General features: G+C 45.1%; 258 protein-coding genes, 2 pseudogenes and 2 other annotated features (2 of these 262 only partly in view). Of the genes and pseudogenes, 116 read left to right on the top strand and 144 right to left on the bottom strand.

The genetic code is table 11. From position 1 onward, the window contains the following. Positions 1–182 carry the final stretch of a hypothetical protein gene (locus ASG02_RS04610; RefSeq protein WP_056061341.1) on the top strand. The gene continues 439 nt to the left of window position 1, outside the view, so the window shows 182 of its 621 coding nt (coding positions 440–621); the start codon falls outside the window, past its left edge; the stop codon is at positions 180–182. Positions 183–233: 51 nt separating this feature from the next. Here ASG02_RS04610 and ASG02_RS04605 read toward each other — a convergent pair whose 3' ends face one another. The 3 genes from ASG02_RS04605 to ASG02_RS04595 form a co-directional block, all read right to left on the bottom strand. Next, positions 234–1175 (bottom strand): sensor domain-containing diguanylate cyclase, encoded by a 942-nt coding sequence (locus ASG02_RS04605; RefSeq protein ID WP_235514014.1) that lies wholly within the window; start codon positions 1173–1175, stop codon positions 234–236. A 497-nt stretch (positions 1176–1672) separates the two neighbouring features. Continuing rightward, positions 1673–2275, bottom strand: coding sequence for a hypothetical protein (locus tag ASG02_RS04600; RefSeq protein WP_056061336.1), 603 nt, complete (start codon positions 2273–2275; stop codon positions 1673–1675). 78 nt (positions 2276–2353) lie between these two features. Then, positions 2354–3646 carry a globin-coupled sensor protein gene (locus ASG02_RS04595; RefSeq protein WP_056061333.1) on the bottom strand — a complete coding sequence of 431 codons (1293 nt, stop codon included), beginning with the start codon at positions 3644–3646 and terminating at the stop codon, positions 2354–2356. A 291-nt stretch (positions 3647–3937) separates the two neighbouring features. Here ASG02_RS04595 and ASG02_RS04590 point away from each other — a divergent pair, with 291 nt between their 5' ends. From ASG02_RS04590 to ASG02_RS04580, 3 genes are all read left to right on the top strand, one after another. After that, a complete protein-coding gene (locus ASG02_RS04590) occupies positions 3938–4990 on the top strand; it encodes a hypothetical protein (protein ID WP_035408048.1) in 1053 nt (350 codons plus the stop codon). Between the two features lie 118 nt (positions 4991–5108). Then, on the top strand, positions 5109–5711 hold the full coding sequence (locus tag ASG02_RS04585) for a TetR/AcrR family transcriptional regulator (RefSeq protein WP_235514002.1): 603 nt from the start codon (positions 5109–5111) through the stop codon (positions 5709–5711). A gap of 8 nt (positions 5712–5719) precedes the next feature. Further along, the gene (locus tag ASG02_RS04580; RefSeq protein WP_056061330.1) at positions 5720–6901 is read left to right on the top strand and encodes an MFS transporter; all 1182 of its coding nucleotides are present in this window, start codon (positions 5720–5722) and stop codon (positions 6899–6901) included. 40 nt (positions 6902–6941) lie between these two features. Here ASG02_RS04580 and ASG02_RS04575 read toward each other — a convergent pair whose 3' ends face one another. The 3 genes from ASG02_RS04575 to ASG02_RS15695 form a co-directional block, all read right to left on the bottom strand. Then, the gene (locus tag ASG02_RS04575) at positions 6942–7547 is read right to left on the bottom strand and encodes an HAD-IA family hydrolase (protein WP_056061326.1); all 606 of its coding nucleotides are present in this window, start codon (positions 7545–7547) and stop codon (positions 6942–6944) included. Beyond that, positions 7519–8430: a PhzF family phenazine biosynthesis protein gene (locus tag ASG02_RS04570; protein ID WP_056061323.1), complete on the bottom strand. Its 912-nt coding sequence runs from the start codon at positions 8428–8430 to the stop codon at positions 7519–7521. Before ASG02_RS04570 ends, ASG02_RS04575 begins: the two co-directional genes overlap by 29 nt. Before the next feature lie 133 nt (positions 8431–8563). Continuing rightward, positions 8564–8740, bottom strand: a complete 177-nt coding sequence (locus ASG02_RS15695; protein ID WP_200934374.1) for a hypothetical protein — start codon at positions 8738–8740, stop codon at positions 8564–8566. Positions 8741–8955: 215 nt separating this feature from the next. Here ASG02_RS15695 and ASG02_RS04565 point away from each other — a divergent pair, with 215 nt between their 5' ends. The 5 genes from ASG02_RS04565 to ASG02_RS04545 all read left to right on the top strand — a co-directional run bounded on the left by ASG02_RS04565 (position 8956) and on the right by ASG02_RS04545 (position 11574). Further along, positions 8956–9237 (top strand): hypothetical protein, encoded by a 282-nt coding sequence (locus ASG02_RS04565; RefSeq protein WP_056061319.1) that lies wholly within the window; start codon positions 8956–8958, stop codon positions 9235–9237. Between the two features lie 179 nt (positions 9238–9416). Next, entirely contained in the window at positions 9417–9623 is a 207-nt protein-coding gene (locus tag ASG02_RS04560) for a helix-turn-helix transcriptional regulator (protein ID WP_035408056.1), read from the top strand. Next, positions 9623–10099, top strand: coding sequence for a hypothetical protein (locus tag ASG02_RS04555; protein ID WP_056061317.1), 477 nt, complete (start codon positions 9623–9625; stop codon positions 10097–10099). Before ASG02_RS04560 ends, ASG02_RS04555 begins: the two co-directional genes overlap by 1 nt. A gap of 162 nt (positions 10100–10261) precedes the next feature. Beyond that, the gene (locus ASG02_RS04550) at positions 10262–10792 is read left to right on the top strand and encodes a GNAT family N-acetyltransferase (RefSeq protein WP_056061315.1); all 531 of its coding nucleotides are present in this window, start codon (positions 10262–10264) and stop codon (positions 10790–10792) included. After that, the gene (locus tag ASG02_RS04545) at positions 10789–11574 is read left to right on the top strand and encodes an endonuclease/exonuclease/phosphatase family protein (RefSeq protein ID WP_056061312.1); all 786 of its coding nucleotides are present in this window, start codon (positions 10789–10791) and stop codon (positions 11572–11574) included. The genes ASG02_RS04550 and ASG02_RS04545 overlap by 4 nt, the downstream gene beginning before the upstream one ends. A 248-nt stretch (positions 11575–11822) precedes the next feature. Here ASG02_RS04545 and ASG02_RS04540 read toward each other — a convergent pair whose 3' ends face one another. The 6 genes from ASG02_RS04540 to ASG02_RS04515 form a co-directional block, all read right to left on the bottom strand. Beyond that, positions 11823–12308, bottom strand: coding sequence for a YusW family protein (locus ASG02_RS04540; protein ID WP_056061309.1), 486 nt, complete (start codon positions 12306–12308; stop codon positions 11823–11825). Beyond that, on the bottom strand, positions 12305–12922 hold the full coding sequence (locus ASG02_RS04535) for a flavodoxin family protein (RefSeq protein ID WP_056061306.1): 618 nt from the start codon (positions 12920–12922) through the stop codon (positions 12305–12307). Before ASG02_RS04535 ends, ASG02_RS04540 begins: the two co-directional genes overlap by 4 nt. A 108-nt stretch (positions 12923–13030) precedes the next feature. Then, complete coding sequence (locus ASG02_RS04530; RefSeq protein WP_056061304.1) at positions 13031–14689, bottom strand: FAD-dependent oxidoreductase; 1659 nt, start codon at positions 14687–14689, stop codon at positions 13031–13033. Between the two features lie 15 nt (positions 14690–14704). Then, entirely contained in the window at positions 14705–16000 is a 1296-nt protein-coding gene (locus ASG02_RS04525) for an arsenic transporter (protein ID WP_369814194.1), read from the bottom strand. Positions 16001–16019: 19 nt separating this feature from the next. Further along, positions 16020–16349 (bottom strand): helix-turn-helix transcriptional regulator, encoded by a 330-nt coding sequence (locus tag ASG02_RS04520; RefSeq protein WP_052019022.1) that lies wholly within the window; start codon positions 16347–16349, stop codon positions 16020–16022. A 79-nt stretch (positions 16350–16428) separates the two neighbouring features. Continuing rightward, the gene (locus ASG02_RS04515; RefSeq protein WP_056061298.1) at positions 16429–16869 is read right to left on the bottom strand and encodes a VOC family protein; all 441 of its coding nucleotides are present in this window, start codon (positions 16867–16869) and stop codon (positions 16429–16431) included. 477 nt (positions 16870–17346) lie between these two features. Between ASG02_RS04515 and ASG02_RS04510 the strand changes: the two genes are divergently transcribed. Then, entirely contained in the window at positions 17347–17850 is a 504-nt protein-coding gene (locus ASG02_RS04510) for a DNA topology modulation protein (protein ID WP_056061296.1), read from the top strand. 142 nt (positions 17851–17992) lie between these two features. Here ASG02_RS04510 and ASG02_RS04505 read toward each other — a convergent pair whose 3' ends face one another. Next, positions 17993–19699 (bottom strand): methyl-accepting chemotaxis protein, encoded by a 1707-nt coding sequence (locus ASG02_RS04505; protein ID WP_056061292.1) that lies wholly within the window; start codon positions 19697–19699, stop codon positions 17993–17995. A 162-nt stretch (positions 19700–19861) separates the two neighbouring features. Between ASG02_RS04505 and ASG02_RS04500 the strand changes: the two genes are divergently transcribed. Beyond that, complete coding sequence (locus ASG02_RS04500; protein ID WP_035408076.1) at positions 19862–20914, top strand: C45 family peptidase; 1053 nt, start codon at positions 19862–19864, stop codon at positions 20912–20914. 39 nt (positions 20915–20953) lie between these two features. Here the strand turns inward: ASG02_RS04500 and ASG02_RS04495 are convergent, their stop codons facing one another. The 4 genes from ASG02_RS04495 to ASG02_RS04480 all read right to left on the bottom strand — a co-directional run bounded on the left by ASG02_RS04495 (position 20954) and on the right by ASG02_RS04480 (position 23528). Next, positions 20954–21430, bottom strand: coding sequence for an N-acetyltransferase (locus ASG02_RS04495; protein WP_056061289.1), 477 nt, complete (start codon positions 21428–21430; stop codon positions 20954–20956). Continuing rightward, positions 21412–21990 (bottom strand): GNAT family N-acetyltransferase, encoded by a 579-nt coding sequence (locus ASG02_RS04490; RefSeq protein ID WP_056061286.1) that lies wholly within the window; start codon positions 21988–21990, stop codon positions 21412–21414. The genes ASG02_RS04495 and ASG02_RS04490 overlap by 19 nt, the downstream gene beginning before the upstream one ends. Before the next feature lie 34 nt (positions 21991–22024). After that, the gene (locus ASG02_RS04485) at positions 22025–22513 is read right to left on the bottom strand and encodes a GNAT family N-acetyltransferase (RefSeq protein ID WP_056061282.1); all 489 of its coding nucleotides are present in this window, start codon (positions 22511–22513) and stop codon (positions 22025–22027) included. Positions 22514–22622: 109 nt separating this feature from the next. Then, positions 22623–23528, bottom strand: coding sequence for a methyl-accepting chemotaxis protein (locus ASG02_RS04480; protein ID WP_056061279.1), 906 nt, complete (start codon positions 23526–23528; stop codon positions 22623–22625). A 260-nt stretch (positions 23529–23788) separates the two neighbouring features. Between ASG02_RS04480 and ASG02_RS04475 the strand changes: the two genes are divergently transcribed. Genes ASG02_RS04475 through ASG02_RS04465 form a run of 3 tightly spaced genes read left to right on the top strand, consistent with a single transcriptional unit; the run spans position 23789 to position 26327 of the window. Continuing rightward, positions 23789–24772 carry an ROK family protein gene (locus tag ASG02_RS04475; protein ID WP_056061276.1) on the top strand — a complete coding sequence of 328 codons (984 nt, stop codon included), beginning with the start codon at positions 23789–23791 and terminating at the stop codon, positions 24770–24772. Next, the gene (locus tag ASG02_RS04470) at positions 24769–25932 is read left to right on the top strand and encodes a sugar MFS transporter (RefSeq protein ID WP_056061273.1); all 1164 of its coding nucleotides are present in this window, start codon (positions 24769–24771) and stop codon (positions 25930–25932) included. Before ASG02_RS04475 ends, ASG02_RS04470 begins: the two co-directional genes overlap by 4 nt. A gap of 17 nt (positions 25933–25949) precedes the next feature. Next, positions 25950–26327, top strand: coding sequence for a VOC family protein (locus ASG02_RS04465; RefSeq protein WP_056061271.1), 378 nt, complete (start codon positions 25950–25952; stop codon positions 26325–26327). 65 nt (positions 26328–26392) lie between these two features. On the opposite strand, the gene ASG02_RS04460 is transcribed toward ASG02_RS04465, so the two are convergent. Then, positions 26393–26866: a hypothetical protein gene (locus ASG02_RS04460; RefSeq protein ID WP_035408091.1), complete on the bottom strand. Its 474-nt coding sequence runs from the start codon at positions 26864–26866 to the stop codon at positions 26393–26395. Between the two features lie 445 nt (positions 26867–27311). Here ASG02_RS04460 and ASG02_RS04455 point away from each other — a divergent pair, with 445 nt between their 5' ends. Beyond that, positions 27312–30533, top strand: coding sequence for an ABC transporter permease (locus ASG02_RS04455; RefSeq protein WP_056061268.1), 3222 nt, complete (start codon positions 27312–27314; stop codon positions 30531–30533). 139 nt (positions 30534–30672) lie between these two features. Here ASG02_RS04455 and ASG02_RS04450 read toward each other — a convergent pair whose 3' ends face one another. Further along, positions 30673–30957 carry a hypothetical protein gene (locus ASG02_RS04450; RefSeq protein ID WP_035408095.1) on the bottom strand — a complete coding sequence of 95 codons (285 nt, stop codon included), beginning with the start codon at positions 30955–30957 and terminating at the stop codon, positions 30673–30675. Beyond that, positions 30954–31256, bottom strand: a complete 303-nt coding sequence (locus ASG02_RS04445; protein WP_056061265.1) for a DUF2089 family protein — start codon at positions 31254–31256, stop codon at positions 30954–30956. Before ASG02_RS04445 ends, ASG02_RS04450 begins: the two co-directional genes overlap by 4 nt. A gap of 187 nt (positions 31257–31443) precedes the next feature. On the opposite strand from ASG02_RS04445, the gene ASG02_RS04440 reads away from it, so the two are divergent. The 3 genes from ASG02_RS04440 to ASG02_RS04430 are packed head-to-tail and all read left to right on the top strand — an operon-like array spanning position 31444 to position 33504. Continuing rightward, entirely contained in the window at positions 31444–31857 is a 414-nt protein-coding gene (locus ASG02_RS04440) for a DUF4064 domain-containing protein (RefSeq protein WP_056061264.1), read from the top strand. A gap of 28 nt (positions 31858–31885) precedes the next feature. Then, a complete protein-coding gene (locus ASG02_RS04435) occupies positions 31886–32575 on the top strand; it encodes an ABC transporter permease (RefSeq protein ID WP_056061261.1) in 690 nt (229 codons plus the stop codon). After that, complete coding sequence (locus tag ASG02_RS04430; protein WP_056061259.1) at positions 32575–33504, top strand: ABC transporter ATP-binding protein; 930 nt, start codon at positions 32575–32577, stop codon at positions 33502–33504. Before ASG02_RS04435 ends, ASG02_RS04430 begins: the two co-directional genes overlap by 1 nt. A gap of 118 nt (positions 33505–33622) precedes the next feature. On the opposite strand, the gene ASG02_RS04425 is transcribed toward ASG02_RS04430, so the two are convergent. Beyond that, positions 33623–33955 carry a hypothetical protein gene (locus tag ASG02_RS04425; RefSeq protein ID WP_056061255.1) on the bottom strand — a complete coding sequence of 111 codons (333 nt, stop codon included), beginning with the start codon at positions 33953–33955 and terminating at the stop codon, positions 33623–33625. 75 nt (positions 33956–34030) lie between these two features. Between ASG02_RS04425 and ASG02_RS04420 the strand changes: the two genes are divergently transcribed. Beyond that, positions 34031–34606 carry a hypothetical protein gene (locus ASG02_RS04420; protein ID WP_056061252.1) on the top strand — a complete coding sequence of 192 codons (576 nt, stop codon included), beginning with the start codon at positions 34031–34033 and terminating at the stop codon, positions 34604–34606. A gap of 105 nt (positions 34607–34711) precedes the next feature. On the opposite strand, the gene ASG02_RS04415 is transcribed toward ASG02_RS04420, so the two are convergent. Genes ASG02_RS04415 through ASG02_RS04405 form a run of 3 tightly spaced genes read right to left on the bottom strand, consistent with a single transcriptional unit; the run spans position 34712 to position 37621 of the window. After that, complete coding sequence (locus ASG02_RS04415) at positions 34712–35671, bottom strand: iron ABC transporter permease (RefSeq protein WP_056061948.1); 960 nt, start codon at positions 35669–35671, stop codon at positions 34712–34714. Positions 35672–35676: 5 nt separating this feature from the next. Continuing rightward, entirely contained in the window at positions 35677–36660 is a 984-nt protein-coding gene (locus ASG02_RS04410; protein ID WP_056061249.1) for an iron ABC transporter permease, read from the bottom strand. 58 nt (positions 36661–36718) lie between these two features. Further along, positions 36719–37621 carry a Fe(3+) dicitrate ABC transporter substrate-binding protein gene (locus ASG02_RS04405; RefSeq protein ID WP_369814199.1) on the bottom strand — a complete coding sequence of 301 codons (903 nt, stop codon included), beginning with the start codon at positions 37619–37621 and terminating at the stop codon, positions 36719–36721. 201 nt (positions 37622–37822) lie between these two features. On the opposite strand from ASG02_RS04405, the gene ASG02_RS04400 reads away from it, so the two are divergent. Beyond that, on the top strand, positions 37823–38566 hold the full coding sequence (locus tag ASG02_RS04400; protein ID WP_056061243.1) for an arylamine N-acetyltransferase: 744 nt from the start codon (positions 37823–37825) through the stop codon (positions 38564–38566). Positions 38567–38571: 5 nt separating this feature from the next. Beyond that, positions 38572–39042: an 8-oxo-dGTP diphosphatase gene (locus ASG02_RS04395; RefSeq protein ID WP_056061240.1), complete on the top strand. Its 471-nt coding sequence runs from the start codon at positions 38572–38574 to the stop codon at positions 39040–39042. Between the two features lie 44 nt (positions 39043–39086). On the opposite strand, the gene ASG02_RS04390 is transcribed toward ASG02_RS04395, so the two are convergent. The 3 genes from ASG02_RS04390 to ASG02_RS04380 are packed head-to-tail and all read right to left on the bottom strand — an operon-like array spanning position 39087 to position 41405. Then, positions 39087–39791 (bottom strand): DUF554 domain-containing protein, encoded by a 705-nt coding sequence (locus tag ASG02_RS04390; protein WP_056061239.1) that lies wholly within the window; start codon positions 39789–39791, stop codon positions 39087–39089. A gap of 16 nt (positions 39792–39807) precedes the next feature. Next, positions 39808–40740: a multidrug resistance efflux transporter family protein gene (locus tag ASG02_RS04385; protein WP_056061236.1), complete on the bottom strand. Its 933-nt coding sequence runs from the start codon at positions 40738–40740 to the stop codon at positions 39808–39810. Next, positions 40740–41405 (bottom strand): GntR family transcriptional regulator, encoded by a 666-nt coding sequence (locus ASG02_RS04380; RefSeq protein WP_056061233.1) that lies wholly within the window; start codon positions 41403–41405, stop codon positions 40740–40742. The genes ASG02_RS04385 and ASG02_RS04380 overlap by 1 nt, the downstream gene beginning before the upstream one ends. A gap of 141 nt (positions 41406–41546) precedes the next feature. Between ASG02_RS04380 and ASG02_RS04375 the strand changes: the two genes are divergently transcribed. From ASG02_RS04375 to ASG02_RS04355, 6 genes are all read left to right on the top strand, one after another. Continuing rightward, positions 41547–41870, top strand: coding sequence for a PadR family transcriptional regulator (locus tag ASG02_RS04375; protein ID WP_056061231.1), 324 nt, complete (start codon positions 41547–41549; stop codon positions 41868–41870). Between the two features lies 1 nt (position 41871). Then, a complete protein-coding gene (locus tag ASG02_RS04370; RefSeq protein ID WP_056061226.1) occupies positions 41872–42630 on the top strand; it encodes a hypothetical protein in 759 nt (252 codons plus the stop codon). Between the two features lie 126 nt (positions 42631–42756). Next, positions 42757–43170: an SRPBCC domain-containing protein gene (locus tag ASG02_RS04365; RefSeq protein WP_035408123.1), complete on the top strand. Its 414-nt coding sequence runs from the start codon at positions 42757–42759 to the stop codon at positions 43168–43170. 194 nt (positions 43171–43364) lie between these two features. Continuing rightward, positions 43365–43499: a DUF2164 family protein gene (locus tag ASG02_RS15930; protein ID WP_308102102.1), complete on the top strand. Its 135-nt coding sequence runs from the start codon at positions 43365–43367 to the stop codon at positions 43497–43499. A 713-nt stretch (positions 43500–44212) separates the two neighbouring features. Continuing rightward, entirely contained in the window at positions 44213–45118 is a 906-nt protein-coding gene (locus ASG02_RS04360) for a YafY family protein (RefSeq protein ID WP_035408125.1), read from the top strand. A gap of 76 nt (positions 45119–45194) precedes the next feature. Beyond that, complete coding sequence (locus ASG02_RS04355) at positions 45195–45710, top strand: DinB family protein (RefSeq protein WP_056061223.1); 516 nt, start codon at positions 45195–45197, stop codon at positions 45708–45710. Between the two features lie 92 nt (positions 45711–45802). Here ASG02_RS04355 and ASG02_RS04350 read toward each other — a convergent pair whose 3' ends face one another. Further along, the gene (locus ASG02_RS04350; protein WP_056061221.1) at positions 45803–46366 is read right to left on the bottom strand and encodes a GNAT family N-acetyltransferase; all 564 of its coding nucleotides are present in this window, start codon (positions 46364–46366) and stop codon (positions 45803–45805) included. Positions 46367–46381: 15 nt separating this feature from the next. Next, positions 46382–47617: an MFS transporter gene (locus ASG02_RS04345; protein WP_056061218.1), complete on the bottom strand. Its 1236-nt coding sequence runs from the start codon at positions 47615–47617 to the stop codon at positions 46382–46384. Between the two features lie 99 nt (positions 47618–47716). On the opposite strand from ASG02_RS04345, the gene ASG02_RS04340 reads away from it, so the two are divergent. Together ASG02_RS04340 and ASG02_RS04335 are read left to right on the top strand one after the other, a co-directional pair. Next, positions 47717–49351 (top strand): ABC transporter substrate-binding protein, encoded by a 1635-nt coding sequence (locus tag ASG02_RS04340; protein ID WP_235514001.1) that lies wholly within the window; start codon positions 47717–47719, stop codon positions 49349–49351. 139 nt (positions 49352–49490) lie between these two features. Next, a complete protein-coding gene (locus ASG02_RS04335) occupies positions 49491–50630 on the top strand; it encodes a globin domain-containing protein (protein WP_056061212.1) in 1140 nt (379 codons plus the stop codon). A 49-nt stretch (positions 50631–50679) separates the two neighbouring features. Here ASG02_RS04335 and ASG02_RS04330 read toward each other — a convergent pair whose 3' ends face one another. The 3 genes from ASG02_RS04330 to ASG02_RS04320 all read right to left on the bottom strand — a co-directional run bounded on the left by ASG02_RS04330 (position 50680) and on the right by ASG02_RS04320 (position 53568). Continuing rightward, positions 50680–51420 (bottom strand): sugar nucleotide-binding protein, encoded by a 741-nt coding sequence (locus ASG02_RS04330; RefSeq protein WP_035408136.1) that lies wholly within the window; start codon positions 51418–51420, stop codon positions 50680–50682. A 23-nt stretch (positions 51421–51443) separates the two neighbouring features. Continuing rightward, positions 51444–52082: a hypothetical protein gene (locus tag ASG02_RS04325; protein WP_056061209.1), complete on the bottom strand. Its 639-nt coding sequence runs from the start codon at positions 52080–52082 to the stop codon at positions 51444–51446. Positions 52083–52368: 286 nt separating this feature from the next. Next, positions 52369–53568, bottom strand: coding sequence for an MFS transporter (locus ASG02_RS04320; protein ID WP_056061206.1), 1200 nt, complete (start codon positions 53566–53568; stop codon positions 52369–52371). A 175-nt stretch (positions 53569–53743) separates the two neighbouring features. Between ASG02_RS04320 and ASG02_RS04315 the strand changes: the two genes are divergently transcribed. After that, positions 53744–54061: a hypothetical protein gene (locus ASG02_RS04315; protein WP_023468204.1), complete on the top strand. Its 318-nt coding sequence runs from the start codon at positions 53744–53746 to the stop codon at positions 54059–54061. Positions 54062–54108: 47 nt separating this feature from the next. On the opposite strand, the gene ASG02_RS04310 is transcribed toward ASG02_RS04315, so the two are convergent. Next, entirely contained in the window at positions 54109–55041 is a 933-nt protein-coding gene (locus ASG02_RS04310; protein ID WP_056061203.1) for a cation diffusion facilitator family transporter, read from the bottom strand. Positions 55042–55254: 213 nt separating this feature from the next. Beyond that, entirely contained in the window at positions 55255–55521 is a 267-nt protein-coding gene (locus ASG02_RS04305) for a class I SAM-dependent methyltransferase (RefSeq protein WP_056061201.1), read from the bottom strand. A 137-nt stretch (positions 55522–55658) separates the two neighbouring features. Between ASG02_RS04305 and ASG02_RS04300 the strand changes: the two genes are divergently transcribed. Further along, positions 55659–56168, top strand: a complete 510-nt coding sequence (locus ASG02_RS04300; protein ID WP_056061198.1) for a hypothetical protein — start codon at positions 55659–55661, stop codon at positions 56166–56168. A gap of 71 nt (positions 56169–56239) precedes the next feature. Next, positions 56240–56566: a DUF3139 domain-containing protein gene (locus ASG02_RS04295; RefSeq protein ID WP_056061195.1), complete on the top strand. Its 327-nt coding sequence runs from the start codon at positions 56240–56242 to the stop codon at positions 56564–56566. Positions 56567–56632: 66 nt separating this feature from the next. Here ASG02_RS04295 and ASG02_RS04290 read toward each other — a convergent pair whose 3' ends face one another. From ASG02_RS04290 to ASG02_RS04275, 3 genes are all read right to left on the bottom strand, one after another. Further along, positions 56633–56881 carry a hypothetical protein gene (locus tag ASG02_RS04290; protein WP_056061193.1) on the bottom strand — a complete coding sequence of 83 codons (249 nt, stop codon included), beginning with the start codon at positions 56879–56881 and terminating at the stop codon, positions 56633–56635. Positions 56882–57131: 250 nt separating this feature from the next. Continuing rightward, positions 57132–57473, bottom strand: a complete 342-nt coding sequence (locus ASG02_RS04285; RefSeq protein WP_035408148.1) for a DUF3139 domain-containing protein — start codon at positions 57471–57473, stop codon at positions 57132–57134. Positions 57474–58011: 538 nt separating this feature from the next. Next, positions 58012–58761 carry an SDR family oxidoreductase gene (locus ASG02_RS04275; RefSeq protein ID WP_035408149.1) on the bottom strand — a complete coding sequence of 250 codons (750 nt, stop codon included), beginning with the start codon at positions 58759–58761 and terminating at the stop codon, positions 58012–58014. Positions 58762–58843: 82 nt separating this feature from the next. On the opposite strand from ASG02_RS04275, the gene ASG02_RS04270 reads away from it, so the two are divergent. Further along, complete coding sequence (locus tag ASG02_RS04270; protein WP_035408151.1) at positions 58844–59251, top strand: MerR family transcriptional regulator; 408 nt, start codon at positions 58844–58846, stop codon at positions 59249–59251. Here the strand turns inward: ASG02_RS04270 and ASG02_RS04265 are convergent. Further along, positions 59221–60294: a low specificity L-threonine aldolase gene (locus tag ASG02_RS04265; protein WP_056061187.1), complete on the bottom strand. Its 1074-nt coding sequence runs from the start codon at positions 60292–60294 to the stop codon at positions 59221–59223. The two genes, ASG02_RS04270 and ASG02_RS04265, sit on opposite strands and share 31 nt — an antisense overlap. 124 nt (positions 60295–60418) lie before the next feature. On the opposite strand from ASG02_RS04265, the gene ASG02_RS04260 reads away from it, so the two are divergent. Together ASG02_RS04260 and ASG02_RS04255 are read left to right on the top strand one after the other, a co-directional pair. Next, a complete protein-coding gene (locus tag ASG02_RS04260) occupies positions 60419–61102 on the top strand; it encodes a hypothetical protein (protein ID WP_056061184.1) in 684 nt (227 codons plus the stop codon). 204 nt (positions 61103–61306) lie between these two features. Continuing rightward, entirely contained in the window at positions 61307–61600 is a 294-nt protein-coding gene (locus ASG02_RS04255; RefSeq protein ID WP_035408158.1) for a hypothetical protein, read from the top strand. Positions 61601–61655: 55 nt separating this feature from the next. On the opposite strand, the gene ASG02_RS04250 is transcribed toward ASG02_RS04255, so the two are convergent. The 4 genes from ASG02_RS04250 to ASG02_RS04235 form a co-directional block, all read right to left on the bottom strand. Further along, on the bottom strand, positions 61656–62792 hold the full coding sequence (locus ASG02_RS04250) for a GGDEF domain-containing protein (RefSeq protein WP_056061181.1): 1137 nt from the start codon (positions 62790–62792) through the stop codon (positions 61656–61658). Between the two features lie 134 nt (positions 62793–62926). Then, complete coding sequence (locus tag ASG02_RS04245; protein WP_082478658.1) at positions 62927–63199, bottom strand: phage holin; 273 nt, start codon at positions 63197–63199, stop codon at positions 62927–62929. Continuing rightward, complete coding sequence (locus tag ASG02_RS04240; protein ID WP_056061174.1) at positions 63169–63804, bottom strand: M15 family metallopeptidase; 636 nt, start codon at positions 63802–63804, stop codon at positions 63169–63171. The genes ASG02_RS04245 and ASG02_RS04240 overlap by 31 nt, the downstream gene beginning before the upstream one ends. Beyond that, entirely contained in the window at positions 63804–64559 is a 756-nt protein-coding gene (locus tag ASG02_RS04235; protein ID WP_056061170.1) for a helix-turn-helix domain-containing protein, read from the bottom strand. Before ASG02_RS04235 ends, ASG02_RS04240 begins: the two co-directional genes overlap by 1 nt. Positions 64560–64650: 91 nt before the next feature. Here ASG02_RS04235 and ASG02_RS04230 point away from each other — a divergent pair, with 91 nt between their 5' ends. Beyond that, positions 64651–65142: a DinB family protein gene (locus ASG02_RS04230; protein ID WP_056061168.1), complete on the top strand. Its 492-nt coding sequence runs from the start codon at positions 64651–64653 to the stop codon at positions 65140–65142. 40 nt (positions 65143–65182) lie between these two features. Here the strand turns inward: ASG02_RS04230 and ASG02_RS04225 are convergent, their stop codons facing one another. Then, positions 65183–65668, bottom strand: a complete 486-nt coding sequence (locus ASG02_RS04225; protein WP_056061164.1) for an NUDIX hydrolase — start codon at positions 65666–65668, stop codon at positions 65183–65185. Positions 65669–65881: 213 nt separating this feature from the next. On the opposite strand from ASG02_RS04225, the gene ASG02_RS04220 reads away from it, so the two are divergent. Further along, positions 65882–66346 carry a hypothetical protein gene (locus ASG02_RS04220; protein ID WP_035408172.1) on the top strand — a complete coding sequence of 155 codons (465 nt, stop codon included), beginning with the start codon at positions 65882–65884 and terminating at the stop codon, positions 66344–66346. 317 nt (positions 66347–66663) lie between these two features. On the opposite strand, the gene ASG02_RS04215 is transcribed toward ASG02_RS04220, so the two are convergent. Continuing rightward, complete coding sequence (locus tag ASG02_RS04215; RefSeq protein WP_056061160.1) at positions 66664–67197, bottom strand: DUF402 domain-containing protein; 534 nt, start codon at positions 67195–67197, stop codon at positions 66664–66666. 154 nt (positions 67198–67351) lie between these two features. On the opposite strand from ASG02_RS04215, the gene ASG02_RS04210 reads away from it, so the two are divergent. From ASG02_RS04210 to ASG02_RS04200, 3 genes are read left to right on the top strand one after another with little or no spacing between them, the layout of a single operon-like run. Beyond that, a complete protein-coding gene (locus tag ASG02_RS04210) occupies positions 67352–68461 on the top strand; it encodes a GGDEF domain-containing protein (RefSeq protein WP_056061157.1) in 1110 nt (369 codons plus the stop codon). Positions 68462–68478: 17 nt separating this feature from the next. Next, positions 68479–68853, top strand: a complete 375-nt coding sequence (locus tag ASG02_RS15925; RefSeq protein WP_069201461.1) for a DUF1232 domain-containing protein — start codon at positions 68479–68481, stop codon at positions 68851–68853. A gap of 33 nt (positions 68854–68886) precedes the next feature. After that, positions 68887–69132 (top strand): hypothetical protein, encoded by a 246-nt coding sequence (locus tag ASG02_RS04200; RefSeq protein WP_056061155.1) that lies wholly within the window; start codon positions 68887–68889, stop codon positions 69130–69132. Between the two features lie 46 nt (positions 69133–69178). Here the strand turns inward: ASG02_RS04200 and ASG02_RS04195 are convergent, their stop codons facing one another. Genes ASG02_RS04195 through ASG02_RS04185 form a run of 3 tightly spaced genes read right to left on the bottom strand, consistent with a single transcriptional unit; the run spans position 69179 to position 71693 of the window. Further along, a complete protein-coding gene (locus tag ASG02_RS04195) occupies positions 69179–69865 on the bottom strand; it encodes a polysaccharide deacetylase family protein (RefSeq protein ID WP_056061152.1) in 687 nt (228 codons plus the stop codon). 16 nt (positions 69866–69881) lie between these two features. Then, positions 69882–71009, bottom strand: coding sequence for a hypothetical protein (locus ASG02_RS04190; RefSeq protein WP_056061150.1), 1128 nt, complete (start codon positions 71007–71009; stop codon positions 69882–69884). Between the two features lie 54 nt (positions 71010–71063). Next, positions 71064–71693, bottom strand: coding sequence for a DedA family protein (locus ASG02_RS04185; RefSeq protein ID WP_035408181.1), 630 nt, complete (start codon positions 71691–71693; stop codon positions 71064–71066). Positions 71694–71907: 214 nt separating this feature from the next. Here ASG02_RS04185 and ASG02_RS04180 point away from each other — a divergent pair, with 214 nt between their 5' ends. The 4 genes from ASG02_RS04180 to ASG02_RS04165 all read left to right on the top strand — a co-directional run bounded on the left by ASG02_RS04180 (position 71908) and on the right by ASG02_RS04165 (position 74013). Beyond that, a complete protein-coding gene (locus ASG02_RS04180; protein WP_056061145.1) occupies positions 71908–72450 on the top strand; it encodes a GNAT family N-acetyltransferase in 543 nt (180 codons plus the stop codon). A gap of 25 nt (positions 72451–72475) precedes the next feature. Beyond that, a complete protein-coding gene (locus tag ASG02_RS04175; RefSeq protein WP_056061141.1) occupies positions 72476–73279 on the top strand; it encodes a hypothetical protein in 804 nt (267 codons plus the stop codon). Beyond that, a complete protein-coding gene (locus tag ASG02_RS04170; RefSeq protein WP_056061137.1) occupies positions 73245–73640 on the top strand; it encodes a hypothetical protein in 396 nt (131 codons plus the stop codon). The genes ASG02_RS04175 and ASG02_RS04170 overlap by 35 nt, the downstream gene beginning before the upstream one ends. 91 nt (positions 73641–73731) lie before the next feature. Next, positions 73732–74013, top strand: a complete 282-nt coding sequence (locus ASG02_RS04165; protein WP_056061134.1) for a hypothetical protein — start codon at positions 73732–73734, stop codon at positions 74011–74013. A gap of 57 nt (positions 74014–74070) precedes the next feature. On the opposite strand, the gene ASG02_RS04160 is transcribed toward ASG02_RS04165, so the two are convergent. Together ASG02_RS04160 and ASG02_RS04155 are read right to left on the bottom strand one after the other, a co-directional pair. Beyond that, positions 74071–74253: a hypothetical protein gene (locus tag ASG02_RS04160; protein WP_035408191.1), complete on the bottom strand. Its 183-nt coding sequence runs from the start codon at positions 74251–74253 to the stop codon at positions 74071–74073. Positions 74254–74381: 128 nt separating this feature from the next. Continuing rightward, complete coding sequence (locus ASG02_RS04155; RefSeq protein ID WP_035408193.1) at positions 74382–75017, bottom strand: NAD(P)-dependent oxidoreductase; 636 nt, start codon at positions 75015–75017, stop codon at positions 74382–74384. 164 nt (positions 75018–75181) lie between these two features. On the opposite strand from ASG02_RS04155, the gene ASG02_RS04150 reads away from it, so the two are divergent. Beyond that, on the top strand, positions 75182–75619 hold the full coding sequence (locus ASG02_RS04150; RefSeq protein ID WP_056061131.1) for an Rrf2 family transcriptional regulator: 438 nt from the start codon (positions 75182–75184) through the stop codon (positions 75617–75619). An 11-nt stretch (positions 75620–75630) separates the two neighbouring features. Here the strand turns inward: ASG02_RS04150 and ASG02_RS15565 are convergent, their stop codons facing one another. Together ASG02_RS15565 and arr are read right to left on the bottom strand one after the other, a co-directional pair. After that, positions 75631–75807 carry a hypothetical protein gene (locus ASG02_RS15565; protein ID WP_155960154.1) on the bottom strand — a complete coding sequence of 59 codons (177 nt, stop codon included), beginning with the start codon at positions 75805–75807 and terminating at the stop codon, positions 75631–75633. Between the two features lie 142 nt (positions 75808–75949). Continuing rightward, positions 75950–76351, bottom strand: a complete 402-nt coding sequence (gene arr, locus ASG02_RS04145; protein WP_056061128.1) for an NAD(+)--rifampin ADP-ribosyltransferase — start codon at positions 76349–76351, stop codon at positions 75950–75952. Between the two features lie 193 nt (positions 76352–76544). On the opposite strand from arr, the gene ASG02_RS04140 reads away from it, so the two are divergent. The 3 genes from ASG02_RS04140 to ASG02_RS04130 all read left to right on the top strand — a co-directional run bounded on the left by ASG02_RS04140 (position 76545) and on the right by ASG02_RS04130 (position 78087). After that, positions 76545–77084 (top strand): hypothetical protein, encoded by a 540-nt coding sequence (locus tag ASG02_RS04140; RefSeq protein ID WP_056061125.1) that lies wholly within the window; start codon positions 76545–76547, stop codon positions 77082–77084. 141 nt (positions 77085–77225) lie between these two features. Further along, on the top strand, positions 77226–77645 hold the full coding sequence (locus ASG02_RS04135) for a MarR family winged helix-turn-helix transcriptional regulator (protein WP_052019029.1): 420 nt from the start codon (positions 77226–77228) through the stop codon (positions 77643–77645). Positions 77646–77664: 19 nt separating this feature from the next. After that, positions 77665–78087: a MarR family winged helix-turn-helix transcriptional regulator gene (locus ASG02_RS04130; protein ID WP_035408199.1), complete on the top strand. Its 423-nt coding sequence runs from the start codon at positions 77665–77667 to the stop codon at positions 78085–78087. A gap of 107 nt (positions 78088–78194) precedes the next feature. Here the strand turns inward: ASG02_RS04130 and ASG02_RS04125 are convergent, their stop codons facing one another. Then, on the bottom strand, positions 78195–78698 hold the full coding sequence (locus ASG02_RS04125; RefSeq protein WP_056061122.1) for a hypothetical protein: 504 nt from the start codon (positions 78696–78698) through the stop codon (positions 78195–78197). 658 nt (positions 78699–79356) lie between these two features. Here ASG02_RS04125 and ASG02_RS04120 point away from each other — a divergent pair. The 6 genes from ASG02_RS04120 to ASG02_RS04095 all read left to right on the top strand — a co-directional run bounded on the left by ASG02_RS04120 (position 79357) and on the right by ASG02_RS04095 (position 83428). Continuing rightward, the gene (locus tag ASG02_RS04120; protein ID WP_056061119.1) at positions 79357–79740 is read left to right on the top strand and encodes a hypothetical protein; all 384 of its coding nucleotides are present in this window, start codon (positions 79357–79359) and stop codon (positions 79738–79740) included. A gap of 155 nt (positions 79741–79895) precedes the next feature. Beyond that, complete coding sequence (locus ASG02_RS04115; RefSeq protein ID WP_056061116.1) at positions 79896–80981, top strand: GGDEF domain-containing protein; 1086 nt, start codon at positions 79896–79898, stop codon at positions 80979–80981. 62 nt (positions 80982–81043) lie between these two features. Beyond that, positions 81044–81655: a YdeI family protein gene (locus ASG02_RS04110; protein ID WP_056061115.1), complete on the top strand. Its 612-nt coding sequence runs from the start codon at positions 81044–81046 to the stop codon at positions 81653–81655. Between the two features lie 95 nt (positions 81656–81750). Next, complete coding sequence (locus ASG02_RS04105) at positions 81751–82224, top strand: alpha/beta fold hydrolase (protein ID WP_056061110.1); 474 nt, start codon at positions 81751–81753, stop codon at positions 82222–82224. A 25-nt stretch (positions 82225–82249) separates the two neighbouring features. Next, complete coding sequence (locus tag ASG02_RS04100; protein ID WP_056061108.1) at positions 82250–82744, top strand: hypothetical protein; 495 nt, start codon at positions 82250–82252, stop codon at positions 82742–82744. 246 nt (positions 82745–82990) lie between these two features. Then, positions 82991–83428, top strand: a complete 438-nt coding sequence (locus ASG02_RS04095; protein WP_056061106.1) for a hypothetical protein — start codon at positions 82991–82993, stop codon at positions 83426–83428. A gap of 45 nt (positions 83429–83473) precedes the next feature. Here the strand turns inward: ASG02_RS04095 and ASG02_RS04090 are convergent, their stop codons facing one another. Continuing rightward, a complete protein-coding gene (locus ASG02_RS04090; RefSeq protein ID WP_156358980.1) occupies positions 83474–83953 on the bottom strand; it encodes a hypothetical protein in 480 nt (159 codons plus the stop codon). Positions 83954–84177: 224 nt separating this feature from the next. Next, positions 84178–84434 (top strand) — a binding site (T-box leader). Between the two features lie 65 nt (positions 84435–84499). Between ASG02_RS04090 and ASG02_RS04085 the strand changes: the two genes are divergently transcribed. The 15 genes and pseudogenes from ASG02_RS04085 to ASG02_RS04015 all read left to right on the top strand — a co-directional run bounded on the left by ASG02_RS04085 (position 84500) and on the right by ASG02_RS04015 (position 101309). Then, positions 84500–85726 (top strand): MFS transporter, encoded by a 1227-nt coding sequence (locus tag ASG02_RS04085; RefSeq protein ID WP_056061099.1) that lies wholly within the window; start codon positions 84500–84502, stop codon positions 85724–85726. Between the two features lie 19 nt (positions 85727–85745). Continuing rightward, positions 85746–86267 carry a GNAT family N-acetyltransferase gene (locus tag ASG02_RS04080; protein WP_035408214.1) on the top strand — a complete coding sequence of 174 codons (522 nt, stop codon included), beginning with the start codon at positions 85746–85748 and terminating at the stop codon, positions 86265–86267. A gap of 207 nt (positions 86268–86474) precedes the next feature. Then, positions 86475–90179 carry an ABC transporter permease gene (locus ASG02_RS04075; protein ID WP_056061095.1) on the top strand — a complete coding sequence of 1235 codons (3705 nt, stop codon included), beginning with the start codon at positions 86475–86477 and terminating at the stop codon, positions 90177–90179. 64 nt (positions 90180–90243) lie between these two features. Continuing rightward, the gene (locus ASG02_RS04070; RefSeq protein WP_056061942.1) at positions 90244–93972 is read left to right on the top strand and encodes an ABC transporter permease; all 3729 of its coding nucleotides are present in this window, start codon (positions 90244–90246) and stop codon (positions 93970–93972) included. Between the two features lie 140 nt (positions 93973–94112). Continuing rightward, positions 94113–94286, top strand: a pseudogene (locus ASG02_RS04065) (EamA family transporter); the annotation flags it as partial. Between the two features lie 372 nt (positions 94287–94658). Beyond that, the gene (locus ASG02_RS04060; protein WP_023468122.1) at positions 94659–95537 is read left to right on the top strand and encodes an NAD(P)H-binding protein; all 879 of its coding nucleotides are present in this window, start codon (positions 94659–94661) and stop codon (positions 95535–95537) included. After that, positions 95524–95817 carry a hypothetical protein gene (locus ASG02_RS04055; protein WP_023468121.1) on the top strand — a complete coding sequence of 98 codons (294 nt, stop codon included), beginning with the start codon at positions 95524–95526 and terminating at the stop codon, positions 95815–95817. The genes ASG02_RS04060 and ASG02_RS04055 overlap by 14 nt, the downstream gene beginning before the upstream one ends. 36 nt (positions 95818–95853) lie before the next feature. Then, positions 95854–96273 (top strand): Rrf2 family transcriptional regulator, encoded by a 420-nt coding sequence (locus tag ASG02_RS04050; protein ID WP_056061090.1) that lies wholly within the window; start codon positions 95854–95856, stop codon positions 96271–96273. A gap of 53 nt (positions 96274–96326) precedes the next feature. Beyond that, positions 96327–97181, top strand: a complete 855-nt coding sequence (locus tag ASG02_RS04045; protein WP_056061086.1) for an NmrA family NAD(P)-binding protein — start codon at positions 96327–96329, stop codon at positions 97179–97181. A 355-nt stretch (positions 97182–97536) separates the two neighbouring features. Further along, positions 97537–98190 carry a hypothetical protein gene (locus ASG02_RS04040; protein WP_056061082.1) on the top strand — a complete coding sequence of 218 codons (654 nt, stop codon included), beginning with the start codon at positions 97537–97539 and terminating at the stop codon, positions 98188–98190. A gap of 15 nt (positions 98191–98205) precedes the next feature. Beyond that, a complete protein-coding gene (locus ASG02_RS04035; RefSeq protein ID WP_255354585.1) occupies positions 98206–98661 on the top strand; it encodes a GGDEF domain-containing protein in 456 nt (151 codons plus the stop codon). Positions 98662–99187: 526 nt separating this feature from the next. After that, positions 99188–99430 (top strand): hypothetical protein, encoded by a 243-nt coding sequence (locus ASG02_RS15770; RefSeq protein ID WP_235514000.1) that lies wholly within the window; start codon positions 99188–99190, stop codon positions 99428–99430. Positions 99431–99463: 33 nt separating this feature from the next. Continuing rightward, positions 99464–99745, top strand: a complete 282-nt coding sequence (locus ASG02_RS04025) for a hypothetical protein (RefSeq protein WP_056061072.1) — start codon at positions 99464–99466, stop codon at positions 99743–99745. A gap of 18 nt (positions 99746–99763) precedes the next feature. After that, entirely contained in the window at positions 99764–100102 is a 339-nt protein-coding gene (locus ASG02_RS04020; RefSeq protein ID WP_056061069.1) for a hypothetical protein, read from the top strand. A gap of 37 nt (positions 100103–100139) precedes the next feature. Next, complete coding sequence (locus tag ASG02_RS04015) at positions 100140–101309, top strand: hypothetical protein (protein ID WP_056061067.1); 1170 nt, start codon at positions 100140–100142, stop codon at positions 101307–101309. 61 nt (positions 101310–101370) lie between these two features. On the opposite strand, the gene ASG02_RS04010 is transcribed toward ASG02_RS04015, so the two are convergent. After that, complete coding sequence (locus ASG02_RS04010; protein WP_056061064.1) at positions 101371–102954, bottom strand: serine hydrolase; 1584 nt, start codon at positions 102952–102954, stop codon at positions 101371–101373. A gap of 915 nt (positions 102955–103869) precedes the next feature. Here ASG02_RS04010 and ASG02_RS04000 point away from each other — a divergent pair. Further along, the gene (locus ASG02_RS04000) at positions 103870–104196 is read left to right on the top strand and encodes a hypothetical protein (protein WP_056061056.1); all 327 of its coding nucleotides are present in this window, start codon (positions 103870–103872) and stop codon (positions 104194–104196) included. A 94-nt stretch (positions 104197–104290) separates the two neighbouring features. Here the strand turns inward: ASG02_RS04000 and ASG02_RS03995 are convergent, their stop codons facing one another. Further along, complete coding sequence (locus ASG02_RS03995) at positions 104291–104551, bottom strand: hypothetical protein (protein WP_056061053.1); 261 nt, start codon at positions 104549–104551, stop codon at positions 104291–104293. Between the two features lie 26 nt (positions 104552–104577). Beyond that, positions 104578–105327, bottom strand: coding sequence for a collagenase (locus tag ASG02_RS03990; protein ID WP_056061050.1), 750 nt, complete (start codon positions 105325–105327; stop codon positions 104578–104580). A 196-nt stretch (positions 105328–105523) separates the two neighbouring features. Between ASG02_RS03990 and ASG02_RS03985 the strand changes: the two genes are divergently transcribed. Both ASG02_RS03985 and ASG02_RS03980 read left to right on the top strand, forming a co-directional pair. Further along, a complete protein-coding gene (locus ASG02_RS03985; protein WP_056061047.1) occupies positions 105524–105931 on the top strand; it encodes an Rrf2 family transcriptional regulator in 408 nt (135 codons plus the stop codon). A gap of 77 nt (positions 105932–106008) precedes the next feature. After that, the gene (locus ASG02_RS03980) at positions 106009–106911 is read left to right on the top strand and encodes an NAD(P)/FAD-dependent oxidoreductase (protein WP_056061044.1); all 903 of its coding nucleotides are present in this window, start codon (positions 106009–106011) and stop codon (positions 106909–106911) included. A 356-nt stretch (positions 106912–107267) separates the two neighbouring features. Here the strand turns inward: ASG02_RS03980 and ASG02_RS03975 are convergent, their stop codons facing one another. Further along, positions 107268–107600: a zinc-binding dehydrogenase gene (locus tag ASG02_RS03975; RefSeq protein ID WP_056061040.1), complete on the bottom strand. Its 333-nt coding sequence runs from the start codon at positions 107598–107600 to the stop codon at positions 107268–107270. 286 nt (positions 107601–107886) lie between these two features. Here ASG02_RS03975 and ASG02_RS03970 point away from each other — a divergent pair, with 286 nt between their 5' ends. Further along, complete coding sequence (locus ASG02_RS03970; RefSeq protein WP_056061036.1) at positions 107887–108186, top strand: hypothetical protein; 300 nt, start codon at positions 107887–107889, stop codon at positions 108184–108186. Positions 108187–108429: 243 nt separating this feature from the next. Then, a complete protein-coding gene (locus ASG02_RS03960; RefSeq protein WP_056061028.1) occupies positions 108430–109122 on the top strand; it encodes a hypothetical protein in 693 nt (230 codons plus the stop codon). A gap of 100 nt (positions 109123–109222) precedes the next feature. On the opposite strand, the gene ASG02_RS03955 is transcribed toward ASG02_RS03960, so the two are convergent. The 6 genes from ASG02_RS03955 to ASG02_RS03930 form a co-directional block, all read right to left on the bottom strand. Continuing rightward, complete coding sequence (locus ASG02_RS03955) at positions 109223–109609, bottom strand: metalloprotease family protein (protein ID WP_056061024.1); 387 nt, start codon at positions 109607–109609, stop codon at positions 109223–109225. Next, positions 109599–109874 (bottom strand): hypothetical protein, encoded by a 276-nt coding sequence (locus ASG02_RS03950; protein WP_035408250.1) that lies wholly within the window; start codon positions 109872–109874, stop codon positions 109599–109601. Before ASG02_RS03950 ends, ASG02_RS03955 begins: the two co-directional genes overlap by 11 nt. Beyond that, the gene (locus ASG02_RS03945; RefSeq protein ID WP_235513999.1) at positions 109871–111133 is read right to left on the bottom strand and encodes a hypothetical protein; all 1263 of its coding nucleotides are present in this window, start codon (positions 111131–111133) and stop codon (positions 109871–109873) included. Before ASG02_RS03945 ends, ASG02_RS03950 begins: the two co-directional genes overlap by 4 nt. A gap of 58 nt (positions 111134–111191) precedes the next feature. Beyond that, positions 111192–111920 (bottom strand): ATP-binding cassette domain-containing protein, encoded by a 729-nt coding sequence (locus ASG02_RS03940; RefSeq protein ID WP_056061018.1) that lies wholly within the window; start codon positions 111918–111920, stop codon positions 111192–111194. A 55-nt stretch (positions 111921–111975) separates the two neighbouring features. After that, a complete protein-coding gene (locus tag ASG02_RS03935) occupies positions 111976–112194 on the bottom strand; it encodes a hypothetical protein (RefSeq protein ID WP_035408256.1) in 219 nt (72 codons plus the stop codon). Between the two features lie 385 nt (positions 112195–112579). Continuing rightward, the gene (locus ASG02_RS03930; RefSeq protein WP_056061015.1) at positions 112580–112909 is read right to left on the bottom strand and encodes a helix-turn-helix domain-containing protein; all 330 of its coding nucleotides are present in this window, start codon (positions 112907–112909) and stop codon (positions 112580–112582) included. Between the two features lie 310 nt (positions 112910–113219). On the opposite strand from ASG02_RS03930, the gene ASG02_RS03925 reads away from it, so the two are divergent. Both ASG02_RS03925 and ASG02_RS03920 read left to right on the top strand, forming a co-directional pair. Further along, positions 113220–114422 carry an MFS transporter gene (locus ASG02_RS03925; protein WP_056061012.1) on the top strand — a complete coding sequence of 401 codons (1203 nt, stop codon included), beginning with the start codon at positions 113220–113222 and terminating at the stop codon, positions 114420–114422. Between the two features lie 256 nt (positions 114423–114678). Beyond that, the gene (locus ASG02_RS03920; protein ID WP_056061010.1) at positions 114679–115584 is read left to right on the top strand and encodes a TerC family protein; all 906 of its coding nucleotides are present in this window, start codon (positions 114679–114681) and stop codon (positions 115582–115584) included. A gap of 54 nt (positions 115585–115638) precedes the next feature. Here the strand turns inward: ASG02_RS03920 and ASG02_RS03915 are convergent, their stop codons facing one another. The 3 genes from ASG02_RS03915 to ASG02_RS03905 form a co-directional block, all read right to left on the bottom strand. Beyond that, on the bottom strand, positions 115639–116118 hold the full coding sequence (locus tag ASG02_RS03915; RefSeq protein WP_056061006.1) for a DUF4825 domain-containing protein: 480 nt from the start codon (positions 116116–116118) through the stop codon (positions 115639–115641). Between the two features lie 79 nt (positions 116119–116197). Further along, a complete protein-coding gene (locus tag ASG02_RS03910) occupies positions 116198–116446 on the bottom strand; it encodes a hypothetical protein (protein WP_069201460.1) in 249 nt (82 codons plus the stop codon). A 299-nt stretch (positions 116447–116745) separates the two neighbouring features. Further along, complete coding sequence (locus ASG02_RS03905; protein WP_056061004.1) at positions 116746–118020, bottom strand: alkaline ceramidase; 1275 nt, start codon at positions 118018–118020, stop codon at positions 116746–116748. A gap of 77 nt (positions 118021–118097) precedes the next feature. Between ASG02_RS03905 and ASG02_RS03900 the strand changes: the two genes are divergently transcribed. Both ASG02_RS03900 and ASG02_RS03895 read left to right on the top strand, forming a co-directional pair. Continuing rightward, the gene (locus ASG02_RS03900; protein WP_052019037.1) at positions 118098–118349 is read left to right on the top strand and encodes a hypothetical protein; all 252 of its coding nucleotides are present in this window, start codon (positions 118098–118100) and stop codon (positions 118347–118349) included. Between the two features lie 204 nt (positions 118350–118553). Further along, positions 118554–118940 carry a hypothetical protein gene (locus ASG02_RS03895; RefSeq protein WP_056061000.1) on the top strand — a complete coding sequence of 129 codons (387 nt, stop codon included), beginning with the start codon at positions 118554–118556 and terminating at the stop codon, positions 118938–118940. A 113-nt stretch (positions 118941–119053) separates the two neighbouring features. On the opposite strand, the gene sstT is transcribed toward ASG02_RS03895, so the two are convergent. The 6 genes from sstT to ASG02_RS03865 all read right to left on the bottom strand — a co-directional run bounded on the left by sstT (position 119054) and on the right by ASG02_RS03865 (position 125015). Further along, on the bottom strand, positions 119054–120325 hold the full coding sequence (gene sstT / locus ASG02_RS03890; protein WP_035408270.1) for a serine/threonine transporter SstT: 1272 nt from the start codon (positions 120323–120325) through the stop codon (positions 119054–119056). A gap of 628 nt (positions 120326–120953) precedes the next feature. Then, on the bottom strand, positions 120954–121637 hold the full coding sequence (locus tag ASG02_RS03885) for a hypothetical protein (protein ID WP_035408273.1): 684 nt from the start codon (positions 121635–121637) through the stop codon (positions 120954–120956). After that, a complete protein-coding gene (locus ASG02_RS03880; RefSeq protein WP_035408276.1) occupies positions 121609–122253 on the bottom strand; it encodes a hypothetical protein in 645 nt (214 codons plus the stop codon). The genes ASG02_RS03885 and ASG02_RS03880 overlap by 29 nt, the downstream gene beginning before the upstream one ends. Before the next feature lie 43 nt (positions 122254–122296). After that, the gene (locus ASG02_RS03875; protein WP_035408278.1) at positions 122297–122554 is read right to left on the bottom strand and encodes a hypothetical protein; all 258 of its coding nucleotides are present in this window, start codon (positions 122552–122554) and stop codon (positions 122297–122299) included. A 381-nt stretch (positions 122555–122935) separates the two neighbouring features. Continuing rightward, positions 122936–123850, bottom strand: a complete 915-nt coding sequence (locus tag ASG02_RS03870; protein ID WP_155960159.1) for a DMT family transporter — start codon at positions 123848–123850, stop codon at positions 122936–122938. A gap of 31 nt (positions 123851–123881) precedes the next feature. Further along, a complete protein-coding gene (locus ASG02_RS03865) occupies positions 123882–125015 on the bottom strand; it encodes an NADH-dependent flavin oxidoreductase (protein ID WP_035408282.1) in 1134 nt (377 codons plus the stop codon). Positions 125016–125163: 148 nt separating this feature from the next. Here ASG02_RS03865 and ASG02_RS03860 point away from each other — a divergent pair, with 148 nt between their 5' ends. The 3 genes from ASG02_RS03860 to ASG02_RS03850 all read left to right on the top strand — a co-directional run bounded on the left by ASG02_RS03860 (position 125164) and on the right by ASG02_RS03850 (position 126933). After that, positions 125164–126039, top strand: coding sequence for a LysR family transcriptional regulator (locus tag ASG02_RS03860; protein WP_056060996.1), 876 nt, complete (start codon positions 125164–125166; stop codon positions 126037–126039). 403 nt (positions 126040–126442) lie between these two features. Continuing rightward, entirely contained in the window at positions 126443–126667 is a 225-nt protein-coding gene (relB, locus tag ASG02_RS03855) for a type II toxin-antitoxin system RelB family antitoxin (RefSeq protein WP_026829710.1), read from the top strand. Next, complete coding sequence (locus ASG02_RS03850) at positions 126664–126933, top strand: type II toxin-antitoxin system RelE/ParE family toxin (protein WP_035408288.1); 270 nt, start codon at positions 126664–126666, stop codon at positions 126931–126933. Before relB ends, ASG02_RS03850 begins: the two co-directional genes overlap by 4 nt. Positions 126934–127351: 418 nt before the next feature. On the opposite strand, the gene fabF is transcribed toward ASG02_RS03850, so the two are convergent. After that, the gene (gene fabF, locus ASG02_RS03845; protein WP_056060993.1) at positions 127352–128590 is read right to left on the bottom strand and encodes a beta-ketoacyl-ACP synthase II; all 1239 of its coding nucleotides are present in this window, start codon (positions 128588–128590) and stop codon (positions 127352–127354) included. Between the two features lie 118 nt (positions 128591–128708). On the opposite strand from fabF, the gene ASG02_RS03840 reads away from it, so the two are divergent. From ASG02_RS03840 to ASG02_RS15560, 3 genes and pseudogenes are all read left to right on the top strand, one after another. Then, the gene (locus ASG02_RS03840; protein ID WP_035408292.1) at positions 128709–129548 is read left to right on the top strand and encodes a helix-turn-helix transcriptional regulator; all 840 of its coding nucleotides are present in this window, start codon (positions 128709–128711) and stop codon (positions 129546–129548) included. A gap of 283 nt (positions 129549–129831) precedes the next feature. Continuing rightward, positions 129832–130875, top strand: coding sequence for a Fic family protein (locus tag ASG02_RS03835; protein WP_056060990.1), 1044 nt, complete (start codon positions 129832–129834; stop codon positions 130873–130875). A 154-nt stretch (positions 130876–131029) separates the two neighbouring features. Next, positions 131030–131188 (top strand): annotated as a pseudogene (locus ASG02_RS15560) (ATP-binding protein); the annotation flags it as partial. A gap of 234 nt (positions 131189–131422) precedes the next feature. Here ASG02_RS15560 and ASG02_RS03830 read toward each other — a convergent pair. The 5 genes from ASG02_RS03830 to ASG02_RS03810 form a co-directional block, all read right to left on the bottom strand. Then, entirely contained in the window at positions 131423–132658 is a 1236-nt protein-coding gene (locus ASG02_RS03830; protein WP_056060987.1) for an MFS transporter, read from the bottom strand. Between the two features lie 780 nt (positions 132659–133438). After that, positions 133439–133816 carry a GtrA family protein gene (locus ASG02_RS03825; RefSeq protein WP_052169496.1) on the bottom strand — a complete coding sequence of 126 codons (378 nt, stop codon included), beginning with the start codon at positions 133814–133816 and terminating at the stop codon, positions 133439–133441. Beyond that, complete coding sequence (locus ASG02_RS03820) at positions 133813–134769, bottom strand: glycosyltransferase family 2 protein (RefSeq protein ID WP_069201459.1); 957 nt, start codon at positions 134767–134769, stop codon at positions 133813–133815. The genes ASG02_RS03825 and ASG02_RS03820 overlap by 4 nt, the downstream gene beginning before the upstream one ends. A 24-nt stretch (positions 134770–134793) precedes the next feature. Then, entirely contained in the window at positions 134794–136464 is a 1671-nt protein-coding gene (locus tag ASG02_RS03815; RefSeq protein WP_235513998.1) for a DUF6044 family protein, read from the bottom strand. An 862-nt stretch (positions 136465–137326) separates the two neighbouring features. Further along, a complete protein-coding gene (locus ASG02_RS03810; RefSeq protein WP_035408297.1) occupies positions 137327–137512 on the bottom strand; it encodes a hypothetical protein in 186 nt (61 codons plus the stop codon). Positions 137513–137558: 46 nt separating this feature from the next. Between ASG02_RS03810 and ASG02_RS15765 the strand changes: the two genes are divergently transcribed. Beyond that, a complete protein-coding gene (locus ASG02_RS15765) occupies positions 137559–137735 on the top strand; it encodes a methyl-accepting chemotaxis protein (protein ID WP_082478654.1) in 177 nt (58 codons plus the stop codon). Between the two features lie 152 nt (positions 137736–137887). Here the strand turns inward: ASG02_RS15765 and ASG02_RS03805 are convergent, their stop codons facing one another. The 13 genes from ASG02_RS03805 to ASG02_RS03750 form a co-directional block, all read right to left on the bottom strand. Then, a complete protein-coding gene (locus ASG02_RS03805) occupies positions 137888–138832 on the bottom strand; it encodes a family 43 glycosylhydrolase (RefSeq protein ID WP_035408298.1) in 945 nt (314 codons plus the stop codon). Beyond that, a complete protein-coding gene (locus tag ASG02_RS03800) occupies positions 138829–139776 on the bottom strand; it encodes a family 43 glycosylhydrolase (RefSeq protein ID WP_056060981.1) in 948 nt (315 codons plus the stop codon). The genes ASG02_RS03805 and ASG02_RS03800 overlap by 4 nt, the downstream gene beginning before the upstream one ends. Then, entirely contained in the window at positions 139773–140942 is a 1170-nt protein-coding gene (locus tag ASG02_RS03795; protein WP_056060978.1) for a sn-glycerol-1-phosphate dehydrogenase, read from the bottom strand. The genes ASG02_RS03800 and ASG02_RS03795 overlap by 4 nt, the downstream gene beginning before the upstream one ends. Continuing rightward, positions 140939–141937, bottom strand: a complete 999-nt coding sequence (locus ASG02_RS03790; RefSeq protein WP_056060975.1) for an aldose epimerase family protein — start codon at positions 141935–141937, stop codon at positions 140939–140941. Before ASG02_RS03790 ends, ASG02_RS03795 begins: the two co-directional genes overlap by 4 nt. 17 nt (positions 141938–141954) lie before the next feature. Next, positions 141955–142194: a DUF6171 family protein gene (locus tag ASG02_RS15655; protein ID WP_162236128.1), complete on the bottom strand. Its 240-nt coding sequence runs from the start codon at positions 142192–142194 to the stop codon at positions 141955–141957. Position 142195: 1 nt separating this feature from the next. Beyond that, on the bottom strand, positions 142196–143722 hold the full coding sequence (locus ASG02_RS03785; RefSeq protein ID WP_056060972.1) for an alpha-N-arabinofuranosidase: 1527 nt from the start codon (positions 143720–143722) through the stop codon (positions 142196–142198). Between the two features lie 43 nt (positions 143723–143765). Beyond that, entirely contained in the window at positions 143766–145253 is a 1488-nt protein-coding gene (araA, locus tag ASG02_RS03780) for an L-arabinose isomerase (RefSeq protein ID WP_056060969.1), read from the bottom strand. Positions 145254–145286: 33 nt separating this feature from the next. Continuing rightward, positions 145287–145985: an L-ribulose-5-phosphate 4-epimerase gene (gene araD, locus ASG02_RS03775; protein WP_056060966.1), complete on the bottom strand. Its 699-nt coding sequence runs from the start codon at positions 145983–145985 to the stop codon at positions 145287–145289. Beyond that, the gene (gene araB, locus ASG02_RS03770) at positions 145979–147670 is read right to left on the bottom strand and encodes a ribulokinase (protein WP_056060963.1); all 1692 of its coding nucleotides are present in this window, start codon (positions 147668–147670) and stop codon (positions 145979–145981) included. The genes araD and araB overlap by 7 nt, the downstream gene beginning before the upstream one ends. Before the next feature lie 278 nt (positions 147671–147948). Next, positions 147949–149346, bottom strand: a complete 1398-nt coding sequence (locus ASG02_RS03765) for an arabinan endo-1,5-alpha-L-arabinosidase (protein ID WP_056060960.1) — start codon at positions 149344–149346, stop codon at positions 147949–147951. Positions 149347–149419: 73 nt separating this feature from the next. Beyond that, positions 149420–150262 carry a carbohydrate ABC transporter permease gene (locus ASG02_RS03760; protein ID WP_082478680.1) on the bottom strand — a complete coding sequence of 281 codons (843 nt, stop codon included), beginning with the start codon at positions 150260–150262 and terminating at the stop codon, positions 149420–149422. 72 nt (positions 150263–150334) lie between these two features. Then, positions 150335–151231 carry a carbohydrate ABC transporter permease gene (locus ASG02_RS03755; RefSeq protein ID WP_035408306.1) on the bottom strand — a complete coding sequence of 299 codons (897 nt, stop codon included), beginning with the start codon at positions 151229–151231 and terminating at the stop codon, positions 150335–150337. Positions 151232–151298: 67 nt separating this feature from the next. Beyond that, positions 151299–152642 carry a sugar ABC transporter substrate-binding protein gene (locus ASG02_RS03750; RefSeq protein ID WP_156358989.1) on the bottom strand — a complete coding sequence of 448 codons (1344 nt, stop codon included), beginning with the start codon at positions 152640–152642 and terminating at the stop codon, positions 151299–151301. Between the two features lie 372 nt (positions 152643–153014). Here ASG02_RS03750 and ASG02_RS03745 point away from each other — a divergent pair, with 372 nt between their 5' ends. Both ASG02_RS03745 and ASG02_RS03740 read left to right on the top strand, forming a co-directional pair. Next, the gene (locus ASG02_RS03745) at positions 153015–154139 is read left to right on the top strand and encodes a GntR family transcriptional regulator (protein WP_056060953.1); all 1125 of its coding nucleotides are present in this window, start codon (positions 153015–153017) and stop codon (positions 154137–154139) included. A 30-nt stretch (positions 154140–154169) separates the two neighbouring features. Further along, entirely contained in the window at positions 154170–154769 is a 600-nt protein-coding gene (locus ASG02_RS03740) for a DUF624 domain-containing protein (RefSeq protein WP_035408312.1), read from the top strand. Between the two features lie 570 nt (positions 154770–155339). Here ASG02_RS03740 and ASG02_RS03735 read toward each other — a convergent pair. The 16 genes from ASG02_RS03735 to ASG02_RS03665 form a co-directional block, all read right to left on the bottom strand. Next, entirely contained in the window at positions 155340–155720 is a 381-nt protein-coding gene (locus ASG02_RS03735; RefSeq protein ID WP_035408315.1) for a DUF5412 family protein, read from the bottom strand. A gap of 50 nt (positions 155721–155770) precedes the next feature. Beyond that, positions 155771–156166, bottom strand: coding sequence for a hypothetical protein (locus tag ASG02_RS03730; protein WP_056061935.1), 396 nt, complete (start codon positions 156164–156166; stop codon positions 155771–155773). Between the two features lie 31 nt (positions 156167–156197). Beyond that, entirely contained in the window at positions 156198–156815 is a 618-nt protein-coding gene (locus ASG02_RS03725) for a hypothetical protein (protein ID WP_056060950.1), read from the bottom strand. A gap of 57 nt (positions 156816–156872) precedes the next feature. Beyond that, positions 156873–157484, bottom strand: coding sequence for a hypothetical protein (locus ASG02_RS03720; protein WP_156358978.1), 612 nt, complete (start codon positions 157482–157484; stop codon positions 156873–156875). Between the two features lie 175 nt (positions 157485–157659). Next, positions 157660–158094, bottom strand: coding sequence for a hypothetical protein (locus ASG02_RS03715; protein ID WP_056060944.1), 435 nt, complete (start codon positions 158092–158094; stop codon positions 157660–157662). Positions 158095–158127: 33 nt separating this feature from the next. Then, positions 158128–158904 (bottom strand): hypothetical protein, encoded by a 777-nt coding sequence (locus ASG02_RS03710; RefSeq protein WP_235513997.1) that lies wholly within the window; start codon positions 158902–158904, stop codon positions 158128–158130. Beyond that, positions 158894–159061: a hypothetical protein gene (locus ASG02_RS15690; RefSeq protein ID WP_200934373.1), complete on the bottom strand. Its 168-nt coding sequence runs from the start codon at positions 159059–159061 to the stop codon at positions 158894–158896. The genes ASG02_RS03710 and ASG02_RS15690 overlap by 11 nt, the downstream gene beginning before the upstream one ends. Positions 159062–159075: 14 nt before the next feature. Further along, the gene (locus ASG02_RS15760) at positions 159076–160080 is read right to left on the bottom strand and encodes a DUF2716 domain-containing protein (protein ID WP_056060941.1); all 1005 of its coding nucleotides are present in this window, start codon (positions 160078–160080) and stop codon (positions 159076–159078) included. Positions 160081–160138: 58 nt separating this feature from the next. Then, complete coding sequence (locus tag ASG02_RS03700; protein ID WP_056060939.1) at positions 160139–160621, bottom strand: DUF2691 family protein; 483 nt, start codon at positions 160619–160621, stop codon at positions 160139–160141. 22 nt (positions 160622–160643) lie between these two features. Beyond that, entirely contained in the window at positions 160644–161276 is a 633-nt protein-coding gene (locus ASG02_RS03695; RefSeq protein ID WP_056060937.1) for a hypothetical protein, read from the bottom strand. A gap of 15 nt (positions 161277–161291) precedes the next feature. Beyond that, on the bottom strand, positions 161292–161771 hold the full coding sequence (locus tag ASG02_RS03690) for a hypothetical protein (RefSeq protein ID WP_056060934.1): 480 nt from the start codon (positions 161769–161771) through the stop codon (positions 161292–161294). Between the two features lie 10 nt (positions 161772–161781). Next, complete coding sequence (locus ASG02_RS03685) at positions 161782–162954, bottom strand: SMI1/KNR4 family protein (RefSeq protein WP_056060932.1); 1173 nt, start codon at positions 162952–162954, stop codon at positions 161782–161784. A gap of 42 nt (positions 162955–162996) precedes the next feature. Next, positions 162997–163581, bottom strand: a complete 585-nt coding sequence (locus tag ASG02_RS03680) for a hypothetical protein (RefSeq protein WP_056060929.1) — start codon at positions 163579–163581, stop codon at positions 162997–162999. 106 nt (positions 163582–163687) lie between these two features. Next, positions 163688–164398, bottom strand: coding sequence for a DUF2750 domain-containing protein (locus ASG02_RS15465; RefSeq protein ID WP_082478650.1), 711 nt, complete (start codon positions 164396–164398; stop codon positions 163688–163690). Between the two features lie 30 nt (positions 164399–164428). Further along, positions 164429–165085 carry a hypothetical protein gene (locus ASG02_RS03670; RefSeq protein WP_056060926.1) on the bottom strand — a complete coding sequence of 219 codons (657 nt, stop codon included), beginning with the start codon at positions 165083–165085 and terminating at the stop codon, positions 164429–164431. A gap of 29 nt (positions 165086–165114) precedes the next feature. Beyond that, the gene (locus ASG02_RS03665) at positions 165115–165654 is read right to left on the bottom strand and encodes a hypothetical protein (RefSeq protein WP_056060922.1); all 540 of its coding nucleotides are present in this window, start codon (positions 165652–165654) and stop codon (positions 165115–165117) included. 240 nt (positions 165655–165894) lie between these two features. Here ASG02_RS03665 and ASG02_RS03660 point away from each other — a divergent pair, with 240 nt between their 5' ends. The 5 genes from ASG02_RS03660 to ASG02_RS03640 all read left to right on the top strand — a co-directional run bounded on the left by ASG02_RS03660 (position 165895) and on the right by ASG02_RS03640 (position 174094). Continuing rightward, a complete protein-coding gene (locus tag ASG02_RS03660) occupies positions 165895–166134 on the top strand; it encodes a hypothetical protein (protein ID WP_056060920.1) in 240 nt (79 codons plus the stop codon). Positions 166135–166232: 98 nt separating this feature from the next. Beyond that, on the top strand, positions 166233–166619 hold the full coding sequence (locus tag ASG02_RS03655; RefSeq protein WP_056060917.1) for a hypothetical protein: 387 nt from the start codon (positions 166233–166235) through the stop codon (positions 166617–166619). A gap of 175 nt (positions 166620–166794) precedes the next feature. Then, on the top strand, positions 166795–168687 hold the full coding sequence (locus ASG02_RS03650; RefSeq protein WP_056060914.1) for a glycosyltransferase family 2 protein: 1893 nt from the start codon (positions 166795–166797) through the stop codon (positions 168685–168687). A gap of 147 nt (positions 168688–168834) precedes the next feature. Further along, the gene (locus tag ASG02_RS03645; RefSeq protein ID WP_056060910.1) at positions 168835–170409 is read left to right on the top strand and encodes a glycosyltransferase; all 1575 of its coding nucleotides are present in this window, start codon (positions 168835–168837) and stop codon (positions 170407–170409) included. Positions 170410–170569: 160 nt separating this feature from the next. Beyond that, positions 170570–174094 carry a CDP-glycerol glycerophosphotransferase family protein gene (locus tag ASG02_RS03640; RefSeq protein WP_056060907.1) on the top strand — a complete coding sequence of 1175 codons (3525 nt, stop codon included), beginning with the start codon at positions 170570–170572 and terminating at the stop codon, positions 174092–174094. Between the two features lie 58 nt (positions 174095–174152). On the opposite strand, the gene ASG02_RS03635 is transcribed toward ASG02_RS03640, so the two are convergent. Next, entirely contained in the window at positions 174153–176180 is a 2028-nt protein-coding gene (locus ASG02_RS03635; RefSeq protein WP_056060906.1) for an acyltransferase family protein, read from the bottom strand. A gap of 204 nt (positions 176181–176384) precedes the next feature. Then, complete coding sequence (locus ASG02_RS03630) at positions 176385–177059, bottom strand: permease (RefSeq protein WP_056060902.1); 675 nt, start codon at positions 177057–177059, stop codon at positions 176385–176387. Positions 177060–177228: 169 nt separating this feature from the next. Here ASG02_RS03630 and ASG02_RS03625 point away from each other — a divergent pair, with 169 nt between their 5' ends. Continuing rightward, the gene (locus ASG02_RS03625; protein WP_056060900.1) at positions 177229–178212 is read left to right on the top strand and encodes a ketoacyl-ACP synthase III; all 984 of its coding nucleotides are present in this window, start codon (positions 177229–177231) and stop codon (positions 178210–178212) included. Between the two features lie 46 nt (positions 178213–178258). On the opposite strand, the gene ASG02_RS03620 is transcribed toward ASG02_RS03625, so the two are convergent. The 7 genes from ASG02_RS03620 to ASG02_RS03590 form a co-directional block, all read right to left on the bottom strand. Further along, positions 178259–178687, bottom strand: a complete 429-nt coding sequence (locus ASG02_RS03620) for a GNAT family N-acetyltransferase (protein WP_082478648.1) — start codon at positions 178685–178687, stop codon at positions 178259–178261. A gap of 164 nt (positions 178688–178851) precedes the next feature. Then, on the bottom strand, positions 178852–179322 hold the full coding sequence (locus tag ASG02_RS03615; RefSeq protein ID WP_056060894.1) for a DinB family protein: 471 nt from the start codon (positions 179320–179322) through the stop codon (positions 178852–178854). A 126-nt stretch (positions 179323–179448) separates the two neighbouring features. Next, the gene (locus ASG02_RS03610; RefSeq protein ID WP_056060890.1) at positions 179449–180261 is read right to left on the bottom strand and encodes an ankyrin repeat domain-containing protein; all 813 of its coding nucleotides are present in this window, start codon (positions 180259–180261) and stop codon (positions 179449–179451) included. A 327-nt stretch (positions 180262–180588) separates the two neighbouring features. Beyond that, entirely contained in the window at positions 180589–180786 is a 198-nt protein-coding gene (locus ASG02_RS03605) for a hypothetical protein (protein ID WP_056060887.1), read from the bottom strand. A gap of 407 nt (positions 180787–181193) precedes the next feature. Next, positions 181194–181469: a hypothetical protein gene (locus ASG02_RS03600; protein ID WP_156358977.1), complete on the bottom strand. Its 276-nt coding sequence runs from the start codon at positions 181467–181469 to the stop codon at positions 181194–181196. Positions 181470–181561: 92 nt separating this feature from the next. After that, positions 181562–182428 (bottom strand): UTP--glucose-1-phosphate uridylyltransferase GalU, encoded by an 867-nt coding sequence (gene galU, locus ASG02_RS03595; RefSeq protein ID WP_056060882.1) that lies wholly within the window; start codon positions 182426–182428, stop codon positions 181562–181564. Positions 182429–182462: 34 nt separating this feature from the next. After that, a complete protein-coding gene (locus tag ASG02_RS03590) occupies positions 182463–183959 on the bottom strand; it encodes a glycosyltransferase (protein ID WP_056060879.1) in 1497 nt (498 codons plus the stop codon). A gap of 379 nt (positions 183960–184338) precedes the next feature. On the opposite strand from ASG02_RS03590, the gene ASG02_RS03585 reads away from it, so the two are divergent. Continuing rightward, positions 184339–185118, top strand: a complete 780-nt coding sequence (locus ASG02_RS03585) for a hypothetical protein (protein WP_156358976.1) — start codon at positions 184339–184341, stop codon at positions 185116–185118. Positions 185119–185130: 12 nt separating this feature from the next. Then, a complete protein-coding gene (locus tag ASG02_RS03580; protein WP_056060874.1) occupies positions 185131–186282 on the top strand; it encodes a CDP-glycerol glycerophosphotransferase family protein in 1152 nt (383 codons plus the stop codon). 45 nt (positions 186283–186327) lie between these two features. Here the strand turns inward: ASG02_RS03580 and ASG02_RS03575 are convergent, their stop codons facing one another. The 4 genes from ASG02_RS03575 to ASG02_RS03560 all read right to left on the bottom strand — a co-directional run bounded on the left by ASG02_RS03575 (position 186328) and on the right by ASG02_RS03560 (position 188852). Beyond that, on the bottom strand, positions 186328–186960 hold the full coding sequence (locus ASG02_RS03575; RefSeq protein WP_056060870.1) for a hypothetical protein: 633 nt from the start codon (positions 186958–186960) through the stop codon (positions 186328–186330). Positions 186961–187227: 267 nt separating this feature from the next. Further along, positions 187228–187704: an NUDIX hydrolase gene (locus tag ASG02_RS03570; RefSeq protein ID WP_056060867.1), complete on the bottom strand. Its 477-nt coding sequence runs from the start codon at positions 187702–187704 to the stop codon at positions 187228–187230. 20 nt (positions 187705–187724) lie between these two features. Then, entirely contained in the window at positions 187725–188135 is a 411-nt protein-coding gene (locus tag ASG02_RS03565; RefSeq protein WP_056060865.1) for a hypothetical protein, read from the bottom strand. A gap of 30 nt (positions 188136–188165) precedes the next feature. Further along, positions 188166–188852: a glyoxalase gene (locus ASG02_RS03560; RefSeq protein WP_235513996.1), complete on the bottom strand. Its 687-nt coding sequence runs from the start codon at positions 188850–188852 to the stop codon at positions 188166–188168. Between the two features lie 132 nt (positions 188853–188984). Between ASG02_RS03560 and ASG02_RS03555 the strand changes: the two genes are divergently transcribed. Both ASG02_RS03555 and ASG02_RS03550 read left to right on the top strand, forming a co-directional pair. Further along, positions 188985–189641 (top strand): hypothetical protein, encoded by a 657-nt coding sequence (locus ASG02_RS03555; protein WP_056060860.1) that lies wholly within the window; start codon positions 188985–188987, stop codon positions 189639–189641. Between the two features lie 58 nt (positions 189642–189699). Continuing rightward, entirely contained in the window at positions 189700–189951 is a 252-nt protein-coding gene (locus ASG02_RS03550) for a hypothetical protein (protein WP_052019045.1), read from the top strand. Here the strand turns inward: ASG02_RS03550 and ASG02_RS03545 are convergent. Beyond that, the gene (locus ASG02_RS03545; RefSeq protein WP_052019046.1) at positions 189930–190217 is read right to left on the bottom strand and encodes a hypothetical protein; all 288 of its coding nucleotides are present in this window, start codon (positions 190215–190217) and stop codon (positions 189930–189932) included. The genes ASG02_RS03550 and ASG02_RS03545 overlap by 22 nt on opposite strands. 57 nt (positions 190218–190274) lie before the next feature. Continuing rightward, positions 190275–190520: a binding site (T-box leader), on the bottom strand. Between the two features lie 83 nt (positions 190521–190603). On the opposite strand from ASG02_RS03545, the gene ASG02_RS03540 reads away from it, so the two are divergent. Further along, on the top strand, positions 190604–191155 hold the full coding sequence (locus ASG02_RS03540) for a GNAT family N-acetyltransferase (RefSeq protein WP_035408371.1): 552 nt from the start codon (positions 190604–190606) through the stop codon (positions 191153–191155). A 109-nt stretch (positions 191156–191264) separates the two neighbouring features. After that, entirely contained in the window at positions 191265–192179 is a 915-nt protein-coding gene (locus ASG02_RS03535; protein ID WP_035408373.1) for a hypothetical protein, read from the top strand. 310 nt (positions 192180–192489) lie between these two features. Here the strand turns inward: ASG02_RS03535 and ASG02_RS03530 are convergent, their stop codons facing one another. The 3 genes from ASG02_RS03530 to ASG02_RS03520 all read right to left on the bottom strand — a co-directional run bounded on the left by ASG02_RS03530 (position 192490) and on the right by ASG02_RS03520 (position 193437). Continuing rightward, positions 192490–192873 carry a hypothetical protein gene (locus ASG02_RS03530; RefSeq protein ID WP_035408375.1) on the bottom strand — a complete coding sequence of 128 codons (384 nt, stop codon included), beginning with the start codon at positions 192871–192873 and terminating at the stop codon, positions 192490–192492. Further along, entirely contained in the window at positions 192866–193075 is a 210-nt protein-coding gene (locus ASG02_RS03525; protein ID WP_056060857.1) for a helix-turn-helix transcriptional regulator, read from the bottom strand. Before ASG02_RS03525 ends, ASG02_RS03530 begins: the two co-directional genes overlap by 8 nt. Before the next feature lie 137 nt (positions 193076–193212). Beyond that, a complete protein-coding gene (locus ASG02_RS03520; protein WP_035408380.1) occupies positions 193213–193437 on the bottom strand; it encodes a DUF2188 domain-containing protein in 225 nt (74 codons plus the stop codon). A 146-nt stretch (positions 193438–193583) separates the two neighbouring features. On the opposite strand from ASG02_RS03520, the gene ASG02_RS03515 reads away from it, so the two are divergent. The 3 genes from ASG02_RS03515 (at position 193584) to solA (ending at position 197487) form a co-directional block, all read left to right on the top strand. Further along, positions 193584–194054: a DUF2975 domain-containing protein gene (locus tag ASG02_RS03515; protein WP_035408382.1), complete on the top strand. Its 471-nt coding sequence runs from the start codon at positions 193584–193586 to the stop codon at positions 194052–194054. Positions 194055–194537: 483 nt separating this feature from the next. Further along, positions 194538–196283 carry a methyl-accepting chemotaxis protein gene (locus tag ASG02_RS03510; RefSeq protein ID WP_235513995.1) on the top strand — a complete coding sequence of 582 codons (1746 nt, stop codon included), beginning with the start codon at positions 194538–194540 and terminating at the stop codon, positions 196281–196283. A 52-nt stretch (positions 196284–196335) separates the two neighbouring features. Beyond that, complete coding sequence (solA, locus tag ASG02_RS03505) at positions 196336–197487, top strand: N-methyl-L-tryptophan oxidase (protein ID WP_156358975.1); 1152 nt, start codon at positions 196336–196338, stop codon at positions 197485–197487. 62 nt (positions 197488–197549) lie between these two features. Here the strand turns inward: solA and ASG02_RS03500 are convergent, their stop codons facing one another. Next, entirely contained in the window at positions 197550–197798 is a 249-nt protein-coding gene (locus ASG02_RS03500) for a hypothetical protein (RefSeq protein WP_235513994.1), read from the bottom strand. A gap of 149 nt (positions 197799–197947) precedes the next feature. On the opposite strand from ASG02_RS03500, the gene ASG02_RS03495 reads away from it, so the two are divergent. Both ASG02_RS03495 and ASG02_RS03490 read left to right on the top strand, forming a co-directional pair. Next, positions 197948–198466: a hypothetical protein gene (locus tag ASG02_RS03495; RefSeq protein ID WP_056060852.1), complete on the top strand. Its 519-nt coding sequence runs from the start codon at positions 197948–197950 to the stop codon at positions 198464–198466. Between the two features lie 76 nt (positions 198467–198542). Then, positions 198543–199628: a hypothetical protein gene (locus ASG02_RS03490; RefSeq protein WP_056060849.1), complete on the top strand. Its 1086-nt coding sequence runs from the start codon at positions 198543–198545 to the stop codon at positions 199626–199628. A gap of 229 nt (positions 199629–199857) precedes the next feature. Here the strand turns inward: ASG02_RS03490 and ASG02_RS03485 are convergent, their stop codons facing one another. Further along, on the bottom strand, positions 199858–200208 hold the full coding sequence (locus tag ASG02_RS03485; RefSeq protein ID WP_056060846.1) for a hypothetical protein: 351 nt from the start codon (positions 200206–200208) through the stop codon (positions 199858–199860). Positions 200209–200405: 197 nt separating this feature from the next. Here ASG02_RS03485 and ASG02_RS03480 point away from each other — a divergent pair, with 197 nt between their 5' ends. The 3 genes from ASG02_RS03480 to ASG02_RS03470 are packed head-to-tail and all read left to right on the top strand — an operon-like array spanning position 200406 to position 202281. Further along, positions 200406–200633 (top strand): PLDc N-terminal domain-containing protein, encoded by a 228-nt coding sequence (locus ASG02_RS03480; RefSeq protein ID WP_056060843.1) that lies wholly within the window; start codon positions 200406–200408, stop codon positions 200631–200633. Then, positions 200630–201514, top strand: a complete 885-nt coding sequence (locus tag ASG02_RS03475; RefSeq protein ID WP_056060840.1) for an ABC transporter ATP-binding protein — start codon at positions 200630–200632, stop codon at positions 201512–201514. Before ASG02_RS03480 ends, ASG02_RS03475 begins: the two co-directional genes overlap by 4 nt. Further along, complete coding sequence (locus ASG02_RS03470) at positions 201511–202281, top strand: hypothetical protein (protein ID WP_056060838.1); 771 nt, start codon at positions 201511–201513, stop codon at positions 202279–202281. The genes ASG02_RS03475 and ASG02_RS03470 overlap by 4 nt, the downstream gene beginning before the upstream one ends. A 46-nt stretch (positions 202282–202327) precedes the next feature. On the opposite strand, the gene ASG02_RS03465 is transcribed toward ASG02_RS03470, so the two are convergent. The 5 genes from ASG02_RS03465 to nikA are packed head-to-tail and all read right to left on the bottom strand — an operon-like array spanning position 202328 to position 207331. Then, the gene (locus ASG02_RS03465) at positions 202328–203125 is read right to left on the bottom strand and encodes an ABC transporter ATP-binding protein (protein WP_056060834.1); all 798 of its coding nucleotides are present in this window, start codon (positions 203123–203125) and stop codon (positions 202328–202330) included. Next, positions 203122–203928 (bottom strand): ABC transporter ATP-binding protein, encoded by an 807-nt coding sequence (locus tag ASG02_RS03460; RefSeq protein WP_056060831.1) that lies wholly within the window; start codon positions 203926–203928, stop codon positions 203122–203124. The genes ASG02_RS03465 and ASG02_RS03460 overlap by 4 nt, the downstream gene beginning before the upstream one ends. Further along, positions 203925–204770, bottom strand: a complete 846-nt coding sequence (nikC, locus tag ASG02_RS03455) for a nickel ABC transporter permease subunit NikC (protein WP_082478647.1) — start codon at positions 204768–204770, stop codon at positions 203925–203927. Before nikC ends, ASG02_RS03460 begins: the two co-directional genes overlap by 4 nt. After that, on the bottom strand, positions 204767–205708 hold the full coding sequence (gene nikB, locus ASG02_RS03450; protein WP_056060828.1) for a nickel ABC transporter permease: 942 nt from the start codon (positions 205706–205708) through the stop codon (positions 204767–204769). Before nikB ends, nikC begins: the two co-directional genes overlap by 4 nt. A 12-nt stretch (positions 205709–205720) precedes the next feature. Next, entirely contained in the window at positions 205721–207331 is a 1611-nt protein-coding gene (nikA, locus tag ASG02_RS03445; RefSeq protein ID WP_056060825.1) for a nickel ABC transporter substrate-binding protein, read from the bottom strand. Between the two features lie 254 nt (positions 207332–207585). Here nikA and ASG02_RS03440 point away from each other — a divergent pair, with 254 nt between their 5' ends. Beyond that, on the top strand, positions 207586–208143 hold the full coding sequence (locus tag ASG02_RS03440; RefSeq protein ID WP_056060822.1) for a hypothetical protein: 558 nt from the start codon (positions 207586–207588) through the stop codon (positions 208141–208143). Between the two features lie 55 nt (positions 208144–208198). On the opposite strand, the gene ASG02_RS03435 is transcribed toward ASG02_RS03440, so the two are convergent. Beyond that, positions 208199–209155, bottom strand: coding sequence for a sensor domain-containing diguanylate cyclase (locus ASG02_RS03435; protein ID WP_056060819.1), 957 nt, complete (start codon positions 209153–209155; stop codon positions 208199–208201). A 381-nt stretch (positions 209156–209536) separates the two neighbouring features. On the opposite strand from ASG02_RS03435, the gene ASG02_RS03430 reads away from it, so the two are divergent. The 5 genes from ASG02_RS03430 to ASG02_RS03410 are packed head-to-tail and all read left to right on the top strand — an operon-like array spanning position 209537 to position 214077. Further along, complete coding sequence (locus ASG02_RS03430) at positions 209537–210529, top strand: siderophore ABC transporter substrate-binding protein (protein ID WP_056060816.1); 993 nt, start codon at positions 209537–209539, stop codon at positions 210527–210529. Between the two features lie 20 nt (positions 210530–210549). Further along, positions 210550–211545 (top strand): ABC transporter permease, encoded by a 996-nt coding sequence (locus ASG02_RS03425; protein WP_035409660.1) that lies wholly within the window; start codon positions 210550–210552, stop codon positions 211543–211545. Continuing rightward, positions 211542–212606: an iron chelate uptake ABC transporter family permease subunit gene (locus tag ASG02_RS03420; RefSeq protein WP_035408411.1), complete on the top strand. Its 1065-nt coding sequence runs from the start codon at positions 211542–211544 to the stop codon at positions 212604–212606. The genes ASG02_RS03425 and ASG02_RS03420 overlap by 4 nt, the downstream gene beginning before the upstream one ends. Continuing rightward, the gene (locus tag ASG02_RS03415; protein ID WP_056060813.1) at positions 212603–213355 is read left to right on the top strand and encodes an ABC transporter ATP-binding protein; all 753 of its coding nucleotides are present in this window, start codon (positions 212603–212605) and stop codon (positions 213353–213355) included. The genes ASG02_RS03420 and ASG02_RS03415 overlap by 4 nt, the downstream gene beginning before the upstream one ends. A gap of 26 nt (positions 213356–213381) precedes the next feature. Then, positions 213382–214077, top strand: coding sequence for an FAD-dependent oxidoreductase (locus ASG02_RS03410; RefSeq protein ID WP_056060810.1), 696 nt, complete (start codon positions 213382–213384; stop codon positions 214075–214077). Between the two features lie 60 nt (positions 214078–214137). On the opposite strand, the gene ASG02_RS03405 is transcribed toward ASG02_RS03410, so the two are convergent. Continuing rightward, positions 214138–214404 (bottom strand): hypothetical protein, encoded by a 267-nt coding sequence (locus ASG02_RS03405; RefSeq protein ID WP_056060807.1) that lies wholly within the window; start codon positions 214402–214404, stop codon positions 214138–214140. 165 nt (positions 214405–214569) lie between these two features. Here ASG02_RS03405 and ASG02_RS03400 point away from each other — a divergent pair, with 165 nt between their 5' ends. Beyond that, on the top strand, positions 214570–215676 hold the full coding sequence (locus ASG02_RS03400) for a citrate synthase/methylcitrate synthase (protein ID WP_056060804.1): 1107 nt from the start codon (positions 214570–214572) through the stop codon (positions 215674–215676). 71 nt (positions 215677–215747) lie between these two features. Here ASG02_RS03400 and ASG02_RS03395 read toward each other — a convergent pair whose 3' ends face one another. The 7 genes from ASG02_RS03395 to ASG02_RS03365 form a co-directional block, all read right to left on the bottom strand. Next, positions 215748–216305, bottom strand: a complete 558-nt coding sequence (locus ASG02_RS03395) for a DUF1349 domain-containing protein (protein ID WP_056060801.1) — start codon at positions 216303–216305, stop codon at positions 215748–215750. 101 nt (positions 216306–216406) lie between these two features. Beyond that, a complete protein-coding gene (locus ASG02_RS03390) occupies positions 216407–216934 on the bottom strand; it encodes a hypothetical protein (protein WP_056060798.1) in 528 nt (175 codons plus the stop codon). Beyond that, positions 216931–217977: a DUF871 domain-containing protein gene (locus tag ASG02_RS03385; RefSeq protein WP_056060795.1), complete on the bottom strand. Its 1047-nt coding sequence runs from the start codon at positions 217975–217977 to the stop codon at positions 216931–216933. The genes ASG02_RS03390 and ASG02_RS03385 overlap by 4 nt, the downstream gene beginning before the upstream one ends. An 82-nt stretch (positions 217978–218059) precedes the next feature. Continuing rightward, positions 218060–219433, bottom strand: a complete 1374-nt coding sequence (locus ASG02_RS03380) for a PTS transporter subunit EIIC (RefSeq protein WP_056060794.1) — start codon at positions 219431–219433, stop codon at positions 218060–218062. A gap of 12 nt (positions 219434–219445) precedes the next feature. After that, a complete protein-coding gene (gene murQ, locus ASG02_RS03375) occupies positions 219446–220339 on the bottom strand; it encodes an N-acetylmuramic acid 6-phosphate etherase (protein WP_255354583.1) in 894 nt (297 codons plus the stop codon). Positions 220340–220782: 443 nt separating this feature from the next. After that, on the bottom strand, positions 220783–221211 hold the full coding sequence (locus tag ASG02_RS03370) for a BsuPI-related putative proteinase inhibitor (protein ID WP_056060788.1): 429 nt from the start codon (positions 221209–221211) through the stop codon (positions 220783–220785). Positions 221212–221247: 36 nt separating this feature from the next. Beyond that, positions 221248–222201 (bottom strand): SMI1/KNR4 family protein, encoded by a 954-nt coding sequence (locus ASG02_RS03365; protein ID WP_235513993.1) that lies wholly within the window; start codon positions 222199–222201, stop codon positions 221248–221250. 147 nt (positions 222202–222348) lie between these two features. On the opposite strand from ASG02_RS03365, the gene ASG02_RS03360 reads away from it, so the two are divergent. Both ASG02_RS03360 and ASG02_RS03355 read left to right on the top strand, forming a co-directional pair. After that, entirely contained in the window at positions 222349–223260 is a 912-nt protein-coding gene (locus ASG02_RS03360; protein WP_056060786.1) for an EamA family transporter, read from the top strand. Positions 223261–223263: 3 nt separating this feature from the next. Then, positions 223264–223725 (top strand): hypothetical protein, encoded by a 462-nt coding sequence (locus ASG02_RS03355; RefSeq protein WP_056060782.1) that lies wholly within the window; start codon positions 223264–223266, stop codon positions 223723–223725. Positions 223726–223804: 79 nt separating this feature from the next. On the opposite strand, the gene ASG02_RS03350 is transcribed toward ASG02_RS03355, so the two are convergent. From ASG02_RS03350 to ASG02_RS03335, 4 genes are all read right to left on the bottom strand, one after another. Beyond that, positions 223805–224281 (bottom strand): glutathione peroxidase, encoded by a 477-nt coding sequence (locus ASG02_RS03350; RefSeq protein ID WP_056060779.1) that lies wholly within the window; start codon positions 224279–224281, stop codon positions 223805–223807. A gap of 73 nt (positions 224282–224354) precedes the next feature. Continuing rightward, a complete protein-coding gene (locus tag ASG02_RS03345) occupies positions 224355–224573 on the bottom strand; it encodes a hypothetical protein (RefSeq protein ID WP_056060778.1) in 219 nt (72 codons plus the stop codon). A gap of 73 nt (positions 224574–224646) precedes the next feature. Continuing rightward, complete coding sequence (locus ASG02_RS03340; RefSeq protein ID WP_056060775.1) at positions 224647–224871, bottom strand: hypothetical protein; 225 nt, start codon at positions 224869–224871, stop codon at positions 224647–224649. A gap of 280 nt (positions 224872–225151) precedes the next feature. Next, on the bottom strand, positions 225152–225584 hold the 3' end of the coding sequence (locus ASG02_RS03335) for an RNA-directed DNA polymerase (RefSeq protein ID WP_056060772.1). Its footprint extends 1562 nt past the window's final position; only the last 433 of its 1995 coding nucleotides appear in the window; its start codon lies beyond the right edge, outside the window; it ends in the stop codon at positions 225152–225154.

The raw sequence follows: 225584 nt of genomic DNA, 5'->3' as shown, positions 1-225584 counted from the left end.
TCATCGATGTCGCAAGGTTCCGTCAAACCGAACCGTGTACACAATGGGATGATTTGAAGAAAGCCTACCAGTATGTCTATGCAAAACCGTTCTTCCCGAAAAAACTGAGCGAGACGTTCCTCAATACGATCGCTGATGTCTATAAGGGACGCTTGTTCGAATCGATTCGAAAGACCGGTTAATTGAAAACGCGATGCTCCTCCTTGTGAGGAAACATCGCGTTTTTTCGTTGATTATTGGATGCGTTGTGAGACAGCATCCGCAAAACGAAACGTATTCTTACCGTCTTTTTTTGCGGCATATAACGCACGGTCTGCCTGTTGAATGATCGTTTTTAGCGTAATGGTTTCATCATCAAACAGCACGATCCCGATGCTGGTCGAGACAGCATATGGCGTCTGCCATGTTCCAAGTTTCTGAAGGAGCTGCTGCGCAATTCGTTCGTACTCCTTTTTCGTCTTCTGATGGGTGAAACGAATCAAGAACTCGTCTCCCCCGATCCGGACAGAAAACGCGTCTTTATAAGAACGTGTACTATCCTGTAGTCGTTTCGCGACGTCGATCAAGACTTTGTCGCCGGTCTCATGCCCATACACGTCGTTCACTTGCTTAAATCCGTCGAGATCAAGATAAAACAGCGCACCGGAATGTTGCTGTTCCGTTTCCCACTGTCTCGTCAAATAACGTCGGTTATACAATTGTGTTAGCGTGTCCTTCCAAGCAAACTGTTCGAGCTCAAGGTAATACGAAAACAGTTTCGCGATCCGTTGGAGAAGTTGAATGCTCTTCTCTTCGAATCGACTTGCTTCATCATGGACAGCGCACAACGTACCAAAGGTTTGACCATTCGTTAAACTGATTGGAATCCCGAGATAGGACTCGATCTGTAACGCTTTTAATGCGTCCTGCATATCTTCTAAGCGCTCGTCATCGCTAATGGACTCATACCAGATGGGTTCGTTCTGTTCGAAATTGATGTGACGACAAAGTGTCTTTTCCATCTCAAACACTTGTCCTGCTCGAATCTCGATTCGTTGATGATCATTTGAGAGTCGTAAAATCATCTGTTGGTTTTCTTCGATCGTCGTTAAATATAACAATTGATCAGGTAGAATCTCTTTCGCTAATTCCAATACATCATCTGCCAGTTCGTTAAAATTCCGATACAGTGTCATTTCTTGCAACGTATCACACCTCATTCGTTATTCGTTCTTTTTAGATCATATGTTTCACGAAGCAACCCATCGATTGCACAATCCTTATATTTTCCAGTCGCATTGCGAATCATCACCCATACAGTCCTTCTTGAATCATACCGACTTTCTGCATGATTCCTCCTGGAGCTTTATCGATATTATGGGCGACTGAAACCTTATAAAGGAGCAATTCTTGAAAACCAAAGACAAGGACTGCAGCTAATGCCTCGCTACCATTTCCATTGTTCCACAATCCGTTCTAAACATCGCTTCCGTATCAGCCAGTCGGATTTTTCGTAATCGGAGCCGTTTAGTATGTAATGCCGTACTCCCTTGAAACCGATTCATTTTATTTTAACAGCAATAAGGTATTTGAAATAAAATCATTTTGAATAAACAAGTCGAAAGACGATCATGCTTGCGACAGCTACTAGACGTATATTCGTCTCACAATCAAAGTCAAGTTGCGCCCCGTGTCATGAACCCGTCGCAATGCAGTCCCCGTTTTGATAAACGCCGATCTTTCTTTTGACTGTTGAGGAACGAATTTGATACTCCTGACCGGCATACGAGACGAGTAAGACTTCTTGTAGTCGCAATTGCTGACGAAGTGCCGGATCGGTACGGATTGTACCGACGTCACGTCCATCTTTACGAATCACGAAATGTGTCGTATTGCGAAGCCATTCCGTTCTCGTTTCTTTAATTTGCAGAAGGGTTCCTTCTCCGTCGAACGTTACATCGAGGAAAAACGATTCAAACTTCTTGAAGCGCACAAGGATCGCCTGCCACCACGTGGCATAACGTCGTGAGAACGTCAGCCATTGTTCATGCGCGAGAAAAACCGTATTCGTCTTTTGGGTCGCCCGGTCCGCTAAGTGAACGGACACCCCTGCCTCTCGTCCACGATAACGCAAATCACGCCGGATTTGCCACCATTCGACTCCACCGATCAAGAAAGCGACGCCCGTTAAACCAAGTAATCCATACAACTCACGTGGAGCAAGTTCCCCTGTCGTCAGGTAATGTCCGATCAAAGCGAAAAAGCATAAAACAATCAATAATAGACTCTGCACCATAAACCTTTCACACCTCCAACTTTATTTTTCCATAAAACGTCAAAAAAGTCCTCCTTTCACATGGAAAGGAGGACTAAATCAGAGGGTCGCGGCGACTTCTTGTAAATCATCCGCTGTCTCAGCAATCGCTTCTGCAATCTTACGCATGCCTTCGATCGTGCCGGCGACATCCTTCGTATCAGTCGATAGTTCATGAATTTGCCGCGAGACATTGTCGGTCTGTTCCGAAATCCGTGAAAAGGCACGGACGACTTGTTGCATCTCTGTCGTCGTCCGGACGACCGCTGTCTCCGTCGTTCCCATCCGCTCTGAGACGACGAGCATCTTTTGCGTAATCTCTTGGGCGATGAGCGACGTCTCTGTTGCCGACTGTTTACTCTCTTCGGCAAGCTTCCGAATTTCTTGCGCAACGACGGTGAACCCGCGTCCCATCTCCCCGGCACGTGCCGCTTCGATTGAGGCGTTCAAACTGAGTAGATTCGTCTGATCAGAAATCGTCGTCACCATCCCAGCGATCCGTTCGATTTCCTGCGACAGACGGGACAGTTCAGCGACTTGTTCGGTCGTCCGTGATAAATCTGCAACGACATGCTCAAAGCGCCGTGTCTCTTCTTCAACCAGGACGACACCCGCTTCTGCTTCACTGACCGCTTCCGTCAACTGGATCGAAATCGCGTTTGTCGTCGTTGAGACGTGTTTAGCGTGCCGTTCAATCTCTTGGAAGTTTGCTGACGACTCCTCACTCATCGCAGCGAGTTCCTCGGTCGATTTTTGAACGCCATCCCCGACGTGTTGTTTTGCTGTCGCGATCGCTTGGCGTTCTTCATCGATTTGATCCTCATACATCGTCATGACGATCTGTTGTTCGAGGTTGAATAGTTTTCCCGCTGCCCGCATGATTCGGACACGCTCTGCTTCCGGCCAAGCACTGTCGTCAATCTTCTCACTGAGAACGTTCCAGACTTTCTGGAAGGCAGCGATGTACCATTTATTGTGCAAACCAATCCGAACATGCCGTTCAGCAATCCGGCGCCGGGCTTCGATGTAGTCCATTGTCACCTGACCATCGAACATTTGTAAGATGTGCCGAGCGAGGGTGCCTTTCAACCGTTCAAGTGTCGAATGTTTTTCAATCAACTGACGGAGAGACGGAACCCGGACTAACTCCTCGTAGAACGCATCGACCATGCTCGGCATCCAACGGGAAACATCCTCGCGGATGACTCGTGCAATTTGTAAATCGATGGCGTGTAGACCGATTAGACGTAATTGTTCATGTAAAGATGCTGGAACATTCAATATGACATGAGTGCGTTCGACTTCAATGAGCGCGTCAAAGGAAGGTGAAGGTGATTTCTTAAACCAATTCATATATTCATCTCCTTGTTTTTAATTTCACTTCACCTCTTATATCGTCACCGTTGATTGACCTTTAAAGGGAAACGTTAGTCTCTTTCTACATGTCATGGTAACTACATGTTGGAATATTCCGTATATTTTGAAGTTCATACGATCATTAATCATGTAACTGTAATACTAGGTTTCTCTTTGTTACTTTCCGGAAATATAAGAGCTATGCGCGTAAGAAACTTGAGATGAAGCTTTGCTATTCATGAACATCTCAAACTTGAAAGATTAATTTTGGGAGAGGTAGTGCTGATTATGGAAAAAACAAATAAAGGCTTTTCATCCCACTTCCGAGCGGAAGCGGACGGTGCGGGTCGTAACATTTCATGGAGTTCAATTTTTGCCGGTGTGGTATCATTCTTATCTTTATTAATTCTTTTCAGTCTGATTGGATCGGCGATCGGTCTCGGCGTCACGGACGTCACGTCGAATAACCCATTCGATGGCGTCGGAACAGGCTTGATCATCTGGGCGATTCTGTCATTGCTCATTTCGTTATTCGTTGCTGGATTCGTCTCTGGTGTGACGTCAGCTCGAGCCGGTCTCATTCACGGATTTTTGACTTGGTCGACGAGCGTCATCCTCTTGTTCGCTCTCTTGACGTTTACGACCGTCAATACGTTACAATCGGTCGGTTCATTACTCGGAACAGTCGGTGGAGCTGCCGGTAGCGGCATCGGGTCTGTCGCGTCGACTGCAAAAGATGCTGCCACGAAAGGGTTCGACTCCGTTACGAAGAACGTCTCAAATATCGATACGAAGGAACTTGATGGCAACGTCGAAGAAATTCTTAAGGATACAGACATCAAAGAATTACAACCTAACTACCTGCAAAGTCAACTGGATGCTGTCAAAGATGACGTCACGTCTGCCGGTAAAGAGGCTATTACGAAACCAGAAGACTTCGACAAAATCGTTCAGGATCTCGGTGATTCATTGACAGCACGATCTGAGAAAATCGAGAAATCCGTCGATGAAAAGAAAATCGCTGACGCTGTTGCGAAGAACACGGATCTTACAGGCGCCGAGGCAGATAAAGCGACGCAAAACATTGTCGATGGTTTAAACACGGCAACAAAAGAAACAACGCAACAAATCAATAATGCGAAACAAACACTTGACGAGACATCAGCTGACTTGAAGAAAACGGTTCAAGATGTTCGTCAGCAAACGGAACAAGCGACACAAACGGCATCGAAAGTTTCGATCTGGGCGTTCGTCGGTCTCCTTCTGACACTGATCTTCACATCATTCGCTGGGATTGTCGGTTCACGCGTCGCAACACGTGGTCGTGTCATGAATAAATAATGATTCCTTATAAAACTGATTCCGCCATGGCGGAGTCAGTTTTTTTGTGCGGTAGGACACTCTCATTGACTGTCCATGAAATTTCCTGTTACAGTATTACCTAACGACCGTTAGGAAGGTGATTTATCTGAAAGCGCAACAATTGTTACAGACGAGCATCCATCATTTTGCAGCGCATGGTTATGAAGGAGCATCGCTACAAGAGATCGCAACAGAAGTCGGTATCAAAAAACCGTCCATCTACGCGCATTATAAAGGCAAAGACGACCTATTTTTGCAAGCGACGACATATGCCTTGCAGGAACAAAAGCGTCGTTTCGCTACGTATTTCACAAAAACACGACAGCAACCGCTCGAGCAATCCTTGCACGGCTTCTTCGATTGGTTCATTTTAGAGCAGCAGGATGATGTCCTGATGCGATTCATCCTTCGGGCAGCCTATTTTCCACCAGAAAAACTCGAACAAGAGATGACAGAGCGCTTCAACCCGTTCTTCGATTCACTGCATGATTTATTGACGCGTCTGTTACGCGAACGTGACCGAACGGAACAGATTCTCTATTCGACGGACTACAAAAGTGCAGCGCTTGCTTATTTGACGGTTGCTGAAGGTACGCTGACAGAACTTGTCTATAACGGCGTCGACGCCTTTCACGCTAGACAGCAAGCCGTCTGGCCAATCGTCTGGCGTGGCATGTCGAAAACGATTCCAAACAATTGAGGTGACCTATGCAAAACAATACATTGATTTTAAGTACACTCCTGCTCAACTTATTCATCGCTTTTCTCGGAATCGGACTCGTCATTCCTGTCACACCGACGATCATGAATGAGTTAAGCATCTCCGGGGCGACGGTCGGTTACATGGTATCTGCCTTCGCCTTCGCGCAATTGATTCTGTCCCCGCTTGCAGGACGCGCCGTCGATAAGTACGGACGCAAGCCAATGATCATCATCGGTTTATTCATCTTTAGCATGTCTGAGCTCTTGTTCGGTCTCGGTCAACAGGTCGAAGTCCTGTTCGCATCACGGATTCTCGGTGGTGTCAGTGCGGCCTTCATCATGCCAGCCGTCACCGCTTTCATTGCTGACATCACGACGAACGAAACCCGTCCGAAAGCGCTTGGCTATATGTCTGCCGCCATCTCGACCGGTTTCATCATTGGACCCGGGATCGGCGGGTTCCTTGCTGACCTCGGCACGCGGACGCCGTTCTTCTTTGCTGCAGCGTTCGGTCTGACGGCAATGGTGTTATCTATCTTTACGCTCAAGGAACCTAACCGTCATTATGAGGCGACGACCATCAAACAACAGACGGGTTTTCGGAAAGTATTTAGTCCACTCTATTTCATCGCTTTCCTAGTCCTATTGATCTCGTCGTTCGGTCTCGCCTCGTTCGAGTCCTTGTTCGCGCTGTTCGTTGACCGGAAGTTCGGCTTTACGGCGAAAGATATCGCGCTTGCGATCTCCCTTGGTGCGATTGTCGGCGTCATCGTCCAAGTCGGGCTGTTCGATCGTTTGACACGTTGGTTCGGCGAGATTCGCTTGATCCGATACAGCTTGATTGGTTCGACGTTGCTCGTCGTCTTAATGACGTTCGTGACGAACTATGTCTCGATCATTCTCGTGACGATGGTCGTCTTCGTTGGCTTTGATTTGATGAGACCTGCCGTCACGACCTATCTTTCGAAGATTGCCGGGGATGAACAAGGTTTTGTCGGTGGAATGAACTCGATGTTTACGAGTATCGGGAATATTCTCGGACCGATCGTCGGCGGATTATTGTTTGACGTCAACCTAAACTATCCGTTTTATTTCGCGACGATGATGCTTGCGGTCGGTATTTTACTGACATACTTCTGGCATGCGCCACGTACTGAAGTAACTGAATCGGATCGTTTGTCTTCTTAAAAAAACAGCCCCGTTCCCATCACTGGAAGCGGGGCTGTCGTTATGTCAGCAATCGTTCGTGTAATTGTTCAGGTCTCGGTACCGTATAGGTCGCAACCGTCTCATTTGATCGTTCGTTGATCAGACATGTGGCAATACCCGCACGATGTCCCGCTAAGACGTCGAGTTCCCGGTCCCCGATCATGATCGTCTCGTCTAGAGCCATCTGATGCCGATTAATCAAGTACGTGACAGCTTCCGGATCCGGCTTACGGACGAAGCCATGTTCTGCAGTCAGGATGTCTTGAAAATGATGCGTCAATTCGTGTTTTGCAAGCAACGCATGAATGGATGTTCCGCGATGGGTGACGATATGATGCGTCGCACCACTTGCCGATAATGTCTCAAGCAATTCATGAATTCCCGGAAACGGACCGGACCGTTCGCGCTCAATCGTCGCCTTTTGTTGTTTGTAGTTCGTAATGAACGCTTCGGACACCGCAAACGCCCCATACATCGTCTTTGCCGAGATCGCCATCAGCTCAGCGACACGTTCTCGATCGACCGATTGCCCCTCGCTCTCGAGCATGTCCACAAAAACATCGATCAACACTGGATATGTATCGAACAAAGTGCCATCAAAATCCCAAATGAAGTGTTTCAACATCTGCCTCTTCCTCTCCCACTTTCTTTACTCCAACAAAGATGGCTTGTCCGTCCATCTCGACCTTCCAGTCGTTGTGATTAAGTCCTTCACCGGAGACATGGATTCTCACCTGACCTGATCGTCCTATCTCATGACCTTGCTCGACAGTGATCATCGTTCCTGAGACGGATGGCTTCATGAATTTTCGGTAATAGACACCCATCACACCACTCGCCGTTCCTGTTACCGGATCTTCGACGCTACCTGATCCCGTTGCTGAGAAGTGACGCCCGTGTAAAGTCGCCTGCGCATCATATGTATCGAAACAGATAGGGTGAATCGATGCTTGAGGATAGTCAGTCAAAACGGATGCAAATTGTTGATGATCTGGCATCATCCGTTGAAAATCGACGAGATGACGAATCGGCAACACAAGCGTCCAATTCCCGGTACTTCCATAAACGACCGGAAATCGTTCATCTAAATGTTTCATTTCTAATCCAATCGATGCTAAGACTGCCTCAACGTCACCATCAAATGGGTGCAGACAAGGTCGCCCTTGTCGTAAACGAAACATGCCATGCGCTAAACGAATCACAGGCAAGATGCCTGATTTTGTCTTGATTTGACAAGTTGCAGGTACACCAATATGTGAATCGATCGCCGTCAATGCAGCGATCGTACCATGTCCACATAAGTCCATCTCCCGTTCCGGTGCAAAGAAACGCATTTGATAATCTGCCTGCTCGCAAGAGAGGATGAATGTCGTTTCCGTGAATCCACTCGTCCGAGCAATCCGTTGCATCTCAAGCTCCGACAATCGATCGGCGTTTAAGACAACTCCGGCTGGATTACCGGTTCCTGGTGTCGCCGTAAACACATCATAGTGCAATATTTCAATCATCTGTCTCCTCCTGTCCAGTTTTCAGATCACACACCGTGTTGTTATGTATCTTTGATTTCTGACATCTTGATTTCATTTTTATAAGATAAGTCTAACAGAACAGATGAAAAAACAAGGACGAGACGCCCTTGCCTTAGGATGATTGCATTTGCTGCCAGTCGTCTTCTTCATAAATCGACTGGACCCATTCAATCGGTACATAGAGGGACCTTGCAATTGCTTCGTCTGTTTTACCCAGTTTTCGCAACAGATGGACGATTCGAATCCTTCGTTCGAGCTCCCGGTCATCCGGTATCAGTTCAGGCATCATCTTCTCTTCTCCTTTCCACTGAATCGGCGATGGTGTTTTCATGATGATACCCGATTATTATCTGAATATTCCGATTGGTGCGTAGAAGCAAGGATTTTTGATAAAGTTCCGAGAAAGATAACAGTCAGGAATTCGATTCATTTTGACGAATGACTAGAAGGTAGACGCACCGATCACGAAGTCATGCGTCAAACAAACAGATGAGGAGCATCTATATGATTAAATCCAAAAAACGGTTTCAGCTAGCGATCAGTTTGCTATTGATTGGTGTTTTTAGCGGGATCCTTTTCGATGCACTGGGCTACTTTCCGCACGCGACAGCGTATCTATTGAGTATTCCGATCGCTTCCCATGACACGGAATTTCTTTTAGGATGGATCGTTACTGGTGTCACGATCGCAGGGCTTGTTTTGCTTCCCTTGTCCTTACGACGACATCACGTCATTACGACGTTCGTATGTCTCGTAGCCATCATTGTAACGCCGCACGTCATGTAATGTTTGCAAATGGCTCGCTTCATTCCCATTGCAATATAAACCAATTTGAATGTATCGCTTACGACTAAGCCAATGTATCGTCTTGATTCATTGGCTTTTTCCCATTTAAAAAGTAAAGTTCACTTTACAAAATGTAAAACAGGCTTTACAATATAAACAACGGGAAAGGAGGTCGCTGGATGAAGCTGACGAATCAAGTCCGGATTTACCGCCAACAACAGAAGTGGACGCAGGAACAGTTCGCTGAACGGATCGGCGTGACACGCCAGACCGTCATCTCGCTTGAAAAAGGCAGCTATACGCCATCCTTATTACTTGCAATGCAAATTGCTCGCGTCTTCGATCGACCAGTAGAGGAATTATTTCAATTAGAGGAGGAGTCTTGATGAACCGCGTCATAACCCAATCTGTTTTAAATTGTTGTCTCTATTTTTTAGCTGCGTCTCTCATCAGTGCGATTCATGACAAACTTCAATTATTTCAAGATGATCCTGTATCCGGTACCGGTCTGTCGTTTGAGCTCGATCTCAGCATCATGCTACCACTGATCATCATCGCTATTGTCGTCTCATGCATTGGCTATCTCTCACGAACGGATCGCTCCCGGTCATTTTCAAAATGGTCGACGTCAACAGCAGAATTCTCTGACTCGGACGAACGAGAGGCCCTCATCACTGGTAAGGCGACCCGCGCAGCGTACGTTGCTTTTTTGATCAGTCTTCCTATCCTGATGATTGCCTTTTTGTTTGAACAGCCACTACTTGAACGGTATCCTTCGTTTCCGTTTTATGCGATCGCGCTCGTCCTATCGGTTGGAACACTTACCTATATGACCGCTTGGATCGTCCACGTTCGCCGCTAACATCGTTTGACGAAGGACTATTGAGTTTGCGCCTGCTCCGGATGGTCCGTCAGTTGACCCTATTCGTGATACACCGTTTCCCTAGCATATACATGTGACCGATTACAATCCGACAACAATGCCACAATGATGGCATATTCTATCTAGATGGGAGGCTAACATATGCAAACGACGCACCGCTCATTTAATACGCAATGTTACCACATTCGTCCGGCTCGTCTTAGTGATGCTGAAGCACTTGCTGCACTACGTCAAGCACTCGACGCGGAAACGGAGTACTTCGACCGGATGCCTGGTGAGGACGTGATGACGGCGACCGATTTCGTTGATCAGTTACACCATTCATCGGTTCCGGATCAAATCCTCGTCGTTGAACGGGAGGAACAAATCATTGCTTACTCCAGGTGTCGTGGATTTGCATTAAAGCGCTTTGCCCATAAAGCATCGTTCGGCTTAGGTGTCCTGCGTTCGGATTGGGGACAAGGAATCGGCACCCAATTGACGATCCGGATGATCGCCTGGGCGAAGACGCAGTCGCTTCTGAAAATCCAACTCGAAGTCGTCGAGACGAATCACGGGGCGCTCCGACTCTACCAACGTCACAGTTTCCTAGAAGAAGGACGACTACGCCACGACCGGTTGCTGTCGGACGGCTGTTATTATGATACTGTCCTGATGGGCTTAGCGTTATGAGTTTCTCATTATCGATCGCGACGTATAACATTTGGCATTATCCATACAAGCGTCAGGAACGGTTTGCGGCATTGTGTGCGGAAATCAATCAGCATCAACCGGATGTTCTTCTTCTGCAGGAAGTGATGTCGACGTTTCATCCGGATGAACCGTTCGTCTCAATCGCCGAACATCTCGCAGAGGCGACCGGTTATCCTTATTGGATGATGGATCCTTATATGGATTCACCGGATGAAGGACTTGCCATTTTAACGAAACTGCCGTTTGAGCGAACGGATTCGAGTGCCGCCGCGACAGCAAACATCAACCATCACTGTGCGATTCGGATTCCGTTTTCGATTGAAGGTGTCCGTTTTGCCGTGACGAACATTCATTTCAACTGGCGTGCTTCAGACATTCGACTCGATCAACTTCGATTCGTCAACGAATGGATTGCCTCACAGACGGATGACGCGACGATCGAGTTCCTTGGTGGTGACTTTAATGATTGTCCAAATTCTGCTCTGCATCAAGCAACGCTTAAGGAGTGGGTCGATCTCGCTGGTTGTTTTGCCATGCGGACCGGTCAACTTGCTCCTGTGACACTTGATCCTGTGACGAATTCGTATGCTAAAAAGAATGACGGAATCACGACACCTGCCCGGTACGATTGGTTATTGTGTCAACGCTCACCGGCACCAGTGACCTTACAACGCGTTCAATTGATCGGACATGAACGACTGCCCCATCACGTCATACCAAGCGATCATTATGGTGTCCTCGCCCATATGACGATTCACTAATACAACGAGGCTGACTCAAAAAAGAATGACGCGTCTTTTTACGCCCTTTCCTCAGGTGAGACACAAGCCAGTTTTCTTGCTTCATTCAAGCAGGAAAGCGGGTCTTGTTTGTCTCTGACAGCGCATAATGCGCTTTTTCCTGTAGGAGTGGCGTGTGACGCGTCATTTTTTTTTACGAGATAAGGGTGGCAGATCATCATTCTGCCACCCTTATCTTTAGAGGACGACATGTGAGTCAGCCCCGTCGTTTATTTTTTATATTCTTTTTCTGTTCCGTCCGAGAAGTCGATCTCCACCTCGAGGCGGGACGCATCTTGAATCGCAAATACACGCTCCACTTCTGCAATGACATCTTTCTCAGATGTATCCGCATCTACTTTTAAGTTCTTGAACTTCGCGTCGAGTTCCGTCATCGCCGCGTCCCCGCGTTTGTTTTCATCTTTATACTGGTATTCGGCTTCCGTGCCGTCATTCTCTCGGTCATAGCTGATGTCGATGGCGTCCATATCCCCATTGACGTCCGCTTCAATCGATAAACTGGTGAATCCATAATCCGTATCTGCATTTTTCGTGACCGCATCCTTATCTTTCATCGTATTGTCGGTCGTATTCGAGTTTGTAGATCCGTCCTCGACCTTGTCCGACGCCGTTTCGTCGTTCCCGCATCCTGCTACTATTAGACTCATCGCAAATAAGGTCGCAACACCGTATCCTGTAACATATCCTCTCTTCATTCCATCACATTCCCTTCTGCTGGAATCGGGTGCGCTTTCAATAGCCGAGCAAGATGCAAAAGATTGGCAGCTAAAAACTGGGCATGCCGTTTCGTGAAGTCATTGTCACGTCCGGCTTCGATGTAAGACGGTCCAGGTCCCGCTTCACCGACCCAGTACGCATCGACATTGGGGGGAATCGTGAATCCAATGTGCGACAGACCGTATAAAATCGACGCGGACGCGTGTTTCGCCCCATCCTCGTTGCCGGTGACGATGACACCACCGACCTTGTTATAATAGATGGCTTGTCCAACGTCGTTCGTCAAGCCACTTCCCCCGTATAACCGTTCGATGACTTGTGTCGCGACACTACTTTTTTCACCGAGCCACAGCGGCGTCCCGATGACGACGATATCTGCTTGTTTGACTTTGTCGAAGAGTGCCGGCCATTCGTCGCCGTTCCCTTCATCTTCCGTCACACCGAATGCGACTTGATGATCGACGACTCGAACGATTTCTGAATCAACGTCCTCATGCTCCCAGTACGAAATCACGTCGCGAATCAACGCTTCCGTGTTCGATGGTTCTTGTGATGCTTTTAAAGTACAGTTCAAAAATAAAGCGCGTACCATCCGTTCATCCTCCCCTTTTGAATTGACATGTTCCTCGTCCTTAATCCTTTCCTGATTCCGATCTTAAGTAAACAAAAAAAGCCTCCGCTTTCGCGAAGACTTTCCTCGTCAGAGACATGACTTGATGTGTTGATAGTTTTGATTGCCACCGGATAAGTTACAGACGTCCCTGAACCCGAGATTCTTCAAGACGTTCTGTGCCGCGTTTCCTGTGACACCTTTATTGCAGTAAACGATTGTCGGTACCGTCGGATCAAGTTCCTGCGCCCGCTCACGTAACTCACCGAGCGGAATATGGATTGCCCCGTCGACATGACTCTTCTCGAACTGAGCGCGTGAGCGCGTATCGATGATTTGGAAGACCTGACCCTTAGCGACCTCTTCCATCAAAGCATTCGGTGTTTTCAGACGGGCCGTTCGTTTGATCGCGTTATCGAGGGCCATCCCGGTGTAAAGAATGGGGTCCTTCGTCGTCGAGAATGGCGGCGCATAGGCCAGATCAAGATGGAATAAGTCTTCCGCTTTTGCCTTGAAGCTGATTGCGGTCGCAAGGACATCAATCCGTTTATCGACCCCTTGCGGACCAACGATTTGGGCACCGAGGACACGACCATCGTTCCGATCTGCAATCGCCTTGATGACCATTTCTTTCCCGCCGAGATATTCCGGGCGATCCGGCTTGATGTTGTGTAACACTTCGATATCATACCCGGCGTCGCGGGCTTCTTTTTCAGTCAATCCGGTCTGGGCGACCGTCAAATCGAATGCTTTAAAAATTCCCGTTCCAAGGATTCCCCGGTGTTCAATCGCTTCACCGGTGATGACCATCCCAGCAATCCGCCCCATCTTGTTCGCCGTCGAACCAAGCGGGCGGTAAAGGGGTTGACCGGTGATGAGCGAAAAGCTCTCGGCGACATCGCCGACCGCATAAACGCCTTCGATGTTCGTCTGCATCTGTCGATTGACGGCGATCGCACCCGTCTGCCCGATCGTCACACCGATCTCTTGTGCGAGTTGCGTGTTTGGTTTGACACCGACTGACAGGATGACGAGATCCGTCTCGATCGTCTCGCCACTTGCAAGAACGACTGCACGAGCCGTTTTCTCCCCTTCGAACGAAGCGACGGACTCACCGAGTCGCAAGATGACGCCGTTCGCTTCAAGATGGTCACTAACGCGTTTTGCCATATCAACGTCTAGCGGTGGCATGACTTGCGCCAACCGTTCGACGAGTGTCACTTCGATTCCGCGATATGTCAACTGTTCCGCCATCTCGAGTCCGATGAATCCACCGCCGACGATGACAGCACGTTTTGGAGCTTGCGCGTCGACGTACCGACGAATCGCATCTGCATTACGGATGTTACGGACCGGGAAGACGTTTTCGAGATCGACGCCCGGTAGCGGCGGAATGATGCTAGAGGCACCAGTCGCGAAAACGAGCGTATCGTACGTATCCGTGAATGTCTCACTCGAATCCAGATGACGGATCGTCGCTGTCTTCGTCTCGTGATCAATCGCTTCGACGTTATGACGCGTCTTAACGTCGATGTTGTAACGTTTCTTGAAGAACGCTGCGTCGCGTGGCGTCAATTCATCGAGCTCAGCGACTTCACCGCCGACGAAATAGGGAATCCCACAACCGGAATAGGAAATGTCCTCGTCCCGGTCGTAGATCGTGATCTCTAAGTCTTCGCTATTACGGCGTGCCTTCGCCCCAACTGATGTGCCGGCAGCGATCGAGCCGATGATAAGTAGTTTCGCCATATTCATGTCCTCCTCTTAATAGAGTAATAAACTGATGTAGAGTCCGAGCAACGCAATGGCGAGCGTCGGAATCGTCAAAACGGTACCGATTTTAAAATATTGTCCCCAACCGATCCGGACCCCTTTTGAGCGCAAGACATGGAGCCACAGTAAGGTTGCAAGGCTTCCGATCGGTGTGATCTTTGGACCGAGATCGCTCCCGATGACGTTTGCGTAGATTAAGGCGTCACGAATCGCTCCCGTCGTTGCCGTATGCTCGATTGATAACGCATTGATCATGACGGTCGGCATATTGTTCATGACAGAAGACAACAGAGCGGCAAGGAAGCCCATTCCAAACGTCGCCGATACGAGGTTCGTCGCCATCCACTCGATCAACTCCGCAAGGACTTGAGTCAGTCCCGCATTGCGCAGATCGTAGACGACGATATACATACCGAGTGAGAAGAAGACGATCGCCCACGGGGCACCGGCAAGGACCTTCTTCGTCGGGACACTCGGTGATTTTTGCGCCAGGAATAAGAAAAAGACGGCGATGATGCCAGCAACGAGACTGACCGGAATGCCGATCGCATCACTCGTAAAGTACCCGACGAGCAACAAGCCAAGGACGATCCATGAAGCACGGAACATCCGCATATCGCGAATCGCAGACGTCGGATTCGCCAAATCCTCGACGGCATAGACTTTCGGGATCTGCTTCTTGAAATAGAAGTACAAGACAAGCAGACTACCAGCGACCGAAAAGACGTTGACGAAGACCATCCGTGCCGCATACTCTGTAAAACCGATGTGAAAGAAGTCCGCCGAGACGATGTTGACGAGGTTCGAGATGACGAACGGAAGACTTGCCGTGTCGGCGATAAAGCCGGAGGCGAAGACATATGCCAGGACGACCGCATCCGGTAACTTCAAGTGACGGACCATCGCGAGGACGATCGGTGTCAGAATCAAGGCAGCCCCATCATTCGCGAACAAGGCCGAGACAAGGGCACCGAGTAACGTCATGTAGATGAATAGTTTAAGACCGCCACCGCGGGCGATTCGGGCCATATGTAACGCGGCCCATTCAAAGAAGCCGATCTCATCTAAGATCAATGAGATGACGATCAAGGCGATGAAGGTGAACGTCGCGTTCCAGATGATCCCCCAGACGGTCGCGACGTCTCCCAGTTCGACAACGCCCGTTAAAAGCGCGACAATCGCCATCCCGATCGCTGAGTATCCGATACCTAGCCCTTTCGGTTGTTTGATGATCAAAAATAAGGTGATCAGAAATATTCCGATCGCAAGCCATTGTGATGCTGTCAATTGATTCACTTCATTTCTGTTAGATTTCTAATACGGTACAGGAACTGGAGCGCACATCTGCTGTATCCAGCCGTCTTAGCATCCATTCCAGTTGACCGTAATAAGGATGTTCCCGATTTAAGCGATAATAGATCCATTGCCGATCGCGGCGTTCGGAGATGATCGCTTGTTCTCGAAGTCGTTTTAAATGTCGACTGATCGCGGGTTGTGAAATATCGAATGCTGCGGTCAAATCACAGACACAGTGTTCGCGCACCTGTAATCGACGTAAGATATCCAGCCGTACCGGATCACTTAACCCTTTGAGATACTGACTCATCGTTTCTATTTCTGGATCAAATCGTGTCATGAGTTTCCCGTCCTTTCTTCATCAGGATATAATATAACCATTTGGTTATACAACAAGAAATAAAAAATCGATCCCGTGTTTATACGGAATCGATTTTTTCTGCTAGCTCTATGATCACACCTTCAGGTCCTCTTACGTAACATAGGCGATACTCATTTTCGTAATTCGCGACTTCCCCAATCGGTTGATATCCATGATTCGCTAACCGTTCGAGGATTGTATCGAGTCTTGTCACTTCAAAACAGAGATGACGCAATCCACTGGAATAAACGTGCTGAACGACAGTGGACGTCTCAACTGGTCGTTTGAACCGAACCAGTTCGAGCCAGATTGCTTCACCTGGTAACCCAAGAGCGACACATTCCGTCTTTGCCCCGTCTAGATTCAACAAACGATCGAGCAACTTCCCTTCCATTTCCCATCGTCCACGTACTTCGAGCCCGCAAAGCGAAAAAAAGTGAATCGCTTCTTCTAGGTTCACGACGTTCAGACTGATATGATCCGTTCGTTTAATTGGCATCCGTCATTCCTCCTCAAGTGTGTCAAAATGTTTTCAAAACGTTGATAGAAAGCACATCTAGAGCGTTTCGAAGTGGTGGCTGAAGTTTGTATCGTCAGTTGCTATTTCATGAAACAAGCCGTTGGTGACTCCGGATCATTATCGAAAATTGATGGCTTTCTGACTGAAATCCTCTACATCGACTGGCTCGTGACGACCCCGCTCCTCTTGAATATGTCATCAGTTGTATCGCTTAGTTATATATCACTTAACTGCTGTTTACGAATGTCACAAAAGCTGCTCAAGATAACCCGACACCGATTCATAAAGCTTTGTTTCAGATACGCTTGTTCTGCATCCCAGTAAGAGAAATAGAAAAACAATCGTCATCCCTTCGATTATGAAATTTGGTACCATCTCATTCACTCCTTTCGTTCTATCCTCGACTAGAAAACCGTGATATGATCAATTCCTATGACAAAAAATAGGAGGTCTATGATGCGAAAAATCATCCTGATTGGTTCTGGTGGGTCCGGTAAATCGACGCTTGCCCGCGAGATGGGCAAAAAACTAAGTTATCCCGTTGATCACCTCGACAGCTTATTGTGGCGTCCGAACTGGGAGGCGGTTTCGCGTGAGGAACAACGCCAGATTCAACAAACACTCATATCGCGTGATCCATGGATCATCGACGGTAATTACGGTGGAACGCTTGACTTACGAATCGATGCCGCTGATACGGTCATCTTCCTTGATCTGCCGCGGACGCTTTGTCTGTACCGTGCGCTGAAACGGACCTTGCGCTATCGTAAGACCGGCCGACCGGATATGGCGGCAGGCTGTCCCGAGAAACTGTCGCTTGATTTTCTGAAATGGATTTGGCGGTTTCCGATCGATAAGCGACCGAGTATCCTTTCAACGCTTAAAGCGACGTCCGATAAACAAATCGTTCATTTGCGGTCCCGCCGCGCTGTCAAACAGTTTCTTCAATCACTTTCATAACATCCGTCCATCTGTTACCTTTCGTCATCCTTAGTGATGTACATACGACGAAACAAACTTACTCTCCTGCCCGTTTTCCAGTCATTACCACAAATAAAAAAACGACCATGACGGTTACCCCTCATGGTCTTAGTGCAATATCTTACACGCTGAATCTGCCTGTGACTTGTTTTAAATCATCCGCCATCGTCGCGAGCGATTGCGATGCAGACGAAATTTCTTCCATCGACGCCATCTGCTCCTCGGTCGAAGCGGAGATGTTTTGTGTCCCGGCAGCGGTTCCTTCCGTCACCGCTTGAATCGTCCGCATGACAGAAGCGATTTGTTCACTCGCTGCCGCCATTTCCTGAACGGCGCCGGACACTTCTTCGACGTGCCCTGTCACGTCGGTGATCGCTGTCTCGATTTCCGAGAAGGATGTCCCTGCCTGATCGACGACGGCAATCCCGCTCGTCATCTCGGTCGAGACCTTCTCCATCGAGGCGACCGATGCTTCTGTCTCTTGTTGGATGACCCGAATCAAGGACTCGATCTGTTTTGCCGAGACCGCCGATTGTTCCGCAAGCGTCTTGACTTCCGCTGCGACGACGGCAAATCCGCGTCCTTGTTCACCAGCGCGTGCTGCCTCGATTGCTGCGTTTAAAGCGAGGAGGTTCGTCTGTGCCGCGACACCTTTGATCGAATCCGTGATTTGACCGATTTCCTGTGATCGGTTGCCAAGACCATCAATGACTTGGCTGAGACGCGACACGTCTTCTTGAATACGTCCCATCTGCGTTCCGAGTGATCCGACGACCTTCCCCCCGAGTGCGACTTTTTCCATCGCGTCCGCCGTCCGTTCCGTCATCTGTTGCGCATTGCCGGCGACGTAGCGGACGGACGTCGTCAACTCTTCAATCGTCCGTGAAGCATCGGACACTTGATGCAGCTGTTGACTTGCACCGCTTGCCATCTCTTCCATCGTCACAGCGACCATCTCTGTCGCTTTCGTCGTTGATTCCGCATTGACGCTAAGCTCATCCGACGCAACGGCGACGCGGTCTGCCGTTCCCGTAAGTTCAAGGACGACTTGTTGTTGTGAGGCGATCATTTCATTAAACGATGTCGTCAATTGACCAAGTTCGTCTTTCGAATCATAGTGACCTCGGACAGTCAAGTCACCTTTACCTGACTGATTCATCCAACCCTGCAGTTGACGAATCGGACGTGTGATGAGACGTGTGATGTATAAGGCAAGTCCTGCAAACAAGAGGACCGCCAGTAAAAAGATACCGAGCATTAAGTAAAAGGCGGTTTGTTTTTCCGCTTGATTCTGGGCATCTAACATCTTCGCTTGTTTCGTCATTGAGGCCATTAATGCTTTTGCCGAGTTCGCGACGTTATCCCGGATTTGTTCCAAACCATCGGAATACGCCGTGTAGGCTTCTTCCTCTTCATTTCGTGTCGCCGCATCTTGAACGAGCGTCATCGAGTTGTCGTAGGCGAGGACATTATCCTTCAACTCCTCGAGTTGTTTCTTTTCTCGCGCATCAAATTGTCCCGTTTTTTCAACCTTCGTGACCGACGACCGAATCTGAGCCTGTCGCGTATCGATATCGGCTTGGAGTTCCGTGATTCGTGCTTCATCCTTCGTTAGGATCATCTCCACTAAAAAGGAATCGAGAGCCCGTGTATCGATCCGAATCTGTGCCACTTCTTGGATCGGAATCAAGTTCTCCTGATACATCGCTCGGGAAGCGTTTGACATCTGGTTCAAGAAATAGAGTCCTGCTCCCGCAATGAGTAGCATCGCAACGACGGCTGTTGCGATCAAAGCTTGTATCTTCCGTCTGACTGACATATGTTTCATTCCATCCCCTCCCGTTTTTGTTATCGGTTCAGGATTGAAAAAGTTGACTATTTTTTCAATATTCCCATACTTTAGATGTGCTTTAGTAAAGACTTGCCATACGACTTTCTCCCTTGCGTTCGATATAATCAGCATACAGCAGTTGAAGAAAGGATGAGTCCCATGCAACGAGTAGCCAATGAAATCACGCAATTCCGCGGCAGTCATTATGAGTTCGGTCGCGAACAAGGGCGTTACGTCAAACGAAATCAGTTGCTCCATAACCGAGAGGACAACTGGAAAATCCGTGTTCCTCGCTTTCAAGTCGATCCGGTCGAGACGAAGGAGATGTTCCTTCGGTATGCTCCGCACATCTGGGACGAGTTGCTCGGACTGCAAGACGAACTCGAACTATCATTACCAGACACCTTACTCCATTTCGGACATTACCGTGTTGAAGGTCCTAAAAGTGGTTGTTCGATCATGACCGGTGATAATTTTCTCGTTCGCAATTATGATTATCATCCGATGACGTACGACGGACGATTTTCCGTCTTTCAACCGAACGATGGCGGTTCAGCGATCATCGGCCCGGCATCTCGGGTGACCGGTCGAATGGACGGGATGAACGAACATGGTCTTGCGATGGGTTATAACTTCATCAATCGTCGGCGGCCGGGAGATGGATTCGTCAGCTTCATGATCGGACGGATCATCCTCGAGATGTGTACGTCGGTCGACGATGCGATCTCACTCGTCAAAGAGATTCCTCATCGCGGATCGTTCACGTACGTCGTCCACGATAAATCCGCGCGTTCGTTTGTCATCGAGGCGACGGCACGCGACGTCCAAGTGCGGGAATCGAACATGTGTACCAATCACTTCGATTTGCTACAGCACGAAAACCGCTATCACCTGGATGACTCAAAACGTCGGATGATGGAGCTAAAGACACATCAACATATGATTCAAGATGCAGAGTCTGCTTTTCGACTCCTGAATGATACCGATAAAGGTGTCTTTGCTGATTTGTATGCGCAGTGGGCAGGAACGATCCATACGTCTGCCTACTTCCCGGAAGAGTTAAAGGTATGGTTCGCGCTCGGTGGTGATCAGGAACCGGTCACGTTCGACTTTGCTGACTGGCTTGCCGGCAATGACTTTACAGCAAGTGAAATCACAGGAGAACTTGAGACGACCATCCAGTTTGCAAATACACTTCAGACATGGCGTTAAACGAAAAAGATGCCTCCTGCTTGCGCAAGAGGCATCTTTTTACTGGGAAACGTCTAGTCGTTTCGACATATAATAATCCGTTTTCTCATACCCAAGCGAGTCATACACATGAATCGCCCGTTCGTTATGCGCGAAGACGTGTAACGAAATCTTTTTGACGTTCATCCGTTTTAACATCACTTCCAGTAATCGGAGTGCTTCTTTGCCGTACCCTTGGTTTTGTTTATCGGACGTAATCTTGACATCGAAGATGAAAGCGGAACGTCCGCGTGATTCTTCTTTTACGTGAACCCAGACCATTCCAATGTCGCTGTCTGTCTCGTCACGAAACGTAAACAAATAATGATCCTTCGTTTTCAGACCTTCAGGCAACAACGTCGCAAACTCATCTGTCGACTTATTATGCGCCTCGTTCTCTGACCACGTACCGGCGCGACACTTATCTGCCGCATACTCCTCGATTGCCACGGGTAGATACACCTCATAGGTCGCTTGTTTCATTGGCTCGATGCGCATGCTGCTACCTCCTGCGTTTTCGTCCAGTCCCGTCGTAACATCGCATAGACCTGGAGGTCGTGATAAGTCCCGTACAATTTCTCAGCGTCCCGTAAGACGCCTTCTTCCGTGAACCCGAGTCGTTCCGGGATCCGTCTGCTCCGGACGTTTCCAGTCGCACACTCGATGACGACGCGGTTCAAGCCGAGCGTCTCGAAACAATAATGCGTGACGAACCGGACGACGTCCGTCATGACACCTTTCCCGAGTCCTTTTTCTCCTAAGTAATAGCCGATCGACGTTTGCCCGAGATGCCGATCGATTGCATGCAAACCGATCGTTCCGACGAGCTCGTCCTGAAGATAGATGCCACACGTAAAGCCGTTGCCATCGGCGAACTGTTGCAGCCATGCTGGGATGACTACTTCCTGATATGTAATGGTATCTGTTGTACCATCAACCCAACCGAGCCATTCGCGAAGATGTGAGCGATTGGCATCGACGAGGGCGAATAATTCTTCCGCATGGTGCCGTTCGAACAATTGAAGCGATACGTGATCGGACACTTGTAACCTGAACATGACCTCTCCCCTTTCTAGTAACTGTTGTTTGACGTCACGACGTCGTTTCCCTGCTAGACGTCACGTTCCATTCCATCCGTCTTGAGCGGACAGACATTCCGAGTGCCTCGTAAAAGGCGATCGCTTCTTGATTGGCGTCATCGACGCCGAGTTCGATCCGGTCGCAACCAATTGTTTCCGCATGCGCGTAAGCGGCTTGCATCAATCGCTTGCCTACGCCTTGCTTCTGATGCGTATCCGCAACGACGAGACTGATGACCCGCAAGTAATGTTTATCAAAGACGAAGCCGCTCCCTTCGATGATATCTTCCTTTAAGACGATCACACCGGCAAGTCCTTTGTATTCCGCGACGAAGATTTCGAAATCTGATCGGTCGAGTTGCGACAAAAATAAGTCTTCCGAAACCGGCATCTCGTGCGGACGGTAGTGATCGGGGCGTAAAGCTACATGCTGCTCATGAATTTGTTGGAATAGCGGAATCAACGCCTGAAAATCGTCAGGGCGGGCAGTACGGATATTCATCAGAAATTCGCTCCCTTTTCGTTTTGTAGTATATTAACATATTATTCCAAAGTGTAGGGGTACTTTTTATACAAAACGGCACTCCGTTTATCGGAATGCCGTCTCTCACTTAAATTGCTTTTGTAAAATCTCGCGCTGTCTCCGTTAACGACGATGCTGCACTCTGCACGTCATGGAAACGATCAACCGTTTCCGCAACGACGATGACGCTTGCTTGTGCATCGGTCGTTGCTTGCGTCATCGCACGGGCAATCCGCTGTAGTTCATCGTTCATTCGCTGTGTCGTTTGCCGGACATCAACGACGGCTTGCTCGACGAGTTTCGAGAGATTGCGGACCTCTGTCGCGACGACATTGAACCCTTTCCCGTGTTCACCGGCTCGTGCTGCTTCAATCGAGGCATTGAGTGACAAGAGATTCGTCTGGGACGCGATCGTTTTAATCGTCTCGGTCACTTGGGCGATATCTTGCGCCTGGCGCTGCAAGCGTTCAATCGTCTGATGGTTATCACGGGTCGTCTCAGCCATCTGCTCGATTGTTTGCCGTAACGCTTTGCTCTCCCGCTCGCCATGCGTCGACCGCGTGCTCAGATCACTGGCGATCGCATCAAACGAAGTCGCGAATTGTTGAATCGTCTGCTGACGATCGGTGATATCAGAGGCGATCTTCAAGACACCGGTCACTTCTGTTCCATCGTATATCGGCATATAGGTCGCTTCTAGCCAAATCGATTGACCATACGCATCGATCCGTTCAATTTTATCCGCCGTACTGAAGCCGCTGAAAAGCTTCTGCCAAAATGCTTGATAATTGTCGCTCATTGCGAACTCCGTCGTACAGAATAGATGATGTTGCATCCCAATCATCTCTTCTCGTTTATATTTCATCGTCTTCGCGAACAAGCCATTGACATCAACGACACGACGTTGCCGATCGAATCGAATCATCGCGACGTTATCGCGCAAGGAGGCTACAATATCTTGGGATCCCAGGTCGGTTGATAGTTGTGTGGTCATGATTACAAGCTCCTCTCGCCATCTACCTCCCGTTACAGGCTATCCAAGATATTACAAATCGGAATAGTATGAATTAAAGATATATGACTAAAATTTTTTCACTTCTTTTATTATTATCCAGAGAGAGTAAGAATGAAACATGATTTTCAGTGGATTTATTTCTTTCCTCTTTTTTGTTGTCTATATTTCCCGACCTGCTATACTTAAATCAAAACTTATTAAAATATTTTAATAAGTAATCCAAATTGGAGGTTTATCCTTTGACTGAAGTCCTCTCTCGTACGCGTCACGCTTTTTTGATCGACCATCTCGATACGATTCCGGTGATTCGGAACGTCCTAGACGTCAGTTTTCCGACTGCGAGCAAACAGATTGATCAGATGATCACTGCTCGGGAAATTGAAGAGACACCACTTGAATTGGTTCGCGGTGGTCGTCCGGCAAAACGGTATCGCTATCGCGTGAATCACTTTCACGGACTCGCTCTTTATCTCGAACGGACGTATCTGCAGTATCGCATCCACGACGTCGGTGGACATGTGATCGCAACGGATCGCCTGAACTTCGATTCGACGGATCATGGATCTGTTTTATTGAGCACGCTGACAGCATTACTTAACGATCATCCACGTATTCAGACGCTTGCGATTGGTGTCGCCGGTGCCGTTGATACGACCGGCACAATCCTATTCGCCCCGGATTATCCGACGCTAGACGGTCGCCCCTTACAACAAGAACTGACTGAACGGTTCGGGCGACCCGTCATCGTCGAAAATGATATGAACGCTGCGGTCCGTGCGCAAGCTTCTGATAACGAGACGACCGTCTATATGTATCTCGGAACGAACGGACCGGGAGCCGGTGTCGCCGTTTCAGGTCATGTCGTCCACGGAGCGCATCACTTCGCTGGAGAGATCTCGTTCATCCCGTTTGACGACAAACGAAATGTCGGACAAGCCCTCGCGACGACTACACCACACTCAGACGACTGGTATGAGGCGTTAAGTCGAATCATCCTCTCGTTTAGCGCCACCTTAAATCCGGATGTCATCTTGTTCGCAGCGTCAGATGTCTCGGATGACGGGTTAGCTCGATTGACGGATCGATGCGCCAAGCGCTTTCCGCTCAGCAAATTACCTCAGTTGCGAAAAGGCGACTGGGAAACCGATTATTTAGATGGTTTGATGCAACTCAGCATCCAGTCATTCATTGAACAAATTCCGTTAGGAGGTCTCGCCCGATGACCCGTCTACTATTACCTTTGATTTATCTCGCTTTTATCAGTCTTGGTCTTCCAGATGCGTTACTCGGTACGGCGTGGCCTGTGATGCGGCTCGATCTCGACGCCCCGCTCGACATGGCAGGTTGGCTCTTCATGACGATCGCTGCCGGAACGATCGTCTCGAGTCTGTTTAGCGGTCGACTGATCGAACGTTATTCAACAGGTCCGATCACGGCAGCTTCTGCCGGTTTGACGGCTCTGGCATTGATTGGTTTTTACGTTGCTCTGTCCTTGATTTGGCTCTTCGTCCTTGCGATTCCGCTTGGACTGGGCGCTGGAGTCGTCGACGCGGCGTTGAATCATTTCGTCGCCACGCATTATCAAGCGCATCATATGAACTGGCTCCATTGCTTCTGGGGCATCGGTGCGACGGCTGGTCCGCTCATCATGGCTGGTGTATTGCTCGATTCCGGCTGGCGTTTTGGTTACCTCGTCGTCGGCGCATTGCAACTCGTCTTGATGATTGTCTTAATCGTCAGCTTACCCCTCTGGAAGCGGGCTCCGAAACATGTGTCTCAACAGGTTCAGACCGTGAGTACGTCGTCAGGAAAACCACGCGGATTGATTGCCGCTCTCGCTGCCTTCTGCTTTTATTGTGGAGCCGAAGCGGTCGTCGGGCTGTGGGGCAGCAGTTATCTTGTCCAAGTCCGGTCCTTTTCCGTAACATCAGCAGCGACGTGGATTTCCGTCTACTACGGAAGTATCACCGCGGGGCGCTTCATCAGTGGTTTTCTATCGCTGCGCTGGTCGAATCGTCGTTTGATTCGTGTCGGTCAATGGACGGCATTCGTCGGAGCCACCTGTTTCATCCTCGCACCTGCTGCCTGGATGTCGCTTGGTTTCGTACTTGTCGGGCTTGGTCTCGCACCGATTTATCCGGCAATGCTCCATGAGACGCCGGTTCGCTTCGGGGAGGCCGCGGCGCAACGGCTGATGGGGGTACAAATGGCATTCGCCTATACCGGTAGTACCTTCATGCCGCCATTTTTCGGATGGCTGGCGACGTCCTACTCCTTATCGTTGTTCCATTGGTTCACGATCAGTCTCATCTTCTTGATGCTGATCGCTACGGAAGGATTGAACCGGATGTTATTCAGACAGCGATTGGCAAAAGCGTCTTGAAAAAAGGAGGAATGAAGATGAAGATTGAACATATCGCCCTTTGGGTGGCAGATCTGGAAGGGATGCGTCAATTCTACGAAACACATTTTGATGCTACGACAGGCGAGCGATATCATAATCCGATGAAAGGGTTCACGTCATATTTCCTGACGTTCTCGAGTGGTGCGCGTCTTGAATTGATGCAACGGACGGATATCACGGAACGGACGATGAATGCGCTCGGTTATGCCCACCTCGCCTTTACGCTCGGCAGTAAACAAGCAGTCGATGACTGGACAGCTCGGTTACAGGATGAAGGTATACAACATCTTGACGGTCCTCGGACGACGGGTGACGGGTATTATGAAAGTACGATCGCGGACCCGGAAGGTAATGTGATTGAATTGACGGTCTAATAGATGAAACGAAACAATCCCTCATTCTGATTAGAGTGAGGGATTGTTTGTCGGTCGATGACTGTTCAATTGTTTTCTGCTTGTTGGTATTTCTCTTGACGAGCAGACTTCCGACGATTGATCATTCGTTCAAATACGAGAAGAGACCCTACTGGGTAGAACAATAAGAAGATTACTTTCAATAGAATCTCCGTATCCATCCACGCTGAAAATGGTGGCAAGATGCCAAATAGAAGAAGAATTAATAATGTCAGAACTCCTCCTAACAGCAGGTGCAGGACGATCGACCATCTACGCTTATGCTTTTGCTGACTCACGATATATTCAATCCCTAATGATAGCGGTGTCCCGATCCCTAAAAAAATCAAACTCGTATAAAAGACCGTCACGACATAGACCTCGATCAGAACGAATATCGTCATGAATAGATTTTCTTCAACACTCCCGAGGTTCACTGGATTCATCAATAAATAGATGAATCCAAAATGAAGACTCATCAACAGAATTGCCTTCATTTTCTGCAATACTCGCTTTTTCATAGATGCCTCCCCCTTTCGAAAATAGTAAAAGACAGTAAAAGCCTCTATGAACTGAGGTTCCTACTGTCTTTATCGCTCGATTCACCTATCTTAACATAACGTATAGTTCTGTAAAACATTGACAACGTTCGTTTAATAATTCATCCATTACATTTCAGAAAAACAGTCGCTCATCCTAGTACATTTATTTGGTAAATATGTAAATTGACTAATTTTTCAGTTATTAACTTTCTCTTTTCATTTTGTCTATGGTTATAATTAGGTAGGTATTGGATTTATTTACTTACATATGGAATTTAAATCGTCATTAAGGAGGTTTTACGTATGACCAATTCGTTACACGCATTCAGTCATACTTCACTTCAGTCGATGCTTAACGCAAGATCGACTCATCGAAATCCGTTAATAACGAGACCGTACATTCAAACGCAGGAGGTTTTTGCCGATGCTTAAGTTCATCTGGAATTCCTGGTGGCGCAATAAAGAGCGCTTCATCCTGCTGCTCGTCGGTGTCCTGATCGTCAGTACCGGACTGAGTTATTTGATCGGTACGACGCAAGCCAATAACGGAACCGTCGTCGATGAACTGCAAAAGCGTTGGGGCTCCTCTTACGACATCGTCGTCCGCCCGGAAGGCAGCCGCAGCGTAACGGAAGACTTGAAGTTACTCGAGCCCAACTATATGAGTGGTCTCGATGGTGGGATCACCCGCAAACAATACGAGACGATCAAAAAAGTCACTGACGTCGAGGTCGCTGCCCCGATCGCGATGATCGGCTACAATCAAACACTTTCGAGTATCGGTACGCATACGATTGATCAAGAAGGGATTTATAAACTGACGATCAAAGACACGCAAGACACCGGGTTACAGAACGAATCCTCGAGTGGCGTCACCTTCTTAGCAGCAGGATGGGAACCTACAGGGGATGCAAAAAAATCAGGGGTGTCTCCCCTCCTCCTTGGAAAGCAGCCTCTATATGAATACGGGAGTCAGGTGATGATTGCAGGGGTTGATCCCGAAGCGGAAGCCGCACTCGTCGGCTTGGACCAAGCGACGACAAAAGGAACCTATAGTAACTATTTTTCAAAAGATGATCAGGTCATCTCGTTCGGGGAAGACGGTGTTCAAATCCCAATCTTGTTGAACAATCGTGAATATGTCGATGCGTCACGCATCTACACGTACGAAAAAGTCGAGCTTCCGTCTAAAAAGAAATCCATCAACGACATGGTGCAATACGTCGAACAAAAAGGCGGAAAAGAATACTTAGACTCCTTACCGACAAGCGATGCGAAACGTTATACGATCACGACACAAGATGTCCAGAAGAAGCTCGTCAATGATATTTTGAAACACACGTTACCGACCGCTGAAGAGACGAACAGCAACTCCTTTACGTGGATCGTCTTAAAACCGTCTCCGATCGACTACCGTTCGATCAAAAGTCCTTACGCTTCACGTTGGCCGTTCACTTATCAAGTCCAACCAAAACAAGTCGACCAAGATTCCTTGCTCGCTAAACGCAGTATGTACCGGGAAGCGCGCATGTTTGGAAAAGATAGCGTGGATTGGCCCAAAGTCAACTTGAACTATATTGGGGTCTTCGATCCGAAGAAATTGAATATCTCGAAAGACCCGCTGACAGAACTGCCGATGGAGACGTACTTCCCGTCAAAAGCCCAGTGGGTGATGGACAAGAATGAACGTCCCGTCAATCCGGTCCGAGACGTTAAACCAACGAATGATCCGTATGATTTCCTGACGAAACCACCGTCGATGCTGACGACGCTCGATGCTGCGTTCAAAATTCGTGGCGACAAAGCGATTTCAGCCATCCGCGTCAACGTCAAAGGTGTCGAGACAATGAACGCTGCTAGCGAGAAAAAGCTCCAACAGGTGGCGACAGAAATCGAACAGAAGACAGGTCTAATCACGGATGTGACACTTGGTTCCTCGCCGCAACTCGCTTTGACCTATTTACCGGGGCTAAAAGACGAATCAGCGCTTGGCTGGGTTCAGCAACCGTGGATTAAGCTCGGCTCGTCGATTGCGATCTTTCAGGAAGCAAAAGTTGGGATGAGCTGCATCATCGCCAGTGTCATCGCCGTCGCACTCGTCTATGTCTTCAGCTCGAATATCATCTTGCTCTACGCTCGAAAGAAAGAGTTCGCGATTTTACTATCGCTCGGTTGGCGCCCGCGTCAACTCTCGAAACTGCTGTTCCTCGAAGCAACAATACTTGGTACATTTGTCGTCTTGATTGCTTGGACGATTCTCGGTTCGTTCTGGGTCACGACGGACAATCCGATTGCAATCGATCGGATTCTATTGATCGGTCTTGCTGGTTTACTCATTTACTGGGGTGGAACGCTCGTACCGATGACGCTCATCCGACGCATCAAACCGTATGAAAGCATGCGTTCTGGTGAAGTCTCAAAAGGTCGTCGTTTCGTCCGCGCGCGTAGCGTGCTTGGGATGAGTACCAATCAGCTTGTCACGTACTGGCAACGGACAGGACTCTCGGTCGTCGCGATTGCCTTACCGACGAGTCTGTTCATCTTCTTTCTCTTCATCACGTTCCGCTTAAAAGGCGTCTTGTACGCAACGTGGCTCGGCGAATATGTCGCGCTTGAAGTCGGGACGATGCATTACGTCGCGATGGGCGTCGCTCTATTAATCGCTATTCTAACGACGACCGAAATCATGTGGCAAAACGTCAATGAACGGAAGAGTCAGCTTGCTGTTCTTAAAGCGACAGGCTGGCAAGACGTGCAAATCCGTTTACTTGTATTGAGTGAAGGGATGATGACGGGACTCTGTGCTGGTGTGATTGGTCTTTTGACTGCACTTGGAATGATCGGTTTCGTTTACGGACAATTCCCGGTTCAAGAGCTCGGTTTCCTTAGCGTCATGCTCTTGATTCCTGTGATCACTGGCGTATTAGGTGCCTTACTTCCTGCTGAGCGCGCTGTCCGCATCACACCGAATGCGGCACTCGGTAGTGTCGTTGAAAATACACAGGCGACAGAACGACGTTTCAAATGGGCTCTCGGATCGATTGCTGCTTCCTTGTGTATCGGGGTTGCGAGCCTGTTCTTGTTCGCCTCAACCGAATCCTCGACGACTACACCACAGAGTGCGCCGCCGAAACAACAGACGAGCGGACAAAAATTAAGAGACTTGGCTTCGGAAACAAAAACATCCGCTGACAAGAAAACAGACGATCAAAAAGCACTTAAAAAACTGATGAAGAAAGGGGTTATTCAAACCTATCCGGGTGATCCGGAAGCTACATCTGAACTGTTCTATGCTAAATCACTCATTCCAACACCAAAAGAACTTAATCTAAAGGAAAAGACCGGTTATCGCTATGTCACGATTCCTGTTGTTTTGTACGATCCATACACCACAGAAAAAAATGCATTTGGGATTTACCGACCTGGCACATTTACGATAACGTCACTCGACGGAAAAGAATATGAAACCGTTGATTACGTTAATCATAATAAGAAAGCGTTCAGGAATAGTTATCAATACTTCTCTCCCTATAAGTCAACCGTCGATTTGGTCTATCAAGTTCCTGTCGACCAGAAAATATTCGTTCTCTTTGCGGCAGATGATGCATTCCCAAAGGATACGACAGTAAAGATTGAACTCGATTAAAAACGATATATGAATCGAGCGCATAACACGTAAATGAGAGTAGCCTCTGTTTCATCATCAATGCAGAGGGTACTCTCATTTTTCATGAAAAAAACGATCTCTCTCAAGATCGTCTGTATGTGAAACTATATGTACGACTTTACAGCGTATCGTGGACTCGCATTCGTTCTAGTTCTTTTTCTTGATTCTTTTTTAAAGCTTTTCGACCACGCGACCATTGTTCCCAAAGTGAAATCAACCCGATTCCTAAAATCAACACGTAGGCTAATAGGCTATTATATCTACCATCAAAGTAACGCCACGTCATCACGATCACTAAAATGATCGGCATGATGATGCCGAGATATGGATTGTGACGACTCGATAAGAAATACTGTATTCCTAAACAGATACTGATAAGTAAAGCAGAAACGAAGAAATTCATTGATTGTTACCCCTCTCAAGTCGATATTTTTCGATGATTTTTTTGGCATCCTCAATCGTGATGCGATCCTCGATTGCCATTTGTTTAATATATGTGATGAACGGTTCATTCTCGATTTTCTCATTCACTTCGATTTTCTGAATGATACGATCGACACGAATTCGGACGGTCGGATAGGACACATCATAATGTTTTGCTAGTTCCTTCAAGGAACCTGAGCTTACGATGAATTTTTTCACGAATTCCACTTCTTCCAATTCTAGAGATAAAATCCAATCGGGAACATCATCTTTCTTCATTTACCATTTCCCTCCCATGTATTCACAATAGCATTTATTTAAATAAAGTTAAAGTATTTTTGATTTTAATTAAACATTTAACCAATAAAAAATTAAAATATATTCATTTTCCCACTTGTCATAGAGATTCAAGTCATGGTAGTTTAGGAATGTCAAATCGGAAAAATAAGGAAAAGGAGTGTTTTACTTGAAAAGAACAACAGAGTACATATTTGCAGTCATTGGTATCGTTTTGTTTGGATCATTGTGCTTAGGCGGTTTTCTATTGTCTGGCTCGATTGCGGATCACGCTGGCATGAAAGATTTGGTCGATCAATTCATTCGCGATGAGAACATCACGGATGTCACGGCTAATCAAATCCTCACATCCTTTCAACAATTCTTCTTGTACCTTGGTGCCGTCTCGCTCTTATGTACATTAGGAGGCATCTTCTCAATCGTCCGGATTCGCAAAAACGGTTCTGCTGGAAAGCTATTGATCATTACAGCGATTCTCGGGGGAATCTTTACGTTACTCGCCGGCGCCTTCGGTTCAATCGCTTACTTGATTGCCGGTATCACGAATGTATCAAAGAATAAGAAGCTAGCGCGACAATATTAATCTTACTTAGAGAAAGGTGCGTCTACATATGTTTGCCATTACGCTTCGCGAATTCAAATCACTTTTTCAAAGCATCCGCGCCATCCTGATCATCGTCGTCTTGTTCGGCGTGACGACTGGTTCTGCTAAACTCGTCAGCCAGTTCAAAGAGCAACTCAGTGATCTTGGTCTAGGTAACAATGCGTATATCATCGGATTGATGTTACTTCTGTTTTTAGCTGCTCCTTTATTCGTGACAAGTATTTCTCATAGTAGTGTCAATAAAGAGATCGAGTCGAAGACGATTCGTTTTCTTGCAACAAAAACGTCCCGTGAAAACATCATTTTCGGGAAGTTTTTAGGCAACGTATCGTTTTGGGTCCTCTGCCTGACAGTTGCCTTCATATTAATCGTTCCGTTTTCAAAGTCGTTTCATTTCGTCGATTTGATTCAAAGCATCATCTTCGTCTCTTATTTCATTGGATTGTCGTTGTTTCTTTCAACAGTCGTCAATAATTCCTCGATGACGATGTTCGTCGGAATCTTCATCTCGATCGCGCTTCCGGTCATCGGGATGTGGAGTCTTATTTCGAAGAATGTCATCGTTGATACGTTGTCTTACTTAACGCCGTATTATTACTATACGCAAGAAAACACTGCTTATACTTACCTTGTTTTGATTCATATCGCTGTTTTCGTCTTGACGACTCTGATTATCTTTAAAAGGAGAGATCTCTGATGTTAGCCCTTCGTGCAACCAATCTAACGAAACAATACGGCAATAAGAACGTCGTCAACCAGCTGAATCTCGAGATCGAGCAAGGGGCTATCTTCGGATTCCTAGGTCAAAATGGCGCCGGTAAATCAACGTTCATCAATATGATCACTGGACTGGTCCGCCCGACGTCCGGGACGTTCGAGTTACTCGGAGCGCCGAACGATTCCTTGAAAGATGTCCGAACACGGATAGGTGTTCTACCGGATTACTCGACCTTTTACGAAAACTTCACGGCGCTCGATCACTTGAAGTATTTCAGTAAAGTCCTTGGTCTGAAGACAACAACGGATGAGTTGAAACAAGTCCTCCGTGAAGTACAACTCGAAGACGCGATTGATATGAAAACGAAGAACTACTCGTTCGGGATGAAAAAAAAGCTCGGCATCGCCCAAGCTTTAATCAATCGACCGGATATCTTGTTTTTAGATGAACCGACTTCTGGCGTCGATGCCAACTCGATTCTCGGAATTCACTCTTTGATTCGCAAGATTGCAGCAGACGGAACGACGATATTTCTAACGTCCCACAACTTGGACGAAGTCGAAAAACTATGTACGGAGATTGCAATCATGCAGGACGGATCAATCCAAACGCAAGGTACGATGGAAGAGTTACGGGAACAATATGAGAAAAACATCACTGTTCATGTCAAACATGCGTTGCTCGACAATGAGATGCAACTACACTTGCAGTCCAAGTTGTCGACGCTTGCGAAAGACGTCAATGTCTCCCCGACTCAGTCAACGTTCATCGTCCAAAGTGAACAGGATATTGCGACGATCAATTCTTATCTTGTCTCACAACAGATCCATGTCTATCGACTCGAAGTAGAAGAAGCGTCCTTAGAAGAAATCTTCTTGAATCTAGGCACAGAAAGTCGCTCGGCTTAAACACTCGTTTTGAATCGATACATTATGAATTAAAAATCAGGCTTCCTAGCATCGTGAATATACGATGTCAGGAAGCCTGATTTATGTAGCTCAATTCTATTTTATATAAGATACCACTTTAAGGACCCGTACCGCAGGAAACAGCATACTTTTCCGCGTTTACCTTCTTTGAATAACAGATAAAAGGTGTTCCTCCCGTTTCACTTTTCCAATCATACCAAAACATATGGTACCGTTCTGCAACAGGATCTTGTTCCGTAATGACCGCAAAGTAATTTTGATAGTAATAGCCTTGTTTGTATAGTTCGTGTCTAAGAGCACCTTTAGGCGTAGCATCCGTAAACAGAATAGGTGATAGTACCGGCATGAGTAATACAATGAGGGCTATAACTCCTAAAAATAGTACCAATACTTTCTTTTTCCTTTTTTTCTTAAAATTCGATTTACTCATTTTTATTCCCTTTCCTTTTTTGGTTTTTTTTGTTATATAATAACATGAATCAAACAATAGAAAGAGGTCGCGATCGTGAAAAAAACTATTTTTTCATCCCTCACTTTAGGTGTCATCCTATATGCTGGTTTCTTATGGAGTAATGCGATTGCCGATTCTAATGTTGCACAAGAAAAATCTAAGAGTAGCATCACAGAGGAACAAGCCTTCAATTTTTTCACTACAGTGCTTGAGCAACAAAAAGCAGATTTCTTGAACAATACTCCGTTAGCGCATACTAACCTTTCAAAGTTATCTGAAGGGGACGAGGCCGTATTGATTTTTCTATCCACTACGGAAGTCGATAAAATTCAGCTGAATTCATTCAAATACAACATTTCTGATGTCAAAGTCTATTCAGAGAATCAAAAAAATTATGCTGAAGCGTATGTCACACGAACTTTTAACTTCGGAAAAAGTGGTCTTGAAACGGGTTTAGGTGATCAATTGGTACTTGAAATTCCATCACATGTAGACGATCAAAGCACATCGGTTTCTTCGAGTAAATTAACCATTGAATCGAATCCAAACGCTAATAACGTTTCAGTTGATGAATTTTTAGAAAAGTATAAAGAGGAAATAGAAAAATCAAACCAACTTGAAGCCAAATAAATATAGAAAGATGTCGCCATGATTCGTCAAGTGCGTACTTCTTTCCTTTCATAAAAATGGAGTCCTTCGCGTAATCGCTAGGACTCCATTTTGGTAGATCGAACATCATGCCGTCCGTTCTCTCCGTAAAAGATACAGGAAATACGGCACACCGATGATCGCTGTGATCAATCCGGCTGGTACTTCAAGTGGTGGATGTACCCCTCGACCGAGTGCATCCGCCACGACGAGTAACCCTCCGCCGAGCAACAGCGCCATCGGCAACACAGCAAGATGCTTATGACCAACGAGACGCCGTGCCATATGTGGCGCAATCAGTCCGATGAAACCAATCGCACCGACCGTCGCGACGGCAACACCAGCTAGAATGACCGCGAGCGCCAAGAAGATGTGCCGCGTCCGCTGAATTGGTAATCCGAGACCGATACTGACTTCTTCACTGAGTGATAAGACATCGAGTTGACGATGGCGATAGAAGATGATTGCACCAATCACGACGAGCACGGGCGCTAAGATCATCACTTCCTGCCACCCTTTCCCGAACAGACTCCCAGCGAGCCAGACGAGTGAATCGTTCGTTTGGAGCGGAAACTTGATCAACAAGTATTCCGTCCCGGAAGCACAAATCGCACTGACCGCGATACCAAGTAACGCAAACGAACTGCGGGAGACATTCCCACCCCGCTCAAGCATCATCAATGCCAGCATGACGAGTGCTGCTCCGATAAAAGCAGCGATTGGTGTTAACAAGAGCGGACCATCCGGCACGAGGGCAATCGTTAAGACGGCGAACAGTGACGCACCATTCGTCACACCGATCACGTCAGGCGAAATCAATGGATTACGGATGACACTTTGTAAGATGACTCCGGCAAGTGAGAAACTCGCACCTGCTAAGAAAGCAAGAACAGCTCGCGGCAGACGGTAATTTTGGACGATGAAGGCATCCTTTCCACCAAAGAACGACTGCCATAGTTCCGATAACGATAACTGAATCGAGCCGACCGACAGTAAGGCAAAACTCGCGAAGAACACGAGCACCGCAACAATCAAAATCCGACGCATGTCTTTCATCGTAATCCCCCTTTCATCTGACGACGTGCCAGAACAAGGAAGAATGGTGCACCGAGCAATGACGTCACGATGCCGACTGGTGACTCATACGGATAGGCGATGAACCGCGCGAGGACATCGGCATACGTCAGCAGAAGTCCACCGATGACGGCAGCGACCGGCAGAACGATCCGGTAATCTTCCCCGACGAGGCGCCGCGTGATGTGCGGAACCATTAATCCAATGAAACCGATCGCTCCGGCGACGGCAACAGTGACGCCTGCGAGTAAGACGACGCTGATCCCAGCAAGCAAGCGAATTCGCGTCACTTTTTGACCGAGACCGACCGCGACGTCTTGTCCCAGTTGGAAGACAGCGAGCGATTTCGCGAGACTCGCCGCAAGAAGCAAACCGGCAAGCGACCACGGTAAGACGATCCGTAGTTCAAGCCAGCTCGCGTCACTGAGCGAACCGGACAACCAGTACAAGACGTTCGTGATCCGGTCGTTGAACAAGATCAAGCCTTTCGTCAGCGACGTCAACAAGAGATGGATCGCCATCCCGACGAGGGCAAGTTTTAATGCTGTCATCCCGCGAACGGAGGCAAACGAAAAGACAAGCACTCCACCGACTAAGGCACCGGCAAAGGCGAAGTAGATCAAATTTGCCGTTCCGAGCGACGGAAAGACGAGAAGGCTTAAGACGACGAGAAATGACGCACCGGCATTGACACCAAAGACTTGCGGTGAGGCGAGCGGATTTCGTGTCACGGCTTGCATGATTGCCCCTGCAACGGCAAGATTCGCTCCGAGCAACAATCCGAGTAAGAGCCGCGGTAAGCGCAGATTTGTCAGGACGAGCCCTGCTTTTGATGTCGTGCCACTGATCCACTCTTGGACTAAGTGAATCGGATTCATCTGTGTGATGCCAAAGAACAGGCTACTATAAACCGCCAAGCAACCGAGTAATAGAAGTACAAAAATCAGACGTTTCCGCTGCACCGGATGGTTCCCCTTTCATCAAGACGAAAAGCCAGATTGCTCCGGCTTTTGTCGTTCATTATTTCTGTTGTAACAATTGAATCGCTTCGTCAACGATCTGTTCTGCAGCGTCAAGTCCTCGATAGCGTGTCCAGAGGTCACGATTGACTTCATAAACTTCTTTGTTCTTAACCGCTGTGATCTGATTCCAGAGCGGGTTGTTTTTCCACTCCTTCAGCAGTTTCGGATCGGCTTCCGCCATGAAGATGACGTCCGGATCCCATTTGACCATCTGCTCTAACGTAATCGTAACGGTAGGTTCCGCTGTTTTCGTAACAGCGTTCTCGATACCGATCTTCTCGAGTAATTCACCATCAAACGACGTCTCACCGTGTGCCGTCAGTGAATCGGCGCGGAAGACACCAACCATTACTTTTCGGTCGTCGTTTGGATCCACCTTTTTCTTCGCTACATTCAATCGTTCTTCATGCAGGGCAAGTCGGTCATCCATCTGTTTAGTTTTCCCGACTGCTTCCGCAATCGTCTTGAACGATTCGATGTTCTCTTCGTACGTCGCATTCCGACTCTTCAAGATGATCGTCGGTGCGATTTTTTGCAGTTGCTTGTAGATTCCTTTATGACGGTTGAAGTCGCCGATGATTAAATCCGGCTGCAAGGAACTGATCACTTCAAGATTCGGTTGTTGACGTGTACCGACTTCCGTGAACGCGATGTCTTTTCCGAGTAATCCGGAGACATCGGTCTTATTTTCTTGTGCGATTCCGACTGGTATAATCCCAAGTTCGTCTAACGCATCAACGAATGAGTATTCAAGTGCGACAATCTTCTTCGGGTGCTCCGGCACTTTCGTTTTTCCTGCCTCATGCGTAATCGTCCGCGTCTTTTCGTTTGTTTGTTCTGCTTGACCTGAACAGGCCGCAAGCATCAAACTGCTCAACAGGAGGAGCGTCAACGCTGTCATCCAAGTTTTCCGTCTCATGATGAGACCTCCTTTAGTTCGTGATTCGACATTGAGAATCATTCTTAATTAATCCTGTTTCAGCATATCAAAGATTCCCATCGAACAAAAGGGTTATCCTTATTTTCAGATAATATATGCTCAAATTCACATTTTCTGAAGCAATATGGGATAATCAGTTAGTAGATAAAGGAGGGATTACAGATGGATTGGATGAAAGACTTGGAACAACGGCTCGGATTTTCGCTTGAGACGATCACGTTTGATCAGTTACCTCGCTTACTCGAAGCCTTTGCCTACCAGTTACCGTTTGAGAATACGACTGTGCTTGAGAAACGAATCCGTCCGTTTAACGACGAGCGCTTCATTGAAACGTTTCTGACGGAGCGACGTGGTGGTGTCTGTTATGACTTGAACGGACTGCTGCATCGTGTCCTACAAGAACTGAATTGTCCCGTTCGCCTCGTACAAGCGACCGTCTATGATCAGAAATCAGCAGCCTGGTCAGCGACGGGACCGACACACGTTGCAATCATTTGGAATGAGACACACCTACTTGATACCGGCTTCGGTGTCAATTTACCGCTCGTTCCGGTTCCGTTGAGTGGGGAGACGGTTCATTCCGCTAGCGGTAGTTACCGGATTGGCAAAGGTGATGTTCTCGAAATGCAGCGGACAGGACAAGCCGAGTTCGTGACTGGCTACAAGTTCGACCGTGAGAAGGCAATTACAAAGGGTGACTTATCGAAAATGGAACAGATCATCCAGCAGAGCGAAGCTTCACCGTTCAACAAAGGTCGTCTCATCGCAATGCGGACTCCAAGCGGTCAAAAGACGTTGACCGAGCAGACGTTACGAATCGAAGACACGACGACGACCGAATTGCCGGTCGCAGGTCCCGCTCAATTCGAGATGCTGTATCAGTCTCACTTTTTAGGACAGGAGTAATGAACATGGATCGATATACGCTTTGTTTAATTCGCCACGCGGATAGTTTTTTACTCGTCAACCGCCAAAAACGACCAGCGATGGGCATGTGGAACGGTGTCGGCGGCAAGATTGAACCGGGCGAGACACCGGAAGTTGCTGTCATCCGCGAGACGTTCGAAGAGACCGGCATCCCGTTAGATTCGGTGACACTAAAAGGCATCGTTCGCTTACACGGGGAAGAAACGTCTGGCATGTATCTCTATCTTGCTGAACTAAAAGACCGCCCATTTCCGACACCGGTCATGACGATCGAAGGCATCCTTGATTGGAAAACACTCGACTGGATCTTAAACGATGAAAACATGGGAATCATCAGCAATCTCCGGCATTACTTACCGGTCGCTTTGTCAACGGATCAACCGTTGTTGCATGACTTCCATTACGATGGACATACAATCACTGCTTACGAGACACACGAATTGATCGAGACATAAACAGAAAATCCCCACTCGTCCGTTATCGGATAAGTGGGGATTTTTCATGAGAACAGATGGAGACCGGTGACGATAACTGCGACGATGACGATTCCCGGTAACAAGTTCGCAACACGAATCTTCGTGATGCCAGCGAGATTAAGACCGATTGCCGCAATCATCACCCCACCAGTCGCCGTCATCTCAAGAATAAATTCCTGCAGTGCGGCGTCGGGAATGAATTTCGTGATCGCAACAGCACTTAATGCAATCGCCCCTTGATAGAGAAAGACGGGAATCGCTGAGAACATGACACCGATCCCGAGCGTTGAACTAAGGACGAGAGCCGTAAAACCGTCAATCAATCCTTTCGTATAAAGGACGTCGTGATCCTGGCGTAGTCCACCGTCGAGGGCTCCTAACACACCCATCGCGCCAATGACGAAAATTAACGTCGCTGTCACGAATCCTTCCGCGATGTTCGACGGACGACCACGACTGATCTTACGTTCGAGCCACACTCCCATCCGGTCGAGTTTCTCATCGAGCCGAAACCACTCGCCGATTGCACCACCGAGAACAAGACTACCGATGACGATCAAGAAGTTCGTGCTTTTCATCCCCATCTGCATTCCGAGCACGACGACAGCAAGTCCAATCGCCTGCAGGACGGTCTCCTTCATGCGTTCCGGAATCCGGTGGAACATTAATCCAAGCAACGTCCCGATGATGATCAGGACGGTATTGACGAGTGTACCTGTTAAAACCATCTGACAGCCTACTTTCTCAATTGATTTTTCGTTTAGCGGAACGAACGACGGTTCGCTCTGCCTGATTCAAACTATGCAACGTCATCCCGAGCATGACGAGGATGATTCCGAGTGTCGCGAGTCCCGTTGGTAGTGCCGCGTGAAGGAAAAGAATCTCTCCGAATACGGTAAAGACAATCTCGAACGATTGCGTTGCTTCGATCGCTGCTAACCGAACCGGATCTGTCCGAACGAGCGACGTCGCGTAGAAGAAAAGCGACGTTGCGATGACGCCGGAGAACAACGCGACGAATCCGGACTGGGTCACTTGATTGACACTCGGCAATCCGACCTGTATGTAGGCAATCACGGAAAGAACGATCCAAAACGGTAGACTGGCAAGTGTCATTCCGAGAATCCGTTCAAACACATCGAGCTCGTTCCCATAGCGTTCCATCATCTTCCGGTTCCCGAGTGGATAGGCAATTGCCGCGACGAGGACCGGTAAGGCACCGAACAACAGTGACTGCAGCGATAGGCTTCCCGCGACCGATAGTTGCATGACGACGACACCGAGGACGATCAGGACGGAATACTTCAGTGCTGACCACGGGATCCGTTGGTTGAACAAGGGGGCAAGCAACGGTCCCGCTAAAATCGTCAACTGCCATGTCCCGGCAATCAACCAGCCTGGTGCGTAGTCAGCAGCAAAACAGATGCTGCCGTAGAACAGTCCGAAGCCGATCGTTCCATACAGTAACCAAAAGCCGATATCGGCTCGAAGCGCCTGGAAGACGCGCCCGATCCCCCGTCGCATCATGACGATGACGATAAAGAACGGCAACATCAGGAAAAAGCGAAGCGATGCACTATAAATCCAGTGACCGCCTGCCCCTTGCATCGATTGATTCAAGATGAAGGTGACGGCAAAAAACATTGCCGCTAAAATTCCATAAATGATCGGTCGCATCAGCTCTCCTCCTTTAGTGTCGAGACGAGTAGACGTCCGAGCCCGTTCCAATTATGCTCCGTCGCCTGGACGAGTTGCTCGACATCCTGTTGTTGACATGCATCTAAAATCGTTGCATGATCGGCAATCGACTGGCGTCCGAGACGATCAAACTGAGCATATTCGAGCCGGCGGATCAACGGGGTCAACCGACGGATTGTCTCTCGTAGTTGATCGTTTTGACTGCGCTGCACGAAGACATCGTGAAAGGCATCGTCAAGTGCTAGTGCCGCCTCTGTATCCTGCTGATCAATTGCCGTCGTGAATTGTTGATGAATCGACTTTAGACTCGTTAGATCGTCATCCGTCAGCATTGGTCCTGCTAAACGCGCCGCTAACCCATGCAGTGTCGCAATGATTGGATAGGTTTGCTGTGCCTGTTCGGCATCGAGTTCCGTCACGATCGTCCGTGAACCCCGTTTTGCTAAAATCAATCCCTCCTCTTCGAGTCGTTTCAAGGCTTCGCGGACCGGTGTCCGACTGACACCGAACGCTTCCGCGAGTGCTTGATCGTTCACCTTTTCTCCTGGGGCAAGACGTAAGGTGATGATGTGGTGTTGCAAGCGTCGATACACTTCCTCACTTAAAGGAAGTCGTGCAATGGCTAAATCATTTGTAGGTTTCATACAAGTAATATATTACATATCAATTCATCGCGAAAGCACCATCCTAAAATTCATTGGATTTATTTTACTCACTACCTTGCAATACAAAATAGCATAGCGTATCATTACCTTGTAATACCAAGTAGCGAAAGGAAGATGCGGATGTCATCGACGCAAATGTTAAAAGGAATTCTCGACGGTTGCTTACTCGCACTGATTGCGGAAGAAGAGATTTATGGCTATGAACTGGCGACGAAACTGAAAGCGTACGGATTCGCCGACATCAGTGAGGGAACGATCTATCCTCTATTGATTCGGATGCAAAAACTGGACTGGATCGAAGCAACCTCTCGCGTCTCCCCGTCCGGTCCAAAACGAAAGTATTATTCGATCACGACGAGCGGTGTTGAAGAACTCGCCGCTTTCAAACAAAGATGGCATCACCTTTCAACGAGTGTCGAAAGCATTTTAAAGGAGGACGAATGAGATGACCCTATCGACGGAATCAACACGATTTTTGGAAGACTTAAAGGTATACCTACTTGCTTCGGGTAAAAATGAATTGGCGACGAACGAGATTGTCAAAGAACTCGAAGATCACCTGATCGAAGCGGAAGCAGACGGAAAATCCGTTCGCGCGATCACGGGTGATAGTCCCGCTGATTACATCCAATCGATTTCTAAAGAGATGGCATTTGATCCAAAAGAAGCGTTTTGGATCGTCTTGCAAGTTTTTCTCGGCGCATCCAGTTTTCTCTATCTTCAAAACCTCTTGAATGGTACAACGACGTTCAGTATCTTGCTCGTTGGCGGTTTCCTGTTGATTAGTGCCGTTTACCTGACCACCTTGGCGTTTCTCTTCCGTCAAGATGCTTTACGTGATGGAGCGCGCCCTCTTATCATGCGTTACGGCATTCATGGTAGTATTCATTTTCTGTTAATCGTCGGACTATTGATCGTCAACGGACTTGTCGATTCACCAAAGATCACGTTATCCCCAAGCGTCAGCTGGATGATTGGTGCCCTATTGATTCTCTGGATTCTCGTCACGGCATGGAAGACGAAGACATGGATTTTGCCGAGTGCATTGCTCGTCTATTTTGTTCCCCAAATCATTCTCCGTTCTGTATTTGATTGGTCGGAATTGACCTCTGTACTCGTCGGATATGCTGTTGCTGCCATTACAATGACAGTCGCTTTTATTCGCGAATCTAAACAAGATCAGTCAAACGTCTCAAAGCACTGAAGCAACGATTTGGTTCTGATACTTAAAATGACCTCAGCGCTAAGATCATTTTTGTATATCATTGAGAAAAAATTGAGGATAGAATTAGAATAAAATATATTAAAAAAGAATAGGTGGTTGTAAACGATGAATCAATCTGTGAAAGATATTCAACATTCCATTAAGATCAACAATCCCATTGAACAGGTATGGGCGAATGTCTCGACGGCTCGCTCTTTATCTAAATGGTTTATGCCAAACGACCTTGTCGCACAAACAGGATGTGTGTTTCATATTCAATCTCCTTTTGGTCCATCTCCTTGCACGGTATTAAACGTACAACCAGAAAGAGAATTATCGTTTAGTTGGGATGAAGATGGATGGATCGTGACCTTCTCCCTAACTCCATTGAACGACCTTACCCTTTTCACTGTGACACACAGCGGATGGAAAAACGCTGATGACCTTGTGCCGAAAGCAAATCAGCCACAAGGTCGTGTCCGTAACTTTATGGACCAAGGTTGGGATGGGATGCTTCAGAAATTGAAAGCAACATTTTAAAGGAAGGCATGTACATTTTTTTACGACAAAATATAGACTGTGATTTTAAAATACATTCTCTTGTAATTTTTTTAGATCATTCAGAGATCAACAAAAATAAAGAGAGTGTCGTTATGTTCAATCGATTTAGTAAAGAACAACAACAAATTATCCAGTCTATTTAAGATTTTTTCTTAGAAGAGCGCAACGAAGAGCTGTCTGAGTTCGCCGCAGAACGTGTTTTTGATTTCATCAAAGAGTCAGTTGCTATTCACTTTTATAATATTGGAATTCAAGACGCTCATGCGGCTGTGTTAAGTCATTCGCGTCACTCGACGATGAATTGTTAACGCTCAAGCGTCCCGTATCTCCATAATATATTTTTTAGCAGAGATCTTTTGTCATCCTCTACAAAAAAGTATGCGCCGGCGCATACTTTTTTGCTCTTTAGCATTCACTTTCAACTATGTTTCATTAAAATGTATCTCATTATTTTTTTATCGAACCATCCATTGTTCATTTTATAGGATGACGGATCATTTCAGTCGAATGTATTGAATCATTTTGTAAATAAAGTATAAAACGACTATAAAAATAAAGACGTTTCCTAGCATACTTATGGCTGCAACCTGATTCATTTTTTCCCACTCTCCTTCTTATTTAGATAAGGACTTTATTTGAATTGAACCGAATTTTAACATACTTCCTTTTCCATACGTAACCCTTGATTTTACATTTTTATGATTCATAAGTAATTTTCATTTTTTTGGTGTTAGCTTCCCGACTTCAAAGTGGTAGCTGTCTTATCGCCGAATAAATTCTTAAAGAAATAGGTCAAAATTACATATTGAATTAGATTCACAACTCAAACATATCTAATAAGATAAGGAAAACCACAAAAAGTATGCGCGATGCATACTTTTTTCTTTGGATTTTGATTCAATTCATTACGAAGTACTTTTTAATCTCTCCATAGAACGAATAAATCAATTATACTAAACGTAATTATTTGTATGGAATGACGGTTCAAACTATAGTCGTGCTTAATACAAAGGAGAATTTTTTGAAACTCGAACGATTACTGACTATCATATTTAAGTTACTGCATCGCTCTACGATCTCGGCCGCTCAATTAGCTAGTGAATTAAATGTCTCTCAGAGAACGATTTATCGAGATATCGAAACCATTAGTGCAGCTGGAATTCCCGTTACTTCTTATCATGGAACTAATGGAGGTTTCGGTATTATTGAGAATTATAAATGGGATAAGACCTTTTTAAATGCGTCTTCTATGGTCGATGTTCTATCTTTAATGAAAAGTTTATCAGCGCAATTACATGATCAAGATTTAAAAAATACGCTAGAACGGCTATCGATTCTTACGACAGAAGAACAAAATAACCATTTACACATTGATTTAGCTGATCAATCCATTGAGCCTACTTTCTTAATTGATCTTCAAAAGAGTATCAAAGAATCAAAAAGAGTTCTGTTTCAATACATCAGTGCTCAAAAGGAACAGACCATTCGAGAAGTAGATCCCATTTTTCTACGATATAAATTTCGTACATGGTACCTTTATGCTTATTGTTATTTAAGAAATGATTACCGCGAATTCAAAGTGTCACATATGCTCAACCTTCAAAGACTTTCAACATCTATTCAGGATAACCATCCCATTCCTGGAGACAGAGCTGTCGTGAAACCCGCACGGGAAAGTATCACGTTAAGAGTTCATCCTGAATCCATTCATGTAGTCTTAAACCATTTTCAGCATCAATCGATGGTTTTTGAAGAAGATGGTAGTGTTACGATGACTTTATTGTTACCTTCACCTTTACATGCGGAATGGTTAATCAACATTTTATTAAGCTTCAGATCAGGTGTAGTTGTTATTCATCCCTTGTACTTACAAGACATATTAAGAAATGAAGCCAAAAAAATAGTTAATCTATATGAGGATATATGACACTCAGATGTCATATATCCTTTTTTATAATGAACGTAGTTAGACAGTTCTTACTACAATTAAAGGAGCGATTTGGATGAATGCCGGAAAAACGATGTATGAATATCACAACTGGGCGATGCAGTTGATGTTAGATCATATGGATGCATTACCTGAAAATCTATTAAATAAAGAGGTGAAAAGCTCTTATCCGACAATCGCTAAAACACTTAGTCATATTCTTGCAGTTGATACTATGTGGATTCATTTTTTAGAAAAAGTAGAATTTCAACAAGCGCTACAAGATGCGATGAGTCAATTACCATTAACTGATGCATATACAATTGAAGAATTCAAAACAGCATTCAAAAATATAGCATCAAAGTATCAACTATTTATAAATCAGAACTCAAATCTTACTATGACGATACATGTGGATAATCCTTGGTCTGGTCCACGGGAAACGACTTTTGAAGAAATTCTTTTACATGTAGCCAATCACGGTACGTATCACCTGGGGAACATTACTACCATGTTAAGGCAGCAAAATGAATCCTCATTGATGATGGATTATTCTCTTTTTTGGTATGAAGATATGAAAGTTAAGCCATAACAGAATGTATTCGTTTTTAATGTCTATTTAGACATCACTATATAAAATAAAAAGGCGTGCACCGGTGCACGCCTTTTTATTTTATCTATTTATCAATTCCCTTGTATTGCTTCATACCGCTCACGCGTCCAGTTATAGACATGACTCGTTACGGTCCGTCCGTCGATTCGCTCTAATACGAATGGTCGGTCAAGAACAGGTTTAAAACCGAGTTTCTCAACGACACGGCGTGACTGGTCATTAAAATCAAAGTGACCACACCAAACGACATCGATCGGCAGTTCCCGGAAGATGAAATCAAGTATTGCTTCAACGATTTCCGGCATCCGCCCTTCTCCCCAGTAGTTAGGCGCGAGGACATAGCCGATCTCGACTTGACGGTCATGGGTGATTGAATCGTCCGGCCGACGATTAAAGTGAAATCCGAAGCTCCCGATGACTGCCCCCGTCTCCTTATCGGTCACGGCATATTCACCAGGTGACGCTTGGAAAATGCCAATCACTTCCTGGCTTTCGTCAAGTGACGCATGCGGCGCCCAGCCTGCTTTTGGTCCAACATTTGGATCCTTCGCGTAAGCATACAATGCGGCTGCATCGTTTTCTTGCCAACGGCGTAACAGGTGCCGTGGTGTTTCGATAGTATCTGGTAAGTTCATCTGTATTCCCCCTTATTAAGATACGTTTCGCTCTCGTTCGACCGATTCCTTCACGAACAGACTCGTATAGACTAATCCAAATCCCGTCAAGAGGATCAATCCGAGGTATACACTCATCATCGACGGGATCAAGAATGTCCCGACTAGAATCGTCGACCGAGAGAGTAAGTCTGCTCCAGCAAACGACGTTCCGGCGAACGCTGAGTACGCTCCGCGTTGATCCGCCGGCATCATGTTCGCTTTTTGTGTGTTTAAGACCGGAGAGTAGAGCAACTCGCCAATCGTTGCGATGAAGATGAAGACCATCAGTGCCGTCATACTGTTGGCACTCGTCACGACGACGTAACCGATCGTGTACAGCATCAGACCTGCAGCGAGCGTCCAGCGCGGAGACAGACGCTTCGCAAGCCGCTGGACGATGAACGTCAACGTGACGACGAGCAACGTATTTTCGATGTTGATGATACTCATCATCCGAACCCCGTTGATCGACCACCCGGTAAACGATAGTGGTTCAAACGAATCAGCGAGGCGGACAGCGACGTAACTCCCCATCGAAAACTCAGCCGCTAAGATACACATCGAACCAAAGACGACCTTGACGAACGGACGGTCCCGCCAAGCGAGTTGATAGCTTGTAAAGATATCCGTGATGACACCACGTAGTTTCTGACGTTGCCACGTCCGTGGTGTGTCGTCGAGAAACAGGTAGTACGCAATCGGTAAAACGGACGACGTAAAGCTCAAGATCCAAAACAACAGCAATTGATTACTGACGTAGAGCCAACCTCCGAGCGCCGTTCCGATGGCGATCGAGAGATTGATCAACCAGTAGTCGAGCGCGTAGACCGCTTGGCGGTTCTCCTTCGTCGTCGCATCGATGATAATCGCCCCCATTGCCGGACGACCAAGATTACTCGTCACCGAGAAGACGGCGTAAATGACCATGAACAGCAGCATCCAGTCGAGCGTCAACGAGATCGCCATCGTGATGAACGTCAACGCCGTGAGCGCAGATGTCGTGACGAGTAGGCGTTTACGAGAGAAGCGGTCGGCGAGATATCCGCCGAGTAGATTGGTGATGAAGCTGACGAAGACCATCGCGATCAAAAACGCACCGGCGATGACTTCGTTGAATGCCTTGACGAACAAGAGAGCCATGAACGGCATGATCGAAAACGAGACAGCGCGGTTGAAAAACGATGTGATGAGACGTACTTTAATTGGTTTCGGTATTTCTTTCCATTTCATATTGTCACCTTCCATTCTCTACCTGTATCATAAACAAGACAATACATAAGAAAAATGGACGTCATATAAAAAAGATGTCCCCTTTTAAGGAGGATGAACATGATGGATGCTTATCTTTTTATGTTATGGAAGACTTGCCGAAATGGACATTATCCGATCACGACACTCGCGGAAGCGATCCATTTAAGTCCTAAACAAACAAAACGATATCTCAATAAATGGCAGGAAGAAGGCTGGATGAATTACACGAGTGGTCGCGGACGGGGCAACTTAAGTGAACTCGTCTGGTTACGCCACGTCGAACGGGAGTATGCGAAACGGATGCTCGAGCGGATCGACCGTGATTCGATCGAATCAGTGACGGAAGAACTGTCGTGGGACTGGTCACCGGCACAAGCAGGACGCTTCATGCGCCAACTCGAGCGAAAGTTTGGCTATACGCAAACGACATCGGACGCCTTGCTGATTCCTCGGAAACGCAACTTCTTGACGACACACCCGTTAGAAGCAGCTGACATTCATAGTGCTCACCTCGTCCAAAACGTCTTCAACCGTTTGTTTACGATTGACGTCGACGGCAACATCCAAGGCGAACTGGCACATCACTATGCCTGGAATGGTCCGATGCTCAGTCTCTTCTTACGTAAGGACGTCCGCTTTCATGACGGTTCCCTCCTGACGAGTAAGGAGGTGACGAAGAGTCTCCGTGCTCTGATCAACTATCCGGCTTATGCCTCTTCTTATCGGCACGTCAAACATATCGTCTCAAACGGTCCGTACCGGGTCGATCTCACACTCGATCAGCGCAGGAGTTCGATTTTGCCGCAGCTCGCCTCGATACATACGAGCATCATCAAAGATGGCATTGGAACGGGACCATTTCAACTGACGCAACATGACGATAAGAAAACCGTTCTGACGGCATTTCCGAATTACTTTGGCATCCGCGCCCTGCTCGACCGAATTGAGTTCATCCAGATGCCGGAGCAATATGACCCGGTCTACCGGACATCAGCATCTGACTCCAGTCCGATTGATACGATCGCGACGCAGTCCGGATTTGGTCTCGTCTTTCTCCATCCACGCGCCGGTGGTCCGTTTGAATCAAAAGCAGCGCGACATTATATCCATCGGCTCATCAAAGAAGTCCGTGATGGCATTCATGACTTCCATGAACGGACACAACCGAACGACTCTGGTTTTCTTGAGTCCTATAGTCCATCGTATACCGTCCCGGACGGTCCTGCTGTTTTGTTCACGCAACCGATCCGGATCAAGTTGACTGATTTTACGGACAAAATAACACGTTGGCTCTGTCAGCGATTTGATCAGGACGGGATTCCGTATGAGTTCGTCGAAGTCGGATTCGAAGAGAGTATTACGGATTTTCATGTCTACGATACGATCGATCTCGCCATTCATGCCGAAGTGTTCGAGCGGAATGTCCAGTACGCCTTCTATCAGTTCATGACGAATACTTTTTCACCACCGATCCGGCTATTTCAGCAGATGCCCGAGATGCTGACATGGATTGAACAATACGATACAACACCGTTCGAAGACTGGCTTCCGATTCATCAAGCAATCGAACGCTACTTGATTAACGAATCGTATTTCATCCCGTTCTATCACGATACACGACTAATTCCGTATCCGATCGAGCTGCAAAATATCACGATTGATTCATTCGGTTATTTTGATTTCTCAAAGCTCTGGATATCCAATCAATCGTGACGAATCCTTGTCGATATTTTGACTTGCTTGTGACAAAACGCACGAAGTTCTTTAATCTAGTATTTTAAATGTTGTATTAATGACGAGGCTACGAAATACTAAGACTGTGTTCATTACTTAGTGAAAAGGAAGTGGTCTTATGTTATCAACCTCTACCATTCAAATCGTTCAATCAACCGTCCCGGTCCTTGCATCGCATGGCGCCGCAATTACGAAAGTCTTTTATCAACGTTTATTTCAAGCTCATCCAGAACTCAAACATGTCTTCAATCAATCGAATCAACGGAGTGACCGACAATCGCAAGCACTCGCTACAGCCGTTTATGCCGCTGCTGCTCACATCGATCGACTCGAGACGTTAAAACCAGTCTTATTACCAGTGCTGCATAAACACCGGAGTCTACAAATCAAGCCGGAGATGTATCCACTCGTCGGTCAAGAATTACTCGGAGCGATGCAAGACGTCTTAGGGGAAGCCGCAACGCCTGCAATCCTGCAAGCGTGGGGTGAAGCGTACGGGGAGATTGCCGATTTGTTCATCACACTCGAAGCCGAACTATACACGCAGGACGAACAGGCGAAAGACTTTTCCGGTTATCAGTCCGTCAAGATTTCGGATATCCAGGAACAAGCAGACGGCATCCGCTCGCTGACTTTCAAAACGGACAATCCGCTCCCTGATTATCGAGCAGGGCAATACATCACGATACGGATTCAAGATAGCGACGGCTTATGGCACAATCGTCAGTACAGTCTGACGACGGCATCAAACACGACGACTTATACGATTGGTGTCAAACGAGAAGGCATCGTCTCGAACTACTTACATGCAGCTCGAATCGGTGACACGGTGTTAATCAGTGCGCCAGCTGGGGCCTTCACGCTTGATGCATCAGGTGAACCCGTCGTTCTGATTGCTGGTGGAATCGGCATCACACCGATGCTTGCGATGGCAGACGAATCTTTAGCTGCTGGTCGACAGGTAACGTTACATCACGCCGTCCAAGACGAACGCAATCGTCCATTTAACGAGCAACTTGCCTTGCTTGAGCAGCGTGGCGCACGCGTCATTCGCTACGCAGAGCATCAGGCGACGGATCAAGTAGGTCGCCTGCCGAAAGACGTTATCGCAGGCATCACGGATCCGACATACGTCTGTGGGCCGGAAGCGATGATTCAATACGTCATTAAACACTTCACGGCGTCACCAGATAAACTGCATTACGAAATCTTTGGACCAACGCTTGCTTTTGCCGCGGAAACGCCAGTCACGCAGTAAAAAACATCCCGCTCTCTTTGATACAGGTCAAGGAGAGCGGGATGTTTGATTAGAGTGGCAATCGTTCTGACAACGAACGGACCAAAACGACATCTGTCGCCATCCGGTTATCCCGGCGCGGTTCATCGACTGGTTCAATCGTCCAGTTTTTCGCGTGGAGTGTATTTAAGGCATGCGCTAAATCGTACATCGAATAACGATCGTTTCCGTTCAACTGATAAAGCCCCGCTTCGCGTTCAAGTAAAATCGTAACGAGCGCTTCTGCTGTATCTTCAAGCAACGAACTCGACGGATACCAGTTTCGACTTGCTTGAATGACACCGTGTTGCTTCATCTCGTTCGTGAAGAAGTCGACCATGTTGTTCGAACCTGCCTCCGTCCCGATCTGCCAGCCGATTCGGACGATTTTTGCTTGAGGATCAATTGCTTGAATCGCTTGCTCGCAAGCAATCTTATAGGCACCATACTCATCGGTCGCATCCGGTACAGCGTCCTTTTCAATCGGTGCTGGTACGTCGTCCGAAAAAACAGATACTGTACTCGTGAAAAAGAACGGAATCTGATATTCCTGGCACAAACGGACGAGCGCTTCCGTCCAACTGACGGACCCCATCCCAATATGTAGGAAATAATCCGGTCGTTCCGTTTCTAAAAACGTCCGCATCTGAGACTCGTCAGTCGTTGAGACTTTCGTCCGATCCCACGCGACTGTCTCGATATCGTGCTTTGCTAAGACGTCCGCAACGACAGGCGCTACCGTACCATTCATGCCTGTAATAATCGCTTTCATGATGATCCATCCTCTCTTGTCATCTACTCATTTTGATTGATGTCTAAACTTTGAATCGCTCGACCTATCGCTGGTAACGAATAAGCGAGATCGATCCATGTATTCAGTACCTCTTCATAGTATAATCCATCGTTTCGCATGACTTCCTCAGTGTTATGACGATCCTCCTCAAAATCTAAGACAAGACTCATCAAATCATAGTGATTGCTTGAAAAATCGTTTACTTCCCAATACAGATATTCTTCTTCTTTGACGGCAGGCAACTGCCTCATTTCGGTCTGGAATTGTTCACTCGCTTCACCATATCGATTTCGTGTCTCGTCAATCGAGGAAGGATACACTTGAAAAGGGGTTTCGTCATATAAATGCTTCTGGTAAAACCATTCCCAAATGATCTGCCAATTTTGTCTCAGCATGAAAAAATACTCATAGTTTGTATCCCAGTGACTCCAGGCAAAATCAAACGAGCGAAACATGGTTTTGTCAGCCGTTCGGGCACGAAATACTACCTTATCCGGTAAACGCTCTTTCAGTAATTCGTGTTCTAAAAAGTTTTCGTTGCTACGTATGTAAAATTGCTCGATTGTTTCTCTTCTTTGTTCGACGATCCAATAAAAGAAGATATCCAATTGATCGATTTGTAGCGGACTCATTTTCTTCATGTTGTTCATTCCCCATAATCAAGACATCATACTCACTTCACTAAAAAAAGAACCTGAACAAGGTGTTCAAGTTCTTGTTACTTTCATCCTAATTTTACTCCGAAACGCCTTCCGTTGCCATTCGACGCCATAGTACATTCAAAAAGACCGTCATCCCACTGATCGGAATCAAAAACAATAATGCCGTGATCCATAAACTCTCCATCGACTCCACTCCTCATCGTTCATTTCTATCTCTAGTGTATATAAGCGCGAAACCGCTTACCTCCACCTCAAGGCGGATATTTCATCCGACCTTGTCCTGTCGTGCCTCGGTAAAGGAAACGTTACGATGAATGAGTAACCAGATAGCTGTCAACACGAGACCACTTAAGGAAAACAGTAGGAAAACAAATGAGATGTTAAAGAGCGACGTCAAGTACGATGATAATCCGTAACAGAGTGCAGAACACGCCGTTGATGTTGCGACCATCGCCGTTCGAACCCGTCCAAGCAAGTGCGCAGGCGTCGAGCGTTGTAACAATGTCGCAAACGGAATCCCGAACAATGTCAGCGCCATGCCGAGTAAAACGAATCCGCCAATCGCAAGGGGCACGGACGACATATAAGCAACGATTGCAATCGCGAGTCCTTGCAGTACGACTGCGATCCGAAACAGCTTATCCTGTCTGATCGAGACGACCCACTTGCCGTAAAGGAGCGACATCGTGATCCCCCCAATCACCGTCGCTAGCTCAAGTGCAGAAAACGTCTGGGCATTTCCCGACAAGACATCCTTGGCATATGGTGCAAGTAAAGTATTCATCGGTGTGATCATCCAGTTCGCAAGGATCGCACAACCAAGGATCCATTTTAAGCGACCGTCACGCGCGACGTAATGAATCCCTTCGAGTAACGCTTCGCGGTACGATCCGACACGCGCTCCTTCTGCGACCTGTCCCGTCATGTGTCGGACGAGCAACCAGGCAACGAGATGCAGTCCCAGATCGAGCCACAAGATACTCGCAATCGAGAAGTGGGCAACCATCATCCCACCAAGTAAGAATCCGCTTAACGTCCCGATCCGTTCGATTGTTGCGAGATAGGCATTCGCTTGCGGCAATTGGTCATCTTCGACTAAATCAACGACCCACGTGAAGACAGCATTTCCACCAACGATTTGCAGGATCGTCTGAACGACGAGCAAGCAAAGTAACCACGGTAAGACGACGTCTGTCAGACCGATTCCCACTAACGTAATACCAAGCGCTAGCAAGCGAATGAGTAAGGACGTTTGATACAACGATGCGCTGACGAAACGGTCAATCCACGGTCCAACGAACGTTGAGACGAGAAAACGAATCAAAAACACACCTGTTGCAAGCAAGGCGACACCAGAAGCACTAATCTGTTCCGCGCTCAACCAGTAAATCGCAATATAAACAAAACTCGTCCCGACAGTCGATAACAAATCGGAGACATACATAAAACGAAACGCACGTGACATGATGCTTTATTCCTTTCCTAAAACGACTTCTTGTTCATCTTACAATTTTTCTCAATTGCTGCCCATTCTTTTTTCGTCATCACATCGTCATCGTCTGTTAAGGCATTCTTACCCATCTGTAACAGAGCCGACATGTTCATTCGCTATACTAAAACGCATAGGGAGGTGAAGATCCATGAAAACGCAAACGCGTTATGACTACGAAACCGAACAGGAACAGGTCGACGTCCCGTCTGAGGCACGTCTAGGCTACTACTTTCTTTTGATTGTCCTGCCGCTTGGTCTCGCGCATCTTGTCCAGTCGCTTGCTCCTTCGCCGGATCAACACCACTCGTCCGTATTGACGGGTTTGACGTTCTTATCCATCGTCTTTTTCATGTACTTAGGTAACCGAGCTGCTGGAAATGCCAAAACGACCTTTTTCGGATACTCGATGTTCTTGAGTATCAGTCTGTTCGCGACGCTGTTTCTACCAACGGTGCCGATCATTTGAGCATAAGCAAACGAGCACATGTCCGACTTTGGACGTGTGCTCGTTTTTTAATGCGTATGCGATTCGTGTTTGCCGTCACAATACAACGTATTGCCATGTGCATGTTGATCCGTCTCGACCTGGATGGTCGCGTGGGTAATACCGACATGTTTTAAGTCGTGATCAATCTGTTCGCGAATCGACTCCGACTCCCGGACGGTCATGTTCTCCTTGACGACGACGTGACACGATAACGCGTTATAACCACTCGTGATCGACCAGATGTGTAGATCATGTAGTCCAAGAACGGCTTCGTTCGTCTGAATCGTCGAAACGACCTCATCAATGTCGACATCACTCGGCGTTCCTTCCATCAAGACGTGAACGGACGCCTTCGTCACGTAATAACCGCTCCGTAAGACGAGGATCGCTACGATGATACTCGCAAGTGGATCCGCCCATCCCCAACCGAAGAACAGGATCAGCAAGGCGGCTACAATCGCACCGACCGATCCGAGCATGTCGCTTAAGACGTGCAGATACGCACCGCGCATGTTGAGGTTATGTTCGTGCCCACCGCCGCGTGTCATGATCCAGGCAACTAAAATGTTGACGAGCAACCCGAGGACACTAATGATCAGCATCCCCGTCGTTGCGACAGCGGGTGGATCGATGAAGCGTTGAATGGCTTCAATGAAAATATAGAGAGCGATGACTATCAGCGTCACGCCATTTAGGATTGCGGCTAAGATTTCAAAGCGTTTTGAACCGAACGTCTTGTTCGCATCCGGTGCTTGACTCGAGAACTGGAAGGCTAACAGGGCAATCGCAAGTGAAATCGAATCACTTAACATGTGCCCGGCGTCTGATAATAATGCCAAACTGTTCGTCCAAATTCCGCCGATGACCTCGACGATCATGAACACAGTAATGATCAGGAACGACAGGCCGAGTACCTTTTTATTGTCCGTATGATGATGGTGATGATGATCATGTGCCATGACATTGCCCCCTTTTACCTTTCATTCAAACGTCTATTTGAATTATAACGTGCCACTGTTCTTTGGTCAACGGGCTCATCCTTTATATCCCACAAGCGCTACCGTATGAAACGAACGAATGACTGGTCTACGTTTCAAAATGACTGATTCGAATCCCCTTTTGTTTGAAAGCGGGATGAATTCCCGTTCGATCCGCTCATGTAGTTCTTCCCCCTATTCCCCTGCTTTTCCATCACAGTATGTTAAAACGAATCGTCCGCCTGGTCGTAAGGCTCGATACATTTCTTGGAGCGTTCGATCGACGGATTCCCAAAAATAGATCGTACGAATACTATAAATACCTTCGACCGTCTCATGCACTAACTTCAAGTGATTCAGATTAGCTAGCTGAATCGTCGCTCGGTTTGCTTGAATGGCTTGTCGATTACGAAGCGTCGCAGAACGAACCATTGTCTTCGAAGAGATCAAGTCCCGTAACATGCGATGCGTCCGTTTGCGAAAGGAGAATGATTAAAAAGTAAATTTCCGATATCCCTTATCACTGAAACCTAACACTATGAAATCATAGAAACATGTAATACTATACATAGACGTTTTTTTATGGAGGGAGTCAGCAAATGAACCGTTTGAAACAGTTACAGATTGTCTTGTTAGTGTTAATAACGATTTGTGCTTTTTTCTTCTGGGCAGGACATGGATTTGAAGTAAGTTCTCATCAGATCAGCGGAAACGGCAATCCAGGAATTTTATTTGCTTACATCATCGTTTTCCTGTTTCCACTTATCGTATTAGGAATCATCGTTCTTTTTTATTTGATTGACGCTCGTCCCCTCTCTTTGATAACTACGATCATTTTAGCCGCTATCTATACTTACATCGGTTATTTTCATCAGCGGGAAAGCTACGTTACATATCAGCATCTCAAAAGACAACAAATGATTAATGCCGGATTAGCTTTAGATTACATCGATGATGTTTTAGTCGGATTCTCCATTTATCTAAACTCACAATTTTTTAATCTGAACACATTTCTGATATATATCTGTTTGGTATTAATGACCGCGTCCGCTTTGTATCTTCTTCTTTCTACCATGATTCGTTTGATACAAATAATTCGATTTCGTTAAATGACGCAGACGAGCGACCTTTTTCAAACGACTTTTATATCTATACCATCAAATTGACGGGATGTGATCGCATGAAAAAAGAAGTACGTCCACTAGTCTATACCCTTGTCGTTCTCGTCATGCTAATTGTCGCCTATCCAACATATCGATTAGGATGTAAGGTGATTACGGAAATCAAGATTGAACGTTTGTTGGCTGAAACAGGATACGATCAGGATATCTCTAAAAAAGAAACGGTCTATGATTCAAAAACTGGAAGATATGAGATGAAAATCACATACACGAATGAACTGGATCATACATACTACTATGAAATCATTGAGGGGCATGTACTGACGACCGTATACGACCAGCATAATGTTGAAGTGACTGTCCCTGGTCAACATGAATTAAAGTAACTTGTCTTTTCAAATCAAAAACGAGGCCTCTCCACGAATTTCGTGAATGGACTCGTTTTTGGTAACTTAACATTCTTCTTTCATGTTCAATGATTCTGCCGAGCGGATCGTAATCTGTTTTGCAGCATCATCGATGGATATGACACAATCCCACGTCGGCTTTAATTGCAGTGTGCCTTTTTGATCCAACCACAAGACTGCAGTTAGTTCGATGAAGTTTCCCATGACTACCATTTTTCTCGCCTTCTCATCAATGACGGCATATAGTTCATCATCCAAGCTGATTTTCCAGTCAAAGAATTCATTCTCATTCATCCTTTATCTCTCCCAATCCTTCATACACTCTCAAAATCATTCCGCTGTAGTAAACGTAATCTTCCATTTCTTCCGCGCAATCAATACAACGATTAGCGAAATCAACAGAGATATTTTAAGCGTTGTATCATCGATAAGGTGTACTCCGTAATGAAGCGAAAAAAGTACCGTTAGTAGAGCAACGACGCTTCCTAAAAAGATCATGTTTTTCATTCTATCACCTCGTTTCTTCAATGGATTTAACGTGTTGTCAATCCTTTGAAATATACCGTCCTTCTTGTTTGTTCGTAATCTGTACGCCGTCTTTATATCCCGTAACGTCAATATGACTCGATCCCGATTGATAAATCTCATATTCATTATTCGGTTCATCTTCGAACACGACGCGTGCGAAGAATTCACCTGTGCTCGTATCATAGCGAATTTCTTTGTTCTTCACGTGTGTCATATAATTCTGTCGCGTCAGATAGTGATTGATTGACTGAGTGACCTCTTGTTTTTCATCATAGTACAACGACTTATAGGCTGAAGCACCGATGATGCCGACTCCTAGAATCATCAATAACGTAATCGATATAAAGGTTCGTTTCATTTCATCACTCCTGAGTATTGTTTCTGTGTCATTCTTCGTATTAGACATTCTCCTTGTTTTTAAAATGTCGATATGTATAAACTAATAGAAGAACACAAAAAAAGGAAGTTATTTATGATAAAAAAATCCATAAAATACTTTTTATTGTTATTTATGTTGATTTTTCTTACTTTGAACTTCTTAAATGGTCAAGTGATTGATAATGAGCGATTAACATTAGCCGTGAACATTGCAATAGTTCTAATGGCGTTATTCTTTATCAGCTTGAGGTTCTCAAAACGAAAACGTAAATAGCATGCTTACGCCTCAAAAAACGTATGTAAAGGTGCTTAAATCGTGGGACAATTCATGATTTTCGGCGCTCTAATAAATCTTTTGATTATCGGCGCAGTCGTCTATGTCGTATGGAAGTTAGCAAAGAAACTCTTAAAAAAATAAGTAATTGATGTCTTTTTTGATGCATTCATGAAATTCGTATATATAATGCTTACACAAGTAAGGTCCCTTTCTCAATTGAAAAAGGGACCTTACTTAGTTTTTATCCCGCGTAATTGAACAATGGACCACGCAATTCAAATTCATACGTTTCGCCGTCGACGATGCCGACGATTGCGTCACTTTCGATTAACTGGTGCAGGAAGCCTGCCATTTCAGCCGCCGTATGATATTTCTTAACGTTCTTGCTGTAGTCGAACCCTACTTCCCCGCGCGAACGATCGGCGAACTCTGTCTCGGTCGCAGCTGGTGCGAGCACTTTCGCCCGGAGTTTTGCGCCGCCTTTTTGCAGTTCTTGCGCGAGTCCTTCCGTATAGGCACTGACATAGAACTTCGTCGCGCAATACGTGACCGCGTTCGGTACAATCCGGTAGCCGCCAGCTGACGAGATATTGACGAGCGTCGTTCCTTCGACATCATGATGGTCGCGGACGAACAGGCTCGACAGAATCGTCAGTGCCTCGATGTTCAAGCGGAGCATCTTCTCGATTTTTCCGAGATCAATGTCCTGGACGAGATCAAAATCACCAAACCCAGCATTATTGATCCATGTTTCAATTTCAAGTTCTTTTAAGCCTTCATAAAGATCATGAACGTTTTGGTTATCAGAAAGGTCGATCGACTTGAGGATGACATCACTGTCTGGTGAAATCTGTTTGACTTCATCCCGAAGTTTTTCGAGCTCTGACGTCCGGCGCGCGACGAGGACGAGTGACTTTCCTTTTCCTGCGAGTAGTTTTGCCGTCTCATACCCAATTCCTGAACTTGCTCCTGTAATGACCGTGTACTTCATCTAGCATATCCCCTTTTCGATTTGATATAGTCAGAGTCTAATCCTTAGAGTGAACTCTAAGTCAAGTAGAAAGGTGAGATTCATGTATACGATTTCTGAAATCAGTCGACTGACGATGACGAGTGCCCATACGATTCGCTATTATGAGAAAGAAAGATTACTGTTTCCGAAGCGCCAGAATGGTCAACGACGTTATGACGACCAAGACGTGACGTGGCTTCGATTTGTCCTCCGCTTACGTGAAACGCATATGCCGATCGAGCAAATCCGTACGTATGTGTCACTTTTTCTTGCTCACGGCGAGCAGGATACGACTCGCGAACGCCTTGCGTTGCTTGAAGCACACCATGCAAACGTCTTAGCTCAACTGGCAGCATTACAAGAAACGGAGCGAATGATCGCAGAAAAAGTCGACACCTATCGTCGCCTCCATCCTACGATTCCCGCTCCTGATGTCATTCAATCCTCTGAGAACGCCTCCGTCAATTGACGAAAGACGCTTTCGCGTTCGTCAGTCGTCAATGCAAGAAAACTATCGCCGATATTGATTTCCGTTGCGCAGCCTTTTTCTTTCTTTACAAGATAGCCGGCGATACCAACTTTTCCGTGCAACTGGATTTCAATCAATTTTTCCTCGACGACTGCTTTATCTGCCTCAAAGTAAAGATGAAACATGTTTGAGACCGGCTCAAGGGGACGAGTCGAGATGCCTGGTATCGCATTCAAGCTGCTCGCTAGTGCTTTTGCGGCTACATAGTACTCCGCCATCCGGTCTTTTCGTTGTTCATAATAATGATCCGCGGATAGAATATACGGATAGAGACTAATCAAATCACCGCCATAGCGACGTTTCCAGATGCGAGCCTCGCGACAAAATGCTTCCGGTCCGGCTAAGATCGCTCCTGCGACGCCGCCAAGACCTTTATAAAAAGAGATATAGACACTGTCAAATAACTCTGCGATTTCTTTTGCCGATGCCTCATAGTACGGTAAGATTTCAAGTAGGCGTGCCCCATCCAAGTGCAGACGAATTCCTTGTTCCCGTGCATATGCACAAATGATTTCAAGTTCCTCACGCGACGGAAGCAGTCCGCCGAGTTCGCGTTGTGGCAGTTCGAGTAACAGGCAGCTGACGTCCGGCAAGGCTTTGACGTCGTCTATCGTCATTAAGCGATCGACTTCTCCGACTAGTACTGGTTTAATCCCGTGTAATTCCTTCAACCCATCCTGCTCATGAATCTCGAGGTGACAAAGGGGATGGTAGGCAACCTTACGATTATTCCGTTCATCAGACCAGATCCGTAACGCAATTTGTTGCGCCATCGTACCGCTCGGAAAAAAGATCGCATCGTCGTGCCCGAGTAAGTCTGCTATCTTACGTTCAAACGTTTTAATCAATTCGCCGTTTCCATACATATCGCTTGGTTGATCGGCAGAAACGGTTTGCAACGCTTCTTGTAATATTCCGATGGTTCGACTTCCGTGTCCATCCAATCGTTTTGTCGCTTTTTGGTAACTCGATCGTAAATCCATACTATCCATTCCTTTCTAAATCAATGACTATTTTTTGAAAAAATCAAAATATTCCATCTCCACTTTTGCTATACTGTGTAGCGAACGTCTGTTAAACGTACTCGTCAAAGGAGGTGTCCCTATCGTGCAAACGCTCCGCACTCGCCTGTTGCTTCTTATTCCAATCGTCTGTCTTCTACTGCTTGCCATCCAACAATTCGTCCCGTCATTCTACACGTCACTACTTGGACGAATCGATCCAGCAACAAATACATACTGCATTGATCGCTGTGGTCCGAAAGCATCGATGTTTAGTGCAGTCGAGGAAGGAACCTCATACGGCGGAGACGGAAGTACTGTCACGATTAGTGAAGCCGATCCACCTACGCCTTGGTTCCGGACCGGTTTTGACTCTTCGGTGACGACACCTCCTTATCTTCTCATCTTATGTCTCGTTCTCCTGTTTTGTAGCTGGTTTTTATGGCACTATCTCCAGTGGTTGCGTCGTCCGCGACTTGATGCATCGGGTCATGTACTTCCACCACGCTTCCCGATTTTCGTTTATGAGACAAAAGACCTACCTGCTGACTCGATTCGAAAACAACTCGTTCGTTTTAATGAGCAACTTCCGTTTTCATTACAGCGCAGGACACATGAGACCGTGACGGAATGGTTCGAGCGAATCGCTTTTCCGTCACCTGTTGATCCGCTTTATTTTGAAGTGCGGTACGGAAAGGTACCCGTCATCTCCACTCATCAACTGACCTTCTTCGTCCAAGCTATGGAACAATATTTAAAGAAATGCCATGTCCAGTCTTCGATATTTTGAATTTTTCTCTCCTTCCGCCTTGCTCATTGAAGCTTGGCGTTTTTTTGGCGGAGTTTAAGAGGATTTCTTGAAAATAGATTTTGGATGATTTCAAAATTCGGATTGACTTTTTTTCAAAATCAGACGATTAGTTGCCAGAAAAATGGGTAATATAGACTATAGTAGAGAAAGAGTTGATTTATCAGGAGAGTGAGGTGAGAAAAGTTGATCAGTGCACAAGAAGCCTATTACATTAAGAAGGAATTGAATGAAAAATTCGAGGATCCACGGATTTCCTGTGATTTTTCAATCTTTTCGCTTGAACCGTTTCAACTTCTCTTGCACGTACAGGAAGATGTTGATGAGCTCAGTACTGAATTACGATATGGCTTAAGCCGTAAGATTCGTTCCCAGCTCACACAACTTAATGCGCGTGTCGGTGGTGAACCTGTCAGGACGGTTTATGTCATATCGGCGCCTCTCATTTCCGATCGATCGTATTGCGTCATCTTACAATGAAATGAAAAATCCCCCGTGTGAGAAGCAAACACTCACGCGGGGGATTTTATCGTATTCACCCTGCCAAGTCCCCAATCTGATTCCGTCCGTTCTCTTTCGCTCGATACAGTGCTTGATCGGCTAGGTCGATGATTTCCTTTTCTGTCGTCTGTGCTTCGGGTACAAGTGACGTCAAGCCAAGACTGACGCTGACCCGGCAAAGGGGTTCGTACTGCTCGTGTGTGATGTTCAAATCAAGAATGTCCTGTCGAATCCGTTCTGCGATATGACGGGTTTCTTCTATGCCACGCGTCAGTAAAACCGTGAACTCCTCTCCTCCGTATCGTGCGACTTGTCCATGCCGAGCCTGCCGTTTTAAGACGCGAGCCACTTCCTTCAAACATTCATCCCCTTTTAAGTGACCATACGTGTCATTGTAGGACTTGAAGGCATCGACATCAATCAGTATTAAGGAGAGCGGTGTCTGCTCTTGTTTGGCTTCTTCGAGAAGCTTCTCCAATCGTTCATCGAACGCTCGCCGATTCGGGATGCCAGTCAATGCATCATGCAAGGAACGATGAATCAAGACTTGTTTGCTACGTTCCATTCGAAACGTCTGGATGAAGGCGATCAAAACAAGGACAGCGATGCTCGCGACGACAACGATAACCCATTTCGCAGCACTCGATGCTTGCTCGGAGCGTTGTGTTGCTTCCGCAATGATTCGGTTGACGTCTGTCCGCAAACGGGCATCAATCGGTCGGAACGTTTCGATGAACTGCATTCCTTGATATCGTCTTGCCTCTGCTGAAGCTCTGTCACCGTCCTTGACGAGTTCAAATTGTGTGTCGTAAAATTGCGTCGCCGTCTCGATACGGGGAATTGCCTCCGTCCGAACGAGTTTTCGCATGATGGGATGGTTCGCATCGAGCCGGTTCAGCCGCGTGATCGTTTGATCCAGCTGATTAATCGTCCGTTCATACTGTGCTAGATCCGTTTTGTTCGGTGAAAGGATGTAACTCCGGACACTGAGTTCTAGATTCAACAACGCTGGAAACAGTTCTGCTGCTTCCGTCGAGATCGGAATAGCTTCTTTTAAGATACGGGCGTTTTCTCGTTCGATTTTTAGGAAAGCTTGATAGCTCCAAACACTTGTAAATAAAAGCGCACAGAGTGCCAAAAACAAATACCGTTGCAACGTTGACCATTTCACAAGAAGACCGACCTTTCTTTCTCTATCTACTCGACTAAAGTCTCTTTCTTCTATCAGTATCTTGAAGTCAAACAATTAGTCATTTGTATGAAATAATGCCCGTTGCTGACACAATCCAAACGCTTCCCGACCGTTCAATCGGTTAAGGATGTGTTTTCCAGCTTTTCTTGCGACTGACGTCGTCTTAATGCCCGCTCGGTCACGTCGTTATTCTTCCACCAAGCGACGAACAAACCGATTACCCCAACCAGACCGGTCACGAATCGTTCGACGTCATTCGATGACACCGGTAAAGCGGTAAATCCGAGCGTCGGTAAAAATAACTCTAGAAAGACATAGAGCGGTATCATGAGGCGGAGCCATGCTTGAAAACGAATCATGGCGACACCGGAAAGAGACGACGCCATGTTTGCGGTCCAACAATCCCGTCAATCGCAAGTCGAGATGTCTGCTGGAACGCTTGGATGGCTCGCGTCAAACGTATATCAAAGATTCCTGTCACCATCAGACTCAATCGCTTCTCAATCGCTCGGACGAGTTCCGGTGCTTGAATTCGTTCGCGTAGATAGTGTCCTGGTTTTGGCACGTGATGCCGCGCAAGACTGACATGATCGTACAATTCAAAATGTGGATAATCGGGAAAACGTGACCAATCGCCTCCCCAGTCCATTCCGCGCCGTTTCATTGCCGCAACGATTCGACGAAGTCGCGCGTCCGGTGGAGAAAGAAATAATGCACCATCTTCGTAAAGGAAGACGTCAATTGCAACACCAAAATTATGGTTTGATTGTCCACCACGGGCTTGCGTCACGATCGGTCCTTGGGTCGTCCGTCCTTTTGCGTATAACGCGTTCTGTTCCGCAATGCTCCGAAAACTTTGGGCTATACCGAGTTTGATTCCATGCGGATAAAGCTCTTGAATCACGTCACGGGCAATCCGGACGACCGACGGATGCATGCCGGGAACGGTTAGTTTTTGATTCGCGCGTCGCAGTAATTCTTCTAGTTGCATCAGGCTCCCTCCCTGGTCAATGTATGTAATAAAGCAGCAATCTCGTCATCGTCAGGAATGACTTGTCGTTCCTGTTGTTTTGCCTCATAAGCGCGTTGTGCTTCTTTTTCACGTTCTACCCAATTCGGTAATTGAAATAATGAATTATTCCTTCTCGAACGTTTGGTTACTTGTTTCGGACGTTCTGACGCGGATCCGGTTGCAAGGCGCTTAACGACCTGTTCAATGTAACCGAAATGACGACTGTTCGCCCGCCCCGCTTCTTCAATTGCGTACTGGATTCGCTCGATTGGATGTTCGTTCGCAAGCAACAGCAACTCTTGTTCGATTCGTGGTGACACCTTTCCGAGATTCGACTCATACTGCTGCACCAGTTCCTTTTTTAAAGACGTCTTCTTCAAGACTTCTTCTTCGGAGTCAGCAGAAGTCTCGGGGGCAGTCGTCTCGTGACTCGCCGGGGATGGCGTATCGACATGGGGCAGGACACGATAAGCATTTGAGGTCTGTCCTCCGTGTTTCGTGAACCGTTCGACTTTCTCGATCCAACCACTTGCGATCAAGGACTGGATACACGACTTGACTGTCGATTTACTGCACGGAACAGCATCGGCAATCGTCTGATAGGACGGAAATGCTTGACCGTCTTGACCACTGAAGCTTTCAAGGATCAGGTAGATCATTTTTTCATGGACGGACGCGAATGCCGTCCCGCTCCGTAAGAGCGTATGGGGAACCGGAAGATATGAAGCTTGCATGGTGATTCCTCCTTTCTAGGAAATATGACAGGAAGAAGTCGAAGATTGTTCGAAAAGAGTGAAGAAGATATTTTTTGAGAGGAGTGACAGGATGAACGAACTATTCACCTATTATCTACAAGAACTTGATCGCTATCAGCCGGAGGCGTTGATTCATCATCTCGACCGTGACACGTGGTCGATTAGTCAAATGTACGATCATTTGATCGTCGTCAGTCATGAATATTTGGATGAAGTCGAGTCGTGCCAGTTCGCACCCGTAACCACGTCCGGGAAGTCACCGTTCGGTGAACAGTTATTTGCTGTCGGTGCATTTCCGGCGACACCGATCCGGTTACCGGATGCGATGAACGCCCCACCGGATGAGACGGATCAGGTTGAACAAATAAGGACACGTTGGTTGCAACTGATTGATCGTCACGTAACGCTCGCAACGATTGCTCAGGCGACACCCGTTGATCAAAAGACGCAACACGGTGGGATGGGCTGGTTGAACGCTGCCGAGTGGTATGCCCTCGTCTCGTACCATCTCGCGCATCACCGGCATCAAAAACGACGACTCGACGCTGCGCTAGCCAATTGAACATGAAAAAGCGCTCTCCGCATGCGAAGAGCGCTTCGATTCATTTTAAGACATCCCAATTCGAAAAGTGTCGTGCCTCAAGATCGAGTTGTTGTTCCTCAATCCAGCGGAATGCTTCAAGTACGAGCGGTGACGCATTGTCGATTGAAACTTCACTCGCCTTGACCCAACGCGCACCGAGTGAGTCTTGTCCGACGAATTGCTCGGGAATGCCAAGCGTTCCACCGGTCTGTCGAACGAGATAAAAGACGGCGATATGATGGACTTCATCGAACTCCCGCCAGTCCCACGGGAGCTTGAAGTCAGCGACGCCGATCTGTCGTTCGAGCTCTACCTCAAGCCCTGTCTCTTCCGTAAACTCACGGCGCATCGCCGTAGCGAGCGTCTCCCCTTCTTCTAGGCTACCCCCTGGTAAATCATAGCGATTGATGTACGGTCCACCATTTTTATCGATGACGAGTAAAGCATCCTCTTTCATTAATAAGCCATAGACTCCAAATGCACGGTGACAACGAATTGTTTTCATTCATCATACCTCCCTTTACTTCTCTTTTACATTTTTTATTTTTTATCACAATGACACTTAAACATATTGATATCTAAAGAACGCGATAATGCGGTTAGCTTTATATTAATCGTTACAAAATCAGTCTAAAGGCTTACGTAATAGTTCGTATTTCATCATACACTTTACATATATCATTAAATGAAAAGTCATATGGAAAGAAGGATTGCTACCATGAATCCCCCAAAGTTAAGTGTTTTTTTACTAAAGTCATGCCTATTTGTACTATCTCTTGGTCTACTGGGTTTAGCGGGCTATGCAATCCCTACATTGCTGAACGGAATCAAGAGTTCAATCATTTTTGAAAAACCAGGATATGTCGTATTGATCGTTGCTTATATTGCTCTTATACCGCTATTGGCTTCTATTTTCCACGGTTTCCGTATTTTAAGCGCCTTTACAAAAAGTCAGGACGCGGCTATTCGTATTTCTTCATCGTCGAATAGCATTAAAAAGGCATTCCTCGTGATTGCTGTTTTAGCGATTTCTATTCTTCCCGTATTCTTTTATATAGGTCAGTTAGATGATGCTCCTGGATTAGTGCTTGTAGGAATAAGTATCGTCATCATCCCACTAGCCATCAGTGCCTTTTTTAATTGCATGCAATACATGATGAAGAAACATATTGTTACTTCATGAATGAATCGTTAACAGATAAACGAATGTCCCTTAAAACGGCTTGAATTCGGTACTTTACCGGACTCAAGCCGTTTGTTCGTTGTTTAAAGTACGCTTGGATCACAAACGAAGGTTCAGCGACTTCCATAACGTTACGTAGACGACGATACTCTCACTACAGGATATTTCAATGAACTATATCGAATTACTCTACTAAGACGAGACAAACAGGTGGACCCCTAGCTTTAATGATAGAATCAAGAGAGTCAACGTATAGACCGACTCAAACGTCTTGCGACAAAAAGCGAACAGACTAAATGCGTGATATCGTGGTTTTTTTATTGGGTATCCTTTCCATCATTCATGTTCATGACGGTCGGGATGAAAGCATCTAAATAGCCGTCAAACGGAAACTGTTGCTGCGCGATCCGTTCTTGAAGGTTCAGCAATGACGCACGGGTTCGTTCAATCAATTCGACCGGATAGTGATAGAGCCGTTGGTTCTCCATAAATTCGTCCTCGTCGACGACTTGCCACACTCCGTTTCGATAGACGAGATCAAGATCCAGATCGATGAACGATAATGTTTCATCTTGAAGGACTGACGGAAGACAGATATTGCAGTAATAGCTCATCTCTCCCGTCCGTTCTATATCGAGACCAACCGTGAAATCAGCTTCAAACGGATAGAATTCGAGACTATAGTTGTCGTATGTATAAACGGTTGCGCGACGATGATGATGAAGCGTCCGCCCTGGAATATTCGCGACGAGTAGATAGTCTTTTGTCTGCTTTAGGACATATCCATCCCACGAATAGTGCGGACGTCCGTCGAGTTTCCGTGCCTCAATCATAAGACGTTTTAATTTCACTTCATCCCTCCCTTTTCCTGAAGCTCTCTTATTTTACCAAATACTTTCAATAGAGAAAGACTTTTCCTGAATCTTTAAAATTTTGAGTCTCTCTCGTTGACATCCCTTATCAAACTGCTATCGTGAAAGTATCATACTCAAGGATGTGGAACTCATGTTCATTGCCGAGTTGTTATTGAATGCCTGTATCGCCTTCACCGGCTTTTATTTAATCGCTAAAATCATCTATAGTCAACGCCTCGCATCGAGCAGAATGAAGTCCCTCATCGTTGGTCTTGCGACCGGACTACTCGGTGTGCTATTGATGTTTAAAGGAATTGCAGTCAATGAATCGTTACGGATGGACTTACGTCATTTACCGCTCGTCCTGCTCGCTTTTTATGGCGTTCGCTCGCCTCTCATCATCGCGACGCTGATCATCGGTTGTTCTCGATTTTACTTCGGCTGGACCCCGCAATCAATCGTCGCCTTTCTCGCAGTCCTCGGCATCAGCACCGGGATGTACTTCATTCATAAGCGGTTACTCCATCGACCGCTCTTGCAAAACCTGATCATGAACGTCTGGTCATTGTTCATGATCTCGATCGCTGTCTCGATCAATCTCGGCTTCAGTGACGCCGCTCTTCGTTTACTTGCTTCAACGTGGACGATCGGACTTGCGGTTGGACTGTTATCGAGCCTCTTGACGATTGACTTTCAGTTGCTCAACGAACAGGTCCAGCGTTATAAACAATCAGCAGAACTCGATCACTTGACAGGACTGTACAATCGGCGTGTCTGGGACGAACGGACGACATTGCTTGAAGCAGAAGGACGCGTCTACAATGTGCTCGCGCTCGATATCGATCATTTCAAGCATGTCAACGATACGTACGGTCATGCGAACGGTGATCTCGTCTTGCAACAGTTTGCACGGATCTTGCAGGAAGAGACACGTCCGCATGATATCACTGCTCGAATTGGCGGCGAAGAATTCATGGTCCTCATCTATGATCTCACGCCTCCAAAAGTCACGAAAGTCGCTAACCGGATTCGAGAACGGATCGCGAACACACACTTTCAGCTCGACGGATCCCCGTCGATTGCCATCACGGCATCCGTCGGGATCGCTCACGGGAAACATATCGCCATTCAACGAATGAATATTCTTGCGGACGATGCATTATATGCCTCAAAGGAACAAGGACGAAATCGTGTCATTCTGTATGAAGCGGATGACGAGGCAGCCGTCACGACAAACGAACGGGAACCGGTTCGCTCATAAGAAAGGAGTACTCGCCTATGTTAGAGCGAATGAAACGCATCGCTAGACGGATGAAGCAACAATTATCAGTCCTCTCTTATGCAATCGAACATCCTCGTTTACCTCGTCATATCAAATGGGGAATCATCGCCTTAATCGCCTATACTGTCAGTCCGATCGACTTGATACCAGATTTTCTGCCTGTCATCGGTCTTCTCGACGATCTCTTACTCGTTCCACTCGGTATCTACTTCATCATCCGTTCGATTCCTAGAGAAATCTTGACACAAGCACAACGGCGACTTGAACAACAAGGAACTCGTTCCTTTCCATTGCTCCGACGTTATGGTCTAGCGTTCGTATTAGGTTGTTGGGGCATTGGTATAGGTCTTGTGATATGGTGGATAGTGTAAAACAAACCAAATCCATCCATAAGGAGTAGTTCAATGAAAAATGAGTTTGAGTTCATGACGACATCGGAAGCAATTCTATTCGTCAGTTCCTTTTTCATGTGGCTTTACATTGGTCGTCATTTCGTCATGATCACGACGTTCGATGACTTATTTTTGACGCAATCTTGGTGGTTACTATTTCCGGTCATCACCTTCATCCTATTCTTACGTTCGTTCGTCGTGCGGCGCTTGATTCTCCATCATAGTCAAGAAGATGAGGACTTGTCACGCGAAGCATAATCCATGCAAAAGAGGAGCTATCCGGCACCGGATAGCTCCTCTTTTTTTACGTTTGATCAATGCGACGAAACTGTAAGCCGCGTGCTTTCCAGTTCGGCAAGAGTTCACGAAGCGCTTCAATCGTCTGCACGGGTGCTTGTGGGTCCGCGCCGAACGTATCCCCGTTATCGTGGAGCAAGATGATATCTCCTTCTGACACATTCGATAGTAGCCTCTTGATTTTTACTGTCCCGCCTTCTACCTTCCAGTCTTCCGCCATCTTCGACCAGAGAATCATCTTGTAAGCGGTTGGACAGAGGACATCTCCGGCATTGAGTGCACCCCACGGTGGACGATAGACCGTCGGACGTTCACCGGTGATCCGTTCAATGATCATAGCTGTCCGCTCGATTCCTGCCCGGACCGTCGACGGTCGCATCGACCAGTTCGGTCGATGGACGTAATTGTGGATACCGAGTTGATGCCCTTCGTCGTGTATCCGGCGAATGAGGTCCGGATGTGCTTCTGCTTTAAGACCAACGACAAAAAACGTCGCCTGAATGCCTTCTTGTTTTAAGAGATCGAGCAGTTCTGCCGTATAGACGGGATCTGGACCATCATCGAACGTCAAAGCGACGTATCGTGAGTTCAGTGATTTTGTCACGCGCCATCCAAAGACGCGTGACGCCACGTACGGGACGACCGTATAGGCGAGTGTCGCGAGAATTCCTGCTGTGATAAGACGTGAACGCATAGAAACTAACTCCCTTTTATTCATTTACTTTTCGGCGACGGTCTTGCAGGCAACCCGCAATCCGTTCCGCGAAGAACCGCTGATCGGCTATGATGCGATCATTTTGATACTGCGTGACTGCTTGTTGCCAAGCATGCATGACGTCTGGGTTCTCAAGCGTCCGACGGATGACGTCCGTGAGTGTATCCGTTTGATCAAAGGAAAACGCGAGCCCTTTCTCCATCAAATACGTACGATTGATCTCTTCTTGTCCCGGTAGGACGTGCTGAATGAACAGCGGTACACGTTTTTCAAATGCTTCACTGACCGTCACGCCACCCGGTTTCGTGACGATCGCATCCATTCGTTCATACAGCTGATTCATCTCATCCCGTGAATCGATATAGGTGAGCGGATGGATATGTGGATGACGTCGCGAAGCTAGTCGTTTATACAATGTTTGGTTCTTCCCACATAAGACATGGAAATCTGCTTCTGGACACTGTTCGATCTGCGTCAGTAAGGTCTCGAGTTGACCTAGTCCACCGTTTCCGCCTGCGACAAGAATTTGTTTGCGTGACTGCGTCGAGCGAAAAATGGAACCGCCAGCGATTGCTGGATGGACGGGGATACCCGTCACGAACAAGCGCTCAATGGGTACAGCATGATGCTCGTGCAATTCTTGCCTTGCCTCACGATTCGGCAACAGATGATACTCGATATGCGTCTTTCCCCAGACGCGGCTGACGAATAAATCGGTATAGGCATTGATGACCGATACGTCACAAAGGTTTCGTTCTTTTAATTGATTCAAGAGATAGGAGGGAAACGCATGTGTACAGATGATGACGTCCGGTTGTTCCGTCCGGATGATCCGTAACATCTGTTGTTGGAAATAATGCGACGTCCACCCTGTCGACCGGGCATTGCTCGAACGTCCGGCAATATGCTGATGATAAAAACGGCTATAGCCGTTTGAGAAGTGTCGGATCCAGTTCAGGTAAAACTTCGATGTCACCCATTCCGCAAACGGGCTGATCGTACTGAGCAATTCTACTTCCTTGACTTCAACCCCTGGACCTTGCAGTCGTTCGGCGATCGCTTCGGCAACCAGATGATGACCGGATCGCATCCTTAAAAAAGGAAAGATCACTATTTTTTGCATCGTTTGTCCACTCCTTCAAACTGTTCCGACGATCCTTCAAAAAAGAAGTAACGTTTAATCTTCTTTTCCCGCTTCGTTTTTCCCTGAAACGACGCGTTTCTCAAGTCGCTTCCGCTTGAGCCATTTCACGAGCACTCCGAGCAGGAACAATACGAGTAAGGCAAGTCCGAAATACGGTACGACTTCCGGCTTGATATGAAATGTCTTTCCTGCAAAGTGACCGAGTAAGACAAAGGGGACGACCCACAGCGCGGAACCGATTGCTGACACAAAAAAGTACCGACCGAACGAAATCCGCTTCATGCCCGCAAAATACGGATTGATCTGCCGCACACCCGGAATGTAAAGACCGCCGATGATCGTTCGATTGATTCGTTCCATGTAGCCATTTGACACCCGCTCCCAGCGTTCCTTCGTCAATCCGAGGAATCGACCGTACCGTAGGACGGTCGGTCCGAAGAAGCGCCCCGCTCCATATGCCGTCAGCATACCGACGAACGTCCCAGCATACGCAGTCAAGATCGAATAGATTAAACGTTCTTCGTTTTGACCACTTAAGATGCCGATCAGGACGAGTAAGGATTCTTCCGGTGCTGGAATCCCGACGATGCCAAAAAATAAAAAAATAAAAATAACGCCGTATCCATAGGCATCGAGATACTGATTGACCGTATCCATGTTCATGTCGTCACGTCCTCTACTGCTGTCTTTCTGTACTGTTTCAACGTCTTCTGACTATGTATTCGTTCCTGTTGAAGCAATTCCTTTTTTAGAAAAATTAAAACCTGGTTCATTCGAAAATTGACCTGTTCTCGCATTTCTCCTCGTGACAATGCTCAGTCTGTAGGAGATGATGAATAGAGTGAAGTAGATCTCTATAGACAGAAGGAGGATGACGATGAAAGAGACTGAAAAGCTGACGATTCAACCGCTATCGTTCGAGAGCATTCCATTCGTCAATCATGCCAACGATTCATTCCCGATCATCGGACGCATCGTTCCGCAGTTTTCTGGTACCGCATGGTCTTATACGGAAGAACTCTATGAAACCGCTACTGAAACCCGTTTCCCTGACGATCGACTCGATTGGGCGACGTATATCGAAAACGAGAATCGAATCGTCCTCCTCGCCTTTTCCGGCACTTCTTGTGTCGGACAGATTCGTCTTGTTCGTGACTGGAACCGTTTCGCCTACATCGAAAACATCGCGGTCAAACAAGCGTTTCGTAAACTAGGTGTCGGACACCAATTGCTTGCCGCTGCGTCAAAATGGGCACAGCAACGTGAGTTGAGTGGTCTGTCACTCGAAGCACAGGACGATAACTTGATTGCTTGCCGTTTTTACGAACGAGAAGGTTTCGTGCTCGGCGGTGTCGATAGTTTAAAACAATTCGCCAATCCACATATTGACCTGACATTGTATTGGTATAAACTATTTTAAACGTCAGTCGGAAAGGGCTTATCTCATGTTATCTATCGTAAAGAACAGTTTCATTTCCGCGATATTGTTCGCTTTCTTGTATGCACTCATTGCTGGGTTTGAGATGGGTGACCCAGCAATATACGGCACTTCCTTAACTGACTTCTTTATGATTGGTCTATTGTTTGCCGGTCCCGCCATTTTGATCGGTGCACTCTTAACAGAAGGGCTTCCGCGCCTGTTATTTCGTTCGGATATTTCATTTGCACAACGGGTCATCCTCAATCAAATCGTCGCGTTATTCGCAAGCATCGTCCTCTATCTGCTCATGCAACCAAATTCGTTTTCGCTCGTTCTCATCTTATTCTGTTCTGGTGTAGCGTTGATTTATTACACCGTCTCCGAGTCGGCGCGAAAGTATCCGTCATTCCTCCCCTATCTGTTCGGGTGGCTCGGTCGGACCGTCTTCAGCTTTTTTCTGTTTCTCCAATTGTTTGGCTCGATGACGATGATGGTTCCGTTTTTGTCTTACGCGGTGCAGCTCGTCAATGAACAGTTGGATGCTGTCATGCTATTATTCTTCAGCGGTACCTTGATTGCTGACGCTCTGTTAGCTGTCCGCTTCACGAAACGTTCGCTACCGTGGATGAGGCATCTCCTCGTTCATCAAGGTACGGTCTTCGTGTTTGCCGGTGCGTTCATCTTGTTCAGTTCACTTCCCGCGCTATTTTTCATCGGAAACGTAGTCGCTACCTTTTTATATGTAATGATCACCCGTCTATTCATCCTCATGAAGACTGGAAAGGAGGAACACCATGATCCGTCTGTCATTTCGACTTCTGATGAGTAATTGGATTTTTCTGATGGTTTATCAACACCTTCCGTCATCACCACGACTCATGCCCGATCCGGACGTCGGCTATTATCCAGGTGTCTTTGAGACCTTGCTGTCGTTTGTGATCGTCATCACGGTCGGTGGCATCCTGACCGACGCGATTCGTTACTTCCGATTTCGCTCACGTCCACTACCTTGGATAACACACCTCCTCCTGAATCAAGGCATCGCTTTATTACTCGGTGGCGTACTGTTACTTGTATTCAAAGGTCTGTTTCAATCGATCTATTTTCAGGCAATCGCGAGTAGCGCCGCTTTCCTTTACTTTTTGATGACGCGTTTGACATTGTTATACAAGAAAGATTCAGCTGTTTGAAATCAGCCACTTTCTTACATTTTTGTTAGGTAAAACAAGAAGACCTACGCTTTATACTAAATGTATCGTTTAGTAAAAGGAGACATGCCGCATGTTTCGTCAAAAATCGCTTCTGTATTTACTCATTTTTTTGTCCTTCGGTTTAGCTTTCGATACAATCACAGGATCGTCTCTCGTTCCGTTCGTCGAACCTCTTCATCTCTTGATGACTTCTCTTGCGTTGACGATCACGACCGCCTGTTTGACACTGTTCTTTCTGCTTTACTACGGTCTTCGTCCGCATCTCGAATTACTGATCGTCCTCCCCTTTTTGATTTTGACGAGCGGCATCACGTTCTTCTTCGTCTTCTTGAGCGCAATGACTGTCATTTAACGTCACCAAAAAGCCCGTCTTCTTTAAGGAGACGGGCTTTGATCGGTCATATGTAGATCACGGTTTGGCATGAAGCTCTAGCAACGGATCGGTGTCACTCGGCCAATTGATTTGTCCTGCGTAATGATCCTCAATCGTCGCGACTGGTTCGGAACGTTCGAACCGAGACGGTTGCGTCGACGTCGTACAGACGATCAAGACAGCTAACAGACTGATGATACTAAAATATCGTCGCATCATAATGTATGCTCCTTTTGTTATTTCTCTTCTCATTTTAAGCAAACCGCGCCACTTCGCCATCCGTCCTCCGCTGTATCTCTCACTCCGCCCATCAAAAAAGACCGACTAGATACGTCGGTCTGACAACGTTATCCTTGTTCACCAACGACGGAAAACCGTTCGTTGAGGTGTTGTCCCTTTTCAAGCTCATCCACTACAGCAATGGCATAATCCGCGTAACTGATGTAGCTCTCCCCTTTTGCATTTAGAATCATCTGCTCGCCGCCGACCGAATACGTTCCTGTTCGTTTACCGCTCGGATCAAAGAATCCAGCGGGGCTGAGATACGTCCACGTCACGTCTTGCTGTCCTTGTAGTTCGATCAGATTTTTCCCCATGTTGGAGGCTGTCGGATAATACGCTTCCGGGAAATCAGGTGTTTCCATGACGCGTGTCGAGTGACTCTCGTCAACGAATAGACTACCAGCACCACCGACAACGAATAGGCGCGTCGTACTACCTGCTAACAGATTGATCAAGTGACGCCCGACTTCGATATGTTTCGTCTCCTCACCGGGTGCTGCGTTAAACGCATTGACGATTGCGTCAAACCCGTTCAAGTCGTCTTTCGTCAGCGCGAGGACATCGCGCTCGAGAATCGTGACGTTAGCCGTCACTTTTGCCGCATTACGGACGATTGCTGTGACGTCATGCCCGCGCTCGATTGCTTCTTGTAGAATCAATTGCCCTGCTTTTCCTGTTGCACCGATAACTCCAATGTTCATGATGATTCCTCCTTTTGATATGTAACTACTCCGATTACATGTAACCAATATAGTTACAAATAAAGTGTTTGTCAACATTATTGTCTCTATTCCCCGTTTCTTGCCAAATGAACAATACGACGTATAATAAGAGAACACTGTTTTTAAGAAGGAGGGGTCATCCGTTGGCCATCAGTACACGTTTTTCCGTCGGCATCCACATTCTCTCGTTGATTGCGACCGACGAGAAAATGACATCCGACTTGATTGCCGGCAGCGTCAATACGAATCCGGTTGTCATCCGTAAAATCATGAGCATGCTCAAAAAAGCCGATTTGATCGAAGTTCGTCCGGGTGTTGCCGGTGCACGGCTCGCTCGTCCTTTGTCTAGCATCACGCTGCTTGACGTTTATCACGCTGTCGCTGTCGTACCGGACAAGGAATTGTTCGGCGTCCATGCAGCACCGAATCCAGACTGCCCGGTCGGACGAAACATCCAATCGACGGTCACGCCAATCTTCGAGCTCGCGCAATCCGCCCTTGAGAAAGTGCTGGCTCATGTCACGCTTGATGATATCGTCAATGAAATCGAACAAAAAGAAGCATCGTCCTCGAAAGGATGATGCTTCTTACTTTAGAAAAACCATTGGTATAGCAAATATCCTCCACCAAGGATTACGACGACTGCAAGCATCTCAAGTCCGCGCATTCCGTCGTTTTGTCCACGAGGTACGGCACTACCAAGACCTTGATCAACACCATCGCGTAGATGATCGAGTGTTTGTTTCTTTTCTTGTTTGTAGCGAGACAATCGAATAACCCCCTTTTTACATATTGTACCATTATGTCCTTCTCTTGTATGATGATATTAGTTGATTAAATAAAGAGTTCATCATCAGCTGTTGATGTTGAAATAGCGAGTTTCAAAAAACGGAATGAGTAAGATTGATTTGTTAATCGATAATCGTGTCCTTCCCTTCTGCTCGTAACCGCTGAAGCGATGCTTTCATCGTCTCAATCTCTTCGTCCGTATGCCGTTCCCACGTTCCGAGTTCAGCGATGATCTTCACAGGTTCAGTCGAACGATACGACCTGGTCGGATTGCCTGGAAATCGTTTGTTCGTCAAATTCGGATCATCTTCATACGCTCCGAGCGGCTCGACGAGGTAGATGTGCTCTGGACCGTCAGATTGTGCGAGCTCCGCGCCCCACTTCGCTGCATCGAGCGTTGCCGTGAAATAGATATGTTGAAGCGGATGTACTCGAAAATTCGATGCATGTCCCGGCTTTAATTCGTCACCGATTTGAAGTGTCGCTTTCGTACCATGGAAAAATGGACCTTCGACTGTTTTCATATACTCGCCTCCTGACTTGATACATTCAGTATAGACAGTAGATTCATCGAGATGTAGTCTGTTTCAAAACGAAATTTCAAGGTATACTTATAGCAAAAGAAGACAAATTTGTCGTCAGATTGTAACTCGTTTTTCATCTACCCGTCAGGCATGATGGGATTAGTCATTTTATATAGGAGGTCATCCGTTTAACGTGAAGTTCTTTAAAGCTTTAGCGAAAACCGAAGAGGCTGTCTGGATTCCAGAAGCCGAGTGGCAAACCGTTTGTAAGCAAGAAGGATTGACAGTGCCGAATCATCCACAAGAACAAATCGTTGGGCTTGCATATAATAATCAACACCAGATTGTTGAGGTCACTCGAAACTTGCGTCTCCCTTCACTAAGTTATTACGTTACGATTCTTGAACCACCGAATAGTCGGTCGCTTGTCTCGAAACGATCCTATTTGACCGTTCTTTATGAAGGTACGAAACAGACGGAAAATACAGAATATGGTACGTTTTCTTTAATTGAAATCAATGTCAGAGAAGAAGGTCTTGGCGAACGCGGTTTGTTGCTCGAGGCTTTGATTCAAGACATTGTGAAAAAATTCAAGTCTTTTGTCATTCGTGGCGACTATGCGACGATCACCTTACAAGGACGCGTCTCTGAGAAGTGCTTTACGAAATATGGATTCCGATTGAAGGATTCGTATCTCACGTTATCAAGCGGTATACTTCCTGATCGGATTTGATTCGATCAGGATTTTTTTATAGGTATATCGAAATAATGGAAAGTGATGGTTTTTCGCTCAAACTAGTAGCACGAGATATTTTTAATATGGTATGGTGAAACTAGTTCAACAGCAGTACATTCTATATTTAAGAGGTTCTCCATGACAACAACTACAGAGACATATCCAATGGCATGCTGGCATACAATTGCGACCTATCATAATCAACAAATCAAGCGCGTCAACGCTTTCTTAAAACACTGGGATCTGTCCCATACGAATCTGGAAGTATTACGTTGCTTACACACGACCTCATGCACGAGTCAGAAGGAAATCGCCGAACGGATCCAAGTGACCGATGGCACGATTTCACACGGAATCAAACGACTGTTCGACCGGCAACTGATCACGCGTCAACGGAAATGGAAGACGAACTATCTTCTGCTGACGGAAAAAGGAACAGCCATCCTACAAGAAGTGGTGCCCGCCTACGAACGTTTTCAACAAGAACAATTCGCCGCTTTGACGGCTCGACAACAAGAAGAATTGATCCGTTTCTTCGATAAGCTCAACCCTGCGTGACGAAAGAGGAGGAAAAAATATGACCTTCACATTCGAATCCTCGATGCAGCACTGGAACGCCATTCAGCGACTCCATGGCCGTTATTCGAAAGAAGTCAACGATGTGTTGAAACCAAAAGGACTCTCGAAGTCCCAATTCGATTTATTGATGACCTTGTATCACCAAGAAAGTGCGACGCAAAAATCACTTGAACGAACGCTTGAACTCTCAAGTGGCGCCATTTCACAAACGGTCAAGAAATTACTTGCTGAACATCTCGTCATCCGGAAACGGATCAATCGAGAAAAGCGGGTTTTGTTGACAGAACAGGGAACGAAGTTGATCCAAACGTCCGCTCCTGAAATCGAGGAAATCGATGATCGTTATTTCCGCGCCTTTACATCAAAGGACCACGAAACGTTTGATCAATTGCTGCATAAGATGCAGAGCGATCATTTTTAAATGCTTCTAGTCGCTAAAACTTTGCAAGTCCTTCTCTCTTCTGCACAGTACAGGAGACAGAAGGACTCTTTTTGTTGTTCATTGGTAACATCATGTCGCGCGATTTTTTAATCTGACTCAGATATTTGCCATTCCTCTCGAGTCCACCATGCGATCAAGCTCGCTATTAATAAGATGCTTGCCCAGTAAATCAAGAAGGTATTGCCGTTAAAGTATTGACTGTTCATATAGGGCGAAGGCATCGACGTAATACTCGTTAAATAGTCCCCATCAATCGTTCCACGATCTGCAATGACTTGTTGTTTGACCAACACTTGATACTGGCTGAACTGTTCGATTTGATAAAGGATGCCACACACAAGATAGATTGTCGTGCTGGTGGATAGACCAATCAAGGATAAAAAACGTAACTGCGCTTCTCTTATCCATTTCAACATCAGAACGATCCCAATCGGAAAAAGTAACAGAAGTAACAGAAGCGGAAGAAACCCTAGATTCCCATTGCCACTAATTTGTTGTGGATATATTTGCGTCGAGCGACCCAAGGATACAAGAAGTCCACTAAAGATGCTCAATGCTACTATCAATCGGTCTATCTTCACGATTCTCATCCAATCATACCCTCCTTTAAAAAGTGTTCCTAATCAATATGACTACCTTCATTATACAAAAAGGGGATATTTGAAATTTCCTTTTTCAGGAATCAAGGAAATGTGTTATCCGATTTTGATTATTTTTCAGATTGCTTTGAATTTTACTCGATTCTACTGCTACCATCGAATCTCGTGTTTATATTTATACTCCTGTATAATCGTTGCGCGTCCCTAGTTGTCCAATCTGATATTTCATTATATACAAAACGCGCTGTTTCGTATCTTCTCCTAACCTCTTGGACAACAATCAGGAAATCAATTCGGTATTCCATCATGTCCTTAAATGACTTTTTGCATACAATCAGTATAGTTTCTGTATCGTCTCATCCGCCGAACACCTTCACTTTCCGGATTGCACGTATAAACATGACTCTCAAAATGACGAAAATCTGATCAAACACTCGATTTGAATCAATAATGCTTGCGGGATTCCGCTTGCATCGATCTCTCCCGCATAAATCGAAACCGGGACGTAAACGAGCGAAGCAAATAGTAAGTGCAGCCTAATCGAACGTTGTCTATCAGAAAAATTCAAGATTCTTCCTTCTCTTTTGTAAATTTTTCTCGATATTCTGACGCCGTCGCGTAATAATAGATGAAAAGGAGTGGTCTGACCATGCTATTACGTCATATGACACATCGGCATCATATGAAATCCATCGTGTCACGCGGAGGATTATCGCCGGCATTCCAAGTCGACGCACCAAAAGGCTGGATCGCGTTTGAAGTCGATCCTCCAAGCGAAGCGTACCAAATGCACTTTCATCAATTAAAGAGTGAGTGGCAAGATGGAGATATCGTCACCCTCGAATTCGACGGGGAGAGAATGCAAACAGCAGGCTTTGAAATTCTGCACTCGAATGAAGATGTCCGTAATCAAGATGCAGAGAGATTAGGGGTATCCACCAAGGAAATTGGCTCGTTTGCATTCATTCATAATTTCGTCTCACTTGATTTTCTAATCGAGTCTTCACGCGAAAAAATCTCAGAGTATTATTGATTTAGAAGAGAACCTGTTATCTTTTTTTAAAGATAAGGTAATTACGATACTTTAATACACCTTTAGGGTATCGTTGGTTGTATAGAATAAATATTTACTAAGTAAATCATTTTATTATAATTATCTTTCAGAAACCATTCGAGAGGAACACGAACATGTGGAATACATTGAATCATCTCATCCTCAACGTCGCTTTAACCTTTTTCTTCGTGCTCATCTCTCTATTCTTTTTTAAGCGGTTTCAATTCCGAAATACGCTCGACAGTTGGCTGAAAAAAAATCTGTTAGTGCTCATTCTTGCAACCGGTGCCGGCTACTGGGTCATTCACAATGCCATCACCTATGAGGGATTTCGTTTCGATTTGTCGATTACTTTAATCGTCATCGCCTTCATCTATGGAGGCATCAGTAGCGGCTTCATTACGACGCTCGTCTTCGCTTCCCTTCAAACGTTTATTTTTCATTCCAATCATGCATTCTGGCTTGTCGGTACGTATCTAATCGTCAGCATCGTTGTCTTATACTTACAAAATGAAGCACCGGATCGCTTTATCTCGTTTCCGATCATTTTTTCAATCGCACTCATTCTTTGTTTACCATTCGTTCAACATGTTCGTCCGAATGACGTGACGGCGATGACGGTATTTCTCGTCGGAAACGGCTGTGCCGGTCTCCTGCTACACAGTATTCTGCATCAAGTCCGCTGGCACTTCCATCAAGTCCGGATGCATCGGCGTCTCGCCTTGACGGATATGTTGACGGGACTTGATAATAGGCGCCATTTAGAAGAGACGGTCCAACGATATAAATCACAACAGATGAACTTTTCAATCATGATCATCGATGTCGATCATTTCAAACAGGTCAATGATACATACGGTCATGATCGAGGGGATCATATCTTACGACAAATCAGTGCCTTGCTTACGTCCTATTGTCCCCCTTCTTGTGTGCTTGGGCGATTCGGCGGTGAAGAATTCATGATGCTGTTACCGGAATATTCATTGCCTGAGACGCGTCGAATCGCGGAACAAATTTGTGAAGCCAGTGCCACGCGAACGTATGAGTTATCAGCGACGGAACCGTTACAAGTGACGTTATCGATTGGTGTGTCTCGCCAAACCCATCAACCGTCTGAGAGCTATAATTTTCTGCAGACAATCCAGCAGGCAGACGCCGCTCTCTATCAAGCGAAAAAGAGTGGTCGGAATTGTGTCTTTCATCATGACCCATTACGTTAAAGAAAAAGTGCCCCCTCGCGTGACGTCGAGGGGGCACTGCTATCTGAAATGGAGGAACGAACGTGGAAATCACGAATGTCTTACGCTTTACCAATCGCGATGGCTTTCGACAGTGGCTGACGAACAACGCAGATCACGCGACCTTCTGTTGGGTGATTCTCAGTCGAAAACAGACAGGAGAAGGTTTACTCTATCTTGATGCCGTCGAGGAGGCACTTTGTTTCGGCTGGATTGATGGAATTGTGAAGAAGACAGCGGACGGTGAACTGGCGCAACGGTTCACCCCGCGTCGAAAGAACAGTAACTGGACCGAACTAAATAAGGAACGGGTCCGTCGCTTAGAACGGCTCGGTTTGATGCAACCGTCCGGACGACAGGTTCTACCGGATATGCGACCTGATGCGTTCGTTATTGATGACGTAATAAAGACGCGTCTACAAGAAGACCCGGTCGTTCATGAACAGTTTAAACACTTCCCGGAACTCTATCGACGCATTCGGATCGATACGATACAAAGTGTACGCAAAGATTCCGTCCTCTATGAAAAACGTCTGCAGACCTTGATTGAAAAAACGAAATTGAACCAGATGTACGGTCAATGGAATGACGGAGGTCGTCTCTTACTCGAAGAGGGTCCGGAGACACAATCCGTTGCTGATTGGTCAGACCGCTAAGAAAATCTCTTCTAACGATTGGCGTGCGATTTGCACCTCGTACACTTTGACATCTTGTTTCGCAAGCGAGATGAGTAAATTCGGAATATCTTCTTTTGACGTTAACTCAAGTCGTGTACATTCATCTGTTTGCGACAAAAGTCGAGCGTATGCTGGCAGATGTGATGGCTTTAACCGTGGAACAGTCCGAATACGGGTTTGAATTTCCTGCCTCATCGCTTCTTGTAATGACGCAACGGTTCCAGAGCGGACGATTCCACTGGCATGCGCGCGGTACGACGGCCGCTGCGATCATACGTGCGCTTCACCATGATGATGTCCTTGATTTTCTCCCGGATGTTCCACTAACAAACATTCAGTTGTACGTCGCAACGTTACCTCCAGATCAAGCACCCATCCGTCAGCAGGCGACGAATCTATTACATGAGATGACGCAAGCAACCATTCACCATGTGCCGGGTACAGGACATATGTTGCACTGGGATCGTCCCGATGTCATCATCGAGGCGGTTCGGCATCATTGGTCGTTCGATAAACAAGATTTGATCAATAATGCTAGAATAGAATAATTTATACGTGAAAGGTCGATGAACCATGAAAAAATTTCGCGGTAAACGCCGTTATTTTAAAAATCTAGAACTTGAGTTCAAAAGCTTCTCTTCTCCTTCCTATATCGATATAGACGATTGGTTTAACGACTGGCATGTACACCCTGACTTTTATGGGCACGGCAACGCGAGTCTTCGTATTCGAAAAGCCCATCTTCGGATTACGTTGGGCGCTTTGCAGGACATGCGGCAACACCTAGCGAAAAAACAGATTGAACATCAGATATATATGACGATTGCCCTCGAAGATGCTTCACAAGACGCACTGCATGTCCACACGTCGAATCCATACGGGACTCCTTTCCCACTCGAGCGGGTTCAGTCTTTCCCTCTTTCTTTACATGTTCCGACCTGGGTAACGGAACTCTTTCCGAGCAACCGTTATACGATTCATGAATCACAAGAGGAATTTGTTGACTATACGGAAGATGAGCCTGTCAGCTCGATCGTCACGCTTTTTTACATCGTACCTAATTCCTAAATGGAGATAACCTTGCCAAATTTACTGGCTTGTTTGACGTATGCTTGAACTTCTCGTACTTCAGCGAGCGGAAACGTTCGATCGATGACGAACGGAATCGTCTTCGTTCGAACCGACTTCTTGTCTGTAAAGTCATGAGAAACGGACTCTCGAAATTTAAGAAAGGAATAGCCTTTCTTTTGAAAGACACCTCCGCTTGCTTTGTTTTATTTTGATAAAATAAATAAAAACAATTGGAGGTGTCTCATGAAACGTACTTTAGTGTTAGTCGTTCTTCTTATTCTAGTCGTCTGCATCATCGTCTTCGAACCGTTCCGTGGTGCGCCGCCAAACCCTGACGTCGAGGCAAACGGAAAGGATGTCCCGACCGTCCAAGGCTCTTATTGTTGGGATAGCTTACTTCGCAGTCAATGTGTCGATAAGACGTACCGTGACGGTCTTGATCTAGCAAAGGGAAAAACGTCAGTTACCGTCTCTGCCGGAGCCCCCGTCCGTGTCGAATTATCCGGTGATCTTAAAAGCGTGAAACTGATACAGTGGAACGATCAAAAACAAGAGTCTCGCGTCACTTTGAACAATGACCAGTTCAATGCTCCAACAAAGCCTGGTATCTATGCTTATGAATTAAACTCCCGCTGGAAACAAGGAGACGGACAATTTGGATTCATATTAAACGTTCAGTAATCACAATAACCCCTCTGTCGTCTCATACGTCAGAAGGGTTTGCTATCATCCAGTTTGACGGTACAGTTGCAAGATTCCGAGGACAGTCAAGATGAGATGGCCGGTTCCGATGAACAGAAAGACCGGGCGAATCAATTGATCCTTCGTTTGTCGCGTGATGCCTTCGAAGAAACAACTGACGATGAAGCCGAGGACTAAGATTCCGCCATACATGAAGAGGAACGAGACGAGAAGACCGACGGGACTTGAGTGCGTTAGTGAAGGTGCTAGCCACAAGATACTACCAATGAATACGGCAAGCATGAGGGTACCCAGTACGATCCCGATAAGTGGATGGATCGTGTTCAGTCGCCGGATCACATCATGATGTTTGACAAGACGCTCCACTACTGTCATCGCTGACAGACAGGTCAGTAAAAATAAGATTAAGAAATAGATTGCTTGCTCGATCGGATGGAACGTCGTAAAAAAGACAGCTCCGCTAAGAACCAGGAGTGGAGATATGAAAAAAATCAAACGTTTCACTTTTTTCCCACCTTTCATACACCTTTCTTTAAAGTGAACACATAACTAAGACAAAGTGAACACATAACTAAGACAATGTAACATATAGCACGTTACATATTTTACCACTTCTATCATTTTTCAAATTTTGATACCTATGTACTTTTTTCAACAATTGTAAAAAAATGATAAAAATTCTTTACGATTTCATTTGGCATATGCTAGGATGAGACAAATCATATGAATCAAACGCATTGAAGAGAACAGTACGTCATTTCGATTTTTCCTAGAGAGCTCCGATTGGTGGGAAGGAGCAAAAGTCATTGACCGAACCAAGCCTCTGAGCAGCACGGTGGAACCGAATCGGAGATATCGTGACGGGTGCTCCCGTTATCGAGCTCAGGTATTTGCCGTTTAAAAGCGGTCGTACCGATGAAGGCGGTACCGGTGACGGTTTCGCGAACAGGGGTGGCACCACGACACGCACAGTCTCGTCCCCAAGACCAACGTTTTGGAGGTGGGATTTTTTTATTGGCTTAAAACACAATTAAAAAAGGAGTGTGTCATATGTCGAATTGGAAATACCCTGGATTGCTGTTACTTGGTGTCGGTGTCTCGAACATTGGAGCTTGGGTCTACTTCATCGCCTTGAATTTAATCGTCCTCGAACGAACGGGATCGGCGTTCGCCGTCTCCGTTCTCTATATCCTGTTACCGATCTCCGCGCTGTTGACGAGTCTTTGGTCCGGCAGTGTCGTCGATCGAATCAATCAACGTCGCTTACTCGTAATGCTTGACGTCGGGCGCGCCGCGCTCGTCTTTTCACTGACATTGATCGATTCATTGTATGTTCTCTATGCGCTCGTCTTCATCCTGAACATCGGTAACACGCTATTTGAGACATCCTCATTGATCTACATGACGAAGCTCGTGCCAGAGACTAGTCGCCAACGGTTCAATGCATTAAAGAATTTCATTCAGTCGGCCGGTTTCATTCTCGGACCGTCAATTGCCGGGTTCTTATTTTTGGTCGGTTCCCCAGAAACAGCAATCGTATTGAACGCGGGAGCACTGTTGTGTTCTGCTACTTTATTGTCCGTCTTGCCTGACGTCCGCTTGGCGGCGACTACAGCAGTCCCCTTTTCACTCCGAGTGATTCTTAAGGACTGGAAAGAAACCTTTCAGTTTGCACGAACGCGGCGCTATATCACGCTCGTCTATGCCTTCTATGCGTTAATGATCGTCCTGATGAGCGGTCTCGATTCGCTTGAAGCCTCGTTTGCGACGATCGTTTTGCAGATGGATGAGAGTACGTATGGATTCCTCGTCAGTATCGCCGGAATCGGCATCATCTGTGGTTCCGCGGTCAATGCAACCTTTACGCATCGCTTGTCGCTCCGGTTCTTGATCCAGTTTGGGGCACTGATGACGCCTGTCGGTTACTTGATCTTTGCCTCGGCGACGTCATTCTTGATTGCAGCGATCGGCTTTTTCTTGCTAAGTTTTGCCCTTGCATTCGCAAACACTGGCTTCATGACGTTTGCTCAAACACACATTCCGGTCGAATTGATGGGACGGTTCCTCAGTAGCATCCACGTTGTACAATCGACTGGTGTCATTCTACTGACTGCCTTGATCGGTCTATATGCCGAGACCTCGATCCGCTTGACGTATACCGTTGCTTCAGTTGGCTTCCTCCTGATTGGTGGCTTGATCGTCTTCATCGTGCAAGACCGAACGAAACGTCAATATTTTACGACCGAAACCGATGAAACGATTAAACTTTCGTCATGAGAAGGAAAGGAAGATATTCATGCAGTTGACTGGAGAACGAATTTTTCTACGACTGATTAACGTGACGGACGCGCACGTCTTCTTCGAACAAACACAAAATGAGACATTACGTTACCTGACCGGAACGACAGTGACGTTTTCGCTCGAACAGATTGAACAGCATATTCTCTCGATTCAAGCTGATGCGACGCGTCATGATTTTGCAATTTGCCTGACGTCGGGTGAGATGATTGGTGAGTGTTCGATACTTGATATCGATTTGGATTCAGGAATCGCTGGCTTTCGGATTTCACTGCGTGCCCTCCCCTGGACCGGTCAAGGATACGGGACAGAGGCAATCGCGTGTATCTTTCGATTTTGTTTCGAAGAACTTCAGCTGAGTCAACTTGAACTCGAAGTGTTTTCGCACAATGAACGAGCAATTGCAGCTTATAAGAAAGCCGGTTTTCAAATCATTGAAATGATTCCTGATGCTTTATTGTACGATGGCGTTTCGTTTGACGAAATCATCATGCGGAAACGGAATCCACGCGTTGTTTAAAGAGTCAATCCTGATGTAGCACCTACTCCGTGAGGTGCTATTTCTATTTCCTTAAAACTAATATCCATAATTAACAGATTTTTTAGTCAATTCACTTTTATTTGTATATAATGGAAAAATAAAAAGAAATATATGGATAAAAGAATATCTTATCGAAAGGCATCTTATGCAATGCTCAATTAACCAAATCGAAATGAGGTGGAGAACATGCTGAGATTCATCTGGAATTCCTGGTGGCGTAACAAGGAGCGGTTCATCTTGCTCCTCGTCGGCGTCCTGATCGTCAGTACCGGACTAAGTTACTTAATCGGTACGACACAAGCAAATAACGGAACGGTCGTCGATGAACTGCAAAAACGCTGGGGCTCATCGTACGATATCGTCGTCCGTCCGGAAGGCAGCCGGAGTGTGACGGAAGACTTGAACCTGCTTGAACCGAATTATATGAGCGGACTCGACGGTGGGATCACCCGCAAGCAGTACGAGACGATCAAGCAGATTGCTGATGTCGAAGTCGCAGCACCAATCGCGATGATTGGTTATACATCGACATCGAGTAGCGTCGGTACCCATACGATTCAAGAAGAAGGGATTTACCGCTTGAAAATCAAGGATTCTCAAAATACGGGACTCCAAAACGAATCTTATACCATGACAATGTTTCTTGCTGCTGGCTGGGAACCAGTGGATGATGCAACGCGCACAGGCGTCTCCCCTTTAAAACTTGGTGAACAACCCCTCTATGACTATGGCTCAGAAGTCATGATTGCCGGAATCGATCCTGCTGCTGAAGACCAGCTCGTCGGTTTGAAAAAAGCGACCACTACCGGAACGTATAGCCGTTTCTTCAGCGAAACGGATCTTCCCGCTTCGTACGGTGATCAAGCGACGCAGATTCCGATTCTATTGAATTCTCGCGAATACGTCGATGCGATGCGCACCTATACATATGAAAAGGTAGAGCTTCCGTTCACTGCAACAGGCGTTGCAGACATGGTCCAAAAGATTGAACAAAAAGGTGGGAAAACATACCTGAGTAAACTACCAGTAGGAGAGCCTACCTCTTATTCGATCACGACTCAAGACGTCCAAAAAAAGCTCGTGGACGGTATCCTTAAAAACACCTTATCAACAGGTGATGCGAACAATAGTGATTCACTGTCTTCCATTACTTTGAAACCTTCACCGGTTGAATACAAAACAATTAAGAGTCCGTACGGTTCCCGTTGGCCCTTTACCTACCAAGTTCAACCAAAAGAGGTCGCCAAGGAATCCTTACTCTTCAAGCGAAGCATGTATCGCGAAGCACGTGAATTCGAAGGTGGCTTTAAAGGCTGGAAACAAGTCCATCTCAACTATATCGGTGTCTTTAACCCACGTAAGCTCGATGTTTCAAAGGATCCCTTGACTGAGCTTCCAATGGAAACTTACTTCCCGGCAAAAGCACAGTGGGTCATGGATCAAAATGATCGTCCGGTCAATCCAGTCCGTGACGTCAAGCCCGCCAACGACTCCTATGACTTCCTGACGAAACCACCATCGATGCTGACGACACTCGATGCTGCCTTTAAGTTACGCGGGGATAAAGCAATTTCTGCGATTCGCGTCAACGTCAAAGGAGTCGAGACGATGAACGCAACAAGTGAGAAAAAATTGCAAGCTGTCGCACAGGAAATCGAGGATAAGACGGGTCTGATCACGGACGTCACACTCGGTTCCTCCCCGCAACTCGCCTTGACGTATTTACCCGGTCTAAAAGGAGAATCGGCACTCGGTTGGGTCCAGCAACCGTGGATCAAACTCGGGTCGTCGATCGCAATTTTCCAAGAGGCGAAAGTCGGAATGAGTGGCATCATCGCGAGCGTCATCGCTGTCGCGCTCGTCTACGTCTTCAGTTCGAACATCATCTTGCTCTATGCTCGAAAAAAAGAATTCGCGATTTTACTCTCGCTCGGATGGCGTTCACGGCAGCTATCGAGACTCCTCTTCCTAGAAGCGACACTTCTTGGAACGCTGGTCGCACTCATCGCCTGGGTGATTCTTGGATCATTTTGGATAACAGCGGATCATCCGATTGCCCTCGGACGCATCATCTTGATCGGATTGTCCGGGCTTTTGATCTACTGGGGCGGGACGATTGTTCCGACGTTACTCATCAGACGCATTCAACCATTTGAAAGCATGCGCTCTGGCGAAGTCTCAAAAGGACGTCGTTTCGTCCGAGCACAAAGTGTTCTTGGAATGAGCATCAACCAACTCGCGACTTACTGGCAACGCACGCTTCTGTCCATCATCGCAATTGCCTTACCGACGAGCTTGTTCATCTTCTTCTTGTTCATCACGTTCCGACTGAAAGGCGTCTTATATGCGACATGGCTTGGTGAATACGTCGCGCTCGAAGTCGGTACGATGCATTATGTCGCAATGGGCGTCGCCTTACTCATCGCCATCCTGACGACGACCGAGATCATGTGGCAAAACGTCAACGAACGAAAGAATCAACTCGCCGTCCTGAAGGCAACCGGTTGGCGCAACGGTCAAATCCGACTTCTCGTCTTAAGCGAGGGTGTGATGACTGGACTCTTCGCTGGAATCGTCGGTCTACTTGTTGCCTTAGGAATGATTGGCTTCGTCTATAATCAGTTCCCATCCAGTGAACTCGGTTTCTTAAGTCTTATGCTCCTGATTCCGGTGACGACTGGTGTGTTTGGTGCCTTGCTTCCTGCCCAGCGTGCTGTGCGGATCACACCGAATGCAGCCATCGGTGGCGTAAACGATAATCAACAATTGACCGAACGTCGCTTCAAATGGGCACTCGGTAGCATCGCTGCTACGCTCGTCATCGGGACGACGAGTTTATTCCTCCTCGTTGCACCTGAAACGAGAACGGCTCAAAAAGAAATAACGACACCAAAAGTACAAACGACCGGACAAAAATTAAAAAATCTCGCTCAAGATCCTGACGATAAAAAACATACTGCCGAAGACAACACGGCACTGGAGCAATTGATGAACGCAGGCGCTATTCAGACGTACCCGGGCGACCCGGCGGCGAAGAATTATGACTTCTCTGTTAAAAAGCTCGTTTCAACACCAAAAGAGTTAAAGCTCAAGGAGAAGTCAGGATATCGTTTCGTGACGATTCCAGTTTTCCTTCATAACCGGGATGAATTAGCTGCAGATTCGTTTTCGTCGTATCGACCACAAACCTTCTCTTTGATTGCTCTTGACGGAAAAGAATTCACTCCCGTCGATTATGTCAATCACGATAAAACGGCTTGGGTAAATGCATTCAAATACATCAATTCGAAAAAATCATGGGTCGATCTTGTTTACCAAGTACCGGTTGACCAAAAGGTGTTCGTCTTGCTTGCAAAAGATGAGGCCGTCGAAAAAACGACGACCGTCAAGATCACACTCGACGATATCAAAAAAGCGAATGCGACAGCTACTAATCCTTCAACAGAGGAAACGGAAAAATTAAAAACATTGATGAAGCGAGGTGTCACGCAAACAACTCCCGGGAATCCGAAACATCAATCTGATCGTTTTCATGTCGAGGCATTGATTGACACACCAAAAGAACTGAATCTAAAGCAACGTGCTGGTTATCGTTTCGTGACGATCCCTGTCGTCATGCAAGATACAGGGGATGATCTGGGAGGATTCATCACTTATCGTCCCAATCGGTATGCCTTGACAGACTTGCAAGGAACCGATTATGAACCGATCGATTATGTGAATCGCAATGAGAAAGCCTGGAAAAACGGTTTTCAATATTTCGCACCGTACAAGTCACGAGTGGAGTTGGTTTATCAAGTACCAATCGATCAGAAGCGATTCGTTCTGTTCGCTTCTGATCCAGCTTTTCCCAAACCAACGACCGTCAAAATCGATCTGACGAAACAATAATTTAATCACTAGGAGGAATTTGACATGGGTCGTACCATCATTGAAAGGAATCGAGGTTTTGTCGATGCTTAAATTCATCTGGAATTCCTGGTTGCGCAACAAGGAGCGGTTCATCTTGCTCCTCGTTGGCGTCCTGATCGTCAGTACCGGACTGAGTTACTTGATCGGTACGACGCAAGCCAACAACGGAACGGTCGTCGATGAACTGCAAAAACGCTGGGGCTCATCATACGATATCGTCGTTCGTCCGGAAGGCAGCCGGAGCGTCACAGAAGACTTGAACCTGCTCGAACCGAACTACATGAGTGGGCTCGACGGCGGGATCACCCGCAAACAATATGAGACGATCAAGCAGATTGCTGACGTCGAAGTCGCAGCACCGATTGCGATGATTGGGAACTACAATACGAATGCTGAAACGGATACCTATAATTTCAAAGAACCGGGCATTTACAAAATTTCGTTTACGGATATGCAAGATACTGGGCTAAAGAAAGAAACAGAATCTTATTCATTCTTTGCCGGAGCCGGTTGGTTCCCTCCTGAGAGTGACGGATTGAATCGAGATGTTTCACCGCAAGAATTAGGCGAGTTTCCTATCTACGGTTACGGGAGCGCAGTGATGCTTGCCGGGATTGATCCGGAAGCAGAAGCACAACTCGTTGGACTCGATCAGGCAACCAAAAAGGCTACGCATAGTCGTTATTTCACGAAAGAAGATATTGTCAACGATTATGGTGACGGTGTATGGGACATCCCACTAATCATGAACAGTCACGAGTACGTGAATGCTTCGCGGACCTATCGCTACGAGAAAGTCGATATCCCGCTCGTCAAAGATTCAATGGTTGAAACAGTACGCAGTATCATGAAAAAAGGTGGCGAATCCTATCTCAAAACGCTTCCTGTCAAAGATACGAAAGAATACTATATTTCGACAGAGCAAGCATCAAAGCAACTTATTAAGAACATTCTCGAAGATAAGGTTCCGGAAAAAGCAAGTGGTAGCTTTGACTGGATGTTTTTAAAGCCATCGTCTGTCGAGTATCAAACGATTGCGAGTCCCTTTGCCAAACGTTGGCCGTTCACCTATCAAGTAACACCTCAAGAGGTCGATAAGGACGTCCTCATTTCGAAACGATCGATGTATCGAAAAGCACGTGTCTTCGGTGACAACACGGGTAACCTTGATAAAGTACCGAAAATGCATTTGAACTACATTGGTGTCTTTGATCCGAAGAAATTGAACATCTCGAAAGACCCATTGACGGAACTGCCGATGGAGACCTATTTCCCGGCGAAAGCCCAATGGGTCATGGACAAGAATGAAAAACCGGTCAATCCGGTTCGGGAAGTTAAGCCGACGAACGATCCGTATGATTTCTTGACGAAACCACCATCGATGCTGACGACACTTGACGCTGCCTTTAAGTTACGTGGTGATAAAGCCATCTCTGCCATTCGTGTCAACGTCAAAGGTGTTGAGACGATGAACGCGACGAGTGAGAAAAAGTTGAAAGCTGTTGCTCAAGAGATCGAGGACAAGACCGGTCTGATCACCGACGTCACGCTTGGCTCCTCGCCACAGCTCGCGCTGACATACCTCCCTGGATTAAAAGGTGAATCGGCACTCGGTTGGATCCAGCAACCGTGGATCAAACTCGGTTCATCGATGGCCATCTTCCAAGAAGCGAAAGTCGGCATGAGCGGCATCATCGCAAGTGTCATCGCTGTTGCGCTCGTGTATGTCTTTAGTTCAAACATCATCTTACTCTATGCCCGCAAGAAGGAATTCGCGATCTTACTGTCGCTCGGTTGGCGTCCACGTCAGCTCTCGAAGCTTCTGTTCCTAGAAGCAACGTTACTCGGCACACTCGTCGCCTTGATTTCTTGGACGATCCTCGGTTCGTTCTGGCTAACGACGGATCATCCGATTACCTTATCACGGATCATCTTGATTGGACTTGCTGGTCTATTGATTTACTGGGGCGGTACGCTCGTCCCGATGACGCTCATCCGCCGGATTCAACCATTCGAAAGTATGCGTTCTGGTGAAGTCTCAAAAGGTCGTCGCTTCGTCCGGGCACAAAGTGTTCTTGGGATGAGCATCAACCAACTTGCAACGTATTGGCAACGGACGATCCTCTCGACAATCGCGATCGCCTTGCCGACGAGTCTGTTCATTTTCTTCCTATTCATCACCTTCCGACTGAAAGGTGTCTTGTATGCGACATGGCTCGGCGAATACGTTGCACTCGAAGTCGGCACGATGCATTATGTTGCGATGGGTGTCGCTTTACTTATCGCTATCCTGACGACGACGGAGATCATGTGGCAAAACGTCAACGAACGAAAGAGTCAGCTTGCCGTCTTGAAGGCAACTGGTTGGCGGAACGGTCAAATCCGGACGCTCGTCTTAAGTGAAGGATTAATGACGGGACTGTTCGCTGGAATCATTGGCTTACTGATCGCTCTTGCGATGATCGGCTTCGTCTATAACCAGTTCCCAACAGGTGAGCTCGGCTTTTTGAGTATTATGTTGTTGATTCCTGCCATCACGGGAGTTCTCGGTGCCCTCTTACCCGCTCAACGCGCCGTCAGCATTACACCAAATGCTGCGATTGGAAGTGTCGCAACGAATACGAAAGCGACGGAACGACGTTTCCGACTGGCCTTATCCGCAGTTGGTGGTGCCCTTGTCGTTGGTGTCGCTTCCCTATTCTTCTTTGCTACGACAGAAGAAGGACCTGCGTCCACGAAACCGGTACAAACAGCTGCACCAACGGTCAAGACGACAGGAACGAAATTGGCAGATGTAAAAGACAAGAAAAAGAAAGCGTCCTCTACGAAAAAAGTCAATTCGAGCAAGCTCGATCAACTAATGAATCGTGGAGTCGTTCAAACCTATCCGGGAGATCCTAAAACAAAAAGCAATATTTTCCATGTTGATAAAATTCTCCTATCACCTCCAAAGGAGTTGAAATTACCAACTCTTGATGATGAACAATATGTTACCGTTCCCGTCATCCTTGAGAACTACAAGGATAAAGACGCAGATGGCGGATATGGTATTTATAAGCCAAATCTATTTACGTTAGAGGATACAAGCGGTAATGTATACGAAGCTGTCGATTATGAGAACCGGAACCCAGACGCTTGGAAGGACGGCTATCGCTATTTCCCACCTTTCGTTTCTCGCGTCGATCTTGTTTTCCGTGTTCCAAGTGATAAAAATACGTATGTGCTTCTCGCGACAAGCGAAGCCATTGCGAAACCGACGACCGTCAAAATTGAAGTCGATGCTGTGAATGCTACTTCAACCACCGTGAAGACCGGACAAAAGAACAAGTCAAAGAAAACGAATACAGACGCCATCGAAGAACTGATGAATAAAGGTGGTCTTCAGACATATGCTGGTGATAAAAATTTAATGAAAGAACGTGGGTTCATGGTCAGTTCGGCGAAACGTGTTCCACTTAAGAATCTTCCGAAAGATAAACAAGCCGTATCTGTCAGACTTGAGATGCAGGTAAAGGGTGAAGATTCAGCTGACTCTTATATCGACTATAAACCCTCTTCTTTCCCATTGATTGATCGTCACAAGAAAAGCTACACGCCTGAAGAAACGATCAATCTGAACAAAAAAGCCTATTCAGAAAGCTTAGGTTATTACGCTCCGTTACACTCAAAAATTGATGTCATCTACATCGTACCTAAAACTGAAAATACCTTCGTCATGAACGTAAAAACAGGATTCACTGGTTTTCTCTACACCGTTAAAATCAAATTATGATTACTACTTAATCACTGGCTGTCATATGACGGTCAGTGATTTTTCTATTTATACCGAAATTAATTTCTTAACGTTCTACTTTTGGTAAGATGAAATACAGGAAAAGAATTGGAAGTAAACTACTTAAACGAGGACCTGCTATGACATACTTCATGTATCTATTTTGTTTAATCGTCTGGGGACTGAACTTCATTGCTGTCAAAATCCAAGGAACACCTGTCGCCTTGGAAGTATCCCTGACCTATCGATTAGCGATGACCGCTGTTCTTTTCATCCTATTCGCGTTATTCGTTAAACGAACGAACAAACCTAGTCTTCTTTGACTCGGATTTCCTTTTGTATGTGTCAACTGATGTAGTGGATGTCATCGGAACAGACGTAAATGCGATTAGGTCACTCAAGGAAACATACGCACAAATTTACGATAGACTTCACGACAAGTACGTTGAGTAATATTCATAATAAACCTAGATATGTAAACATAAGTATTAATAATTAATTTTTTTGAATATTAAGGTTCATATATTGAATAAATGGAATACTTAATTATGTTTTTAGCAGGAACTATCATCTATCCGGTATTTGAAAGATAATTAGGGTATTATATAACTAATACAAGTATTTTATTTACCACTTTACAACATCAGTGATGCCTCGTTCATCTAAGAGAGGAAAGGAATTTTCCCATGATTTTCATTACGGACTTTTCTTCACCGATCGGGCAGCTCGTCAGCCAACGTATGCGCACGGAAGAACAGCCTTTTTGCATCGGGGTATCCGATCCACAAGCCGCTTCCGAATTATATGGAGAGCATTTTGACTTTCGTCGATTCGATGTCCAGGATGCCTCGACGTTCGTAGAAGCACTCGCAGGATGCGATCAAATCTTTCTCGAATTTCCTGCAAACGCGGACTTGGAAACATTCGAATATTTTATTCATTATCTCAGACAGACTGCCCTACAACACATCGTCTACCTCTCAGCCAAAGACGCTCTATCCCTCCCATTCACGCCACATCATCGTATTGAAGTCGTCATTCGCCAAACCGACATTCCCTACACGATCATTCGTCCTAGCTACTACATGCAGCATTTAAACATGTTCATGCGAGATATGTTACGAGATCATGCACACCTCTTCGCACCGGCAGGAATTGGTAAGACGTGCATGATTGATGCCCGTGACGTAGCGACCGTCGTGATGACGTGTCTTGAAAACCCAGCCACTCACTTCAATAAAATCTATACGATCAGCGGTGAAGCGGCTTACAATTTTTACGAAGTCGCCCGGCTTCTCGGAGAAGAACTTGAAACAGAGATCATGTATACGAACCCGTCGATTGATTTTTTCCGGTCCTTTATGATGCAACATGGATTGTCTTACGAAGAAACCAATGAAATCATCAAACTTCATGTGCCGATCTTATTAGGTCTAGCGGATGAGACGGATAACCACTTTCTAGAACTAATTGGTGAACGACCGATTACCCTTCGGCAATATATAAAAGACCACCTATCCGATTGGGTAAATGAAGAGGAGGGAAAAGCATATGATTACTCATGAACGAGCACTGTTCGTTCGTCAATGCATCGTCGATTATTATCACCGGCTCGGCATTCATTGTCAGGTGACGATATTCACAGAGTACCCATTGCAATTGTTGCTCGACTTCGACTCTCGAAGAGATGAACTGATTACGCCTCAACGGCGAAGCCTCTCCTGTCGGTACATTCGCGCACACCTCATTTCTGCTTTGATCACATTCGATGATTCCTACACGCATGTTTACATGACGAAAGCGCCCTTTTCCTCCATGACGCGATATTGTCTCTTGATTGTCTGATATCATCGTCAGTCAAAAATGAAAGGAGATGCGGTCGTGCGGTTGAAACGTGCTACGGAACATGGCTTGCTGACATTACTTTTTTTGGCACACACCTCAAAATCGATGACACGAAGAGGAGAATACGTAAAGACGAGAGACATTTCGCTTCAATGTAACATCTCGTACGAGCATCTCACGAAGATCATTTCAATTTTAGGAAGAGCAGGTCTTTTACAAACCCATGCTGGACGAGAAGGTGGTGTTCAACTCCTTCCATTGAGTCATACTGTCCGGGTCGGAGATGTCGTCGCGTTATTCGAACGTCCGCTTTTTCCGGGAACGCGTTATCAGGTACGTGCGTTAGATCAACTATTAGATGTTGCACTGATTTCATTCTTTAATACGCTCAATCAAGTTACGATAAAGCAATTAGCTGACGATTTATCACCTCACTTTTTCTTAGACATATCATGATTTACTTCTCATCAAACAGCAGTTCAGTCAAGTGTACAGGAAGGACGTTACACATGACGATTTTAGTAACAGGATTCACAGGAAACGTCGGACTAGCCGTCGGTCATGCAATGATGAAGCGACATATTCCCTTTCATGCGGCTGTCATCGACCCAGTAGCTGCTTCAGAGAAATTCGGCAATGCTTTTCACTATCGTCACCTGGACTACGCCGATATCTCAACGTTTTCACAAGCTTTAAAAGGCGTCGATCAACTCTTTTTGATGTATCCGTCCCAAGTATCAACACGACAGTTCTATCTCTTTCTGCGCTATTTGCGCTTCACCTCAGTCCGGCACATTGTTTATCTCTCGTTCAAGGATGTTCCAGTCTTTCCGCTGACACCTCACCATACGATCGAAAAGATCATTCAAGAGACCGGTATTCCGTTTACGATCATCCGTCCCGGATACTACATGCAAAATTTAAATCTCTTCATGCGTGATGACATCCGTTTTCACGAGCAGATCGTTACGCCCGCTGGTCTTGGGAAGACAAGCATGATCGACATCCGGGATATCGCGACGTTCGTCATCCATTGCCTAGAACATCCTGCCCCCCATTTCAATCGTGTCTATACGTTGCATGGCGAGGAAGTTTTCGGTTTCCATGAGATCGCGAGTCTGATGACGCTGCTCTTAGGAAAGACAATCCGTTACACGAACCCTTCGATTCCATTCTTCCAAATGAAGATGGTTCAAAAAGGATATCCGAAAAGCTACGTCAATGAAGTCATCATGTTACACCTCCCGATTAGTCTTGGACTCACGAAACGAACGAACCGTCAGTTTCGCGATGTGACAGGCACCGAGCCGATTCCCCTAAGTCAATATATCCTCGATTATCAAGCCCACTGGGAGAAGCAGTGATTCCTCCATTCTTTGTGAAAGGAAAACGACTTCTTCAAGAGAAGCTGGATGATTCATCTTGAATTCCACTTAAATAACGAAATCTTTTCTACAGTAAAAAGGGTGATATCTCGTAAAAAAGATATCATTCTTTTTACTGTGCTTGAGTGAACCCCCCTTAAAAAGTTAGAATATTACAAAAAATAGATAGTGATACATAACCATATGACGTATACTTAATACTTAAAGATATAAAAATGATACATCGATTAGACACCTCTCATCATTTTCACCATTCCACTTCTAACGTCTGAATGAATGACTTTGATACTTACTGATGACTCTATCAACGGTTCCTCACGAAAGGAATTTTCCGATGCTTCATGCTATGGATCAATTCATTGTCAGTGTATCGTCACTATTGTTAATCCTGATCTCCAGTGCATTTTTCTTTCAATGGTTCAATCCCGTCAAACCGAACTCTCAAAGTATCATTCATTTGGTTTCACTCATTTTGTTCTCGATGGTTGCAAGTATTTGGATCCTTCTAAAAGAAATTGATCTTCATGGATTTTCCATCGATTTATCCATCCTATTTTTAATGGTCAGCCTCTACTATGGAGGATATCAAGTCGGACTTATCACGCTAGTGTCCTTACAAGTTTGCCAAGGTCTCTTTATCTATCAGTCGACTGGCATTTGGCATGCAATGAGTTATGTTCTCACGTATGGAGTAGTCTTCTATGTCATCATACTTCTGAAAAAAAGAATGATTACCCAATCAATCAGTTTTTTTGTTCTGCTTGCGGCGAGTCTCCTGATCTCCCTTCCTCTCATTTATTTCATAGAATCGACTTCACACATGAAGGAAACGAATACACTTCAATTCATATTGTTTCACTTTGGATCGGGTATTCTGATCCATGCATCTCTCGAAACGATACGTGCCCAATATGCCCGCTACCATCAAGCATGCCAAGAGGCAGGCATTGACGGATTGACCGGTCTGTATAATCGCCGAAAACTATAGGGAGCTGTTCGATACCTGCTAAAAACAGAAACTCCTTTTTCGATCTTGATGCTAGACGTCGATCACTTTAAACATATCAATGATATATATGGACACGATCAAGGCGATGCGATTCTTCGTCAAATCAGTGAATTATTACGAACACATTGTCCGGACTCCGTCATCGTCGGCCGTTATGGTGGTGAAGAATTCATCATGATCTGCCCAAACTTACAGTTATCCCGATCATATGACCTGGCAGAAGTTGTTCGCGCAGCTAGCGCAATTTATAACTATCAAATCAAAGACGAGCACCCAGTTCAGATTACAGTATCGATTGGAGTAGCTTATCATGAATCGTTTCACAGCAAGAAAGAGAGTCTCCAGGATATCGTTCAAGATGCGGATCGAGCACTCTATGAAGCGAAACGAAGGGGACGTAATCGTGTATGGTATCACCCCATGATACAGATTGAGAAAAATGAAGGATAAAAGCTATTTATGGTGAAAACGTCCATTTTGGTTGAACTTACTACTCATTTTCATTTTTTGAATGATTCTATTCGATAAGAGAAGTGCCTTCTAGATCGTTGCCCGACTCTTTCTTGTCCTCATTAATAGGTTTCAAAGGATTCCTAGCATCTAGCCGTCGCAAAGAGATCTTCGAGCCTTATTCACAATCCCTTCATCCATTTGAAGGGATTTGATAGTTTATTATGGAAAATGATTTTATATCAAGATTCTTCTGCATGATATATGACTTGATTGATTTTAATTTCCGATTTAACACTATTAATTATTCAATAAAGGAGGAGCTGGTATCCTTAAATTCATTTTGATTGGCTCACTACTTGCCGTGATTGCTTTTTTTATCTATTTTGAGCCATTTCGGATCGAACCCTATGACCCAAACGTCGAAGTAAACGGTAAAGCGATTCCAACTGTCCAAGGTTCTTATTGCTGGTCCAGTTTGTTCAGTGCTCAATGTGCGGACATGATCTATTTGGATGCTTTACACATGACTGAAAAAAGTAAACCCGTCATCGTCTCACCCTCTGACAAAATTCATCTCTCGTTTGATCGTAAACCCAATTCGCTCGAAGTCGTACGCTGGGATTCGAAAACGAAAAGTGAACAGGTTTCATTAAAAAACGACATTCTTAGCGCACCGTCTGCTCAAGGTACGTATACCTATGAGGTCGTTGCCGGATGGAACGAACATGGTGACGGTCTATCCGCCTTTTTGATTCAGGTCCGATAAAACCAACCTCACTCAAACAGGAGATGAATAATAATGCGTAAAGGTTTTCGACTCTGGCTACCCTTGCTCTCACTTGTTGTCTGTCTGTTCAATGCCTTCGGCTACGACAACAAAAATATCTTGTTGTTTCTGACGAGCCCTGTTTTCTGGCTTCTTGAATCACGATCCTTTCTTGGAACATGGCTAGATTCCTTCCATGTCCCACTTTTTCTGATCTACATCCTGACCTTGATCAGTTGGTTCTTGATCGGCTTACTGATTGATGTCATTCTTTCTGTTTTGTTTAGAAGATCGTCTAGACGCATCCATGATTAACTGAGGAGGAAAATACATATGGGACCAACCAATGACATGTGGGTGTGGGTACTTTCCTACGCATTCTTTTTCATCACGCTTATCAGTGCAATCTTCGTCGCGATCAAGCATCCATCCTTGAGAAAAGCGTCGATCCGAGCGGTGGTAGCGATGCTTTTCCTGTATGCACTATTCATTTGGAACTCTTTGTACCGTCTTGACATTACAGAATTCAGACATTTTTACGAAGGATTGACGACACTGCGATCGTGGGCATGGATGTGTATCTTCTTATTCGCCTACACATTAAAGTGGTGGTATCTCGTATTTCTTCACACCCGTCGTCCGAGTCCTTCTTCACATGAGGTACAGCAATGAACTACATTTCCGAAAATCTTCGAAGGAGCTATCCGATATGAAATTACATCGATTCGCATCCGTCTTTTTCCTCTCGACCATCGTTTGGACGACAGCGGGTTGTACCATGATGGAAGAACAAGCGACATCGCGTGTAGCACAAAAAAATATCGCGTCACCTGAACAAGTAAAGACTTCCTTGAAGAAAGCAACGACCGACTCCAATAACCAACAAGCAATCGAATTAGAAAAGCAAACGAAGCGCGTCACGTTAGGTCAAACGAAAACGTACGACCTTTCTTCATTACTGAGCAAACACCGTGTCTCGATCGATCCACAGTATTTCTACCAAAACCAGATCTTCTACTTTGACCTACAAGAAAACAAGAGTGTCATCTATACATACGATACGAAACGACAGCATAACAAAATTGTTCATGCGACGAAGAATGCAATCCCGATGATGACGGGTACAGGTGCGTTTTTACTATGGGTCGAAACGGAACAGCCGACAAAGACCGGTGTGAAATGGTCGATTCGTCAACTAAATATCACGACGAATCAAATGAAAACACTTGATACAGGCGAAAGTCGCTTCGATACATCCCCTCCGAGAATCGATGTCACGTCAACTCGTGCGTCCTGGATCACGCAAGAGGCGACTGCACAAAAAACGGTCTCCACGATCAAGACGTATTCGTTAAAAACCGGGAAGATCACGCCACTCCAATCCTTCATCTTAACAACAGGAAAAACACGAGACGGACTATTCACGTACGAGCACCGCGATAGCGATGACGGCGTGACCTTATACACGTCTCACTATAAAAACGGACAGAATATCCGTGTGCTTGAAACTCTGGATGGTGCCTATAAAAAAGAGATATCCGGATTAATTGATTTCAGTCGTAGTGGCACCTATTTCGCTCTCGGCACAGAAGGCGACGCCATATTCCAACCCATCGGATTAGACGAACAGACGCTGAACTATTCTGCTTCCAGTGCCCAGACGTTGATTAACGGCATTCAATTCCTTTCGAACACACAAATCGTCTTCCGAGAAGGCATCCATCAGTTGATATATGCGGACTTAAAAGCGAAGACCGTCGCTCCTCTGACGGACTTTGAAGAGCTGGTATCGTTTCCTCTATATCATGACGGTGTACTAGCATATTGCATCACGAATGGAACGAAAACGACGTACCATCGCGTAAAAGTAGCGAAGTAATCTCGTCTGCTGAAACAAAAAAATGAATGGAGCGGCCGTCATGCGCCGTTCCATTCATTTTTCATCTTTGTAACTTACTTGACTCAACCGCCTCAAACGACCAACTTCCTTGAATGATGAGTGTTCTCTGACGCTCGATTTCTCCGATTTCCAGTAACCCCTGTTCATTTGTATAGAAGAAGTGACCAAATAACGGCTGACAGTAATACTCTTGATCTTCATCCAGCAGGATCAGTTGATCTCCTTTGACGGTCAGACCAAACGAAATCGCTCCGTTCGAATACATCCCTTCAAAAGAAGAGACGTTTATTTGGGGTTGCATCAGCTGTTCGGAGTCCATCCGCTTACAGGTCTGACCGTTCAGTACGATGAACGGAGTCTCCTCTTCCTCGTCGATGACAAAACCAACTGTCATATCTGGTTCCCTGTTCGCATCCTGTGTAAAGTAAAGATTTTCGTCAAAAGTATGTAACATCAGTTCAGTTCCATTCAGACGCATCTTGAGATGATGACCATCCGCGAAGATCTCCACTAATCCGTTCAGATTTCCTAAGTAATGACCGGTGTAGGACTTCCATTTCGAGCGATTTGGCGTCTTCTTTGGCATTATCTCTTGACTCGGTTCAGTTTCGAGTAACTGATCCAGGATGTCGTATGCTAAATCGAGACCGTAATCCTGGCTCGACATCGTGACGATCGCAAGTTCCTGCTCAGGTACAGCCAACATGAAACTCGTATATGTACCGATCGCTCCACCATGACGAATCGTTTGTATTCCCTTGTATCGTTCCGTGATGAACGATAATCCACATCCGAGTTGTTGCAGGTTATATCGACTCACTTGTGACGTCTGCATCTCGTCAATGGTAGAGGCAGTAAGTATTGGCTGATCGTCTATTCGTCCCGCTTGCAGATGTAGCAACAAAAACTTCGCATAGTCTACCGCTGTAGATATCGCAAACCAAGAGGGATAGTTCGCTGCATTGTCATAGAACGGTCTGACGACGACTTCGCTTAATTCTGTTCGCTCATGACCTAATGCCAAAGGAAATGTCATTGCCATCAGCGGATCATAGAACGTCCGCAACATGCCTAACGGCTTAAACAAGATTTCCTGCATCAAATCCGGGAAATACGTTTTCGTCACGTATTCGGCAACATACCCTGCGATGTTATATCCATGATTGCTGTAGGAAAAAATCAGTCCTGGCGGAGCAATTAATGTTAGCTGTGGCACATCTTGTTTGATGTACTGTTCCAAAGCATCCAAGTCACGACTGCCGACCATATCCGTACCATCCGGTAGCCCGGCGGTATGGCTTAGGAGCATTCTTAAAGTGATAGTCTGAGCAGCTGCCGCGTCTTGTAACGTAAAAAATGGAACATACGACTGTATTGGAACATCTATATTCAATTTTCCTAAATCAACGAGTCTCATGATCGCGGTCGCCGTCAACGGTTTACTTAACGATCCAATTCGAAAGAGCGTGTTTGCCGTGACAGGTACGCCACCCTCCTCCTTGTTCGTTACACCGAAGCCATTGGCGTAGACGACTTCCCGTCCTCGGACAATCGCAATTGAAAACCCGGGAATGGATTGCGAGACCAGTTCATCCTGAATCTGTTTTTCAAGCGCAGCAAACATACGGTCAACCCCTTCATTTTTAACATAATTCTCCTTTTTGATTATACCATTATTTAGGTGGTTGTTCCTTCTACTATTTACGAGTTTTCTCATATCCGCTTTAAATAAGATTGCGAAAATTCATTCCATCACTCATAATATGAACATACGTTCTTATTATAAGGAGGTCCATCATGCACCACCTTCATACCAACCCGACACATTCAATTTCTCAACACACGTTATACTCAACTCTCAGTCTTTCGATGAACGAAACCCTTTTCTTTCACGACACGTCCTCTACACCCAGTACTAACCAAATCGAAATCGTCCTGTTTATCGTGTTGCGCGAACGGATTCCATTGTCTTTGCAGACAACAAAAGATGCCGAACCTATATCGGAACGCGTGTATATCGAGGAGATCGATTTTCAAAAGCATCAGCTTACACTTTGTCGAATCAATGATGCGTCGTTGACACGGTATTGCTACGTACAGGACGCTTCATCGTTAGCGGCTCCACGACTCTTACTTCGCCTCGTGTAACCAGTCGTTATATGAAAACAACATCCTTGGTGCATTGTCGAATCAAGAAGTAGGAATGTTGTCGTTCCCTTCTGAAACATTGTGATGAAAATTCACGATTATAATTGGAATTAATTTTACAGATACATTACTTAATGGCATAATAATGGTAACCTTTTCATGAGGAGGAGATACTTTTGAAAAAACAGCTTGCTTTTGCCGGTTCTTTTGCGCTCTCAGCTATCACAATCGTCATCATTCTTAAATTAGTTGGAGTCGATCTCTAAAGCAATCACTCAAATGATGTAGATTTTTAAATCAATGATTCAATCGCTGTTATGATGCATCGTCTTTCGATCATCTGTAACAGCTTTTCTAGGTTTAATGCTATGGAACAATCGGAAGTGATGAATTGAAGAAAATCGGAATCAACCTATTCGTCGTATTCCTAATATTAGGTGGACTGCTGTTTTATTTAGACGTCCGTTACGATGAACGATTTGAGCGACATGTCAGCGCCCAAGTCGAAACCTATGTCGAGAAAAAATACGGTCCAGCTCATGTCGTCTCCCTCCATTCTGCCTATGACGACAAACACCGCGACAAAGAAAAACGCTATAAGATTGCCGTAAAAGTCCGTGGTCAAGGGCTCCAAAAAGAGGAATACTTGCTGTATCGTCTTCAAGACGACCGAGTCGTTGAGATGGGCACGACGACTAGTTTGCCAAAGCGAAATTAGATTTTGCGATGATCACTTGTTTCACAACATATCATGAAAGGTCAGTTGATTCCTTTGTTACACGGAATCAACTGACCTTTTCACTTTATTCATTTTACGGCTCGGAAATACCATAAGCCAGTAACAGCAAATACGACATCATACAGAACGTAATGAGATGGATGCCGACGAATCCCCATTTGAGTAACTGATGCTTTGATTTGTATCCTGTGTATACGCCGACTAACGGAATGATAAATAGAAGCAGGAGATAGACAGTTCCAAACCCTTTCAGACTGACGCCGCTCTTCATCACCAAAAATAAGAAACAAAAACAGATGAATGCAGATACCGAAAAAATACTGTAACGATTCATAAGCCCTCCTCCACTACAAACACAACTTAGCGGTTTACCGTCTGAAGATTAAAGTATTCCGATAGCGGCACGATCCGCCCCTGCTCATGCCAGTTCCGATATGCTTCAAAAACGCGTAAGACGTCCCCGTCATACCGTTCCTCGATGAGATGGTGGATCGCGAGAAAGCTCCGCCAATAATCAAACATGATACTCGACAGACTACCGGCATAGGAGGCACTCCCAAATTGATCAATCGAGCGCGCTCCATACTCTTCTTGAAAAAGCTCAACGAGTTCCGTCTCGATTGCAGTAATTTGCTTGAATGCTTCGTCCGACAACAAATGCTTCCGGGGCAGGTACTCACACATTCCCTCTTCGAACCAGATTCCGTCTTCTCTCTCATCGTCGAATTCATCAACGAACAAATCCAAGTGATGCGTCAGTTCATGACCAGCAATCGCCAAGACGTGATCTTCCGCGAGCGTCTCGTAGAACGCTCGAATATGTGGTACGTCCTTCCCGTCGAGTTGAGACAAAAATAACGTTCGCCATTCTGCAACGTCTGGTGAGATGTAAATCAAGTCCTTATTCGTAAATGCTGGAATCGGAATGTCCGAGAAGACGGTCGTCGCGAGTTCCGCTGACGTCCAAATGATTCCTTTTGGCACGTCGATCAGTTGATACTTCTCTTGTAAGATCGTTTGATACTCGTCTAACCGTGCTTGAAAGCGATGCGTGACCGCTTCGTATTTGTCATAGTCCGTTTTTGTCTCAAACGCAAACAGTTGTTTCATGTTCTCTATCACCCTCCATCATAAAAATATACGATTTCATTTTAACATATATTGGATAACGACTAAAAAACTACCTTCTGCAGGTGGTCGTGGATTGCAGATAATCCCTTCTTTCGTTAGTTTAAGTGATAACATTTGGATATTCGTACGAATAACGGTATTATAGACACATCAAGTCTGTAATTAAGGTGAGAATATGAAATTATCAAAAGCAACCAATTATGCACTCCATACGATGTTATTTTTAGCTGTAAATCAGCCTCATGATCATATTGGTGTAGCCTCGTTAGCCAAGCAACAAGGCGTTTCACCCACATACCTCTCGAAGATTTTAACTAAGCTAGTCAAAACGGGTATGGTGATCTCGACTACTGGAGCTACTGGTGGATACAAATTAAAACCAAGTTGGGAAGAGATTTCATTGCTTGATGTCATCATTGCGATTGAAGGCGTACCATCCATGTCTGACGCTTGTCTCAATAACAATCCGAACTGCTTGATTCAGAAATCAATCGAGGCTGCTGAACACAAATTTTTAGATTCATTAAGACACACGCTAATTAGTGATTTATCTACTCAAGTTAATGAGACATCATCCATTTGAAAAAACATGATGTCTTATGCTTTAATTACAGACACTATGACTCTTTAATATCTGTTATCTAAAAGGAGGAAACGTTTATGAACGTATATGATTGCATCGTGATTGGCGGAGGTGCCGCCGGATCAGCTGCTGCCCTAACATTAGGAAGAGCTCGAAGAAATATTATGATTTTCGATGATGCTACAAATCGAAATCGTGTCACACAAGAATCACATGGTTATCTAACTCGAGATGGAATTACACCGTCAGAGTTTAGGGAAATTGGATTAAAAGAGCTACAAGCATATCCGTCCATTACGATTTGCAACGAAAAAGTCATCGAAGTAAAACAAGATAATCAGAATCATCTGTTTGAAGTTTCAACCAGTCAGCATCGTTATATAACTGAAACGCTACTACTCGCAACCGGAATTCAAGAAGAATTTCCCCTGGAGGCAATCAAGGAGTATTATGGAAAAAGTTTGTTTAGTTGTCCCTATTGCGATGGCTGGGAGATGCGAGACTTACCCTTAGCTGTCATTGCCGAAGATCCAGCCTTTACTCACCATTTAGCAAAGCTCGTTTTCAATTGGTCGAACGATTTAGTTGTTTTTACAAACGGTTTTGCACTATCTGAAGACGTTCGGAACGATTTAGATCGTAACCACATTCAAGCATACACCACAAAAATTAAACGCCTACATGGAAAAGCAGGTATTCTAGAACATATTGAATTAGAAGATGGAACAATGGTTGCAAGACAAGGTGGATTCGTCGTTCCTAAATTCCATCGTTCAAACGATTTGGCTCAACAATTACGATGTACATTCGATGAGAGTGGAGCCATCGTAACGGATGGAACTGGTCGTACATCCGTCGAAGGGGTATACGTTGCCGGAGAGACTGAAAAAAGCGGTCCTTCTTCTTTATTGATAGCAGCCGCTGATGGTTCCCGTGCAGCTGCAAGCATTAATTTCGATTTATCATCTAATCGATTTTAAGACTTCAACAAGATGATACAGGCAGTAAATGAATATGACGATCAGTTTGCCGAAGCGAAACTAAAGCAAACACCTTCTTGATACAATCGAGAAGGTTTTTTTAAAATGATATTATCTATACTAAACGATGTCATGTTCCATTCGTTTTCTTTGTAATTTATACACTCTTCTCAAGCAATGAACACTCAAAAACAATGACTTCCAAGCTACTGAATCATTTTATTTCTTCTGCAATCATCACGACGACGTTACCGAATTTTCGCCCGGTGTCGACATAACGGTGCGCTTCGACGATTTCATCAAGTGAACAGATATGGTCGTGACGGCTCTAAATCGTCCCGCTTCAAACAGTTTATTCAAATAGTGTATATCTTCTTTCCGTTCTCTCGCCACACCTTACCCCGCGACGGATGCAAAGACTCGTTTTGTTTGACGTGCCGTTTCGCTTTCGTCTTATTAATCTTTCCAGACGCATCGAAGACGGCATCGTACTTCAGCAACAATCCATCGTAGCCGTCCTTTGTATAATCGATGACGTGATTGGCACCGAGCGCTTTGACCCGCTCCGCATTTTGTTCATTACAGACAGCCGTCACCTGCAGCCCTTTTGCTTTTGCGATTCGAACAGCAGCCGTTCCGGCAGCGCACGATGCAACGTAAATCAAGATTGGAGTGGACGACAGATGCATACGATGAGTACTACAGTTGATTTCGGATCCAAACGAGGTATCACTCTAATATGCAAGACATCCAGCGGTTCGTAGCAGGTACAGATGGCTAGCTTTATCGTAACTCCTCCTCTAATCGAGATGAGGGTATTTTATCAATCATACTTAGTTTATGCCTGAATTCCTTTCATTTCAAAGCAAGAAAGATTTTTCTAATTTGCATCAATCGGTATCGCAACTGGTAAAATTTATATAATAATACGATTTCATCTAACCCTATTAATTGACGAAAGTAGGTGCCTGGTTCATGCCGACGCGTCGTTGGCTTTTCGCTTTTATTCTATTCCTTTGTATGCCACTTGGTGTCTGTACACACGAGAACGATGCACGTGTTGTCGAAGAGATTACAGGGGACACGTTATTCGTCGCTCCGAGCGAACAAAAACCGGACGAACAGTATGCTTTGACAAAGATTCGCGTCACAACGGATACGATCGTGTATGGCAAAACAGATAAAACGGCTGACATTCAGACGGGTGACACGATTCAAGTGACGTTTGCAAAGGACTCGACTGTCGCGATTGAAATCCGTAGAGCAGACAACTGAATCAGAAGGGATTGTCCACAATGCTCCAAATACTTCGCCATCTACGCAATATTTTCATGCTTGCCACTGCGATTTTTGGTTCATCCTATTTTTTTCAAAAGAATATCGGAAATGATCTCATTGGTTTCTTGTACATCGGAATACTAGGTGCGATGGGTTTTTTCATTACCCTAGGACTACTCTGGTATCTTAAACGAAAAGAATCGCACGGTTTTTAATAAGCTTATCAAAGGAGACACAATTATGATGATACGTCCGAAAAAGTCACACCGTGTTCAGTTGAAAGTACTCTTCGCGCTTCTGTTCACGCTATCGATGATTGGTGCTGTTTTCGCACCTCATTCTGTCGACGCAGCGACAAAGGAGTATGCGTCTTACAAGAAGCTAAAACTCGGCATGACCGCGACAAACGTTGCGAAATCGCTCTACGGAAAATCATATAAGAAATACATAAAGAAAGAACACGGCGTCACAACACTCAAACAAAAAGCTGCATTACGAGAAATTGAAGATGACTATGCTTTGTACGCTTTTGCCTTTTATCCCTATGAAGTAACAGACGATCATTGGTTTAAGCAACGAATGCATCTGATTTTCAAGACGAAACAAAACGGTCACATCTTATACCTTGCGGAAAAGGAATACATCCCTAAAACACCGTCAAAGAAACGACTCTTACCTGGAAAGAAGATCAAGCCTGGCATGACAATAGCTGACGTCGATCGAATTCTTTCAGGTAAAGGACTTGGTGTCTTGACGCTTCACCATACAGAAGATTACTCTACGATTGGAGAAGCCTATGCTGAAGGCACAGTCGTGTACCGAGAAAAACAGGGGACGCTTCTCTACTCGTATCGAAATCCAACGGGTGATGCATTAATGATCGTTGCATTTAAATATGATTTCGATCAAAAGAGGTATATCGCTCAAAAATAACGCCGGATACCAAATTTATCTTCATTTGAATTTTCCCATGTAAATAACCCCTCATTCCGCTCGAGGAATGAGGGGTTATTTGCATAGAAATGCACGAATATTACAGAGCGTCATTTCTGCGCTGTTCTTTTCTAATTATTCTTAAGCAGGATAACAGGATCATCTGGCCGTCTGTTGTCACCGGGAAAAAATTAAATACATTTGATAAACATAAAATTTTAACTAAGACCCATCCACCGCCATCTCCTTCTATCCAAATACCGAACGAAAATAAAATCGCAGGTGCAGAAGCAGCAATGATTAAATTTTGCCAGTCATTCTGATTATTCTCATAGCGGACGATTGGCGTTAAAAATCGATCGAGTTTCACTGTCGGTCGCCGTCGAAACACCCATGCGAACAATAAATGGATCATTTCGTGTATCGCTACGACAATGAAAATCAGAAGAATATAGCTGATAAGATGCAGAACTGTCTCAGCTGTCATGACGCGCTAACGTTCGCCGCTTCTGTAAGAAGACACCAAACAATGTGAATAAAACGATAAATACCAAATAGAGAACAAGCGCTTGAAGTGTCAACGCGAAGTGTGTATTCAATTCTTCTTTTGTCATTACCGTTGTAATTTTTAATCCTGTCATCGTCGTCACGACACTCGTTTCATTGATTTGAAACAATTCATAAATATAATCGACTAAAAAAATAATTGCCCACAAAACAGTACCAACACCAATTAATTTCGTGATTTTCATTTTGCCACCTCGTATTCTTTCTTTAAAATGAGATATAAAACACCAAGTAAGATCGCTAATGTCGGATACAATGCCCCATCGATACTGACGAGGACAGACAGTAAGACAATTAAAATGATCGTCAACACGGATGCAATCGTCTCATTGATATTACTTTGAGATTTCGGAAATAAAAATCCTGCAATTGTAGCCGCGAAAAAGATATTGATTCCATACATATATGGATTCAAACTGTTTGTCTCAATGATACCGACATATAGTGCCGGTGCCATCAAGATGATGGCGACAGCAAGGAGTGACATGAGTTCCATCAAGGGATGGATCCGGTACAGTCCGTACAACTTTCTAACTGCTAATGTTGCGTCTGCATATGTAATCGTCACTACTCCAAGTATCGGCAATAAGAACAACCAGAGTTGAAAAGTTCCCCCCCACCCGACTTGGTACCATGCTCCGATTGACATCACACCAAGTAATGCCCAAAAGTACAGAAAGTTTTTACTTCGGATGATTGCAGGCATAGTAGTCGCTAAACCAATATTGAAAGCAGGCAATCCTAACTTGAAGTAATTCTGCCGGACATACAAATGGTTTCGAGCAAAGAAAACTGCATGAAGAGTATAGGCAATCGTGCCAACGACAAGACTCGTCATCAACATAACTAGCGTGATCGTTAAAATCGAATACGGTAACGTACTAACCCATACATCAACCTGAAATCGTGTTTTTAATAAATGAAGTGTCACGAGACCCACTAATACTAGATCAAGAATGAAACTGAAAATAGTACGCTTCATACCTGATAAACGATGCAATACTGCTGCATGGAGACAATCCAATAACCAAAAGCTACTGATGAATACAGTATGAAGTGTTATTAAAACAAGCAGTGCCGTTCCCAAGCGCATAGGAATTAGTTTCAGTGCTGGTGCAACGATGATCATCAGTAATTCGAAAAAGACTAGGGCAACAGAGAGTTTAAATAATCGCTGGCTGATATTGACTTCTCTTTCTGAGAATGGAAGTGTCTTCGCAAAAAATAAAGAGTTCCGATTCAATGAGACGGTTCCATTAATTAAAACGAACATAAAGGTACCTAAAATAAAGACGACATTAAAATAACTGCTGAGTGTCATCTTCCCTGCCAGCAATCGTGTTGTCTCATCTGCTTCCACTGCATTATTCGATAGGGTGGAGAGCTGAACCATGTTTAGATAAAAGTATCCAAGATAGATGCCAATTAGAAGAATACCTAACACGTACCGATTCATCCGACTTTTAAAAAAAGGACGATTGAAAAGTCCATGAAACGTATCATTAAAGAAGAATTTCAGTAGACATAAAATGTTTGCTGACGATGTCGAGCTTTTCACGTAAGACCTCCTCTTGTTTAATAACATCCGTCAATTCCTCTGGAGTTCCTTCGAAATTGACAAGTGAACCTTGTCTCATAAGTCGTATATCTTCGGGAAAACGATCAATCGTATTTCGTTCATGAGAGACGATAATCACTTTTTTCGTCGTGCTGACTGCTGCAAACAGTTCCTGAACGAGCAAAGACGTATCAAAATCAAGTCCGCCGAAAATTTCATCAGCAATTATATAGTCAGTATTGGCAGCAATGGCTGCGACAATTTGAATTTTTTTCTTCATACCAAAGGAATACGACTCAATGGTTTTATTTTGACCGTCCGCCAAATCGAGTAAGTCCATTAAAAGAGGAGCTTTACCCTCTTCACTTGTCTCATATCGACTTAAAACGAACTGTACATATTCCTTACCAGTCATGTAGCCTGGTAAATAAAAGTCAGAAGGAAGATAGAAAAATTTAGATTTGTATGCCTGACTACCAGGTGGAATACCATCAATTCGAATGCCGCCACCGTCAGCTTCTAGCAAATTCGTCAACATATTCAATAGTGTCGTCTTTCCACTGCCATTTGTTCCAACTATGACAGAGACACCCGTTGAAGAAAATGATGCTGATAACGCATCGATAACGCGATTCTTTTTAAATGATTTTGTCAAATCATCGATTTCAATCATGTTTCTACCTCCTGAAAGAAGCGGGAGCTCTACGAGCCCCCGCCAGTTAAGTACGTTACGAGGCTTTACAGCCAATTCCCATTTGCCAGAACTTTGGCCAGTTTAATTTCACGTTTCCATTAAAGCTGTAACCTCGACTTGTGCAATAGAACGCATATGCAAATACTCCTACTAAAATGACAAGAGCGAAAACCATCCAGAACCATTTGTTTTCGATCATGTTGAAGAACTTTTCTTCCAAAGATAATTGATACGACACGAACATAGCAGACATCCGAACTCCTCCTTTCTCTGTCAAGATAGAAAGTCATTCACTCTGATGAAACATGGCATTAGTTCTTGAAAGAGAAAATTAAAACTTTCTTCCACTTGATCGTAACAAATATTCCAAAATCAGGAACCCGCCCTATAGACTCAAATCAATCATGTTGTATTCATGACTTTCTTATCAAGGGATTTCTCAATACTAGTACTTTATTGACTTGTTTTATTGATATCTGATAAAAACCGCCCAAAAAATTTAAGGATTTTTCACAGTTGATGGAGTAAATATAATAAAAGATTTTTCTAATGATCACTTACTGTACAACTTATTTATTTCCAGACAATTTGAGCGCAAAAAAAGGATCGACCATAATGTCGAACCTTTTTTCTGGCGATTAAGACGAAACAACCTCTCCGCCTGTCAAATTGATATGTCCTTCACCCCATGCACACATCGCGTCAAGAATCGGCTTCAGCGACCAGCCGTACTCGGATAACGAGTAGACGACTTTTGGTGGGACTTGTTCAAAGACCGTCCGGATGATGACACCGTCTTCTTCTAACTCCCGTAATTGTTGCGTCAGCATCTTTTGCGTGATCGTCGGCATCAGCTTACGAAGCTCATTCGTCCGGCGCTCGCCTTTGATTAAATGACACATGATGACGACCTTCCACTTTCCACCGATGACTTCTAGTGTTGCTTCGACCGGGATATTGTATGGCATGTGCGATCCATCCTTTCGAGATTCCGTTGAGAACATAGGCACTTTTTAGTGCCTATCGTACTTGAAAGTGCGTACTTCCCAAGCGGATTGGCTGGCTATATGATAGCAATTGTCAACGGAAAGTACAATCTCCTTTTAGACCTTGCATCTAAAAGAAGGAGTAGGGTACTTTTTAGTGCCTATCGCACTTTAAAGTACGTACTTCCCGAAAGGAAACACCCCTGTTATGCTGGGGTCATGTCAATCGGATCACGTTCGGCGGGCCCACTGAACACGATCCCTACTGAAATCATTTTTAGGAGGAATCCCCATGAATCAATTAAATCAACAGGTACAGGAGGAACAGGCTCCAAGAAACGGCGGACTTGCCCTGCTCGCTCTAGCAATCAGCGCCTTTGGGATCGGTACGACGGAATTCGTTCCTGTCGGACTGCTCGCAGCGATTGCTCGTGACTTAAATATCGGTATCACACTCGCTGGTCTCATCATCTCTGGTTACGCAATTGGCGTTGCCGTCGGAGCACCTATTTTGACGGCACTGACGAACCGGATGAACCGGAAAACGTTACTGATGGCATTGATGGTCGTCTTCATCGCCGGTAACCTGATCTCCGCCATCTCACCGACATTTGAATTGTTGATCGTCGCCCGTTTCATCACGGCGTTCTCGCACGGTGTCTTCTTCTCGATTGGTGCGACGATTGCTGTCCAGCTCGTACCGGAGCATAAAAAAGCAAGTGCCATCGCCTTGATGTTTACCGGTCTGACGGTCGCGACCGTCACGGGTGTCCCGCTTGGTACATTCATTGGTCAATCGTTCGGCTGGCGCGCGACGTTCTTCGCGGTTGCTGCACTCGGAATCATTGCGATAATCGCAAGCTTCTTCTTGATTCCAAAAGACTTGAAACAATCACCACCTGCTAAGTTCTCCGACATGTTCAAACTGTTGACGAACGGACGATTGATGCTCGGCTTCTTGATCACTGCCCTCGGTTACGGTGGGACGTTCGTCGCGTTTACTTATTTAACGCCGATCATGCAGGACGTCACGAAAATTAATCCAAGCTTAATCAGTATCATTCTGCTCGTCTACGGAATCGCCGTCGCAATCGGGAATACGGTTGGCGGAAAACTCGCGAATGGTAACCCGATTAAAGCATTGTTTTATATGTTCATCATCCATGCCATTGTCATGATTGCCCTCTCATTCATGATTCCGTTCAAGGTCGCTGGCATCATCGGTATTATCTTAATGGGACTTCTTGCCTTCATGAACGTCCCCGGACTCCAACTCTATATCGTCCAGTTGGCTGAAAAATACGTCCCAGCAGCAGTCGATGTCGCCTCTGCCTTAAATATTGCAGCTTTCAATATCGGCATCGCACTTGGGGCAACGATCGGTGGTCTCGTCACCGATACGATCGGACTTGTCCACACGCCATGGGTCGGCGCTATCATGGTCATTCTTGCCGTCATCTTGACTGGTGTCTCACGTCGTCTCGAACAGCAGTAAAAGAAGATTTTCATGTTTAACGATCGCATGAGTGTACGATAAGATCTGCTACAATCATCGATACGCTCGCTCTGTATGTTGAACTGCATTCTCTACCACTCACGTAATCCGCCAAAGGCACTGTTCGCATGAGCAGTGCCTTTGGCGGATTTTGTTCACAATTTCAAAAAAGAGCACACTTACCCCTTTACTTTCGAGTTCTTATGAACTTATAATAAATTCAAGAAAACAAATTACTTTAAAGGAGGAAGCGCTGTTGACACTACTCATTGCTTTTCTAGCCATCGTTTTCATCATGCTCGCCCTTGACCTTGGAGTCTTTCATCGCAAGGCACATGAAGTTTCGCTTCGGGAGGCGTGGACGTGGACGTTCGTTTGGATCGCGATCGCTGTCGCCTTCGGAGGCTGGCTCTATATTGATCAAGGTAGCGCCGCTGCTGTCGAATATACGAGCGTGTACTTCATTGAGAAGGCTCTCGCGATCGATAACGTCTTCGTCTTCTCACTCGTCTTCGCGTACTTCGCAATTCCATTGAAGTACCAGCACAAAGTCTTGTTCTGGGGTATTCTCGGTGCAATCTTCTTCCGCGTCATCTTCATCGTCGCTGGTGTCTCGCTACTTGAGAACTTCGCTTGGGTGTACTACATCTTCGGAGCGTTCCTCGTCTACACAGGTTGGATGATGTACAAGAACATCGGTCAAGAGACGTCGCTCGAAGACAACAGAACGATTCGTTGGTTAGAGAAACGTTTACCAATCACACAAGACATCTCGTCTGGTAAGTTCGCAAAACGAATTGATGGGAAGTTGTTCTTCACGCCTCTCTTGATCACCCTACTCTTCATCGAAGTATCAGATATCGTTTTCGCCGTCGACTCAGTCGCTGCAAGCTTCGCGTACTCGCGTGATCCGTTCATCATCTTCTATGCGAACATCATGGCAATCCTTGGACTTCGTAGTCTCTACTTCGTCCTCGCGAACTTGATTGATCGTTTCTACTACTTGAAACACGGTTTAAGCTTCATGCTCGTCTTCATCGGAGCGAAGATGATTTTCAGTGACGTCTACAAAATGCCAATCTGGATGTCGCTCGGTACGATCGTCCTCGTCATCCTGATCAGTGTCTTCTACAGCTTCTACAAGACGAAGCCGGGAAAATAATCAATATCAAAAAAGTGGAAGTGATGAACAATTCATCTACTTCCACTTTTCGTTTCAATTTAGTATTTCTTTTACTTTCCGTTCATCCTCAATAAAAGGCTTCGTGAATGCCTTTAAGGCTTTTTCATTATTGTAAGTTGTAAAGTCCTTTCCATACCAATCGCGTAGCTCTTGTTTCGTGAAGTGATACGAAGCATCTTCGATCGTCATGTTGACTTGATCGACGTTCGGAATCAGTGTGAACAGTGCCGTCGCATTATAGATTGCTGTACGAGTACTTTTTTGTTCGACCTGTCCTTCTGTATACCCACCGTAACACAACGTCAGTTGATACGGCTTTTCCTTTGTCGACAGTTCCATCTTCTTTAAATGATCACCGTGAGGTAGTTGTTGAACGATGTCGCGCACGTTACTGTTATCGCCAAGATATGTACCTTGTTGCTCAAATAAATCGGTTTGCGTTGCTGCTGTTCCGCAACCACCGAGTATCAACATGCCGCTCGCTAAAATGATTGCACCAACTGTCTTTTTCATTTTTATTTCCCCCAATACGTTGACTTGTTCTAATCCTTATAAACGAATCACACAAAGAAAAGTTTCAAAATAAAGGAAATCAACGCTTTGGAGAACTCGGTGATCCTGGTTTTAGGTAGAGTAGGCCGTACCCAGTACCTCCACCTGCAGCAATCAAAAGCTTTATAATATTAAAACGAGTGAACCCTTCAATGACGTACCCTTTTATCTTTTGAGTCAAAGTTGCTTCGGGAATCCAATCAATCGTATATCCGATGCTAAAGGATAAAAGCAAACTGAGGAATAAATAAGTGATGACAAAACTAAGAATAAATCTTTTGATGATCATGATATTCCCCCTCTTTTTAAATGTAATAAAATAACTTATTTTTATATAATAAGTAAATAAATTAAGAAATATCTAAAACAACAACCTATTTCCCTATATTTTGTTAATTACTATGTTACTCTATTACTATTCGAAAAGTTCGAAAATCTAGCTGTACCTATTTATGGAGGTCTTAAATGTTACAAATCTCTAACTTACTCATTCTGCTCTTTTTATTCATCTTCCTAACATGCGGATTTGTTTTCGCTTTATTCTGGATCATCAAAAAAATCAATTCGTAATCATAACAACCCGGCCTCTCAGACGAGAGAAGCCGGGTTGTTGTTCGTTTCATAGAGTTGTCGGATACGATGCACGATGTCGTTTGCCGTTTCCGGTACAGGTGGCATCCAAAGACCAGTCAGCGGACCGTAGACGACGGGATTGATTGCCACTTCGTACCCACCATACGGATGTTCTTCCGCTGTCGGCAAATAACCAATATAACCGTTCGTATAGCCTCCGAAAAAAGCGAATTCCGTTTGACGGGTTTGCTTTATCTGTAGCGCTGTCTCACAGAACGGCTCCATCGGGATGCCTGAGAACGAACCTTCATTTAGTTCAAACAATTGAATTTCGACTGGGATGGTAAGTGTTTTTCCCAATCGTTCCTGAACGTATGCCAACCAGCGTGCTGCACTGACGCCCCATGTCTGTTCAGCGTAATCCGCCATGTCTCGTAATACGTTCATAGCCGGTACTTCTGTTAAGCGCATCGGATGAATGCATGACTGAATCCGGTGGTGCGTTAACGGTTGAAACGACACGGCTGGAATCGTCGTCAAGACATGACCACTTAAAGTAAACGCCATTTTTTGAAGACTCTCTATGTCACCACGATATTTCGCATTGATGTTTCCCGTCGCGCCTTGGACGATCACGACCGGACAGCCGAGTGCCTGTTCGAGTAGCGTTCGAGCGACACCCGGATAATCACCGGATAAGACGACACTGTCTGATTTCAAGACGTTCGGATGCGCTGTACAGAAAACGAAGGCACCGACGAGACACGCATCATCGGCACGGCGAACTAACAGGGTCCCGATTCGGTCATCCGTCACCCCAAGCGGATCCGTTCCCATTACCGCCTGATCATTTATTTTCTCCCGTCGGTTGACGCCGAGTTTTCCAGACGTCACACCCCAACCAATCTCGACCGTCTGCATCACTTCGCTTGCTTTGACCGCAGATACAATCGCTTGTTGCGTCAAAATCGTTTTATAGGCGACGGTCAACGGTTCGTTTCCTGCTGTCGCTGGTCCCGAATGCGTATGCGTGTAAACGACTATGATCTGTTCCTTCGATATGTCCAGCTGGTCCACAATGCCTTCACGGATGACATCCGTATCGGCGACGAGCATGCCGATGTTGTCGATGCTGACGAAGATCGATGTCGTCTGCTCGCTTTCGAAGATACTCGCTGTGACATATAGCGGATCGTGTATGCTTACGATACCGACTTCTCGGTGATAACCGATGAAGGCAGCACCGAGCGGCGGATTGATTGCTTCCTGATGCATTCCAAAACGACTCATGGCTGACGTTCCCCCCTTGAACAACATACTATTTCTTCCATATACTAACATTAACTACAGTAGAGGAGGACATAAAGATGTCGATTCGTTGGAAGGAAGAGATGCTTCAGTTCGAGACATTCCGTGAAGCCGAAGTTTGGGCGGAGTCGATCACGAATGAGATCCATGGTCGTTCAATCACTGGTTATTGCACCCCTGACTTTAAAGTCGCATCGATTCTTGCTTTTTATTTAGCGGAAAATCTAGACTATCGTGTACGTTCGGCAACGGTCCACCTCGATCAAGAGATCTATTATCAAGTCTGGGTAGAGATAATTGATTCACTCTGACTTCAAGAATTGTTCCAAGACGATTTCCTGAAACGCGCGTGTCACGGGTGAGCCCCACTTCGACTGTTTTGTGAGCAGATGGGCATACATCGGACAGGATTTAAAACGAATGGAACAACAGAAACCTGTGACCTGTTTTGCCGATAGTCCGTTGTTAAATGGTCGACATGGAGTAACATACAAAAACGGGAAAGAGGTTATGTCATGAAAAGAATCGTTTTGTTATGCGCTCTCTCAATTATAACTGTATGGCCGTTAGCTGCTTGTAGTAATGAAGTGAAAATGCAATATACAAGTGAAAAACCGACAGCACTAGACGTATTAGGAGAAGATTCTACTGCTGACATTTTTCAACTAAATGATACGATCTACAAATCAGATGTAAAATGGGCAGAGAAAACAGAAGTCACTAAGAGTAAAAAAGTCGGAGAAATCAAGAAAATGAGTTCTGATCAATACGATTTTGATAATGGAACTGCTACGAAGCTCTCAAAGGGTACCGTCATATACTCTACGAAAGAAAGGAATGAAATTCTTTTGGTGAGTTTTAAAGGGAAATTAAAAAAATACGTTGCTTTAGGAGAAGGTTAAATGGATTACAACTTGTAGAAACCCCTTATTTCAATCACGAAACGAGGGTTGTCTATAAGAAAAGGCATCCTCAACTGGGATGCCTTTTCTTATTAAGATAATAGCGAATCTGATCAGCCGTTAACGACTTTTTCTGCTACTTCCTCATTCATCGATTGACGATTAATCGAGAGGTGTTCGCCTTCTTTCAACCGTTTTCGATATTCAGCTGTCGCAGTGAACAAGACATCTGTCGACGAGTTTAATGCTGTCTCAAATGAATCTTGCAACACACCGATGACAAATCCGACAGCAACGACTTGCATCGCAACGTCATTCGGAATCCCGAATAAGCTACACGCGAGTGGAATCAAGAGAAGCGATCCACCAGCAACACCAGAGGCACCACACGCACAGACGGCAGCGAGGACACTTAAAATGATGGCTGTTGGAAGATCAACTTGAATACCGAGTGTGTTTACCGCAGCAAGCGTCAAGACGGAAATCGTGATTGCAGCCCCTGCCATGTTAATTGTTGCACCAAGCGGAATCGAGATGCCGTACGTCTCTTTATCAAGTCCAAGCTTTTTCGATAGTTCCATGTTGACCGGAATGTTCGCAGCCGAACTACGAGTAAAGAATGCCGTGATGCCGCTTTCGCGTAAACATTTGAAAACGAGCGGATACGGATTTTGACGGACGTTGATATAGACGATCAATGGATTAACGATCAGTGCAACGACAAGCATCGTCCCGATCAGTAACCCTAGCAGGCTCACATAGTCAAGAAGTGACGAGAGACCGTTCTCCGTAATCGAACCGATGACAAGCCCCATGATACCGAGCGGAGCAAGCTTAATGATCCATCCAACCATTTTCGCAAGTGCATCTGAGAAGTTCGAGATGAACGTTTTTGTAGAATCCGACGCATTTTTAAGCGCTAATCCTAAGATGATCGCCCACGTCAGAATGCCGATGTAGTTCGCTTGGACTAATGCATTGACGGGGTTATCGACCATGTTCAAGACAAGCGTCTTCAGGACTTCGATGGCATTCCCAGGAGCTGTCAGCTTTTCTGTGCTCTCTGTCAATGTTATCGAAACCGGGAACAAGAAACTAACGATGACCGCAATCGCACCCGCTAAAAAAGTACCGAGCAGGTATAAGAAGATGATTGATTTCATGTTCGTTTGCTGTCCCTTTTTATGTTGCACAATCGAAGCCATGACTAGGAAAAAGACCAAAATCGGCGCGACTGCCTTTAGTGAGGAGACAAATAATGTTCCAAAGATGGTCAATGAACTCGCTACTTCAGGAATCGTGACAGCTAAAATAATACCAATAACTAAGCCGATCGCGATTTGTTTCACTAAACTGATTTGGTTCCACATCTTCAACAATTTCATACATTCCCCTCCAGGCTTTCAAAAAATAAGATATTTAGAATTCGAAAAATGATGACTTCTCTCTCTCATTCCAAAACGATGAATGATCTGGTCGCTCACTTTTCAAAAAATTCTCTCAGTTTATTGTTTTCTATTTTTACATAAATCCTAAGAAATAAAAACTAGTTTTTTGCAAGAAATATAATTCCTTTTCCTGGATGTTAAATAAGAATACGAATGCAATCGATTGCATAATTACAAAAAAAGTAGGAAACGGATCATACTGTCTCCTACTTCATTATGTTAACTAAATCTTTATGTATGAGTGCTAACTGACCTTCCTTTACTACTTAAGAGACCATTATTTTTTTGCATTTGGCAATCAAAAGAACAACAAGTAATAAAATCTTAAGAATCAAAAATATCTCCACAAAGGAATAAACACCAAATGTGTTTCGCGCTTGCGTAATGATGATTGACGAGTGCACCAATCGCCCAGACAAGTAAAATCAGTTCTAAAGTATATTGATCATTTGGTATGACATCCATATGTTTCTTACAATAGACTGACTAAAATGATTTAAGTGATGCCTATATTTTACAGCATCAAAAAGTCTTCCAGTCTTCCGAAAGTTAAGTGAATACGTTTTTAAAGATCTAAGTCATCCGGATAGTCCTTCATTTTCCTAACTCGAACACTTTTCTCCTGACCGATGTGATCGGTTTCTTCCAAACGATATTGGACGACGAGAAAAACCAACACGACTGCTGATATCACACAAATCGTCGCATAATACGGTTGAGCAAATCGTTCCAACTCAATCGCAGATAACACCTGTAAAATCGTCAATCCAGCTAACATCCCGTGGAAATATCTCTGGTAGTTGCGCGGCATTCCGGCTTGTCCAAACGTCTCATACCAGACGAATAAGCCGAGTCCAAACGCGAGTCCGTTTAGGATCGGTGAAGGCAGGAGAAACAGGAGGATTCCGAGACCAAGCATCCACCAGGCATAACGAATAGCTGGCTTAAAGAAAGCAGGATCGAGCGTCGGTTCTTCTTCCTCGATGACAGGCGTTGCTTTTTCCTCTTCGGTCAAAAGTCTAAAACCAAGTGCTTCTTTCTCTTCTGCTAACTCGAGCATCCGCTTTTTCATTCCGAAATAGAACGGAAAACGTTCTTTGACAACCTCCCCTTCATCCGTTTGACCATCCGCTTGTTCTTGTACGGATACTTGATACAGCGTGCGCCCCATCCAGTAACTGACCCAGTAATCGGTCGTTTGACCATTGTCGCGTTTGAGTTCAATCACCTTCGTTTGTTGATTCGTCATGATATGTGATTCCTTTCGTCGCAAGTTCCTGTAATTGTTCTGACGCATACAACAGGAGAATGAACCCTGAGATGAGACAGACCATTCCGTTAATTGAGAGATTGATCGGTGATAAATAGTTTTTCGATGAGCCGGCTAATGCGAACATGAAAAGTGCTCCTGACCATCGATACATGCGAACATGCGCGGATTTCCCTTCGAGATGCATCGGCCAGAAAAGCATCAGAACGACGAGTGTTATGTATCCCGGAATCGGTAAGATATCGGTCAGCGTCAGTAATCCACTCAATAGGACGAGTAAAGCGCTTAAAATGCGCAACTTTATGATCCGTCGATCTGAACGAAAATCCATCACTTCAGACAGAGCAAAAGGTGATCGCATGTATCCATCGTCTAATTTTTCACGTACCCATGCTTTTTTCTGACGATACGCGCGCAAGGGACTTTTGAAGACGATCCGCTTCGTTGCGGACTCCTCATTCGTTTCCATCATGTCCTCGCTATCAATCGCCTGCTCTTTTCGAGCAACCCCTTCCCGGCAGAATAAAGTACGCCCTTCTTGGTGAAAGACGATGTGATACACATGATCGTCGACTTGTTTCAGTAATTGAATCATGATTTGAGCTCCCTTTATCTTGCTTTCTAACTTCTTTTAGGTCTCACCAAGCTGCACTGACGGCGTATAAAATGAACAGACCACCTAAGACACAAACGTAACCGTAATGTCTGACGGTCAACGAACAAAATAGGATAACACCAATCGACAAAATAATACTGAGTACGAATGAATCCACCGTGTCGACGCTATCTCCGTGTCCTGCTAAAGGCGTTTTCAACGCATGCTTCGACCGAATGAAATAGATGCCTAACGTTAATAAAAAGAATCCGATACTATGGCCAAGGAAAGCTAATACCATAGATGTTCCCTCCGGCAAATGTATTTGTTTTGTTTAGTAAGTCATTATGTTTTCATAAAAGTTATTATACGACTAATATATACGATATTTTCCTTTATTAAGTTTCAATCACTAACTTTTCTATTAAATGGATAATTTATTTTTGGTTTCATATGTATCTTTTTGCCTAAAATAATAAATTAGTCAGATGACTACCATATAAAATTGAAAACTATTCTTTAGTGATAAGATGAAGGATTTTGTTTCAACATGACGTCAAGTTTGTAGAAATAAACAAAAAATCTATTCCTAATTTTATGGAATAGATTTTCTGCATACATTCATAGGTCTCTTAGGATTATTTAAATCAAAAAGAAAGAATGGTTCTTAAAAGAATATAGATTACTGCCTTCTTACTTTTCCTGTTCGAGTAATATAGTTCTCTTCAGTGATACTAGCAATATGACTGCTTGCTTTAAGCGAATAAAACAATCCGATGAAGATACACAATATACCGAATAGCTGTAGCCACCTTAGATACACATTTCCGAAAAAAACGTCTAATAAAATAGCGACTGTAGGGTCGACAAAAACCATAGAAGAGACAACTGTTGTTGGTAAATGACGTATGCTATTGAAAAACAGAAAATAAACTATACCTGTATGAATAACTCCGGTTACAGTGACGTACATCCACTGAGAAGTATCAATTGCTTGATAGTTATTAAAATGAATGAATGGAAGTAACACAATCAGACCGATCACCATTTGAATAAAAGTGGTCGCATATACACTAGTTTTTGTAATACTCTTTCCTAGCAGCATTGTTGCTGCATAGAAACATGCTGCGATGATGCTGTACACGATACCCCTCCAGCTTTCTGAAGCAAACCGCACACCATCGGTACCTATAATACTCAATGTTCCAATAAAACAAACTAACATAGATACATACATGAGTTTCGTCTTTTTTTCTTTAAAGAAAAGGCTACCCATCACAAGAACAATAATAGGAGCTAGATGATATAAGGTTATGGCAATTGTAATGGACGTTCTCTCAAATGCTTTAAAAAGAAACACCCAATTACAAACATTCGTAATACCACAACAAGCAATGTATATGAGTTCTTTCCTATTCCACTTTTCCCTTTTAAAGCGTCCAGATACGATCCATGCCATTATAAGAAATACAGCAGCACAAATACATCGAACCCACACTAATTCAATTGCCGGAAGACCTGTAAAAGTTGAAAAAAAGCCAATTGATCCAAAGATAGTCATAGCTATACTTAGTTGAAACAAAGCATTCTTGTTCACGTCTATTTCCCCTTTTTGCTTACACATTTATTCATCTTTGTGCAGGCAATCCATCACGAGAAAGGATATTTTTCCACATTTCGTCCGGAATGGAGAGCATTTGTTGATCATCGCGTGACAAGGTCGTACGAATTTCTTCCTCTCTTCCTGCTATTAGTTTTCGAACCCAATCTGGTTCCATTAATAACTCTCTTCCTAATCCGAATAATGGAATTCCTTGTTCTAATACGTTCAAGGCATCATCTGGTGTGTGTATAGAACCGAGTGACAGAAAACTTGTTCGATCCGCAATCACATCCCGAAAAATCTCTGATCTTGTTTTTGTTTGATTTGAACCACTTCGAGGCATGGACCAAACGTTTTTGACTGAAAGATGTAGGTACGATAAGCCTTGATTAGACAATTGATCTACCAAGGCGATTGTTTCCTCCATGTTCAAACCATTCTTTTCTGGTTCTTCTGGTGAGAAGCGATAACCAATAATAAAATTATTGTTCGCATATTGATCTCGGACTCGTTTTACTTCTTCAATAACAGCTAATGGAAAGGACATCCGTTTTTCTAGTGTTCCTCCCCACATATCTGTTCGAAGATTTGAATATCTTGAAAAAAATTGTTGAATCAGATATCCGTTGGCTCCATGAATTTCCACACCATCAAACCCTACACGTATAGCTATCTCCGTTGCTCGTCCAAAATCCTGAATAGTAGATAGAATTTCTTCGTGTTCTAACGTACGTGGAACGTAATCATCACTTGAATCCTTGTAAAGGCTCGCCACGATACCACTCGGGCTAACCATTCGCCTTTCACTTATGTATCCGATTAGACTCTCGCTGCCTCCATGATGAAGCTGAAGGATTGCTTTTGCTCCCTTTTCTTTTATTTTATTAGCCAACTGCGTAAGACCTGGTATATTGTGTTCTCCATATGCTTTCATTTGACGAGGAAAACTAGTCCCGAGTGATGAAATGGTTGCAGCCGCGGTAATAAACATAGCTGGTCCTTGTGCTCTTCTGCTATAGTAATCCAACTCTCCGGAAGAGACGCTTCCATCTATATTTCCTGAATAGGTGGTCATCGGTGCAACAACGACTCGATTCGCCAAAGTTACTCCATTCGACAAGGTATAAGGTGAAAGGATTTTTTCATACTTCTGATTCATCAATACATCCACTCTCCAATTCTTTTATTTTTTGATTCAATCTGTCTGTTTTTAGTGTATTTGTAAAAATAAAATAAGTAAAATGAATGTTTTTCATTCTAATCATTTGTATCTCTCATGTATAATACAGAAAAGGATGTGAAGTACATTGAATTTATTTCAATTAGAAGTGCTTTTAAACGTAGTGGAAAGTGGTAGTTTTACGAAAGCAGGTCAAAAGATTGGACTGACACAATCTGGAGTAAGTCATAACATTACAACACTGGAATCTGAACTAGGAGTAACACTTTTGAATCGAGGACGAGGTGGTACATCGTTAACTACTGCAGGGGAATATATTATTCCACACATACGCAATATTGTGACAAACATGGCTCATATAGAGCAAAAAGTTTCTTCTTTGCAAGGATTAGAATTGGGAAAGATTGCTGTCGGGAGTTTCCCAAGTTTTACAGCTGCCTTTATACCGATTTTGTTTTCTATATTCAAAGAACGTTTCCAAAATGTTGAATTGGTGTTGTATGAGGGTGGCTATGATGATATTGAAAAGTGGGTGGAAGAAGGTACGGTGGATCTCGGTTTTACAGCATTACCAGTTAAAGGTTTTGAGAGTATGGCACTGACGCAAGATCCTTTATCTGTTGTCGTATATGATGGACACCCTTTTATAGAAAAAGATGTTGTTACGATAGCTGATTTCGAAGAAGAATCATTCATCATGTTACGATCTGGATGTGAAGTCCTTATCGAGGAGGAATGTCGTAAAGCTGGTCTTTCATTACGTACCTCATATAATAGTAAGGAGAATGAAACTGTACTGTCTATGGTGAAAGGAAAATTGGGTATTAGTATTATGCCAAACCTGGCAGTTCCTAAACGAGAGACTCATGTTCATCTATTACCCTTACATCCTCCTGTGGTTAGACATCTCGGATTAATTGTCAAGTCATCAGACAAAATGACGCCTCTTTCCAAAGAATTTGTCAAGATCGTGAAAGCACATTTCGATAGTCATGAAATCTAATTGTTGATATTAGGATAGTGCGTACAGATACATTCACTTACGGATAGCACAGATTCAGGAACAAGCGTTTTGTCCATGTACTCCTTTCGAAGAGTTGGTAAGATAAGATAACATTCTGCAGATAGGTAGCACACGATTCGCCTCCTTATCACGCAGTGAGTATATATAATGGATTTATAAAAGATCATCTCCTTCCCAAAAATGGTCAAAATAAAAATGAATGAGTATGTTTACTTCAATTTGACCATGATTTAATCCACTTTTTTAATCTAATCGTACTCATCCACGATATTTACAAGTCGAATTTTAGCACTTCAAAGAATCTTTATTTAGGATTATCGCCCAATCCTATGTACTAAAACCTTAATATGTATTACAATGTATTACAAAGGAGCTGATAATCATGAGTACCATTTCCGTACGTCTGGATGATCAGGATACACGACTTATCAAGGAATATGCGAAGGCAAAGAACATCACGATTTCTACACTCGTTCGCGATGCCGTCCTCGACCGTATCGAAGACGAAATCGATTTGCAACTCTATCATGATTCTATGGCAGCACACCGTAAAAAATCAGAAGCGATATCTTTCGACGACATGATGAAGGAACTTGATTTAGAATGACAGCTTATAATGTAGAATTCGAGCGCGGGGCTCAAAAATCTCTCAAGAAGATGGACCCACAACAAGCGCGGATCATCATGTCCTGGATCAAGAAGAACCTTGTCGGGACGGATGATCCGCGTCGTCATGGGAAAGGACTCGTCTCGAATCGCTCTGGCGAATGGCGGTATCGCATCGGCGACTATCGTCTGATTGCTGACATCCAGGATGAGAAAGTCGTGATATTGATTCTTGAGATTGGACATCGTCGGGATATCTATAAATAAAGCATCCAAAACTCATATCTTAGGAAGTACATGATAATCAATCAAAAGCCTTCTCTTTTTTAACGATATGATGAAAAAGCTAGAATTAGAATGACAACATATACAGTTATTTTTTTAGGTGTGGATTCAAAACTCCCTTCAGAGGGTGGATTACTAAAATAAAGATCATGATGTCCTAGTTAAGGCAAACTCTGACTAGAACTGATGATTCGCGTTTTATGTAAAATAGATAGAACGTGTCATGAATCGTTGGATGAATGACGACACAGCAATAGTGAAGGTTTCCGAATCACTAACATTTAATAAGAATTGGATACACAAAAAAGATTGTATACATTTCCACGTCGAAATGTATACAATCCATTTTCAGCGAGTACTTACTCATTGAGTTCTCTTGTCCGAACTCAAACTCTGATGCTTAATCCATATATTTTTTCAAGACGATGGCGGCGTTATGACCACCGAATCCGAAAGAATTGGATAGTCCGTACTGCATCTCCAGCGAACGAGCCCCTCCTGCTACATAATCCAGGTCACACGTTGGATCATCGACTTCAAGATTAATCGTCGGTGGAATGATTCCTTCCTGTAAACATTTCGCAAGCGCGATCGCTTCCGCTCCACCGGCAGCACCGAGCATGTGACCTAGCATTGATTTGTTCGCCGTCACCGGTAGTATGTTCGCATGTTCTGCAAACAATTTTTTAATCGCACGTGTCTCGGACTGATCGCCGACGATCGTACTCGTCGCATGGGCACTGATCACATCGATGTCATTCGTCTCAATCCCTGCCTGTTGAACGGCCCGCTTCATAGCGAGGTATGCTCCCTGACCTTCTGGATGAGTCGCTACTATATGATAGGCATCGGAACTTGCTCCGTATCCGACGACTTCCGCATAGATGGACGCACCTCGTTGCTTTGCGTGCGATAACGATTCTAGTATCAAGATGCCTGCTCCCTCCGACATCACGAAACCATCGCGTGTCGCGTCAAAAGGACGACTCGCTTTAGAGGGTGATTCGTTTCTTGTAGACAATGCCGTCGCATTACCGAAGCTTGCTATAGACAATTCAGTGATACCCGCTTCTGTTCCACCAGCGAATGCAGCATCAGCCTCTCCCATTCGAATGAGTCGATATGCTTCACCAATAGCCGTGTTTCCGATTGCACAAGCGGATACAGGTGACATGGAAGGTCCCATCGCTTGCCACTTGATGCTAATTTGAGCGGCTGCTGCGTTAGACATCATGGATGGTACGAGACTTGGACTGACCCTTCTCGGACCTTTTTGGTGTAAAGCATGAACACCGTCAATTAACGTTTCAATCCCTCCTACACCTGAACCCACATATACAGCAAGTCTTTCCCGATCCAGATCAGATTCTCCTAGCTTAGAATCGTTCCAGGCTTGGTCAGCAGCCGCTAATGCGAACTGAACGAAGCGATCCAGGTTACGAGAGGCTTTTTTACCAATCGCCTTTTCCGCATCAAAGTTTTTTACACTCCCTGCAATCTTTACTTTGAAATCAGTCGTATCAAACGTATCGATTTCCGTGATGCCTGAATTTCCAGCAATCATATTATTCCAAAAGGACTCCACATCGTTTCCGATTGGTGAGACGACACCCATTCCTGTAATCACTACACGCTCCATTTTTCTTCACTCCTTGTAATAGTATGAGATAATCATACGTGTCATATATCCTATTACAAGTGTTCATTTATCCTATTATAATTGATACTTGGATGGAGAGAAATCAGGAGGAACGTATATGGACGACTCGAATCGATTAGAAGCTCTATCCTATTTTTTGAAGACGAAAAGAGCACAGCTCAAACCGGAATCAGTGGGGCTACCACCTGGATCAAGAAGGAGAACGCCTGGCTTGAGAAGAGAGGAAGTTGCTCAATTAGCAGGAGTCAGTACGACATGGTACACCTGGTTAGAACAAGGAAGAGATATTAAGGTATCTAGAAGCGTCTTAGACTGTATCGCCCAGGCGTTATGTCTGAACAGGGATGAACACGAATATTTGAACGATTTAGCATTAGGGACGCAGGTCGTCAGTATGAAAATTCAAGCTTCCCCTATGACTATCAGTCCGTCACTCGAAAAAATTCTCTCTGCCTTGACGACGTGTCCGACGATCATTACGGATCGTTACTGCCATATCGTCGGCTGGAATCCTGCAGCGGCCCATGTGTTCGTAGATTTTGCGACCATTCCAGAATCACAACGTAACCTCATTCGCCTCTTGTTCTCACAGAAAGAATTTAAAGTACTTGCCGGGAATTGGGAACACTTCGCCAAAGGATTCTTGTCCATTTTCCGTACATACTACGGTCAATACTCTGGTGATGAATGGTATACGTCCTTCATACAGGAGATGAGTAATACGTATCCTGAATTCAAATCACTCTGGATGGAGAGTCAGGTCAGTAAGGCTCCGGAAATCCTGATTGAATTCCGTCATGGAAAAGTTGGCAAGATGCTATTCGACCTGACCTCTCTTCAAGTGCAGGGAGAAGACGACTTGCGATGTAGCATCTATACACCTGTCGAGGAATCCGGTACAGAAGAAAAACTGAAACGATTGATTTTAGTTCGATGAATTCAAATGAAGTGAAAAACTGTTAAAAATATGGAAGCAATCGATGAGACGCTTTCCATGTCAGGATTGTTCCGTTCAAATCAGTCAGGATTGTCCGACTTTCGGATTGACAAGTAATCATGGTCATAAATAAATAAACATAGTCTAAATATGATAATTTGACTATGTTTATATGTGTTTGAAGGACTTTAAATACATTATAATGAGTTTAAACATAGTCAAATAATATAAAAATGAGTATATTTAATCTAAAGTGATCTATTTTGCGAAGGGAGTTCGACGAATGCGCGACTATACATATACCTATCTCAAAGAGCTCGCCCTGCCGATGGAGACCGTCCGCTTGATTGGACGGATCAATGAGTATAAAGGCAAACAGGATCTCTATAAACAGCAAGCGCCTCAAATCCTTAACACCTTACGCGATGTCGCCGTCATCCAGTCGACGAAAGCCTCGAATGCGATCGAAGGAATCATCGTCACGGAAAGTCGTCTTCAGACCATCATGTCAAAGTCAGCCGACCCTGCCGACCGTTCAGAAGCAGAGATTGCTGGTTACCGCGACGTACTTAACCTGATCAACGCTTCAGCCCAGGACATCCCGGTCAATGCGAATATTCTGTTGCAACTCCACAAGGAACTCTATAAGTTCGTCCCCGTCGAAGGTGGGCGGTGGAAGAACGTCGATAACGAGATTAGTGAGACGTTCCCGGATGGCACGCGCCGGACTCGCTTCATCCCCGTCCCTGCGTTCGAGACACCGGCAGCGATGCAGGCGTTATGCGACAGCCTACGAGAGCGTCGGCAACAAGAGGACGTCGACCCGCTCATCCTGACGAGCTTGTTCGTCCTCGATTTCCTATCCATTCATCCGTTCAATGACGGGAATGGTCGAATGGTACGATTGTTGACCCTCTTGCTGCTCTATCAGTATGGCTTCGAAGTCGGACGCTACATCAGTCTTGAGAAGATCGTCGAATCGCGGAAGGAAGATTATTATGAGTCACTCCGTCTCTCTTCCGTGCGTTGGCACCAAAACCAACAAGATCCGTTTCCATGGATCAACTACTTGCTGAGCACGATTCTTGCTGCTTATAAGGAGCTTGAAGATCGCGTCGGATTGGTCACGACGGGTAGTCAGAACAAGAACAATCGGATTCGTCGTTTCGTTGAAGGACGAATCACACCGTTCACGAAAGCAGACGTAAGGAAGGCTTGTCCCGACATCAGTGAGGCGACAATCAATCGCGTATTGCGTGACTTACGTGACGAGGGGATCATTGCCCCATCCGGTCTTGGTCGGAGTGCGAAATGGACGAAACAATAACACTACATGGTATCAAGAACATCCGTGAAGAATAAATAACTTATCATGCGAGAAGATTCCAATACCAATTCACTTACACGTATGTAACCGCTAGAATTTAGTTGACGGTTTTTGCTCGATGATGCTTTACACTTTTGCTCAATTTATTTAGAACTCTAGTAAAAGTCCGGATCAATGGGGCGAACTAATTGGTGATCAAGGAATCACAACTGCAATATTAGACCGTCTCTTACATCGTGTCGAAGTGATTCATAGCGATGACGACAGTCATCGCATGAGAAATCGTAAGAATTTATTTTCAACAGAAGTGTAAATATCAATAGAAGTGTAAATATCAATCGAGCAGAAAACGTCAATTTCTACTTGACGTCGACAACTCATTGTCGCGAAATGTTGAAATCATCTCATTCATGCTGATTTAAGATATTTTAGATAGCATTTATCTGATATTAATTATCTATAGTAATTATTATTTTCGTGAAATCATTCTAAAGCCTAAATTAATATTTTATTTGTAATCGTACACTTTGTATTATCAACCTGATTGTCAAGTGGGAGAATACAGTCTAAATAATTGCAGATATAAACAAGCTCCAATGATAGCAAAAAGGAGAATGATAGTGAAGATACCAAGCGGGGCGATCCATCCTGATGCGTAGATAGCGAGAGGTGCTAGCGTCTTACCAAGTGTGTTTTGAAGACTATCAGCAGCTAGATACTGACCTCTTGCCTCCTCTGGAGCATAATGACCGATGAAACTCTGCGTGACTGGTGTACGCATGATCTCACCTAACGTGAAGATGAGCGTACAACCAAACAAAAACCAGATGTTGTTATTCCATCCGACTAAAAATGTACCTCCTCCTGCAAGTAAGGTCGAAACGACGAAGAGACGTCTTTCTGACCAATTTTTAAGTCGATTCGTTACGGGAAGGATCAAGATGACAAACAAAAGACCATTAAAGCTTACCAGATAGCCAAAAATGGATTGGCTCGTGAGCTGAAAAGAATCCAGCAAGTGCGGTACGAGAGGTTGTTTAGGCACATTCTCTATCACGTAAACTGGTAAGTAGAGATCGAGTTGCATCACTGGGAAGAGTGAACAGGTTCCCGCAATTACGTATAGCAGAAAAATACGATCTTTGAGAATAAGTCGATAGCCAGACCACTTAGACTGAAACGCATATTTAAGTGGGGTCGTTACATCTTTTTGCTTGGATCGGACAGGTAAGGTTTCACTAACAATAAAATAAATCGTTATGAAGTAAAGAAAGAGAACTATTGCACAGGTCCACAATAACAGTTGACGATGTTGAAAAAAGAAGACTGCTCCAATGATTGGTCCTAAAACGGCACCAATATTGTTCACGGTCATAAATGTCGCATACACTTGTCGCAATTCATCTTTTGGAACTGTGTCCGCTATCATCGCTGAACTAGCAGGACGATAAAATGCTGCGCCTATATTAATTCCGATAAAGGCAACATAATTAATCCAAGGAGAAGAAGAGACAGCAAATAGAATAAACATGGTCATTTGCAAAAATGTTCCGATCAGCATCACAGGACGTCTCCCTAACGTATCCGCAAAGCTTCCTCCGGTTAAACTTCCGACAATACTTATTAAGGGGGGCAGTGCCATTATTAATCCAGTAGTCTGTAACCCTAGTCCTTTACCAAAATAGACAGTTAGAAAAGGAAAGTACATCCAAAATAGCAGATTGAAAAGACCTTCTCCTATCAGTCTGACTTTCACATTAGGATTCCATGTAGTTTTGTTCATAATAACTCCTCTCATAGTTAACGAATAGCGTCTTCTTTTCGTAGCTTTACTATAGAGAAGATAGTTATCAAGATATAGACTTATATTTTGATATGGATTATACTAATATTATGAAAATTAAGTAAGGACACTTTTATTTAAATTGTCACGTAAAACGAACGTATGTTTGTTTTGAAACGAAGTGACATATCTTTCTATCTTACTTTTTTCTATCTCTTAAGAATTTTAGAATTACCGACGATATAATTGTTCGATAAGAAGCAGTTCCTGTCTTTACATGACAGGAACTGCTTCTTATCGTTTAAGTTCATAGACTTTTACTTTATCGAGAAGGAGTAATAACGGACCAACTAAAAAATAAAAATTTCTTATTTTTAACAGAATTATTTACTACAAGAAGAAATTGCGATTTATTGATGTCGTTTGTAATAAATTTAAGTCTGTAAATTAGATTTCACGGATACTTTACTTTCATTCTTCTTTTGGGATTCGTTCATCAACGATCATTTAATGTGGTGGACTGAAGGGAGTCGATGAATAAGGAATAGGCATGGTCGATTACATGAGAAATAGCATATCCACCCATATAACTATGTGATGCATACGTTGAATGCGTCATCTTATCAAATTGTAAATGACTTTCCTCACTCTAATCTGAGTGGTTGATTTCTATAATTTGAAAATTCATTTGTCAGTCTTTTGATTTGCTACTGTGCTTTTGCAAGTGCAATTGAGAGGATAAAAAAAACAAGCTACCTCTATAGATAGCTTGTTTTATCATCATGATTTGCGAAATACCCAATAAGACTGACCTAGATAATTTAACCCCGTATAGATAATCATCCCGATCAGAATCGCTCCAGTCTCTTGTAGATTTGGCAATACGTAATGCACTCCCCATAAACTAAGACGATAAGCGATGAGATAGCTAATCGAAACGACGATCAAAAAACGTATCCAATAGGGCCATCCTCCAGCCTCTTGACGAAAGGTGAAGCGACGATTTAGCATATAGCTGACCCAAACACCACATGCATTCCCGATCGCCGTCGCTCCCCAATAACCAGTATGCAAGACATGAAAACAAATCAGTGTTAGTGTCAGACCAACCAGCGTATTAAGAACTCCTACTAATAAGAAACGAAGAAAGGTCATCATTCTCGTTTTTTCTCGACGACATAACGAGGACGTCGTTTGACTTCCTGATAGATTTTACCGATGTATTCTCCTATCAGTCCAATACCTAGTAATTGAAGTCCGCCGATGAACCAGATCGACATCATTAAAGACGTCCACCCATCCATCGCTTCTCCTTCATATCTACGATAAAGAGCATATCCGACAAAACCGATCGAGACGATGAGCATGAATAGTGAGACTAAAAATAACAACTTAATCGGACGAACACTAAACGAGGTCACCCCATCCCATGCGAGTGCCATCATCTTTCGTAATGGATATTTTGATTCGCCTGCTGGACGTGATTGACGTGTATAGGTCACTTCTGCTGTTTGAAAACCAAGCGAAGGTACCATCCCCCGCAAAAAGAGATTGCGTTCCGGATGTGCACAAAGGGTTTCGACAGCTCGTTTGCTCATGAGACGATAGTCTGCATGATTGAAGATGGTCTCTACACCCAACCAGTCGATGAAGCGGTAAAAACCTTGAGCAGTCGACCGTTTAAACCAACTATCGGTCTGACGATCTTCTCTTACCCCATAGACGATATCATTTCCTTTCGCAAATTCACTTAAAAACTGTTCAATCACTTTTACGTCATCCTGAAGGTCCGCATCCATTGACACAACACAATCTGCATTGGTGTGTCCTTCGACAAGACCTGCGAACAAAGCATTTTGATGTCCTACGTTATGTGCTAATTTTAATCCTCTAAACCGACCATCCTGTGCGTGTACATCTTCAATTTGGGACCAGGTATCATCCTGACTTCCATCATCTACGAACAAGACAAAGGAGTCCTCAGAAATGAGGTGTCGTTCTCGCCACTCTGTTAAGAAACGGTGCATCGTATGGACCGTCAAGCGTAATACTTCCGTCTCGTTATAACACGGAATAATTACGCCTAGCGTAGGGATTGTCGTCATCGTCATACCATTACTCCTCCTTAAATGAACTTACTTCGTATTCTCTGTAGTAGCTTGGATACGGTATAACCTAATCTTCCAAGCAGAATGTTGATCTTCAAATGTTTTTTCGTACTGCAATCCAATGGCTGCAGCATTTTTGATTGGTACAGCAGACAAAAGATATGTCGCACCGATTTGCTTCAACTGTGCTGTATTGATAGATAAATGTCGAACCGGTACTTGATGCTCCTTTGTGTACTCGTATTCCTTACCGAGTTCAGATGAAAACACATAGACTCGATTTCCCCACGTATCAAAATAACGTTGTAATAGCTTACTTTTATCCAATTCTCCAGCAATCACCTTTCGGAAAGATGCTTTATAGCGTAATGGATAAAAGTTCACATAACCATCCACGGTTTGCATACCATTGTATTGTGCGATCGCAGGGTGCAATCCGAGAGAAGCGACCTGATAGTCTTTCGTTGGTTGGTTGATAAAGCGTTTAATGTCAGAAAACTGAGAAGTCGCATAAAACGCTTCATAGGATGGATGATGACGATAGAGGAACTCGGGATTCCATGCAAGCAAGACAAGGGTTTGGGCTACGAGCAAACAAGTCACCCATTTTCGTTTGGCAGTTCGCCATAGCCAGTCGAGCATCAAGTAAAACAATGCATACCACAACATCGGTTGAAGGAAGTGGAATCGTGAGAAATTGAAAGTTCTAATGAGAGAGACATGTTGCTTTAACGGATTCCACCCCTCATAAAACCAAAACGCATACCACAGCGATAGTCCAAATAGAAACCACATCAAAGTTCGAATTCGTCTTGCTGCATGATCTTTTTGACGAAATACTAGAAATCCAACAATCAGAAGTGTTAGGAGGATGATGGGCGATTGTACTGCGCGATCATGTGTATGACCAAACACCAAATTCTTAAAAAATAAACGAATACTTGCCCAAAATCCGTTATTCCCTGTTTCGAAGTCATTTCGACTCGTAGGCTCTTCTTCCCACAGCATCGAGAAGACCAGTCGATATTCAATTAATAAGTATAAAAGGACCTGAAGGCCATAGGCGATCCAAAAACGGCTATGAAAACTACGTGCGCGTATCTCCTTCACCATATGGTAAATGGCAAGCGTTGCTAAAAAGAAAACGATTCCTAGCACGAAGCTCGAATAGAACGGAACCACTAACAATACGAATGCACTCGATTTTATTTTCCGTCCATGCCAGATATTCCAATAAGCCCACAATAAGAGTGGCATCCCAAGCGTGCTGAGCATGCCCGATGGCCAGAATGGTGTCCAAGAAAATAGAACTGCTACCCACAGCGCATATGATTTAGGAATAACCCCTTTCGCATGATCACGTAGTAATAAGTACATTCCTAAGAAAGCAAAGATTCGGACCAACGTTTGACTGATCACGTATGCCGTAAATGGTGAGAACCATTGATATAGCCACACGATACCTGTAAACTCACTGACGAAAGCATTTCTCGAGACGACCCCACTTAATAAGTCAGGAACAGTCGCATGAAGACTTGCGTAAATACTATTGGTATCGACCAATGTTTTATACCACGTGATGTTTGAGTCTAGATTATCATGAATACGGACATGTGCATGTTCCCCCAGTAAGACCATCGGTAAAATATAGAGGCAAGCTAGTAGCATCCCTATTAATATGCGAGTTTTTTCTCTCATCATACCTCTCCTTCATCTACTTTAAGATTTAATTCTTTTGTTAGTAGTTTCAAGAAATCAATTGCCTGTTCTTTTCCTCTTATGACTTTCTTTATGGTATATACTCCCTAAGAAACTATTTCCAATGATACCTTATATCACAATAGGATAGGTGACATTTATTAAATTTACTTTTCAGAATTAAAGTTAATTCAATTAATAAATTAGTTAAAAGGTTTTAGTCGTTTAAGTCGATTTCGTATCGGAAAGATAGTGTCGTAACATTATAAAGTTGTTATTAATGGATATTAGAAGAATTAATCAATCTTGACCAGACCTTTTCTTTTTTTTTCTACTTTTCCCTTTCATGAATGACTAACTATAGATTTTTTTAATTCTATCGAGGAACGATACAAAAAAGCATCGTACCATTTCTGTTGAGAAAAGATACGATGCTTTTGGGTTATTAAATTTACTTCATCAGCCTTCGAAGAGGAGAACAAGATTTGGAGACTTTGTTTTTTATATGACGAAGTTACATAGGTACGTGTAAATTTTAAAGATGATTTTGATATCGAACTAGAAAGTAACCTGGATTACGCTATTCTCCTAAAAGCACAAAATAATTAATTACTCAAATGGAGTGCGTTAAAATGCATATTCAAACTATAGATGCTTCAAAAAAGATTTATTATGATGAACTTGGCTGGTTAAGTGCATCTGACTGGTTGCATTGGTTAGATATGCATTTACAGTGTCATTTAAGAAAAAGATAGGCACTACATTACTCCTTATTTACAAACTAATTATTTTTCATGATCGACTACATTTTTTCTCTATAAAAAAGCATCCATATCGGACGCTCTTTTTGTAGATTGAATATTTACTCTTTATTTTGAAAGATTTCTGTGTTCTCAATACGAATCGCATCTACGATACCGCAATCCATACAAAACGAAAATACTTTTTGAGCACTATGAAATGACCCTTTAGATGGCTTTAGTGGAATATAATCTGTTGCCTCTTGAAAATTAGTACTTCCGCATGATGAGCAAATTTTATTTTCCATTTAAAGTACCCCCAATAAATATTGTCTATAAAGTAATTTACATCTAATTCAATCTTTTTTTATCATTCGTGATATTTCTGAACAAACCAATCTACTTGCCTTGAATGTAGCGATCGAACCAGCACGAGCTGCTGAGCAAGAAAAAGGATTTTTCATTGTCGCCTCTGATGTCAAGAATCCCTCTATGCATGTCGCTGAAAACGAAGGTGAAAATCCAGATTGAAGAGTAACGTCTTTTTGCGATAAAGCATCCCTTCTGTAGAGTAAATCTACATAAGAGATGCTTTTTGTGACCTCAAGTTTATTAAACAAAAAATTATCAACTGTACAAGATTAATTACGTTTTCTTATAAAAAAAGTTGATTCTGTTCGCAATCAGATTGGCTTATCAAAGTTTGGTTTTTTATCCATGCCCCACGTAAAGATCTGTGCCCGTGTATGGCGATTCGGATCGTACAGAGGATCACCCTCGATTTCAGTGTAGGTCCGTGCATGATATACAATGACATCTTGTCCCTGTTCATCTACTGTAAAGCTATTGTGCCCTGGTCCATATTGACCAACCTCTTCATTCGTCGCAAATACGGGTGACGATGATTTTTCCCAAGCATCCGGATTCAATAGGTCTGCGTCTTCTGAGGCACTCAACATACCCATGCAATAATTCTCATCCGTTGCACTAGCGGAATACGTAATGAAGATTTGTCCATGACGCTTCAGGACTGCCGGTCCTTCGTTCACCAGAAAACCCTTTGTCTCCCAATCAAGCTCTGGCTTTGTCAACATGACTTGTGGCTTTTGAATGGTCCATGGATTCTTTAAAGTTGCAATATATAAGTTCGAGTTTCCTTCAATGGAAGGATCTTTTTGTGCCCACACTAAGTAATGAACGTCTTGATGTTCGAAGACGGTCGCGTCAAGAGCAAATGAATCCCACTGCGTTTTTATTTGTCCGCGTTCTAACCATTCGCCTTCTAGAGGATTATCCGAACTATTCTCTAAAACGAACATCCGATGATCAAAGAGTCCGTTTACAATCTCGCGTGACTTCGCAGCCGCAAAATAAAGATACCATTTCCCATGAATACGATGTAATTCGGGTGCCCAAATCAGATCACTCATAGGGCCAGTTTTTGGTTTAATCCATGCTGTCACCGCTTCTGCATCCCTTAGTTCATGGAGAGATCTAGCACGACGCAATTCGATTCGATCGTATTCAGGAACAGACGCTGTAAAATAATAATAACCGTCAGAATGCAGATACATCCATGGATCTGCCCGTTGCTCTAAAACAAGATTTCGATCCTCTGTCTGGTTCATCGTGTGACCTCCTCGTTGACCATCCTGTTTTCAAAAACAGGCACATCTCCCTGCCAAGAAAATGGTCGTACATACGTATGACGATTCGGATCCCATAATGGATCCCCTTCGATTTCTCTATAGTTCCGTGCATGATAAACAATCATATCGGTCCCATCTGCGAGTGTCATGAAACTGTTATGACCTGGTCCGTATTCACGGATTGACTCATTCGTCGTAAGAACGGGTTGCGGGTATTTTTCCCAATGAGTAGCATCTAACATATCTTCTTTTTCATTGATACGAAGAAAACCTACACAATAATTATGATCCGTCGCGCTTGCTGAAAACGTGACATATATATAGCCATTTCGCTTTAAGACAGCAGGTCCTTCGTTTACAAGAAAGCCGACTTTTTCCCAAGCATATTCCGGTGTCGCAATCATCGTTTGCGGTCCTGTCAATGTCCAAGGATTCTCCATTTCAGAAATATAGAGATTCGAGTTTCCTTCAATTTTTGGATCTTTCTGAGCCCAGATGTAATATAACCGGTTTTCATGCTCGAACGTTGTCGCATCGAGGGCGAATGATTCTTGCCATGTCTTGATTTGTCCTTTTTCCGTCCATTGACCTTCCAGCGGATTGGCTGAACTATTTTCGAGAACGTACATGCGATGATCAAAAATAGCATCTTCACGTGCCGCCGCGAAATAAAGGTACCATTTCCCTTGAATGTGATGTAATTCTGGTGCCCAAATGTTAGCGCTCATGATTCCGGTCGAGCGCTTCTGCCATACGACTTTCTCTTCTGCTTTAGTCAACTCCCCGATCGTCTGAGCACGACGCAGCGGAATCCCGCTAAAGTCAGGTAAGGACGCCGTAAAGTAGTAATAACCATCTGTATGCCGCATGATCCATGGATCCGCGCGTTGTTCTATGATTGGATTTACGATTGTCTCTGTCATAATGAACGCTCCTCTGTTTCAAAGTGGCTCGTCTGTAAGCTCATCTGTTTTAACAGCGTGTGTCTCTCTCGAAGACGATATGCTTCTCTCTTGCTACTCGCTAGAAGAAGAGACGAAATACCGATTTCCTCTGGCTGAAGAGGCGCTTGTAACGAATTAAAAATGGACTCCAACTTCTGTCTTGTTGGCATTTGAGTGACCCAATCACCTAGCTCCTTTGGTACATCAGGTTGTTCTTGGATCATCGCTCTATAAGTATCGATAAGTTCCATCGTCGCAATCGCTACTTTTGCACCGTGTAAGACGGCTGGACGGTCATGCGTTAAGAAATCCATCTCCCAATAATGAGAGAGGTGGTGTTCTCCACCAGATGCAGGATGTGAATGCCCAAAAATCAACATCGCAATTCCTGATAAGATCAATGAATCCATCAGTTGATCCAAACCTTCCGCTTTTTCTGCATAGATATCTGGTAGAGCTTTTACACAATCGGATAAAGCAATTTCGGTCAATCGAGCAACTACAGGACAAAAGGGTTCTTGTCCATCAAAAGCACCAAAACGCCAATCCAGTAAGGAAGTGTACTTCCCAAGCATATCCCCGACACCTGCTGCTATTAACGCCCGAGGTGCATCACGGATAATGTCACTTGGGATGAATACGGCAATTGGTGAGACGAGCTGATAGGTGATTTTTTTCCCTCTTATAATTAAGGGAGCTCCTTTCGAAGTAAACCCGTCCACCGAAGGAGCGGTCGGAACAGACAGAAATGGGATTTTTGCTTTCGCAGCACAAAACCGCGTCACATCATGAATCGTCCCTGCTCCGAGTGCAATCAACGCATCCACACTATCGTCCAACTCGAGCATTACTTGTACAACTGATAGTTCATCAGCTAAAACGTCCCCTTGCCTGTTCGGCGAGAGCGTGACTATTGATACGTCAATTCCTACTGTCAGTAATGCTTTCTTCAGTGGAGAATAACCGACCATCTGCGTAGTGACATCACCAATGACGAGGAGGTGCCGCCACTCTTTTTGCTGCACAAACTCGACCACTGATTGCCATACTTTTTCAGAGGCACTGATTTGTTCAATCGTAATGGGGTAATGTAGATTTCCACACGAACAAGTAGCAACCTGCTTTTGTATCTGTTCGAGGTTCATCGACTGACTCCTTTCCCAACGCGATATTCCGTTTCCCAACGATACGTCTCTCCTGCTAATAATCGAATGGATGGAAAATTACTGTGATGAACGGCGTCCGGAAGATGTTGCGGCTCAAGACAAACACCATAATATTTTCGAGAGCGTCCCTCACGTAAGATCGTTTCTTCATTCATCTGGTTTCCTGAATAGAGCACAAGAGCTGGTGCAGTCGTAGACAACATCAAGGAACGCTTACTTTCAGGATCGTACAGCGTCGCTTTTCGTTGGTCGTCGAATATAAATGGATGATCATAACCATTGACGAGTTGATTTTGTGGATGGCTTGAAGCTGGACCATCTCCTAGCATTCGTCCTGATCGGAAGTCGAACGGGGTCTGATCGACATCCAATAGGCGTCCTGTGGGAATCAAATCATCTCGCAGCTCAGCAAATTGATTAGCCGGTAACGTCAATTCATGTCCTAAAATATCACGACTTCCACCACTTAGATTAAAGTACGTATGATTTGTCATATCGCATACCGTATCCGTGTCACTGATTGCCTCATACGTAATTTTGACACCGTCAGCTAACAATTCAAACGATGCTTTGACATCGAGTGTACCCATATAGCCATTTTCACCATCAGGACTTACATACCGAAGAATGAGATGAGTATTGGATACGTCTTCCATTTTCCAGAATTGACAGTGGAGACCGTCTCCTCCGTGAAGATGATGCTTCCCTTCGTTTTGAGGCAGATGGTACGTTGCACCATCCATATCGAATGTCCCGTCCTCGATTCGACCAGCAACACGTCCGACAGTCGCTCCCAAGTAATACGTGTCTATCTTGTATTCTTCAACCGTATCGTAAGACAAAATGAGATTTTTCCATCCCTCATCTTGAATCGAAAACTCTTGCAGGGTTGCTCCATATGTCAAAATGCGTAAACGACACATATCGTTCTCGAGCGTAAACGCCGTTTGATCTACTACTTCTTGTCGCTCCATCTCAAGTCGCTCCTTTTTCACCAAACCTTCATCGGACAATGCTTTGTTGCAAGGCGTGCCCGGTAAGAGACATAGCACCCGCACTTCAAACAGGTATCGTCCTGATAAAACGGACAGACTGCACATTGACGAAGACGTTCCTGATACTCAGCGTCCGTGACTTGTGGCATGACTTCCGCGTCGATGGTTAATAACCAATCAGTGTCTACTTTTGTCGGTGGACAAGTACGACACCGTCTTGTCTCGACGACTTTCATCTTAGCGAACCGCCACTGTGATGACGCTCATCGCTGGAACATCCATGATGAGCTTTCCGTCTTCTGTCACCTGGACCTCATGATCACGCGGCGCAACCACATCTGGTTGTTCAAACGTGTTATGGGCATTGAGATGATCTGCTGTTAAAATACGTGCCGTTACGTTAGAAATCGTCCCCATTCCCCGCAAATCAATTTCTACTTTGTCGCTGTTTTCATGATCAAGCTGGCAGAGGCTAATGTGCAATACACCATCAGCATCGCGAGAAGCTGTCGCGTTTACAGAAGGAATCGATTCTTCTTTAGCTACATAGTCACGCGTGATGGCTGCTAGCTCGACTCGTTCAGCATCTTGGTGAACGCGATACATCTCAAAGACATGGTACGTTGGCGTAAGAATGAACTGGTCACCCTCCGTTAAGATCATTGCTTGAAGCACATTGACCATTTGTGCGATGTTCGCCATGTGAACGCGGTCATTATGCTTATGGAAGATATTGAAGTGAATCGCTGCGACAAGTGCATCTCGGATTGAGTTTTGTTGATACAAGAAGCCTGGATTTGTTCCAGGTTCAACGTCGAACCACGTTCCCCATTCATCAACAATGAGACCGACCCGCTTTTCTGGATCATACTGGTCCATGATTTGCCCATGCTTTGTGATCAGTTCATCCATGTAATAAGCACGTTTTAGGGTGATGAACCATTCATCTTCCGTAAAATCTAACGCTGATCCCTTACCTAACCAAAAATCGCCCGGAATCGTATAATAGTGCAGACTAAGACCATCCATCATCGTACCCGCTTCACGCATGAGAACTTCAGTCCATTTGTAATCATCAATGTTTGCACCACCAGCAATCTTATAGAGTTGATTGCCATCATAATTGCGGACATATGTCTGATAGCGACGATATAGATCGGCGTAATACTCCGGACGCATATTCCCACCGCAACCCCAGTTCTCGTTACCAACACCGAAATACGTAAGCGACCACGGCTCTGTACGGCCATTCTCCTGACGCCAGTTCGCCATCGGTGATTCTCCATTGAACGTCATATATTCGACCCATTCAGACATTTCTTGGACGGTCCCACTTCCGACGTTTCCACAAATATAAGGCTCACACTCTAGTAATTCACAAAGGCGCATAAATTCATGGGTTCCGAAATGATTGTTTTCGACGACGCCACCCCAATGTGTATTGACCATCCGCTTTCGGTTTTCATTTGGTCCAATACCATCTTTCCAATGATACTCGTCTGCAAAGCATCCACCCGGCCATCGTAAAACCGGAATGTTCAATTTCTTCAATGCTGTCAATACATCGTTCCGAATGCCATCTGTATTCGGTATGGATGATTCTGGACCAACCCAAAGCCCTTCATAAATACAACGTCCAAGGTGTTCCGCAAAGTGCCCATAGATATGCTTACTGATTTTACCTTTTGGTAAATCCACATTGACGATTATTTGTGTTGCAGCTTCTTTTGTATTTAGTGTTGATGTGACGAGTTGGTTATTCATAGTATCTCCTCCAAGAAAAGGGACCTAGGAAGGTCCCTATAAATTATGGTCGATAGTACAGTTCATTCCAACGTAACTCATTATTAAACCGAACCGTCTCCGTTTCTTTATCGATGATAGCAATTTCAATGTTCAGAAGTTCTGCGAAGTCGCGTAGTTGTTCAGTTGTCACTTCATAGGAGTAACAAGTATGGTGCGCTCCCCCGGCTTGGATCCAGTTTTCGACAGCTTGAGCCATCGATGGTTCTGTTTTCCATAGAACACGTGCCACAGGAAGATTCGGCATTGCTTCATCCGGTTGGATGCCCTCGACTGTGTTTACCAAGAGACGGAAGCGATGTCCTAAATCAATCAGACTAGCGTTCAATGCCTTGCCATTCTGTCCTTCGAATACCATCCGCGCTGGCGCTTCACGATCTCCGATTCCGAGAGGATGTACCTCGATTCTAGGCTTATCGACCGCAATGGTCGGACAGATTTCGAGCATATGCGCCCCTAAGACCATTTCGTTGCCTGGTTCAAAGTGATAAGTATAATCTTCCATGAAAGATGTCCGTTCGTTGCTCGCCATGATTTTCATAAGACGAACAAGCGCTGCGGTTTTCCAGTCTCCTTCTCCAGCAAACCCGTACCCTTGCTCCATCAATCGTTGAACGGCTAGCCCAGGTAGTTGCTTGATGCCATGTAGGTCTTCGAAGGTTGTCGTGAAGGCAGTGTATCCACCAGCTTCAAGAAAAGCCTTCATGCCGAGTTCGATGCGACCTTGATAGCGAACCGATTCCTGGAATGCTTCTTCTTCCATTCCAGTATTCGTCACTTCATACCGCGTGCGATATTCTTCCATCAAGTCATCTAAATCTGACTCCGATACCGTATTCATGTAGGTGACGAGATCGCCGACACCATACCCATCAACCGTCCAGCCCAGTTGAATCTGCGCTTCGACTTTGTCACCTTCTGTCACTGCTACATTCCGCATGTTGTCACCGAATCGCGCGACTTTCAAGTTCTTACTTTCTGCTAACGCATGCGCTACATTCATCCAAGATGACATCTTTTGACGTGTGAGTTCATCTTCCCAATGACCGACGAGCACTTTTCGCTTCACGTTCATTCGACTTGTGATAAAACCATGTTCACGATCACCATGCGCCGACTGATTGAGGTTCATGAAATCCATATCGATCGCATCCCACGGGATGTCACGATTGAACTGTGTCCCAAAATGGAGCAATGGTTTTTGTAACACACGCATCCCACTAATCCACATTTTCGATGGTGAGAAGGTATGCATCCATGTGATCACACCGGCACAGGCATCATCAGCATTCGCCCGCAACATCATCTGCCGAATTTCTTCTGCATTTTTGACGACTCCCTTGTAAACAATTCGATCCCGGAAGACGTCCGCTGCATCTAATCCTGAGACCATCTCTTTCGAATGTGTTTCGACTTGACGAATTACCTCCTCACCGTAGAGCATCTGGCTTCCTGTCACGAACCAAAATTCGTGTGTGTTTGCTGTCAACATTTAAAATCCCCCTCATCTAGCTATGTGCACCTATCATTTCTGACCGTAGTAGGCGTTTGCTCCGTGTTTGCGCAAGTAGTGTTTATCTAAGATGCTTTGTTTGATGGGTGCTAATCCTGGATTCAGATTCAAGGCATGAATACCCATCTTGGCTACTTCCTCAAGTACGACTGCATTGTGCACGGCTTCATCCGCATGCTTCCCCCAACAAAAAGGTGCATGATTTGCGACCAGCACACCTGGTACAGCAACAGCTTCCAAGTGTAGTTCGTTCAACGTCTCAATGATGACGTTTCCGGTTTCTAGCTCGTACGCCGTCTCGATCTCTTCATCAGATAGTTCACGTGTACACGGAATTTCTCCATAAAAGTAGTCGGCATGTGTCGTTCCGAATGCAGGAATTGCTCGTTTTGCTTGCGCCCAGCTTGTCGCCCAAGGGGAATGCGTATGGACAATGCCTCCGATCTCAGGCAGAGCACGATACAAAGCCAAATGTGTTGGCGTATCAGAAGATGGACGTAGATCACCCTCGACAACATTGCCTTCTAAATCGACTACGACTAAATCATCTACCGTCAAAGCGTCATAGGGGACACCACTCGGTTTGATAACGACTAAACCCGCATTTCGATCAATCCCACTGACGTTTCCCCACGTAAAGGTGACTAAGTCATGCTTTGGCAATGCTAGGTTCGCTTCAAGCACTTCTTCTTTTAATTGACGACTCACCATACAGGTTCTCCCTTCTGACGCGACGCTTCAGCTTTGATTTTCTTTAATCGCTTCATCACATCGTTTTCTCCACGACCGAAATAATCGTATAGTTTCGTATACTCAGCGAACAGCGCCTCATACACTTCAACGTTTTCTGGAATCGGAAGATATGTTTTTTCTTTTACACGTCCCATCTTCGTCGCTGCTTCCGTGATGGTGGCATAACCGCCTCGTTCTGCTCCTGCGGCTACGGCACCGAACATGGCAGATCCTAAAGCGGGGGTTTGAGAAGAGGCTGAAATCTTGATTTCCATGTTTAGAACGTCAGCATAAATCTGCATCATCAAGGCATTCTTCTCCGCAATTCCTCCTGCAGCGTATACTTCGTGGACGGGAACACCGCTTGTGCGGAACGCTTCGACAATCGTTCGCGTGCCATAGGCCGTCGCTTCAATCAATGCGCGGTAGATATCTTCTGGTTTTGTCAGTAATGTTGCACCTAGAAGTACACCCGTCAGATTTGTATCCACTAGTGTAGAACGATTTCCGTTCCACCAATCAAGGGCGATCAATCCATGTTCACCGACGCGTTGCATCGTTGCCTTATCGGTCAATAATTGATGCGTACTAACTCCTTGAAGAGTTGCTTCTTGCAAATAGTCACTTGGTACACAGTTTTCGATGAACCATTCGAAATGATCTCCGACACAGGACTGACCAGCTTCGTACCCCATATACCCTGGTAAGACTCCGTCTTCGACGATCCCGCACATACCGGGTACGACCTGCTCCTCTTCACCAAGCAGGATATGACAAGTAGAGGTTCCCATCACCATCAACAACTTACCGGGTTCCGTGATTCCAACGGCAGGTACTGCAACATGCGCATCAACATTTCCTACTGCAACGGCAGTTCCCGGAAGGAGACCGATTCGTTCTGCAAAGGATATCGTTAATTCTCCTGCTTTGGCCCCGATTGGTGCGATGTCATTGGAAAGCTTCTCTTCAACTACGTTCTCAAGTCGTGGATCTAACGCTTTAAAAAACTCATTTGAAGGATAGCCTTCCTGTTTGTGCCAGATCGCTTTATAGCCAGCCGTACAACTATTGCGTACCACTTTTCCAGTCAATTGAGAAACGACCCAATCCGTCGCCTCTAAAATTTCGTGAGCAGCCTCGTAAATGGAGGGTGCTTCGTTTAGAATTTGCCAGACTTTTGGAATCATCCATTCGGATGAGATTTTCCCGCCGTAACGCTTTAAAAAAGGTTCTTCGCGTTCAGTCGCAATACGGTTTAAAGCGTCTGCCTCGTCTTGAGCTGCATGATGCTTCCACAACTTCACATAGCTATGCGGATTATGTTGATACTCTTCATGGAAGCACAACGGATTTAAATCGGCATCGATCGGTAGAATCGTACAAGCTGTAAAATCGATGCCGAGCCCGATGACTTGTTCTTTCGTGATACCTGCCTCTTTGACAACTGCCGGGATCGTCATTTCCAGGACCTCTAAATAATCACGCGGATGTTGGAGTGCCCAGTCATGTTCAAGCCGTGTTTTTCCATCAGGCAAAAATTGATCCATCACTCCATGTGTGTATGGTTTGACTGCAGTCGCCACTTCGTGACCTGTTTCGACGTCAATCAAGACGGCTCTACCTGATTGCGTGCCATAATCAATTCCGATTGTATATTTCGACATTTCATCACCCTACTCCCAAAAAGAATACGCTTACATTTCAGAAGAAAAAATAAAGTGTGTGGGCACTCTCTTGTTTTCATCCGGACAAATAATCAAAATCCATGCAGAAAATTTAAATAAACAATAAATTTGTACGTATAACTTACACTATGATTGTATCAATTATTTAGGAATATGCAATCATTTTTCAGAAAAATACGCATTTTTTGACGTTTTTTTCTATCTATCAGATGATCAATTTTCTTTAATACATTCATTTGTCCGTACAAATGATTGGTTCAACGTCTTTTTGCCCAAACTGCTGTTCCATTCTTACTAAGACCCGTCATGATGATCGTTGATTTCCAATTTTCCCAATCCCACGCCGCACCAACTTGTAAATCGTATGTCTCCTGTCCTATGCGTAATTCAAGGATGCTTCCCTTTAGTTGCCATGAACCCTTCTTACCAAAAAGACTGCCATCCTTTTGCAACTTCAGCTTTCTTGATTGTTGCTGACCGTCATCAAAGCGCGGGAAAGTAATGATCTCCCATTCTCCAACGATCTGCTCTTTTTGAACATTGATTTTCTTTTCACCTGCGTAGCGTTCGGGCGAAACCACTGGCCATCCATCTTTTGTCCAATACACTTTCCTCACCTGCAATTGCGACCAGTAGATATCTTCGCTTGGTCGAGCTTGATGAATAATAAAGGTATCTTTTCCATCCTGTAAAAATGCAGAGTGACCGGTCCCTACATAACCATCGTCTTCTTCAAAACGGTAGGAGCCTACAATTTTTACACCCGTATCAAAAGATTCATTTGAAGTATCACGTAGATCACGACCACGTGAATCAACATAAGGTCCATTGATCGATTTCGATCGCCCAATCCTTACGTTGTACGAATCTTCTAGCCAACCGTATGAAACCATCAAGTAGTAGTAACCTGTCTTTGCGTTGAAAAGAATTTCTGGGCCTTCAATTCCCATCGTCATATCTTTTCGCTTAGCCAGCAACTCCCCTTCTGATGACTTTTTCATCAGCTTTCCTGTATTCGGATTGATTTCCGTCAAGAAGATACCGCCAAAATAGGAGCCATACGTCATCCACCATTTCCCCGTTTTATCTTGGAGCACATGAGGATCAATCGCGTTGACTGATTTTCCATCTCCTTCTTTTGAGGCGATGACGACTCCCTGATCGTGCCATGGACCCTCAATATTTGAAGCGCTCGCCATTCCAATATACGAGGTACGACTCCCGACTTTTGAGACAGAATAGTAGAGGTAGAATGTATCCTTGATCTTCGTAATAGAAGGGGCCCAAAACGTATTTCCTCCTGTCCATTTGAATGCTTCTTGAGAGACTTCGTCAAATACACGTCCTGTAAATTGCCAGTTAATGAGATCGTTTGATTTTCGAATCTGGATGCCCGGTGTCGGCGGTCCCCCTACCATATAATCTGTCGAAAACACATAATAGGTATCACCTTCTTTTATGATTGCTCCGTCATGCGCAAAGTTTGTAGTCCATTTCTTTTCCTGATTCAAAATATCAGGTTGTACGTCTGCTACTTCCTTATCGAATGGCGCTTTCGGTAATTCCAAATCTTCGAGAGACGCATTCGTAGACCACCAAAAAAAAGAGCACCCTGCAATGAATAAGACAATGATCCCCATCATCATTTTTTTCATATTGTTTTTTTCCTCCTTTAATCACAAACACCCGCCTTTACTTAAGACGGGTGTTTCATCTTTTCGTTACAGCTCAACCTTTAACGCCAGAAATGGCAATCGATTCGATGATTTGTTTTTGAAAGATCATGAAGACGATCAGCATTGGTAATAAGGCGACAACAGACGCGGCCATGATTAACGGATAATCACTTTGAATAGCATAGGATGCATTAAAGTTGGCGATGACCAATTGCAGGGTTTGTTTTTCGGGAGAATTGAGATAAAGAATCGGACCGAGATAATCGTTCCAAATCGCCATGAACCATAAAATCAATTGTGCAGCTACAGCGGGCTTGATCAATGGAAAGACGATTTTATAAAAGATTTGAAAATAGGAACAACCGTCAATTTTAGCCGCTTCGATGATCGAATTCGGAATACTGTTCAAGAATTGGCGTAAGAAGAAAATCATGAAGATATTCCCGAACAAACCAGGTACGATCAACGGAAGAAGGGTATCGACCCACCCGATTTCCGAGAACATCATAAACTGCGGAATCATCAGGACAGGATACGGAATCATGACAGACGCGAACAAAAGAAGAAAGATTTTATTTTTTCCTCTGAAATTCAACTTAGCGAACGCGAATGCCGCAAGACTCGAGGTGAACGTTCCAACGATCGTGACAGATAACGCGACGATCAAACTGTTCGATATACCAGACAACAGCGGACCCATATTCCAAATCTCCATATACTTATTGAACGATATGTCTGTGGGAATCCAAACCGGTGGAAGGGAAAACACTTCATCTTTTGACTTCAGAGAGGTCGATACCATCCACAATAATGGTGCGATCATGACGATTGCACCCATCGTCAGAAAGATGAAGACGAATATATCAGTAATTCGATCTTTTTTCTTCACGGACATCGTCTCTACTTTTTCTTTTTTACGGGTAAGGGCTAACTGCATGGTCATTCTCCTTTCTAAGGTATGAATGTCTCAATCCAAGTCAAATGATGATTTTTCGTTCATACGGAATTGGAACAAGGTAACGATGAAAATGAAAAGACCGAGAACGAGTGCCATCGCTGAAGCATAGCCCAACTGGAAGTTTCCGAAGGACTTTTGCCAAATGTAGAAGACGGCAGAAGCAGAGGAATACTCCGGTCCCCCTGTAGGCGTCATGACGTTGATTTCCGTAAAGATTTGCGCCCCACCAATAATATTTGTCACGATGATGAAGAAGGTGACCGGTTTAACCATTGGGAGCGTAATATACCAAAAGCAGTGCCACGCATTCGCCCCATCTAATTTTGCTGCTTCATAATACGAACGCGGTACACTCTGCAAGGCTGCCAAATACAAGAGCATCGTATAGCCAAGACCTTTCCAAATCGCCATGACGATCAATGCCGGCTTAACGGTATTGGCATTTTGAAGCCAGTTCGGACCATCAATACCAATCAAGTCCAAGAACTGATTCACCAAACCATAATCACCGTTATATGCCCACTGCCACAAAATCGAGACAGCCGCGATGGAAGAGATAACGGGAATGTAATAGATGACGCGGAACGTATTAGTACCAAAAATCCCTCGATTCAACGCGAGGGCAAGGAGAAGTGCTAATACGATGCCAATTGGAATCCCGATCATCATGAACAGCGTGTTGTACATGGCTTTATAAAAATACTCGTCTTGAAACACATTAATAAAATTTTCTAGTCCGATGAACTTCATTTGTCCGAGTCCGTTCCAGTTCGTGAATGCACCATAGAAGGAATACATTAACGGAATTAACGCAAATAGAAAGAACCCAATCACCGGAGCCGCAACGAATAGATAGGCATACCGTTGCTCCGTACGATATAACTTGGGAATCGGTTTTGTCTTCATTGTCTTCCATCCTTTCTACGCTAGAGATTCAGGTGGCGACTTACGCCACCTAAATCATCATCTCTAGTTAGTTCGCCTGTTTCTCTTGTGCGATGGCATCATCTAGCAACTTTTGCATTTTCGGTTGCTCTTTTTTTACATAGTCTTCAACTGATGTTTTTCCATCGAGTACAGGCTGGATGTTTTTGAAGAACTCGTCATACCATTCAGCAGTATACGTTTTTTCTGCCGGGAGACCACGTCCATAATCATTAATCAAATCCAGGAATTCCTGTTTGTTGGCAGGCTTGATTGATGTGTCCTCCACCCAAGTTTTTGCGATTTCCATGCTGTTTGGTAATTGAACTTGCGCATCCACTAAAGCTTGTTGCCCTTCTTGGTTGGCAGATAAGTACATGGCCAGTTCTGTTGCTTCTTTTTGATGTTGCGTCGTTGATCCTACACCAATCCCGAGTGAGCCGACCCACCCTGCTGGTTTACCTGTTGATCCCGCTGGCCACGGAAGAAGGTCATACTCAAACTTCAATTGATCTTTAAAAGCTGCCATATCCCAAGGACCAACAGGGAAAAACGCAAGTTGTCCTTTCATCCAGCGTTGATAGGTATCGAGTGTTTGTGATTCTCCGATTGATGGAGTGATTTTATGCTTTAGTTGCTGGTCTACGAAAAATTGGAGAGCTTCGATGAATTTTGGATCGTCAATCGTTACTTTCGTTCCCTCTTCGTTGATCCAATCTGCTCCGTTGCTCCAAACGAACGGTTGCAATGCCCAGTTTACATTAAATCCTGTACCGTACTGATCCATTTTCCCATCGCCATTCGTATCTTTCGTTAACTTTTTAGCTACTTGAATGAATTCGTCCCATGTGTACGGTTTGTCCTTATCCGGAAGCGGTACCTTCGCTTTCTCGAACATCGTTTTATTATAGCCAAGCGCAAATGGTCCTAAATCTTTGGGTAGACCATATATAGCCCCTTTGCCAAGTACCTTTCCATCATAGCGGTACTTATCGACCCCTTTTTTCCAGATGTCTTCTAACTGGATGTCTTTCGATCCTTCGACGTTCTTTGTAATATCTAGTAGTACACCTGAGTTCACGTAAGCTTTGACTTGAGCCGGATTGTAAAAGAAGACATCTGGCACTTTCCGTCCTGCAATTGCAGATTTTAATTTTGTATCATATTGATCTGGAGCTGTTTGTACCATTGTCACTTTAACGTCTTTATTGGCTTCTTCAAATCGTTTTACTGTTGCTTTGTACGCTTTTAATTCTTCAGGATTCCCGCGAAACATGAATGTGAGTTCGACTTTCCCGTCAGCACTTTTGCCATCTCCCGAACAACCAGCTAATGCTATCGATGTAGTCATCAAGGCAGTCATGGTTAGCGCAAACATTTTCTTTGATTTAATGTTCATTGTGAATTCCTCCATTGATTTAGTTTTCAGTGTCAAAGCGGAATTAAGATGTACGTACATATTTATTTAAGTAAAAACAATGTTTTTTATAGCGAAGCCCACACAACGCTATAAGAAAGACAATTAAAACGAGTTAAATGAACAATGAAAGCGTTTTCTGCACAATTTGAGTCTATTATACACATTCGAACATGTCAATTCGATTTTTTGTCATTTATTTCTTTTTTGTACGTACATTTAATTAGTATATCTATTGATTTTCTCTTAAATCCATAGCAAACCGGACAAATATTTGCTAATATGTAAGTACTATCACATCTTGTACGGATAAGTTTGCTGTTACAAGAGAGAAAGCAGGGACGCCTCATGGCACAACGGACAAAATATAGTATCGTTAAAGATCATATTCTCGATTGGATTAAAGATGGCACAGTACGTCCGGGCGAAAAAATTCCTCCTGAAAGTGAGCTTGTACAATCCTTTAAAGTTAGTCGCCACACGATTCGTCAAGCAGTTGGAGAACTTGTAAATGAAGGATACCTGTACCGCGAACAAGGATCAGGAACTTACTGCTCCCAAGTACTTCCTACACTAGAAGCTGAGATAACTGAACGTGCTAATAATGGAAAAAACATCGGTGTCATTACAACGTATATGTCTGATTACATCTTTCCATCTATCATTCGAGGAATTGAATCGCATTTAGCTTCAAAAGGGTACACGCTGACACTTTCGTGCACAAACAATGATGTAGACAAAGAACGTCAATGCCTCGAAATGATGTTAGATCGTCAAATTGATGGATTAATTGTTGAACCTACGAAAAGTAGTAACTATAATCCGAACATCAAATACTATCTAGAACTTGAGCAGCAAAACATTCCCTATTTGATGATCAACCAATATTACTCTCAACTAATGCCTCCTCATCTTATGATGGATGACGAAAGAGGTGGATTTTTAGCAGCGGAACATCTAATCAACCTTGGTCATGAACGGATCATAGGCTTGTTTAAGACGGATGATTTACAGGGTGTTTATCGAATGCGTGGATTCCTTCGTGCGTTTCGTGAGTACAACATTCCTTTAGAGCCAGAATTAATCATTACCTATACAACGGAAGAGTTAACTCCAAGTTTTTATGATTCGATTGGACGTCTCTTTGAAAATGGAAAGCATCGACCAAGTGCTGTGGTTTGTTACAATGATCAATTGGCATTAAGTGTCTTGGATCAGTTACGGAAGCTACATCTATCTGTCCCTCAAGATGTCTCTCTCGTGGGTTATGATGATTCCGTACTTGCAGTGGCAACGGAAGTGAAGTTGACTTCGATCATTCACCCGAAACAAGAACTTGGACGCGCTGCAGCAGAACGGATTATTGCAGCGGTGGAAAAAAAAGAAGCCCCTCCATCTCACATTTATGAACCGGAATTAATTATTCGTAACTCAACAGCACCATTTAATCGTCTCGAATCTAAATCTAGTTAATTTTTGAGCAGAACTTCGGGGGAGGTACTTATGAACTTAAGACATGAACAAAACAAACTATTCCAGCTACTTGAATTTACTACTGGACTCGTACAGTTGAACTTCATTTTTTTTATCACCCTTTTACCAGTCATCACGATTTTCCCAGCTCTTTATGCACTAACTGCCGTCACAAGACAGTGGTCAGTTCACCAAGATTACAGTGTTTTTCGAGCCTACATTCGTTTTTTTAAAGAAGCGATGCAATCCCATTTTAAATTCGGCATTTTATGGACCTTCATCTTACTGTTTTTACTTTTTGATTTTTTAATCATTCGTCACCTAGAGACAGGACAGACCTTCTTATTTACGAGTCTTTCAATCGTCAGTCTGTTCTTCTTGGCTATTTCCGTTTTCTTATTTCCGATTCTCTCGCATTACGACTTGAAAAAAAGGGATGCCCTTAAGCTTGCCCTTTTTAGTCTAGTACGCTATGGATACATTTTATTGTTTTCATTTCTTCTACTAGCAACATTGAGTGTCTTAACATATCAATCACCACTTTATTTACTGTTCGGCTTTTCATTTGTTATTTTTCTTACTACCAAACTGTATTTGCATCAATTGGATCGCGTGATGCTTGAATCTTAATCGTTGTTGACAAGGTATATAAATGAAGGCATGCAATTACTTCGGTATAAATCTCATTTTAATCGTGAGCTTCTTATTAAGTTCTAGGTTACCGAAAGACCGCTCGACGGGACGATCCGAGAAAGTGTTGAACGGATGCAAATATCGTCACGGTAACGGCACTTAACGTTCCATTGTTTGAGAAACTGAAATGTGTTAAGAGAAAGACCGGGTTGCTCTATATAGCGTTTCTTTTCTTCCGAATCTCCCCATAAGATACTCGTATCAGGATAGTGAGTACAGATACATTCACTTACAGATAGAATGGATTCTGGAACAACCGTCCTATCCAAGTACTCTTTTCGGGAGGTTGGCAGAAGGAGAAAATATCCTGCAGAGAGGTAGTTCATGATTTGGCTCCTTACCAGGAAAAATACGTTCCATGAATATATGTAGTGATCTATATACGATAGATTGAGTACAAAAGAAATGAAAATATGGATAAAGAACAAAAGAGTAAAAATCATTCTTCATCAAACGCGTTCAGGAGCGCGTTTTGCATGAATAGTTCACGTCAAAGAGACGGGAGCCCTATTCTGCCTCATATATCCCTTCTCTGAAGTCATACACTTGACTCCATACCTTAATTTTTGTGCCATTGATTGTCACTGTATCCTTCGTCCACTTCACTTCTTTTATTTCGCGACAAGGATATTCCCAGTACATTCTACGCTTTTCTCCGTCCTTGTTCTCCATGATGCCAAGCATTGCAAAATCTACTGTCGCCCCACCATTTGCGCGGTAAAAACGAATCGTATACGCCTGATCGGGCGAAATACTTTTCGAGATATACTCTTCTTTTGGAACCATACTGATATCTTCGACAAATATGAAACGATAGACATACCACGCTACGTATAACGCAAGACATGTACCTAGTATAATTCCTAATATTTTCAGTTTCTTAATCACTTCTTAATCCCTCATTTTTACTTTATTAGCGCGACTCCTCAATCGTTCAATCAATCGCCCCAAAAACAAACCAACGTATTCTGATTGACAGACGCGATGCACATCCGCTTCAACAATTCTAAAAATTGATGTAGTTCCATGATTCGTTTATTTGACTGATGTATCATCCACGGCTCATTCGCATAATGATTCGCTTGATTCATTATCCACGCTTCCTTTGGTATACAATATCGTTGAATAAGCAGCTCGCAAATTCCGATTAACTCGTTCACTTCTCTTGCTGAGAACAACTTATCGCCGTAAGGATCGAGATTAATTAAGAGATCGCAACGATTAGATGTCCTTGCGAAGTCTTCTTTCAAAAAGCGTTGGACGTTACTCGGATACCAGAGAATCTCTTTTTCATTTTCTGGCATTTCTTTTAAACTTGTACTAATTCCAAACATGATGTCCTCCCTTTTATCATCCGACCGGATGTCAATCATAGTAGTCGATGCCGTCTCCTTTCGGAAGAAACGCTTTTACCTTGTCTTCAGTATCAAAACAAGCTTCATTCGAAAACAGGTAATAGCCCATGAAATCATGCTCCATCGTGATGAATGACATCTCTTTTGTCGCACGAATGACAGGAACGATACGTTCTTTTTTGAAAAACCATCCTTTGACCATTTTCTGCTCAAACGTCAGGAGATTCGTAAACGATATGAAATAAAAATCGTTCACAGCTGCATACCAATACGTTTCGTCCAGCAGATGCTCAAGTTCGCTCGCATCGTTCACTTGAACGCTATAAAAAGGGCTGCTCTTATCTGGTTGAATCTTTGTATATAACAGATTTTCCTTCTGAAAAAATGGTTCCACTTCTTCATTGGTAAAACCACCGCCGAACGTAACAAATAGCGGAAAGCGATTCAGACGCGTCAAAAAATGCTTCAGTACATCGTTCGAGTCACGTTGATAGTCTCGTTTCTCGTCATTCGGAAGACATCCCATCGAATAAATCGACTTAATAGCACCCAGTGGGTCAATTTCGAGATAACGGTCTTTGATCACTTTTGCATGATTCGTATGTTCTTCGAAATCGATGTATAACATGGAAATCCCTCCGCGCACTCTGTTTGATCCATCTGCATCATCTAACTGCTTGTTTCATCAATAGAATTCAATGGTACCGTCGTCAGGAAAGATTGCTTTCACCTTGTCTTCGGTATTAAAACAGGCTTCATTCGAAAACAGATAATAGCCCATGAAATCATGTGCCATCGTGATGAATGACATCTCTTTTGTCACATGAATGACGGGCACGGTACGTTCTTTTTTGAAAAACCATCCTTTGACCATTCTCCGCTCAAACGTCAGGAGATTCGTAAACGATATAAAGAAGTCTTCGTTCACAGCCCCATACCAATAGGTCTCATCTAGCAACAACTCCAGTTCGATCGCGTCATGCACTTGAACGTGATAGTATAGGTTCTTGTTTGGTCGAACCTTTGTATACGATAGATCGTGCTTTTGAAAGTACGGCTCGACCTCCTCGTCCGTAAAACCTCCACCGAACGTGATGAAAATCGGGAACCGATTGAGACGCGTCAAAAATTGTTTCAAGACTCGATTTGAATCGCCTTGATAGTCGATTTCAGTCTCATCCGGTAGACACCCCATCGAATAGATGAAGTCGATACGTACTGGTCGATCAACGTACAAGTATCTGTCTTTGAACACTTGTGCGTGATCCATATGCCTCTCAAAATAGACATCCAACACGATGCCACTCCTCTCTCAATCACTTTATTACCGCTCGATTTCATCTTCTGGAAACAGTGCTTCTATTCGATTACTGGCACTACTCTCTTTTTTTAATTAACCACCGTCTTACTTTTGTCATTTCAAACTTCAAAGTGAACCCTTTAAACCAAAGCCGCTATGAATCAGCGGCTTCTTAGTTTTCACTCTGTTTCGTGATTAAAATATGCGTTCTTTCAGGAATCTCAATGTCTTCTAACTGATCAAGTGCCAATGATAACGTCATACTTTTCACTTGCGGATCGGACTCTTCCCCAATCCAACAGGTATACAATTCAAACGATTCACCCTCGTCTAAGAAGTCACTCATGAGCGTAAACAAATAACGCAGCTTTTCTTTCGATTCCAGTGCAATTTCGGAATCAAAAGGTTCAACGATCTCGATGCCCCAGTGACTCGAAATTTCATATACATACCATTTATGAAAATGCTCCGTTTTTACTTCATACAGACAGTCTTGATCCGCAAAACAGGGGCCGATATATAAAGGAACGGTTTCACCTTTTTCATCTAAATTGAGATACTGTTCAGGAATTTGTCTCTCCATACAGATATATGATGCTAAGCTCATTATGCTTCCTCCTTCTGTGTGATGTTTACATCATTAATTGAAAGACGTCTTTCCATTGTCTATCTTTCCAAAATGCGCGATTTTTCCATTCGTACAAAAGTGATCGAGCATGCCAAATCGATCCGTTGCATCGCGAGTCACGATGAAGTTGTAGGCCATCAATAACGAGAATTCAGACATGAAGTTCTCAAGCGTTTGCTGCGTGGGACGTGCATCTTTCGAAAATAATCTTGACGTAACTTCCTTTCGATTCAGCAAATGCAATACATGTTCTTCAAACACCGCTTGCCAATTGGAATCGTGCAACGTCATCACATGAATCGAATCATCATTTTCTAAAATATCTCGACCACAAAAGACGACCTCGACTGGAAACGTGGCATGTGGTAAAACCGCATTGAAAAAGTTCTCATATTCTGTCCCTACGTCATCGAGCTCTTCATATGCGACTCCATACATCGAGACACAATCGTTCGTAACCCGGACGATTCCTTGTCCTTGTTTTTGGATGATGAGCGTCACCTCTGCTTCAGTTGCCATTTCTTGCTGTTCGATGACAAGATGTTCGAGAAGTCGGTCAAGCTTCGCGGCATCGGTCATGATGAAGTGGGAACGAACCGTCCAATCCGATAAATCATGAATATTTGGATTCTGCTTGAGTGGTCGTTCTAGTAACTTCACTTCAAACGGATACGAATGCTGACTTACTTGAAGACGGACGAGGTCTTTCCAATCGTCACGTGGCAGCAGTTCCCGGAACACATCGACCCAGTCGTCCCGTTCGACTAGCATCCTATTCTTATTTTTCATCTTTCATCCGACCTTCTAGTTTGCTACAGAGATAGCCCACGATATGTTCATGCGTCGTACGTTCTTCGAGATCATCATTGTCGACTAATTCATTGATTGTCTCCGAGATGATTTGCCATAATGCGGTTCCGTGATACTCGTCGTATGGTGTTCTCACTTCCGGTCCTCCTTTTATCCTCTCCGGATTTCATTCGTAAAACTCTTTGTTTTTTGGAACGCAGTAATTAGATCTTCTCCAAACAACGTGATGCTACCCTCCCACGGGTGACCGAGGTATCCCCAGCGAAAATCACGAGCGATGAAAAAGGAGTAATCGCCATCTGGAATGGCAGGAATCGTCCAGTCTCCTTCTTCATTTCGAAGAAACGGACGTCTTGGGTCGATCCAGTATCCTTGATGATTCCAATCGAGTGCCATGACACGTTCCCCTTCAACAGTCAGCTCGGTCAGAATACGCTTTAACGTTTGCTCAATCTCTTCGCGTTTCTCGTAATCCACTTTGTATGTAATGAACGGACTCGGGGCATGGTATGAGGGGAAAACTGTCGTACTGGGTGCGAATTGAAATTGTTGATCAATGACGTGCCATACCTTCTCATCCTCCGCTTGCGTCATCGGAATCCAGCTCCATGGTTTACCTTCATCAATTAAATCGAACGGCGCTCCTTCAGGGTATAGAACGGTGTACGCTTCTCCTTCTGATATCGCGATGATCAGTTCGCCTTGCACATCATGTTCCTTTATCCCTTCAAAGATCAGAGAAACGGCTGCCTCGACATCAAGGACATAGTAAAAGATATTCGTCGTGCCACTTCCTATATCTCCCCCTTCACAGTAGCCGTTTCCTGTATGAAGCAGACCTTCATCGATTATCTCTTCCAGCATATGGCGACCCTCGAGTGCTGCTTCTGCCTGACCCTCGTCATAAGGAAACTGGACGATTAGTTCCCGGTAATCTGCCTCGTTCAGCTCGCGATAGCCTTGACGTTCAAACTTCTCGATCAGCTGCAAAATCTGTACACCTAATCGTTTGAAGCGCGAGACACGCATCTGTCCTATGTCTTCCGCTCTCACCCACTCTCCAACGATTCCTTGATGTTGAATGATGAGGCGTCCCTCCGTATAGATTGTTTGGTAGAGTGTATCCGAGCCGCTTTGTTTTGTCAGTTGGATCATGAGTGGTTTCGCTCCCTTCCATCACAATACGTTTACATCTGCTAGTACGAATAACGTCCTATTCTGACCATACCGACAAACGGGTGCGAGGATCATTATCATCTGTCACCCACTCTATTCCGGTATATCCACGTCTCACGGCGTTCTCATAAAATGCTTCGGATACGTGCTGCTCCTTACAATAGATATCGACGTACGTACAGTCATACACCAAAATCGCGATGTGACAATTGCTTTTCTGAAACCACGCATAAGTCGTTCCCACTTCTTCAGTCTGACCACTTTGAAATGCAAACAATTCAGCAAAGATCAGGTAATTGCTTGGTCCCCTTAGCCATTTCGCTAGTTCATGTCCTGTCGCTTTCTGATCGATTGAAAACTCTTCTAAACTGTCATACAACTCCCCATCCATGGTTTGGATCGGAAAATCAAAGTTACGAAGAAACCAATCATACGTTTCCATCTCAATCGTACTTAATATGTCGAGCAAGATGCGTCCCGGTTCATTCGGGATTTCAAACGATACGCCACGCAGACTCATCGAATTCCCTCTTTCTACCTTGTCATAAGAAGGCTGCCATATGAAAACACTGAAGTTCCTGTTCTTCACTCGAACTTCCCCACGTGCAGACGGCATAACCTTGTGCGGTCAATGTCGTGACCATCTTGACGACTGGCAAACCTCCACTCTCTGTTAAGCCGAAGTCAAGCACCTGATCAAGTAACTCCTGACAGTGTGACGGTCGATCATGATTCGCACAAATAATGGTATACATAGCTGGAGAATCACTAATCATTTCAATGGCTCTCGAAAGCTGTTCGAGACCAAATTCAGCAATCCCAACGTAATACGGTTCTTCTCCAACTTGGACTGGTACTTCTATTCGGGATGTGAAGCCATCAAGCATCTCTTCTCGTTCGGGCAAACGCCACAGTTTGTAATAATCAAAGATTCTTTTTGACTGGAACCCATTTCCGGCACACACTACTAAATAAAAGCGATACGTGCTCAGCTCATGCTTTTGCGATAGCTCGTTTCGGAACATTTCATTACTTATTTGTTTGAACTGGACGATTTCTTCTGGAAACAGGAGCATCTCACCGACCACACATAGACAGCGAATCGATGAGCTCGCATCCGCAAGCCAAGGGTAGACGCGGGTCGCATCGCTATGCTCTTCGATATACGTTTTCATGAAAAATCTTCTTTTTCAATCCCACTGACACGATACGCTTTGATACGTTTCAAACTGTAGATACACGAGTTGATTCGTACCAAGATGAGTGAGTCTGAGTGATTGTTGTGATGGTTGCGTATAAGCCAATTCGAATCTGACACCTTCGATCTTCTTCAATAAAAAATAAGCCCAGTGCCGATCGTATTCATTCTCAGACAAAACATCCCATAACGCATCCTCACAACAATTCGCCTCGTAGATATACAATTTCATGATCGTATTCTCCGCTATCACGGGTAACCCCGCAAATACGGGAGCGTTCGGAATTCGGGGCTTCTGGATGACCAAGGTATAGCCATTTTTCAGAAGACGATCCAATTGTTCGCGGCTATCCGGAATCTTCTCTTCGATGACGGAAGACGGGAGTTCTCTGATTCGGATCGGTAACCCCACCTCATATTCAAAAGGATCGTCGAGTGCGAGTAAGTCTTCACGGGAATAGATTGTTTTCATGAAATCATCCTCACATTCTTTTATGTAGTGCTTTCAGGTTACACACGCGCCATGCATCACGGACGATATCTTGCAAAGTCGTAGCCTGGCGTTTGAGTTTCAACGTTCTATAGTCGAAGCGATAGACGGCTTCGTTTGGACGCTCTTTCAATACTGCGTAGTATTCGTCCTGTCTAAACGATGAGCCAAAAAAGAAATACTTATCACGGATCGCATCGAACTCGGTTAACGCGTATTCCTCGAGACTAACGGAGAGATTGCCTTGGATCTCATGCGATAATCCGTTCCAGCTCGTCAACGGAATACCGTATAAGTTCAACTCTTCGGTAAAACGCACACCGTTACAGACTCTCAAAATATCTTTATACAACTCCGGAATCGCAAAATGATCGGTCTCGAATGCTTGGATACGAGCTTCTGGACAGGGACTTTCCACTGCCACTTGATAGTTTTGAATGGAGGATGAATAATCATACAAATACAGTTTGTGCTCCACCTTCTGACCTTCAATCGGAATACTGTACTTCAAGGATTTTTGATCGTTCACATAAAATAATCGCATCGCCTGAAGGATACTCGTAAGAAAGGCATCGTCAGGCAAAGCAGTGTTCTGATGATTCAGTCGTGGTACGTCGACGTCTTCCAGCGATAATTCTTCCTCGTCATCGTGTTCTTCAAAAGCTTCATGTTCTCCGAGGACGATCGCGATGCCTGTCACGTTCCCGTCTTCTCGGCGGACGAGGACTTCATAGTGTCCGTTCCCCATCAACTGAACGGCGACACCGAACGGAAACAGGAAGATCTCGTCTTCCATCATTTCGTCTGAAATTGCGATATAGAACGGGTCGATTTCTTCATCGAACTCCAAGGTATTTCGAATCTCCCAGTCGATGGCTTCCCGTCTCCCGTAATCAGCTGTGTTCATGACAACGAGCTGCGCTGAATCAACAACGACTAGATCGGATAACGGCTCGAAATCGAATGGAGCCATCTTCGTTTTTTCGTTCACCGTTAAGTAAAGCAAATTGATTGATTCAAACTCATCTTCGTCATAGAAGACCGTCCAAATCGAACCTTGTTCAACTTGAATTGTCACGTTGTACTCAATATCCGGCTCAAGGAAAGCCGGATCCGAGACGATCAGATTTCCTTCCCGACTTGTAAACGTGCCTAGTTTTTTCATGATTTATAACTCCTTAGATCCATTTATATGTAGCCTTCATTTTTATTCAGACGATGCTTTTAATTTGATGTGTTGTTTTTTGAAAAGATAGAACCATAACAACATCCCTGTTCCAATCGATAGAATCGGAAATAGATGTGGAATATATTGTTCTTGCCGAAAGCTGATATGCATCAAGAAATAATCGACGAAACACATGATACGTATCCACATCGGCAATTGATTTTTACTGAGGAATGCTAAGAACATCAGAATGATACCGATACCTAATACGACAATTGGCAAAATAGTAAACGGAGTCACGAACTGAAACAGACCTAGTCCTATAAGTAGATAGGCGAACCACGATGTCCGTCGTCGAAACTTCTCGCGTTCCTTTCGTCCAGGTTGCATCCCGTAGATATCATCTTGTCTGTATCCCTCCGCCTGTTTCTCTGCAATCAATTCATTCAGTCTTCGTTTTGCTTGACGCCGAAATGTATATCGTTCTTCCATTGAATCACTGACATCCTGATCGAGTTTCCATTGCTCGGTGACACCGTGATACATCTGAATCGTTCGACCATCGCGATACATAAACCAGAAATAGGTGATGCCATCCACTTGCTTACTAAGTGTGACAATCATTTTTTCATCATCCTTAATCCATTAAGTTAATCTTCTTTTATCCATAGCGATAGATACGCCACACATCTGACATTCTATCGACTTGTTTCAAAACGCCCAAATCCTATTAACCTTCTAAATCGGCTAGGACATCTTCCGGATCAAGTTCGATTCCGACGAGCTCAGTTCCCCAGTTCAACCCACAATATAGTCCATCGTCAATCATGTTCGGTAACCAGCCATCCATGAACAGATCCAGATCCAAGCGAATTAGATGATAGTCCGCCCATTCCTTCATCTGCAACGCTTTCGCCCCTGCTTCCGTCGAAAAGAATAACAGCACGTCCGTTTCCTCTTGATTCGACGGACAATACGCCCAGCCCGACTGTTCAAACTTCGACAGACCATAGACAGCACCCATCTCAAGAGCCGTCTCTATGAAAAGTTCTGCTTGTTCTGCACTCTGTTCCTTTATTATGAACATTTTAAGTGTCGTTGCTATCGGAAACAGCTCTTGTTCCTCATGATCCCACCAGACGATCGTCTTTGTGTCCGGAAATTGATACCCGAGTTCGTCACCCGTTCCGTCCGCCGCAATCCGCAAGAACCCTTCTGGATACTCATCTGCCTCTGTCAAATTGACACGAACAAGGTCATCCCATGTCCGTTTGATATGCTGCTCGTCCTTGATTGGATGAAACTCCCAGTCACCGACGCTAAATTTGTTTTCGCGCTTGTATATGTTTCGTAATTCTTTCGGAAGCTCGAAGCCGAGCTCTGCTTCTACCTCTTGTAGTCTCTCTTCTGTAACACCAGGTAATCCATTCTGATATGTCATTCTGTATGACTCCTTTTGTCTTCAATTGAATTATTCGAAGGTATTTAGTACATGATCAATCTGATAATCCGTTGGTAAAATCGCTTGTAGCTGATCGACGTTTTGAAAGGCATCTCCATTCGAAAACCACATGAAACCGAGCGCATCATGTGACGGAAGGATGAACGGTAATCTATCGCGTGCATCAATCACATGCGTGTATTTCGCTTCTTTAAAGATCCATTTTCCAGAGGTTTTCAACTCAAACGTGGGGCGAGCGAACGTGATGAGGAACGTTTCACTATAGGCAGCTCGAAAAAAGGACTCTTCTAAGACGAAACGCAGATCGTTCGCATTCAACACTTCGATACAACAGTAAAAACTGGTGCGCCGATGATCGCCTTCGTACCGCGGATGTTCGTGGCATACGAATGGTCGCGATTTTAAACGTTCTAAGAGGTGCATCTCATCTTCTCTAATCTCATCAAAATTTGTCGTGATATATAAAGGAAAATGATTGTAGCGAACTAGCGTGTCATACAATACCTCCTCCGTCAATTCACTCGTAAAGCTACCTATTGTACGGTCACAACACATGATTTCGTAGATAGTTTGCAAGTGACCAAGCACATTGATTTCGGATGTCTGAAGCATACGTTGGATACTCTTCGACTGAAAAAAGTATTCATCGATCGTCAGCTCGTTCATACTGTTCCTCCTATCTGTGTCGTCATTGCTCAATTTTTTCGGTTAAAGTTTTTCCCTTCAGGATAGAGCCCAGTCAAGCGTCTGCCATAATGAACTTTTGCCTGCCCCATCCGAAGCCGTGTCACTCCATACTGTTTCTTAAAATATTCAATGACGGGTTGGACGATCTGAGATGGGTCGAGGACATGAAGGACGAATTCGATGGCTTCCGGACCATAATCATCCTCAACAAAATAACCGTTGCCGATTTGAAAAAGAAATGTATGAAGGTCGTCTTCGATATTCGAACGATGCTTAAAGATGACGTCATATTCTGTATCCTGACAAAAGATTTCGACGACAATCTCATAGTAATCTGCTTCTTGAACGACGGAGTAACCGTCTTTTTCTTTCTCAGCTACGAGCTCCCGAATGTAAGCATCCAGATTGAAAAATCGCGAGAACTTCTGCTCGCTCATTGGTTCTTCTAACCGCTCCCCCATAATGCCGTGAAACGTGTAAAGGGTCCGTCCATCCTTCTCGAACAACCAAAAATGATTATGACCGTCGATTTGTTTAATGAGTTGCATATTGTCACACGATCCCTTTAAGTAATAAGTCGATGAAATTTATAATTTCTTGTCATTTGTTGTTTTCTTGAAAACTCAATTTCTCTTCTTCATTATAAAAGCCATAACCATTTATGGGAATTTTTATTTATTCATATGATATATTCCATTTTGATGACAATTCAAAATTTAAATACCTTTATGTAAGCGTTATCATTATACTTTATACGGTACTTATTCTTTATTTAGGAGTTGAATCGAATGGATACGGTCATCAGTCATTATTCGAAATTCAAATGTCCGCGTTGTCGCGAGAAATTCAAGGATGAAATTCTCATTGAAGATTTACATAGTGTAGCGTATGAAGAACGGCGCTTAGGTGTCGAAATCCAATATGACTTCTCTTCGGAAGTCGCTTGTCCGAACTGCCATCATCAATGGCTCATCGAAGGCAATGTCTGGGAGTATCCTGAAGGTGTCATCGATGCCATCGAACTATAATGGACCACTTCCCTTTTTCTCAAGTGCGTTACATATGAAGTGTTGCCTTGATGTACACTATCGGTAATACAAAACGTGTACTTCGGAGGTATTCGCATTTGAAAAACAAACTTTTATCTTTACTGCTATTTTCGATAGTCACTCTAGCGGGATGTAGTGATTACGATCAAGACGGAAATACGACGAGTGAGAAAGCAAAACAGAAATATGATGCAGCCATCAATCAAGTCTTTAAATCGGAAAACCAGTACTTGAAGCAGCAACAGGACAACCGACAACTAAAGCGAAACACCGGTGAAACGGGCATCATCGTTTATGAGGATCAAGGTCTTATGGAAATCTATTACGACCAATCATCTGGAGGCGAAAGAGCCATTTATCAGAAAGACGGATCAACTTACGCGCGGAAGTCCTACACGAAACAAATCAGTCGTAAAATCGATGCCTCTGAAAAAAAATACCTTGAGAACATTGGAATCAAGTAATTCTAATCCTATAAGGCTGATTTGTTAATTGTCTAAATGGTCGTTGACTCTATTCTTTAATGGAGTCATCGACTATTTTTGCGTTTTCTTACTTTTCTCTTTCATGTAGCCAACCGTTTTATGGTACAGTTCAGATGGTATTTTTTTAATATTTTGTTTAAGGTGGGAATTCCTGTTGGAAAAAATCGTGTCAATTATCATTCCTGTATACAATAAGGCGACGTATCTCTCGACATGTATCGAGTCGATTCAGGCACTTACACTTGATCATTTAACAATTGAAGCCATTTTCGTTGATGACGGTTCGACGGACGAGTCTTTATCGATTCTCCACACGGCTGCAAAAACGATGGATTTCATTCGCGTCATCGAACTTCCTGAAAATACGGGCAGTCCTGCGCAACCACGAAATGTCGGAATCGAAGAGGCGACAGGCACATACGTCACGTTCTTAGATGCTGATGATCGTCTTGATTCGGTTGGATTCACTCAACTCGTCGCGCAAGCCGTTGCGAACGATGCCGATATCGCATTTGGTCAAACGATCAAACATACGGACACGTCGATTCAAAAGGTTGGTCGCTTCGCATCATTTACGACTGCTAATCAACTTGTCCCGTATGAAATCGACAAAGTATTCCGCGCGGTCGGACCTCCGGGAAAAATCCTGAAGCGCTCCGTCTTGCTCGAACATGGCATCCGGTTCAGCCCGATGAAGTTCGGTGAAGATAAACTATTCTTCTTTGAAGCTATCTCAAAATGTCAGACCGCTTCGATGAATCCGGCACCGGTCTATCACGTCAATCGATTCGCGATGAATGATTCGCTAGTCGGACAAACAAGTATTTTCGAGAAGACGACCTTTAATTTACAAGTGCTTGAGAAAACGCTCGCACTTGATATTCCGGCAGTCGCTAAAACGCATGCTTTGAGTCGGTTGATTGAGATGGACTTCTTATCCCGACTGTTCAACAACAAACGTTTCCTTGAACACCCACAACAGCAGACCTTTTTTGACCTATTCCGTAAAATGATTGCCATCTTTGAACGCCATAATGCAGATCCAGCGGATTTCATTTTCGATGACATCTTCCAAAAACAGTATGCCTTGCTTCAGCAAGAAGATTATGACAGCTTCGTCACCTTCATCACGCTGCTCGTTCAAAAGCACAAAGCACGGCGTTATACATCGGAGAACCGTCTCTATTACCAAATGCCTGCTTCGTTGAGCCACCTCGGACCAATCGTTGTACCCTTCTTCGCTACGTACGCCGGAACACGACTCGTCGATGACGTCTTCTATGAAATCGTGCACGTGCTGAAAGACGAGACGACTACGATCACTCGTGTCCTCTTGATTGCGCCGAACGACGAAACAATGGAAATCGACGTTCCATTCCATATCGACGGGACCGAACTTTTCATTCCGACAGAGGCACTCGAACGGCATTCGCATCCATTCCAATTGATGCTGATCCGTGACGATTATCATCCGTTCGTCGTGCGGATGACATTACCGAGCAGCGTCGACGGAATGCATTTGCATTATCAGCAACTCAAAGTCGAATTTCGTCCCGCGGAACAAAAATCACCGTTACAGAAAATCGACGCGACGAAGTATCATGTCGAAGCACCGACGCAAGTCGTCGTACTCGAGAAAGCCTTCTTGTATGATGACCTCGAATTCGAACGCAAGCAGACGGCTCTTGAAGTCGGGCAACTCCTGGCGATCACCGATCTACAACTGACGCTTGCTGGTACACCACGACTCGTCACGGCTGATGGTGCTTACGTCACGGCAAATAAAAAATATGTCCATCTCCCACCTGCGATTGATGACGAGACCTATCTGACAGTGCCACCGGAAACGGTCCGAATTCTGAAAACATGTAAACAGTACGCCGATCGTGACTTTAAAAATGAACTACCTACGAAAAACACACCCGATACGGTGCTTCAAATTAAGAAGGTCGTCCTGTCATCGAAAGGAACACCGCGCTTGAAAACGGCTCAGGATACCTACATCACAGCCAATCAATCATTCGTTCAACCAATCAACGAAGCGTAACAATACACCTAGGGATAGAGAGATCTCATCCCTAGGTTCCTTATTATTCCAACAAAGTATGCTATAGTATGTGCTAGATTCACTAAACCGATCCATCGCGACATGTTACCACTTAAAATTGTAAGCGTTACATAAAGGAGATGCCCTATGACACGAGATTTGTTTTTTACATTGAATACGTTAGCAACCCAGCGTGGCGGTTTATCAAAAGCAGTCATTAAACGCGCGAATGCGATCATCACGGCTGATCCGGAGCGAAACGTGACGCTCGTGACGTTCGGGATTCAACCGAATCTCGAAACAATTCGTCAAGAGATGGTCGAAGCACGGTTGCTTGATCCTCGCATCCAGGTCGTCAACGTCATCAATTATTTAGCACGTCGACAGGTAGACAAACGGTCCGTCGTTTCTTCGAAAGATGAATTGATTCCGCGCTGGGAAAAACGATATACGTTGTTCCTCGATGCGAGTCGCGCCGAAAAAGATTCGTATCGGTTGTTCGACAATGGTACATATGTCCAGTATGCTCGGTTTGACGCTAACGATCAGCTCTCTTTCATCGATTACTTTTCAGAGAATCGACATCGCTTACGCCGTGAAGAATATCTCGCTAACGGTCAGTTAGTGCAGACGATCCAGTATTCGTTTACGTCGAACAAGCCGGTCTCTCGCTCCTTCTTCCACAGTGATGGAACGTGTTATTTGACGATTTGGCATAAAATCAACTCGGCGGATTGGAGCCATCTGTTTTATTTCGAAGCCGGTCAGGAAAAACAGTTCACTGATCCAGCGATCTTTAATACGTTCGTTTTGAACAAGCTGTTAGGTCAGCATGACGCGGTCTTGATCTCATCCGAATACCGGGATCGTCTTGCCAACCTACCGAAAAAAAATTTGGATGCGGTCATCCTAGACATCAAGCATCCGAATATTAAAAAGATTGCCTTCGGGCATAGCAATCACTTCGTGTCGCCCTTCAATGAGACAGCAGCCGTCAGTGGTGTCTGGGATACATTATTCGGGCGCATCGACGAGTGGGATCGAGTCATCACGGCAACACCTCGTCAACAAGCGCATATGACCAACCAGTTCGATCATCCGGAAACGTTCCATGCGATCCCACACGGTGTTGGTCCGGTGCCGGAAGCGGATTACACGTCACTTCCTGAACCTGATCCGAATCGGTTCATCGTCGTCTCGCGCATTCAAATTAAAAAGGATGTCGCTGCGAGTGTCCGTGTCATGCGGAAGATCGTCGACCACCACCCCAATGCCTTCCTTGATTTCTATGGCTTCGGTTACAACGATCAGCTCGAAAAGGATCTCCATGCTTTGATCAAGGAATTGTCATTAACGAAGCACATCCGTTTCAAAGGGTTCGTTACGAACATTCAGGACGCTTATCATGGTGCTGTCGCAACGATCTTTACATCGCAATCCGAAGGGTTCGGGATGGCGATCCTTGAGAGCATGGGTCACGGTGTTCCGGTCATTGCCTACGATGTTTGTTACGGTCCCCGTGAAATCATTGAGCATGGAACGACTGGTTTTATCATTCCACCTGGAGACTCGTCAGCCTTTGCTGAAGCAGCGATTCGCTTGATGGAGCAACCGTCCCTAAGACGTCAAATGGGCGAAGCCGCCTTGCATTCGGTGGACCGTTTTTCGGATGATCTTTTCACGAAAAATTGGCTGATGCTTTTGAATCAGCTCGACGAATAGTTAGTCGACCTCCTCCCCTGTGAGGAGGTTTTTTTATGTATCCACCAAAGTCCGCATTGTTTTTCAAATTTTGGGATGTTTTAGCTATTGATTATGATAAAATGCTAATGGAAGATAACGCTTTCATAAAACATCTTTTAGTAGGAGGTTCCTTGATTCCATGCTGTTTAAATCTGCTCTTCGGGTGCTCCAATTTGGACATTCCGTACTTCCGAAAAAACAAAAAAAACTTAAACGATCGGCATTAAAAGAATCGTTACAGATTCAATCTTCGCCGACAGACTATACGCTATCCGGTCAATTGAATGATCCGTTGCTGACGATCACGTCCTTACGTATCCGCGATCGATCGCAAGAGACGGTCCTTGAAGTGCCGAACCAACTGGACGATCATCGCTTCACCTTTCAGCTGTCGCATTCAATCGTGTCTCAATTGAGTCAACATGTTTCTCAGATGCAAGAAGAGGCGGACGTTCCGACGGTCGAAGAGGATGGTCTCGCTGAGATCGAGTCCGTCGAAGCCGATCAAGATACGCTCTATCCGATTGGTCGTTTTTCACTCTGGCTAACGTTCACAAAAAACGTCGAGCATCTCACACCGGAACAATTACAAAAATGGGAATCCAACGGGTTACCGAGCCATGCTACGCTCGACGCGACCGTCTTTACCCGCGAAATTCTGTTAGGGCGCTTTCTTGATACACAGATTCCTGCGCCTCTCGCGCCGTTGATGGATGAGACGTTTAACGAATTCGTCCAGTTGTATACCGATCTAAAAGGCAACCTGCGTCTATTGCTGAATAAAGAACCGCAGATGAAGCCGAAGATCCAAATCGATGCGGTCCGCAATGAGACGAAAGCGACGACGGTCATCAGCGGGAAAGCCTTTACGCGTCATGCGTTCATTAAGACGGGACGGTTGCTCCTCGTGCACCGAGAGAGTGGCGATCAAGTCCCTGTCCCAATCGATTGGTTGTACCAAAACGAGGTAAGTGCGAAAAAATTCGGATTGTATCGCTATCATTACACGGCGACGATCCACTGGTCACAACTCCATCAAGCAGCCCAATTGCAAGAAGGGGTTTATGATGCTTTCATCGCGCTCGATTTCTATCACCGATCGGAACCGAAATTATACCGTCTCGGTCGTGCCCGTTATATTACGCGTCAGCTGACACCGGAAGCGTTAGGGAAAGATGTGACGTCGACGATGCATATCATTCCGTACTACACGGTCGGTCACCGGAATCTATCGTTTGAGATGACCGAGTTCACGAATGAAAATTACGCCTATCTGAATCATCTGATGACGTTCGCCCCGCTCTACCGGCTGTTTGCCGAGAAGAACACGTGGCTCGTCGGAGAACGTCCATATAAAGCGCAGGACAATGGTTACCACTTCTTCAAATACATGCGCGAGACTTATCCTGAGCGACCGGTCTATTACGTTATTGATCCGGCGTCGAACGAATATGCGCAAGTCGCTCCGCTCGGAAACGTCTTGCCGATCAAATCGAAGGAACACATCTATCACTCTTTGATGGCAAAGAAGGTCATCGGGACACACCACGCGGAATACTTGTATCCGCTTCGCTCGGAGCCGTTCAAACGCAAGATGCGAGCAGATCGTGTCTTCATCCAACACGGAGTTCTCGGAACGAAGAACATGAACAATCAATACGGGAAATTTGCTGCTGCCTTCGACACGGATTTGTTCCTTGTCAGCTCGGAGCGGGAAAAGCGACTCGTCACACAAGATATGGGATACGCTGAGCGCGAGGTCAAAATTACTGGCTTGTCTCGCTTTGATGCACTCTTGAAAAATGACGTCCCGGTCAAACGTCAGATGCTCGTCATTCCGACGTGGCGGTCGTGGCTACAGACGCCTCTCCAGTTCTTCGAATCAGAATACTATCAGCAGTACCAAACATTCCTATCGAGTGATCGTTTGCATGCGTATGCGAAACAACATCATCTCGAGATCGTCCTTTGCCTGCATCCAAACATGCAGCAATACTCGAGTCATTTCGAGAACTTACCGATCACGGTCATCCACCAAGGCGAACGTGACGTCCAAGGGTTGTTAAAAGAGAGCCTCTTGCTCGTCACTGACTACTCGAGTGTTGCCTTTGACTTCAGTTTCTTGAAACGACCGGTTCACTATCTCCAATTCGACCCGAAACGCTTCATCGGTCCACTCGGTTCGTATCTCGATCTCGAGAACGAATTACCGGGTCGAATCTCAAAAACGATTGATGACCTGTTCGACGATCTTGACGCGACGGCACGCCGTAATTTTGAGATGGCGGACGAATACAAACGACGCGCTGACGTCTTCTTGACGAAAACGGATACGACTTACTCTGATCAGGTCTATCAAACGATCATGAACTATACGAAACAGACGAGCCTCTTTGAAAAGATTCAGACGAACGAGGCAGCGAACATCCTCTTTAAGGTCTATCGCCGAAGCCGGTTCTACTTCCCGACGATGAAGGCTGGATACCGGCTCATGCAACGCGTCTTGCCGGTCGACCCGACACTCGTCGTCTTCGAGAGTGGGCTCGGTAAACATTACGCGGACAGTCCGCGTTACATTTATGAGGAACTGAAGAAACAAGCACTCGGCTACAAAGTCGTCTGGATCTATAACAAGAAGCTTTATCTCGGAGATCCGAACGCAAAAGTCGTCAAACGCTTATCTCCTGCCTACTTCTATTACATGGCGACGGCGAAGTTCTGGGTCAACAATCAGAACTTCCCGTATTACATGACGCGGCGAAAAGAGACGACCTACATTCAGACATGGCACGGCACACCTTTGAAGAAGATGTTGTTTGACTTAGACGAGATCCATGGACGGGACGAAGGCTATGTCGAGCGTGTAACGAACGCGATCAAGCAATGGAGCGTCCTCTTGTCTCCGAGTCCCTATGCGACGAACATCTTTAGAAGTGCGTTCCAGTACGGGGGACCGGTCGTCGAATCTGGTTATCCGCGAAACGATCTCTTCTTTACGGCGAATAATGCGGCGACAATCGAACGGATCCGGACGCAGCTTCAACTGCCAGAAGACAAGAAAGTCATCTTGTATGCACCGACTTTCCGTGACCATCAGTCGCTCGGTAAAGGGAAGTTCTACTTCGACTATCCGTTTGATTTTGACCGGGTCGCGGAAGCGTTAGGCGATGAGTATGTCTTCTTGATTCGGACGCACGTGCTCGTCACGAAAAAGCCGAAGATTCCAGCGCAGCACCGGGAACAATTCCTCGACGTGACGGCCTATCCGGATATTCAAGAACTGTACTTGATCACCGATCTACTGATCACAGACTATTCTTCTGTTTTCTTCGACTTCGCGAACATGAATCGACCAATGATGTTCTATGCGTATGACCTCGATCTTTATCGAGATACGCTGCGCGGGTTCTACCTGGACTACTACAACGATCTTCCGGGACCGATCTTAGAAACGGAAGAGGCCTTGCTTCACGCCTTATCGGATATTCCGCATCTGACGAAAATGTATCAAGCGCAACTTGATGCGTTCCGTGCGACGTACGGTCCGATGGAGGATGGGTTTGCCGCTTCTCGTGTCGTCGATGCGTACTTCAAAACGGATCAAACGATGCGCACTCAAACCCTTGAATTACTTGAACAACCAGACGGCAGTTACTCTGTTTGAGCGATGATACGAAAAAACGGCTTGCACCCTTTTCTGGATGCAAGCCGTTTTACATATTTTATTCGTCCGTTGCTAATTTTTCTGCGAGGACCTCGTTGAGCTTTTTCTTGAACATCGGAGCAAAACTTTCCGCATACGTATTCGTCATATGGCTGTTATCGCGATAGATGACGACATTGCCGATAACGGGACGGTACTCGCCTTTGACGTGGAAGTAACGCGTCAAATCCAGCTTATGGAGCGACTGGTTCGTTTTTTCGAATTGTTTCCAATACCCTTCATCCGTTTGATTCGGTTGTGCGTTCATCTGTTTCGTCGTATCAGCGATGCTTGTCGTCTCCAGTGCCTCGAGTACGTTAAAATCGTATCGTGGATTGTCTCGAAGCGCCAATCCATCAATACCATACTCGTCCTTGACGAACTGCATCTGGTCGACCATTTGTTGATGGATGCTGTCTTTTGAAGCATCCGCTGCCGTCACGTGCGAGATGATCAAATCAACATCGGCATCTTTCAAGTAGTTCAAGACGTTCTGATTCCAGATTCCTTTTAGCGAGTCCGGTTCATAGCCGGTTGAAAAACGTGTTCCTGACCGCGTCAGGTTGAGTAAACGGATGTCCGTCCCTTTGATTGCTTCATGTAAGGCACCGAACCATTGCTCCGAGTGCGAGCTACCGACGAGTGCGATCGTTGCTTTATAATCCTTCGTCTTCCCGTATTCGCCGACTTTTGCTTCCGTCTTTTGCAGCCCTTGGTTGCTACCATCCGTATGGACGAGGGGTAAGTCATTGAAGACGTTCGCATATGACGGGAATGGGTCTTGCTTCGGTACAGACAGTGCCTGTTCAATTGCTAAGGCACCCGGATATTTATTCTTACTGACGGCTTGTTTCAGCTCTTGTTCTTCCATATAAGCGAATCCGAGTAATGATCCGATTAACAAGACGTTGACCGTCAACAGCGCACCTAATTTCTTGAACGCTGTCCGATTGACGGTCGAAGTCCGGATTGGTTTTTCAATCCATTCCGTCATCAGATACGATAAGCCGATCGATGCGACGATGATCAGTGTGCCAACAAGAACACCAGGTGTTTGTTGGACGTTGTAGCGATAGAACTCAAGCAGTACCCAGTGCCAGAGATAAATCCCGAAGGCAATCCCCCCAAGTTTGACCATTGGTTTAGATCCGAGGAACCGTTTTAATCCGAACCGTGTCTCTTGCGTCCCTGATAACACGATCATCAAGGCGCATGTCATCGGCCAGAGTGCGATGTAACCAGGGAACATTTGCGAGACATTGAACAGGACGCCGGTCGTCAGCAAACCGATCAGACCAATCCAGCCGATAATCGTTGCCACCCATTTCGGGATACGGATTGCCGATAAGTTCACGCATAACAAGCTACCTAAAGCAAATTCCCAAACCCGTGTCGGCGTAATGAAATACGCCCATGGCTGATTGACTTCAGTCAGATAGATCGAGTACGCAAGTGACGTGACGAACAAGAATCCAAGCAGACCATTGAGGACGGCTTTAATTGACCGAATCTGATATTTGTTCATCATCCATAAGATGAACGAAAACAAGACGAACCAAATCATATAAAATTGCCATTGGATCGATAGTGCCCAAAAATGTTCGACGGGTGACTTCATTTGCGTCGCGTCCAAATAATCAGTACTTGAGACGGCGAGTTGCCAGTTTTGATAAAAGAACATCGAGGCGACGACTTCACGAATCGTTTTACCGAGAATCGATGCTGGTAATAAAAACGTACTTAATACCAAGACGACTCCTAAGATGAATAAAACCGATGGCAACAGTCGTTTCAGTAACTTTGTCACATATGGCAGGAACTTGAACTCTCCTGTCCGGTTGATCGTCGAGATGATTGATGTCGTGATTAAAAAACCCGAGATGACGAAGAAGACATCGACACCACCTGAGACACGATTGAACCAAATGTGATAAATTGCGACGAGTAAGGCAGCTACCGTGCGTAGCCCTTCGATTTCCGGGCGAAACCGGCTTTCAATATCAATCCGTTTCTGCCCAGACTGACCAGATGCTTTCCATTCTTGCATGCTTCTATGTCCCTCCATCTACTTCTACACCTACGAATCCTGACGATTGCAGCGCATTTCTTGTACAGTTCGGTATGTACTCACCATTTCGAGAAAACGTTTCCATTCACTATGATAGAACATATTTCAAAAAATACAATGCCAATGAACTATATTGCCGTAAGAAACTTGGAAAATATGTAAAAGAAGTGCATCGGGTACAAATTACATTAGAAATTGATGCAAGTAGTCGTCAAAAATCCGTCGCATGACTTTCGGTGTGTTCTCGATATAGATTCGCATCTGTTCGACGTTTGCTTCGACAGCATCCTCGTTCTTCTCTTCCGTCGGAAAATCGGAGATGCCTTTGATGATGATACATTCGACAGCATTTTTCTGACAGATGTACGCGACAGCCCCCGCCTCCGTATCGGCAATCGTCAGACCGTTATCTCGCAGTTCGATATAGTCTCTCCACATGACGACAGCGCGATCAGCCGTTCCGATCGTTCCGAGATGAAAGTCGTTGCCATATTTTGAGACGTCGAGATTGACGACGAACGATGGTTTAATGAGTGGTTCAATCTCTTTGACCGTACAATCATATTGAACAGCGCGATCTGGCACGATGATATCGAGTATGTCGTACCTCGGATCGATGCCGGCACATGTTCCGGCAATGATGACCTTCGTCAAGGAAAAGCGGAGGATCATATATTGGTTCGCACCGATGCCATTTACTTTTCGAACGCCTGTGCTATAAAACAAGAGCGTTTCCCCATTCATCTCGCGCGTAAAGTATTCACCATACGGATAGACGATTCTTTCTTCAGGCGATACATGAAAATATGCAATCGTCGCGTCGAACTCCCATGTGGTGGCGATGCTGATTCCAATCATCCTTCCTTACTCCTTTCGAGCATCCGCTAAAGACCGCTCTATTTTTTCATCTAATTGAATTGATGGTGTGTACGATAAGTTATATTCCTTGTGTTTAAACGAAAATTCGCTTAAATTAGTACCTAGTACTAAAACCAAGTATAACTTTTTTTACAGGGAGGAACCATTTATGACTGCATATCATGCTCGAGTAACAGCAATCGGCTCTTACGTTCCAAATCAAATCATGACGAACCATGATTTAGAGAAACTAGTAGAAACAAATGATGAATGGATAGTGCAACGCACAGGCATCAAAGAACGAAGAATCGCGGGTCAGACTGAATCGACAAGTGATCTTGCCTATCAAGCAGCCATGAATTTAAAACAGCGTTACAATACAGAATTTCAAGATGTTGATATGATCATCATCTGTACGATGACACCCGATTTTAAGACACCAAGTACTGCATCATTGGTACAAGCAAAACTCGGTATCAATCATGCAGGTGTAATTGATTTGAACGCCGCATGTGCAGGATTTACATACGGATTACACCTGGCGAACGGGTTAATTTCATCTGGTCTTCATAAAAAAATTCTCGTCATCGGAGCAGAAACACTCTCTAACATCACTGACTATGCCGATCGAAACACATGCATTTTATTTGGAGATGGTAGTGGAGCGGTTCTTGTGGAACGCGATGAAGTCCAGTCTGATTTTGTTTCATTTTACTTGAACTCGGAAGGGCAAAAGGGAGCCAATCTCTATTGCTCGAACTTGTCAAATCACTTGTTCGAAGATCCTATCATTCCTACTAATAAACTCATCCAAAATGGACGCGAAGTTTACAAGTGGGCAGTCAGCACGGTTCCTCGTGGAATGAAACAAGTAGTGGATCAGGCATCGATGACTTTGGATCAAATCGATTGGTTCATTCCGCACAGTGCAAACCTGCGCATGATTCAATCGATTTGCGAAAAAAGTAATGTTCCTTTTGATAAAGCGCTTTACAGTCTCATCCATTTCGGAAATACCTCCGCTGCATCCATTCCCTTATCTTTAGATATAGGTGTTACCGAAGGGAAAATCAAAACGGGTGACTTGCTTCTATTATATGGATTTGGTGGCGGTTTGACACAAGCTGGATTACTAATGAAATGGAGTCTGTGATTCATACAAGGAGGAGGTACAGATGCATCGTACTTCCTCCTTGTTTTTAATTCTGATGACGGACAAGCGTGGTAATATCCAGCCATTCATATGCTTCATCTTTAACCGTGACATTCCCAAAACGACTCTGACGATGATCTATGTATTTACCTCCGAGTCGTTTGTAAAATGCTCGTCCTGACTCGTTCTTTTTCATTACCCAAACCAGCATCGAGAAGACATCTGCTTTCAGGAAATGAGCAGCGATAGTCGCCATCAATTTTTTGCCGATCCCTAAACCGTGCGCTTCAGGTAATAGAGAGAGGGCAGATAACTCTCCTATCCGTACTCCATCATCAGCATGAATCTGAGCTGCTGCGAATCCCACTGTGATTCCCTGTTCGTTCAATACCACATATAGGAACGTATCTTGTGAGGAATCGTTCAAAAACTGACTCCATTTTTGTTCAGCTCGTTGAACCGAGAGTTGTTTCAAATATACATCGGGTACTAAACCGGCGTATGTCGTCCTTTACGTATCAACGTAAATTTTTGCTATTACTTTCATGTCTTTGGACGTGGTTAAACGTATATTCAAGAATTTCATCCCCCTAGCATCGGTAGCTCATAGTACTACCATTATTTTCTCATTCACCTACCTTAGTCCCAAACCCGCACACGCTCAATGTCTGCTGTTCTCAAATAATCGAGTAGCTGTCCTGTATGCACTGCTTCATGATAAGCAATTCGTAACAGCATATCACCAAGCGAACGGACATAACCTGATTCGGAACGATCAATCTGGACCGTCGCTAAATCTGATTCCGGTAGTCGCCCGACATATGTCATGAATTCCTCCCGATAGACCTCCGCAAAGTCTAGCTCCTCTTGCACTGATATGAAGTCACGCCCTTCAAATGGAGACTCATACGACGATAGACTGCCTCCATTTTGTAAGGCTAAGTAATAATAATACTCGCTATCTAACACATGACGAATCATCTCGAAACACGTCATGGCGTTCTCATCCGGTTTCCAGTTCAGCTTATCTTCAGGAATCGAGCACCAGACTTTGATGCTTCTTCTTCTCACTTCATTTAAATTCCATACCATCCAATCTTTTGCGTTCATGATGTATCCTTCCTTTCGATGACGAATAAGTGTTCTCCTATCTCTATTTTGACAAAGCGATTTGAAAGTCCTTTTAAAAATAAAAACAGGAAGCATCCGCAGATGCTTCCTGTTGTCGTCAATCGCTCACTTATTTTCTTCCTCAGACAATGCATCAATCTCTTTTTGTCTTAAAATCTCCGCAATCTGATGGTAGTCATTATCAAGTGCTGCACCACGTGCTGTCCGCCCGTCTTCATTTCGATGTAGCGGATCGGCTCCATAAGAGAGAAGTAAACGGACAATCCGTTCATAACCGTAAGCACTCGCTAAAGCAAGCACTGCCGTATCACCATCTGCGACGTTTTCCGCCTCGATATCGGCTCCCGCCTTTAGGAGCACTTTGACCGCTTTCGGATGATTATTCCCAACTGCCAGATACAACGGTGTGAAACCGTCTAATCCGATAACATCAACCTCTGCTCCCGCTTCAAGTAACAGTTTGACTTTTTTCGCCTTGCCTTCTTGCGCTGCGTAATGTAGCGGCGTCACCCCAGCTCCATCATCGGTCCGTTGATGTAACAACTCCACATTCTGCGCTAGTTTCTGTAAGACTTTTTTATTGCCGGATCGCCCCGCTACTAAGTGAAGCGCTGAGAAGCCGTACTCATTTAAATCAAGATGGGCTCCGCGCTTAATCAACAGCAACGCAATGTCCGTCTTTTGATCATACAGAGCAATATGCAGCGGTGACATCCCGTCTTGATTTGGAAGATTCACATCCGCTCCATGATCGAGCAACAATTCGACGATCCGCAAGTATCCTTCCTGAATCGCCCAATGAAGTGCCGCAAACCCTTCTTCATCCAGTTCGTTCAGATCGTCACCACGTTCGATACACCGCATTACTTGTTTTCGTTTGCCTAAAAAAGCAGCATCTTGGATGGATCGTTTCGTCATGTCCGTTCGCCCCTTACCTGTTCCGTCGTTGTCTTTCTTATTTTACATCAAGGACATCGAGAAATGAGCAAAAACGCCTTTGAATATCTGATGTCTTTTGTACCAAGTTCAGTTCGTCACTCATGACATTTATTGATTTTAGGGAGATCGTTAGAATTAAAAGAAAAATAATCATGATCAGAGCATAGATAAACATCGTGAAAATAATGGATTCGTCGTATCGTAATATATTTCACTCGATCACTTTGCATTGAAGAAAGCCCACATTATAACGCACATGTGGGCTTTGTTTCTATCGTGTACTCAGCATTAAAACAATTGAATACTTTATTGATTTGATGTGTTTTTTTTGAGAGATTTTTTAGAAAAAACACCTTCCGTTATTAGGAAAATGACAGCAATTGCCACAGACTTTATTCCATATTCGACCCATGTATCAGTCGACTTCGGCATTCCTTCAAAAAACATTAGAAAAATAAGAAAAAACATTGCTGCGAAAACACTTTCTAAAATTTGATTTTTCATCTTTCTGTATCACCTCTCAATTCTCCATAATTTATTTTACTTTTATAGAAGTAAAACATTTCAATTTTACTATATTTATATAATCACATTTATTTTTTACCAATTCAACTTAAAAAAGGTTTATCCTATTTTTAACGAGCAGACAATTACGTTCTACCTAACAATTTATGGAACGAAATCAACAATTTCTCGTTTGATTTGGATGAATTGAGAAAAAGTATCACATAAGCATTTTTTTCGCTCAAAATCGCCTTCTAGAGAAAAATAAGCAGGAGCAGCGGTGCGAAGCTTGACCCTGATAAATGATTCGAGACGAACGAAAAAGCGCAATCCTTCTCAATTAGAGAAAAATTGCACTTTGTCTTCAGTCTGAATCGACTAACTTCAGGTGATCTTCCGTGTATCTCTTACTTTTCACTCGACTTATCCTGCAGGAAGCGTTCTACCAAAAGTACGAAAACGACTGCTGTTAGGACGCCAAGCACGCCTGGTAACACGGAAACGATCGGATCACTGAAAAATGCCGTTGGGATGAGTACTGTCATTCCCCACTTCACACCCTTCAAGATCGCAAGCGCTAGGAGTAAGATCAGGAAGATTGTTTTCTTTTCGACACCTGCGAAAAATTGTCGCTCTGCTTTTTTATCAGCCTTCACACCGAGCCACGTTAACATATGTAGCACCTCTCTTCTCCTTTTTCTACGTTTCGACTAGACGGATTGGTTTCATGAATCACAAAAAAACCACCCTGCATCATGTCAGGGTGGTTCGTCATTTAAATATCTAGTGTCTTGATAAAAGCTTTCAGCTCGTCACGCATCTCTGCATCTTTCAACGCATATTCGATCGTCGTCTTGACAAAGCCGAGTTTCTCCCCGACGTCATAGCGGTTGCCCTCGAAATCATACGCAAAGACTTGGCTATCCGCATTCAAGCGTTCAATCGCATCCGTCAATTGAATTTCGCCGCCTGCCCCTTCTCCTTGATTCGCAAGGTAATCAAAGATATCCGGTGTCAGCACATAACGTCCCATGATCGCAAGATTTGATGGTGCTGTCCCGTGTGCCGGCTTTTCGACGAATTGTTTTACATCATACAGTCGTCCGTCTTGTGAGACCGGATCAATGATGCCATAACGATGCGTATCTTCCGGACGGACTTCTTGTACACCGATGACCGATTTTTCCGTCTGTTCGTAAACGTCCATCAATTGTTTGATTGCCGGATTGTCTGACTCGACGATATCGTCCCCGAGTAAGACTGCAAACGGTTCATTCCCGATGAATTGTTTTGCCGTCAGAATGGCATGTCCGAGACCTTTTTGCTCTTTTTGTCGGACATAGAAAATGTTCGCAAGGTTCGTTGAGAATTGAACTTTCTCGAGCAATTCCGTCTTACCGGAATTTTCGAGCGTAATTTCGAGTTCTTTTTGGTTATCGAAATGATCTTCGATGGCTCGTTTATGTTTACCCGTGACGATGATGATATCTTCGATGCCGGCTTTTGCGGCTTCTTCGACGATATACTGAATCGTTGGTTTATCAAGTATCGGTAACATTTCTTTTGGCATTGCTTTTGTCGCAGGTAAGAAACGTGTTCCGAGTCCTGCTGCTGGAATAATGGCTTTTGTGATCTTTTTCATATCGTTCATCCTCTTCATCGTTCAAGTAGTAGATTTAGTTGTTCAATTCTTCTAGTAATCGTCCATAGTTCTTTACAGCCGTCTCAAGGTACAGGGATGGCTTCGTCTCGACCCGCTCGAGTGGTTGTTCGACGAGTTGTACCATCGCTTGTGCGAAGGCTTCCATGTCATTGGCTGGAACGAGATATCCGTTTTCGCCATGAGCGATGATTTCGCGTGGTCCGTATTTCACATCATAGGAGATGACCGGACAGCCGACATTGATACTTTCCATGACTGTCAGCCCGAATCCTTCAAATTCACTCGTTAACAACGAGGCTTTCGATTCACGGAAAACTTCTGCCGGATTCGACGTAAAACCGTGGATTTCGATATCGTCCTGTAAACCGAGCTCCTCGATCAAGCGTTCCATCATCGCGAGTTGTCCTTGTTCATCCATGCCGTAAAGGACGAGTTTCGTCGCGTGACCTGACTGTTTGAAAAGTGCATAACTCTTGATTAAATGATCCATCTGTTTTTGCAGACCGAATCGACCGATGAAACAGAATTGATCTTTGACCTGGTCACGTCGTTGCGCTTGTTCTGGAACGATGAAGTGCGGAATGATTGAGATTTTCTCTTCCGGGATATTATACCGTTCTAAGATGTCTTCTTTTTGATGATTCGTCAGACTGATGAAACGTGTCACTTTATCGGACTCTGAGAACATCGTCGCGTACGATCCTTTGACGTTTGATCCGTCTAGATGCGAGTTATGGATGACCATGACCCGTTTGACGGCTGCTTTGATGTTGAGAATCGAGCGATCGAGCAAACGAGCATCGACGAACAAAACATCGCCATCTTTAAATAAACGGTTGAAGTAGTATTCAAACAAATCCTTCTCTTTTTTGAACGCTTTGTACATTCTGCCGTTTCGATATAATTGAATCAAGACGAGTTTTGGACGTGCCATTTCATTGTAGAACTTCTTACAATAGACAGCACCTTCTGAATCATACAACTCCTCCATCATTTTCCCGTGATGGACGGGTGAGTAGATCGTCTTGCGGTGCAATTGACCGTAGACGTTGTATTCCCAGCGCTCGACTTTTTTAGGGGATGCTTTCGTCATGAAATCTTCGAATTCGACGACTTGCGTCTCCGGATAGAATTTACGATAGAGGACGTATTCATCCTCTTCATCATAATAGCGAACGGCATCACTGCCTTTTTTCTCAACGCTTTTCAATCCTTCGATTTCACGCGCCGATTCTTTGACGATCGGCTTGTTCCGAAAACGGGTTGTCGGAATGCTCAACAATTTATAATCGGATAACCAATCATAAATGTTTTCGAACTGGACCATTGGACCGACTTTTTCTTCCGTTCGGAACTGTTCGTACACTTCCATATAGTTGGCATTGTAGTTCGTCGTGACGATCGTCGAGCCAACACTCAGTTCTTTTTCCATGAGTGCAATCCGACTCAACAGTGATTTCGTTCTACCACCGTGTTTCGGTGGTAATGTCGATGTAACAGTATACAGCATCTGTAATTACTCTCCTCTACCCTTTAAGATCGATCTCTCTTTTTTTGTGTGAGGTCAACCTATATATGTTACCAAATCTACTATTTCCTAAACGTGTCTTGTTCAGACAGTTAAAACCAATACAATTTCTATTTACCCCCTTTTTTACGAACAAAGTCAATTATTTTTGCATAATATCCAATCATTGTCATGGTTCTGCAACTAGTAGTTCGTAAAGCTGAACGATCGGTCGGTTCTACCCAACAAGTTTAAGAAGATAAACGACACTTCACTGATTTCCATTCAAACTACATCTTTGCAGAAATCGGAAGATATTGTATGGTGAAGGATGTAACAGAGATACCATATGATTCAGAGTGAGAAAGAAAGCCATGCATCAATGAAAATCACCTGTCGTGATCATACGTTTTTGATCGAGAATCTCCCGCAACAAACCCTATATTTAGCTATTAACGAACAACATATACCTGTACAACAAACAGAAACAGGTTTTTCGCTATCGGTCGATGCGTTACTCAGTATCTTCCGAAAAAAGAATCATCCTATTAAATTCGTCGATGAACTTGGAACACCAGTCTCATTCAAACATCTTTCCGAACCCCTTGACATCGCACCGAACAGTTACATCAAACAAGGGAAACATTCCTATTTCATTTTCATCGATCAAGACGATGAGCTCAGTCTGATCTACAACAAAAAACCGTCCATCATGAATTTTTACGACCGAGATGTCCAGTTTGAGGGCATGACGCGTCAAGACGACGTGCTTCTGTTGAAGTTTTCGTTTCACTCGAAGTATGACACAGTCGCGCAACCGAGTTGTTTCGTTAAATTCAGACATCAGGAACAAAAAATCGTTCTACCGATCGAACGCTTCACCGTCACACCAGTCGACGCCTGTCGCTTCAGAACCGAAGTCGAAGCCGTGATCGATAAAGAACTCGTTGAGCAGTTGCTCGGTGACCGGTATACATACGATGCCTTTAACGCGAACATCTATGATCTTTTATTTGGCTTTTCGATTCGTGAGATGCCGATATCTGTATTCACACCTCGGATTCGTCACTTTAAAAATCATCCAGAACTCTTGAATGACGAGCACTGGTTGCCGTTAAATGAGCAATACGATGTGTTGGTTCGTCCCTATTCGACCGTGTAGGAACGCCTTGCAATGCGTCTAATCCCGGTGCCAGTCGAGACTGTCGAATATTACGCAGATCCCCGACCGTTACTTGGACTGGATCCCACTAAGAAGACGATCGTCTGTTGTGAATATCCGGATAAAGCACAAGATAATGGGATGATTTTCTTCAAGTACCTTGTTGACCAGCACCGGAAACATTTCAACATCTACTACATCATCAGTCGATCGAGTCCGGACCTCAAAAATCTTGTCGGATATGAGAACCATATCGTGTTCTACAAATCACCAGAGAACATCGAGGTCGTTCAAGCAGCAGACATTCTCTGCCATACGCATTCTTCAAGTTATGCCTTACCGTTCGCTACCTATCACACGGAAGCATTGATGCAAACGAAACAAAAGCTGTTCTTGCAACACGGTGTCATCGGGTCAAAAGATGTCAGTCATATTTATGGTAAAAAATTGCCACATCCATTTACTGATTTATTCGTCGTCTCCTCGGAGCGGGAGAAGCAGCTCATCGCCCGCGATTACGGTTTTCATCCTAACGAAATCATCGTGACGGGTCTCGCCCGATTCGATCAATTAATCACTGAACGATCGCGTTGGCTCAAGCGATATAAGAATCGGAAAAAGCTGTTGATCATGCCAACGTGGCGACCGGAACTTGATACGTATCCAGACGAACAGTTCATGGAAAGTGACTATTATCAAGAGTTTCAAGCCTTGATCACGGACGAACAGTTGAAAAGCTTAGTGATGAACAACAAATATGAAGTTTCGTTCTACCTCCATCGCAACTTCCAAAAATTCAGCCATTTGTTCCTTTCGGATTTCGTCGATGTCGTCGGTCAGGATGTGTTCACAGTCAAGGAGCTACTCGAGAATCATCATGTGTTGATCACAGATTATTCGAGTGTCGGTCTCGATTTCTCCTTGATGCACAAAAAGGTACTCTACTATCGCCCACCTGTCTTGATCGGTGAAGATAACGCTGGTGAATCGACAGACTTATTACCAGGAGACGTCATCGAATCCAGAGAAGCCTTGATGGAGTCGTTACGCGAATTGAAGATGCCGAAACGCTTTAAGCGCAATCTCAGTCACATCTATGCTTTTGATGATACAAAGGCGAGTAAGCGGATTTTTGAAGCGATGCAACATCATTTTCATCTATAACAGACAAGGAGCAATGAGACGGTCTACCGTTTCGTTGCTCCTTTTTCATCGACGAAATTCCAATGAGATCCCGTCCGCAATCTGTGAGGACTGTTTTAACAACTCCCGCTTGACTGGATCAATCCAGTAATACTGAACACGTTCATCAAACGCAACGTGGACGCAAAGTGTCTCTACGTGTTCGCCTGTTTCGGTGGTCAATCGATCGTACCGCAAAGGATGTACTTGAACTGGCACCTCACGTCCGGAAACGGCACTAAAGCCGCTAAACGAGAGTGTCGAATCGACGGTTAATGGTAATGCTCGCAACAACAATTCGATTGAAAACAGATCAACACTTTCGGTATGAATCGGTAGGACAGACTGCTCATTGCCTCGCGTAATTACGACTGCATCCGCTCGATACAACGCATGCACGGTTTGGACGCCATCTTGGTACTCGACGAATTCGAGTGGCGTATAGTCTTCTGCATCAATCGTCAGGTGGATCGTTCGATTGCCGATTTTTTCTGACACCAATTCTTGCTCCCGTACCAAAATAGATTGATGTGATGTCTTTTCTAACCGAATCGTTTCGTAGGTCTGTCCGATCTGAACCGATTTTCCTTGTTCTATCCAGTAGACCTTTTTTTCGTCTTGTCCCTCGATGAGGGAATAGATCTTCCCTTTCCATTTCATATCTCGTTCTCCCTTCTTAAGAATCCGATGGAAGACAGCTGATGAACTGCTGCTTGTCGGACTTGCTCCGGCGTTTTCGCTGTCGTATCAATCGGATAGACTGGAAACTGTTTATACCATTTCTCTTCGAGTGCCCAAAGCGGTTGATGTTGTTCAAAGGATTGGCGAGTTCTTGTTTGATCGGCTAAAGACTAGAACGCGTTCCGGTACGAATAAAAAATCTTGAATGAAAGGCTCATTCAAGATTTTCTATTCATACCAATTTCTTCAGATGGAAACGTGATGCGCTATTGCTTGCTGTTTTTCGACATACTCGATCAAAATCGGCTGTTCCGGTGGATTGAGGTTTTCTGGTAGCTGATCGATAGCGAAAAAGCGTAATTCCGCAACTTCTGACGAATCCCGAACGATTTCACCCGTATACGCCGTACACAGAAATGCTGAGATGACATTATAGACTTCATCCCCGTGCGGATACTTATAGTAAAACGCATCACCCGAATAGACGTTCAATAATTCGAGGTGCTCTGCTTCAAGACCGGTCTCTTCCCTTAATTCTCGTTTTGCTGTCTCTACGAGCGTCTCCCCGATCTCAAGCGCTCCACCAGCGAGTCCCCAGCAACCGTTATCTTGCCGAAGTTGTAATAAGACTTCTTGTTTATCGTTGACGACGATGACACACGCTCCTGCCATGACGAGCGGTCGTGTGCCGACGAGTTTTCGTAATTCTGTGATGTATCCCATGTCATTCAGTCCTTTTCCATTTAAATCACTCTCGTTCGGACGCGCATCCGTTTGAGCCCCGTCAATAGGAGACACAACAAGATGATGCCCGAAACGAACAGTACGTACGTATGAATCGTAAATAGGGAACGGAAATCGATTACGGCAACATTCTGTTGCACCTCAATCCAACTACTAAGTATGATTCCGCTGATTGCAAATAAGATGAGTACGCCGACCTGTCGACGTGTCAACGTAACATACGTCAAAACGCGCATGCCTTCCCGGATCACGAACGGTAGGAGAACGAGGAGTGCTGCGACCGGTAAGATGACCGGGTCACCGCCTTGCTGAATCGGCATTGAGCGGGTCAAATAGCCAAACAAGAAAAAGAATCCACACACGAATAACAATAATCCGAACGCAATACTCGCATTCACCGCTTTATTCATCTTACTTCCCTCACTTTTTAGAATAATGAATTATGAAGAAACGGCACTTTGATGCCATACGCCCGCTGCATCAAGCCGGACCCGATGTCTGCCGTCGAGTTCCATCTCGATCGGACTGACCTTCGCCGTCTTCGGTGAGAACAACCATGTCCGACCTTCTGGGACGAGCAAGATATGCGTTCCATCCGCGACCGGTCCGAGGAAGTTGAGTGACGCGCCATTGAGCGGACGTTCCCGTCGCTCGAGAACGCCAATCTCTGCTAACTGCTCACCCACTTCAAGCACGTCTTTCACCGTCAGACTCATCTCGCCGATTCCGAGGATGTCGGATACATCAAACGTCAGTTCCGCTTTAGACGGATTGATTTGATGCCGCGCGATCAGTTCCAAGACGTTCTCATCCGGGTCATAAAAGTAACAGGAATGCGAATCCGTGAAGTCAAAATAAATCTCATCCTGTCCGTCTTCGATCAAGAGTGGTGTCCGTTCTACGAGCCACGCTTTTCCTTGTTGGAAGACGTTTTCCGGAATGTTGAACGCCATATGGTATTGCGTATCAACATCATCCGTCTGTCGATATGTCAGCTGATCCGTACCGATTTGCATCGTAAACGAATCGTTCGTTTCCGAGACAAGCGGGAATCCGATCTGATTTATGTAAAAATCTTTCATTGCTTGTAGATGACGTGTCACAAGAATGGTTTTTAAAATGTTCAAGCTGATGACCTTCCTTTAATTGCAGTAAAATTTATCAAAAAGCGATATGCTTTATTTTACCACTAATGGTAAAATCATTACGAATTTAAAGTCTGATTTTTCAGATATATTTATGCCTGAGAGGATGTTTTGATGAAATTATTAATCGCTCAACCAAAACGCGAGACCGGACTCGAGCAATTCGAACGTGAAATCGCCGCTTATCCTGAAGTCGATCTGATTGTCTACCCGGAAGGCTATTGTACGGTCACGGAACTCGAACGCGTGCAACATCTTGCCAAACAGTTCGAAACAGCCATCGTCCTCGGTTACAAGGATGAAGCGAATCTCGATCGCGCTGTCATCATCGATGCGACCGGGACGATTCTGCTTGATCGCGCAAAAACACCAGAAGCTGGACCGCTTTATACGCCATCAACAGTAAACGACGGGTTATTCCGCTATGGATACGTCCTCTGCCGCGAAATCTTCTTAGGAAAAGATGGACTACGCGAGGAATCCGGACTTGATCTCATCTTCAATCCGATTGGCGTCGGCATGTTCAGCGAGGAACAGTACGTTGAGTGGTCCGGTGAAGCACGTAGTATCAGTCAGGCGCAACAAGCGCTCATGATCGGAACGAGTCATGCCGATGGTTCGTACCGCAACTGTGGCTTTTCGATTCCGATTGCCTTCATCTATGACGAGACCGGTGAACCGTTGCTGTTGTCTCATAACGATACGCGGACACGTCTGTTTGATACGGTCACGCGTCACATCGAAGTCGTCGGTACCCCCTCTTTATCGTAAATGAACACACGCTTCTTCCGGTCAGAAGAAGCGTGCCATTCCTTCAGGAGGTACTCATATGTCTCAAACAGGTCGTGCATCATTCTTTTGGAAACGATACTTCTATGTCTTCTTTCCTTTGTTCATCTTCGGAGTCAGTCACGAATCGTACCTGGTCGATAATCCGTTAGCTAACCTTGAGGACATCGGTGAGTTCGTCTTCTTCTTTTGCCTTTATCTGTTTAACTTTGCCGTCCTTGCCGCTCTATTAACGAATCTGTGGTGGTTCTTCCTTCCGACAAAACCCGCTCATTCCGAAACTGATTTTTGATAAGAAACGAGTGTCGCCCGTTCGTTGAGCGGTTGACTGACACCGGTCAATCGATAGCCCATCTTCTCAAAGAAATAACAATTGCACGTCTCTTCGCGAATCGTTCGCTGTTCCCATGCCGCAGCAGTCGGCGGTCCTTCGTAGAATACAAATTCTGCTTCCGTGCGTTGCTCAACCGATCGTGCGAAGACCTGGTCTCGTTTCCATCTGTTTCGGATACGGTCCTCCCGTTGTTGTACGGTTTCTGCTTGGTTTTGTGACGTCATCCCTTGTTCGCTCCTTTAATCGGTAACTAAGAGAATACAAAAAAGTCCGCCCCCTTTGACAGGGACGGACTTCACCGCGATACCACCCATATTCCGTCGAGAATGCTTGTTCTCGACAGCACTTAGTTGCACACTATCATGTGCATTCCATGTAACGGTGGACACCCGGTCACACTTACTGAATGGTTCAGCGTGACTTCTCAGAGAGGATCTTCATGATTGATCTGGCTACCGGTTCTCAGCAATCCCGGTTTTCTGTAAGGCAGAGGAACAATCATTACTCTTTCTCGTCAACGAAATGATATGCTCTTGTTGTGGAGAATCTTACCATATGCCTTAAACACTGCACAATATTTTTTACATTTTCTTGCAAAGGAGTTTTTTGAATGTTACATACTTTCCCAACGCTTAAAACGAACCGTCTCGCCTTACGCGAAGTATTACCCACAGATGCTACGAGTGTCCTCGCTTATTTATCAGACGAACACGTCGTCAAACAGATGGGACTCGCTCCGTTTCAATCGGAAGCTGACGCCCTCGAAGAGATTGATTGGTACGCTTCGATTCGTCGTGAGGGTACGGGCATCCGTTTTGGGATCGCTTTATCAGAAGACGATGTCATCATCGGTAGTTGCGGTTTCTTGAATCAATCGGAACGCCATCAGCGGGCTGAAATAGGGTTTGAGCTGAACCCTGCCTATCAGGGACAAGGCATCGCGAAGGAAGCAGCGCTTGCGGTGATCGAATATGGTTTTAAGGAACTTTCGCTCAACCGAATCGAAGCACTCGTGTTACCCGAGAATACCGCTTCGCAACGATTACTTGAACGGCTCGGATTCCAGCGTGAAGGGTTGCTTCGTCAATATGAGAAAACGCGTAGTCAGTTCGATGATTTGTATATGTACTCGATATTGCGAAGTGATTGGTTTCAAATTTAATCTATAAAAACATTCCCTTCATTTCAAAATGATTGAAATCTAAAAAGATGATATTGGAATATACTGTTAGGTGTAAGAAATCATTTTTGTCATTTAAGGGGGAACCATCTTGAAGAAATGGATCGCAGCAGGTCTTGTATCATCATTAGCATTCGGTGTCATGCAGACATCAATCGTTGAAGCAAGTTCAAGTTCAAAAGAAGTGGCTAAACTGAAAAAGGAAAAAGCAGCACTCCAAAAACAACTAGCCGACGAAAAGAAAAAAACAAAGAAGTCGGAAAACGCCTATAAGACGTTACAAGGACAGCACACGAGCCTTTCAAAGTCTTATAAATCACTTGATACTAAGTACAAGAATCTTCAAATCGAGAACGAAGGGAACAAAAAGAAGATCAAAGAGCTTTCGACTGGGTATCGCCTTCTCGCATCTTCAAAATCACTTGTCACAGACGGAGCAGTCGTAACTGGTAAGTACAAAAATACAGAAAGTTTGTTGATGCTTGGTAAAACGCCATACGTACCATTACAATTGTTAGCAGACCTTTCAGGATTACCTCTAATCGAGACTTCTACCGCTTATGAAGTCGGAACACCACTTTCAGGTACATCACTTTCATCGATTCATAACGGTGCTTCATCATTTGATTGGATTGAAAATAATCAATCCATTTTAGTAAATGGTAAACTAAATAATCAAAACGTGATCTTATCAGGGTTCTTCAATGATGAATTTGCTACATTTAGTTTGAATCGTAAATATAAAAAGTTAACTGGACAATTATCACTTTTAACAGAAGAATCCTTAACAAAAAGTTCTAGCCACTTAAGTCATGCTTATCCAGATGACAAAATGACACTTGTATTCTCCGACAATAACGGAAAAGAACTTGGTCGCTATGATGTTGTATATGGAGATGACCCAATCGACTTTGATGTTGATGTGACGGGTGTGACAAATCTTCGTGTAACTGCAGAAGGAAACAATACAGTTACTACATTGATTTCACCAGTACTGACAAAATAATAAAAAAAATACCTAGAAGAGATTATTAGTCATCTCATCTAGGTATTTTTTTCATCATTTATGCAATCCTTTGATCCGTTTGTGGGTATCAGTTATTTCTTCTTTAAACAGATAGACGTGAGGATTGCCCGCAAAAAAACAAGATAAATTCATAATAAGCAACATCTAGTGGAGCAAGCTCAATCGCTTTTCGTGCATGATGCAAACTGACCGTGCAGGCACATTCCATATAATATAGTAGATGTACCATCAGTAGTGATATCATTATTGTTGTTCTTCCATGCTTTACTTCTTTCCGTTCCAAACCGCTTCATCGATAGGAACGTGCTTTCATAAACTCAATGATTGGTAGTGTAACTAAAGCAATCGCGAACAAAACGATCAATAACAGATTCGCTGATTCATGTAAAAAGTAATCGAGACAGATGAATCCAAAAATCAGGACAATCAGAATTTTGTAGCTAACGAGCCCGCTCTCCATCGTAATCTTTTCTCCAAGTTCATCATCAGGTACCGGACGCTCGTCCTCCGTCGTCCGCGCCCACGTAAAATACGAGAAGAGCATGATCAACAGAATCGCCAATTGAACAATCGAGAAGAACGTTACGTTGTTTTCGATGATCATACTAATGACGGTAAGACTCGCAAGTATCACGAGCGTTACTAAAAATAAACCCGTTTTTTTCTTAGACATTTCTCTCCTCCTGTTCTGAAATGAATAGATGATCGACTTGTGTCTGCAAGACTTTGGCGATATTAAACGCTAATTGTAAAGTCGGATCATACTTGTTGTTTTCAATCGCATTAATCGTCTGCCGACTGACTTGACAACGATCAGCCAGTTCTTGTTGCGATAATTTTGCCGCTAGACGTCGCTCTTTGATGTGGTTTCTCATGTTCATTCCTCCACGACGTGTCAAATTCTTTTTACATATTTACTGTAATGAACTTCCATCATTATGTCAAAAACTTTTGACATAAAAATCATTAAAAAGACACGCTCTCATAACCAGAACGTGTCGTATATGATGGCTCAACCTCGTGGTGGAAATGGATCATGTCCGTAGGAATCTTTTTCGCGAATCTGCCCTTCTTTGTTATGAATGACGAGCTCTGTCTTCTGATTTTTCGCAATGCGACGCCCTTCTGCGATCGCTTCTTTCTGTGTAGCGAATCGCTTCGTTGCTCGAGTCGCACCGGCAGCTTTCACTTGATAACCACCTTTAGGATGCGGCATGACATGTTGATCTCGTTTCATCCTATGCCCTCCCTATACTTAATCTATTTCACTTTCATGAAATTGTTTTGTCGTGCGAGTGTCTCTTCACTTGAATTTTCTACTAGCTTATCGGGAGATACAGTATACTAAAAGAAACGTTCGCCATCTTGAAAGGGGTTGATATCGTGAATCATTTTGTCTGGCAAGTTCGGTTTTTACGCTTTATCGTCTTCGGCGTCATCTTCAGTCTGTTCGGCTTAGCTGGACTTGGTATTCCCCTTGTCTGGCATGGTATCATGAAAAATTTATTACTCGAACGACCTGGTTACAGTGTTCTATTGACCGCATACCTTATTTTCATTCCGACTCTTATGATTTTATTTCATGCGCTCCGCATCCTCCGATACATGTCGACGGCTCCTCCGGTTTTTCCGCTCATCACGGCTTCCCTTCAATCGATGAAATTGTCTTTTTATATCGTTACTGCTTTAATGACATGTCTTTTTCCCGTCTTTTTCTATATCGGTCAGATTGACGACGCACCTGGTGTGATTATCATCGGTATAGGTTTAGTTCTTGCTCCATTGACAATCGGAACACTACTTTCCTGTATTCAGCAATTATTATTACACTATGTGTTGCCTATGAAATCCTAAACGTCCACGACCGAAGAATAAACGTTCATGATTATTTTTTTATTCTAACTGTTGCCTGTTCTATCTAACACTTTATTTAATCCCGCTCTTAAGAGCGGGATTTTTTAGTTCGCGTCACATTGATGGCTATCCTGATGTCCCTGTTTCAACAGAATCTTCGATTGGCAACGTAGACATGTCATCAATCGAAATGTGGCTTTTTTTGTGCTGACCGCGTGTCTTCGTAATTCATTTTCATATACATGTCTTGCCTTGATTCGATGATCGACTTCACTTTCCATCTCAATCCCTCTTCCCTCAACTTGTATTTTTTTCTATCTAATATGTGCCCTGAATCATTCTTAATAAATCCTTTTTTAAGAAAAAACGGTTTTTCTTACGACCTTTTATAAAAAAATCGTCAAAAGGTCCTGTTTAATATGTATTTTAACGACCGATAAATGAATTACAGATAGAAAATATGAGTTGAAAGGACGGTTGCATGTGAAAAACACAACCAAGAACCATTCCATCCGAACACGTCTTTTAGTAATGATTAGTTTGATTTTGATTGCCTTTTTTGTTTTTAGTAGTCTGGCCTTATACTTCAATACGAAACAAACTGCAGTCTCAACGCTGAAAGCGACCGCCGAAAAGGACGCGCTTCGCATCAGCAAAACATTCGACACAGTGGCTTATAGCGAATTCCTACAATCGCCTGTCGCGTCTGAGCAGTATGAAACCCTACGGAATCAACTTGATACCTTACGTAAACAAAACGGACTCTTGTATACATACACAGCACGCATCGACCAAAACAAGGTCCGTTTGCTGATTGACGGTCTCCCTAAGAAAGATGCCGCAAAGATTAATGAACCGGCGAGTGGCGCAAAAGTTACTGACATGAAGGACGTATTAAATGGTGGAACACACGCGACGGACATCATTGATGATCCTGTATATGGACAGTATATGAGTGTCTACGTTCCGTTAAAGGATGCGTCTGGTCAAATCATCGGAATTCTTGGCGTCGACATCGCTGCGAAAGAAATCGATGCCCTCACAACAGAATTATTAAAACAAAATGCTCCGATTTTCATTGGACTTTTACTTCTTCTGTTAACGGCCACACTCATATTGCTCTACATCGTCCTCGGTCGAAAGTTACGTCCGCTCGAGACGTTACAGAAAGTCGCTGCCTTGATTGCCGAGGGACGACTGGATCAGGCAAAACAGACGTTGACCGATTTGACGATTGCTTCGAAAGACGAAATCTATGCGCTTGCGATCTCGATTCGTGATATGAACGAGATGCTGCGGACGATGATTGTCGACATCAAACAGACAGCTACTCTCGTCTCAACGACGAGTCAATCAATTGACCAAAGTACATCAGAAGTACTCGACGGTTCCGAACAAATCGCTCATACGATGTCAGAAATCGCGACTGGGACGGAAAGTCAGACCCAAGTCACGCTCTCATTGAATGATGAGATGAATCGGTTCGCAACATTGATTGAAACGACGAATCAATCTGGTGTCGAAATTCAAGGAACGACAGAGCAGATGGCAACACTGACACGAGTCGGACGGGAGCAAATGTCCGCTTCCGTCGAACAGATGCGTCACATTCATCAGCACGTCACGCAATCTGCTGAACAGATTGATCTACTGAAACAGCAATCATCGGATATCCAAACGCTCGTCGGTATCATCCGCGGTATCTCCGAGCAGACGAATCTACTCGCCCTGAATGCCGCGATTGAAGCGGCACGAGCGGGTGAACAAGGAAAAGGATTCGCTGTCGTCGCGACCGAGGTCAAGAATCTCTCAAGCCACGTCGCTAGCAGTGTCAGTGAGATCGCAACAATCGTCACGTCGATCGAAGCCAGTGCGCAGCAGATGCAACATAGTTTTAAGACGACGGTCGAAGCAACAGCAGCCGGCAAGCAGATCGTCCTCGATACGGATACGACGTTTGAACGGTTGACGGATCAAGTCACGCACGTCTCAACGGCAACACAGCAGATGACGCAACACATGGAAGACGTCTTGCAGGCAGAACGGTTCATTCGTAATGCCTTGACGGAAATTGCCGCTGTCGCGGAAGAACATACGGCAAGTAACGAGGAAGTCGCCGCTGCATCTGAACAGATGATCGCGACGATCACGACGTTGCATACACTCGTCGGTGATTTAAACACACGAACGGAACACTTAGAACAAGAAGCCCGTCGCTTCGAGATTTAATCTTTCATTTGTCATTTCTAGGTTCTCACTCTATACTGGTGTGAACTTACATATGAAGGAGTCGAACCAGATGTCCCATTATGATGTCATCATCGTCGGTGCCGGTTCCATGGGGATGGCAGCCGGCTACTATCTTTCACGAACCGATCAAAAAATCCTATTGTTAGATGCCCACAATCCACCGCATGATCAGGCGAGCCATCACGGGGAGACTCGGATCATTCGCCATGCCTACGGTGAAGGTGAAGCCTACGTACCACTGGCATTAGCCGCGCAACGCTTATGGTATGAGTTAGAACAGATCAGCGGCCGAAGTCTATTCCTGAACACGGGAGTCTTAAACGCTGGTCACCGTTCGTCCCGTTCGATGCAAACGATCATCAGGAGTGCAGCGCAATACGATTTGCCGCTCGAGGTCCTGACGGCTGAGGAAGTTAGAACCCGCTGGTCCGGCTTAACGATGTCCAACGATTATATCTGCTGTTTTGAACCGACGTCTGGTGTATTGAAGTGCGAGGATTGTATTGAAGCGTATCGCGATCTTGCTGTCGCGAACGGCGTCGACATTCGGACGAATGCGAAAGTGACGACGCTCACTGCCCACGCCACTGGCGTTGACGTGACCGTCGGATCAGACACCTATTCGGCTGACGCGTTGATCGTCGCAGCTGGTGCCTGGTCTGGTCCGTTACTGGAACAGACTGGACTCTCCTTACCGCTGCGACCGGTCCGCAAGACGTTCGCCTGGTTCGAAGCAGCGGAAGAGGTATTTAACGACGCGGTGTTCCCTGCCTTCGCCTTTGATACACCCGCCGGTTATTATTACGGTTTTCCAAGCATCGCTCAAACCGGCCTGAAAATCGGACGCCACGACGGTGGGATTCCCGTTGATCCGAATCAACCACGCCGTCCATTCGGTCAAGAGAATGGTGATCTGGCTGATTTACGACAGTTCACGAATACGTTCATGCCCTCGATCGAAACTTTAGCTCACGGCAAAACGTGTCTCTATACGATGACGCCAGATGAGGACTTCATCATCGATTTGCATCCGGACTATCCGCACATCGCGATCGCCGCCGGCTTTTCCGGTCACGGATTCAAGTTCAGCAGCTTAGTTGGAAAAGTACTCAGTGAATTGATCATGGAACGATCGACGACTGAACCGATCGGACCTTTCGCGATTAAGCGTTTTGCGAAATAAGGCATATGAAACGATAAAGACCGGCAACGAAAATTCGTTGTCGGTCTTTTGATGTGCATATATTATTTTTGCTCTGTATTCGATAAGGCTTTATGCTGCGCTTCCGTCGATTTCCACCAGCCGTTGATGAATAGGACGAGTCCGACGACTAAAGCAATGATTGGGAAGTACATCAAGTGATATTCTTCAAGTGCTTCGCCAGCAAATTCCGGTGATAATTCCACATATGCTCGGAACATCTGAACAAAGAAAAATAAGAAAAAGCTTGTAATGAGTGCATATGTACCATAGCGATAGTTTGAATCTTTCATAATAAACGCTCCTTTACCAATTAGTGTCATTATAGACTATTCCCTATTCACTTTTTATTTCCTCTTTTTTCATTATCATTTATAAGAATGATTCCAAAAGCATGATAAGATAGTTTTAGAAACGATTGGATGAAGGAGTGGGACACGACGTGAACTTTAACTTATTCAAAAATCATGTCCGGTTTAAGATTGCGCTCGAATTGATTGATCTCGAAGACGGCTTATCAATCATGCAACTGAATCAACGTTTAACGGATGTACCGCAGTCTACTTTGTACCGGCAAGTCAATGCGATGATGGACGATCAGTTGTTGAAGGTCGTCGCCGTCCAGCGTGTTGGAAAAGTCGAAGAGAAGATTTATGCCTTGAACACAAGCGGCTATCAAATCAGCGAAGCAGACTGGAACAGTGCGACGTACGATGAAAAAGTGAACTTCGTCTCGTTTTACTTCATGTATGTCTTGCAGCAGTACCAGACGTACTTCGAACAGACCGTTCAAACGCAAGGTCAGGACCATTCGACGTTCTCGATCGCGAAATTGCACCTGACAGATGAAACCTTCAACGATTTCCAACAGGACATGCGAACATTGCTCGAAAAATATCATCACCTAGAGACAGAAGATCAGGCAACTGAACGGACCGTCTCACTCGTCATCTTGCCGTAAACACGCTCCGTTTCTAGAAGCGTATTTTCACCAAAATGAAACGAGACAACATTGCGAGGGAGAGAAAATAGACCCCATGAAACGGATCAAAGAAAATCTTGATGCAATTGTGCTGGATACGTTGAACGTAAAGGCAGAACAGATTCTAAAGATTGGTGAAGGAGCTTGGCACACTGTATATAAGTTAAAGAGAGTAGATGATCAAGACCTTGTGATTCGCATAAAAAAGAATGAAGCTTATGGGGAGTTACAACAGATTAATGAACAAGAGCTGACTACAGAGTATGAGTCTACGAAAGCTTACTATTTACACGCCAATACAAGTGATCAAAATGTCTGTCCTGACTTTTATCAGTATTTCATTGAAGATGACACAGTATTTACAGTAGAAACGTTCATGGGTCGTGGAACGGATTTATTGTTACTCGATCAGAATAAAGCCCATTCTTACGGTAAGAAATTAGGGAGCATTTATCACAATATACACAACCAGAAAACCTCTATTGCAGGTTTCGGGGAACTGCACTGGCAATGGGAAACTTTACGAGGTAGCGATTCAAAAAACAGGGATGAATTATGGCAGGAAGAAAATGAACACGTCTTAACCGCCTTAAATGCTCTCATTCACTCTAGTCTTTGCTTTGATAAAGAAAAAGTCGGTAAACATATTTATGCTTTAATTGAGAATAGACGAACTCAGGTTCAAAACATCTCTCTCGTGAATCAAGATGTAACACCAGAAAATTTAATTTTAAGTGATGAACACATTGCAATCATTGACCCGTTTCCAAGATTGGACTTTGATTTGAAATATGCAGCTTACTTTGTTTTTTGTTACAAATTTTTGTTACCAGCCTTTTCAAATGCTCCACGATACATAAATCAAGCGTATCAAGAAAAAAGTAATGTTCTAAACGAAATCGCTGATGGATTCATAAGTGGATATTGCTTTAACGTGGTTGGAGACGAACGCACCATTCAAACTCGACGATTACTGGATGAATATACATTATGGATATTGCAAGAAGCGTATGAGCACTACGACATTCTACATCAGCCTCAACTCACTCATAAAACAACGCAACAGATGGGGAATCGAGAAATGATCACTGCTCGGTTACATTTATGCCTCGAAGAATTAGAAAAATGGTGTACGGAATAAGAATAGAGGCTGACGTAAACTTTAGTCTCTACAAAGATATAAGAATGATGCTTTACACGCCACTCCTACAGGAATAAGCGCATTTATGCGCTGTCAGAGACAAACAAGACCCGCTTTCCTGCTTGAATGAAGCAGGAAAACTGGCTTGTGTCTCGCCTGAGGAAAGGGCGTGTGGAAGCGAATCATTCTTTTTTTGAGTCAGCCTCTTTATGTATCGTGTTTAGTTTCGTTAAACGGAAACGAGAAATGATGTATCCAGTGACTCACTTTCAATCACGATCGCTGTTAAACCCGTATCCGTCTTCGTTTCGTGCCATTCTCCTTGTTTCCAAAACACGGCTTCCCCACACTGAACATTTATGTAGTCATCCGTTTCCCCTCTTACAAAGCCCTCACCCTCTACAATTAATAGAAGTTGCGGCACGACAGCCTGGTGATAACCGACCACGCCATTCTTCTCTAAATGGATGCATCCGATGTGCGTCACTTTTTCAGTTTGCATGATTCGTGACATCACAAAGTTCGAATCAAATTTCGTGATCTTCTTACCAACCTCTTTTTTGAATTGATAAATCTGCATATAAGCCTCCTTAAAATCATGATTCGTTTGATAGTTCGTCTTTCATTTAAACTATTTGATTCAAATCTCATTTGGAAAATTTTGATAAGAGAAGTTTATCATAGCTCTAAGTGATTGAGAACTAACGATGATTCGTCCATGGCATTGACTTTTCTATTTTCATTACTGATAATGGTAATAGAAAAGGAGGGTTTTTCATGAACACAGATTTCTCTGCCTTATCACACATCGACTGGGAACGATTCCTGCCCCTATTATTGATTTACATCTCCATCAACCTGATTCTACTCAGCTGCGCCTGTATCGATTGGTTTAGACGGAAGGACCGGATCGCGACACCGACTACTTGGTTATTGATTATTCTCCTCGTCCAGCCGATTGGCTCGATTCTCTACTTCGTCCTCGGAAGGAGGATGACAGCATGATTCAGATTTCTCATCTCCAGCTTTCACTTCAACGACGTCTTATCCTAGACGATATTTCCTTTACGATTCACGAACATGAATGTCTTGGACTGATTGGTCCGAATGGTGCCGGAAAGACGACACTCCTGAAATGTCTGAGCGGCATGATCGAGAGTGACCGTGGTTCCATTACGATGTCTTCGCGCTCCATCCGTCAACACCAGCAATCGATCGGCTACTTATCACAACAGACCGACTTTAAGCCTTGGATGACGTGCGAACAATCATTACGTTTTTTCGGTCGCTTGTCAGGTCTCGATCGCGCAACGTTAAATAAGCGGATTCCGGACGTTCTAAATGAAGTTGGACTCCACGATCAACAAGCAGAAGTCATCGAACGCTTGTCCGGCGGGATGCGCCAACGTCTCGGAATCGCCCAAGCCATCTTACATGAACCGATATTTTTGATTCTCGACGAACCGGCTTCCGCCCTTGATCCGAGTGGTCGACATGATATCAATCAATTGATCCTCCGCTTAAAGAAACGGATGACGATCATCGTCTCAACGCACCTCTTAGAAGACGCAAAGACGTGTTGCGATCGCTTCCTCGTCATTAAACACGGAAAATTGTTAGGTCCACTCGACAATCAACGCAACGTGGATCAATATCGGATTCAAGTCGAGACGCTTCTCCCTGTCTCGTCGTTTTCTGCGACACTATTTCCACAAGTCGAGATTGATCGAATCAACCCATGCTGCTATCAGTTCTCCGCACAGCAGCCGCTTGATCTCTCGCAGTTAGCGACTACTCTGATTCAACAGGGATGGTCGATTGCTTCGATTGCCTATCAACCGATTGGACTCGAGGAACGGTTCCTCGACATGGTGGCAGACGTATGAGGACCTTTTATACACTGACATGGACCGAGTGGTTGGAAGCATGGAAAGAATGGAAAATCGTCTGGTTACCGCTGTTCTTCATTGCCCTCGGGGTGACACAACCGTTGCTGTTGATGTACATGGATGTCTTACTCGCACACGTCGGAAATGCAGACGGAATCATCGTCGATCCGAATCGTCCTGCTCCACAACCGCTTGACGTCTTCAGCGCAACGATCCACGGACAGTTCAATCAGCTCGGCTTGATTGTCCTCATCATGAGCTTCATGGGATTGCTTGCTTCAGACCGACAAACCGGTATGCAGGATTTCATTCTGACGCGTCCGGTTTCGCGGAATATCTATCTGCTATCGAAATGGTTCAGTCACGGGATGATCAGTCTATTCGGGATTCTGATCGGCGCACTCACGTCCTATTGTCTGACCGTCTATTGGTTCGGATTCCTTTCGCCGATGCTTGCGCTACGCATCATCCTCGATTTTAGTCTTTGGATGTTATTCGTCGTCAGTCTGACACTACTGATCAGCACCTTTTTGCAACGCGCTGTTCCGATTGGCATCCTGTCGCTCGTCGTTTCCTTACTACTTGTTGCACTTCCTTCGCTAATGCCAGATGTATTATTTTTCACGCCTGGTGCGCTTCTGTCGCTTCCATCGAACACGTCGTTTTTTTCTTCGTCCCATCTAATCGGTGTCGCTTCTTGTCTCGTTTGGATTGCCCTAACACTTGGCTGGTCTGGTCTTCGGTTTCGAAAAACGCCTTACTAATCCTGCTCTACAATAAAAAAGGATAACGGAGCCGTTCAGCAGTCCGTTATCCTTTGTTTGATTGTGTCTTTCGAATCGTTCGTTGCCTTGGATGCACGGCAAGCTTTGCTTGGCGCATCCGTTCAACGGCAGGATCCGTCGCAGCATCAAATGCAACTAGACTCGGGTAATGCCCGACGAGGCGTCCTTGCTCTAAGATCGCGAAGCTGTCGCAAAGTTGCTCGGCAGCTTTAATGTCATGCGTGATGAAGACATATGTTAGACCGTGTAGCCGTTTCAAGTCAGCTAGCAATGCGAGAATCAATCGTTTGTTGACCATGTCGAGGCTACTGACTGCTTCGTCTAAAACGATCAGACGTGGTTCAGCAGCAATCGCTCGCGCAATCGCGATTCGCTGTAGTTGCCCACCACTGAACTGCGCCGGATATTTTGTCAGATCCGTCGCCTTGAGCCCGACTTGTTCGATTAACGTCATTAAGCGTTGTTGCCGCGCATTTCCCTTTAAACGAATGAAGTTATCGAGCGGTTCCGCAATGATATCAGCCGCTGTCAGTTTCGGATTGACGGCAGCAAACGAGTCCTGAAAGACGACTTGGACGTCACCTTGAAATGGTCGTTTTGTCGCGTGGCGATCGACACCATTGAACCAAATCGTTCCGGTCGTTGGGCGTTCGAGTCCGAGCAACAATCGTCCGAGCGTACTTTTCCCGGCACCACTCGACCCGAGCAAGCCGAGACAGCGTCCCGCTTCAAGCGTCAATGAGACATCGTGTAAGACGGTCTTTGCTGGTTGAAACCGGCGTTTATAGACGTGTGAGACTTGATCGATCTGCAAGAGACTCATCCGAACGCCTCCCTTCCTAGATGCTGTGCAAGAAGTGACTGTGTATACGGATGTTGCGGTCGATCAAATAATTCAAAAACATCTGCTTGCTCAACGATCCGTCCTTGCTGCATGACGAGGACATCGTCTGCAAGTTCAGCGATCACACCGAGATCATGCGAGATGAGTAACATCGCCGTTCCGTAAGTCGCCCGCATCCGTTCGAGTAATTCAAGAACCGTCTTCTGATTGAAGACATCGAGTGCCGTCGTCGGTTCGTCGGCAATCAAGACGCTTGGGCGCAGGGCAACGGCTAAGGCGATCATGATCCGTTGCAACATACCGCCACTCAGTTCGAACGGATAAGCTTTGAGCAACCGGGCGGCATCCGTCAGATTGACTTCTTCGAGTGCCGTCATCGCTTGTTGTTTCGCTTCACGTTTTGAACAACGTGAATGGGTCTGAATTGTCTCGATCATCTGGTGCCCGATCGAGTAGACCGGTGTGAAGGCACTCATCGGATTTTGCATGATGAACGCAATCTCACCGCCTCGAATCGTTCGGACGGTTCGTTCGGATAGAGACATGATTGATCTGCCATTCAGTTGGATGTCACCGGTGACGTCTGTCGTCTGCGGATTGAGCAGACGCATCAAAGCGAGACTCGTCACCGTCTTCCCACAACCACTCTCTCCGACAAGACCAAGAATCTGTCCAGCATGAATCGAGAATGATACCTCTTCAATCAGTGTCACTTGTTGTTTCGTACGGACGGTCAGACCGTCGACAGCTAAAATCGGTTCGATACGGGCACCTCCTCTCATTTCATCGTTTTTGATACACCGAGTCGTTCTGCTAACTGTTCTCCTACTAGGTTAAAGCTGATGATGACGAGCATGATCGCAAGTCCCGGATAAATCATCAATTCCGGATTCGTCCGGATGTACGATTTTCCTTCGTGAATCATTGCCCCCCACTCGGCAGTTGGTGACTGGACACCAAGCCCGAGGAACGACATCGCCGAGATATCCATGATCGCCCAGCCCATCTCAAGCGTCCCGATGACGAGCAGCGGTGGTAAGATGTTCGGCAGGATGTGCGTCCGGATGATTTTCCACGAAGACGAACCGTTGACGCGAGCAGCGGCGATGAACGCTTCTGTCTTCAACGTCATGACCATCCCGCGAAACATTCGCGCGTAGTAGACCCACTGGACGAGCATCAAGGCGATGATGACCTGCTTGAGACCTGGACCGAAGATACCGACGAGACCGAGGACGAGAATCAGACTCGGAAATGCCATTACACCATCACACAGACGCATCAAGAGTTGGTCGACCCAGCCACCACGGTAACCGGCAAGTGTTCCGACGAACAGTCCAATCGCAAGTGAGGCGATGAAGATCAACACGGCACAGCCGAGTGAAATCCGCGCGCCGTAAATCAAGCGCGATAAGAGACAGCGTCCGAGCTGGTCGGTTCCGAGCGGATAGGCTGACGACGGACCATGGAGCTTTTGCGTCAAGTCGACGAGATTCGGATCATGCGGCGCGATCCATGGCGCGAACAACGCAATGCCTGCCATACCGATTAAGACGAGGGCACAGAGATAAAGAAGCGGCGTATACCGCGACCGGATCATCGTTGCTGGAAGTGGAGTATTCATACCGTCCCTCCTTTTTTCGCTAGGCGTGGATCGAGCACAGCTTGAATGATGTCGACGAGCAAACTGCTACCGATGAAGACGAGGGCCGCGAGAAAGACGTATCCTTGGATGACCGGCATATCCCGGTCAAAGATCGCTTCGATGAAGTAGCGACCGAAGCCTGGCCACGAGAAGACGGTCTCGACGATGATCGTTCCCGTCAGCAACTTTCCGAGGTTCATTCCAAGACCCGTGATCATCGGCGGAATCGCCATCCGAAGAACGTGTTTCCCAAGAATCCGTCCTTCCTTTAATCCACGTGTCCGGGCAAACAAGACATACGGTTCGTTCAATGCTTCAATCACACTGCCACGGAGCAATCGTGTATACAAGGCAATCAACGGAAAGGCGAGCGTCAATGCCGGTAAGATCAAGTGCATCACACTTCCCGTTCCCCCGACCGGGAACCAATCCAGCTTTACGGCAAAGAAGAAGATGAACAGATACCCGAGCCAAAACGACGGGATTGAAGCACCGATGAAGGCGATTGCCCGACTGAGATGGTCAAAGAAACCATTCTTCTTGATCCCAGCAAGGAACCCGAGCGGGATACTGATGACGAGTGCGAGCAGTAGACTCGTCACTGCCAGCTCGACCGTTGGCGGTAAGCGGAGTAAGACATCTTCAAGGACCGGTTTTCCGGAAAGATACGATGTTCCGAAATCGAGCTGCGCCAAGCGGATGACGGCATCGAAGTATTGTTGGTAGAACGGTTGATCGAGTCCGAATTCTGCTCGTTTGGCAGCGAGTAGTTCATCCGTCGGTTGGATATGAGCAGCGGACAGATATGCCTGTGCCGGATCAACTGGTGACAAATGAATCAACCCTGTCAGAATCAAGACCGCCAGTAACAAAATCGGGATGATGGATAATATGCGTTTGACGAGGAAGACCCCCATGTCATCCCTCCTTTACTTAATGCCGATCCGAGCAAATGGACTCTCATCCCGGTTCGCCGGGAACTGGAAGTTCGTCACGTCCGACTGATAGATTGCCATCTTCTTCAAGTACGAAATCGGAATCAATGCCCCTTGATCTTGGAGTGATGGCAGAATATCGGCGTACATCTTCTGACGCTTCGTCTCGTCCGTTGTCTTCAGAACATCTTTGATTTCTTGCAACAGTTGTTCTTTATTCGGATAAGCCGAAATCGCTTCCTTGAAGCCGAAGCCATCCGTATCAATCAGGTTCACGAACGTATGCGGATCATACGGTGCACCGAAGTTGCTGTAGAAGTTGATGTCAAATCGGTTGTCCTTGAAGCGCTGGACTTGATCCGGTAATTCGACAGCTTCCGTCTTCAGCTCGACGCCGATTTTCGACCATTCCGACTGGAGTGTTTCGGCCATTGCCTTTTGGACCTGCTCTGCCGCATCATACATCATCCCGATTTGCAGCGGTTGACCGTCCTTGACGCGAACCTTTTCACCTTTCGGCAGTTTCCAACCTGCTTCGTCAAGAAGACGATTCGCTTCCTTGACGTCATAATCCCGTTGCTTCACTTTCAGGTTCGACGTGTACGGCATGTTCGGTGGCAACAGGTAGTCAGCTGGTGCTTCTATACCCGACGTGATGCCTTCGACAAGAGCGGCTCTATCAAACCCGTGCTGGAGCGCCTGGCGGACGCGTTCGTCAGACAGACGCTTATTTTTCGTATTCAAGACGAGAAGACGCGTCGCGACTGGTTCAGACATCTGCGTTTTGTACGATTTATCCGTCTTCAACTGGTTGAAGGCATCGATGCTGATCGCCCCTTCCCCGTAAATCAGATCAACCTGTCCTTTTTCGAGTGCTAAGACACGTGTCTCCGCATCCGGGATGATGTCGACCTTGATGTGATCGACGTTCGGCTTCGGTCCCCAGTAGTTCTTGTTGACCTTAAAAGTCGCGTACTGATCCGGTTTGTACTCGTCGAGCATCCATGGACCTGTCCCGACTTCCTTTTTGACACCTTTCGATGTATCGCCGTTCTCCGGGAATCCAGCCTCTCCGAGGAAACGTACCGGACGGACGACCGCGAGTTCCTGAATCGTCGGGTAATAGGCTTCGGATAATGTCAGACGGAATGTCTTCGCATCAACCGCTTCCGTCTTCTCGATTTTCGTGATGAACCCAAGCCAGCTATGTAAGGCTTTTTGTTTAAGGATCGCATCAAAATTCTTTTTGACGATGGCTGCGTCGAACGTCGAACCGTCTGAGAACTTGACGCCGTCACGGAGCGTGAACGTATACGTTTTTCCGTCTTCAGAAATCTTCCAAGATGAGGCTAAGTATGGCTCAAGCTTTCCACCTTCGCCGTAGTGGACGAGTGGCTCATAGATCATCGACTGTGCAAACAGTTGTGATGGGTTATAGACGTGTGGGTTCATCGTTCCAACATCGCGTGGCCACGCGAGCGTCAATGTATCTTTATCTTTTCGCTCTCCTGTCGACTCGCCTGGATTCGAGCAGCCGATCAATAATGATGTCAAAGACAGGATCGAGACGGTAGAAATCAGTAATTTTTTACGGTTAACGTTCATGGTAAGCAGAACCCCCAACTTGTATTGATAATCATTTTCAATTGTAAGAGGGAATGATAAGGATTGTCAATGGATAATCAAGATGTTGACTGGACTTTAAGCGCTTTTTGACAGGGTTTCCACAATTAACTGAGCCACGTTCTGAGCACGTCTCTTTTTTGTAAATAATTGTAATCAAATACGTTAAACGGTATCCTAATCTGTAGGATATGTCTCTTGTGCAACAAGACGATTCGTATTGAAAGGATGATGTTATGTCACGACTGGTTTCCTCCGTCTCGCTTGTGTTTCTCGCTCTCCTCTTAGTTCTTCCTTTGCTAATGATCGATGGGCTGATTTTATCCGTCGGAGATGTTTCCTACGACTCGTTCGTTGGTTGCCTTGTGTTTCTCTTATGTTTCTATCTCGCGAGTCTACTTGTTAGCGTCATCTTCGACGGAACGATGCGTGCGTTCGGTGGACTTTTTAAGCGCCCTATCTCGAACGTACTCTTTGCCGTAGTGAATTTTTGGGTAAGTTTAAGTGTCTTGCTTTGGATGGATCTCTACATTGAGTCCATCACGATTTCTCTCGCGACGAAAATCGTACTTGTGTCCGTACATACGGTATTGTTTTACCTGATTCATCAATCAGGAGATTTGACTGCTAAATCTTCCGAAGTCACCGAATCACATGATCCAGTCGTAAAGGAAGCCCTCCGCTTGTTAGAGAATGAGGATGCTGTGAAGTGTGTCGAGACGTTGTGTCTCAGGTTTCCTGACCGTCCGAAAAAAGACATCATTCGGATCGTCCATCGCCTACATAGCAATTAAAAAGACCTGATCGTTTCTGTGAAGACTCAGAAGCGTCAGGTCTTTTAATATTTCGTCATTTCTTCGCCATCTCATAAAACTGATACGTATTCTTTCCTGACGACTTAGCGGCATATAGCGCGACATCTGCCTGCTGTAGCAAGACTTTTAATTCTGGACGAAATTCGGTGTCATATATCACAATCCCGATACTTGTTGACACTCGGTAGTCTGTTTCCCACTCACTTAACGAAGTGACGATCCGCTTCGCGAGTCGCTCCCACCCTTCCCTTGAATCAGCATGACCGAAATGGAGGATGAACTCATCGCCTCCTAGGCGCACGGCCATCGCATCGTCTTGTTCGCGCACGAACTGTCGCAGACGTTGCGCGACCTCTTGCAAAACAATGTCCCCCGTCTCGTGTCCAAAGACGTCGTTGACTTGCTTAAAGCCATCGAGATCAAGGAAGAACACCGCTCCTGTCTGTCCGGGATGATCCTCGAACTGCTTCGTTAAGTAACGCCGATTATGCAGTCCTGTCAACGCATCCTTCCAAGCATGACGCTCAAGCTCCAGATAGTACAAGAAGAGTCGAACGATCCGTTGCAATAGCTGAACATTCTTCTGTTCATACAAGCTGACCCGATTATTGATTGCACATAACGTGCCGAACGTCTCTCCGCTCGTCAAGACGATCGGAATCCCTAAGTAGGACCGGACGTGAGCCTCCTCCAAGCCTTTTCGCCAGTCGCCGAGTTGTTCCGCGTTCGGAATATCTTCGAGGACGACCGGCTGTTTCGTCTCGAAATCAACCAGTTTACATAATGATTGGTTCAATTCAATCTGCATGCCTTCTACCATCGGAATATCTGCTTTATCGTTTGCAATCTTTAACATCCGTTGTTGTCCTGCTTCGATTGCTGATAAGTACAACATCTGATCCGGTAAAATCTCTTTTGCGAAATCGAGTACATCGTCTGCGAGCTCATCAAAATTTTGATACATCTTCAATTCTTCAAATGGTTGATTCATACAGCACCTCATTTCAAAGTCGTCTTCTGCGGTGTCTCTGATTTGAAAATTTGATACATATATTACCACTTTCTCTTTTTGAAGTCGTCTAAACCTCTGTCGCTCAAAAGCGTCCGATGGTCCTATTTCTACATCCAAATGAGAAGGATTATCATTTTTTATTTTTGTATAGTTTATAGAAGTAAAAAACTGTTCCAGGTAATTCCTTGGAAAATGGCGTTGCGTCTTCCGAATTCGTTTGCTATGATTCTCAGTGAACATGACAATGATAATCATTATCACTTATTGAGAACAGATTAATCACGTAGACATACATAATCCATCTGCTGCTCAATCCGTGATTTATGTGTTATCAAATCAAATATGAGGAGCTGAGTCATCATGGGGAAATGGAAAACACCACTCGTCGTGAGTTCGCTTGCTGTTTTACTCGCAGCATGCGGGAACGCAGGAGAAGCAGACACGAAGAAGGACGCCGAGGCACCAAAGACGATCAAAATCAAAGACGCACATGGAACGGTCAACGTTCCGGTTGATCCGAAGAAAGTCGTCGCACTCGATAACCGGACATTTGAGACGCTTGCCGCATGGGACGTCGAACTTGTTGCAGCACCAGTCGGACTGCTCCCGGCTGAGTCACCTTATGCAAAAGATAAGGATATCGTCGATGTCGGCATGCACTTCGAACCGAACCTCGAAGCGATCGCTGGTGTCAATCCGGACGTCGTCATCGTCGGGCAGCGTTTCGCTGATCATTATGAAGACATCAAAAAACTCGTTCCAAACGCCGCTGTCATCGATCTTGACATCGCATTGCCGGAAGACTCTGGTACGCCAGGTGAGTTACTCGTCAAAGGACTTGAAGATACGACAGAGACACTCGGACAGATCTTCGATAAAAAACAAGAAGCGGATCAGCTCGTGACGACACTCGAGCAATCGATCAAAGACGTCAAAAAATCGTACAACGGACAGGACAGCGTCATGTCGGTCATCGTCTCGGGTGGCGATATTGGATTCTCAGCGCCGATGAGTGGACGTGTCTTCGGACCGATGTATGATTTGTTCGACTGGAAACCAGCCCTCGAAGTTAAACAAAAATCAGGGAACGATCAAGGTGATGAAGTCTCGGTCGAAGCGATCGCTCAAAGTAACCCGGACTGGCTACTCGTCCTTGACCGTGACGCGCCACTCGGAAACGCAGAAGGTGCCGTACCGGCGCAAGATGTCATCGACCGTGCGCCTGCTCTGCAAAAAACGAAAGCAATCAAAGACGACAACATCGTCTATGCACCAAAAGATACGTACTTAAATGAATCGATTCAGACGTACTCGGAATTCTTCACTGACATCGCGAAAGCGCTCAAGAAGTAATGGCACATGCACAGCAACAAATGAATGGAAGAGTTGAGCCACCCGCTCGACCTTCCTTTTCTGTCGTTTGGACGAAGCCGTTCGTCTTGACCTTATGTCTCGTCTTAGCGCTCGCTACGGCGTCCCTCTTCACGGGCGTCTACGAACTACGGAGTGCCGCGAACGATTTCGATATGTTCTGGATCACGCGCGTTCCGCGGACGCTCGCCTTGATGCTGACCGGTGCTGCGATGGCGATGGCAGGACTTGTCATGCAACTGATCACGCAAAACCGGCTCGTTGAACCAACGACGACAGGAACGATCGAATGGGCAGGACTCGGACTGTTAGCCGTCTACTTACTCATTCCGGCACCGTCGCTAATGATGCGGATGACCGGTGCTATTCTTTTTGCATTCATCGGGACGATGGTCTTCTTCTGGTTTCTCCGTTCGGTCCGACTGCGGTCATCATTAATCGTCCCAATCATTGGTCTGATGCTCGGAGCCGTCATCTCTGCGATTTCGACGTTCCTCGGCTTGTTCTTCCGTGCCAGTCAGGCAATCGAAGGCTGGTTCGTCGGTTCGTTCGCGTCCGTTCAGATCGGTCGCTACGAGTATCTCTGGATCATCATCGGAGTCACGGTCTGTATCTTCTTCCTTGCGAGTCGCTTGACGCTCGTTGGGCTTGGCGAAGACATTGCGACGAGTCTTGGTGTCAACTACAACCGGCTGATGCTGATTGCGACCGGACTAATTGCCCTATCCGTCGGTGTCGTCGCGACTGTCATTGGCAATTTGCCCTTCCTCGGCTTGATCGTTCCGAACATCGTCTCGATGTTTCGCGGTGACGATCTTCGTAGTAATTTGCCGTGGGTCTGTCTGATTGGCATGGCAACGATTCTAATTAGTGATCTGATTTCACGCACGATCATCCGCCCGTTTGAACTGCCGGTCTCCTTGATTCTCGGAACGGTCGGAGCAGCAGTCTTCATCATCATTCTGTTACGTCGGCGGAAGACTGGAGGTGTCAGATGAGTACCGCGATTAGACAACAAGAACATACAAGAAATCAACCGAGCGTTACACGTGAAACCAATCGCCGGGCGTCTGCCTTTCAGTCGAAACGACTCGAGCGCCGCTACTGGATTCTCCTCATCCTGTTCCTTAGCGGCGGAGTGTTCAGTACGATTGGTCTCTTGCTCTACAATAATCCGGTCCCGGTTGATTCTCCGTCCTTTTGGCCGGTCGTCGAACGCCGGATCACGGCAGTCATCACGATGGCGATTGCAGCAATTTGCCAAAGTCTCGCGACCGTCGCCTTTCATTCGATCACGAGCAACCGGATCATCACACCGTCCCTGCTTGGTTTTGATGCCCTTTACTCAACGATCCAGACATCGATGATCTTTTTCTTCGGTGCGGGAGCACTCGTTGGCTTTACCGGCACGAGCGCCTTTTTGACACAGGTCGCGATCATGCTCGCGATGAGCCTCTTGTTATACGGATGGTTATTGTCTGGTAAGTACGCGAACTTGCAATTGATGTTACTCGTCGGAATCATTCTCGGTACTGGTCTCAACTCGCTGTCGTCATTCATGCGAAAGATGCTCGCGCCGTCCGAGTTCGATATCTTACAAGCGCGCCTGTTCGGTTCGGTCACGAATGCCGACGCAGCTTACTTCCCGATCGTCATTCCGGTCGTCCTCGTCGTTGGTCTGTTGCTCTACTTTTCGTCCGGACGACTCAACGTCGTCGCACTCGGAAAAGAGGTCGCGACATCGTTCGGTGTCAATCATCGCGGCAGTGTCATCTACTTCTTGATTTTGATTTCACTCCTGATGTCGATGTCGACGGCTCTGATCGGACCATTGACGTTCTTTGGTTTCTTAGTGGCGACGCTCAGTTATCAAGTCGCTGCGACATACGATCATAAATATGTTTTCCCGATGGCATTCGCAATCGGCTTCTTCGTTTTAACGACTGCCTATTTCTTCATGTATCACATTTTCAACACGCCAAGCGTCGTCTCCGTCATCATCGAACTGTTCGGCGGGCTGATTTTCCTTATCGTGTTGCTTAGAAAGAGGTCCCTATGATATCACTCGAACAAGTTAAAAAATCGTATACAGACGATGTCAGAATCGGTCCAATCGACTTAACGATTCCAAAAGGCGGTTTCACGGCTTTGATTGGTCCAAACGGCGCTGGCAAGTCGACGACGTTGATGATGATCGGTCGTTTGCTGGATCTCGATGCCGGACAGATCGAAGTCGCCGGGATGGACGTGACAAGTAGCAAATCGAAAGACTTAGCAAAGATCATCACCATCCTGCGGCAGGAAAATCATTTCGTGACCCGGCTGACGGTCCGGCAGCTCGTCGGCTTCGGACGGTTCCCCTACTCACAAGGTCGCCTGACAGCGGACGACGAAACGATCATCTCGAAATATATCGATTTTCTCGAGCTGACGTCGCTTGAGAACCGCTACCTCGACGAATTATCGGGCGGACAGCGACAACGGGCCTATGTCGCGATGGTACTCTGCCAGGAAACGGAATACATTCTACTCGACGAACCCCTCAATAATCTCGATATCGCCCGTTCGGTCCAGATGATGGGGTACCTGCGACACGTCGCCGATACGTTTGGACGGACGATCATCACCGTCTTGCACGATATCAATTTTGCTGCGAAATACGCTGATCACATCTGTGCGATGAAGGACGGACAAATTGCTGCCTTCGGAACGGTCGCCGAAGTCATGGATGAAGCGCTATTATCCGAGATTTTCGAGACACGGCTTGAGATCATCGAAGGTCCGTATGGTCCAATTGCTGTATATTGATACTTAATAGAAATGAGGAATGAACGATGCAGATCGATTGGCTACCACTAGAACAAGTGACGCAAGAGGGCGAACATACCTATACGTTTCATTTGAAACGCCCGGATGATTTCGTTTGGGAGGAAGGCGCACACACGCATATGGCACTGGAAGGTTTTAATGCAGACGAAAAGCCGAACCGCAGTCTGATCCGGCATATGTCGATTTCGACGCTCCCTCATGAAGGAACGATTGGGATTACGACACGGATCAAACCGGCATGTTCCGTCTTTAAGCAGACACTTCAGCAGCTGAAAATGGGTGAGAAGATTGCTTTGTTTAAGACGCATTCGAACATTCCACTACGCCGGGAAAATCGTACGGTGTACTTACTCTCAGCAGGCGTCGGTCTGGCAACGTTTCGCCCGATCATCTTGCAACATCAGGCTGATAGAAGTGGCGTTCCTCATCTACACTCGTTGAACGTCGATTCTACGCGAACTGAACTATTCAAGACTCAGCTTTCTTCACATGAGCAGTTTGGTCACGCTTATGTCGAGAGTCGCTCTGCCTACTACGATGCTGTCAAAGCGATGACAGCGGACAAGGAAGGTTTGTTCTACATCGTTGGTAGTGATGAATTTCTCCGAGATACGATTAACGTGTTACAAGGTGCTAACATTCCAAAGGCTCAGATTATGATTGATAAACGCCAAGACCAATTGGATACGTTTTTGGCATGAAGAAGACCGGGACATTCATACTGTCCCGGTTTCTTTTTGTTCTGATAGATAAAGGATCACCTATCCGAAGATAAATACGATAGGTGAGAACAATACGCCCATCAAGAGCACCTCTACTAGGACAGCTAGACTTGATTTGAAAACCGACAGCGTTTCGTCCTCTAAGGTCTTAAGTCGTTTAATAGGAACGAACAAAATTAATGAAGCAACGACTAGTCCCAGCGGTTCAAGAATCGTTCGGCTCATCGATAAGAACAAATCGATCATTAAAAAGACATTCAATACAAAGAAAAATCCTAATAAGCGAATAATCATGGCTTTATTCATATGTACTCCTTCATAGCTACTATCTATTTGATTTGTTTCATGAAACAGAATGCACTCTAATCATAGCGCTTCAAAGAATAATTTTGGAAACGCATTCAAATAACTGGTGATTTGATATCGTTGTAAGTCATACTGACAGTAGGTATTAGAAAAGGAGTGTTGAAGATGGAATACAAAAAAGGACTCGAAGGCGTCATTGCTGCTGAAACACAAATCGGTTTAGTCGATGGAACATTAGGTCATCTTATCTATCGTGGACACTGGGCAAAGGAACTCGAATTATCTTATTCATTCGAAGAAGTGGCGTATTTCATCTGGAACGGTGCATTCCCGACTGAATCGGAACTTTTGACATTCAAGGAACAGATGACAAGCTATCGTGAACTTCCTTCTTACGTAAAGACGATTCTCGATACATTGCCGAACGAGATGGATGTCATGAGTACGATGCGAACAGCAATCTCGGCGCTTGGTACACCCGCTTTCGCTTGGCCACCAACAATCGATCAAGCGATGCACTTAACGGCACTCTTACCAACGATCATCGCCTATAAGTATCAAAAAAATCAAGGCGCTGACTTCATTGAACCGAATCCGGAACTTGATCACGTCGCGAATTATATCTATATGATCAAGGGACAATTACCAAGTGACGTTGAGATTAAAGCGCTGACAGCGTATCTGATCCTAACAATTGAACACGGTATGAATGCTTCGACGTTCGCTTCCCGTGTCGTCGTTTCGACGGAATCGGAAATAATTTCTGGCGTCTGTGCTGCGATTGGCTCCATGAAAGGACCGCTTCATGGTGGTGCCCCGTCAGAAGTCATTGAGATGATTGATGAGATCGGAACGATTGACAACATCGAACCGTGGATCCGGAACAAATTAGAAAAAGGCGAAAAATTGATGGGCTTTGGTCACCGCGTCTATAAAACACGCGATCCGCGTTCAGAAGCCTTAAAAGTCGTCTCAAAAGATCTCGCACAAGAGAGCGATTGGTTCAATCTGATTACACAAATGGAGCAAACAGCAATTGATTTACTCGAAGAGTACAAACCGGGCAGAAAACTCTATACGAACGTTGAGTTCTTTGCGGCAGCCGTCTTAAAAGGACTCGATATTCCGAAAGAACTGTTCACACCGACGTTCACATCTAGCCGCATCATCGGTTGGACGGCACACATCCTTGAACAAGCAGGAGACAATCGAATCTTTAGACCACAATCGTTGTATACGGGTCCGATGCCAGAAAAAGCGGCTCAGTTTTAATCCGCCTTCTTTTTAACAATTTCTTAAAAAAAGTGGAGCGATGTATAGCATCGCCCCACTTTTTTGATGTTTTATTCAACGACTTTCTCTAATGTTAAATTCAATATCTCTACTTCACATCCTGCCGCTTCTACATCCGGGCTACAGGCGTACGGTCCGATCTTCAAATCGGTCACGTCATGTAAGTGTGCAATCCGGAGTTGCTCTTTGTACTCTCCTGTTATGTGATACAACGTGACGTCTTGATTGAGATAATGAAGTTCAAAGACGAGCGGCGCATCAAATAGTGTATTGTCGACATCCCGACACGACCAGTCCGAGTACCCAAAGCTCGTCACGACGGCACCCAGATGAGATGGACCATCCGGAATGAACTCAGCCGAGACTTTCACCCAGTGGTCATCGTTCACATATAGTAAAATCCCCGCTTGATCATATGTAGCATTCGGTTTTAATTTCACTTCAATCCGGCATTTGAATTCTCCATTTGGAGCATCCTGCAACAACGCATGCCCCGTCTGACGATTAAACTGATAATGTGTGTTGCGCCAAAAATCCGTATCCGGATCCGTCATGAAGCGTAACGGTGTCTCTTGTTCGATACGTGTCGGTCGATTGATCCACTTCATCGATAGTATCCTCCCTCTTAACGCCCTCTTAACTTCCTTAACTTTCGATAGCCACGAATGAGCATATCGAGCATACAATCCCTCCTATTTTCTATGAACCCTTAGACTACTTTACGAAGTCGTTGCATATCCTTATTCAATGCTGATCGTTTCAAACGTCGATTCCGTATTAAGTATTGCACATCCGACCGGTTATCGTACATCAGTTGGATATGGAAATAATTGATATATTCAAGAATCGCAAAAATATATAAAAACAAGGTGATTCGTAATCCATACACCGGAAGCTCAGATTGAAAACGAATCCAGTCGATTCCGAACGTGCACGTCGTCAGAACGATTAGAATAATATTGATGACACGACAGTGGCGTAATCGTCGGACGACCGGTTTCGGGGTATTCGACGTTCCTTCTTTCTTCAGACGTCTCCACTTGCTATACCAATACCAAGCCCCCTGAATCAACAACAGTTCGAACAAAAACAGTGACATCCAAAATGCACTGAGTTCAAATAATTGAAGTTGCGGAAAGACACGATTACCAAACCAGCTGAGTGGTAAAATCGTGATGACCGTGAACAATTCCCCTCGGTATAGATAGGCGAAGCGCTCGGCAACGATCTGCCTCATGGCGCCACCCAGTCAATCCGGAATTTACTTCCTGGACCAAGTAACGCAATCAAAGGACGATCTTCTGCAATCACGCGTCCAAGGACATTAATCCGTTCATCTGCCGAAAGATCGCACTTCGTGATTTGCACCTCACCGGCGTATCGCCCGTAGCGTTCATTATCAATCGTGATCGTCCCAAGCGGGCGGGCAGACGGATCTTGCGGTGTTAGATCAATCGTCGACGGACTCATGCGCGATTCAACGGATCGAATGACATCCCGCGCCGGATCAAATCGATTCGTTTCCGTATCCCGTTGTTCTTGTCGTCCGTTCGCGAATGCCCGAAGTACGATGACTCCGTCTTGCTCTGCTTCAAATTGCCGAATCGTCGCTTCCGTCAACCGTGGATCGCCGACAAGGATTCGGTCGACAGTCGCTATTAAGTCCAGATAACTTGCGAACGGTGCCACTCCCCGATGGTCTTCAAGTGTCGGTAACGTCTCGAATAACGGTCCGCGAAGTGTTCCGTCGCCCGGTATGAATGCTTGGACGCGTAATCCTTGCGCCTGCAACCAGGCATTTTTTTCGTCAAACCACGTCCGGTCGAGTCCGGTTTCCGGTCGCGGATAAAAGTTATGCCACGCTTCCGTACGTTCGAGTTGCAGACCATGTGCCTTCATCTCAGTTAATTCGTCTGCCGTTAAGGTACTGGCATTGAGTGCGACCATCATCTGGTTCGATAATGTCGCGATTTGTTGCGGACTGATGCCGTAATCAAGCCGCAGTCCGGTGACACCCCAGTCCGTTAGCGTCGCTGCCGTCTCCCACGTCTTGCCGAGCGTCGCAAGTGACGCCGGTGCGATGTCCGCTACGAGCTCATACCCGAGTGTCTTTGCTACACGACCGAGCGCTTGCAAGCGTTCGACGTACAGTGAGGAATCATCCTCAGGGATATGAAGCGATGTAAAGAGCGACGTAAAGCCGACGGTGCGCATCCGCTGCAACCACTCATTCGTCTCATCCGTGATCGGTTCATTTAAATAGATCGATAATCCTTTCATCGACTCACTCCTTCACTTCTCTACTTAGGGAAAAAGCAGCTGATTCCTTCTTTTTCGAAGGATTCAACTGCTTTTCATTACTTTAAATACCGTCTGCCATCTCTTCTTTGAAACCGAACCAGTACGTGAACAGGAAGCCTGCGACGTATGAGATGACGAGACCACCGATATACGTCAAGTACATTCCGTTATCGATCAACGGTGTTAACGATAAACCGGATACGCCGACACCAAGTGCTGTAGTCTTCATCGTCGCTTGGAAGGCACCACCGACCGCTGCCCCGAGACATGCCGTTACGAACGGTCGACCAAGTGGCAACGTGACCCCGTATAACAACGGTTCACCGATTCCAAGGAAACCAACTGGAATCGCACCCTTGATGATGTTACGCAAACGCGGGTTACGCGTTTTAACGAAGATCGCCATCGCTGCCCCGACTTGACCTGCTCCTGCCATCGCAAGAATCGGTAAGAGTGGCGTGTTGCCGATCGTATTCAAGAATTCAAGGTGGATTGGCGTTAGTCCGTGATGGAGACCGACCATGACGAGTGGTAGGAAGAAGCCGGCAAGTACTGCCCCAGCAAGTGGTCCACCAACCTCAAGTACGGCATTGATTGCTTTCATGATACCGTCTGACAACAGTCCAGCCACCGGCATGATCGCATACAGCGAGGCGAATCCGACGATCAACACCGTCAATAGTGGCGTAAAGATGATGTCGATCGATGCGAACATGAAACGACGGATGTGTTTCTCAAGATACGTCATCAACCACGCGGCAAAGATGACCCCAAACAAACCGCCCCTGCCCGGAACAAGCGGTTCCCCGTAAATCGTGATGTCCGCAAGCACGGGGTTGAATAGAATCCCACCAGCAATCGCCCCGAGCACCGGCGTGCCGCCGAACTCCTTCGCCGTATTCCATCCGACAAGGATTGCGAGATATGCAAAGACCGTCCCACCGATCAAGAGTAAAATCTGCATCCATGTCTGTGTTTCGTCGACACCCGCATTCTTAGCAAAGTTCGCACCGCCGTTGATGATCCCCGAAGCGACGAGTCCCGGAATGAGCGGAATGAAGATGTTCCCGATTCGGCGCAAGAAGCGTTTGAACGGTGACTGTTGTTTTGCTTTTACTTTTTGCCGTTCGACGGCAGCTCGTTCTTCTGGCGTCAAGTTCGGATCAACGGACTCTTCCCCGATCGCGAGTCCTGTTTCGCGACTTAAGTGGTCGGCTACCCGATTGACCGTTCCCGGACCGACAACGATTTGTAACGTCTCGTCATCGATGACCCCCATGACCCCATCAATCCGCTTTAACGCATCGATATTGGCTTGCGTCGGATCCTTTAACGATAAACGAACTCGCGTCATACAGTGCGCAAGCTGCCGGAGATTATCTTTTCCACCGACGTGCTCGAGAATCGCGTGTGCCAGCACTTCTTCCTTCTTCATCGTGTTTCCCCCTTAGAGTGCGTCTCGGACAAATCCGTTCGCTTGCTGTAATCGTTCGACGGCTTCCGCATGCGGAACATTTGCGAGAATCATGACGATCGCCGTCTTGACGTGCCCGTGTGCTTCATGGAAGACACGCTCCGCCGTTACGGCATCGACTCCTGTCGCCTCACGGATCATCCGCTTCGCCCGAATCTCCAGTTTTTCGTTCGTTGACTGGACGTCGACCATCAGGTTTTGATAGACCTTGCCGACACCGATCATCGCCGCTGTCGAAACCATGTTCAAGACGAGCTTTTGTGCCGTTCCAGCCTTTAGTCTTGTTGACCCCGTCAAGACTTCCGGACCTGTTTCGACTTCAATCGCATAGCGTGCGTGCCCACTGATGACCGCATCCGTGTTGCAAGAAATCGCTGCCGTCACCGCTCCGACTTCCTTCGCGTAATCAAGCCCGCCGATGACATACGGCGTCCGACCGCTTGCTGCGATCCCGATGACCGTATCACGTGCTTCTAGCTGGAGCGCTTTCAAATCGTCGACGGCAAGCGTCCGACTATCCTCTGCTCCCTCGACCGCTTTGATTAACGCGCGTTCGCCACCAGCAATCAAACCGACGACCATGTCTGGTGAGACCCCGAACGTCGGTACACATTCTGCTGCATCAAGAATCCCGAGCCGCCCGCTCGTACCAGCACCGATGTAAATCAAGCGTCCTCCGGCATTAAATGACGTAATGACGTGTTTGACAACTTCAGCAATGACTGGTATCTGCGTTTGAATGACCGTTGCGACCGTCTGATCCTCGGCATTCATCACGCGCAACACATCTTCGACCGACATATCGTCGAGATGCATCGTGCGCTCATTTCGACGTTCCGTTGCTAACTGATCTAACATCTGCTTCACCCTTTCTGTTATCCCTCCCTTTATTATACAATTAAGAAATTTTAATTCAATATTTTTTATTTAATTTTGAAATTAAATTTCTATATACAATAATAAAGTTCTTTTCTTCTTTTTCAGGATGGATCAGCAGATTTCCTGCGGGCTTCGCTGACCATCTCTTTTGAAAAATCGAGTAAGGAACAGACTTGGTCGCGACCGATCGTTTCAAGGAGCAATGGGATTCGTGGACCTAGGGTTGATCAATCGTCAGTTGATAGAGCAGCGTCGCATAGTATCATTAATAAACAAAAAGCTGATTTTCACCCGTTAGTTGCCTAAAGGACAAAAATCAGCTTCCTATGAAACCACTTTTTACATCTCATGTTACTAATAGCATCATTCGTACCGGAACCTGTATGAGGCTCTAAGATATTTTTAAAAGAAGTCGTTCACCAGAGCGTAAATCATTTTAATTTCTCTTCCATATCCTCTACTGAACTAGAACTGTCGCTATTCTTTTCTTTCTCCTCAACGAGATATTCGATATCATATGTACCCGGCTCGATCGTACCGCCTTGTACCGTTTGTTTGAGAACGACGGTTTCTGATGCTTTGACGCGTTTCTTTTGTTGGCTTGTTTTACTCTGTTGCTTTCTTGAATCGAAGACGACAGTCCTTGATTTGCTCTCACGAACGACGACATTCAACAAATGCCCAGAGCGAGCTACGACATCAAATGCATGGTCTCCTGTGTTCGTCAATTTGTATTCAAAGACGAGTCCCTCTTTCGTAGTCCCTTTGAAGGATGTCTCATTCGTCTCACTTCCACTTTGCGGTTGGATCATACAACCGGTCAAACAAAGAATCATAGGGATCAACAACCATTTTTTCATCTATAAGACTCCATTCTGTATAAAGAAATTGCTGAGTTACTCCCATCCTGGAAATGGACGCGGTGGCTCCTCGACGAAGGCACGGTACCCGTCGAAACGCAGTCCTTGCCGTTGTGGATTATGGTTGCGAATCAAAGGATCACCCGTCTCGTCCTCGTTTTGCCAAAATCGATGTTCCGTTTGAAAGACCTTGATCGACGAATACTGGAATCGCTCTGCCATTAAATATTCTCGAACCGATTGCATCACTTTTTCAAAGCGCGCATCCGAGTCGTAGCTAGCGCCGAGACTTTCTTTATCTTGTTTCCCTTCGAAAATCTTAACTGAGAAATACGCATCCCGCTTCGCAATCGGATACTCGATTTCAACGCGAACCGAGTCGACGAAGCGAATTGGTCGAGGTTTGCTCACTTCCTCTTCGGAATTATGGTCCTCTACATAATAAGCATCTGTTGCAATCGAGAACTCCTTGAACTCCCAGAACATATCCCCTTGCGCAATGATCGCATATTCGAGGAATGTGCCGAAGTTCTGTCCGATTTGGTCAGTTTCCTCTGTCGACAACTCATGAAACATCCAGTGCATATACGGCGTCTCCTCCGTCTTCGCATCTTCCGTATGGATCAAGACGTATCCTTCGTTCATTTCGCCAATCATCAAGAAATGATCGTAGTCTTCATGGATCAGGTCGTCCTCTTTAGCCTGGATCGTCATTTCAATGACTTTTTCAAGCGGATAGAGTTCGATGCCAAGACCTTGAATCATGAACAACTCCGCTCCGTCATGTAAACGAAGGAATGTCTTATATTCACTTGGTAACGTTAGCTTGAATTGTTTTTCAAATGACTGAATCGCCTGTTCCGCCACCGGATCATTCAAATTGAATTGAGCGACTCCTGTATCGTATCGCCGCTGAATAAAGGTCGACCCGTGATTAATTTTTTGTGATAAGACGTCAAGTACCGCTTCGATTTGGTTCATTTCTTTCATGGGTCCCATCCTTTTCGTTTCGTATTCGTGAATGATACGACTTCACCCTATACACCATACCATTTTTTCAATTATTTGGTGTATTCCATCCTACTCGTTCTGTGGTATTCTCGTTCTAATATCATTCAAAAAATGACGAGGTGACCCATGTCTAAATCATCATCGATGTTACTCATATTACTCGCTGCGATCTTTTGGGGTACGACTGGGACCTCACAAGCCTTTGCGCCAGAAGATGCACACCCGATTGCAATTGGTGCCGTTCGTCTTGCTGTCGGCGGACTGTTCTTGCTCTGTCTCGTCTTCCTAAAAGGAAAGCTGACATTGCGTGACTGGCCACTGCGGACGATTTTACTTGCTGCCGTCAGCATGGCAGCTTACCAGCCCTTGTTCTTCTCGGCTGTTTTAATGACGGGTGTCGCTGTCGGTACCGTCGTTGCGATTGGTAGCGCACCAATCTTCTCCGGATGCATCGAGTGGCTGTTCTTAAAAAAACGTCCGGCGTTGCTGTGGTGGGCTTCAACCGGATTATCGATCACCGGTTGTCTATTGCTTCTGAACAATCAAGGGACGGTCGCGATTGATCCAATTGGGATCGTTCTTGCACTTGGTGCCGGACTATCGTTTGCCGGGTATACGTTCGTCAGTCGTGATCTTGTCAAGACACACACGCCGCTGTCGGTCGTTGCCGTCATCTTTACGACGAGCGCCTTGCTGTTGTCACCTCTGCTCTTCTTATTTGATCTCTCGTGGTTAGTCACGCCACGAGGAGCCGGAATCAGCCTCCATCTCGGCGTCGTTGCAACCGGGCTTGCTTACTGGTTATTCGCAAAAGGGCTATCGAACGTACCGTCGTCGACTGCCGTCACGCTCTCGCTCGGTGAGCCATTGACGGCTGCCTTGCTCGGTGTGTTCGTCCTCGGCGAACAGTTAAGTGGCACGGCTTGGTTCGGGATCTCGTTATTGTTACTCGGTATCGTCTTATTAATCAGTTCGTCTCGCCTAGCAACGCGCCAAACCGTTTTGATAGAAGAACGACAAACTCGGACAGGAGGCTAAATCATGCAAGAAATCACGCTTGAAAAACTACAATTTCGCGAGGATTACAACATCGGACTCGATCAGTTCTTGATGGATGTCGCAAATGGTAACAGATTGATATTTCATTTCCGTGGGCATACGGAGGAGACGATGGTCATCGTTGGTGACTACAGTTGCAATTACTTCCGATTGACCTTCGAGGCGGATGCGATTCTGCTTCGTTCACCGGACCTCTATGAATTAAAAGAAGACGTCGAGATCAATCCGATTCCACTTCTGACGCTGACCGACTCTAAACTACTGACGTTTGCGCGTGAACGGATGGGACTCAATCCTGCGAAAGACTGGGTCCATTACTGGCTCCGTGCGTTCGAACAGGATTTTCATATCTTGTCTCCCCGGCCACCAGTCTTGATCGACCTCGGACATAAACGAAGTGATGCGATTGTCACGTATTCATTTGATTCGTTCAACGCTGAATGACATAAAAAAGCCCTACCTCGCCAAAGGTAGGGTATTTCTTCGTCCCGCTGCAACGACTCGCGCTAAACGGTTCCCTTTATTATACATAAACAGGCAGCGTCTTTTCAATCGACTGGACAGAGTCGATTGGACTGAAGCGCTTGACGACCTGTCCTTTCCGGTCGACGAGGAACTTCGTGTAGTTCCATTTGATTTTCGACGACAGCAAGCCGGACTGTTCTTTCTTCAAGAACGTATAAAGCGGATGCTCGTCCGGTCCATTGACGTCGATCTTCTGAAACATCGGAAACGTCACGCCATAGTTCAGCTGACAGAACTGCATCGTCTCTTCCTGACTCGCGAACTCCTGCTGATTGAATTGATCGCACGGAAATCCGAGCACCGTGACTCCCTGCTCGTCATATTTATCGTACAATGCCTGTAGTTCGCCAAGTTGTTTGACGAGCCCACACTTACTTGCTGTGTTGACGATCACGAGGACTCGTCCAGCATAATCACTTAGCGAAACAGTTTCTCCTGCTGCATTTTGTACGATTGCATCATATACGGTTTGCATGCATTTCAACTCCTTTGTCCTGAGTATAAAATGAAACGCGCTACCTGTCGTTTTCAAGCATGTGCGTAATGCTTTACCAAATCGTCTCTTCTTTATCGCTTAGTTTGATGACGAACGGTAGAATCAAGACGAACAATAGACTGACGTATCCGAGCGATAAGTAATGTTGCGAGTCTTTTGAAATGTATTGCTTCACGCCGCAGTTCGGACACGCTTTCCCATGTTTCGCAAATCCGACAACGAGCACTTCTTTCGTTTTGAACTTATATTGGCAATTCGTACAACGTACCATCTGACCATCTCCTTCTTCCTTATCTACTGGTGGATTCAGGAAAAAGTTTCATGAAATTGAGGTAACCGACAGCTTATATCATGGATTCTTCCCGGTCGCTCAATCGAATCAGAAACGGTAAGAACAGGACAAACAAGAGACTGATATTCCCGAGTGAAAGATAAGATTGTGACTTTCGAGACATGTATTGTTTCACGCCACAGTTCGGACACGTCTTGCCTTTCCCATGTATCGCAACACTGACAGCGAGTACTTCTTTTGTGTTGAACTTATACTGACAATTCGTACAGCGTGCCATGACATCATCTCCTTCTCCCTTATCTACTGGTGGATTCAGGAAAAAGTTTTATTAAGTTGAAAGGTTGACTCAAATGAAAAAATTACCTAATGGATTATTATCGGTCTTTTAATAGTTTAAGGACAAAACTAAAGAGACAACTGTTAATAAGATTTAATATTTTTATCTGTCGCATTTCTTCTGAAAAAGGATAATATCGCAACTTTTTATTTCATATATATGTCATATAAAATTTAAAAAATCAGCGGAACTTTTGATTTGTATTTTTATTTTATTCAAATTAGGACCAATTACCTATTTCATGAAGAGAAGATATACTTGTAATTTCAAAATCACTGTTAAAGAATATTTTTCTCCATTGATTTAAATGATTGTCGTCGCTCAAATTAATATGATATTTAGACTCAATCTCATTTTTCACATACTCCACTAATTTGTCGTTGTTTATTTGTTTTTCCATAGCTTGATTATTTGCTAATTCATGTGATCTTTCTTCAGTTTGTAAGTCTGGAGATGGTTCGTCAATTTTTTCTGTTCCAATACTCGTTGATTCTTCTATGCTTTCAATCTCTTCTATTTTTTCACATATAACTTCTTTACACATATCTATTATTTCAATTCGATGATTATCATCAATCGAAATTCCATATTCTCTAGAAAATTCATTAAAGATTTCATCCAAGCTTCTGTTTCTATCTTTTGTATATTCTATG

It is taken from the genome of Exiguobacterium sp. Leaf196, from assembly GCF_001423965.1.
In the GTDB taxonomy this organism is placed as follows: domain Bacteria; phylum Bacillota; class Bacilli; order Exiguobacteriales; family Exiguobacteriaceae; genus Exiguobacterium_A.
This window is presented reverse-complemented; position numbering and strand designations above follow the sequence as displayed.

What these genes read in the sequence shown, in the direction of transcription:
- ASG02_RS04010 (WP_056061064.1), bottom strand. Translation starts at nt 102,954, where the DNA reads ATGTTTGCTGCGCTTGAAAAACAGATTCAGGATGAACTGGTCTCGCAA.
- ASG02_RS04535 (WP_056061306.1), bottom strand. Translation starts at nt 12,922, where the DNA reads ATGGTACGCGCTTTATTTTTGAACTGTACTTTAAAAGCATCACAAGAA.
- galU (WP_056060882.1), bottom strand. Translation starts at nt 182,428, where the DNA reads ATGAAAAAGATCACAAAAGCCATTATTCCAGCAGCAGGACTCGGAACA.
- ASG02_RS04100 (WP_056061108.1), top strand. Translation starts at nt 82,250, where the DNA reads ATGAAAAAATTTCGCGGTAAACGCCGTTATTTTAAAAATCTAGAACTT.
- ASG02_RS04200 (WP_056061155.1), top strand. Translation starts at nt 68,887, where the DNA reads ATGAAAAATGAGTTTGAGTTCATGACGACATCGGAAGCAATTCTATTC.
- ASG02_RS04235 (WP_056061170.1), bottom strand. Translation starts at nt 64,559, where the DNA reads ATGCAAGCTTCATATCTTCCGGTTCCCCATACGCTCTTACGGAGCGGG.
- ASG02_RS03640 (WP_056060907.1), top strand. Translation starts at nt 170,570, where the DNA reads ATGCTGTTTAAATCTGCTCTTCGGGTGCTCCAATTTGGACATTCCGTA.
- ASG02_RS04320 (WP_056061206.1), bottom strand. Translation starts at nt 53,568, where the DNA reads ATGTCACGTGCGTTTCGTTTTATGTATGTCTCCGATTTGTTATCGACT.
- ASG02_RS03610 (WP_056060890.1), bottom strand. Translation starts at nt 180,261, where the DNA reads ATGACGAAACGATCCATCCAAGATGCTGCTTTTTTAGGCAAACGAAAA.
- ASG02_RS04470 (WP_056061273.1), top strand. Translation starts at nt 24,769, where the DNA reads ATGACCCGTCTACTATTACCTTTGATTTATCTCGCTTTTATCAGTCTT.
- ASG02_RS04380 (WP_056061233.1), bottom strand. Translation starts at nt 41,405, where the DNA reads ATGAAACCTACAAATGATTTAGCCATTGCACGACTTCCTTTAAGTGAG.
- ASG02_RS03405 (WP_056060807.1), bottom strand. Translation starts at nt 214,404, where the DNA reads ATGAATAAAGCCATGATTATTCGCTTATTAGGATTTTTCTTTGTATTG.
- ASG02_RS03815 (WP_235513998.1), bottom strand. Translation starts at nt 136,464, where the DNA reads ATGAGAGAAAAAACTCGCATATTAATAGGGATGCTACTAGCTTGCCTC.
- ASG02_RS03625 (WP_056060900.1), top strand. Translation starts at nt 177,229, where the DNA reads ATGACTGCATATCATGCTCGAGTAACAGCAATCGGCTCTTACGTTCCA.
- ASG02_RS03410 (WP_056060810.1), top strand. Translation starts at nt 213,382, where the DNA reads ATGCAGATCGATTGGCTACCACTAGAACAAGTGACGCAAGAGGGCGAA.
- solA (WP_156358975.1), top strand. Translation starts at nt 196,336, where the DNA reads ATGAAGGAGTCGAACCAGATGTCCCATTATGATGTCATCATCGTCGGT.
- ASG02_RS03885 (WP_035408273.1), bottom strand. Translation starts at nt 121,637, where the DNA reads ATGACGAATCAACAAACGAAGGTGATTGAACTCAAACGCGACAATGGT.
- ASG02_RS04070 (WP_056061942.1), top strand. Translation starts at nt 90,244, where the DNA reads ATGCTTAAATTCATCTGGAATTCCTGGTTGCGCAACAAGGAGCGGTTC.
- ASG02_RS04025 (WP_056061072.1), top strand. Translation starts at nt 99,464, where the DNA reads ATGCGTAAAGGTTTTCGACTCTGGCTACCCTTGCTCTCACTTGTTGTC.
- ASG02_RS04290 (WP_056061193.1), bottom strand. Translation starts at nt 56,881, where the DNA reads ATGAATGAGAATGAATTCTTTGACTGGAAAATCAGCTTGGATGATGAA.
- ASG02_RS03370 (WP_056060788.1), bottom strand. Translation starts at nt 221,211, where the DNA reads ATGAAAAAATGGTTGTTGATCCCTATGATTCTTTGTTTGACCGGTTGT.
- ASG02_RS03525 (WP_056060857.1), bottom strand. Translation starts at nt 193,075, where the DNA reads ATGAGAAACCACATCAAAGAGCGACGTCTAGCGGCAAAATTATCGCAA.
- ASG02_RS03555 (WP_056060860.1), top strand. Translation starts at nt 188,985, where the DNA reads ATGAAATTATTAATCGCTCAACCAAAACGCGAGACCGGACTCGAGCAA.
- ASG02_RS04160 (WP_035408191.1), bottom strand. Translation starts at nt 74,253, where the DNA reads ATGATGCGACGATATTTTAGTATCATCAGTCTGTTAGCTGTCTTGATC.
- ASG02_RS03350 (WP_056060779.1), bottom strand. Translation starts at nt 224,281, where the DNA reads ATGCAAACCGTATATGATGCAATCGTACAAAATGCAGCAGGAGAAACT.
- ASG02_RS03995 (WP_056061053.1), bottom strand. Translation starts at nt 104,551, where the DNA reads ATGAATCGTTACAGTATTTTTTCGGTATCTGCATTCATCTGTTTTTGT.
- ASG02_RS04175 (WP_056061141.1), top strand. Translation starts at nt 72,476, where the DNA reads ATGTTATCTATCGTAAAGAACAGTTTCATTTCCGCGATATTGTTCGCT.
- ASG02_RS04425 (WP_056061255.1), bottom strand. Translation starts at nt 33,955, where the DNA reads ATGAGTAAATCGAATTTTAAGAAAAAAAGGAAAAAGAAAGTATTGGTA.
- ASG02_RS03805 (WP_035408298.1), bottom strand. Translation starts at nt 138,832, where the DNA reads ATGAACCAGACAGAGGATCGAAATCTTGTTTTAGAGCAACGGGCAGAT.
- ASG02_RS04555 (WP_056061317.1), top strand. Translation starts at nt 9,623, where the DNA reads ATGAACCGCGTCATAACCCAATCTGTTTTAAATTGTTGTCTCTATTTT.
- ASG02_RS03585 (WP_156358976.1), top strand. Translation starts at nt 184,339, where the DNA reads ATGAAAATCACCTGTCGTGATCATACGTTTTTGATCGAGAATCTCCCG.
- sstT (WP_035408270.1), bottom strand. Translation starts at nt 120,325, where the DNA reads ATGAAATTGTTGAAGATGTGGAACCAAATCAGTTTAGTGAAACAAATC.
- ASG02_RS03480 (WP_056060843.1), top strand. Translation starts at nt 200,406, where the DNA reads ATGAACACAGATTTCTCTGCCTTATCACACATCGACTGGGAACGATTC.
- ASG02_RS03545 (WP_052019046.1), bottom strand. Translation starts at nt 190,217, where the DNA reads ATGACGTCACAAAACCAAGCAGAAACCGTACAACAACGGGAGGACCGT.
- ASG02_RS03940 (WP_056061018.1), bottom strand. Translation starts at nt 111,920, where the DNA reads ATGATTGAAATCGATGATTTGACAAAATCATTTAAAAAGAATCGCGTT.
- ASG02_RS03970 (WP_056061036.1), top strand. Translation starts at nt 107,887, where the DNA reads ATGCCGACGCGTCGTTGGCTTTTCGCTTTTATTCTATTCCTTTGTATG.
- ASG02_RS04135 (WP_052019029.1), top strand. Translation starts at nt 77,226, where the DNA reads ATGACAACAACTACAGAGACATATCCAATGGCATGCTGGCATACAATT.
- ASG02_RS04590 (WP_035408048.1), top strand. Translation starts at nt 3,938, where the DNA reads ATGGAAAAAACAAATAAAGGCTTTTCATCCCACTTCCGAGCGGAAGCG.
- ASG02_RS03925 (WP_056061012.1), top strand. Translation starts at nt 113,220, where the DNA reads ATGAATCAATTAAATCAACAGGTACAGGAGGAACAGGCTCCAAGAAAC.
- ASG02_RS03760 (WP_082478680.1), bottom strand. Translation starts at nt 150,262, where the DNA reads ATGTCCGTGAAGAAAAAAGATCGAATTACTGATATATTCGTCTTCATC.
- ASG02_RS03875 (WP_035408278.1), bottom strand. Translation starts at nt 122,554, where the DNA reads ATGGTATTAGCTTTCCTTGGCCATAGTATCGGATTCTTTTTATTAACG.
- relB (WP_026829710.1), top strand. Translation starts at nt 126,443, where the DNA reads ATGAGTACCATTTCCGTACGTCTGGATGATCAGGATACACGACTTATC.
- ASG02_RS03835 (WP_056060990.1), top strand. Translation starts at nt 129,832, where the DNA reads ATGCGCGACTATACATATACCTATCTCAAAGAGCTCGCCCTGCCGATG.
- ASG02_RS04185 (WP_035408181.1), bottom strand. Translation starts at nt 71,693, where the DNA reads ATGAACATGGATACGGTCAATCAGTATCTCGATGCCTATGGATACGGC.
- ASG02_RS04125 (WP_056061122.1), bottom strand. Translation starts at nt 78,698, where the DNA reads ATGAGAATCGTGAAGATAGACCGATTGATAGTAGCATTGAGCATCTTT.
- ASG02_RS04510 (WP_056061296.1), top strand. Translation starts at nt 17,347, where the DNA reads ATGCGAAAAATCATCCTGATTGGTTCTGGTGGGTCCGGTAAATCGACG.
- ASG02_RS03355 (WP_056060782.1), top strand. Translation starts at nt 223,264, where the DNA reads ATGCAAGAAATCACGCTTGAAAAACTACAATTTCGCGAGGATTACAAC.
- ASG02_RS04460 (WP_035408091.1), bottom strand. Translation starts at nt 26,866, where the DNA reads ATGAAAAAGCGAGTATTGCAGAAAATGAAGGCAATTCTGTTGATGAGT.
- ASG02_RS03565 (WP_056060865.1), bottom strand. Translation starts at nt 188,135, where the DNA reads ATGAATAAAGCGGTGAATGCGAGTATTGCGTTCGGATTATTGTTATTC.
- ASG02_RS03590 (WP_056060879.1), bottom strand. Translation starts at nt 183,959, where the DNA reads ATGCTGTATACTGTTACATCGACATTACCACCGAAACACGGTGGTAGA.
- ASG02_RS03795 (WP_056060978.1), bottom strand. Translation starts at nt 140,942, where the DNA reads ATGAACCTCGAACAGATACAAAAGCAGGTTGCTACTTGTTCGTGTGGA.
- ASG02_RS04415 (WP_056061948.1), bottom strand. Translation starts at nt 35,671, where the DNA reads ATGCGTCGGATTTTGATTGTTGCGGTGCTCGTGTTCTTCGCGAGTTTT.
- ASG02_RS03880 (WP_035408276.1), bottom strand. Translation starts at nt 122,253, where the DNA reads ATGATTCAATTACTGAAACAAGTCGACGATCATGTGTATCACATCGTC.
- ASG02_RS03730 (WP_056061935.1), bottom strand. Translation starts at nt 156,166, where the DNA reads ATGTTTGGAATTAGTACAAGTTTAAAAGAAATGCCAGAAAATGAAAAA.
- ASG02_RS04530 (WP_056061304.1), bottom strand. Translation starts at nt 14,689, where the DNA reads ATGGCGAAACTACTTATCATCGGCTCGATCGCTGCCGGCACATCAGTT.
- ASG02_RS03575 (WP_056060870.1), bottom strand. Translation starts at nt 186,960, where the DNA reads ATGAAATGGAAAGGGAAGATCTATTCCCTCATCGAGGGACAAGACGAA.
- ASG02_RS04310 (WP_056061203.1), bottom strand. Translation starts at nt 55,041, where the DNA reads ATGGCACATGATCATCATCACCATCATCATACGGACAATAAAAAGGTA.
- ASG02_RS04495 (WP_056061289.1), bottom strand. Translation starts at nt 21,430, where the DNA reads ATGCGCATCGAGCCAATGAAACAAGCGACCTATGAGGTGTATCTACCC.
- ASG02_RS03950 (WP_035408250.1), bottom strand. Translation starts at nt 109,874, where the DNA reads ATGAAAATCACGAAATTAATTGGTGTTGGTACTGTTTTGTGGGCAATT.
- nikC (WP_082478647.1), bottom strand. Translation starts at nt 204,770, where the DNA reads ATGAATACTCCACTTCCAGCAACGATGATCCGGTCGCGGTATACGCCG.
- ASG02_RS04300 (WP_056061198.1), top strand. Translation starts at nt 55,659, where the DNA reads ATGAACCGTTTGAAACAGTTACAGATTGTCTTGTTAGTGTTAATAACG.
- ASG02_RS03470 (WP_056060838.1), top strand. Translation starts at nt 201,511, where the DNA reads ATGAGGACCTTTTATACACTGACATGGACCGAGTGGTTGGAAGCATGG.
- ASG02_RS04130 (WP_035408199.1), top strand. Translation starts at nt 77,665, where the DNA reads ATGACCTTCACATTCGAATCCTCGATGCAGCACTGGAACGCCATTCAG.
- ASG02_RS04480 (WP_056061279.1), bottom strand. Translation starts at nt 23,528, where the DNA reads ATGACCACACAACTATCAACCGACCTGGGATCCCAAGATATTGTAGCC.
- ASG02_RS04445 (WP_056061265.1), bottom strand. Translation starts at nt 31,256, where the DNA reads ATGAAGAAAGATGATGTTCCCGATTGGATTTTATCTCTAGAATTGGAA.
- ASG02_RS04560 (WP_035408056.1), top strand. Translation starts at nt 9,417, where the DNA reads ATGAAGCTGACGAATCAAGTCCGGATTTACCGCCAACAACAGAAGTGG.
- ASG02_RS04505 (WP_056061292.1), bottom strand. Translation starts at nt 19,699, where the DNA reads ATGAAACATATGTCAGTCAGACGGAAGATACAAGCTTTGATCGCAACA.
- ASG02_RS04435 (WP_056061261.1), top strand. Translation starts at nt 31,886, where the DNA reads ATGTTTGCCATTACGCTTCGCGAATTCAAATCACTTTTTCAAAGCATC.
- ASG02_RS03530 (WP_035408375.1), bottom strand. Translation starts at nt 192,873, where the DNA reads ATGTCTAAGAAAAAAACGGGTTTATTTTTAGTAACGCTCGTGATACTT.
- ASG02_RS03345 (WP_056060778.1), bottom strand. Translation starts at nt 224,573, where the DNA reads ATGGTACGTTGTACGAATTGCCAATATAAGTTCAAAACGAAAGAAGTG.
- ASG02_RS03670 (WP_056060926.1), bottom strand. Translation starts at nt 165,085, where the DNA reads ATGAACGAGCTGACGATCGATGAATACTTTTTTCAGTCGAAGAGTATC.
- ASG02_RS04330 (WP_035408136.1), bottom strand. Translation starts at nt 51,420, where the DNA reads ATGAAAGCGATTATTACAGGCATGAATGGTACGGTAGCGCCTGTCGTT.
- ASG02_RS03665 (WP_056060922.1), bottom strand. Translation starts at nt 165,654, where the DNA reads ATGCAACTCATTAAACAAATCGACGGTCATAATCATTTTTGGTTGTTC.
- ASG02_RS04080 (WP_035408214.1), top strand. Translation starts at nt 85,746, where the DNA reads ATGCAGTTGACTGGAGAACGAATTTTTCTACGACTGATTAACGTGACG.
- ASG02_RS04270 (WP_035408151.1), top strand. Translation starts at nt 58,844, where the DNA reads ATGTATACGATTTCTGAAATCAGTCGACTGACGATGACGAGTGCCCAT.
- ASG02_RS03660 (WP_056060920.1), top strand. Translation starts at nt 165,895, where the DNA reads ATGGATACGGTCATCAGTCATTATTCGAAATTCAAATGTCCGCGTTGT.
- ASG02_RS15465 (WP_082478650.1), bottom strand. Translation starts at nt 164,398, where the DNA reads ATGACATATCAGAATGGATTACCTGGTGTTACAGAAGAGAGACTACAA.
- ASG02_RS03520 (WP_035408380.1), bottom strand. Translation starts at nt 193,437, where the DNA reads ATGAAACGAGATCAACATGTCATGCCGCATCCTAAAGGTGGTTATCAA.
- ASG02_RS04295 (WP_056061195.1), top strand. Translation starts at nt 56,240, where the DNA reads ATGAAAAAAGAAGTACGTCCACTAGTCTATACCCTTGTCGTTCTCGTC.
- ASG02_RS03695 (WP_056060937.1), bottom strand. Translation starts at nt 161,276, where the DNA reads ATGAAAACGTATATCGAAGAGCATAGCGATGCGACCCGCGTCTACCCT.
- ASG02_RS03830 (WP_056060987.1), bottom strand. Translation starts at nt 132,658, where the DNA reads ATGAACAAAACTACATGGAATCCTAATGTGAAAGTCAGACTGATAGGA.
- ASG02_RS03475 (WP_056060840.1), top strand. Translation starts at nt 200,630, where the DNA reads ATGATTCAGATTTCTCATCTCCAGCTTTCACTTCAACGACGTCTTATC.
- ASG02_RS03850 (WP_035408288.1), top strand. Translation starts at nt 126,664, where the DNA reads ATGACAGCTTATAATGTAGAATTCGAGCGCGGGGCTCAAAAATCTCTC.
- ASG02_RS03430 (WP_056060816.1), top strand. Translation starts at nt 209,537, where the DNA reads ATGGGGAAATGGAAAACACCACTCGTCGTGAGTTCGCTTGCTGTTTTA.
- ASG02_RS04385 (WP_056061236.1), bottom strand. Translation starts at nt 40,740, where the DNA reads ATGCGACCGATCATTTATGGAATTTTAGCGGCAATGTTTTTTGCCGTC.
- ASG02_RS03710 (WP_235513997.1), bottom strand. Translation starts at nt 158,904, where the DNA reads ATGAAAAATAAGAATAGGATGCTAGTCGAACGGGACGACTGGGTCGAT.
- ASG02_RS04180 (WP_056061145.1), top strand. Translation starts at nt 71,908, where the DNA reads ATGAAAGAGACTGAAAAGCTGACGATTCAACCGCTATCGTTCGAGAGC.
- ASG02_RS04170 (WP_056061137.1), top strand. Translation starts at nt 73,245, where the DNA reads ATGATCCGTCTGTCATTTCGACTTCTGATGAGTAATTGGATTTTTCTG.
- ASG02_RS04345 (WP_056061218.1), bottom strand. Translation starts at nt 47,617, where the DNA reads ATGAAATGGAAAGAAATACCGAAACCAATTAAAGTACGTCTCATCACA.
- ASG02_RS03985 (WP_056061047.1), top strand. Translation starts at nt 105,524, where the DNA reads ATGAAATTATCAAAAGCAACCAATTATGCACTCCATACGATGTTATTT.
- ASG02_RS04075 (WP_056061095.1), top strand. Translation starts at nt 86,475, where the DNA reads ATGCTGAGATTCATCTGGAATTCCTGGTGGCGTAACAAGGAGCGGTTC.
- ASG02_RS04500 (WP_035408076.1), top strand. Translation starts at nt 19,862, where the DNA reads ATGCAACGAGTAGCCAATGAAATCACGCAATTCCGCGGCAGTCATTAT.
- araA (WP_056060969.1), bottom strand. Translation starts at nt 145,253, where the DNA reads ATGTTGACAGCAAACACACACGAATTTTGGTTCGTGACAGGAAGCCAG.
- ASG02_RS15695 (WP_200934374.1), bottom strand. Translation starts at nt 8,740, where the DNA reads ATGATGCCTGAACTGATACCGGATGACCGGGAGCTCGAACGAAGGATT.
- ASG02_RS03900 (WP_052019037.1), top strand. Translation starts at nt 118,098, where the DNA reads ATGTCGATTCGTTGGAAGGAAGAGATGCTTCAGTTCGAGACATTCCGT.
- ASG02_RS03700 (WP_056060939.1), bottom strand. Translation starts at nt 160,621, where the DNA reads ATGAGTCTGCGTGGCGTATCGTTTGAAATCCCGAATGAACCGGGACGC.
- ASG02_RS03755 (WP_035408306.1), bottom strand. Translation starts at nt 151,231, where the DNA reads ATGAAGACAAAACCGATTCCCAAGTTATATCGTACGGAGCAACGGTAT.
- ASG02_RS04600 (WP_056061336.1), bottom strand. Translation starts at nt 2,275, where the DNA reads ATGGTGCAGAGTCTATTATTGATTGTTTTATGCTTTTTCGCTTTGATC.
- ASG02_RS04085 (WP_056061099.1), top strand. Translation starts at nt 84,500, where the DNA reads ATGTCGAATTGGAAATACCCTGGATTGCTGTTACTTGGTGTCGGTGTC.
- nikA (WP_056060825.1), bottom strand. Translation starts at nt 207,331, where the DNA reads ATGAACGTTAACCGTAAAAAATTACTGATTTCTACCGTCTCGATCCTG.
- ASG02_RS04465 (WP_056061271.1), top strand. Translation starts at nt 25,950, where the DNA reads ATGAAGATTGAACATATCGCCCTTTGGGTGGCAGATCTGGAAGGGATG.
- ASG02_RS03800 (WP_056060981.1), bottom strand. Translation starts at nt 139,776, where the DNA reads ATGACAGAGACAATCGTAAATCCAATCATAGAACAACGCGCGGATCCA.
- ASG02_RS03725 (WP_056060950.1), bottom strand. Translation starts at nt 156,815, where the DNA reads ATGTTATACATCGATTTCGAAGAACATACGAATCATGCAAAAGTGATC.
- ASG02_RS04545 (WP_056061312.1), top strand. Translation starts at nt 10,789, where the DNA reads ATGAGTTTCTCATTATCGATCGCGACGTATAACATTTGGCATTATCCA.
- ASG02_RS03395 (WP_056060801.1), bottom strand. Translation starts at nt 216,305, where the DNA reads ATGAAGTGGATCAATCGACCGACACGTATCGAACAAGAGACACCGTTA.
- ASG02_RS04340 (WP_235514001.1), top strand. Translation starts at nt 47,717, where the DNA reads ATGATGGATGCTTATCTTTTTATGTTATGGAAGACTTGCCGAAATGGA.
- ASG02_RS15760 (WP_056060941.1), bottom strand. Translation starts at nt 160,080, where the DNA reads ATGATCCAACTGACAAAACAAAGCGGCTCGGATACACTCTACCAAACA.
- ASG02_RS04570 (WP_056061323.1), bottom strand. Translation starts at nt 8,430, where the DNA reads ATGATTGAAATATTGCACTATGATGTGTTTACGGCGACACCAGGAACC.
- ASG02_RS03680 (WP_056060929.1), bottom strand. Translation starts at nt 163,581, where the DNA reads ATGATTGTCACACTTAGTAAGCAAGTGGATGGCATCACCTATTTCTGG.
- ASG02_RS03500 (WP_235513994.1), bottom strand. Translation starts at nt 197,798, where the DNA reads ATGAAAGATTCAAACTATCGCTATGGTACATATGCACTCATTACAAGC.
- ASG02_RS03630 (WP_056060902.1), bottom strand. Translation starts at nt 177,059, where the DNA reads ATGATTGGAATCAGCATCGCCACCACATGGGAGTTCGACGCGACGATT.
- ASG02_RS03765 (WP_056060960.1), bottom strand. Translation starts at nt 149,346, where the DNA reads ATGAAAAAAATGATGATGGGGATCATTGTCTTATTCATTGCAGGGTGC.
- ASG02_RS04155 (WP_035408193.1), bottom strand. Translation starts at nt 75,017, where the DNA reads ATGAACATTGGAGTTATCGGTGCAACAGGAAAAGCAGGGCAATTGATT.
- ASG02_RS03935 (WP_035408256.1), bottom strand. Translation starts at nt 112,194, where the DNA reads ATGTCTGCTATGTTCGTGTCGTATCAATTATCTTTGGAAGAAAAGTTC.
- ASG02_RS03570 (WP_056060867.1), bottom strand. Translation starts at nt 187,704, where the DNA reads ATGGGATACATCACAGAATTACGAAAACTCGTCGGCACACGACCGCTC.
- ASG02_RS15770 (WP_235514000.1), top strand. Translation starts at nt 99,188, where the DNA reads ATGACTGAAAAAAGTAAACCCGTCATCGTCTCACCCTCTGACAAAATT.
- ASG02_RS03740 (WP_035408312.1), top strand. Translation starts at nt 154,170, where the DNA reads ATGAACTTAAGACATGAACAAAACAAACTATTCCAGCTACTTGAATTT.
- ASG02_RS03690 (WP_056060934.1), bottom strand. Translation starts at nt 161,771, where the DNA reads ATGAAAACAATCTATTCCCGTGAAGACTTACTCGCACTCGACGATCCT.
- ASG02_RS04220 (WP_035408172.1), top strand. Translation starts at nt 65,882, where the DNA reads ATGAATCCCCCAAAGTTAAGTGTTTTTTTACTAAAGTCATGCCTATTT.
- ASG02_RS04325 (WP_056061209.1), bottom strand. Translation starts at nt 52,082, where the DNA reads ATGAAGAAAATGAGTCCGCTACAAATCGATCAATTGGATATCTTCTTT.
- ASG02_RS04040 (WP_056061082.1), top strand. Translation starts at nt 97,537, where the DNA reads ATGCTTCATGCTATGGATCAATTCATTGTCAGTGTATCGTCACTATTG.
- ASG02_RS04335 (WP_056061212.1), top strand. Translation starts at nt 49,491, where the DNA reads ATGTTATCAACCTCTACCATTCAAATCGTTCAATCAACCGTCCCGGTC.
- ASG02_RS03485 (WP_056060846.1), bottom strand. Translation starts at nt 200,208, where the DNA reads ATGCAGATTTATCAATTCAAAAAAGAGGTTGGTAAGAAGATCACGAAA.
- ASG02_RS04485 (WP_056061282.1), bottom strand. Translation starts at nt 22,513, where the DNA reads ATGAATATCCGTACTGCCCGCCCTGACGATTTTCAGGCGTTGATTCCG.
- araB (WP_056060963.1), bottom strand. Translation starts at nt 147,670, where the DNA reads ATGTCGAAATATACAATCGGAATTGATTATGGCACGCAATCAGGTAGA.
- ASG02_RS04120 (WP_056061119.1), top strand. Translation starts at nt 79,357, where the DNA reads ATGCTATTACGTCATATGACACATCGGCATCATATGAAATCCATCGTG.
- ASG02_RS04575 (WP_056061326.1), bottom strand. Translation starts at nt 7,547, where the DNA reads ATGTTGAAACACTTCATTTGGGATTTTGATGGCACTTTGTTCGATACA.
- ASG02_RS04370 (WP_056061226.1), top strand. Translation starts at nt 41,872, where the DNA reads ATGACCCTATCGACGGAATCAACACGATTTTTGGAAGACTTAAAGGTA.
- ASG02_RS03400 (WP_056060804.1), top strand. Translation starts at nt 214,570, where the DNA reads ATGGAATACAAAAAAGGACTCGAAGGCGTCATTGCTGCTGAAACACAA.
- ASG02_RS04285 (WP_035408148.1), bottom strand. Translation starts at nt 57,473, where the DNA reads ATGAAACGAACCTTTATATCGATTACGTTATTGATGATTCTAGGAGTC.
- ASG02_RS03580 (WP_056060874.1), top strand. Translation starts at nt 185,131, where the DNA reads ATGCGTCTAATCCCGGTGCCAGTCGAGACTGTCGAATATTACGCAGAT.
- ASG02_RS03465 (WP_056060834.1), bottom strand. Translation starts at nt 203,125, where the DNA reads ATGAGTCTCTTGCAGATCGATCAAGTCTCACACGTCTATAAACGCCGG.
- ASG02_RS03915 (WP_056061006.1), bottom strand. Translation starts at nt 116,118, where the DNA reads ATGAAAAAGACAGTTGGTGCAATCATTTTAGCGAGCGGCATGTTGATA.
- ASG02_RS04225 (WP_056061164.1), bottom strand. Translation starts at nt 65,668, where the DNA reads ATGAAAACAATTCGTTGTCACCGTGCATTTGGAGTCTATGGCTTATTA.
- ASG02_RS03980 (WP_056061044.1), top strand. Translation starts at nt 106,009, where the DNA reads ATGAACGTATATGATTGCATCGTGATTGGCGGAGGTGCCGCCGGATCA.
- ASG02_RS04190 (WP_056061150.1), bottom strand. Translation starts at nt 71,009, where the DNA reads ATGCAAAAAATAGTGATCTTTCCTTTTTTAAGGATGCGATCCGGTCAT.
- ASG02_RS15925 (WP_069201461.1), top strand. Translation starts at nt 68,479, where the DNA reads ATGTTAGAGCGAATGAAACGCATCGCTAGACGGATGAAGCAACAATTA.
- ASG02_RS03360 (WP_056060786.1), top strand. Translation starts at nt 222,349, where the DNA reads ATGTCTAAATCATCATCGATGTTACTCATATTACTCGCTGCGATCTTT.
- ASG02_RS04520 (WP_052019022.1), bottom strand. Translation starts at nt 16,349, where the DNA reads ATGACACGATTTGATCCAGAAATAGAAACGATGAGTCAGTATCTCAAA.
- ASG02_RS04490 (WP_056061286.1), bottom strand. Translation starts at nt 21,990, where the DNA reads ATGTTCAGGTTACAAGTGTCCGATCACGTATCGCTTCAATTGTTCGAA.
- ASG02_RS03820 (WP_069201459.1), bottom strand. Translation starts at nt 134,769, where the DNA reads ATGACGATGACGACAATCCCTACGCTAGGCGTAATTATTCCGTGTTAT.
- ASG02_RS03745 (WP_056060953.1), top strand. Translation starts at nt 153,015, where the DNA reads ATGGCACAACGGACAAAATATAGTATCGTTAAAGATCATATTCTCGAT.
- ASG02_RS04275 (WP_035408149.1), bottom strand. Translation starts at nt 58,761, where the DNA reads ATGAAGTACACGGTCATTACAGGAGCAAGTTCAGGAATTGGGTATGAG.
- ASG02_RS03635 (WP_056060906.1), bottom strand. Translation starts at nt 176,180, where the DNA reads ATGCAAGAATGGAAAGCATCTGGTCAGTCTGGGCAGAAACGGATTGAT.
- ASG02_RS03865 (WP_035408282.1), bottom strand. Translation starts at nt 125,015, where the DNA reads ATGAATCAGAAGTATGAAAAAATCCTTTCACCTTATACCTTGTCGAAT.
- ASG02_RS03840 (WP_035408292.1), top strand. Translation starts at nt 128,709, where the DNA reads ATGGACGACTCGAATCGATTAGAAGCTCTATCCTATTTTTTGAAGACG.
- ASG02_RS03605 (WP_056060887.1), bottom strand. Translation starts at nt 180,786, where the DNA reads ATGAAAAATCAAATTTTAGAAAGTGTTTTCGCAGCAATGTTTTTTCTT.
- ASG02_RS03810 (WP_035408297.1), bottom strand. Translation starts at nt 137,512, where the DNA reads ATGGAAAATAAAATTTGCTCATCATGCGGAAGTACTAATTTTCAAGAG.
- ASG02_RS03420 (WP_035408411.1), top strand. Translation starts at nt 211,542, where the DNA reads ATGAGTACCGCGATTAGACAACAAGAACATACAAGAAATCAACCGAGC.
- ASG02_RS04395 (WP_056061240.1), top strand. Translation starts at nt 38,572, where the DNA reads ATGGATCGATATACGCTTTGTTTAATTCGCCACGCGGATAGTTTTTTA.
- ASG02_RS04365 (WP_035408123.1), top strand. Translation starts at nt 42,757, where the DNA reads ATGAATCAATCTGTGAAAGATATTCAACATTCCATTAAGATCAACAAT.
- arr (WP_056061128.1), bottom strand. Translation starts at nt 76,351, where the DNA reads ATGAAAACAGTCGAAGGTCCATTTTTCCATGGTACGAAAGCGACACTT.
- ASG02_RS04550 (WP_056061315.1), top strand. Translation starts at nt 10,262, where the DNA reads ATGCAAACGACGCACCGCTCATTTAATACGCAATGTTACCACATTCGT.
- ASG02_RS03910 (WP_069201460.1), bottom strand. Translation starts at nt 116,446, where the DNA reads ATGATCATCAAAAGATTTATTCTTAGTTTTGTCATCACTTATTTATTC.
- ASG02_RS03490 (WP_056060849.1), top strand. Translation starts at nt 198,543, where the DNA reads ATGAAACGGATCAAAGAAAATCTTGATGCAATTGTGCTGGATACGTTG.
- ASG02_RS03905 (WP_056061004.1), bottom strand. Translation starts at nt 118,020, where the DNA reads ATGAGTCGTTTTGGAATGCATCAGGAAGCAATCAATCCGCCGCTCGGT.
- ASG02_RS03990 (WP_056061050.1), bottom strand. Translation starts at nt 105,327, where the DNA reads ATGAAACAACTGTTTGCGTTTGAGACAAAAACGGACTATGACAAATAC.
- nikB (WP_056060828.1), bottom strand. Translation starts at nt 205,708, where the DNA reads ATGGGGGTCTTCCTCGTCAAACGCATATTATCCATCATCCCGATTTTG.
- ASG02_RS04305 (WP_056061201.1), bottom strand. Translation starts at nt 55,521, where the DNA reads ATGTTACGGGACTTGATCTCTTCGAAGACAATGGTTCGTTCTGCGACG.
- ASG02_RS03435 (WP_056060819.1), bottom strand. Translation starts at nt 209,155, where the DNA reads ATGAATCAACCATTTGAAGAATTGAAGATGTATCAAAATTTTGATGAG.
- ASG02_RS04115 (WP_056061116.1), top strand. Translation starts at nt 79,896, where the DNA reads ATGTGGAATACATTGAATCATCTCATCCTCAACGTCGCTTTAACCTTT.
- ASG02_RS03955 (WP_056061024.1), bottom strand. Translation starts at nt 109,609, where the DNA reads ATGACAGCTGAGACAGTTCTGCATCTTATCAGCTATATTCTTCTGATT.
- ASG02_RS04355 (WP_056061223.1), top strand. Translation starts at nt 45,195, where the DNA reads ATGAATGCCGGAAAAACGATGTATGAATATCACAACTGGGCGATGCAG.
- ASG02_RS03380 (WP_056060794.1), bottom strand. Translation starts at nt 219,433, where the DNA reads ATGAAGAAGGAAGAAGTGCTGGCACACGCGATTCTCGAGCACGTCGGT.
- ASG02_RS03460 (WP_056060831.1), bottom strand. Translation starts at nt 203,928, where the DNA reads ATGAGAGGAGGTGCCCGTATCGAACCGATTTTAGCTGTCGACGGTCTG.
- ASG02_RS03390 (WP_056060798.1), bottom strand. Translation starts at nt 216,934, where the DNA reads ATGAGGCAGATCGTTGCCGAGCGCTTCGCCTATCTATACCGAGGGGAA.
- ASG02_RS03785 (WP_056060972.1), bottom strand. Translation starts at nt 143,722, where the DNA reads ATGAATAACCAACTCGTCACATCAACACTAAATACAAAAGAAGCTGCA.
- ASG02_RS03790 (WP_056060975.1), bottom strand. Translation starts at nt 141,937, where the DNA reads ATGGAGCGACAAGAAGTAGTAGATCAAACGGCGTTTACGCTCGAGAAC.
- ASG02_RS04195 (WP_056061152.1), bottom strand. Translation starts at nt 69,865, where the DNA reads ATGCGTTCACGTCTTATCACAGCAGGAATTCTCGCGACACTCGCCTAT.
- ASG02_RS04400 (WP_056061243.1), top strand. Translation starts at nt 37,823, where the DNA reads ATGGATTGGATGAAAGACTTGGAACAACGGCTCGGATTTTCGCTTGAG.
- ASG02_RS04515 (WP_056061298.1), bottom strand. Translation starts at nt 16,869, where the DNA reads ATGCCAATTAAACGAACGGATCATATCAGTCTGAACGTCGTGAACCTA.
- ASG02_RS03960 (WP_056061028.1), top strand. Translation starts at nt 108,430, where the DNA reads ATGATGATACGTCCGAAAAAGTCACACCGTGTTCAGTTGAAAGTACTC.
- ASG02_RS04595 (WP_056061333.1), bottom strand. Translation starts at nt 3,646, where the DNA reads ATGAATTGGTTTAAGAAATCACCTTCACCTTCCTTTGACGCGCTCATT.
- ASG02_RS04390 (WP_056061239.1), bottom strand. Translation starts at nt 39,791, where the DNA reads ATGGTTTTAACAGGTACACTCGTCAATACCGTCCTGATCATCATCGGG.
- ASG02_RS04020 (WP_056061069.1), top strand. Translation starts at nt 99,764, where the DNA reads ATGGGACCAACCAATGACATGTGGGTGTGGGTACTTTCCTACGCATTC.
- ASG02_RS03895 (WP_056061000.1), top strand. Translation starts at nt 118,554, where the DNA reads ATGAAAAGAATCGTTTTGTTATGCGCTCTCTCAATTATAACTGTATGG.
- ASG02_RS03385 (WP_056060795.1), bottom strand. Translation starts at nt 217,977, where the DNA reads ATGAAAGGATTATCGATCTATTTAAATGAACCGATCACGGATGAGACG.
- ASG02_RS03340 (WP_056060775.1), bottom strand. Translation starts at nt 224,871, where the DNA reads ATGGCACGCTGTACGAATTGTCAGTATAAGTTCAACACAAAAGAAGTA.
- ASG02_RS15655 (WP_162236128.1), bottom strand. Translation starts at nt 142,194, where the DNA reads ATGAAAGTCGTCGAGACAAGACGGTGTCGTACTTGTCCACCGACAAAA.
- ASG02_RS04455 (WP_056061268.1), top strand. Translation starts at nt 27,312, where the DNA reads ATGCTTAAGTTCATCTGGAATTCCTGGTGGCGCAATAAAGAGCGCTTC.
- ASG02_RS04430 (WP_056061259.1), top strand. Translation starts at nt 32,575, where the DNA reads ATGTTAGCCCTTCGTGCAACCAATCTAACGAAACAATACGGCAATAAG.
- ASG02_RS03715 (WP_056060944.1), bottom strand. Translation starts at nt 158,094, where the DNA reads ATGAGCTTAGCATCATATATCTGTATGGAGAGACAAATTCCTGAACAG.
- ASG02_RS03685 (WP_056060932.1), bottom strand. Translation starts at nt 162,954, where the DNA reads ATGAAAAAACTAGGCACGTTTACAAGTCGGGAAGGAAATCTGATCGTC.
- fabF (WP_056060993.1), bottom strand. Translation starts at nt 128,590, where the DNA reads ATGGAGCGTGTAGTGATTACAGGAATGGGTGTCGTCTCACCAATCGGA.
- ASG02_RS04055 (WP_023468121.1), top strand. Translation starts at nt 95,524, where the DNA reads ATGATTACTCATGAACGAGCACTGTTCGTTCGTCAATGCATCGTCGAT.
- ASG02_RS03975 (WP_056061040.1), bottom strand. Translation starts at nt 107,600, where the DNA reads ATGCATCTGTCGTCCACTCCAATCTTGATTTACGTTGCATCGTGCGCT.
- araD (WP_056060966.1), bottom strand. Translation starts at nt 145,985, where the DNA reads ATGGTGAGTCGTCAATTAAAAGAAGAAGTGCTTGAAGCGAACCTAGCA.
- ASG02_RS04375 (WP_056061231.1), top strand. Translation starts at nt 41,547, where the DNA reads ATGTCATCGACGCAAATGTTAAAAGGAATTCTCGACGGTTGCTTACTC.
- ASG02_RS04095 (WP_056061106.1), top strand. Translation starts at nt 82,991, where the DNA reads ATGAAACGTACTTTAGTGTTAGTCGTTCTTCTTATTCTAGTCGTCTGC.
- ASG02_RS04265 (WP_056061187.1), bottom strand. Translation starts at nt 60,294, where the DNA reads ATGGATTTACGATCGAGTTACCAAAAAGCGACAAAACGATTGGATGGA.
- ASG02_RS04450 (WP_035408095.1), bottom strand. Translation starts at nt 30,957, where the DNA reads ATGAATTTCTTCGTTTCTGCTTTACTTATCAGTATCTGTTTAGGAATA.
- ASG02_RS04210 (WP_056061157.1), top strand. Translation starts at nt 67,352, where the DNA reads ATGTTCATTGCCGAGTTGTTATTGAATGCCTGTATCGCCTTCACCGGC.
- ASG02_RS04350 (WP_056061221.1), bottom strand. Translation starts at nt 46,366, where the DNA reads ATGAACTTACCAGATACTATCGAAACACCACGGCACCTGTTACGCCGT.
- ASG02_RS04245 (WP_082478658.1), bottom strand. Translation starts at nt 63,199, where the DNA reads ATGGCGTCGTCTCTTTCCGGTGTCGCCATGATTCGTTTTCAAGCATGG.
- ASG02_RS03825 (WP_052169496.1), bottom strand. Translation starts at nt 133,816, where the DNA reads ATGATGACCTTTCTTCGTTTCTTATTAGTAGGAGTTCTTAATACGCTG.
- ASG02_RS03615 (WP_056060894.1), bottom strand. Translation starts at nt 179,322, where the DNA reads ATGAACGCAAAAGATTGGATGGTATGGAATTTAAATGAAGTGAGAAGA.
- ASG02_RS04240 (WP_056061174.1), bottom strand. Translation starts at nt 63,804, where the DNA reads ATGCAACTAGAAGAATTACTGCGACGCGCGAATCAAAAACTAACCGTT.
- ASG02_RS04540 (WP_056061309.1), bottom strand. Translation starts at nt 12,308, where the DNA reads ATGAAGAGAGGATATGTTACAGGATACGGTGTTGCGACCTTATTTGCG.
- ASG02_RS03540 (WP_035408371.1), top strand. Translation starts at nt 190,604, where the DNA reads ATGTTACATACTTTCCCAACGCTTAAAACGAACCGTCTCGCCTTACGC.
- ASG02_RS03550 (WP_052019045.1), top strand. Translation starts at nt 189,700, where the DNA reads ATGTCTCAAACAGGTCGTGCATCATTCTTTTGGAAACGATACTTCTAT.
- ASG02_RS03440 (WP_056060822.1), top strand. Translation starts at nt 207,586, where the DNA reads ATGTCACGACTGGTTTCCTCCGTCTCGCTTGTGTTTCTCGCTCTCCTC.
- ASG02_RS03930 (WP_056061015.1), bottom strand. Translation starts at nt 112,909, where the DNA reads ATGCCATACAATATCCCGGTCGAAGCAACACTAGAAGTCATCGGTGGA.
- ASG02_RS03425 (WP_035409660.1), top strand. Translation starts at nt 210,550, where the DNA reads ATGAATGGAAGAGTTGAGCCACCCGCTCGACCTTCCTTTTCTGTCGTT.
- ASG02_RS04230 (WP_056061168.1), top strand. Translation starts at nt 64,651, where the DNA reads ATGAACGAACTATTCACCTATTATCTACAAGAACTTGATCGCTATCAG.
- ASG02_RS03415 (WP_056060813.1), top strand. Translation starts at nt 212,603, where the DNA reads ATGATATCACTCGAACAAGTTAAAAAATCGTATACAGACGATGTCAGA.
- ASG02_RS03365 (WP_235513993.1), bottom strand. Translation starts at nt 222,201, where the DNA reads ATGAAAGAAATGAACCAAATCGAAGCGGTACTTGACGTCTTATCACAA.
- ASG02_RS04165 (WP_056061134.1), top strand. Translation starts at nt 73,732, where the DNA reads ATGTTTCGTCAAAAATCGCTTCTGTATTTACTCATTTTTTTGTCCTTC.
- ASG02_RS03645 (WP_056060910.1), top strand. Translation starts at nt 168,835, where the DNA reads ATGACACGAGATTTGTTTTTTACATTGAATACGTTAGCAACCCAGCGT.
- ASG02_RS04315 (WP_023468204.1), top strand. Translation starts at nt 53,744, where the DNA reads ATGAAAACGCAAACGCGTTATGACTACGAAACCGAACAGGAACAGGTC.
- ASG02_RS04580 (WP_056061330.1), top strand. Translation starts at nt 5,720, where the DNA reads ATGCAAAACAATACATTGATTTTAAGTACACTCCTGCTCAACTTATTC.
- ASG02_RS04605 (WP_235514014.1), bottom strand. Translation starts at nt 1,175, where the DNA reads ATGACACTGTATCGGAATTTTAACGAACTGGCAGATGATGTATTGGAA.
- ASG02_RS04015 (WP_056061067.1), top strand. Translation starts at nt 100,140, where the DNA reads ATGAAATTACATCGATTCGCATCCGTCTTTTTCCTCTCGACCATCGTT.
- ASG02_RS04045 (WP_056061086.1), top strand. Translation starts at nt 96,327, where the DNA reads ATGACGATTTTAGTAACAGGATTCACAGGAAACGTCGGACTAGCCGTC.
- ASG02_RS04405 (WP_369814199.1), bottom strand. Translation starts at nt 37,621, where the DNA reads ATGACAGCGTTGACGCTCCTCCTGTTGAGCAGTTTGATGCTTGCGGCC.
- ASG02_RS04565 (WP_056061319.1), top strand. Translation starts at nt 8,956, where the DNA reads ATGATTAAATCCAAAAAACGGTTTCAGCTAGCGATCAGTTTGCTATTG.
- ASG02_RS04060 (WP_023468122.1), top strand. Translation starts at nt 94,659, where the DNA reads ATGATTTTCATTACGGACTTTTCTTCACCGATCGGGCAGCTCGTCAGC.